Origin of the sequence: Candidatus Thiodiazotropha endoloripes (assembly GCF_001708965.1) — a bacterium.
GTDB classification, from domain to species: domain Bacteria; phylum Pseudomonadota; class Gammaproteobacteria; order Chromatiales; family Chromatiaceae; genus Thiodiazotropha; species Thiodiazotropha endoloripes.
This window is the reverse complement of the sequence record NZ_LVJW01000006.1, coordinates 976,246-1,206,931: the sequence shown is the minus strand read 5'-3', so window position 1 is coordinate 1,206,931 and position 230,686 is coordinate 976,246. Positions and strand designations below refer to the sequence as shown.

General features: G+C 53.6%; 202 protein-coding genes, 2 pseudogenes and 1 riboswitch (2 of these 205 running past the window's edge). Of the genes and pseudogenes, 121 read left to right on the top strand and 83 right to left on the bottom strand.

What is annotated here, in order from left to right; translation table 11 throughout:
• From glyS to A3193_RS16095, 3 genes are all read right to left on the bottom strand, one after another.
• Window positions 1-502, bottom strand: the start of a protein-coding gene (gene glyS / locus A3193_RS16105; RefSeq protein WP_069015287.1) for a glycine--tRNA ligase subunit beta. 1,589 nt of this gene lie to the left of the window's left edge; 502 of the gene's 2,091 nt are visible here — the first part of the coding sequence; its start codon is at window positions 500-502; its stop codon lies beyond the left edge, outside the window.
• The gene (glyQ, locus tag A3193_RS16100; protein ID WP_069015286.1) at window positions 495-1,433 is read right to left on the bottom strand and encodes a glycine--tRNA ligase subunit alpha; all 939 of its coding nucleotides are present in this window, start codon (window positions 1,431-1,433) and stop codon (window positions 495-497) included. The genes glyS and glyQ overlap by 8 nt, the downstream gene beginning before the upstream one ends.
• Window positions 1,434-1,642: 209 nt before the next feature.
• On the bottom strand, window positions 1,643-2,092 hold the full coding sequence (locus tag A3193_RS16095; RefSeq protein ID WP_083218811.1) for a DUF2780 domain-containing protein: 450 nt from the start codon (window positions 2,090-2,092) through the stop codon (window positions 1,643-1,645).
• Window positions 2,093-2,347: 255 nt separating this feature from the next.
• Between A3193_RS16095 and A3193_RS16090 the strand changes: the two genes are divergently transcribed.
• The 8 genes from A3193_RS16090 to A3193_RS16055 all read left to right on the top strand — a co-directional run bounded on the left by A3193_RS16090 (window position 2,348) and on the right by A3193_RS16055 (window position 10,367).
• Window positions 2,348-3,391 carry a tRNA (5-methylaminomethyl-2-thiouridylate)-methyltransferase gene (locus tag A3193_RS16090; RefSeq protein WP_069003219.1) on the top strand — a complete coding sequence of 348 codons (1,044 nt, stop codon included), beginning with the start codon at window positions 2,348-2,350 and terminating at the stop codon, window positions 3,389-3,391.
• Window positions 3,388-3,618, top strand: coding sequence for a sulfurtransferase TusA family protein (locus A3193_RS16085; protein WP_069003220.1), 231 nt, complete (start codon window positions 3,388-3,390; stop codon window positions 3,616-3,618). The genes A3193_RS16090 and A3193_RS16085 overlap by 4 nt, the downstream gene beginning before the upstream one ends.
• A gap of 3 nt (window positions 3,619-3,621) precedes the next feature.
• Window positions 3,622-4,758, top strand: coding sequence for a cation diffusion facilitator family transporter (locus A3193_RS16080; RefSeq protein ID WP_069003221.1), 1,137 nt, complete (start codon window positions 3,622-3,624; stop codon window positions 4,756-4,758).
• A 226-nt stretch (window positions 4,759-4,984) separates the two neighbouring features.
• Complete coding sequence (glnA, locus tag A3193_RS16075; protein WP_069003222.1) at window positions 4,985-6,391, top strand: glutamate--ammonia ligase; 1,407 nt, start codon at window positions 4,985-4,987, stop codon at window positions 6,389-6,391.
• Between the two features lie 124 nt (window positions 6,392-6,515).
• Window positions 6,516-7,019 carry a DUF4124 domain-containing protein gene (locus A3193_RS16070; protein ID WP_069015285.1) on the top strand — a complete coding sequence of 168 codons (504 nt, stop codon included), beginning with the start codon at window positions 6,516-6,518 and terminating at the stop codon, window positions 7,017-7,019.
• Between the two features lie 301 nt (window positions 7,020-7,320).
• Window positions 7,321-8,397, top strand: a complete 1,077-nt coding sequence (glnL, locus tag A3193_RS16065; protein ID WP_069003224.1) for a nitrogen regulation protein NR(II) — start codon at window positions 7,321-7,323, stop codon at window positions 8,395-8,397.
• Window positions 8,390-9,796, top strand: a complete 1,407-nt coding sequence (gene ntrC / locus A3193_RS16060) for a nitrogen regulation protein NR(I) (RefSeq protein WP_069003225.1) — start codon at window positions 8,390-8,392, stop codon at window positions 9,794-9,796. Before glnL ends, ntrC begins: the two co-directional genes overlap by 8 nt.
• Window positions 9,797-9,968: 172 nt before the next feature.
• Complete coding sequence (locus tag A3193_RS16055; protein ID WP_069015512.1) at window positions 9,969-10,367, top strand: hypothetical protein; 399 nt, start codon at window positions 9,969-9,971, stop codon at window positions 10,365-10,367.
• On the opposite strand, the gene nfi is transcribed toward A3193_RS16055, so the two are convergent.
• Window positions 10,364-11,053 carry a deoxyribonuclease V gene (nfi, locus tag A3193_RS16050; RefSeq protein ID WP_069003226.1) on the bottom strand — a complete coding sequence of 230 codons (690 nt, stop codon included), beginning with the start codon at window positions 11,051-11,053 and terminating at the stop codon, window positions 10,364-10,366. The genes A3193_RS16055 and nfi overlap by 4 nt on opposite strands.
• Window positions 11,054-11,251: 198 nt before the next feature.
• Between nfi and A3193_RS16045 the strand changes: the two genes are divergently transcribed.
• Window positions 11,252-12,010 carry an oxygen-binding di-iron domain-containing protein gene (locus A3193_RS16045; RefSeq protein ID WP_069003227.1) on the top strand — a complete coding sequence of 253 codons (759 nt, stop codon included), beginning with the start codon at window positions 11,252-11,254 and terminating at the stop codon, window positions 12,008-12,010.
• 88 nt (window positions 12,011-12,098) lie between these two features.
• Here the strand turns inward: A3193_RS16045 and A3193_RS16040 are convergent, their stop codons facing one another.
• The 4 genes from A3193_RS16040 to A3193_RS16025 form a co-directional block, all read right to left on the bottom strand.
• The gene (locus tag A3193_RS16040) at window positions 12,099-14,051 is read right to left on the bottom strand and encodes a putative bifunctional diguanylate cyclase/phosphodiesterase (RefSeq protein WP_069015284.1); all 1,953 of its coding nucleotides are present in this window, start codon (window positions 14,049-14,051) and stop codon (window positions 12,099-12,101) included.
• An 18-nt stretch (window positions 14,052-14,069) separates the two neighbouring features.
• Window positions 14,070-16,988, bottom strand: coding sequence for a chemotaxis protein CheB (locus A3193_RS16035; RefSeq protein ID WP_069003229.1), 2,919 nt, complete (start codon window positions 16,986-16,988; stop codon window positions 14,070-14,072).
• Window positions 16,989-17,106: 118 nt separating this feature from the next.
• Window positions 17,107-17,643: a hypothetical protein gene (locus A3193_RS16030; RefSeq protein ID WP_069015283.1), complete on the bottom strand. Its 537-nt coding sequence runs from the start codon at window positions 17,641-17,643 to the stop codon at window positions 17,107-17,109.
• Window positions 17,644-17,773: 130 nt separating this feature from the next.
• Window positions 17,774-18,721 (bottom strand): PDC sensor domain-containing protein, encoded by a 948-nt coding sequence (locus A3193_RS16025; RefSeq protein WP_069015282.1) that lies wholly within the window; start codon window positions 18,719-18,721, stop codon window positions 17,774-17,776.
• Window positions 18,722-18,826: 105 nt separating this feature from the next.
• Here A3193_RS16025 and hemE point away from each other — a divergent pair, with 105 nt between their 5' ends.
• The 3 genes from hemE (at window position 18,827) to A3193_RS16010 (ending at window position 23,179) form a co-directional block, all read left to right on the top strand.
• On the top strand, window positions 18,827-19,891 hold the full coding sequence (gene hemE / locus A3193_RS16020; RefSeq protein ID WP_069003232.1) for a uroporphyrinogen decarboxylase: 1,065 nt from the start codon (window positions 18,827-18,829) through the stop codon (window positions 19,889-19,891).
• Window positions 19,892-19,905: 14 nt separating this feature from the next.
• A complete protein-coding gene (locus A3193_RS16015; RefSeq protein WP_069015281.1) occupies window positions 19,906-20,793 on the top strand; it encodes an NAD(P)-dependent oxidoreductase in 888 nt (295 codons plus the stop codon).
• 490 nt (window positions 20,794-21,283) lie between these two features.
• Window positions 21,284-23,179 carry an ATP-binding protein gene (locus tag A3193_RS16010; protein WP_069015280.1) on the top strand — a complete coding sequence of 632 codons (1,896 nt, stop codon included), beginning with the start codon at window positions 21,284-21,286 and terminating at the stop codon, window positions 23,177-23,179.
• 25 nt (window positions 23,180-23,204) lie between these two features.
• Here A3193_RS16010 and A3193_RS20670 read toward each other — a convergent pair whose 3' ends face one another.
• Entirely contained in the window at window positions 23,205-23,414 is a 210-nt protein-coding gene (locus tag A3193_RS20670; protein WP_069003235.1) for a hypothetical protein, read from the bottom strand.
• On the opposite strand from A3193_RS20670, the gene A3193_RS16000 reads away from it, so the two are divergent.
• Together A3193_RS16000 and A3193_RS15995 are read left to right on the top strand one after the other, a co-directional pair.
• Complete coding sequence (locus A3193_RS16000; protein ID WP_069015279.1) at window positions 23,413-23,850, top strand: bacteriohemerythrin; 438 nt, start codon at window positions 23,413-23,415, stop codon at window positions 23,848-23,850. The genes A3193_RS20670 and A3193_RS16000 overlap by 2 nt on opposite strands.
• A 739-nt stretch (window positions 23,851-24,589) precedes the next feature.
• Window positions 24,590-25,279, top strand: a complete 690-nt coding sequence (locus A3193_RS15995) for a hypothetical protein (protein WP_235615017.1) — start codon at window positions 24,590-24,592, stop codon at window positions 25,277-25,279.
• Window positions 25,280-25,329: 50 nt separating this feature from the next.
• On the opposite strand, the gene A3193_RS20300 is transcribed toward A3193_RS15995, so the two are convergent.
• From A3193_RS20300 to A3193_RS15980, 3 genes are all read right to left on the bottom strand, one after another.
• Window positions 25,330-26,673, bottom strand: coding sequence for a CAP domain-containing protein (locus tag A3193_RS20300; RefSeq protein ID WP_162273753.1), 1,344 nt, complete (start codon window positions 26,671-26,673; stop codon window positions 25,330-25,332).
• Window positions 26,674-26,898: 225 nt separating this feature from the next.
• Complete coding sequence (gene ppc / locus A3193_RS15985; RefSeq protein ID WP_069003237.1) at window positions 26,899-29,715, bottom strand: phosphoenolpyruvate carboxylase; 2,817 nt, start codon at window positions 29,713-29,715, stop codon at window positions 26,899-26,901.
• Window positions 29,716-30,117: 402 nt separating this feature from the next.
• Window positions 30,118-33,972 (bottom strand): DUF3683 domain-containing protein, encoded by a 3,855-nt coding sequence (locus A3193_RS15980; RefSeq protein ID WP_069015278.1) that lies wholly within the window; start codon window positions 33,970-33,972, stop codon window positions 30,118-30,120.
• A gap of 124 nt (window positions 33,973-34,096) precedes the next feature.
• Here A3193_RS15980 and A3193_RS15975 point away from each other — a divergent pair, with 124 nt between their 5' ends.
• A complete protein-coding gene (locus A3193_RS15975; RefSeq protein WP_069015277.1) occupies window positions 34,097-34,564 on the top strand; it encodes a c-type cytochrome in 468 nt (155 codons plus the stop codon).
• 152 nt (window positions 34,565-34,716) lie between these two features.
• On the opposite strand, the gene A3193_RS15970 is transcribed toward A3193_RS15975, so the two are convergent.
• Window positions 34,717-35,040, bottom strand: a complete 324-nt coding sequence (locus A3193_RS15970; protein ID WP_069003240.1) for a PilZ domain-containing protein — start codon at window positions 35,038-35,040, stop codon at window positions 34,717-34,719.
• A 446-nt stretch (window positions 35,041-35,486) separates the two neighbouring features.
• On the opposite strand from A3193_RS15970, the gene A3193_RS15965 reads away from it, so the two are divergent.
• From A3193_RS15965 to A3193_RS15955, 3 genes are read left to right on the top strand one after another with little or no spacing between them, the layout of a single operon-like run.
• On the top strand, window positions 35,487-35,954 hold the full coding sequence (locus tag A3193_RS15965) for a DUF4124 domain-containing protein (protein ID WP_069015276.1): 468 nt from the start codon (window positions 35,487-35,489) through the stop codon (window positions 35,952-35,954).
• The gene (locus A3193_RS15960; protein WP_069003242.1) at window positions 35,954-37,195 is read left to right on the top strand and encodes a multifunctional CCA addition/repair protein; all 1,242 of its coding nucleotides are present in this window, start codon (window positions 35,954-35,956) and stop codon (window positions 37,193-37,195) included. Before A3193_RS15965 ends, A3193_RS15960 begins: the two co-directional genes overlap by 1 nt.
• The gene (locus tag A3193_RS15955) at window positions 37,192-37,623 is read left to right on the top strand and encodes a GNAT family N-acetyltransferase (RefSeq protein ID WP_069003243.1); all 432 of its coding nucleotides are present in this window, start codon (window positions 37,192-37,194) and stop codon (window positions 37,621-37,623) included. The genes A3193_RS15960 and A3193_RS15955 overlap by 4 nt, the downstream gene beginning before the upstream one ends.
• Before the next feature lie 19 nt (window positions 37,624-37,642).
• On the opposite strand, the gene A3193_RS15950 is transcribed toward A3193_RS15955, so the two are convergent.
• On the bottom strand, window positions 37,643-38,842 hold the full coding sequence (locus tag A3193_RS15950; protein ID WP_069003244.1) for a TraB/GumN family protein: 1,200 nt from the start codon (window positions 38,840-38,842) through the stop codon (window positions 37,643-37,645).
• 247 nt (window positions 38,843-39,089) lie between these two features.
• On the opposite strand from A3193_RS15950, the gene cysC reads away from it, so the two are divergent.
• The 4 genes from cysC (at window position 39,090) to A3193_RS15930 (ending at window position 41,638) form a co-directional block, all read left to right on the top strand.
• Complete coding sequence (cysC, locus tag A3193_RS15945) at window positions 39,090-39,698, top strand: adenylyl-sulfate kinase (protein WP_069003245.1); 609 nt, start codon at window positions 39,090-39,092, stop codon at window positions 39,696-39,698.
• Between the two features lie 15 nt (window positions 39,699-39,713).
• Window positions 39,714-40,112 (top strand): hypothetical protein, encoded by a 399-nt coding sequence (locus A3193_RS15940; protein WP_069015275.1) that lies wholly within the window; start codon window positions 39,714-39,716, stop codon window positions 40,110-40,112.
• A 14-nt stretch (window positions 40,113-40,126) separates the two neighbouring features.
• Window positions 40,127-41,149 (top strand): AI-2E family transporter, encoded by a 1,023-nt coding sequence (locus tag A3193_RS15935; protein WP_069003247.1) that lies wholly within the window; start codon window positions 40,127-40,129, stop codon window positions 41,147-41,149.
• Window positions 41,150-41,338: 189 nt separating this feature from the next.
• The gene (locus A3193_RS15930; RefSeq protein WP_069003248.1) at window positions 41,339-41,638 is read left to right on the top strand and encodes a PEP-CTERM sorting domain-containing protein; all 300 of its coding nucleotides are present in this window, start codon (window positions 41,339-41,341) and stop codon (window positions 41,636-41,638) included.
• 269 nt (window positions 41,639-41,907) lie between these two features.
• Here the strand turns inward: A3193_RS15930 and A3193_RS15925 are convergent, their stop codons facing one another.
• The 5 genes from A3193_RS15925 to A3193_RS15905 form a co-directional block, all read right to left on the bottom strand.
• Window positions 41,908-42,741 (bottom strand): OmpA family protein, encoded by an 834-nt coding sequence (locus tag A3193_RS15925; protein ID WP_069003249.1) that lies wholly within the window; start codon window positions 42,739-42,741, stop codon window positions 41,908-41,910.
• Between the two features lie 39 nt (window positions 42,742-42,780).
• Window positions 42,781-43,176 (bottom strand): DUF4398 domain-containing protein, encoded by a 396-nt coding sequence (locus A3193_RS15920; RefSeq protein ID WP_069003250.1) that lies wholly within the window; start codon window positions 43,174-43,176, stop codon window positions 42,781-42,783.
• A gap of 374 nt (window positions 43,177-43,550) precedes the next feature.
• Window positions 43,551-44,135, bottom strand: coding sequence for a DUF3501 family protein (locus A3193_RS15915; RefSeq protein WP_069003251.1), 585 nt, complete (start codon window positions 44,133-44,135; stop codon window positions 43,551-43,553).
• Between the two features lie 122 nt (window positions 44,136-44,257).
• On the bottom strand, window positions 44,258-45,601 hold the full coding sequence (locus A3193_RS15910) for a heterodisulfide reductase-related iron-sulfur binding cluster (protein ID WP_069015274.1): 1,344 nt from the start codon (window positions 45,599-45,601) through the stop codon (window positions 44,258-44,260).
• An 80-nt stretch (window positions 45,602-45,681) separates the two neighbouring features.
• Entirely contained in the window at window positions 45,682-46,098 is a 417-nt protein-coding gene (locus tag A3193_RS15905; protein ID WP_069003253.1) for a rubrerythrin family protein, read from the bottom strand.
• Window positions 46,099-46,373: 275 nt separating this feature from the next.
• Between A3193_RS15905 and A3193_RS15900 the strand changes: the two genes are divergently transcribed.
• Both A3193_RS15900 and A3193_RS15895 read left to right on the top strand, forming a co-directional pair.
• On the top strand, window positions 46,374-46,802 hold the full coding sequence (locus tag A3193_RS15900) for a Fur family transcriptional regulator (protein ID WP_235615016.1): 429 nt from the start codon (window positions 46,374-46,376) through the stop codon (window positions 46,800-46,802).
• 301 nt (window positions 46,803-47,103) lie between these two features.
• Window positions 47,104-48,093: a cytochrome-c peroxidase gene (locus tag A3193_RS15895; RefSeq protein ID WP_069015272.1), complete on the top strand. Its 990-nt coding sequence runs from the start codon at window positions 47,104-47,106 to the stop codon at window positions 48,091-48,093.
• 82 nt (window positions 48,094-48,175) lie between these two features.
• Here A3193_RS15895 and A3193_RS15890 read toward each other — a convergent pair whose 3' ends face one another.
• Window positions 48,176-49,162, bottom strand: coding sequence for a glucokinase (locus A3193_RS15890; RefSeq protein ID WP_069015271.1), 987 nt, complete (start codon window positions 49,160-49,162; stop codon window positions 48,176-48,178).
• 48 nt (window positions 49,163-49,210) lie between these two features.
• Here A3193_RS15890 and uvrD point away from each other — a divergent pair, with 48 nt between their 5' ends.
• The 4 genes from uvrD to A3193_RS15870 all read left to right on the top strand — a co-directional run bounded on the left by uvrD (window position 49,211) and on the right by A3193_RS15870 (window position 56,813).
• Entirely contained in the window at window positions 49,211-51,367 is a 2,157-nt protein-coding gene (gene uvrD, locus A3193_RS15885) for a DNA helicase II (RefSeq protein WP_069015270.1), read from the top strand.
• 52 nt (window positions 51,368-51,419) lie between these two features.
• The gene (locus A3193_RS15880) at window positions 51,420-52,505 is read left to right on the top strand and encodes a TRAP transporter substrate-binding protein (RefSeq protein ID WP_069003258.1); all 1,086 of its coding nucleotides are present in this window, start codon (window positions 51,420-51,422) and stop codon (window positions 52,503-52,505) included.
• Between the two features lie 193 nt (window positions 52,506-52,698).
• Window positions 52,699-53,841: a radical SAM family heme chaperone HemW gene (gene hemW, locus A3193_RS15875; protein ID WP_069015269.1), complete on the top strand. Its 1,143-nt coding sequence runs from the start codon at window positions 52,699-52,701 to the stop codon at window positions 53,839-53,841.
• 275 nt (window positions 53,842-54,116) lie between these two features.
• A complete protein-coding gene (locus tag A3193_RS15870) occupies window positions 54,117-56,813 on the top strand; it encodes an EAL domain-containing protein (protein WP_069015268.1) in 2,697 nt (898 codons plus the stop codon).
• A 23-nt stretch (window positions 56,814-56,836) separates the two neighbouring features.
• On the opposite strand, the gene A3193_RS15865 is transcribed toward A3193_RS15870, so the two are convergent.
• Complete coding sequence (locus A3193_RS15865; RefSeq protein ID WP_069015267.1) at window positions 56,837-57,292, bottom strand: hypothetical protein; 456 nt, start codon at window positions 57,290-57,292, stop codon at window positions 56,837-56,839.
• Window positions 57,293-57,417: 125 nt separating this feature from the next.
• Here A3193_RS15865 and A3193_RS15860 point away from each other — a divergent pair, with 125 nt between their 5' ends.
• The 5 genes from A3193_RS15860 to A3193_RS15840 all read left to right on the top strand — a co-directional run bounded on the left by A3193_RS15860 (window position 57,418) and on the right by A3193_RS15840 (window position 60,580).
• Window positions 57,418-57,681, top strand: a complete 264-nt coding sequence (locus A3193_RS15860) for a WYL domain-containing protein (protein ID WP_069003262.1) — start codon at window positions 57,418-57,420, stop codon at window positions 57,679-57,681.
• 170 nt (window positions 57,682-57,851) lie between these two features.
• Entirely contained in the window at window positions 57,852-58,193 is a 342-nt protein-coding gene (locus tag A3193_RS15855) for a DUF3135 domain-containing protein (protein WP_069003263.1), read from the top strand.
• Between the two features lie 128 nt (window positions 58,194-58,321).
• Entirely contained in the window at window positions 58,322-58,525 is a 204-nt protein-coding gene (gene rpmE, locus A3193_RS15850; protein ID WP_068994784.1) for a 50S ribosomal protein L31, read from the top strand.
• Between the two features lie 40 nt (window positions 58,526-58,565).
• Window positions 58,566-59,354, top strand: a complete 789-nt coding sequence (locus tag A3193_RS15845; RefSeq protein ID WP_162272452.1) for a thermonuclease family protein — start codon at window positions 58,566-58,568, stop codon at window positions 59,352-59,354.
• A 101-nt stretch (window positions 59,355-59,455) separates the two neighbouring features.
• Window positions 59,456-60,580, top strand: coding sequence for a 6-phosphofructokinase (locus A3193_RS15840; protein ID WP_069003264.1), 1,125 nt, complete (start codon window positions 59,456-59,458; stop codon window positions 60,578-60,580).
• A 196-nt stretch (window positions 60,581-60,776) separates the two neighbouring features.
• Here the strand turns inward: A3193_RS15840 and A3193_RS15835 are convergent, their stop codons facing one another.
• The gene (locus A3193_RS15835) at window positions 60,777-61,529 is read right to left on the bottom strand and encodes a hypothetical protein (RefSeq protein ID WP_139116880.1); all 753 of its coding nucleotides are present in this window, start codon (window positions 61,527-61,529) and stop codon (window positions 60,777-60,779) included.
• A 147-nt stretch (window positions 61,530-61,676) separates the two neighbouring features.
• Window positions 61,677-62,981, bottom strand: coding sequence for a TlpA family protein disulfide reductase (locus A3193_RS15830; RefSeq protein ID WP_083218151.1), 1,305 nt, complete (start codon window positions 62,979-62,981; stop codon window positions 61,677-61,679).
• Window positions 62,982-63,102: 121 nt separating this feature from the next.
• Between A3193_RS15830 and A3193_RS15825 the strand changes: the two genes are divergently transcribed.
• Window positions 63,103-63,888, top strand: a complete 786-nt coding sequence (locus A3193_RS15825) for a dienelactone hydrolase family protein (RefSeq protein WP_069003266.1) — start codon at window positions 63,103-63,105, stop codon at window positions 63,886-63,888.
• A 78-nt stretch (window positions 63,889-63,966) separates the two neighbouring features.
• Here A3193_RS15825 and A3193_RS15820 read toward each other — a convergent pair whose 3' ends face one another.
• The 5 genes from A3193_RS15820 to sucC form a co-directional block, all read right to left on the bottom strand.
• Window positions 63,967-64,152, bottom strand: coding sequence for a CPXCG motif-containing cysteine-rich protein (locus tag A3193_RS15820; protein ID WP_414630414.1), 186 nt, complete (start codon window positions 64,150-64,152; stop codon window positions 63,967-63,969).
• 11 nt (window positions 64,153-64,163) lie between these two features.
• Entirely contained in the window at window positions 64,164-64,934 is a 771-nt protein-coding gene (locus A3193_RS15815; protein WP_069003267.1) for a hypothetical protein, read from the bottom strand.
• Between the two features lie 123 nt (window positions 64,935-65,057).
• Window positions 65,058-65,942, bottom strand: coding sequence for a PPK2 family polyphosphate kinase (locus A3193_RS15810; RefSeq protein WP_069003268.1), 885 nt, complete (start codon window positions 65,940-65,942; stop codon window positions 65,058-65,060).
• Between the two features lie 23 nt (window positions 65,943-65,965).
• Window positions 65,966-66,835: a succinate--CoA ligase subunit alpha gene (sucD, locus tag A3193_RS15805; protein ID WP_069003269.1), complete on the bottom strand. Its 870-nt coding sequence runs from the start codon at window positions 66,833-66,835 to the stop codon at window positions 65,966-65,968.
• Between the two features lie 27 nt (window positions 66,836-66,862).
• A complete protein-coding gene (gene sucC, locus A3193_RS15800) occupies window positions 66,863-68,023 on the bottom strand; it encodes an ADP-forming succinate--CoA ligase subunit beta (protein ID WP_069015266.1) in 1,161 nt (386 codons plus the stop codon).
• Window positions 68,024-68,819: 796 nt separating this feature from the next.
• Here sucC and A3193_RS15795 point away from each other — a divergent pair.
• Together A3193_RS15795 and A3193_RS15790 are read left to right on the top strand one after the other, a co-directional pair.
• Window positions 68,820-70,178, top strand: coding sequence for a KamA family radical SAM protein (locus tag A3193_RS15795; RefSeq protein WP_069015508.1), 1,359 nt, complete (start codon window positions 68,820-68,822; stop codon window positions 70,176-70,178).
• 375 nt (window positions 70,179-70,553) lie between these two features.
• Entirely contained in the window at window positions 70,554-71,855 is a 1,302-nt protein-coding gene (locus A3193_RS15790) for a citrate synthase (RefSeq protein WP_069003271.1), read from the top strand.
• Between the two features lie 66 nt (window positions 71,856-71,921).
• Here A3193_RS15790 and A3193_RS15785 read toward each other — a convergent pair whose 3' ends face one another.
• Together A3193_RS15785 and A3193_RS15780 are read right to left on the bottom strand one after the other, a co-directional pair.
• Window positions 71,922-72,584 carry a hypothetical protein gene (locus tag A3193_RS15785; RefSeq protein ID WP_069003272.1) on the bottom strand — a complete coding sequence of 221 codons (663 nt, stop codon included), beginning with the start codon at window positions 72,582-72,584 and terminating at the stop codon, window positions 71,922-71,924.
• Between the two features lie 141 nt (window positions 72,585-72,725).
• Window positions 72,726-75,134 carry a penicillin-binding protein 1A gene (locus A3193_RS15780; protein ID WP_235615015.1) on the bottom strand — a complete coding sequence of 803 codons (2,409 nt, stop codon included), beginning with the start codon at window positions 75,132-75,134 and terminating at the stop codon, window positions 72,726-72,728.
• Window positions 75,135-75,400: 266 nt separating this feature from the next.
• Between A3193_RS15780 and A3193_RS15775 the strand changes: the two genes are divergently transcribed.
• The 24 genes and pseudogenes from A3193_RS15775 (at window position 75,401) to A3193_RS15655 (ending at window position 100,093) form a co-directional block, all read left to right on the top strand.
• Window positions 75,401-76,474: a pilus assembly protein PilM gene (locus tag A3193_RS15775; protein WP_069003274.1), complete on the top strand. Its 1,074-nt coding sequence runs from the start codon at window positions 75,401-75,403 to the stop codon at window positions 76,472-76,474.
• Window positions 76,474-77,034, top strand: coding sequence for a PilN domain-containing protein (locus tag A3193_RS15770; RefSeq protein ID WP_069003275.1), 561 nt, complete (start codon window positions 76,474-76,476; stop codon window positions 77,032-77,034). The genes A3193_RS15775 and A3193_RS15770 overlap by 1 nt, the downstream gene beginning before the upstream one ends.
• Complete coding sequence (locus tag A3193_RS15765) at window positions 77,031-77,630, top strand: type IV pilus inner membrane component PilO (protein WP_069003276.1); 600 nt, start codon at window positions 77,031-77,033, stop codon at window positions 77,628-77,630. The genes A3193_RS15770 and A3193_RS15765 overlap by 4 nt, the downstream gene beginning before the upstream one ends.
• 2 nt (window positions 77,631-77,632) lie before the next feature.
• Window positions 77,633-78,166, top strand: a complete 534-nt coding sequence (locus A3193_RS15760; RefSeq protein ID WP_235615014.1) for a pilus assembly protein PilP — start codon at window positions 77,633-77,635, stop codon at window positions 78,164-78,166.
• Between the two features lie 112 nt (window positions 78,167-78,278).
• Entirely contained in the window at window positions 78,279-80,372 is a 2,094-nt protein-coding gene (locus A3193_RS15755; protein WP_235615013.1) for a type IV pilus secretin PilQ, read from the top strand.
• 199 nt (window positions 80,373-80,571) lie between these two features.
• Complete coding sequence (gene aroK / locus A3193_RS15750) at window positions 80,572-81,093, top strand: shikimate kinase AroK (protein ID WP_069003279.1); 522 nt, start codon at window positions 80,572-80,574, stop codon at window positions 81,091-81,093.
• A gap of 10 nt (window positions 81,094-81,103) precedes the next feature.
• Entirely contained in the window at window positions 81,104-82,195 is a 1,092-nt protein-coding gene (gene aroB / locus A3193_RS15745) for a 3-dehydroquinate synthase (RefSeq protein WP_069003280.1), read from the top strand.
• Window positions 82,196-82,218: 23 nt separating this feature from the next.
• The gene (locus A3193_RS15740; RefSeq protein ID WP_069015264.1) at window positions 82,219-83,925 is read left to right on the top strand and encodes an AAA family ATPase; all 1,707 of its coding nucleotides are present in this window, start codon (window positions 82,219-82,221) and stop codon (window positions 83,923-83,925) included.
• Between the two features lie 338 nt (window positions 83,926-84,263).
• Window positions 84,264-88,904, top strand: a complete 4,641-nt coding sequence (gene gltB / locus A3193_RS15735) for a glutamate synthase large subunit (RefSeq protein WP_069015263.1) — start codon at window positions 84,264-84,266, stop codon at window positions 88,902-88,904.
• Between the two features lie 2 nt (window positions 88,905-88,906).
• Window positions 88,907-90,358, top strand: a complete 1,452-nt coding sequence (locus A3193_RS15730; protein WP_069003283.1) for a glutamate synthase subunit beta — start codon at window positions 88,907-88,909, stop codon at window positions 90,356-90,358.
• A gap of 181 nt (window positions 90,359-90,539) precedes the next feature.
• Entirely contained in the window at window positions 90,540-91,031 is a 492-nt protein-coding gene (locus tag A3193_RS15725) for a GNAT family N-acetyltransferase (protein ID WP_069015262.1), read from the top strand.
• Window positions 91,032-91,767: 736 nt separating this feature from the next.
• Window positions 91,768-92,385 carry a hypothetical protein gene (locus tag A3193_RS15715; RefSeq protein ID WP_069015261.1) on the top strand — a complete coding sequence of 206 codons (618 nt, stop codon included), beginning with the start codon at window positions 91,768-91,770 and terminating at the stop codon, window positions 92,383-92,385.
• 92 nt (window positions 92,386-92,477) lie between these two features.
• Window positions 92,478-92,873, top strand: coding sequence for a DUF4279 domain-containing protein (locus A3193_RS15710; RefSeq protein ID WP_069015260.1), 396 nt, complete (start codon window positions 92,478-92,480; stop codon window positions 92,871-92,873).
• Between the two features lie 358 nt (window positions 92,874-93,231).
• A complete protein-coding gene (locus A3193_RS15705) occupies window positions 93,232-93,471 on the top strand; it encodes a hypothetical protein (protein WP_141694554.1) in 240 nt (79 codons plus the stop codon).
• A gap of 107 nt (window positions 93,472-93,578) precedes the next feature.
• Window positions 93,579-93,995: a hypothetical protein gene (locus A3193_RS20455; protein WP_069019587.1), complete on the top strand. Its 417-nt coding sequence runs from the start codon at window positions 93,579-93,581 to the stop codon at window positions 93,993-93,995.
• Window positions 93,996-94,038: 43 nt separating this feature from the next.
• Complete coding sequence (locus A3193_RS15695; RefSeq protein WP_141694555.1) at window positions 94,039-94,389, top strand: hypothetical protein; 351 nt, start codon at window positions 94,039-94,041, stop codon at window positions 94,387-94,389.
• A 73-nt stretch (window positions 94,390-94,462) separates the two neighbouring features.
• Window positions 94,463-94,843, top strand: a complete 381-nt coding sequence (locus tag A3193_RS15690) for a hypothetical protein (RefSeq protein WP_069015257.1) — start codon at window positions 94,463-94,465, stop codon at window positions 94,841-94,843.
• Between the two features lie 74 nt (window positions 94,844-94,917).
• Entirely contained in the window at window positions 94,918-95,370 is a 453-nt protein-coding gene (locus tag A3193_RS15685; protein ID WP_069015256.1) for a tetratricopeptide repeat protein, read from the top strand.
• Window positions 95,371-95,457: 87 nt separating this feature from the next.
• Window positions 95,458-95,991, top strand: a pseudogene (locus tag A3193_RS15680) (DUF6714 family protein).
• A 34-nt stretch (window positions 95,992-96,025) separates the two neighbouring features.
• Window positions 96,026-97,084: a transposase gene (locus A3193_RS15675; protein ID WP_235615012.1), complete on the top strand. Its 1,059-nt coding sequence runs from the start codon at window positions 96,026-96,028 to the stop codon at window positions 97,082-97,084.
• 411 nt (window positions 97,085-97,495) lie between these two features.
• Window positions 97,496-97,783: a hypothetical protein gene (locus A3193_RS15670; protein WP_069015254.1), complete on the top strand. Its 288-nt coding sequence runs from the start codon at window positions 97,496-97,498 to the stop codon at window positions 97,781-97,783.
• A gap of 355 nt (window positions 97,784-98,138) precedes the next feature.
• Window positions 98,139-98,402 (top strand): GGDEF domain-containing protein, encoded by a 264-nt coding sequence (locus A3193_RS21125; protein WP_083218805.1) that lies wholly within the window; start codon window positions 98,139-98,141, stop codon window positions 98,400-98,402.
• Window positions 98,403-98,729: 327 nt separating this feature from the next.
• The gene (locus tag A3193_RS15660; RefSeq protein WP_069003289.1) at window positions 98,730-99,200 is read left to right on the top strand and encodes a four-helix bundle copper-binding protein; all 471 of its coding nucleotides are present in this window, start codon (window positions 98,730-98,732) and stop codon (window positions 99,198-99,200) included.
• Window positions 99,201-99,442: 242 nt separating this feature from the next.
• Window positions 99,443-100,093 carry a CDGSH iron-sulfur domain-containing protein gene (locus A3193_RS15655; protein WP_069003290.1) on the top strand — a complete coding sequence of 217 codons (651 nt, stop codon included), beginning with the start codon at window positions 99,443-99,445 and terminating at the stop codon, window positions 100,091-100,093.
• Between the two features lie 12 nt (window positions 100,094-100,105).
• On the opposite strand, the gene A3193_RS15650 is transcribed toward A3193_RS15655, so the two are convergent.
• Window positions 100,106-100,828 (bottom strand): FCD domain-containing protein, encoded by a 723-nt coding sequence (locus tag A3193_RS15650; protein ID WP_069015252.1) that lies wholly within the window; start codon window positions 100,826-100,828, stop codon window positions 100,106-100,108.
• Window positions 100,829-101,020: 192 nt separating this feature from the next.
• On the opposite strand from A3193_RS15650, the gene A3193_RS15645 reads away from it, so the two are divergent.
• From A3193_RS15645 to A3193_RS15565, 17 genes are all read left to right on the top strand, one after another.
• On the top strand, window positions 101,021-102,079 hold the full coding sequence (locus A3193_RS15645; protein ID WP_069003292.1) for an NADH:ubiquinone reductase (Na(+)-transporting) subunit F: 1,059 nt from the start codon (window positions 101,021-101,023) through the stop codon (window positions 102,077-102,079).
• A gap of 2 nt (window positions 102,080-102,081) precedes the next feature.
• Window positions 102,082-102,399: a 2Fe-2S iron-sulfur cluster-binding protein gene (locus A3193_RS15640; RefSeq protein ID WP_083218804.1), complete on the top strand. Its 318-nt coding sequence runs from the start codon at window positions 102,082-102,084 to the stop codon at window positions 102,397-102,399.
• Between the two features lie 72 nt (window positions 102,400-102,471).
• The gene (locus A3193_RS15635) at window positions 102,472-102,669 is read left to right on the top strand and encodes a hypothetical protein (RefSeq protein WP_141694556.1); all 198 of its coding nucleotides are present in this window, start codon (window positions 102,472-102,474) and stop codon (window positions 102,667-102,669) included.
• Between the two features lie 167 nt (window positions 102,670-102,836).
• Window positions 102,837-104,297, top strand: coding sequence for a 2-hydroxymuconic semialdehyde dehydrogenase (locus tag A3193_RS15630; protein WP_069015250.1), 1,461 nt, complete (start codon window positions 102,837-102,839; stop codon window positions 104,295-104,297).
• A gap of 10 nt (window positions 104,298-104,307) precedes the next feature.
• On the top strand, window positions 104,308-105,096 hold the full coding sequence (dmpE, locus tag A3193_RS15625; RefSeq protein WP_414630413.1) for a 2-oxopent-4-enoate hydratase: 789 nt from the start codon (window positions 104,308-104,310) through the stop codon (window positions 105,094-105,096).
• 20 nt (window positions 105,097-105,116) lie between these two features.
• Window positions 105,117-105,716 (top strand): carboxymuconolactone decarboxylase family protein, encoded by a 600-nt coding sequence (locus A3193_RS15620; protein WP_069003298.1) that lies wholly within the window; start codon window positions 105,117-105,119, stop codon window positions 105,714-105,716.
• A gap of 30 nt (window positions 105,717-105,746) precedes the next feature.
• A complete protein-coding gene (locus A3193_RS15615; protein WP_069003300.1) occupies window positions 105,747-106,658 on the top strand; it encodes an acetaldehyde dehydrogenase (acetylating) in 912 nt (303 codons plus the stop codon).
• 10 nt (window positions 106,659-106,668) lie between these two features.
• Window positions 106,669-107,697, top strand: a complete 1,029-nt coding sequence (dmpG, locus tag A3193_RS15610; RefSeq protein ID WP_069003303.1) for a 4-hydroxy-2-oxovalerate aldolase — start codon at window positions 106,669-106,671, stop codon at window positions 107,695-107,697.
• Window positions 107,697-108,488, top strand: coding sequence for a 2-oxo-3-hexenedioate decarboxylase (dmpH, locus tag A3193_RS15605; protein WP_069015249.1), 792 nt, complete (start codon window positions 107,697-107,699; stop codon window positions 108,486-108,488). The genes dmpG and dmpH overlap by 1 nt, the downstream gene beginning before the upstream one ends.
• A 121-nt stretch (window positions 108,489-108,609) precedes the next feature.
• A complete protein-coding gene (locus A3193_RS15600; protein ID WP_083218153.1) occupies window positions 108,610-109,596 on the top strand; it encodes a WD40/YVTN/BNR-like repeat-containing protein in 987 nt (328 codons plus the stop codon).
• On the top strand, window positions 109,593-111,989 hold the full coding sequence (locus A3193_RS15595; RefSeq protein WP_305782043.1) for an efflux RND transporter permease subunit: 2,397 nt from the start codon (window positions 109,593-109,595) through the stop codon (window positions 111,987-111,989). Before A3193_RS15600 ends, A3193_RS15595 begins: the two co-directional genes overlap by 4 nt.
• A gap of 247 nt (window positions 111,990-112,236) precedes the next feature.
• Complete coding sequence (locus A3193_RS15590; protein WP_083218803.1) at window positions 112,237-114,165, top strand: DUF1302 family protein; 1,929 nt, start codon at window positions 112,237-112,239, stop codon at window positions 114,163-114,165.
• 23 nt (window positions 114,166-114,188) lie between these two features.
• Window positions 114,189-115,499: a DUF1329 domain-containing protein gene (locus tag A3193_RS15585; RefSeq protein WP_069004102.1), complete on the top strand. Its 1,311-nt coding sequence runs from the start codon at window positions 114,189-114,191 to the stop codon at window positions 115,497-115,499.
• A 205-nt stretch (window positions 115,500-115,704) separates the two neighbouring features.
• Window positions 115,705-116,298, top strand: a complete 594-nt coding sequence (locus tag A3193_RS15580) for a 2-hydroxychromene-2-carboxylate isomerase (RefSeq protein WP_069015247.1) — start codon at window positions 115,705-115,707, stop codon at window positions 116,296-116,298.
• Window positions 116,295-116,927 carry a glutathione S-transferase family protein gene (locus A3193_RS15575; protein WP_069015246.1) on the top strand — a complete coding sequence of 211 codons (633 nt, stop codon included), beginning with the start codon at window positions 116,295-116,297 and terminating at the stop codon, window positions 116,925-116,927. Before A3193_RS15580 ends, A3193_RS15575 begins: the two co-directional genes overlap by 4 nt.
• A complete protein-coding gene (locus A3193_RS15570) occupies window positions 116,924-117,511 on the top strand; it encodes an antibiotic biosynthesis monooxygenase (protein ID WP_069003312.1) in 588 nt (195 codons plus the stop codon). The genes A3193_RS15575 and A3193_RS15570 overlap by 4 nt, the downstream gene beginning before the upstream one ends.
• 356 nt (window positions 117,512-117,867) lie before the next feature.
• Window positions 117,868-118,887, top strand: a complete 1,020-nt coding sequence (locus A3193_RS15565; RefSeq protein WP_069019593.1) for a hypothetical protein — start codon at window positions 117,868-117,870, stop codon at window positions 118,885-118,887.
• Window positions 118,888-118,989: 102 nt separating this feature from the next.
• Here A3193_RS15565 and A3193_RS15560 read toward each other — a convergent pair whose 3' ends face one another.
• The 4 genes from A3193_RS15560 to A3193_RS15545 all read right to left on the bottom strand — a co-directional run bounded on the left by A3193_RS15560 (window position 118,990) and on the right by A3193_RS15545 (window position 124,550).
• Entirely contained in the window at window positions 118,990-119,970 is a 981-nt protein-coding gene (locus tag A3193_RS15560; protein WP_069015244.1) for a quinone oxidoreductase family protein, read from the bottom strand.
• Window positions 119,971-120,017: 47 nt separating this feature from the next.
• A complete protein-coding gene (locus tag A3193_RS15555) occupies window positions 120,018-121,295 on the bottom strand; it encodes a hypothetical protein (protein ID WP_069003317.1) in 1,278 nt (425 codons plus the stop codon).
• Window positions 121,292-122,164: an AEC family transporter gene (locus tag A3193_RS15550; protein WP_069003319.1), complete on the bottom strand. Its 873-nt coding sequence runs from the start codon at window positions 122,162-122,164 to the stop codon at window positions 121,292-121,294. Before A3193_RS15550 ends, A3193_RS15555 begins: the two co-directional genes overlap by 4 nt.
• A 721-nt stretch (window positions 122,165-122,885) precedes the next feature.
• Complete coding sequence (locus A3193_RS15545) at window positions 122,886-124,550, bottom strand: sigma-54-dependent Fis family transcriptional regulator (protein WP_069003321.1); 1,665 nt, start codon at window positions 124,548-124,550, stop codon at window positions 122,886-122,888.
• Between the two features lie 461 nt (window positions 124,551-125,011).
• Between A3193_RS15545 and A3193_RS15540 the strand changes: the two genes are divergently transcribed.
• The 6 genes from A3193_RS15540 (at window position 125,012) to A3193_RS15515 (ending at window position 129,822) form a co-directional block, all read left to right on the top strand.
• Window positions 125,012-125,263, top strand: coding sequence for a phenol hydroxylase subunit (locus A3193_RS15540; protein ID WP_069003323.1), 252 nt, complete (start codon window positions 125,012-125,014; stop codon window positions 125,261-125,263).
• A 36-nt stretch (window positions 125,264-125,299) separates the two neighbouring features.
• Window positions 125,300-126,298, top strand: a complete 999-nt coding sequence (locus A3193_RS15535) for an aromatic/alkene monooxygenase hydroxylase subunit beta (RefSeq protein ID WP_069015243.1) — start codon at window positions 125,300-125,302, stop codon at window positions 126,296-126,298.
• Window positions 126,299-126,310: 12 nt separating this feature from the next.
• A complete protein-coding gene (locus A3193_RS15530) occupies window positions 126,311-126,583 on the top strand; it encodes an MmoB/DmpM family protein (RefSeq protein ID WP_069003327.1) in 273 nt (90 codons plus the stop codon).
• A 268-nt stretch (window positions 126,584-126,851) separates the two neighbouring features.
• On the top strand, window positions 126,852-128,375 hold the full coding sequence (locus A3193_RS15525; RefSeq protein WP_069003328.1) for an aromatic/alkene/methane monooxygenase hydroxylase/oxygenase subunit alpha: 1,524 nt from the start codon (window positions 126,852-126,854) through the stop codon (window positions 128,373-128,375).
• A 71-nt stretch (window positions 128,376-128,446) separates the two neighbouring features.
• On the top strand, window positions 128,447-128,815 hold the full coding sequence (locus tag A3193_RS15520) for a phenol hydroxylase subunit P4 (RefSeq protein WP_069015242.1): 369 nt from the start codon (window positions 128,447-128,449) through the stop codon (window positions 128,813-128,815).
• Window positions 128,816-128,901: 86 nt separating this feature from the next.
• Entirely contained in the window at window positions 128,902-129,822 is a 921-nt protein-coding gene (locus A3193_RS15515) for a catechol 2,3-dioxygenase (RefSeq protein ID WP_069015241.1), read from the top strand.
• 80 nt (window positions 129,823-129,902) lie between these two features.
• Here A3193_RS15515 and A3193_RS15510 read toward each other — a convergent pair whose 3' ends face one another.
• Window positions 129,903-130,688, bottom strand: a complete 786-nt coding sequence (locus A3193_RS15510) for a DUF2189 domain-containing protein (RefSeq protein ID WP_069015240.1) — start codon at window positions 130,686-130,688, stop codon at window positions 129,903-129,905.
• Window positions 130,689-131,536: 848 nt separating this feature from the next.
• Between A3193_RS15510 and A3193_RS15505 the strand changes: the two genes are divergently transcribed.
• From A3193_RS15505 to A3193_RS15495, 3 genes are all read left to right on the top strand, one after another.
• Window positions 131,537-133,966 (top strand): glycogen/starch/alpha-glucan phosphorylase, encoded by a 2,430-nt coding sequence (locus A3193_RS15505; protein WP_141694571.1) that lies wholly within the window; start codon window positions 131,537-131,539, stop codon window positions 133,964-133,966.
• The gene (locus A3193_RS15500) at window positions 133,963-134,244 is read left to right on the top strand and encodes a YcgL domain-containing protein (RefSeq protein WP_235615011.1); all 282 of its coding nucleotides are present in this window, start codon (window positions 133,963-133,965) and stop codon (window positions 134,242-134,244) included. The genes A3193_RS15505 and A3193_RS15500 overlap by 4 nt, the downstream gene beginning before the upstream one ends.
• Before the next feature lie 287 nt (window positions 134,245-134,531).
• On the top strand, window positions 134,532-135,026 hold the full coding sequence (locus A3193_RS15495) for a VPLPA-CTERM sorting domain-containing protein (protein WP_141694794.1): 495 nt from the start codon (window positions 134,532-134,534) through the stop codon (window positions 135,024-135,026).
• A gap of 105 nt (window positions 135,027-135,131) precedes the next feature.
• Here the strand turns inward: A3193_RS15495 and A3193_RS15490 are convergent, their stop codons facing one another.
• The 3 genes from A3193_RS15490 to A3193_RS20665 are packed head-to-tail and all read right to left on the bottom strand — an operon-like array spanning window position 135,132 to window position 138,767.
• Window positions 135,132-137,585: a putative bifunctional diguanylate cyclase/phosphodiesterase gene (locus A3193_RS15490; protein WP_141694793.1), complete on the bottom strand. Its 2,454-nt coding sequence runs from the start codon at window positions 137,583-137,585 to the stop codon at window positions 135,132-135,134.
• Window positions 137,582-138,466 (bottom strand): phosphate/phosphite/phosphonate ABC transporter substrate-binding protein, encoded by an 885-nt coding sequence (locus A3193_RS15485; protein WP_069015236.1) that lies wholly within the window; start codon window positions 138,464-138,466, stop codon window positions 137,582-137,584. Before A3193_RS15485 ends, A3193_RS15490 begins: the two co-directional genes overlap by 4 nt.
• The gene (locus tag A3193_RS20665) at window positions 138,459-138,767 is read right to left on the bottom strand and encodes a hypothetical protein (protein WP_162273752.1); all 309 of its coding nucleotides are present in this window, start codon (window positions 138,765-138,767) and stop codon (window positions 138,459-138,461) included. Before A3193_RS20665 ends, A3193_RS15485 begins: the two co-directional genes overlap by 8 nt.
• Before the next feature lie 401 nt (window positions 138,768-139,168).
• Between A3193_RS20665 and A3193_RS15475 the strand changes: the two genes are divergently transcribed.
• Window positions 139,169-139,594, top strand: coding sequence for a YbaN family protein (locus A3193_RS15475; protein ID WP_083218801.1), 426 nt, complete (start codon window positions 139,169-139,171; stop codon window positions 139,592-139,594).
• Window positions 139,595-139,615: 21 nt separating this feature from the next.
• On the opposite strand, the gene A3193_RS15470 is transcribed toward A3193_RS15475, so the two are convergent.
• The 7 genes and pseudogenes from A3193_RS15470 to A3193_RS15440 form a co-directional block, all read right to left on the bottom strand.
• Window positions 139,616-140,779: a cytochrome-c peroxidase gene (locus A3193_RS15470; protein WP_069015234.1), complete on the bottom strand. Its 1,164-nt coding sequence runs from the start codon at window positions 140,777-140,779 to the stop codon at window positions 139,616-139,618.
• Between the two features lie 171 nt (window positions 140,780-140,950).
• Window positions 140,951-141,867, bottom strand: a pseudogene (locus tag A3193_RS15465) (isoaspartyl peptidase/L-asparaginase family protein).
• A gap of 216 nt (window positions 141,868-142,083) precedes the next feature.
• On the bottom strand, window positions 142,084-142,287 hold the full coding sequence (locus A3193_RS15460) for a SlyX family protein (protein WP_069003346.1): 204 nt from the start codon (window positions 142,285-142,287) through the stop codon (window positions 142,084-142,086).
• 14 nt (window positions 142,288-142,301) lie between these two features.
• Window positions 142,302-142,637: an ArsR/SmtB family transcription factor gene (locus tag A3193_RS15455; protein ID WP_069003347.1), complete on the bottom strand. Its 336-nt coding sequence runs from the start codon at window positions 142,635-142,637 to the stop codon at window positions 142,302-142,304.
• Between the two features lie 2 nt (window positions 142,638-142,639).
• On the bottom strand, window positions 142,640-143,506 hold the full coding sequence (locus A3193_RS15450) for a response regulator (protein WP_069003351.1): 867 nt from the start codon (window positions 143,504-143,506) through the stop codon (window positions 142,640-142,642).
• 86 nt (window positions 143,507-143,592) lie between these two features.
• Window positions 143,593-145,944: an ATP-binding response regulator gene (locus A3193_RS15445; protein WP_069003353.1), complete on the bottom strand. Its 2,352-nt coding sequence runs from the start codon at window positions 145,942-145,944 to the stop codon at window positions 143,593-143,595.
• Window positions 145,945-145,998: 54 nt separating this feature from the next.
• Window positions 145,999-146,466 carry a peroxiredoxin gene (locus A3193_RS15440; RefSeq protein ID WP_069003355.1) on the bottom strand — a complete coding sequence of 156 codons (468 nt, stop codon included), beginning with the start codon at window positions 146,464-146,466 and terminating at the stop codon, window positions 145,999-146,001.
• Between the two features lie 398 nt (window positions 146,467-146,864).
• Here A3193_RS15440 and A3193_RS15435 point away from each other — a divergent pair, with 398 nt between their 5' ends.
• Complete coding sequence (locus tag A3193_RS15435; RefSeq protein ID WP_069003356.1) at window positions 146,865-147,947, top strand: XrtA/PEP-CTERM system-associated ATPase; 1,083 nt, start codon at window positions 146,865-146,867, stop codon at window positions 147,945-147,947.
• Between the two features lie 164 nt (window positions 147,948-148,111).
• Here A3193_RS15435 and A3193_RS15430 read toward each other — a convergent pair whose 3' ends face one another.
• The 3 genes from A3193_RS15430 to A3193_RS15420 form a co-directional block, all read right to left on the bottom strand.
• On the bottom strand, window positions 148,112-148,336 hold the full coding sequence (locus A3193_RS15430) for a hypothetical protein (RefSeq protein ID WP_069003358.1): 225 nt from the start codon (window positions 148,334-148,336) through the stop codon (window positions 148,112-148,114).
• Between the two features lie 180 nt (window positions 148,337-148,516).
• Complete coding sequence (locus A3193_RS15425; RefSeq protein WP_069015233.1) at window positions 148,517-151,600, bottom strand: EAL domain-containing protein; 3,084 nt, start codon at window positions 151,598-151,600, stop codon at window positions 148,517-148,519.
• 414 nt (window positions 151,601-152,014) lie between these two features.
• Window positions 152,015-153,124: a PilT/PilU family type 4a pilus ATPase gene (locus A3193_RS15420; RefSeq protein WP_069003361.1), complete on the bottom strand. Its 1,110-nt coding sequence runs from the start codon at window positions 153,122-153,124 to the stop codon at window positions 152,015-152,017.
• A 143-nt stretch (window positions 153,125-153,267) separates the two neighbouring features.
• Here A3193_RS15420 and A3193_RS15415 point away from each other — a divergent pair, with 143 nt between their 5' ends.
• Entirely contained in the window at window positions 153,268-154,086 is an 819-nt protein-coding gene (locus tag A3193_RS15415) for an MOSC domain-containing protein (protein WP_069015232.1), read from the top strand.
• Complete coding sequence (locus A3193_RS15410) at window positions 154,076-154,627, top strand: DUF1415 domain-containing protein (RefSeq protein ID WP_069003364.1); 552 nt, start codon at window positions 154,076-154,078, stop codon at window positions 154,625-154,627. Before A3193_RS15415 ends, A3193_RS15410 begins: the two co-directional genes overlap by 11 nt.
• On the opposite strand, the gene A3193_RS15405 is transcribed toward A3193_RS15410, so the two are convergent.
• The 5 genes from A3193_RS15405 to argH form a co-directional block, all read right to left on the bottom strand.
• Window positions 154,598-155,755 carry an FAD-dependent oxidoreductase gene (locus tag A3193_RS15405; RefSeq protein WP_069015231.1) on the bottom strand — a complete coding sequence of 386 codons (1,158 nt, stop codon included), beginning with the start codon at window positions 155,753-155,755 and terminating at the stop codon, window positions 154,598-154,600. The two genes, A3193_RS15410 and A3193_RS15405, sit on opposite strands and share 30 nt — an antisense overlap.
• Window positions 155,756-155,794: 39 nt before the next feature.
• Entirely contained in the window at window positions 155,795-155,965 is a 171-nt protein-coding gene (locus A3193_RS15400; RefSeq protein WP_069015230.1) for a rubredoxin, read from the bottom strand.
• Between the two features lie 138 nt (window positions 155,966-156,103).
• Complete coding sequence (locus A3193_RS15395; protein ID WP_069003367.1) at window positions 156,104-156,460, bottom strand: nucleotide pyrophosphohydrolase; 357 nt, start codon at window positions 156,458-156,460, stop codon at window positions 156,104-156,106.
• Window positions 156,461-156,485: 25 nt separating this feature from the next.
• Window positions 156,486-156,854 carry a VOC family protein gene (locus A3193_RS15390; RefSeq protein WP_069003369.1) on the bottom strand — a complete coding sequence of 123 codons (369 nt, stop codon included), beginning with the start codon at window positions 156,852-156,854 and terminating at the stop codon, window positions 156,486-156,488.
• The gene (gene argH, locus A3193_RS15385; RefSeq protein WP_069003373.1) at window positions 156,851-158,245 is read right to left on the bottom strand and encodes an argininosuccinate lyase; all 1,395 of its coding nucleotides are present in this window, start codon (window positions 158,243-158,245) and stop codon (window positions 156,851-156,853) included. The genes A3193_RS15390 and argH overlap by 4 nt, the downstream gene beginning before the upstream one ends.
• Before the next feature lie 245 nt (window positions 158,246-158,490).
• Between argH and A3193_RS15380 the strand changes: the two genes are divergently transcribed.
• The 9 genes from A3193_RS15380 to A3193_RS15340 all read left to right on the top strand — a co-directional run bounded on the left by A3193_RS15380 (window position 158,491) and on the right by A3193_RS15340 (window position 168,080).
• On the top strand, window positions 158,491-159,579 hold the full coding sequence (locus tag A3193_RS15380; protein WP_083218157.1) for a sensor histidine kinase: 1,089 nt from the start codon (window positions 158,491-158,493) through the stop codon (window positions 159,577-159,579).
• A gap of 102 nt (window positions 159,580-159,681) precedes the next feature.
• On the top strand, window positions 159,682-160,419 hold the full coding sequence (locus tag A3193_RS15375) for a LytR/AlgR family response regulator transcription factor (protein ID WP_069003375.1): 738 nt from the start codon (window positions 159,682-159,684) through the stop codon (window positions 160,417-160,419).
• Window positions 160,420-160,438: 19 nt separating this feature from the next.
• Window positions 160,439-161,062 (top strand): c-type cytochrome, encoded by a 624-nt coding sequence (locus A3193_RS15370; protein WP_069015229.1) that lies wholly within the window; start codon window positions 160,439-160,441, stop codon window positions 161,060-161,062.
• 261 nt (window positions 161,063-161,323) lie between these two features.
• The gene (hemC, locus tag A3193_RS15365) at window positions 161,324-162,256 is read left to right on the top strand and encodes a hydroxymethylbilane synthase (RefSeq protein ID WP_069003377.1); all 933 of its coding nucleotides are present in this window, start codon (window positions 161,324-161,326) and stop codon (window positions 162,254-162,256) included.
• An 11-nt stretch (window positions 162,257-162,267) separates the two neighbouring features.
• Window positions 162,268-163,023, top strand: coding sequence for a uroporphyrinogen-III synthase (locus A3193_RS15360; protein ID WP_069015228.1), 756 nt, complete (start codon window positions 162,268-162,270; stop codon window positions 163,021-163,023).
• Between the two features lie 56 nt (window positions 163,024-163,079).
• Entirely contained in the window at window positions 163,080-164,246 is a 1,167-nt protein-coding gene (locus tag A3193_RS15355) for a uroporphyrinogen-III C-methyltransferase (RefSeq protein WP_069015227.1), read from the top strand.
• Window positions 164,243-165,511, top strand: a complete 1,269-nt coding sequence (locus A3193_RS15350) for a heme biosynthesis HemY N-terminal domain-containing protein (RefSeq protein WP_069003385.1) — start codon at window positions 164,243-164,245, stop codon at window positions 165,509-165,511. Before A3193_RS15355 ends, A3193_RS15350 begins: the two co-directional genes overlap by 4 nt.
• Window positions 165,512-165,676: 165 nt before the next feature.
• Window positions 165,677-166,387 (top strand): c-type cytochrome, encoded by a 711-nt coding sequence (locus tag A3193_RS15345; protein WP_141694559.1) that lies wholly within the window; start codon window positions 165,677-165,679, stop codon window positions 166,385-166,387.
• The gene (locus A3193_RS15340) at window positions 166,380-168,080 is read left to right on the top strand and encodes a sensor domain-containing diguanylate cyclase (RefSeq protein WP_069015226.1); all 1,701 of its coding nucleotides are present in this window, start codon (window positions 166,380-166,382) and stop codon (window positions 168,078-168,080) included. Before A3193_RS15345 ends, A3193_RS15340 begins: the two co-directional genes overlap by 8 nt.
• A gap of 33 nt (window positions 168,081-168,113) precedes the next feature.
• On the opposite strand, the gene A3193_RS15335 is transcribed toward A3193_RS15340, so the two are convergent.
• The gene (locus A3193_RS15335) at window positions 168,114-169,136 is read right to left on the bottom strand and encodes a CDP-6-deoxy-delta-3,4-glucoseen reductase (protein ID WP_069003387.1); all 1,023 of its coding nucleotides are present in this window, start codon (window positions 169,134-169,136) and stop codon (window positions 168,114-168,116) included.
• Between the two features lie 125 nt (window positions 169,137-169,261).
• On the opposite strand from A3193_RS15335, the gene A3193_RS15330 reads away from it, so the two are divergent.
• Window positions 169,262-170,125: an SDR family oxidoreductase gene (locus A3193_RS15330; protein ID WP_069003391.1), complete on the top strand. Its 864-nt coding sequence runs from the start codon at window positions 169,262-169,264 to the stop codon at window positions 170,123-170,125.
• Between the two features lie 139 nt (window positions 170,126-170,264).
• On the opposite strand, the gene A3193_RS15325 is transcribed toward A3193_RS15330, so the two are convergent.
• A complete protein-coding gene (locus tag A3193_RS15325; RefSeq protein WP_069003392.1) occupies window positions 170,265-170,891 on the bottom strand; it encodes a nucleotide-binding protein in 627 nt (208 codons plus the stop codon).
• An 89-nt stretch (window positions 170,892-170,980) separates the two neighbouring features.
• Entirely contained in the window at window positions 170,981-172,447 is a 1,467-nt protein-coding gene (ubiD, locus tag A3193_RS15320) for a 4-hydroxy-3-polyprenylbenzoate decarboxylase (RefSeq protein WP_069015225.1), read from the bottom strand.
• A gap of 407 nt (window positions 172,448-172,854) precedes the next feature.
• Between ubiD and A3193_RS15315 the strand changes: the two genes are divergently transcribed.
• The 5 genes from A3193_RS15315 to A3193_RS15295 all read left to right on the top strand — a co-directional run bounded on the left by A3193_RS15315 (window position 172,855) and on the right by A3193_RS15295 (window position 180,420).
• Window positions 172,855-173,094, top strand: coding sequence for a hypothetical protein (locus tag A3193_RS15315; protein ID WP_139116885.1), 240 nt, complete (start codon window positions 172,855-172,857; stop codon window positions 173,092-173,094).
• Between the two features lie 200 nt (window positions 173,095-173,294).
• Window positions 173,295-175,085: a sensor histidine kinase gene (locus tag A3193_RS15310; RefSeq protein WP_069015224.1), complete on the top strand. Its 1,791-nt coding sequence runs from the start codon at window positions 173,295-173,297 to the stop codon at window positions 175,083-175,085.
• Between the two features lie 334 nt (window positions 175,086-175,419).
• Window positions 175,420-175,986 (top strand): hypothetical protein, encoded by a 567-nt coding sequence (locus A3193_RS15305; RefSeq protein WP_069003398.1) that lies wholly within the window; start codon window positions 175,420-175,422, stop codon window positions 175,984-175,986.
• A gap of 176 nt (window positions 175,987-176,162) precedes the next feature.
• Window positions 176,163-177,200, top strand: coding sequence for an efflux RND transporter periplasmic adaptor subunit (locus A3193_RS15300; RefSeq protein WP_069003399.1), 1,038 nt, complete (start codon window positions 176,163-176,165; stop codon window positions 177,198-177,200).
• Window positions 177,201-177,204: 4 nt separating this feature from the next.
• Complete coding sequence (locus A3193_RS15295; protein WP_069003400.1) at window positions 177,205-180,420, top strand: efflux RND transporter permease subunit; 3,216 nt, start codon at window positions 177,205-177,207, stop codon at window positions 180,418-180,420.
• A 183-nt stretch (window positions 180,421-180,603) separates the two neighbouring features.
• On the opposite strand, the gene A3193_RS21120 is transcribed toward A3193_RS15295, so the two are convergent.
• Window positions 180,604-180,930, bottom strand: a complete 327-nt coding sequence (locus A3193_RS21120; RefSeq protein ID WP_069003402.1) for an RDD family protein — start codon at window positions 180,928-180,930, stop codon at window positions 180,604-180,606.
• A 430-nt stretch (window positions 180,931-181,360) separates the two neighbouring features.
• Here A3193_RS21120 and A3193_RS15280 point away from each other — a divergent pair, with 430 nt between their 5' ends.
• On the top strand, window positions 181,361-184,252 hold the full coding sequence (locus A3193_RS15280; protein ID WP_069015222.1) for a bifunctional diguanylate cyclase/phosphodiesterase: 2,892 nt from the start codon (window positions 181,361-181,363) through the stop codon (window positions 184,250-184,252).
• Between the two features lie 42 nt (window positions 184,253-184,294).
• Here A3193_RS15280 and A3193_RS15275 read toward each other — a convergent pair whose 3' ends face one another.
• The 6 genes from A3193_RS15275 to A3193_RS15250 form a co-directional block, all read right to left on the bottom strand.
• The gene (locus A3193_RS15275) at window positions 184,295-184,708 is read right to left on the bottom strand and encodes a hypothetical protein (protein ID WP_069015221.1); all 414 of its coding nucleotides are present in this window, start codon (window positions 184,706-184,708) and stop codon (window positions 184,295-184,297) included.
• A 190-nt stretch (window positions 184,709-184,898) separates the two neighbouring features.
• A complete protein-coding gene (locus A3193_RS15270; RefSeq protein WP_069003406.1) occupies window positions 184,899-185,636 on the bottom strand; it encodes a hypothetical protein in 738 nt (245 codons plus the stop codon).
• 98 nt (window positions 185,637-185,734) lie between these two features.
• The gene (locus A3193_RS15265; RefSeq protein WP_069015220.1) at window positions 185,735-186,532 is read right to left on the bottom strand and encodes an ABC transporter ATP-binding protein; all 798 of its coding nucleotides are present in this window, start codon (window positions 186,530-186,532) and stop codon (window positions 185,735-185,737) included.
• Window positions 186,529-187,527 carry a FecCD family ABC transporter permease gene (locus A3193_RS15260; RefSeq protein ID WP_069015219.1) on the bottom strand — a complete coding sequence of 333 codons (999 nt, stop codon included), beginning with the start codon at window positions 187,525-187,527 and terminating at the stop codon, window positions 186,529-186,531. Before A3193_RS15260 ends, A3193_RS15265 begins: the two co-directional genes overlap by 4 nt.
• Entirely contained in the window at window positions 187,527-188,354 is an 828-nt protein-coding gene (locus A3193_RS15255) for an ABC transporter substrate-binding protein (RefSeq protein ID WP_069003409.1), read from the bottom strand. Before A3193_RS15255 ends, A3193_RS15260 begins: the two co-directional genes overlap by 1 nt.
• A 3-nt stretch (window positions 188,355-188,357) precedes the next feature.
• On the bottom strand, window positions 188,358-190,319 hold the full coding sequence (locus A3193_RS15250) for a TonB-dependent receptor (RefSeq protein WP_069015218.1): 1,962 nt from the start codon (window positions 190,317-190,319) through the stop codon (window positions 188,358-188,360).
• A gap of 110 nt (window positions 190,320-190,429) precedes the next feature.
• Window positions 190,430-190,657, bottom strand: a riboswitch (cobalamin riboswitch).
• A gap of 145 nt (window positions 190,658-190,802) precedes the next feature.
• On the opposite strand from A3193_RS15250, the gene A3193_RS15245 reads away from it, so the two are divergent.
• Window positions 190,803-191,390, top strand: coding sequence for a YqiA/YcfP family alpha/beta fold hydrolase (locus A3193_RS15245; protein WP_069003411.1), 588 nt, complete (start codon window positions 190,803-190,805; stop codon window positions 191,388-191,390).
• 55 nt (window positions 191,391-191,445) lie between these two features.
• Here the strand turns inward: A3193_RS15245 and topA are convergent, their stop codons facing one another.
• The 4 genes from topA to A3193_RS15225 form a co-directional block, all read right to left on the bottom strand.
• A complete protein-coding gene (topA, locus tag A3193_RS15240) occupies window positions 191,446-193,722 on the bottom strand; it encodes a type I DNA topoisomerase (RefSeq protein WP_069015217.1) in 2,277 nt (758 codons plus the stop codon).
• Window positions 193,723-193,957: 235 nt separating this feature from the next.
• Complete coding sequence (locus A3193_RS15235; RefSeq protein ID WP_069003413.1) at window positions 193,958-194,434, bottom strand: Smg family protein; 477 nt, start codon at window positions 194,432-194,434, stop codon at window positions 193,958-193,960.
• A complete protein-coding gene (dprA, locus tag A3193_RS15230) occupies window positions 194,431-195,588 on the bottom strand; it encodes a DNA-processing protein DprA (protein ID WP_069015216.1) in 1,158 nt (385 codons plus the stop codon). The genes A3193_RS15235 and dprA overlap by 4 nt, the downstream gene beginning before the upstream one ends.
• 66 nt (window positions 195,589-195,654) lie before the next feature.
• On the bottom strand, window positions 195,655-196,689 hold the full coding sequence (locus tag A3193_RS15225) for a LysM peptidoglycan-binding domain-containing protein (protein ID WP_069003415.1): 1,035 nt from the start codon (window positions 196,687-196,689) through the stop codon (window positions 195,655-195,657).
• Between the two features lie 191 nt (window positions 196,690-196,880).
• Here A3193_RS15225 and def point away from each other — a divergent pair, with 191 nt between their 5' ends.
• The 6 genes from def to A3193_RS15195 all read left to right on the top strand — a co-directional run bounded on the left by def (window position 196,881) and on the right by A3193_RS15195 (window position 203,909).
• The gene (gene def / locus A3193_RS15220; RefSeq protein WP_069003416.1) at window positions 196,881-197,414 is read left to right on the top strand and encodes a peptide deformylase; all 534 of its coding nucleotides are present in this window, start codon (window positions 196,881-196,883) and stop codon (window positions 197,412-197,414) included.
• A gap of 105 nt (window positions 197,415-197,519) precedes the next feature.
• Window positions 197,520-198,458 (top strand): methionyl-tRNA formyltransferase, encoded by a 939-nt coding sequence (fmt, locus tag A3193_RS15215; protein ID WP_069003417.1) that lies wholly within the window; start codon window positions 197,520-197,522, stop codon window positions 198,456-198,458.
• A complete protein-coding gene (rsmB, locus tag A3193_RS15210; RefSeq protein ID WP_069003418.1) occupies window positions 198,458-199,783 on the top strand; it encodes a 16S rRNA (cytosine(967)-C(5))-methyltransferase RsmB in 1,326 nt (441 codons plus the stop codon). The genes fmt and rsmB overlap by 1 nt, the downstream gene beginning before the upstream one ends.
• Window positions 199,780-200,328, top strand: a complete 549-nt coding sequence (locus tag A3193_RS15205) for a DUF4390 domain-containing protein (protein ID WP_069015215.1) — start codon at window positions 199,780-199,782, stop codon at window positions 200,326-200,328. The genes rsmB and A3193_RS15205 overlap by 4 nt, the downstream gene beginning before the upstream one ends.
• A complete protein-coding gene (locus A3193_RS15200) occupies window positions 200,310-202,508 on the top strand; it encodes an ATP-binding protein (protein WP_069015214.1) in 2,199 nt (732 codons plus the stop codon). Before A3193_RS15205 ends, A3193_RS15200 begins: the two co-directional genes overlap by 19 nt.
• A gap of 30 nt (window positions 202,509-202,538) precedes the next feature.
• Entirely contained in the window at window positions 202,539-203,909 is a 1,371-nt protein-coding gene (locus A3193_RS15195) for a sigma-54-dependent transcriptional regulator (RefSeq protein ID WP_069003421.1), read from the top strand.
• A 401-nt stretch (window positions 203,910-204,310) separates the two neighbouring features.
• On the opposite strand, the gene A3193_RS15190 is transcribed toward A3193_RS15195, so the two are convergent.
• The 7 genes from A3193_RS15190 to A3193_RS15160 all read right to left on the bottom strand — a co-directional run bounded on the left by A3193_RS15190 (window position 204,311) and on the right by A3193_RS15160 (window position 213,663).
• Entirely contained in the window at window positions 204,311-205,171 is an 861-nt protein-coding gene (locus A3193_RS15190) for a M48 family metallopeptidase (RefSeq protein WP_069015213.1), read from the bottom strand.
• A gap of 10 nt (window positions 205,172-205,181) precedes the next feature.
• Entirely contained in the window at window positions 205,182-205,631 is a 450-nt protein-coding gene (locus A3193_RS15185; RefSeq protein WP_069003427.1) for a YbjQ family protein, read from the bottom strand.
• A 4-nt stretch (window positions 205,632-205,635) separates the two neighbouring features.
• On the bottom strand, window positions 205,636-205,950 hold the full coding sequence (locus A3193_RS15180; protein ID WP_069003428.1) for a YbjQ family protein: 315 nt from the start codon (window positions 205,948-205,950) through the stop codon (window positions 205,636-205,638).
• Window positions 205,951-206,175: 225 nt separating this feature from the next.
• The gene (locus A3193_RS15175) at window positions 206,176-207,390 is read right to left on the bottom strand and encodes a response regulator (protein ID WP_069003429.1); all 1,215 of its coding nucleotides are present in this window, start codon (window positions 207,388-207,390) and stop codon (window positions 206,176-206,178) included.
• Window positions 207,387-209,519 (bottom strand): ATP-binding protein, encoded by a 2,133-nt coding sequence (locus A3193_RS15170; RefSeq protein ID WP_069015212.1) that lies wholly within the window; start codon window positions 209,517-209,519, stop codon window positions 207,387-207,389. Before A3193_RS15170 ends, A3193_RS15175 begins: the two co-directional genes overlap by 4 nt.
• Window positions 209,520-210,104: 585 nt before the next feature.
• Window positions 210,105-211,745, bottom strand: coding sequence for a hypothetical protein (locus tag A3193_RS15165; RefSeq protein ID WP_069015211.1), 1,641 nt, complete (start codon window positions 211,743-211,745; stop codon window positions 210,105-210,107).
• Window positions 211,746-211,824: 79 nt separating this feature from the next.
• Window positions 211,825-213,663, bottom strand: coding sequence for an alkaline phosphatase PhoX (locus A3193_RS15160; RefSeq protein ID WP_069003432.1), 1,839 nt, complete (start codon window positions 213,661-213,663; stop codon window positions 211,825-211,827).
• Window positions 213,664-213,897: 234 nt separating this feature from the next.
• Between A3193_RS15160 and trkA the strand changes: the two genes are divergently transcribed.
• Both trkA and A3193_RS15150 read left to right on the top strand, forming a co-directional pair.
• On the top strand, window positions 213,898-215,271 hold the full coding sequence (gene trkA, locus A3193_RS15155; RefSeq protein WP_069003433.1) for a Trk system potassium transporter TrkA: 1,374 nt from the start codon (window positions 213,898-213,900) through the stop codon (window positions 215,269-215,271).
• 15 nt (window positions 215,272-215,286) lie between these two features.
• Window positions 215,287-216,738 (top strand): TrkH family potassium uptake protein, encoded by a 1,452-nt coding sequence (locus tag A3193_RS15150; protein WP_069003434.1) that lies wholly within the window; start codon window positions 215,287-215,289, stop codon window positions 216,736-216,738.
• A gap of 198 nt (window positions 216,739-216,936) precedes the next feature.
• On the opposite strand, the gene A3193_RS15145 is transcribed toward A3193_RS15150, so the two are convergent.
• On the bottom strand, window positions 216,937-217,359 hold the full coding sequence (locus tag A3193_RS15145) for a YqaA family protein (protein WP_069015210.1): 423 nt from the start codon (window positions 217,357-217,359) through the stop codon (window positions 216,937-216,939).
• Window positions 217,360-217,921: 562 nt separating this feature from the next.
• On the opposite strand from A3193_RS15145, the gene A3193_RS15140 reads away from it, so the two are divergent.
• Together A3193_RS15140 and A3193_RS15135 are read left to right on the top strand one after the other, a co-directional pair.
• Window positions 217,922-218,407, top strand: a complete 486-nt coding sequence (locus tag A3193_RS15140; protein ID WP_069015209.1) for a hypothetical protein — start codon at window positions 217,922-217,924, stop codon at window positions 218,405-218,407.
• 75 nt (window positions 218,408-218,482) lie between these two features.
• Window positions 218,483-218,821 carry a nuclear transport factor 2 family protein gene (locus A3193_RS15135; protein ID WP_069003437.1) on the top strand — a complete coding sequence of 113 codons (339 nt, stop codon included), beginning with the start codon at window positions 218,483-218,485 and terminating at the stop codon, window positions 218,819-218,821.
• A 158-nt stretch (window positions 218,822-218,979) separates the two neighbouring features.
• On the opposite strand, the gene A3193_RS15130 is transcribed toward A3193_RS15135, so the two are convergent.
• Window positions 218,980-219,648, bottom strand: coding sequence for a class I SAM-dependent methyltransferase (locus tag A3193_RS15130; protein WP_069015207.1), 669 nt, complete (start codon window positions 219,646-219,648; stop codon window positions 218,980-218,982).
• A gap of 519 nt (window positions 219,649-220,167) precedes the next feature.
• On the opposite strand from A3193_RS15130, the gene A3193_RS15125 reads away from it, so the two are divergent.
• Together A3193_RS15125 and A3193_RS15120 are read left to right on the top strand one after the other, a co-directional pair.
• The gene (locus tag A3193_RS15125; RefSeq protein WP_069015206.1) at window positions 220,168-220,749 is read left to right on the top strand and encodes a class I SAM-dependent methyltransferase; all 582 of its coding nucleotides are present in this window, start codon (window positions 220,168-220,170) and stop codon (window positions 220,747-220,749) included.
• A gap of 203 nt (window positions 220,750-220,952) precedes the next feature.
• Entirely contained in the window at window positions 220,953-221,480 is a 528-nt protein-coding gene (locus A3193_RS15120; RefSeq protein WP_069003440.1) for a DUF6933 domain-containing protein, read from the top strand.
• Between the two features lie 154 nt (window positions 221,481-221,634).
• Here A3193_RS15120 and A3193_RS15115 read toward each other — a convergent pair whose 3' ends face one another.
• The 6 genes from A3193_RS15115 to A3193_RS15090 form a co-directional block, all read right to left on the bottom strand.
• The gene (locus A3193_RS15115) at window positions 221,635-224,799 is read right to left on the bottom strand and encodes an efflux RND transporter permease subunit (protein WP_069015205.1); all 3,165 of its coding nucleotides are present in this window, start codon (window positions 224,797-224,799) and stop codon (window positions 221,635-221,637) included.
• A 53-nt stretch (window positions 224,800-224,852) separates the two neighbouring features.
• Window positions 224,853-225,977 (bottom strand): efflux RND transporter periplasmic adaptor subunit, encoded by a 1,125-nt coding sequence (locus tag A3193_RS15110; protein WP_069015204.1) that lies wholly within the window; start codon window positions 225,975-225,977, stop codon window positions 224,853-224,855.
• Between the two features lie 278 nt (window positions 225,978-226,255).
• On the bottom strand, window positions 226,256-227,209 hold the full coding sequence (locus tag A3193_RS15105) for a class I SAM-dependent methyltransferase (RefSeq protein ID WP_305782042.1): 954 nt from the start codon (window positions 227,207-227,209) through the stop codon (window positions 226,256-226,258).
• 30 nt (window positions 227,210-227,239) lie between these two features.
• Window positions 227,240-227,626 (bottom strand): DUF423 domain-containing protein, encoded by a 387-nt coding sequence (locus A3193_RS15100; RefSeq protein WP_068988961.1) that lies wholly within the window; start codon window positions 227,624-227,626, stop codon window positions 227,240-227,242.
• Window position 227,627: 1 nt separating this feature from the next.
• Entirely contained in the window at window positions 227,628-228,173 is a 546-nt protein-coding gene (locus A3193_RS15095; protein ID WP_069015202.1) for a hypothetical protein, read from the bottom strand.
• A 120-nt stretch (window positions 228,174-228,293) separates the two neighbouring features.
• A complete protein-coding gene (locus A3193_RS15090) occupies window positions 228,294-228,944 on the bottom strand; it encodes a HEAT repeat domain-containing protein (protein ID WP_069003445.1) in 651 nt (216 codons plus the stop codon).
• A gap of 420 nt (window positions 228,945-229,364) precedes the next feature.
• Here A3193_RS15090 and aprB point away from each other — a divergent pair, with 420 nt between their 5' ends.
• Window positions 229,365-229,838 carry an adenylyl-sulfate reductase subunit beta gene (aprB, locus tag A3193_RS15085; protein WP_069003446.1) on the top strand — a complete coding sequence of 158 codons (474 nt, stop codon included), beginning with the start codon at window positions 229,365-229,367 and terminating at the stop codon, window positions 229,836-229,838.
• A gap of 52 nt (window positions 229,839-229,890) precedes the next feature.
• Window positions 229,891-230,686, top strand: the 5' end (the start) of a protein-coding gene (gene aprA / locus A3193_RS15080) for an adenylyl-sulfate reductase subunit alpha (RefSeq protein ID WP_069015201.1). 1,190 nt of this gene lie beyond the right edge of the window; only the first 796 of its 1,986 coding nucleotides appear in the window; its start codon is at window positions 229,891-229,893; the stop codon falls past the right edge of the window.

The window sequence follows — 230,686 nt, the reverse complement described above, 5'->3', positions numbered from 1 at the left end:
GAAACAGCAGCCAATGAACCGGACGTACAAACTGGGCATCCGAATCACCCCAGCGCATGCGCTTGGGTATCGGCAGTTTGTTGAGAGCCTGAGTGGCGATCTCCGGGAGCAGTTCTTCTGCAGGCTTGCCTTTTGAGTGAACACGGTAGCTCAGCCACTCCCCTTTGTCGGTCTTCTGTCGTTGCAACTGATCGACGGTTGTCTGACAGGATCGTGCAAAACCCTCAGCCGCTTTGGTGGGGTTGCCCGCATCGTCGAATGCGGCCTGAACGGCGGGTCCGCGACGCTCCATCTCACTGTCGGGTTGTCGAACATCACAGTCCCTGACCAGCAGGGCCAACCGTCGGGGTGTGGCGAAAGGTTCAACTTTACCGTGTTTAAGATTGGCCTGTTTGAGTCCGGCAATGAATGATTCGGTAAGAGATTGACTGAGTCGCTTAAGGGCTTTGGGTGGCAGCTCTTCGGTACCCAGTTCAAACAACAGGTCTGCTTGATCAGCCATTAGCAGCCTCCTTTGATGACTCGAGCATGGGGAATCCGAGACGCTCTCTGGCGTCGTAATAGGCTTGTGCCACATCTCGTGCCAGACCTCTTACCCGAAGAATATAGCGCTGTCTTTCTGTGACCGAAATGGCATGGCGTGCATCGAGCAGGTTGAAAGTGTGTGATGCCTGAAGTACCTGTTCATAGGCTGGCAGGGGCAGGCCCAGTTCAATCAGTTTGCGCGACTCCTTTTCACACTGATCGAACCGACCGAACAGGTAATCCACATCGGCATGTTCAAAATTGTAGGCGGATTGCTCAACCTCATTCTGGTGGAACACGTCACCGTAGGTCACGATACCTTGAGGTCCCTCGGTCCAGACCAGGTCATAGATACTCTCCACACCCTGCAGATACATGGCGATTCGCTCCAGGCCATAGGTGATCTCACCGGTCACCGGGCGGCAGTCGAGGCCTCCCACCTGTTGGAAGTAGGTAAACTGGGTCACTTCCATGCCGTTGAGCCAGACCTCCCAGCCCAGACCCCAGGCACCCAATGTGGGGGATTCCCAATTGTCCTCGACAAACCGTATGTCGTGCAGATTCAGATCCAGGCCCAACATCTGTAAAGAACCCAGATAGAGATCCTGGATGTTCTTGGGGGATGGTTTCATCACCACCTGATACTGGTAGTAGTGCTGTAAACGGTTGGGATTGTCCCCGTAACGCCCATCCGTGGGTCGGCGGGAAGGCTGTACATAGGCCGCATTCCAGGGTTCCGGACCGATGGATCGCAGAAAGGTTGCGGTATGGAAGGTACCGGCACCCATCTCCATATCATAGGGTTGTAGCACGATGCATCCCTGGTCTGCCCAATAGTCTTGTAGTGCGAAAATCAGATCCTGAAAAGTCTGGATGTTTCGCTGTTTCGGTTCTGCCGCTTGATTCACAACGAGGCCCCGTTGATGTGGATGAAAACCGCGTAAGTATAACGATGCCGCCTGCTGTTGGCTAACTTGAGGGCAGTCCACGTGGGTCAGAATGGCGATTTGGGCGAAATTGCTTCAATCTTTGGTTGAACGGAGAGGTTCGGGGGATCAAATTGAGCCGGATTCCGCCAGGAGAACCGGCGGAATCGGGATTTGTGGTTCGCTTACACCTACAGGGAGAGTGCCCCTTTCATCATCGACATGATGCTTTCACCTCCCTCGGATTGCAGGTATTGGAGCACGATCGGTACAAACTGACCAACCATGTTCGAATCCATGCCCAGACTATCGAAAGCGGAGGCCAGGCTGGCCATGTTACCGGCCGAGCTGTCACCGCCCAGCATCGAGGCGACGGCACTCACGGCTCCGGACTCTTTACTGGAGGATTGGGCGCTGGCCATCATCTTGTCGATACCGGGTACTACGGAGGTGATCTGTGAAAAATCCTCTGTGGAGAGGTTGTTTTGCGCCATCTGAAACAGCGATCCGGCGCCACCTGATGCCTGCTCACTGGTGACACCAAGCTGACTGGTCAGTGCATCGAGCAGTCCATTGGCAAAAACCGAAGCGGTGGAAAACAGCAGGGTGAGGGTTAGTAGCGTGCGGGCAAGATTTTTCATAGGTCCATCCTCATTCAGTATTAATTTGGTCGGACCATTATATTCTCATCTGGATGGGGAGAGATCCCATGTTTTGTAAAAGGATGTTGCAGAGTTTGTAAGCGCTAGGATTTACAATGAAGCGATTGCCGCAAATCGACGTGAAATACCGCCAATCCTTGCGAATTTCCGGTAATTGACTTCCAAGCCTTGATCTTAAAGCCTAACCAAGCGGGTTTCGGGTATAATTCACCCTTTTAATATCGACAAGTTTTCATGAGCGAACAAAGAAAGGCAGTTGCACTGATCTCCGGTGGTCTCGACTCGCTGCTGGCGGCCCGGGTGATCCAGGACCAGGGTATTCATGTGGAAGGCATCAACTTCTTTACCGGTTTCTGTGTCGAGGGACACACCCATGCCATTCGCAAACGGGACCAGCATAAACAGAAACGCAACAATGCTCTCTGGGTGGCGGAACAACTCGGCATGAAGCTGCACATCGAGGATATTGTCGATGAGTACAAGCAGGTCCTGACCAATCCGAAGCATGGTTATGGAGCGAATCTGAATCCCTGTCTCGATTGTAAGGTGTTCATGGTACGCAAGGCCCATGAATGGATCGAGCGGAAAGGCTTCGACTTCATCATTACCGGTGAGGTGATCGGTCAGCGACCGATGTCACAACGCAAGGAGACGATGCCGATCGTTGCCGATGAATCGGGTGCCAGCGATCTGCTGCTGCGACCCCTGTGTGCGAAGAATCTGCCAGAGACTCTGCCGGAGAGAGAGGGCTGGGTGGATCGGCAACAGTTGTTCGATTTCTCCGGTCGCAGCCGCAAGCCGCAAATGGCCCTGGCTGCCAGTCTGGGATTCGAGGATTATGCCCAACCGGCCGGTGGTTGCTGCTTTCTTACTGATGAGCAGTATGCGGTGAAGTTGAAGGATCTGTGGCAGGCCCGGGGAAGCCGTGATTATGAGATGGACGATATCATGCTGCTCAAGGTGGGTCGCCACCTGAGACCCAGCAAGGGCTATAAAGTGATCATTGCCCGTGAAGAGGGTGAGTCGAATTTTCTGCAGGGGTATCGAAAAGGTTTTCCGCATATCAAGACGGTCAGTCATGGGGGACCGCTGGCACTGATCGATGGTGAAGTGACCGATCAGGATGTGCAATTGATCGGCAGACTGGTGGCCCGATACAGCCAGGGCCGTAATGCGGATGAGGTGGTGTTGGCCTATACCAATCTGGCCGGCGAGACCCGCGAGTTGAGGGTCGATCCCATGAAGCCCCATGAGATTCCGAAAGATTGGCTGATATGAAGCGACACCAGATCGACTGCCGCCGGCTGCTCTGTCCTATGCCGGTGATCAAAGTGCAGAACGCCATTGAGGAACTGCCGGCAGGTAGCCTGGTGGAAGCGATCTGCACCGACCCGGGAGCGTTGAATGATATTCCGGCCTGGAGCAGAATTAATGGCCATCGACTGGTGGAGACCAGAACCGATGATGGGGAGTATATCGTGGTTGTGGAAGTAGTAGGCGAGTAGAGTATGAACCGGGATCATCGCTATAAAGTAAGCCGAAAAGCGGCAATCGTAGGTGCGGTCACCAACAGTGTGCTGGCGGTATTGAAGATCCTATTCGGCTGGTTGGGTCACTCCCAGTCACTGATTGCTGATGGAATCCACTCTCTCTCGGATCTACTCACCGACGCACTGGTGATTTTTGCTGCCCGTCACGCCAATGAGGCGCCGGATGAGGAGCATCCCTACGGTCATGGGCGATTCGAAACCGTTGGCACACTGGTGCTTGGGGGGTTTCTACTTACGGTTGGTGCCGGCATCATCTGGGATGCGGTTGAGCGACTCTTCTCACCGGAAGATCTGTTGCAGCCGGAGCTGTTGACCCTCTATGTAGCGGCCTTCTCCATCCTCGCCAATGAGGCGCTGTTTTTCTATACCCGTCATCTGGCCAACCTGATCAACTCCGATCTGTTGAAGGCCAATGCCTGGCACCATCGCAGTGATTCCGTCTCATCGATCGTGGTGCTGGTCGGTATTGGGGGCACGATTCTGGGGCTGCCCTACCTGGATGCCATTGCCGCAGTTCTGGTCGGCCTGATGGTAGTCAAGATCGGATGGGAACTGGGTTGGCAGGCGATCCACGAATTGGCGGATGCCGGGCTTGAACAGGAGTCTCTGGCTGAGATCCGTCAGGTGATCGCCAGTGTTTCCGGGGTCAACAGCGTGCATATGCTGAGAACCAGAAAACTGGGAGGACATGCCCTCGCCGATGTTCATGTGCAGGTGGATCCCTGGTTGAGTGTATCCGAGGGCCACAGAATTGCCGAGGTGGTTCAGTATGGTCTGATCGATCGGGTCGATCTGCTGGAGGATGTCACGGTACACATCGATCCGGAAGATGATGAGGCCGGGCCATCCTGTGCCAACCTGCCACTGCGGGAAGAGGCGGAAAAACTGCTGCAGGAGCACTGGTCGGGTATGGATTGCTTCGATCAGCGCAAGCGTGTGGTACTGCACTATCTGTCGGGCCGGATCGATATCGACCTCTACCTGCCACCCCACTGCTTCGAGTCGAGTGAAAAAGCCGATCAGCTGACCCAGCGCTATCAGCAGGCTCTATCCGGTTCAGAGGTGTTTAGAACTGTGCAGGTCTGGTTTGGTTAGCACCAAAATAGGGCGAAATCGGCCGTATGCGCACCAAATTTGTGCGCAATGCAGCGTATGACAGGAGATGAAGGGAGACCGTCCATGGATATTTGCTCTGTATTCGGCGCTAGAATATCACGGCATGATGCGTATCGCGGTGCTTCTGGTATAGTTGCCAGGCCGCCAAAATAAAGATTTGCCGACACGGATCGGCATTGCATAAACCTAAACCCTGGAGAATAAGATGGCCTCAAAAGCCTTTAAGATGATCAAAGACAATGATGTGAAATTTGTTGATCTTCGGTTTACCGATACCCGCGGTAAGGAGCAGCACGTCACCTTGCCCACTAGTGAGATTAACGACGAGTTTTTCACTGATGGCAAGATGTTCGACGGTTCTTCCATCGCCGGCTGGAAAGGCATTAATGAGTCAGACATGATTCTGATGCCGGAAGATGCCACTTGTGTGATGGATCCGTTCGCCGACGAAAACACCATGAATGTGCGCTGCGATATCCTTGAGCCATCCACCATGCAGGGTTATGAGCGTGATCCCCGCTCTGTCGCCAAACGCGCAGAGGCCTATCTCTCTTCAACCGGTATTGCTGACACCGCTTACTTTGGTCCGGAGCCTGAGTTCTTCATACTCGACGATGTTCGCTGGAGGGTCGATATGAGCGGTGCCATGGTGAAGATCGATTCCGAAGAGGCGGAGTGGAACTCGGAGCGGGTCTACGAAGACGGTAACATCGGTCACCGTCCCGGGGTGAAAGGCGGTTACTTTCCGGTACCTCCGGTGGATTCCCTGCATGATCTGCGTGGCGCCATGTGTCTTGCGATGGAGGAGATGGGCGTACCTGTCGAAGTTCATCATCACGAGGTTGCAACTGCAGGTCAGTGTGAAATTGGCACCCGCTTCAGCACCCTGGTAGAACGTGCCGACTGGGTTCAGATCCAGAAATACTGTACCTGGAATGTTGCCCACGCCTACGGCAAAACCGCCACCTTCATGCCCAAGCCGATCGTTGGTGACAATGGTTCCGGTATGCATGTGCACCAATCCCTGGCCAAGGGTGGTGAGAATGTTTTCGCCGGTGATCAGTATGGCGGTCTGTCTGAAACCGCACTCTATTATATTGGCGGTATCATCAAACATGCCCGTGCACTGAACGCCTTCACCAACGCTTCCACCAACTCCTACAAGCGTCTGGTACCGGGCTTCGAAGCCCCGGTCATGCTCGCCTACTCCGCGCGCAACCGTTCCGCTTCGATCCGTATTCCATGGGTATCCAGTCCCAAGGGGCGTCGTGTCGAAGTTCGCTTCCCTGACCCCACCGCCAACCCCTATCTGGCCTTCTCCGCCATGATGATGGCCGGACTTGACGGTATTCAGAACAAAATCCACCCGGGCGATGCCATGGACAAGGATCTCTATGATCTGCCGGCTGAAGAGGCGGCCAGCATCCCAACCGTTTGCCACAGTCTGGATATGGCGCTGGAAGCACTGGATGAGGATCGTGACTTCCTGACAGCCGGTGGTGTTTTCACAGACGATCTGATCGATGGTTATATCGAGCTGAAGATGGAAGATGTCACCACCATGCGGATGACCACCCATCCGGTAGAGTTCGATCTCTACTACAGCCTCTGATCAAGTTGTCTGACTGAAACAGTTCAGCCAGCGGATTAAAAACACCTTCCTAATAATTGGAAGGTGTTTTTATTTGCGAACTTCGTCGCTTGTTAGTTATCTACGGAGTGACTATGCTTGGCACATGCGCATTCTGATCCTGCTTCTTCTGCCGTTAGTTGTTCAGCCACTGCATGCCAGGGACGTCTATAAATGGATTACCCCGGAAGGCGAGGTTGTCTATTCCGAAAACTACCAGCCCGGCGCGGATACAATCCGGGTGCAGGATTCGAAAAAGAAGACATCCTTGAAAGTCGATGAACTCGACAAGGAAGCGGATGCCGCTGCCACAGGCGACTATCTGCAGTTCGATATCGTACAGCCTTCCAATGATGAGACGATTCGCAGCGATGAGAATTCCGTCTCTGTCGGTCTCTCCATCTCACCGCCACTCTTCGACGGCCATGCTATCCATCTCTATGTGGATGGTAAGAAGCTCGACTCGGAGATCAAAACCACACAATTGGTTCTACAGCAACTCAGTCGCGGTACCCATACGATCAGGGCCGAAATCGTCGACGCTGAGGGCGAGATGGTGAAACAGAGTGGATCAACCACCTTCCATCTACGCCAGGCCGCCGTCAACTGATCGCCACACCGGCTATCCTCTCAATCCCTCGATATCTTCCGGCGTGGTCTAAAACGGCCGCTATTCTGTCTGGAAAAGATTCTATCCGAAACTTTCCATGCACTATAATGGTGCATATTGGTTTCTATTTTTTTAACCTGTCTCGACGATCAGGTTGCAGCAGATCGGATTCGCTGGCTCCAGTTGCATAAAAACCCCCGTTACCCTGGATTCTTCCATGTTTTCCCCGGACCAGCGGTTGATGAATCTGAATTTGGTCGTTGTTGCGTTCGTTGGTGTAGTTTTTGCTTGTTGAATTGCCATGAATCCACAACCCTCTAATCCCTCCATGGAGCGGCGCGTACTCGACAACCTGAGTACCGCCATTCTGCTGTTTGATCGTGAGTTCAATCTGCTGTTCATCAATTCAGCCGCTGAGATGCTGTTTGGTGTGAGTGCGCGGAAGATGGTTGGTAACCATGCGGCTGAACTGCTCTACTGCTCCAGCGGCATTGTCAGAAACAATCTGAACCGCTCTCTGGAAACCGGGCAACCCTTCACCGAGAGGGAGCATCAACTGGAGTTGCAGGAGGGTCGAGAGATTACCGTGGACTGTACGGTGATCCCGTTGCGATCCGGTCAGTATGTGAGTGAGTTTCTGGTGGAGATTCAGCAGGTGGACCGGCAGTTGCGTATCACCCGGGAGGAGCAGATCCTGTCACGCAATCAGGCCAGTCGCGCGCTGGTCAAGGGGTTGGCCCATGAGATCAAAAATCCACTGGGTGGTCTGCGTGGGGCGGCACAACTGCTGGAGCGTGAACTGCCCGATCAATCTCTGACCGAATATACTCAGATCATCATCGAAGAGGCGGATCGACTGCAGAATCTGGTCGATACCATGCTGGGACCAAACCGGATCCCGGAGATGAAAGCTGTCAATGTTCACCAGGTCATGGAGCGGGTTTGTAGTCTGGTGCAGGCTGAGTCCGGGCCGAATCTGAATGTGATCAAGAACTACGATCCGAGCATTCCCGACCTGAACGGTGACATGGACCAGCTGATTCAGGCATTTCTCAACATCGTCCGAAATGGCGTTCGAGCGGCCGGCCCATATGGTGTGGTGGGGATCACCAGTCGGGTGTTGCGCCAGTTCACCATCGGTAACATCCGCCACCGCCTGGTGATCTCGATCGAGATCTGTGACAACGGACCGGGGATTCCTCCGGAGCTGCAGGAGCGGGTCTTTTTCCCGCTGGTCTCCGGCAGCAACGGCATGGGACTCGGTCTTTCCATATCCCAGACCCTGATCAATCGACATCAGGGTTTGATCGAATTTACCAGTAAGCCTGGTGAAACCGTATTTAGAGTATTACTTCCTTTGGAGCAGGTAGATGGATAGAGCATGCCGCGTATGGGTGATAGATGATGATCGCTCGATTCGATGGGTTTTGGAAAAAACCCTGGAAAAGGCGGATATGGAGGTAACCAGTTTTGAGAGCGCGGACAGTGTGCTCAGTTCACTGGATAAAGGCCAGCCCGATGTGGTTGTGTCTGATATCCGCATGCCGGGCATGGATGGTCTGGAGCTGCTGGAGTTACTGCATGCCCGCTATCCCACCCTGCCGGTGATCATCATGACCGCCCATTCGGATCTGGATAGTGCGGTCTCCGCCTATCATGGCGGGGCCTTCGAATATCTGCCCAAGCCTTTCGATGTGGATGAGGCGGTGCAGCAGATACGCCGCGCCTGCCGTCAACAGTTGACGGTGGAAGAGCAGCCGCAAATCGATACCAGTGATGGGGGTAAAGAGATCATCGGTGAAGCACCGGCGATGCAGGAGGTGTTTCGGGCTATCGGTCGTCTGGCCCGATCGAATATCACGGTTTTGATCAATGGTGAATCGGGAACCGGTAAAGAGTTGGTTGCTCACGCATTGCATCGGCACAGCAGCCGTGCGGAGGGACCGTTTATCGCGCTTAATATGGCGGCGATTCCAAAGGACCTGATGGAATCGGAGCTGTTCGGTCATGAACGAGGCGCCTTTACCGGTGCCCAGACACGGCGGGTCGGACGGTTTGAACAGGCGGATAGCGGTACCCTGTTTCTGGATGAGATTGGTGACATGCCGGCTGAGTTACAGACCCGACTGTTACGGGTACTGGCCGACGGTGAGTTCTACCGGGTGGGTGGACACGAACCGGTCAAGGTCGATGTCAGGATCATTGCGGCGACTCATCAGCATCTGGAGGGACTGGTCAAGGAGGGGGCGTTTCGCGAAGACCTGTTCCATCGTCTGAATGTAATCCGTATCCATCTGCCCTCGCTGCGTCAGCGCCGTGAGGACATACCCTTGCTACTGAACTATTTTCTCAAGACCGCAGCAGAAGAGTTGGCGGTGGATTACAAGGTCCTGCTGCCGGAGGCGGAAAGCTATCTCAGTCAACTGGAGTGGCCTGGTAACGTAAGACAGCTGGAAAATACCGCTCGCTGGTTGACCGTTATGGCGTCCGGGCAGGAGATCCATATCGACGATCTGCCGACTGAGCTGAAAGAGTCCGACACCAGCACATCAGATCAGGATGATTGGCGTCAGCTGCTGAGAGGCTGGGTGAAACGGCGTCTTCAGGAGGGATGTGAAGGTATCCTCAATGAAGCAGAGCCCGATTTTGAAACGGTGATGATCGAAACCGCTCTTGAGCATACAGCCGGTAAACGGCAGGATGCGGCGAGACTGCTGGGGTGGGGGCGCAACACCCTGACCCGAAAGATCAAAGAGCTCGGTATGGAAGAGAGCTGAGTTCGATTCTGAGTTGAGACCCTCAGCCCAGCGGGCTGGGGTAATTCAATCCATCCCCAGAAAATTCCGGGTAGAGTGGCTTTTGTCCAAAGCGTGCACTGGGGTTAAGATGCTGCATCCGAAGCAGTCCCCTTGGGGTTGTGATCTCAAGTTTCAAAAACGTAGGTGTCGCATGGATTCCAGTACAATCGATCTGCCGAACAGCGAAATCGAGTCCGTAAAAATCGAAAACGGTAGACTGACCATCTCCTTTTCGCGGGTGATCATCATCAAGACCATGAGCGGTTCTTCTGAACGCACCCGCTGGTACCAGGCGGGTGATCTGATCTTTGAGGAAGCGGAGCTTGAATCATCAATACCCGAATGCCCCTGTATCTGCGAAGGGGGGGATGTTGGCGAGAATGTCTACACCTACCGGGATATGATTCCGCTGCCTTTGGAGAGTCAGGGCAGAGCGAGATGTGATCTGAAAATCAAAGATCAGGAACCTCTGCAGGCCTGGGCGGAAGGGGTCAAACTGGCGATGAAGGAGAGACCCCGCTACATTGAACATCTGCGGGATACTGACTAACGACTCTCAGGTCTACCTGTCACTGCAGACTTGTCCACCGAAGCAAGATGATGGGCCGCCCGCGTGGTTTCAGGCAGTTTATAGCGCGTGGTGGCGGCCAACACATAGTTCAAGGCGCTATCCAGTGAAATCCGGTGACCAATCGAAACATAGATTGGTTTCATCCCTGAACGGCTGCGTAACACCGCACCGATAATCTCATCCCGATCCATTAACGGAACCCAGCTTCCCTTCTCTTCCGGCAGCTGCTCATGCTTCCCAATAAGACGGGTTTTTGCAACCCCAATCGATGGGATATCGGTCAGCAGACCCAGATGACAAGCCAGTCCAAAGCGTCTCGGATGTGCCAACCCTTGACCGTCGCAAAGCAGCAGATCTGGCACACAGCTGAGTTTATCAATGGCCTGCAGGATCGCCGGTACTTCGCGAAATGAGAGCAACCCCGGTATATAAGGAAACTGGGTTGGAATCCGTGCTATGGCCTGATCGATAAGTTGCAGGGAGGGAAAATCGAGAATTGCAATGGCTGCACGGGTTACTTTTCCAGATTGCTCAAAGCCCACATCCACCCCGGCAATGCGTCGTGGTTGTCTTATCTGGTCAACTTGGATGACCTGGCTTCTGAGCTGATTTTGTAGGGCTATAGCATCCTTCGGCGTCAGGTTCCATGGGTGGCTTAGGGCCATCAATTGATGATTTCCGCTTACAAATTTTGAAAAATAGCTTAATCTTGAAGTTCAGAGGCCTGGAAAACAACTAATATTATTTATAAATTACTGTATCATGTTTAAGCTTTCTTGAAACTGGACGATACATCTGTATCGATTTCAAGGATGGATCTGCTTCAAGCGGTACAGTTTTAACAGAAAAATCTACAGAAAATTATGTCAGTCGAGCTATTCAATAACGGAAGTCATATCTGTGTGGCATTCAGAGACCTGGTCTCAGGTGAAGCCGTACAAGCCAATCAGTTTCTAATCTACGATCATCAGCATGCTGCACTCATCGACCCAGGTGGTGAACTGACCTATTCCAGGTTATTCATGGCGATCAGTGACTATATGAATGTGAAGAAGCTCGATTATGTGGTTGCCTCCCACCAGGATCCGGATATCGTTGCTTCCGTCAACAAATGGCTGGTTGGTACAGACTGTAAGGTTGTGGTGCCTGCCCTGTGGGAGCGCTTCATCCCCCATTTCACACGCCCTGGCCGCTTGGTTGATCGGGTTGTGGCAATTCCGGATGAGGGTACCAATCTGCAACTTGGGAATATCCGCCTGATGGCGTTGCCCGCACACTTCCTTCACGCGGAAGGCAATTTCCAGTTTTATGATCCACTCAGCCGTATTCTCTTCTCCGGGGATTTGGGTGCCAATCTGCCACCGGGGGATCTTAATGCTCCGGTGAAGAAGCTCTCTGAGATAATGCCTTACATGGAGGGCTTCCACCGCCGCTATATGAACTCCAACAAGGTCTGCAGACTGTGGGCGAATATGGTCCGTCAACTCGATATCGAGATGATCGTACCCCAGCATGGTCGGGCTTTTGTCGGTAAGAAAGTGGTCAATGAGTTCATCTCCTGGATCGAGAACCTGGAGTGCGGTGTGGATCTGGTGACTCAGGCGAACTATCAGCTCCCCTGATTATCAAGCCGCAGTCGAACTGATTGTCGGCACTGTGCAATAGCGTCATTTTTCAAACGGTAAACAATCTGTTTCAGAGGACAGCGTGTCAGTCGATTTCGTCTGTGGACAGAATTTCCGGAATCTGGTTAATCGGAATGGGTTTGCTGAAATAGTACCCTTGCAGATATTTGCAGCCCAGATGTGTCAGAACTTTCAATTGCTCTTCCGTTTCCACACCTTCGGCAATGACTTCCAGTTCCAATGCCTTACCCATTGAGAGTATGGCATTGACCAGAGAATACTGGCTGCTCGATTTTGGTGAGCCCTGCTCCTCCGACCAGTGAAGTTGACTGATGAAACTGCGATCGATTTTAAGCTGTCCGATCGGCGCGGTATCGATTGTTGCCAGCGATGAGTAGCCGGTACCGAAATCATCCACTGAAAAGGTGATGTTCAATTCCGATAACTGTTTGAGGGTGTCTGTAGCGACCTTGTTATCCGGCAACAGCAGGGATTCGGTGATCTCAAAAACCAGACATTTGGGGTCGAGCTTGTAACGCTCTATGATCTGCTCCACCTGAGTGTAGAAGTTGGAGGACTCAAGCTGTTTGGCACTGATATTGACGGCATAACGAATCGTGGGATCGAACAGTTTTTGTTGTTGCCATGCAATGATCTGCTTGACCACCGTCTGCAAAACCCAATTGCCGAGATCAACAATCATGTTGGTATCTTCAGCAATGTGGATGAATTTATCCGGAGTCACAATACCGCGATAAGGGTGTTTCCAGCGTAACAGGGCTTCCAGAGCATAGATGGTGCCGTCTTTACGCATTTGCGGCTGGTAATAGAGAATGAATTGCTGCTCTACCAGGGCCACCCGGAGTTCCGCTTCGAGGATCATGCGCTGTCTGGCCATCTCCTGCATGTTGACCTGAAAAAAGCGGGCCACTGCCCCACCCTCTTTTTTTGCCTGGTACATGGCGGTATCCGCCTGGCGTACCACATCGTTGAGATTGTCTTTTCGTTGAAAGGGAAAGATGCTGATGCCAATGCTCAGGGTAATCTGAAAACTGTGACCGCCCAGAATCATCGGTTCATTCAATGTTTCGATGACATGTTCGGCGAAGCGTTGGGCAATCACGGCCATGATGTTGTTGTCATGATGCTGTTCGGCGAGCAGGATGACAAATTCATCACCACCCATCCGAAACAGCATATCTTCCTTGCGGGTATGCTGTTGAATCCGGTTGGTGAAATCGATCAACAGTTTGTCGCCGGTGTGGTGGCCAAGAGAATCGTTGATGTTTTTGAAACGGTCCAGATCCATGAACAGCAGGGCGCCAAAGGAGTGTTGTCGCTTGGCAAGGGCGAGCGCGTTTTCCAGTCGCTCATAGAGTGATGCCCGGTTCGGTATACCGGTAAGCAGATCGTGAAACGCCTGGTAGTGAATTTTCTCTTCAGATTTTTTGATCTCGGTAACGTCACTGATGACGATAAGTATCGTTTCAGACCAGTGCTGGTTGCCGGATTTATTATCGCTATCCAGCCGCCGGCCCTGAATCCTGCCGATGAAGCTGCTTGTATGGGTGCCTCTGTCGCCAACTTTGAATCTAACGTCGATATGTTTATCTTGAGGCTGCTTGACAAAGGCATTGAAGCGGCTGCGGAATATGTTCTGATCGATTGGCAGCATGAACTCTGCCAGAGCCTTGCCGGTGAGGCTGTATTTTTCCATGCCCAGCATGGAAGCGAGCATCTGGTTGGAGCGTATGATCAGGCCACTGTCATCAAGACTGGCATATCCAACCGGGGCTTCGTTATAGAGATCGAGATATTGTTGATGAGTGAACTCCAACTTCGCCTGGGATTGGCGTAACTCTTCATTCTGCAATTCCAATTCGATCTGATGAACATGCAGATCCTGCAGTAATCTGTCCCGGTCAGCCAGTTTCTTTTCGTAAGTGATGCGCTGACGTCTTTGAGCGATCTGTTCTGCCCTCTCGCGCATATACTCATGATTTGGATGGCCAGGTTTGTTGCTGTCGTCGTTACCCATTGCTGCAGACTCATTCGCTTATTGATCTTTTAATAAGCCTACAAACCAATGTCGTTGGCCGATGACCATTTCCGCTACGGTCAGATGTTGATTGATAATCTCTCCGTCTTGTCGTTTGACCGGGACTTCACGGGTTGTTCCGATAATTTTTGAGTTGCCCTCTTTCAGATATCGTTGAATGAAATAGTCATGCTGAGTGGCGAAATCATCCGGCATGAGGATCGATATGTTTTGATCGATCAGCTCACTCTCATCGTAGCCAACCAGATCGGTCAAGGCCTGATTGACTTCCTGAATCTCACCCTGTTCATTGATCAGCACATAGGCGTCGCTGACCTTGAGCAGGGCCTCCATCCTCAGCTCCTGTTCGACCAGCTTGTTTTGCGCCTGTCTCAACCCACTTGTGCTGACAAAGGTGAAGACCACTCCGGAGTAGGTATCTGGTGCAATCTGATAAGGAAAGACACGCATTAAAAACTCTTCGCCGTTCTCCGTATTGATCTTTTCCCTTTCAATCCCTGTTTCATTGATCAGTACCTCTTTGGCCAGTTGTACCAGATCCACATCGAGCAGTCTGTGGGAGAGGTGACTGATCGGCCTGCCGATGTCCTGATCGATGACCCGGAAGAGCTGTGTGGCCTCAGGGGTATAACGTCGTATATCCAGATTCTCATCGAAAAACAGGGTGGCAACACGGGTGTTGCACAGCAGGTTGTCCAGGTCGTTATTCACCTCTGTCAGCTCGGTGATTTTACCCTGGTACTCGGAATTGACCGTGTAGAGTTCTTCGTTGACAGATTGCAACTCTTCATTGGTACTCTGTAACTCCTCATTACTGGCCAGCAACTCTTCATTGGTCGCCTGCAGCTCTTCGTTGGAGGTTTCAAGTTCCTCAACGGTTGCCTGCAGATTCTCCCGGGTAAACTGCAGTTCGTTCTCCAGGTCAATGATGCGTTGCTGAGCCTCCTTGCCTACATTGTAGGTTTCGGAAGAGGAGGTGGAGGATTGAGTGGAAGTACGAACCTCTTCGATAAATACGGCGACCATCATGACCTGGCGTTTTTTAGTCGGTAGAGGTTTCAGCCGCATATTAACGACCTTATGCTTCTCTGCCAGGTTAAGATTGATGTTGGAGTAGATCAGCTCTTCCTTGCTTTTGAAGACTTTTTGCAGACCTGTGGAGAGTGGGATCGCCAGATCCTTGATAACCAGTTTGGAGACATCATTGACCACCTTGCCGGTGGTAAATTGTAGATAGTCTTTGGCGTCACCGGCCACATGCATCAGTTCCAGCGATTCACTGACCACCAGGCAGAATGGCAGATAGTCTCCTGCCACACCTTCCACCAGGCGTTCCAGCAGGCGCTCCTCCTCATGCATGCGTGCGGCCATACCTCGGCCTGACATACGGTTGTTGTTATACCAGCGCTTGGCATCGAAGTTGATCGCCGGTTCCGAAAGCTCCGACTGACGACGTCGGCCTCGGGATTGGTAGATTCGCCATTTGTGATCGACCGGATCGAAGTACTCGCCCATCTCACCGGTGGTTTCACTGCTGCCGAGGAACAGTACGCCTTTCGGATTGAGGGCAAAGTTGAACAGTTCGAGAACCCGTTTCTGCAACACCGGCTGCAGATAGATCAGCAAATTGCGGCAGCTGATCAGATCGATGTTGGTAAAGGGGGGATCCTTGACCAGATTGTGCTGGGCGAACACCACCATCTCTCTGACCTGACGGCTGATGTAGAAACCTTCATCCCGGCGATAGAAGTACTTCGAGAGCATGCCGGGTTCGATATCCGCCACCGCACTCTCGGCGAAGACACCGGCACTGGCAGCCAGGATCGCTTCCCGGTCCACATCAGTGGCGAAGATCTTGACGTCCAGGTTCAGGTTCTGTTGTTCGATCACCTCACAACAGAGAATCGCCAGACTGTAGGCCTCTTCACCGGTGGAGCAACCACTGACCCAGATGCGGAGTTTATCCTCTTTCGCCTCTTTGAACAGTTGCGGGAGAAATTTGTCGGCAATGGCGTCAAAGGCTTCCGGATCCCTGAAGAAACTGGTGACACCGATCAGCAGGTCTTTATGCAGACTGTTGAGTTCCACCGGATAACTTTCGAGAAAGCGCACATAGTCGCTCAGATCATGGATCTGATTGACTGCCATGCGGCGTTCGATACGACGAATGATGGTGGTGGGTTTGTAGTAGGTGAAATCGATCTTATTGCTCTCCCTGAGCAGGGCGAAGATACGCGTCACCCCATCCTCGTCGTTGAGCATGGTGCTGGCATACTCATCCTTGGCGGTGAACGGATGTTTCAGATAGGAGAGCAGCTGGGTCGGCATCTCATTGGGCGGCAGGATGTAATCCACCAGCCCGGTGGCAATGGCGCTGCGCGGCATGCCGTCGAAGGCAGCGGTCTCTTCCGCCTGTACCATCACCATGCCAAGCTCTTCCTTGATGGCACGGATACCACTGGTACCGTCACTGCCGGTGCCGGAGAGTACGATGGCGATCGCCTTGGCGCCCTGGTCCTCTGCCAATGAGCGGAAAAAGATATCGATCGGCAGGTTGATGCCTCGTGCATCCCGATCCTGTTCCGACAGAATGATACGACCGTGAAACAGCCGCAGGTTCTTGTTTGGCGGGATCAAGTAGACCGAATTGGGCTCTACCAGCTCACCATCCTGGGCCCGGTTTACCGGCATCCGGGTCCGTTTTGAGAGCAGTTCCGCCATCAGGCTTTTGTGATCCGGGGAGAGATGCTGAATCACCACAAAGGAGACGCCGCTGTCCGGCGGCATTTCCTTGAAGAAGGCTTCGATAGCTTCCAGTCCCCCTGCAGAGGCGCCGATGCCTACGATATGAGTTGGTTTTGCCTCGGTTTCCAACTCACCTGTAAGCTCTGGATCAGTGCTGTTTTTATCATTCATATCACTATCTGAGGAGTGCTGGTTTGGGTTTTGAATCCCAAGCAAATTATACATATTAATACAGTATTGATATTGATTTGTAACAATTAAAGAGGTTTTTTACGCTTATCGGGCACGATCAAACCGTATTCATACAGACCGGACAGACGGTATAACTGACAATGAAACTGTTTCTGCACCAACGTTGTGCGGCTTCGTCAGGTTCAAGCCAAACTTGTTCAGATTCAATACGGTTGCAGATGCTGCAGCGCCATACGGTCTCACCATTCCCAGTGCTTTCAAAATGGATGACCACCGGCGGATCCAGGGGTTCGCTACGCAATTGAGTATGGGAGACCCTCAGGCCCGCATCGGCCAGGGGTTCGATCTGCATCGACATGTAACGTTTCTGGTCAGCGGAATCACAACGATAGGGAAGCGCTTTTCTCTGTTGGGTCTGTCGTACATAGGCAAAGACAGTCTGCAGTAGCATCTTGGTGTTGGTGTCATGAACATAGGATTCAAGTTTGTTGCCGAGAACCCGTCTCTTTTTCAGGTTCTCATAGTCTTGATGTTGATTGGTGTTTGCCTGCAGAAACTGGTCCCAGTCGCCATCGATATGGCAGATCTGGTTCTCTGCATCCAATTCGTAGATGGTTGAGCCTTGGCTGGACATAATTCCCGACAACAATCTGTTTAACAGGGCTTATTAAAAAAGCATTAAGCGCGCCTTTCTAGAAATTTAGATGCCAGGTGGGGTAATAACAAGAGAGAATGCCGTTAAACAATCTATAGAAATTAGGAGGTTAAATCTCATTGGTGCCCAACCAGAAACTCAGATTCTTAGCGAGAAACTCCTCCACCGGCATATAGTGCGAACCGTCACATGAGAAGGTCAGACCGAGCATGCCGTTCATGATGTTCACGGATGCGCTGCGCAGATAGATGGTCTCATCGACGAAGCGCAACGCCTTGAACTCCTGCAGCACATCACGTAACTGTTGAGGGGTCACCTTGGCACGCTCGGGGTAGGGATGCAGTGGATAGGCCAACACGATATCCGGGTCGATGATCTCCTCGACACCATGAATATGATAGCTGTAGGGATCATCCATATCCCAGAATGAGCAGCGCCCGCTGGAGAAGTGGATCTTACAGTGAAAGATACCATGTTCGGTCATCAGGTCGTAGACCGTTTCATGCACTGAATCGATGTGCTCATCGAGTCGGCTCTGGACTCTCTGCTGCATGAACAGCTGTCCACGAACTGCTGGATCCCCCTTGAACTGCTGCCACTGGGGCTGACCCATACTGGCGTTCTCATCCGCATTGAGTTTGTCGAGAGAGAAGTCCGCTGCGATGAAGCCAACCAGGTTTTTATTCTGACGAACCGCCTGCAGAGCCGTGACACACTCACGATTGGAAAACTGGCTATGGTAGACCGATGAGAGCATGATCCCTTTGAAAGGCAGGTTGTTCTTCAGATAGGGGCGCTCGGAGAGGTCCCTGCCCCGCCAACCTCTATTCACCCCATCGGGCATTATCAGGGATGAGATCTCCCGGCCGTCCAGATCCCAGGTATAGAGAAATTCGCAATTGGTGATATCGGCGATATGTTCGAGCAGTACCCGGTCGAGTGCATCCGGGTCCTGCCAGACCTGGGCACACTGTTTGGCCAATTCGGAGAGGGGCTTGCCGATAGCGCCGGCCAAGGCATCTTTTTTCGCCAATATGATCTGTTTTACTGCGGACATAGGTTTGAGATTCACTCCTGGGCTGAACGCGATATACTTAGGTGCCTGGTTGGCCCACTAGCCATCTCTTTATACCAAAAAAATGTTGCTAAAGGATCTTAATCCGTGACCAGTTTAAAAAATGACCGTTTTCTTAGAGCCTTGGCGCGTGAGCCGGTGGATATGACCCCTGTGTGGATGATGCGTCAGGCAGGACGCTATCTGCCTGAGTACCGGGCCACCCGTGCGAAAGCCGGGAGTTTCATGGATCTATGCCGGAATCCGGAATTGGCCTGTGAGGTGACCCTGCAGCCACTGGATCGTTATCCACTGGATGCGGCAATTCTCTTCTCCGACATCCTGACCGTTCCGGATGCGATGGGTCTGGGTCTCTACTTTACCACGGGAGAGGGCCCAAGGTTTGAGCGTCCGGTAACCGATGAAGCGGCCGTTGAGGCACTCGGTCTGCCGGATATGGCTGAAGATCTGGGCTATGTGATGGATGCGGTGAGCACCATTCGGCGGGAGTTGGATGGCCGAGTGCCCTTGATCGGCTTCAGCGGCAGCCCCTGGACTCTGGCCACCTACATGGTCGAGGGTGGTGGCACCAAGAACTTCTCCAAAGTGAAAGGGATGATGTTCGACCGCCCTGAGCTGATGCATCGCCTGCTGGAGAAGGTTGCAACCGCGGTGACTGCCTATCTGAATGCACAGGTTGAAGCCGGCGCCCAGGCGTTGATGATCTTCGATACCTGGGGTGGCGCCCTGACCCCACAGCACTATCAGAGCTTTTCCCTGGACTACATGGCGCGGATTCTGGATGGCCTGACCAAACAGGCGGATGGACGCAAGATTCCGATCATCCTCTTTACCAAAGGGGGCGGGCTATGGCTGGAGAAGATGGCGGCTACCGGCTGTGACGCGCTTGGCGTCGACTGGACATTGAGTCTTGCGGATGCCCGAAGCCGGGTAGGTGACCGGGTTGCACTGCAGGGAAATCTGGACCCTTGCACCCTCTACGCCTCACCGGAACGGATTCGTGAGGAGGTGGCGAAGGTGCTCGCCAGTTATGGACAGGGGAGTGGCCATATCTTCAATCTGGGGCATGGTATCCATCCTGAGATCGATCCTGAACATGCCGGTGTGTTTGTCGAAGCGGTTCATGAATTGAGTCGTCCTTATCATCAGTAGAGCCAGTTAAAATTATGAAAGTAACCCTGCTAGGACTTGGTTTGATGGGACTGCCGGTTGCCCATCGTTTGATTCAACGAGGTCATGAGGTGAAAGCCTGGAACCGATCAGAATCACGTCTGCAGATGGCGCAGTCCGAAGGCATTACCGTGACAGGGAATCTGACAGATGCCGTCAGTGATACAGAGGTCATCCTGCTGACTTTGAGTGATGCCGAGGCAATCGGGTCGGTGCTGTTCAGTGATGAGGTCGTGAGCCGGCTTGGCGGTAAGACGGTGTTGCAGATGGGCACCATCTCGCCCGATCAAAGCCGCGAACTTGCTGACAGGGTGCAACAGTCGGGTGCTGACTATCTGGAGGTGCCGGTACTCGGCAGTATTCCGGAGGCGATGAGTGGTGAATTGATCGTCATGGCCGGTGGTTCCGAGGAGGTCTACCACCACTGCCTGTTGCTACTCAGAGGACTGGGTAAGGAGGTCGACCTGGTAGGTGGGGTCGGTCAGGCAGCTGCAATGAAATTGGCGATGAATCAACTGATCGCCGCATTGACGGTTGGCTTCGCCCAAAGCCTGGGGTTGATCCGGGCTGAGGGTGTCGAAGTTGAACATTTCATGAAGCTACTGCGTGAAAGCGCACTCTATGCACAGACTTTCGATAAAAAGCTGCAGAAGTATCTCGAGCACGACTACAGTAAAGCCAACTTTCCCCTGAAGCATCTGATCAAAGATATCGGACTGTTTAAACAGGTGGCAGAATCTTCCGGCATGAACGGTGAAGTGGCCGACGCCACACTGAGTATTTTGAACAGTGGTCAACAGGCTGGATATGGTGATGAAGACTATTCAGCCCTGTATGAAGCGATCAATCCGGGTTTCGATGCGGAAACCGATATCGGTTGTTAACAGGTCCTGACAGAAAATTGCGGGATGGTCAGGCTACATGGCTGCTTTTTGTCGGATCCGAAGATTTAACTGAGCATTGTTAATTCAAAAGACAGAATCGCTTTGAATCTGATTTTCCGAAACAGATCTGGAATGGCCGAAAGGTTATCTGCGTAAACAACCAGTAGCCATTTCACTATTCATCCGTAGATTAAAAAAACCCCATTTAATGCAAACTGTTGTCTGCTGGCTTGACAGGCATTACCATCTAGGCCTTGTTGACACGATTTCAATTGACTGTTTACAGGTGAAATTCGTAGCAGTGAAGCTGTTATTACAGGCATTAACTCACTCTTTCACATAGGCTGAATGAGCAGTAGAGTGACTATCTTGCCTTGCTGAAGATAATAGTAATCCGAGTCGTGTCAGCAGACGCCGATGCATTTATCTGACTGAAGGTTGGCAGGTAATCGAAAACAATAAGTAGATTTAACGCATGGACTGAAGATAGATGGAACTGACACTTCAACGGAAGATGAATAACAAGCTCAATCTGGAATTAGCCAAGGAATCTTACAAGCTTGCAACAAAAGCCAGTATTGGCAGTTATGCGACTTTTGCAGCCATCATCTTTTTTTTCTGGGGCCTGGTTTCAACGCCATTGCTGATAACCTGGGTCTGTATCAATGTGATCTGTTCGGCATCGGTTTTCTTTGTTGCCCGTCAGTTTGAAAACCGGGTCAATCTGAATAATGCAAACAGTTGGCTCAGCATCTACACCATTCTTGTGTTGGTGAGTGTTGTCCCCTGGGGCTTTCTTGGGCCGATCGGTTTTATGATCGAGGATGAGACCTACCATATGTTGACGCTGTTTATTCTTGGCGGTGTCACAGCGGGTGGTATCATCACCCGGGCAGTGATATTCAAGAACTATGTACTGACCCTCTTTTCTTTACTGACTCCAACACTGATAACCCTGCTGATGCAGGGAACCGCCCTTGCTGAAACCGTATTGATCCTGATATTGATCTATATGGTTTTTATGTTGTGGGTTGCAAAAAGTTACAGTCGTAACGTCAAACACAATATCCAGTTATGGCTGGACAATGAAAAGCTTCTTGGAGAGGTGAGGGACTCTCATGCTGAAATAGCAAAAAAGAATCTTGAGCTGACCCATAAGATCGAACAGGGTAAAAAGATTGAGAGCCAGCTGATTGACGCCAAGGAGAGATCTGAGCGGGCGAGTGAAGCAAAGAATCAGTTTCTGGCCAATGTAAGTCATGAACTGCGCACACCGTTGAACGGCATCATGGGTTTTACCGAGTTGTTGCAGGAAGAGAATCTGGAACAGAAACATCATCAATATGTTTCACAGATCGGCAAAGCAGCGAAAAGTCTGTTACATATTGTGAATGACATTCTGGATATCACCTCGATCGAATCTGGCCAGATCAGTTTAAATGAGGAATCCTTCTCACTGTGTACGGAAATGGAAGAGGTTGTTGCCATCATGGGCCCGGTTGCAGAGCGTAAGAATCTGGCTCTTAAACTGTGTATCGACAAGCAGCTTCATAAAAGGCTGTATGGGGATGCGAACCGATTGCGTCAGATTGTCAGCAATCTGCTTTCCAACGCGATTAAATATACCGAGTGCGGTTATGTCAGTTTGACTATAAAACTGTTGAACTCAAACGGCAAAAAAGTATTGCTTAGATTTGAAGTCGAGGATACCGGAATCGGTATTGCGGAGGAGGAATTAAGTACAATTTTCGATAATTTCACCCGGGTGGAAAATTTTGAAACCCGTAAAACGGAAGGTGCCGGGCTGGGTCTGGCAATCGTCAAGAGCCTGGTGGAAAAAATGGATGGTGAACTGGATGTCAGCAGCCGTTTGAGTGAAGGTTCCTGTTTCAGTCTGGAGTTGCCACTGAGAGTCTGTTGCAAAGATAATTTCTGTTTGCAGGCACCAAGGGCTGCCACTGTCACGCAACAACAGCGACAAAACTTTCATGTACTGGTTGTCGATGATAACGAAATCAATCGAATGCTGCTTTGTGCATTTCTTACCAAGCTTGGAAATCCCTATGCTGTCGCCAGTAATGGCTATGAAGCCTTGGCTCAAATACGCAACAACCACTTTGATGTTGTGTTGATGGATATTCAAATGCCCGATATCAGTGGGATGGATGTGGCAAATCGATTACGGGCTGAGAGTAGCGCAATACCCATTCTGATTGCGACCACAGCGCATGCTTTTCCCGAACAGCATCAAACGATTCTCGATGCCGGGTTTTCTGACCTGTTGACAAAGCCGGTTGGAATGGAGGAGTTGGAAAAGACTTTGACCCATGCCTATAGTGGCGGTTACACGGAAAAGAAGCGAGTCGCCAATACCATGTTGATCTAATCCTTGCCATGATTGAGCGTAGCGATCAGATAAAATAGATTACTTCCCAAGCTTCATACATTCCCTGTTTCAAATCGTGTCGCCCGGCAGAGTCGATTACCCTTTCGAGGCGCTTCGGCCCGCTGAATGCGAATAATCTTATCAACTCATTATTTGCTTGATTCATGTCAAGTTTGTAATCACCACCATCCTCTATGATGCGCAGTTTCAATGCTAGAGATCTTTGGTGCGCCATGAGTAAATATCAGCTACCTATCGTAGCCAGTGATCAGATACCGCTTGTCGAACTGGAAGTGATGAATCAGGTGCATCGGGAAGAGGTTGAAATGATCAACCAGTTGGGAACGCTGCTGATCAACGGATTAGAAGTCGAGCCCGAAATTGAGAAGATCAGTCACTCGCTAATGGCCTGGATCGATCATACCCAGGAACATTTTGAAGGTGAAAACAAAATGATGATGGAGCATGGCTTCCACGCCTATCCGGTGCATAAGGGGGAGCATGATCAGGTGTTGTCAGGCCTTGAATCGCTACAGGCTCAATGGCTCACGGAGTTCAATCTGGAAGCCCTGGCCGACTTTATCTTCATCGAGTGGCGCAATTGGTTTGATAGTCATGTCAAAACTATGGACATGGTGACAGCCCAGTTCTTAGGCCGGTTTATTCGTTAGAGAAAGCTGGAAAGTGTGAGCTGGTCAGGCTAGGGCCTGTTAACTGGCCCTAAGCGAGTGCTCTGGTATTTTGCAGGGCGGGGCCAGTGACTGACCACCGCCCTATTCTGCAGTTAGCCAATCATTACTGAGATAATGATACCCAGTACCAGGATTGCTAGTGCGCCGACTATTGCTTTATCACTACCTAACATGGTTTGTCCTCCAAAATTGACTTGACCAAAAGCTCCACAAAAGAATAGACAACAGTAAGAGTGTCTTTTCACGGGAGACAAGCAATAACATTGCGGAGACCAGGGTAATTGCGGCATGCTCGTTTTTAACTGACATAAGTCAATGAACTGCAAGGTTTTAGTTCATTTTTCTCAAAGTGTGACCGGTTGTTTACAGTGCCTGGTGGCGATTTTGTTCGGTCATCTGCACCGGAGATCATAGGCCGGCGTAGATAGATTGGCGAGAGGATGCCCCCCATCACTCCCTATTGGGACGGGTTTCATGGTACAAATAGCTCAAATACTCTTTATCCTGATACACCGGCAAAAAAAGCAATAACAGATCAGGTAAGAGCCGTGGATACTCCAATTCAATGCAGAACGCTGGTGTGTGGTTGCTATCCACCGCGCCTCATCTCTGTGGCTATATTTACTGGCCGGCTGGGGTATCATTCATCCTGACACCATGCCGGAGAGCGATTGGCACCCAGCAGGGTTGACTGGTGTAGCGAGAAGGTGGTCCCGATATGAATCTGCTGTTTAGTGAACTTCCCGGACGTTTTGAACGTCATTTGATGCGCAAGCATGACAATCCCCTGTTTCAAGCGTCACAGAATCAGCTGACCCAGGAGCAATTGACAGAAGCCCAACGTCTCGACCATGAGGAGCTGGTCGCCTATATCGAGAGTCTGCGCAAGCTGGTCGGGGAAGCCGTGGCCCTGGGTCCCCATGAGCAGAGCGATGTGATTCTTGAGCTTAAAGAGCGACTCGACAAGGCCTACGAAAACGCCTGCCGACTGGCCGATGATCAGACTCCGAACAAGCAGGCGATCATGAAACTGGTCGAGGTGATCATGCGTGCGGTATGGAAAGGGGCCGGTAATGACACCCTGGCGCATCAAGAGCTGCAGCAGGAGGAGGCCGCCCGAAAAACCCATTATGCATTGCTTGAGCATCCTTTGGTGGCCGACCTGCTCGATCCCGATTCACTGATCCTTCAAAATGAACTGCTGCCGGTACTGTTGAGTGCGGAGCAGGATGAGTTTGAAACCGCCATCACCCTGTTCGATACGGCACAGTTGTCTGAACTCTGTCGTCAGGGTGAGGATTTGTTTGGCGCAGCGGCCGAAAGTGAAGCCTGGCAAAAGGCGAAACAGCGGTTTGATATCCTGCAGGGGGTGTTGGATTCCCTCGGCCGTGAAGGCGAGAACGCCTGAGCCGGGAGATCACCTCGATGGATTGTCTGCCCAGAGAATGATCCAGCCCATTACTGATCCGCAAAGTCCTGGGTCCAGTAGATTCGATAGCGTGCCGATGGGTTTTCTGCCATGCCGGCGCCCATTTCCGTGACGGCCGTGTTCATGATATTGGCGCAGTGGCCGGGACTCTCCAGCCAGGCGGTCATCACCGCCTCCTCATCGTTGTAGCCGGCTGCGATATTTTCGGCATAGGTGCGCCAGTTGTAACCTGCAGCTGTGATTCTATCCCCAGGGCTTGAGCCATCCAGGCCGCTATGGTCGAAAAAGTCATTGTCCGCCATGGAAGTTGAGTGGTTCTGTGCGGCGGTTTCCAGTTGGCAGTGCCAGGCGATCGCTTCGACGGCGCCATAACTGGTGCCGCCGCAATCCTTGCTGACCGCACGGGCATTGTTTACCAGAGTCAGCATCAGTTTGTCACTGTCGTCCATGCAGGCATCGATGGTTGCCTGGCTGGTGCTGCCCAGGTTGTAGCTCGATCCGGTGGTGAAATCCCAGCTCTCAAGTGCAACCGGATTGCCTGAGAGATCCTGCAGATTTGTCCCCAGTGTTACCCGATAGAGGGTGTTTGCAAGCAGTGGATTATCGAAACTCAGGATCAGGCTGTCGCTGTCTGAGTCATAGCTGACACTGGCGGCTACCGACGAACCTGCCTGGGTAACCAGAAGACTCTGGTCATCGACCAGGGTCGCATCCAGGGGTTCGTCGAAACTGACACTGACCTGGGTGGTGGTTGAGACACCTACCGCATCGGCCAGGGGTGATCGGCTGGTGACCGCAGGGGCTGTGGTGTCCGCAGCCGGTGAGAGTTGAATGGTGATATCAGCCGTGGCGCTGTACTCCCCGTCATTCACCGTCAAGCGCAGGCTCAAGCTGCTGCTCTGGATCACTTCCGGTGCGATGAAACTGAGGCTGGGATTGCTATTGTTGGTCAGGGTGAGCGCCTCTCCCCCGGTCTGTGTCCAGAGGTAACTGAGGCTGTCCCCATCAGGATCACTGGATGCGGAGCCGTCCAGAGTGACGGTTTCCCCCGAGGTGATGTTTTGACTGCCACTGATCGAGGCTGCCGGTGGTTGGTTTACCGGCTGGGGTGTCACTCCATCATCTGCCGGTGGTGGCTGATCCGGTTCCACCGGGGTGTTATCCCCTTCATCCGGCGCTGTCGTGTCGTTGCCGCCATCATCCGGTGGGGTGTTGTTCTCATCTCCACTGTTGCTGTCATCCTGAGTATTGTCATCGACTGTGGTTTGAGGACTCCCATCATCACCCCCGGATCCACCACCGCCACAGGCGATTAATGTGAGGCTGAGCATCAGTGACAGGAGAAGGGCTTTTGTATTGTTTTTACGGAACATAAGACAAACCATCAGCTAAAGACCAAGGGCACCACCAAGCTCCAACCCCGATGTTGGAGCGGCTGGCGCCTACGACTAATAGTCGGCGAGTCTGTTGGAATCTACAGGCTGTTTCAGGGCTAAAACCTGGGCTTGTTCACAATTGTGGGAGTTGAGGAAGCTTGGATCCTATTTAATCCGGTGACCAGATAGTTCAGTTTCAGCCGCCGGGTTGAATATTTAGCCCTAGCCGGTATTGCGTAAGCCTGCGGAGATGGCATTGATCGAGCGTAACAGGGGGGTCAGCCAAAGCTCCTGCTGCTCTTCGCTCAGGCCACTGTAGCGGTAGTGTTTGATCAACTCCAGCTGAATGTGATTAAGCGGATCCAGATAGGCGTCTCTGCGGCGGATCGATTGCTGCAGAATGGGGGCGTCATCCAGCAGTTCATTCAGCTGGGCAATGGTCAGAATTTCAGCGCAGGTCAGTTCGTACTCGTGCTTGATCATGTCGAAGATCGCTCGGCTGGTGGGTTTATCCAGACAGAGATCGGCATACTTTTGTGCGATGGCCATGTTCGACTTGGTCAAGGCCATCTGGGCGTTATTCAACAGGGCGTGAAAGAAGGGCCACTCCTGATACATGGTACGAAGCTTTTTCAGTCTGCCAGGCTTGTTTTTGCGCCAGTTGGCCAAACCGCTGCCGATGCCATACCAACCAGGAAGATTCTGCCTCGACTGTCCCCAGCCGAATACCCAGGCGATCGCTCTTACCGAGGATTTGGAGCGGTTTCCTTTGCTCCGATGGGAGGGTCTGGAGCCGATGTTCATCAGGCCGATCTCGTTGACCGGGGTTGCCTCGTAGAAGTAGTCGAGAAATCCGGGGGTCTGTTCAGTGAGTTTGCGGAACTGTTGCTCGCCAAGCCCGGCAATCTCCTGCATGATTTGGCTGTAGTCCTGTCGCTCCTGCTTGACTGTGGATACCAGACCCTGACTGGCTTTCAACAGGCCGGTGATACCCATGGTCAGTTCATAGATGGCTGTCTCCTGGTTGCTGTACTTGTAGGAGAGAACTTCACCCTGTTCAGTAAATTTGATCTCACCGTTGACCGTGTTTTTCGGCTGGGCGAGGATCGATTGATGGGTTGGCCCACCGCCCCGCCCTACGGTGCCTCCCCGGCCGTGAAACAGCCGGCAGCGCAATTTTTCCCGGTCTGCGAGATCGATGATCCGCTGCTGGGTCTGGTAGAGATTCCAGGCTGAGGCCATGATTCCCCCGTCCTTGGCAGAGTCGGAATAACCGAGCATGATCTCCTGCCGTCGATGGCTGGCATTCAGCAGATTCTGATAACAGGGGTTTGCGAACAGGCTTCGCAGAATCTCTTCACAACGTTTTAGATCGTCGATGGTTTCGAACAGGGGAGAGATCTCCAGTCGGCAGAACCAACTGCCCTGATCGAAGCCGAGCAGTCCGGCCAGGCGGCCAAGCAGGGCCACCTCCATGATGTCACTGGCCTGGTGGGTCATGGAGATGACGTACTGACCAATCGCCTTTGGGCTGATGCTGGTTTGGGTTTCAGCGATCAGATCGAATACCGCCAGCATCTTGCGGGTCTCATCCGATAAGCGGTCTCGCTGCAGCGGCTTGGTCAGTCCGTTGCTGATTTTGGCGTCAAGCAGGGCCAATCTCTGATCGGTATCGAGCTGCAGGTAGTCATTGGCGTCGCCGCTCTGTTTGAGGATTTCCGCCACCGCTTCACTGTGCAGTTTCGACTCCTGTCGTATGTCCAGAGACATCAGATAAAAACCAAAGGTTTCCGCCAGGTGTATCAGCTCCTGCAAGGCCCCTTCAGCTGCATCTCCATCGCCATGGCTCAACAGGGAGTTGTAGATCAGTTTGAGGTCCCGCTGGAAGGCCTGTTCATCGGTATAGGCGCCGGCATGGCCAGACTCTTCAAGCGTCTCACTTGGTAAAGCAGGCATGGTCAGGCGTAATCGTTCACGCATGATGTAGAGCTTGCGCCGGTAGGGTTCATCCTCGAAGCGACGGGGATTGTCGCAGAACAGCTGTTTGCAGATTTCATTGTCGACCTTCAGGCTCTCAGTGAACGCCCAATTGGGATTACAGAAGCGATTTGAGAAAGTCAGTTCGGCAATCAGGCTGTCCACTCGGCGGATATACTCCTGCAGAATGGTCTGCTGCTGCAGGGTCAGGGCCAGACGGGTCACCTCCGGTGTGACGTAGGGGTTGCCGTCACGGTCGCCACCGATCCAGGATCCGAAGCGGATGAAGGGCGAGAGCTGAACTCCATGATACTCAGGATGCTCTCCATAGACACGCTCGATCCCTGCCCGAAGCCGTCGATAGACCTGAGGTACGGCATCAAACAGACTGCTCTGAAAATAGTGCAGACCCAGGCGTATCTCGTTGCGCACCTCGGGACGAACCGCCCGAACCTCTTCTGTCTTCCACAGAGTCTGGATCTGGGTCTTGAGTGAACGAATGGTCTGCTCACGTTGTTCAAGTCGTCGCTTGGGGGCATCCAGATCCTCACTGGTGAGAAAAATCCGGCGCAACAGGTTCATGATCACCAACCGTTTGGACTCAGTGGGGTGTGCCGTGAATACCGGAATGTAGGCCGCATCATCGAGTATGCTCTGCAGCTGGTGGGGCTCAATGCCATGAGCATGGAAAGCCCGTAGAGTATGGTCGAAAGAGCCCTGCCATAACTCCTGGCCCTTGCCGGCGATACGTCGGCGCTGGCGATGCAGAAAAGCCTCCTCGGCAATATTCACCAGCACGAAATAGATACTGAAAGCCCTCACAACGGCACTGAGGGTTTCGGGTTGCAGGGAGAGAATCAGCCGGGTGAGACGATCGTAGAGGGCAGGATCGTGCTTTTTATTCAGTTTGATGTAGCCCTTGCGCAAACGCTCGACCACCGTATAGGTATCCTTTCCAACCTGTTCCTGCAGAACCTGACCCAGCAGTATTCCCAGCAGTCGCACACGGCTACGCAGGTTCTTGTCGTGTTTAACACAGGCTTTGGTAAAACTGTCGGTCATGGTCGGCTTATCTTTGTTGCGGATCCCTTTTGTAAACAGTAGCAGGCTTGAGCTCCTCCCACACCACAAAAGAGCCGGGGTTAAAATGATTTCAGACCGAAAATGAATGCGCGTAGACGTAATAAGATCTCGCCTAGCTGCTATCGCTTCACAGATTGATTTTCGTGCCTGTTTTGGTTTTTGTTCACCGTCGTTGGAGAGAGTGAACAAAGGGTGAATCGAAGTGAAATCGCTTGGGACATTTATAGAGCACTTTTGACACGGATCAGCTCTGTATCAAAAGCGTTGTTTGAGCAAAGCCGTTCAGAAGCACCCTCGCCATTGGCGTTTATTGGCGGACTGATCTTCTTCGTCGGAATTTCAGTCATAGCGACTTAGCGAACATTCACAGCTGACTATCGATCAGACCAAAACCATCTCGATCCCGTCTTTCAAGACTTGATCGATGAACTTCTGCTGCCACTGATCACCCTGTCGTTGTTGAATCACCTCAAGTACCAGGTATTGTGGTTTCAGTCCTGTCTCATCGGTATAGCGGCTGAGTCCCTGCTGACAGGCAGGGCAGCTGGTAAGCAGTTTGATCTCCGCCGGTTGCGCTGCTTTGGAATGGATTGCCTGGATGCCTTTGTTCAACTCTTCCGATTTACGGAAACGCAACTGGTTGGCGATATCCGGACGACTGGTGCCCAGGGTGCCCGCTTCGCCACAGCATCGATCGCTAAGTTCCACCGGTTTGCCGGTTAAACCGGAGACCACCTGCAGTGGATTATACTGTTTGATTGGGGTATGGCAGGGGTCGTGATAGAGATATTCGGTCTGCTGCTTACCGTCTAGTGAGACCCCCTTCTCCATCATATACTCATGAATATCGAGCAACCGGCAGCCGGGAAAGATCTTTTCAAACTGATAGGCCTGCAGCTGATCCATACAGGTGCCACATGAGACAAGCACGGTCTTGATGTCCATGTAGTTGAGGGTGTTGGCGATGCGGTGGAACAGGACCCGGTTTTCCGTGGTGATCTGCCGGCCTTTGGCATGCAGACCCGCAGCGGTCTGTGGATAACCACAACAGAGATACCCAGGTGGCAATATGGTTTCAGCACCCAGCTCATTGAGCATCGCCAGGGTGGCCAGGCCAATCTCGCTGAACAGGCGCTCGGATCCGCAACCCGGAAAATAGAATACCGCATCACTCTCTTCAGTAACCCGCTCGGGATTGCGCAGGATCGGCACGGAACGGGTATCCTCCAGATTGAGGGCGTCCCGCAGGGTCTGCTTGGGCGGTTCGACACGGATCGGTTTCTGCAGCATCTCCACGACCAGGTTTTGCGGCTTCGGATTGCCGGTGGTCGCACTGGGTGGCTGATCCTGCTGCTTCAACAACCCGCTTCTGGCAGCCAGGGTATGGCCCAGGTTGAGGCCTTTGAAGCCCCACTCCGCCAGACCCCGGCGCATCCAGCGAATCGCCGTCGGGTGGGTCAGGTTGAGAAAGCTCATGGCGGCCTTGGCACCCAGGCTGGAGCGTTTCTTACCCCGGTCGATGAGAATTTTACGCATCAGCGTGGTGACATCGCCGAAATCGATATTCACCGGGCAGGGATTCTCGCACTTGTGGCAGATGGTGCAGTGATCGGCAACATCGTTCATTTCGGTGAAATGCTGCAGTGAGATACCTCGTCGGGTCTGCTCTTCATAGAGAAAGGCCTCGATGATCAGGCCGGTGGCGAGTATTTTGTTACGTGGCGAATAGAGCAGGTTGGCCCTGGGGATATGGGTCATACAGACCGGCTTGCATTTACCGCAGCGCAGGCAGTGCTTGATCTCATCATTGAGGGTGCCGAGCTCACTCTCCTCGAGAATAATCGCCTCCTGCTCCAGCAGTCGCAGCGAGGGGGTGTAGGCCATCTCCAGGTCGGCTCCGGCGGTCAGTTTGCCCCGGTTGAAGCGGCTTTCAGGATCGACCTGATGTTTGTACTCGGCAAAGGCTTCAAGCTTCTCCTGTTCCATATACTGCAGCTTGGTCAGGCCGATACCGTGTTCCCCGGAGATGGCGCCATCCAGGCTGAGGGCAAGGTCCATGATGCGGTCGACGATCCGGTCTGCCTGCTGCAACATGGCATAGTTATCCGAGTGGACTGGGATATTGGTATGCACATTGCCATCCCCGGCATGCATGTGCAGGGCCACGAACAGACGTGAGTCGCGTAACCGGGTATGGATTTCACGCATCGCAAGGCGCAGATTCTTGACCTCCTGGCCGGAGAAGATCTCATCCAGGCGGGTGGCGATCTCTGTCCGGTAGGAGACCACCAGGTCCCGTCTCAGCAGCAGGTCGAGCAAGCGGTCCTGTTTGCGGATGAGGGATCTGTCGAGGCCGTTGACCAGGTCGATATTCTCCTCCGCCGAGGCTTCAATACGGGTCAACAGGGTATGCCAGCGGTTTCTCGCCTGTTCTACCGCCTGTTTGGCCAGGTCGAGTTTGGCCTGCAGAATGGAGCGGTTCTCATCACTCGCTTCGAAGTCATCATCCGCTTTTCGAAGTGAGTGATCACCAACCAGATAGGCCAGGACTTCATCCGCAATAGTAATCTTGTTACGGATCGATTCCTCGATATTGATCCGCTCGATGCCGCGACTGTAGTCGGCCAGTTTGTCCAGAGGAATGACCACGTCTTCATTGATTTTAAAGGCGTTGGTATGGGCTGAGATGGCGGCGGTGCGTGAACGGTCGAGCCAGAAGTTGCGTCGTGCCTCGGGACTGCTGGCGATAAACGCCTCTCCTTCCCGTGCCTGGGTCATGCGTACCACCTCATCGGCGGCGGACTCCAGCAGTGCCAGATCATCGCTCACCAGATCGGCCAGCAGAACCATCTTTGGTCGCTCACGCCTGGCCGCCTTGGTGGAGTATTTGACCGCTTTCAGATAGCGTTCATCCAGATGCTCCAGGCCGGCGAGCAGAACCTCCTCATGTTTGTTCAGATAATCCGTGAGCTCAACGATTGCCGGGACCGCTTTACCGATATCGGCGCCAAAAAACTCAAGACAGAGGGTGCGAACCTGCTTGGGCATGCGATGCAGAACAAACCGGGCCGAGGTGATCAGGCCGTCACAGCCCTCTTTCTGCACACCGGGCAGACCGGAGAGAAACTTGTCGGTAACATCCTTACCCAGACCGACTTTACGGAAGGCCTGACCGGGCATTCTCAGGATTTCCGCTTCACCCAGCTGTTTCTTGCCGCTGCTGTCGTAGCGGGTGAGTCTGAAGCTGACTTCCGGCTGGTCGTGAATCTTGCCCAGGTTGTGGTTGAGACGTTCGATCTCCAGCCACTCCCCCTGGGGAGTGACCATCCGCCAGCTGGCCAGGTTATCGAGGGTGGTACCCCATAAGACCGCCTTTTTGCCGCCGGCATTCATGGCAATATTGCCACCGATGGTTGAGGCATCCTGGGAGGTGGGATCGACGGCAAAGGCGAGGCCTTTGGCATCCGCTTTTTCCGACACCCGACGGGTCACCACGCCGGAACCGACCTGAATGGTGGGCACCTCATGTTCGACACCGGGAAGGCTGCTCGACTCGATCTCGGCGATCCCATCGAGCTTTTCCGTGTTGATCACCGCGCTGTGCGGATCCAGGGGGACGGCACTGCCGGTGTAACCGGTGCCGCCGCCACGGGGAATCAGTGTCAGGCCCGAGTCGATGCAGGCCTTGACGATCGGCGCCACCTCCTCTTCCCGGTCCGGGGTGATGACCACAAAAGGGATCTCCACACGCCAGTCGGTGGCATCCGTCGCATGGGATACCCGGGCCAGGCCACTGAAGTCGATGTTGTCCGAACGGGTCAGACCGATCAGGTTACTTTTGGTTCGCCGCCGCAGTTCGAGCAGATCATCGAACCGACGGGCAAACTGATCGACGGCGCTGCGGGTGGCGGCATGCAGTTCAAGTGCCTGCTGGTTGTTGTTGGCCCTGGATTCAAACTGTACCAATCGATGATTCAAAGCGTCGATCAGTGCCTTCCTGCGCTGCTCATCATCCAGCAGGTCGTCCTGCAGGTAGGGGTTGCGGCTGACCACCCACATATCCCCCAGTATCTCAAACAGCATTCTTGCAGAGCGGCCGGTGCGCCGGGTACCCCTCAGTTCCTCGATCAGGTTCCACATGGGTTTCCCGAGGAACCGGATAACGATCTCCCGGTCAGAGAAGGAGGTATAGTTATATGGGATTTCTCGAATCCGCGCAGTAGGCTGCTTGTTCATCGAATGCAGGATAGTTCCAGAAGCGAAACGGCCTATTGTAACCCAAAAAAACAATGGGTCTTCAGTTTATAACTATAGAATTTGTCAATAATATCGGTCTTCAATCTATCTATGGGGTGAAATAATGAAAAGTAGACATAGCCTGATTGCCAGAACATTAGGATTATCAGCAACTTTCCTGCTTCTGCACAGCTCGGTTCCCGCTGTTGCCGGGGAGATTGAGAAGGCGGTGGAGTATCGACAGGGCGTGATGAATGTCTTCAGTTGGAACATGAAAGCCATGGGTGACATGATGAAGGGTAAAACCGAGTTTGATAAGGGGCGCTTTGCCGATCACGCTCAGGAGTTGTCCAATGCCTCGAAATTCAAGCTGATGAATGGTTTTCCGGAGGATTCCGAGTCTGATGAAAGCGATGCGCTGGCCGAGATCTGGATGGACTTTGAAGACTTTGAAAGCAAATACCAGGATTTTGGCAGCGCTGCCCAGGCCCTTGAGAAAGCCGCTCAGGGCGGAGACAAAGGCAGTATGGGGGCCGCACTGAAAAAGACCGGCAAGAGTTGCAAGGCCTGCCATAAAAAGTATAAAAACTGAACCGGATCGGTCTGCTGGTGTGATCAGGCCCCAGTTCAGATGCAGCACCGGCTTGGCAGGATAGGCCGTGATTCAGCTGTCCCAGGCTGGAGAGGGAAAATGAAACACTCTCCGATCAGGATCCCTGCGGCCTGGCGTGTTGTTGGCTGATGTCAGGGGAAGCCGGGTCCTGCCTCATCATCCGCCAGCAGTTTGATAATACGACAGGCGATACGGTTTCCGACCGAGGAATCGGGCTCATTTCGCACTACTTCCACTTGTGCCGTCAGAGGTGGGGTGATGGCCTGGGTTGGGGTAATCTGAACCGTCATGCTGCTGTTTACCGGTACCTCCTGCTCAGAGGCAATCAGCAGACCGCTGCTGCTCAGGTTGAGGACACTGCCGGTGGAGACTGCGCTGTCACCGTTGACACGAAATTTGACTGGTCCGTTCACAGCCATACGGTAGAAGCTGCGCTTTTCTGAAAAGTCGTTCATGCTATGGTCTCCCCATAAGTGACGGCTAGAGAATCTCTATCACAACCGAACGGTGACCTGAGTCAGCGAACCATTGACGTCGGTTGGCTATCCATGAGCTGGCGTAAATTTCGCTGGCAGGGCAGCTGCCCGATTACTTAGCTTATTAATTTATCAGGCTTGGGCCGGGTTGGTGGCAAAATCGGCCAAATTCAGGCTTTTTTTTCCTGGTTTTAAGCGTTTGCAAAGGCTACCTGTGGAGCCGCCTGAAATTGACCGGCCAAGACCGGGCTGATGTCTACAGGATAAAACGCCATGCACCCACTGAATCATAACTTCACCGCCGGATGAATAACAGGTGAAGCCTGGTCAGTTGTTGTGCGAAAATAGCCTGATCTTGATGTCTAAGTTGTCAGGGCCAGACAACGACCAGGCCCACATAGATTCAGCTGAACAAAGGAAGCTTTATGGTTAAAAAACTCTACCCGTTGGTTATCGTAGTGTTGCTACTGCCATGGACCTTGACAGCAGAGGTCTATCGAACGGTCGATGAGGATGGCAATGTAACCTATACAGACTCGCCACCGGCTGATCCAAAAAAGGTTGAAAAAATCGAAATCCAGCCAGGTCCATCTAAGGAATCGATCAGCGATACCATGGAGCGCAACAGAGCGATCCGCAAGGCGATGGAAGAGGCACAGGAGAAGCGGCTGGAGAAAAGCACAGCACGCAAGGATCGAGTGGCCAAAGCCGAGCAGGAAGTTGAGGAGGCAGAAAAACAGCTGGCTGCCATGGAAGAGTTCGGTGATGACGACCGACAGCAACTTCAGGGCGGTAAAAGTTATATCCGGCCGGAGTATTTCGAACGGGTCAAGAAGGCGCAGCGTGAGCTGGACGAGGCCAAAAAGCGCTTAAAGAAAATACGTGGTTATTGATGCAGATCTATCTGGTTGGCGGGGCAGTCAGGGACCGGTTACTTGGTAGGCTAGTCACAGAAAAAGATTATGTGGTTGTCGGGGCAACCCCGACAGAGATGCTCGATTTAGGCTATCGCCAGGTGGGCAGGGATTTTCCTGTCTTTCTTCACCCTCAAACCAATGAAGAGTATGCCTTGGCGCGCACACTCCGCCATCAAGGTCATCAGCCGGGCGTGGTGGTAGCTGAGCCAGGAGTGACCCTGGAGGAGGATCTTCAGCGCCGTGATCTGACCATCAATGCGATCGCTGAGGATGGTGCCGGCAATCTGATCGATCCTTTCAATGGGGTTGAGGATCTGAACAATCGGGTCTTGCGCCATGTCTCCAGCGCCTTCTCTGACGACCCGGTTCGCGTGTTGAGGCTGGCCAGATTCATGGCGCGCTACAATGATCCCCCATTCACCATCGCCCCGCAGACGGTTGAGATGATTCGGGCTATGGTTGAAGCCGGTGAGCTGGACAATCTGGTGGCTGAACGGATCTGGCAGGAGACAAGTCGGGCCTTGGCTGAGGCAAATCCGGTGCGTTTCTTTGAGTCTCTTCGGGAGCTGGGTGTACTTGGCCGGATAATGCCTGAAGTCGAGAACCTGTGGGGTGTGCCGCAACCCACCAGATGGCACCCGGAAGTGGATTGTGGTGTCCACACCATGATGGCATTGAGAAAGGCCTGCGAATTGAGTTCTGCGGCGGAAGTTCGGTACGCCACCCTGACTCACGATCTGGGCAAGGCAACCACACCGAAAGAGATACTGCCCAGCCATCATGGCCATGAATCCAGGGGGGCTGACTTGATCAAGGCCCTGGGTCGGCGATTGAAGGTCCCTTCCGGTTTTACCGACCTGGCGCACCGGGCGGCGACCTATCATACCCATCTGCACCATCTCTATGAGCTAAAACCGAAAACCGTGCTGAAACTGCTTGAGGGTCTGGATGCATTCAGGAAACCTCGGAACCTTGAGTGGTTTGTATTGGTCTGTCAGGCTGACTTTCAAGGGCGCGAAGGGTTTGAAGATCAGCACTACCCACAGGCCCGGGATCTGATGCGTGCTTACTATGCCGCCTGCAGTGTGGATTCGAAGCAGTTGCCAAAAGGGCTCATCGGGCCGATGGTGGGGGTTGCCATGAGACAGGCCAGAAGCGCGAAGATCGCCGCAGTATTGAATCGCGTTAAACAACAACAGGAGTGCCAGCAACAGTGACGATCAGGCTTGCGGAGACAGATCAGGAGATCCAGCGCTGTTATCCGGTAATGGCGGAATTGCGTCCCCACATCCGGGAATCTGAGTTTGTCAGCCGGGTGCGCGATCAACAACAGTCCGGTTACCGGCTTGCCATGTTGCTTGTGGATGCCGAGCCGGTCTGTCTTGCCGGCTATCGGGTTTCAGAGAATCTCGCCTGGGGGCGATTTCTCTATATCGACGATTTCATTACCCGGGCAGAGAGACGCTCCCGGGGGAATGGCGCCGCATTACTCGATTGGCTGAAAAGAGAGGCTCAACAGCAGGGTTGCCGGCAAATTCACTGTGACTCCGGACTGCAAAGAGAGCTGGCCCACCGTTTTTACGAGCGGGAGAGCATGCCAAAGACCGGTTTTCACTTTGCCGCACCCCTGAACGGGAGCGACTGAGTGAACGACGCAACAATTCTCAACCGACCAGACGGTCAAAGATCCTGAAACCGGCGATATAGGTGCCCGCCGCCGAGCCTATGGTGCTGAACAGAAACACCAGCAGGGTGCGGGAGACCCGGTTTCGCCACCAGCCCTTGGCCGTGGTGGTGTCGTCCCGAAGCTGACTGAAGTCCGCCACCGTGGGTTTGCGCAGAAACACCTCGGCCAGCGAGGTCACCATACCCGCTCCCACCGCCGGATTGAGCGAGGTCAGGGGGGCAGCGAGAAAGGCGGTAAGGATGGTCAGTGGATGGGCGGCCGCCAGTAGAGCGCCCAGGGCGGAGAGACCGCCGTTGATCAATACCCAGTCCATAATCAGTTCCATGCCCAGCTCCGGACTGCGGCTGAAGCCGATGACAAAGCCGCTAACCACCAGCAGTGCGATGGCCCAGGGAATGATCTTTGGCCAGCGACTCGGTTTGGGTTCCTCTTCAAGCTGTTCGATGGCGGCGGTTGGCGTCTGTTGGTCTGAAGACTCCAGATAGCGGGCGATGCCGTTCATATGCCCGGCGCCGATCACCACCAGAAGATTCTCATGCCCCGCCTTTTCAATCTCCTGCTTGATTTTCGCCGCCATGTACCGATCCCGCTCATCGATCAGTGGCAGATAGAGATCCTGTCGGTCTTCGGCAAATTCCGCAAAGGTGGTCTCCAGGATATCGCCCTCTTTCAGGTGCTCGATCTCCTCTTCAGTGACCTGCTCTTTGGAGAGGATACTTGTCAGCAGGCCGGCGAACAGTGTCAGCCGTTTCCACCAGGAGAGATTGCCGGCAACCCGCTTCAGCGTGGTGCTGATCTCCCGGTCGATGAGCAGCAGAGGCTTTTCTGACTCCTGGGCGATGCGGATCGCCTCTCTCTGTTCGGCACCCGGTGCGATGCCGAACTGGTTGGCCAGTCGTTGCTGATAGGCGCCCAATGCCAGGTTTGCCATCACCATCATCACCCGGCCCTGCCTGACCACCTTGAACAGATCCATCTTCGCCAGGTCGTCAGGATTGATCAACGCATTGAAGCGGCTGGGGCAGAGCTCCACGGCAACCGCATCATAGTCACCGGTTTGCAGCAGCTCCTCTACCTTTTCGGCACTGGTCCGGGAGACGTGGGCAGTTCCCAGCAGGGTGATTTTACTCTCTCCCAGAAGGAGTTCCTTCTGAGGTTCCCGGTTATTTTCAGTCATCTTAATGGATCAGGTCGTTTCAAAAGCCCGACATTGTAACAGCCTTGCCCGATGAACGGACGTCTGATTGCAGAGGTTATGGCCCGTTTTGTGGGTACTGAATGCGGTGGGCCGTAAATACCACGTTTCGCCTCTGCCGCTGCCAAAATGGTCAGATCTCTGATAACTTACTGACTCTGAAGGTAGGCTGGTAGAATTTGCTGCCAACTTACGGAAAGTTTTATCCAATCTAAAATCATGGATTCCGATGCAAAATAATATTGTTTGGCATCAAGCCACTGTAACCCGCGAACGGCGGGAGCAGATGAACAAGCACCGGGCGAAACTGCTCTGGTTCACCGGCCTCTCCGGCTCAGGTAAATCCACACTGGCCCATGCCCTGGAAGAGGAGCTCTACCAGCGCGGTTGTCGCACCTATGTCTTCGATGGTGACAATGTTCGCCATGGGCTGTGCGGGGATCTGGGATTCAGTGATGCAGACCGTACCGAGAATATCCGGCGTATTGCGGAGATGGCAAAGCTGTTTGTGGATGCCGGTGTGATTTCGTTGACCGCGTTCATCTCCCCCTTTCGGGAAGACCGGGACAGGGCGCGAGGACTTTTCCCCCATGGAGATTTCATCGAGGTCTTCGTGGATTGTCCGCTGGAGGTCTGTGAATCCCGGGATGTGAAAGGTCTTTACAAGAAGGCGCGGGCTGGTGAGATCAAGGATTTTACCGGCATATCATCACCCTATGAGCCCCCATCCAAGCCGGAGATCACCATCAAGACAGCAGACCGGGAGGTGGCGGACTGTGTCAATGAGATCATCAGTTCACTGGAGTTACGGGGCGTCATAGCCAATCGAGTGGTTTAGACCAGGAGCAGTATTGTGAGCAGAGTGCACTATTTTCTCATTCCATTTCTGATCCAGCTGGCCGCATGCCAGACTCTTGGAGAGCACACCCGGGCTGAATCCCTGGAGAACATTTTGCGTAGTTACGAAGCATCGATTCGCTGGACCTCTGGGCAGCAGGCTTATAATTTCCTCCCTCCCGACCACAAGGACAAGGAGTATAAGCCGGTTTCGAAAAATATCCGGGTGACCCACTACGAGGTGGTTCAGGGGCCAACCATGCTTGGCGAGGATAAGGCGATCCAGACGGCGGTGATTCAATATGTGTTGCAGGACTCGCAAATACTCAAAGAGATAATCGACAAACAGGAGTGGCGCTACGACGAAGAGGGAGAGGTCTGGCATCTCAACAGCCCGGTGCCGACTTTCAACTAGGGAGACCGGCCACCATGATCGAAGAGTACCGTCCGCTCTCGCCAACCGCCAGATTTCTGCTCTCGGCTGCTGCGTTTGTGGTCATTGTCGCGGGTATGAAAGCGGCTGTGACCCTGCTGATCCCGTTTCTGCTCTCACTGTTTATTGCGGTGATTGCCGCACCGCCACTCTTCTTTCTCAAAGAGAAAGGGGTGCCGAGTGGTTTGGCGATGGTCTCGGTTGTCGGCATGATCATCATCGTCGGTTTGATGCTGGCCTGGCTGGTGGGGGGATCGCTGAACGATTTCACCAGCAATCTGCCAAGCTACCAGGAGATACTCAAACAGCAGAGTCAGAGACTGGTCAGCTGGTTGGGAGAGCAGGGTGTGGAGCTGGAGTTGAAGGCCCTGACAACCTATTTCGATCCGGCCAAGGCGATGGCTCTGGCCGGCAGTCTGATGAGCAGTCTGGGTAATGTTCTGACCCAGGCCTTTCTGATTCTGATCACTGTGATCTTCATGCTATTCGAAGCCAACTCCTTTCAGACCAAACTGAAGGATCATGCGGAGAGTCCGGAGCGCTCTCTGGCCAGAGTGGATGCGATCACCTCAAGTATCAAACGCTATATGGTGATCAAAACCTCGACCAGTCTGTTGACCGGTATTCTGGTTGCCACACTGTTGGCCCTGTTGGGTGTGGACTACCCTCTGCTCTGGGGAACGCTGGCTTTTCTGTTCAATTATGTGCCCAATATCGGATCCATCATTGCTGCAGTTCCTGCTGTGCTGTTGGCGCTGATTCAGCTCGGTCCGCAGATGGCCCTGTGGACGGCGGTGGGTTACCTGATCATCAACAGTGTGGTTGGCAATGGTATTGAGCCTCGTTTCATGGGCAAAGGTCTCGGCCTGTCACCCCTGATTGTGTTCATCTCTCTGGTCTTCTGGGGCTGGATTCTTGGGCCGGTGGGAATGTTTCTCTCTGTTCCCCTCACCATGACCATGAAGATTGTTCTCGACAGTAATCCCGATACCCGTAATTACGCGGCGATGCTGGGGTAGGCCTCGGCTCCTGGTGACTATACGATGCCGAAGGGTGTGCTTTTGATTAAAAGCTTGTGTCGGTTTTCTTAACAGTTCCTAAAGCTTGTATCAGGAAAAAAAGTAAAAACTCCTTGGCTTCAATTGGTTAGGTGCTTTGGCATGGGACATGCTTCTCCATGACTCATAAATCCCGATACGCCAAAGGCCATGAAAAAAGTCATCTCCACCTCTGTAATGATTGGTGCACTCTGTATCAGCATGATGAGCCAGGCTCTGCCGATCTATCATGGTGAGGCTGGGGCAGATTTCAATCACCAAACCGGTAGAGTTGGCGGTGACCCAGCCGGTTCCTACATCGTGAGCAATACGATTCATGACCCCTGGTCCGAGCGTCGGACGGTTAGTGATTTCCGTGTCACAGTGCCTGAACCGAGCACTCTGGCACTGCTTGGATTGGGCCTGATCTGGGTTGGAGCAAGAAAATTGATAAGTCGTAAGAAAAAATAGTCTGTAACAGTTTCATGCTGAAAGTTCTCCTCCTTTGGAACTCCATCATTGGCCGCCTTCCCAGGCGGCCTTTTTTTCACCGATAACTTATTCTTGAGGCTTGCAATGGCCCGGACTTGTTATCTCTCTGCAAACTGCGGCTTTGGAGTAGCAACTCTGCTGCCAGCTCAGCATCACTCAGTGGCCTGATTGAGTTGGCAGCGATGGGTTAAGTGGTAGGAGTCGTAGGATTTGCGGCGGACAGCACTGAGGCTGTCCGCCAGTCTGTCTCAATCGCGGATCACGATCTCCACACGGCGGTTTTTCAAGCGGCCGGCAGCGGTCGTGTTATCGGTAATCGGGGTGGATTCACCCAGTCCGAGGGTGTCGATTCTGGAGGCGTCTACACCAACCTGGACCAGCGCCTCCTTGACGGAAAGAGCCCGTCGTTCCGAGAGGTCAAGATTGTACTCTTCGGTGCCCACATTGTCGGTGTGGCCCTCGATCAGCACGGTCTTTTCCGGATATTCGCCCAGAAACGACGCCAGTTTGTCGATGGTGCTCATGGCACCGGGAAGCAGATCAGTCTTACCCGACGAGAAGAGCACGTCACCCAGGGTCATTACCATGCCCCGTTCCGTCTTCAGGGCCTGTAGCTCCTCAAGCTCACGACGCAGTGCCTCGGCCTTGGCCAGTGCCTGCTCCCGTTCCATCAGTGCAGCCTCCTTGTCACGAAGCGCTTCGGCCTTGGCCTGCTGTTCGAGCTGGATTTCAATCTCCCTCGCTTTCAGGCGCTCCTTGTTTTTCACTTCACCCAACTCCTGGAGCCTGTTGTTGGCCGTCTTGCGGGCAGCGATCGCCCGGGCGGTCTCGATACGGGAGGTACCGACGTAGGTGAGTGAGCTCATATCCTCTTCGTTGTCGGCAACTGCGGCACGGGCCAAAGCCTGCTCAGCTCTCTCCAGCTCGGCCGGAGCATAGCGCAGAATCTCCTCATTCTGTTTTGCTTCGGCGAAGGTTTGTTCTGCATCCAACAGGGCTTGGCTTTTCTGTGTGGAACTGCAGGCGATGAGTAGCAGGGCGAGTGCAGCGAAGATCGTCAAACGGTTAGCTATGCGGGACATGGTGTGTTCTCCATCTGAATCTGATTATTTGTAGGGCTGTCACTGCCTTTTTCTGGCACGCATGATCTCTTCTCTCAGCACCTTGATGCTGTTTTCGAGTTCGCTTACGGCTCTGTCCGCTTCTGCCTTGGCGGTAATGGCCTTAGCCAGTTCCGCGTCTGCCTGGGCCTCTTCTGCAAGCCTTTTTGCTGATTCGTAGTTCTCTTTGGCCAACTCGAGTTTGGCCTGTTTCATCTTCTGCCTGGCTCGATCCATGCGTACAGGCGCATGTTTGGTGGCATCTTCATTCTCCGCCGAATTCAGAGCGGTTTCTGCTGCAGACATCTCCGCGACAGGTTTTGGCGTTGAGCTGCAGCCAGGTAATGCGATGAACATCATAGTAAGGAGTGCGGGAAGACTGAGTGCCCGCCAATGTGGTTTTACAGAGTTCAGCATGATGTTATTCCTTCTGTTTGAACCGGCAACTGTGGATATTTATGGTGCGCTTGGTGCGGTCTCCCGAAAAGCCATCCCCTCTCAGTGAGACAAAGCACTAAGCACCGATTATTCGAGGCTTTGTCTGATCCGTCAACCAAGCATTGGTTGAAGCGATGATTTAAGTCCCGATCCTGGCCTGTCAATCATCGGCTTTACGATAGCAAACTCAGCTTCGTTGATGGGTGAGGATAACTCAGAACTGATAGTACGTTGAGCCTTGAGGTCTTAATTTGACGATTTATGACGATTCTGCACCCTTTATGCAGGAGCGGCCCATCGATAATCTGAAGCACTACCGATGGGCAGACATATTGAGTCGCCGAGCTATTTGATCAGCTTAGGTCACTGATTAGTGAGTTTTTAACAGCTGAGTCCAAGCCGTCAATCGTGTAGTTGTACTCTGCATGATCGATTCCGGCGGATAGCTTGGCGCCGTTTTTCAGGCTCTCGATCATCGCGGCGGTCAATTCGAAACGGATGAAGTGGACAGCTGAAGTTTTATCTTCCGTTGTGCGTTCAAGATCCTCATTGGCAATCGGGCGGATCTTTTCATGGCCTTCAACCGCAAACCAGATAGCGTTTTCGATACCAATCAGTTTTGCCAGCGCCTGTTTACGCTCTTCCACATCGTCATACTCCATCATGAATGTGGCCTTCCAGTTGGTGCCGTCGGGGATCAGAGGATTGTAGACATCCAGTTCATCCTGGATGCCATCGTGTTCAAATATACGCTCGATGCGCAACATCTCCTGAATCTGATACTGCATCGTCAGCTCATCCTCGAAATAGAGCGCGGCGTGAGGTCCGATCGGTAATCTACGGCTTTTTTTGTGGTCTATGACGCGGGTCCTGAACTCCTGGCGAATACGGGAATACTCTTCAAGGCTGTAGAGGTCTTCATGGGAAAGCTGGGTCATGAGGCGCTCCTGAAATCAATCTTGTGCAAAGGTATTTTCCTTAAACGGGTATCATCGCTAAGCAGATCTAGCGGCTTGCGAAAGCCTTCATTTGCCATGTGTTGTTCTCCGTTTTATTCGTTCTATAGACCATAGGCCTGACGCATCAGGCTGATCGGATGTTGTGGTTCTCTGCCATCTTTAAGGCCATTTTCGATATGGTGTCCCGCCATCGGGCAGTCACTGCCATAACAGTCGGCTTCCGCCTGTTTTACCCGGTTGACTACCGGCTTGCCGATCTTCATGGCGTGTTTGTGAAACTCGCTTTTAACGGCATAGGTGCCATCATGGCCGGAACAGCGTTCGATGGCTGTGACCTGGGTATCAGGGATCAGGCTAAGCACCTCTTTTGTCTTGGCTCCCACATTCTGCACCCGCTGGTGGCAGGCGGCATGGTAGGCCACCTTGCCGAGGCCCTGTTTGAAGTCAGTTTTCAATAGCTGCGATTTGTGTCTGATCATCAGATACTCGAAGATGTCGAAAACCGCATCGGCGACTTTTTTGACCGCAGGATCATCGGGAAACAGCAGCGGCAGCTCCTGTTTGAACATCAGTGCACAGGAAGGTACCGGTGCGACGATATCCCAACCCTGATCCACCAGTTTGGCCAGTACCGGAATATTCGCATCCTTGGCGGCCTCTACCGCGTCCAGATTGCCCAATTCGAGCTTGGGCATGCCGCAACACTGCTCTTTTTCCGCCAGGGTTACCGGAATGTCGTTGTGTTCGAATACCGCCACCAGGTCCTCACCCACGTGGGGTTCGTTGTAGTTGCCGTAACAGGTACCGAACAGGGCGACTTTGCCTTTGGTGGTTCCCGCCGGGGTGCCCTGAGCATCGATGGCAACTTTTCCGGCCAGGCGTTTACGTAGTGGCTTGCTGTGAAATTCTGGGAGTTTCGCTTCGGGGTGGACGCCCAGTGCGTGATCCAGGATTTCACGGAAATTCTTGGCTTTGTTGAATTGGTTGACCACGCCGGAGACAACCGGAATGCCGGCCAGTTTGCCCAGGTTGTCGGTGCTGGTGAGTAGTCGGTCGCGCAGTTTGACGTCGCCCTTTTTGTACTTCACCGCTTTCGCTCGCAGCATTAGGTGGGGAAAGTCGATGTTCCATTCGTGAGGCGGCACATAGGGACATTTGGTCATGTAACAGAGGTCACACAGGTAGCAGTGATCCACCACCTGCCAGTAATCCTCTTTGGCAACACCATCCACCTCCATGGTTTCCGATTCATCCACCAGATCGAACAGGCTGGGAAAGCTTTGACATAGGCTGACGCAGCGTCGACATCCATGGCACAGATCGAAGACCCGTTCCAGCTCCTCCATTAGGCTCTGTTCGTTATAGTATTCGGGATTTTTCCAGTCGATGGGATGCCGGGTCGGGGCTTCCAGATTACCTTCTCGTTGACCGGTCGGTGCTGCCATGGGTATCTACTCCTGCTTTGAGGCTGGGCGGCCCCATGCGAGGCCGCCGAATCGGGCGTTGCCCGTGCCTGATCTGGTGCTTAGTCCAGCTCGTCCAGAGCTTTCTGGTAACGGTTGGCATGAGAACGCTCGGCCTTGGCCAGAGTCTCGAACCAGTCTGCGACTTCATCGAAACCCTCATCACGGGCAGTTTTGGCCATGCCTGGATACATGTCAGTGTATTCGTGGGTTTCACCTGCGACTGCGGCCTTCAGGTTATCGCCAGTAGGGCCGATGGGCAGACCGGTTGCAGGATCGCCACACTGCTCCAGATACTCAAGATGACCATGGGCATGGCCGGTTTCACCTTCAGCGGTGGAACGAAACAGGGCTGCTACATCGTTGTAACCCTCTACATCGGCTTTTGCAGCGAAGTAGAGGTAGCGACGATTGGCTTGGGATTCTCCGGCAAAAGCGTCTTTCAGGTTTTGCTCTGTATTACTACCTTTGAGTTCCATATCTGGTTCTCCGAAATGATGGTTATTGTGGAATTGCACGTTGAGCCCTGCAGGCTCTTCGCTGATGCTTAGAATAGTTCTAAAAATAATTGGAAGCGAATGGTCTTTTCAATGGCAATGATAGTTTTTGCCTAATACGAAATTGTTTTGAGATGGAACGCGCTTACTGGATTCTGGCCTATGGGTCAGCGCAGAATATAACCCTATGTAAAACATGTTAATAATATGCGGCTGTAGAATTATCAGCCGTTTGAATTTATACTCAGCGGATGAATTTGAACGAACAACAACAGCCTCCGCAAAAGCGAAACATCACGCAAATGATGATCGCTCATGGGGTCAATCTGACCAAACAGCGGCGTATCATTGCGGATGTCTTGTTCGAGCGTAACCAGCATGTCACTGCGGATCAGCTCTTCGATCTGGTCAAGCAGACTGGCAGCCGGGTATCAAAAGCGACGGTCTACAACACCCTGGGACTGTTCGCCCGGAAGGGATTGGTGAGGGAGATCTTTATCGATGCCTCGCGTACCTTCTACGATTCAAACAACAGCCATCACCACCACTTCTACAATGTGGATACCGGTGACCTGATCGATATCAAAGATCGTTTGGCACCCCACTTCATCGCACAGGATCTGCCGGAAGGCACATCCATGGATGTTGTCGATCTGGTGGTGCGGGTTAAAAACATCAAGCCCTGAGCGATTAGCCCCTTTCCAGCCTCTTTTGACAGATCAGTGAATTGCGCTTTTCACTGAGTTGGAAACATTGACCTATGTCAATGCTTTAAATTTAGACTAATTCTAATATTCACCTCCACCTTGTGTGGTTTTTGTGGTTGGCCGGAGTCGGTCTCAACTAAACAGTCCATACAAGTCGAAAATAATTAAAGCGAATGTGTTCCCAAATGGCCTGCAGCTGCCCGAGTTGAGCAGCAGGCGGATTAAGTCAGTTATTCCATGAGGATGGTTCCAGTCTTCGAGAAACTTACAGGTAAAGGACATGAACTTTAAAATTTCTCTGATCGCAACAGTGCTGCTAGGTATTTCAGGCCAGGCTATGGCAGCGGAAGAACCCATCAAACCGATTAAACCTGTTCAGAGCATTAATCTGGGGCAGGTTGAGTTGGGTAAGAAACTCTATTTTGACCCTCGTCTCTCCAAATCCGGCTTTATTTCGTGTAATTCATGCCACAACCTGAGCATGGGGGGCACCGATAACCTTAAAACCTCGATCGGTCATAATTGGCAGCAGGGTCCGATCAACGCGCCTACCGTCCTGAACTCCAGCCTGAATGTGGCTCAGTTCTGGGATGGCCGGGCTGCAGACCTGAAAGCACAAGCCGGTGGTCCGATCGCCAATCCGGGCGAGATGGCCGCAAGCCATACCCTGGCGGTTGAAGTGCTGGAATCGATCCCCGAATACGTGATGGAGTTCAAGAAGGTATTTGGTGTGGATAAAATCACCATCGATGAGGTGACCCAGGCGATTGCCGAGTTTGAGAAGACCCTGGTGACCCCCAACTCGGATTTTGACAAGTGGTTGCTGGGTGACAAGGCTGCCCTGAGTGGTGAGGAGCTGAAAGGCTACAAGCTGTTCAAGGAGAGCGGCTGTACCGCCTGCCATAACGGTGAAGCGGTCGGTGGCAACTCTTTTCAGAAGATGGGTCTGGTCGAGGCCTATAAGACCGATAGCAAGGCGGAAGGTCTGAGTGCGGTGACCGGCAAGGATGCGGACCGCTTCAAATTCAAAGTACCCACTTTGAGAAATGTGGAGATGACCTACCCCTACTTCCATGATGGTGAAGCCCAAACCCTGACCGAAGCCGTCGATGTGATGGGCAGGCTGCAACTGGGGCGCAAGTTCACAGATGAGGAGAACGGGCAGATCGTGGCCTTTCTCAAGACCCTGACCGGGGATCAGCCATCCTTCATGATGCCGATTCTGCCACCTTCAACAGACAATACTCCGGCACCGAAGCCTTTTGATTAAAGGACCGTCGCCGGCAGGTTCAAACTGAACCTGCAGCTACACGCCATGCACCCTTCCGGGTGCGTGGTTCATTCCGGGGTGATCAATCCTGCAGAGCGGCAAAGTGGGCCGCACCCATCAGGGCCGTCTTATCATTCAGGATGACCCTTACCGGCATTGCCGTGACGATGTGCTGCATACGGCCTTTGGCGAGAAAAGCCTGCATGAACTGACCCTCATTCAATAGCGGCATTATCTGAGGTGCAATACCGCCACCCAGATAGACGCCCCCGGTAGCCATGATCTTCAAGGCATGATTACTCGCCTCACGACCATAGAGTTCGATGAACAGCGCCATGGTTTCTGCTGCGATTGGATCTGTTTTATCGATGGCGGCCCGGGATACCGCTGGTGCCACACCGATCTGGTTGATCTGCTGTTGCAGCCAATCCGGTGTTGTGGCCGATCGATATTGACGTAGAAAGGCGTAGATGCTCTCTATTCCGGGTCCGGAGACAAGGCGCTCCCAGCTGACATGACCATACTGCTCCGCAAGGCTTTCATAGAGTGCATACTCCAGTGAGGAGTTGGCACTGAAATCCGCGTGCCCGCCTTCCGAGGGGAAGGGTTGGTATTGATTGCCATCCCAATAGAGCCCGGCTTCTCCAAGGCCGGTGCCGGCAGAGATGATCGAGCGATTGCCGGAGGCATTCACGGCCCCGGCATTGAGGCTGTAGATATCGGACTCATGGAGGGTGTCGATACCCCAGGCATTGGCCTCCAGGTCATTCAGCAACCAGACCTGATCAAAACCGAACTGCTGTTTCACCGACTGGGCGGAGACCAGCCAGGGCAGGTTGGTCGTTTCGCAGACCTGATCGATGACCGGTCCGGCCAGTCCGAAACAGGCACGCTCGATCTGTTTGAGGTTGTGCTGATCGAGAAACTGTTTGAGAATCGATTCGATGGTCGGATGGGCCGGGCTCGGATAGCTGGCTTCGATGATCGCTTGCTCTGGCCTGGCGCCTGTGGTGTCGAACAGCGCCAGTCGTGTATTGGTTCCACCGATATCGCCTGCCAATATCTGCATCTATAACCTCACTGGAAAATAAGCTACTTAGGTGCGTATCATACCCGGATGGATGTCTCACCCATACTCGATCCTCTCAATGATGCACAGCGGGAAGCGGTAACTGCCCCGGTAGGCAGTCTGTTGGTGCTGGCTGGCGCCGGCAGCGGCAAAACCCGGGTGCTGGTCCACCGGATTGCCTGGCTGCTGAGCGTAGAACAGGTCACCCCCTGGTCGATCATGGCGGTCACCTTTACCAACAAGGCAGCCAAGGAGATGCGTAATCGTATCGAAGAGCTGCTTGGTCAACCCATCGGCGGTATGTGGGTCGGCACATTTCACGGTCTTGCCCATCGACTGCTGCGCGGTCACTGGAAGGAGGCGGGCTTGCCGCAGAATTTCCAGATCCTCGACTCGGATGATCAGTTTCGGCTGATCAAGCGTCTGCTGAAGAGTCTCGATCTGGATGAGGCGCGCTGGCCGCCGCGGCAGGTGCAGTGGTTTATCAACGGGAAAAAGGATGAAGGGCTGCGTGCCCAGCATCTGGATGATGGCGGGGATCCCTATCAGCGACAGATGATACGTATCTACAGTGAGTATCAGTCCGCCTGCGAGCGGGGAGGCCAGGTCGATTTTGCTGAACTGCTGCTGCGTGCCCATGAGCTGATGCGGGATCGGGCGGATCTGCTGCAACACTATCAGAACCGATTCCAGCATCTGCTGGTGGATGAGTTTCAGGACACCAACACCATCCAGTATGCCTGGTTGAGGTTGCTCGCCGGCAAGCAGAGCCATCTGTTCATCGTCGGCGATGACGATCAGTCGATCTATGGCTGGCGTGGCGCCCGGGTGGAGAATATCCAGAGTTTCCAGAACCACTACAAGTCGGCGAAACTGGTGCGCCTGGAGCAGAACTACCGTTCCACCGGCAATATCCTGAATGCAGCCAATGCACTGATCAACAACAATCCTTCGCGGCTCGGCAAGCAGCTCTGGACAGAGGATTGCGAAGGTGAGCCGATCAATCTCTACGGCGCCTTCAACGAGATCGATGAGGCCCGATTCGTGGTGGAGCGAATCCGTCAGTACATCGAAGAGGGCCACGCCCGTAGCGAGGTGGCGATTCTCTATCGGACCACGGCCCAGTCGCGGCTGTTTGAAGAGGCGTTGATCCAGTCCGGGGTACCCTATCGGGTCTATGGTGGATTGCGGTTTTTCGAACGGGCGGAGATCAAAGACGCCCTGGCCTATCTGCGCCTGCTGAGTAACTTCCATGACGACAGCGGCTTCGAGCGGGCCGTGAATATGCCACCGCGAGGCATCGGTGCAAAAACCATGGAGGCGTTGCGCAGTCATGCCAGGATGTTCGATTGTTCTCTCTGGCAGGCCGCCCGTGAGCTGGTACAGGGTGGCGCTATGGCGAAGCGGGCCGCGACTGCCCTGCAGAAGTTTATCGATCTGTTGGAGGAGTTGAAGTTCGAAACCAGAGATCTGACCCTCGCCGAGAAGGTGGATCAGGTGTTGAACGCCAGTGGTCTGCCGGACCACTTTGCCAAGAGCCGTGACGGCAAAGGGATTGATCGTAAGGAGAACCTGGAAGAGCTGGTCAATGCCACCCGTCAGTTTGAATGGGCTGAGGATGATGAGCTGGAGGAGTTGGACGCTTTTCTCTCCCACGCCGCACTGGAAGCAGGTGAGGCGCAGGGGGATCCCTATGAGGATTGTGTGCAACTGATGACCCTCCACTCCGCCAAGGGGTTGGAGTTTCCACTGGTTTTTCTCGTTGGCATGGAAGAGGGGCTGTTTCCGCACAGCATGTCGGCGGATGATCCCACTCGCCTCGAAGAGGAGCGCCGACTCTGTTATGTGGGCATCACCCGGGCGATGAAGGTGCTCTATCTGAGTCATGCGGAGAGTCGACGGCTGCATGGCAGTGACAGTTATCCCCTGCCCTCCAGATTCATCCGCGAGATCCCCGCTGAACTGATGCGGGAGGTACGGGCCGGGCCGGCAAGCAGTCAGCCGATCTATGGTGACTCGCCCTATCTTGAAACCACCCAGCAGTGCGGGTTTAATCTGGGACAGCGGGTATGCCATGCTAAATTTGGTGAAGGCGTGGTGCTGAACGCAGAGGGACAAGGGCAGAGTGCCCGGGTACAGGTCAACTTTGAAGAGGTTGGCACCAAGTGGCTGGTAGTGGCCTACGCCAACCTTTCACCCTGCTAGGCCCAAACAAGTACCAGATCGAATAGCAATAACAGACAGACCGGAGGGTTACATGAAACGTCGTGAATTTATAACAAAGGTTGGTGCCGGCGCACTGGCGACCGGTGTTGGCCTCTCCACAGCCAGCGTTGCCGAGGCGAAAGCCAAGATCAAATGGAAGATGGTGACCACCTGGCCGAAGAACTTTCCCGGTCTGGGAACCGGTGCCAACAAGCTGGCCGAGGTCATCAATGAGATGAGTGGCGGGCGGATGCATGTCAAAGTCTATGGCGCCAAAGAGCTGGTGCCCGCCTTCGAGGTGTTTGATGCCGTTTCCAGTGGAACCGCTGAGATGGGTCATGGTGCGGCCTACTACTGGAAAGGCAAGAGTGAGACAGCGCAGTTCTTTTCCACCGTGCCATTCGGTCTGACCGCCCAGGAGATGAACGGCTGGCTCTATTTCGGCGGTGGACTGGAGATGTGGCGGGAGCTCTACAAGCCGTTTGGCATGATCCCGGCGCCGGGTGGCAATACCGGCATGCAGATGGGAGGCTGGTTCAATAAAGAGATCAACAGCGTTGCTGATCTGAAGGGCTTGAAGATGCGTATTCCGGGATTGGGCGGAGAGGTGCTCAAACGGGCCGGAGGGACACCGGTCAACCTGCCGGGTGGTGAACTCTTCACCTCGCTGCAGTCCGGTGCGATCGATGCCACGGAGTGGGTGAACCCCTATAACGACCTGGCGTTCGGCCTCTTCAAGGCGGCCAAGTACTACTACTTTCCGGGATTCCATGAACCGGGCACCACCCTTGAGGCAATCATCAATGAGAAGGCGTTCAATGCCTTGCCCAAGGATCTGCAGGCGATCGTGTTGAATGCCTGTAAGGTGGCCAACCAGGAGATGCTGGCCGAGTACACGGCGCGCAATCCTGCCGCGCTGAAGACCCTGGTTGAGAAACACAAGGTCGATATCCGTATCTACCCGGATGACGTCTTGGCCACCCTGCGCAAGTTCTCCAGTGAAGTGGTCGAGGAGCTGGCCGCCAAGGACGCGTTCGCCAAGAAGGTCTACGACTCCTATATGAACTTTCTCAAGGGTTCAAGAGAGTGGGGGTCGATATCCGATTTCGCCTATCTGAAGGCCAGAGACAAAGGCTGATCCGGTGCACAGCCTTGTGCTCGATCACTAGCCGCGAATGAATGCAATTCACCGCAAAATAACGCAAATGCTTATAAGTTCAGTGGGGCAAGGGAAGTCTCAATCGATTTATGGCAATTTGCGGTGATTAGCGTTCATCGCGGCAAATACGAAATCCCAATGACGACCAGTCAGCAGCGTCGGTAAGCGGAAAGTGATCTCCCCTCCCCTGTCACTCTATATCCACATCCCCTGGTGTGTGCGCAAATGTCCCTACTGCGATTTCAACTCCCATGGGATCAAGCAGGATATTCCCGAGCCGGCCTATGTGGATGCCTTGCTGCACGACCTGAGCATCGACAGTGAAGAGATCGAGGGCAGGCAACTCTCATCAATTTTCATCGGTGGGGGTACGCCGAGTCTGTTTTCCTCCGCAGCGATTGCCAGGTTACTGCTGGGGATTGAGCAGCGGTTTGCCTTTGCCAACTCGATCGAGATCACCCTGGAAGCCAATCCGGGCGCCGTGGAAGCCGGCTCCTTTGCCGGTTATCGGCAGGCCGGGGTCAACCGTCTCTCGTTGGGCTTTCAGAGTCTGCAAGCTTCGATGTTGCGGGCGCTGGGCAGAATCCACTCCCCTCAGGAGGCGAAAGAGGCTTTTGCAGAGGCGAGAAAGGCGGGTTTTGACAATATCAATATCGACCTGATGTTCGGCCTGCCTGAGCAGACCCCGGCGATGGCGGAAGTGGATCTGGCTGCGGCGATTGAACTCGGCAGTGAACATCTCTCCTACTATCAACTGACCCTGGAACCCAATACCCCTTTTCATCATGCACCACCGGCCGTGCCGGATGATGAGCAGTTATGGCTGATGCAGCAACAGGGTATGGAACAGCTTGCCGATGCCGGTTTCAACCACTACGAAGTATCCGCCTATGCACGTCAGGGACGTGAGTGCAGGCACAATATGAACTACTGGCGGTTTGGGGACTATCTGGGTATCGGTGCCGGAGCTCACGCCAAGTTGAGCCTGGCTGACGGTAGGGTGAAGCGCTTCTGGAAGCAGCGTCATCCGGATGCCTATCTTATCGCGGACAGAGCCTCTGACTTCATCCAGGGTGAGCGGCAGCTTACTAATCAGGATCTGGTAGTGGAGTTCATGATGAATGCACTGCGTCTGCTTCAAGGGGTGGAGCTGAATCTGTTTGAGAGCCGCACTGGAGTCGGCTTGCAGCAGATCGAAACGCCATTGCGGCAGGCTGTGGAGCGGGGCTTGATGCAACCCGTTGAGCAGCGGCTATGCCCCTCCTCATTGGGGCAGAGATTCCTGAATGACCTGATCTCACTTTTTTCGAGTTAAAAGGACTTCTTAACAATAATTTGACCAAAGTACGCTAACATATTAAATTTATAGGCCTATCCCATGAAGTCGGGATAGGTGGCAACACCAGGAGTCAGTAGATACCTCTCGTCTAATCTGGATACGCGAGCTGTTTTGCAGGGAGCAGTGTGGAACCCTTGCATTGATAGGTTCCAGTGAATGGTCGATTGCTGTCTATGTCAGTCAGGGCAATCACCAGATTCCAGCCAATGGTATTGGGAGGAGCTTGAGCGCCTGTGCGCTGCGGCTGAATAATGCAACTGATTCTCAAAGTTGTTGTTTCATTTTCAGCACTTCTGGCTGTCACGCTGCTGATGCCTGATGCCCAGCAGCTTCACGCCAATACGTCGCTGGACGGGAATACCACGGCACTTCAATCCACAGCCCAGATCAAATCTGGCACGATATCACCTAAGGTAAATTATCTTCCTGAATCACTGAGTGGTGTGCAGGCTGGTGTTCTGCTAATCGGTGGTGTAGTGGTGATCGGGCTACTGTTAATGATCCGCTTGATCAAAAGCCGTTGGGAATCATCTATCCAAAGGTACGAAGAGATCGCCCGCTCTTTGTCGGAAGGTAACTATCTGGCCGTCACCCGACTGCCGGTTGAGGGCAGGCTGGCCCCGATCAGCCGGGTATTGCGACAGTTGGTCAGTGAGAACTTTCTCTATCAGCAGACCATCAATCAACAGAAACGGGTCTACTCCGCCCTCTCTGAGACCAGTAAGATGGTATTGAGAAATCCACCGCCACTGGTGATGTTCGAGCATGCCTGTGAGATTGCGGTGAACTTTGGCGGCTTTACTGCCGCCTGGGTTGGTGAGGTGGATATCGAGGCAAAGCTGCTGCATCCGGTTGCCTGTGCCGGTATCCCCAAAGAGCGGTTGAAGGTCTGTAAATTCGATCTCGACCTGACCGATCCCGAGGGTGACAGCCCCTTGGCTACGGCAGTCTACGGGAAATGCGCATCTGTGATTGACCGGATCGATCCGGATGTGGGGAAGACCACCTGGCATCGTTTGGCACAGTCCAGTGGCGGTCAGTCGGTTGCGGTGTTTCCGATTGTGGTGAATCATGATGTGATTGCCGCCTTCACCCTCTATGCAGACGGTCCGGAATATTTTACTCAGACCATCCACGATCTGCTTGATGAGATGGTCAGCAACTTTGCCTTCGCGATTGAAAACCATGAGCGCAGTCAGGCCCATCAACTGGCACATAACTCCCTGGAAGAGTCTTCGAAACAGCTCACTGAGGCTAACAAACAACTTTCGATGCTGTTGGAATCGACCGGTGAAGGCATCTTTGGGGTGGATGAAAATGACAACTGTACCTTCATCAACAAGGCCGGGGCAGAGATGCTCGGCTATACCCAACAGGAGCTGATCAACAAACCGATCCATAAACAGGTGAGGATGTTCGATGAGTCGGGTCTGTCATTCAACAGCCGGGTGGTTGAGCAGGGCGACCCTGTGAGGGTCAGGGATGAGTCCTTTCAACGGCAGAATGAAACCCTGTTTCCGGTTGAATACTCAACCTATCCGATCATGGAGCATCGGCAGTTCAAAGGTTCGGTAACCGTGTTTCGTGATGTTACATCCAGCCGTTCGATGATGCGTGAGATGCGCTTTCTGGCCACCCATGATTCGCTCACCCATCTGCTCAACCGACATGCCTTTGATCAGCGCTTACGGCAGGCCTTTTCCGATTCGAAGGAACACAATGCGCAACATGTCCTGCTCTATATGGATCTTGATCAGTTCAAGCTGGTGAATGATACCTGTGGTCATGTGGCGGGAGACATGATGCTGCGTCAACTCTCCCATCGCCTGCAACGGACCATCGGGGAGAATGATGTCTTAGCACGTCTGGGCGGTGATGAGTTTGGTTTACTGATGGAGAACAGTAACCTGCAACAGGCGACTCAGATGGCAAATCTGATCAGCAGCACGGTAAAGGCGTTCAGATTCTCATGGGAGGGTCGTAGTTTCACCACCGGTGTGAGTATCGGTATCGTTGCCATCGGTCCCAAGACCGAGAGTCCGCACAATGCGCTCAGCGCGGCAGATGCAGCCTGCTATGTGGCCAAGGACATGGGACGTAATCGAATTCATGTTTACCAGCCCTATGATGAAGAGATCAATCGCCAGCAGGGTGAAATGCACTTGGTAACCAAGATCGAAAGTGCCATCGATCAACGACGCTTCTCACTTCTGCAACAACCGATTATGTCGTTGAACAGCAGCGCCATCGGTGATGAACATATTGAACTGTTGGTGCGGATGCAGGATGAAGAGGGAACTATGATCATGCCCGGCACTTTCATACCTGCGGCTGAGCGCTACAACATCATGCACAGTGTCGACCGTTGGGTGATCGGAGAGGCATTCAGATGGTTGTCAGAGAACCGAGAGCGTCTTGAGGAGTTGAGTCTTTGCGCGATCAATCTGTCAGGACAATCCCTGGGTGAATCCACACTGCATGAATACATCCTCGAGCAGTTGCGTCACTACGGCCTGCCGGCGGAAAAGATCTCGTTTGAAATCACCGAGACGGCGGTGGTCAGTCGTCTCGATCAGGCAACCCGCTTCATCAGTCTGTTGAAACGCCGTGGATTCCGTTTTGCACTGGACGATTTTGGTACCGGGATGTCCTCCTTCGCCTATCTGAAACATCTACCGGTCGACTATCTGAAGATCGACGGTAGTTTTGTCCGCAACATGATGAATGATCCAGTGGATCGTGCGATGGTTGAATCGATCAACCATATCGGGCATCTGATGGGGCTGAAGACTATTGCCGAATATGTGGAGGATGACCAGACTCTCGAGCAGTTGATCGATATCGGTGTGGACTATGCACAGGGATATGGTGTGGTTCAGCCGATGCCGTTGAGCGATAGCGGTAGCGACAGCGACAGACAAAACATCTCACCGGGAACCATCCATTGATGCCTGGCTGGCCCGTTGGCTGCTCAATTCATGCGGCACTGATCCAGAAAAGTTTCCAATCCCACCTCTTCCGCATAGGCCTTCAGGACTTTGGGGCGAGGGCCCTTCTCCTTTACCTCGAAGACTGTTTCCGGCTGGTTCGGCAGTTTGCCGTATCGACCTGCGGGTATTTTTATCGTGATGGTCGGCTTGCTGGTTCTACGGAGTTTTTTGGGGTTACGGGTTTTGCTGGATTTTCCCGCCTGAGCCGCTGACTTTGTGCTGTTTTTGGCCTCTAGTTTCCCGACGATGCGGCTGACCCTTTTGATATGGTGAGTTAAGTAGGACTCGAAACTGATGCCGCTCTCTTTGAGCAGGGATGAAATTTTTGCGCTGACCTCTCTGAGTGCTTTCTGTTGCTGCTCAGCTTTCTGTTGTTCCTTTTCTAGGCGGGTGATTTCAGCCTTCAGGCTGTCGATCTGCTTTTGTATATTCGGCATGTTCCTGTGCTCTAATCCATATAAATCTACTATTAATACGACATACTGAGTCGCCGGGTTAATAAATTCTAAATAGCTTCAGGGTATTTAGGCAAATATCAACCATCTTTGTATGAGTAGAGTCTATGAGTGACAACCCCTACCAGCCGATCGCCTGTGGTCTCCATGAATCCTATCAGTATGCCGTTATGAGCCGTACCCGGCTCGATCTCACCTGGCGGGATGATGCGGGGCAGATTCACCAGGCCAGGGTTCTGCCAATCGATGTGGTGACCCGGAATAAGGCGGAGTATCTGATCGTTCGTGATCCATCAGGAGAGGCGTTGACGGTGCGACTGGATCGGATCCTGGGGGTAATCAATCTGACTACGGGGAAAAACCTGGAATGATCAATGGTCAAAATGTTGGCATTTATGGGGCATGTTTTATAACTCATTGAAATAAATCGTGATTGCAACTGAAGTCTGGCTGCAAGAGAGGCTATTTTGGGAATTACCATCTGAGACACTGTTCAGGGAGTATGTTAGTTTTAATAGTGAAGACGCCAGAGTAAAGTCCTATGTGTCACACTGATCTAGATTTCGACCATTTGCTCAAATTGGCCGAGAGGGACCCGGTGAAATTCGAAGCACTGCGTCAGAAAACAATTGATACTTACATTGCAACCCTGCCCGACGAACGCCAGACGCAGATGCGTCGACTACAGTGGCGTATCGACCAGGAGCGGAGAAACCGCTCCCCCATCAGTGCCTGTATGCGAATATCAGGTTTGATGTGGGAAAACATGCTCGGACCCAAGGGCATGTTGGGTTATCTGCACAGCATCAGATCAGATCCCGGACTGGGGCATAACGGGGCCAGCCGCTGTGAAATCGTGGAGTTTCCCTTAGGCTCCAGCTGAATTTAAACGGAATTATGCGGTATTAGTGGCGCGGGTACTTGCCTTCTGGGCCGTCTTGGCCTATTATTTCGCGCCTTGTCTGCCAGTTTGGGCAGAATCATTGCTAATTTCTCACGAGTGAGTCAGTCATGAAACCGGATACTCATCCTCAATACGAGGAAATCAAAGTCGTATGCAGTTGCGGCAACGAAATTGTCACCCGATCCACATTGGGCCAGGATGAGATGCACATCGAGGTATGCTCCTCTTGTCATCCTTTCTATACCGGCAAGCAGAAGATGGTGGATACCGCTGGCCGAGTGGACAAGTTCCGCAAAAAGTACAGCCGCTAAGCCATTGGGCAACTGCTGCGTCGTTGCGACGCGACAGTCGATGGCCATGCAGACCAATGAAAAGGCTCCGCAGTGCGGGGCCTTTTTGTTTGCTCTGCTGTTCTACGTACTGGTGCTGCCGCTCAGTCTGCAGGCATCCGGCTGTTTGCCGTGCAACGCCGACCTGCAGCCTGTTGAGCGGGTGATCGATGGCGATACCCTGCTGATGAGATCCGGTGACAAGCTGCGCCTGATCGGTATCAATACCCCGGAGCTGGGCCATTGGGGAAAACCGGGAGAGCCGGGTGGCCAGGCTGCGAAAGCCCTGCTGCAACGGCTTGTCAGGCAGAGTGACGGACGCCTGGCGCTCTGTCCAGGGGTTGAGAAGCAGGACCGATACGGCCGGCATCTGGTACATCTATCCAACCACAATCGACAAAGCATCGCAGCTCAACTATTGCGCCAGGGTGCGGGCTGGGCGATCGCCGTACCACCCAACCTGTTCAACAACCGGTGCTATTTTGCAGCAGAATTCCAGGCCAGGCGGGAGCAGCTTGGGATTTGGAAAAACTCTCCGGCCTCAGCCAGAAGTCTCAAGGGTGATGAAACGGGGTTTCACCATCTCCGAGGACGAATTATCCGTGTTGGGGAGAGTCGAAGTGCCGTCTGGATGAATCTCGAGGGCGGTTTGGCACTGCGCATTACCTGGAAGGATTGGAAGAGCTTCCAGATCGATGACCCACACGCGCTGGTTGGTCGAAATGTGGAAGCCAGAGGCTGGCTCTACAAACGCAAGGACGAACAGCGCCTGAGGATTCGGCATCCAAGCTCGTTACACCTGCTGGATTAGTATCAGACAGGAGACAAGCCCGCCCTCACCTTGATTTGACCCTTTCATGATCCTGCCCAGCATGTACACTACGCTAAATCAATCGAATAGCAGGAGCATTCATGACCAAGCATATCGGTATTCTGACCTCTGGCGGCGATAGTCCGGGATTGAACGCGGCAATCCGCGGTGTGGGTAAGGCAGCTCTGGGTGCGTACGATATGGAGGTGATCGGAATCCGGGACGGTTTCCGTGGTCTGGTGGAGAATCGCACCATGCAGCTCGATCGGGGTGAATTGTCCGGGATTCTGACCCGGGGTGGTACCATCCTCGGTACCAGCCGGGAAAAACCCCACCGGATGCATTTCAACGGCAAGCGTCAGGATATGACCGATGTGATCGTTGAAAACTATCAGGCCCACCATCTGGATGCTCTGGTCTGTATCGGCGGTGGTGGTACCCAGAAGAATGCCCTGCAGTTGGTGGAAAAGGGATTGAATGTCATCACCCTGCCAAAGACCATCGACAACGATGTGGCCCACACCGATACCACCTTCGGATTCGATACGGCGCTTGGCATCGCCACCGATGCCATCGATCGACTGCACAGCACCGCTCACAGCCACCACCGAATCATTGTGGTGGAGATCATGGGACATCGGGCCGGCTGGCTGGCGCTCGGATCAGGGGTGGCCGGCGGTGCGGATGTAATTCTGCTGCCGGAGATTCCCTATGACATCGAAAGTGTTGCCGAGGCGATCAGAGGTCGTGCCGCCGGCGGTAAGCCGTTCAGTATCGTCGCTGTGGCAGAGGGCGCACTTCCACGGGGGGTGGCCGAAGAGGTTCAGGATCTGAGGGAGAGAAAGCAAAAGGCCACAGACAAGAAACTGCGCAAACAGCTGAAGTCGGAGTTGAGCGAGATGGAATCTCGATATTCCAACCATACCGTAACCCTCTCCCGCGAGTTGGAGGAGCTGACCGGTCTGGAGTCACGAGTGACCATACTCGGCTATCTGCAACGGGGTGGAACACCCTCCGCCGCCGACCGGTTGCTGGCAACCCGCCTGGGTACTGCCTGTGTCGATCTGATTGCGGAGGAGCGGTTTGGGGTGATGGTTGCATCCCGAGGTGATCAGGCGGTTCCGGTGCCCCTGGTTGATGTGGCTGGATATAAAAAGCTGGTGCCCCCGGACCACCCCTGGGTGATCAGTGCCAAACGGGTGGGTACCACGTTTGGTGATGAGTAGTCACAACAGACACTCGCTGAATATCAGTCGCCTTTTATATAGAAAACCCGCATAAAACCGGTTATAAAGTCAGCGATTTCGCTGATTGATCTGCTGTTTTCTCTTGCCGGCTTGGCTCTCAGATTACACAGAGACGACGCTCCTTCATCTGCCAGATCTCCGGATCGTAGCCTCTGTCTCTGTTTTATGCAGTCCTCTAAAACGGCATGAAGTTGCGCATTCCGTTCATCACCGGGCTGACGGTCTGAGACATGTTGCCCACGTCGTGGGTCATCACGCCCACATTACGGTTCAGATGCCCCATGTTGTTATTCATGCCTTTGACCTGACTGGTCATGGATGACATGTTGCCGTTCAGTTCGGTGATGTTTTTGTTCATGTTGTTGACGCCACTGGACATACTGGAAGTGTCCTGGCCGATGGCGGCGATATGACCCTGAATCTGATGCATATCCGCTGACATGCTGGTCATCGAGCTCTCCATCACATGGACCACATAGAAGAGATAGATCAGTGCAGCGATGGCAATCACCGTACCGGGCAGCGAGAAGAGTTTGATTCGCTGGATCTTGTAAGTCTGCTCTTTTTCGATCGCTTCAAGTCGTTCCTGCAACAGCTTTTCGCGCTCCTCAGCTTCCGCGTGAGTCTGCTGGAATGCGGTGGTCAGGCGATCACTGAACTCCTCGATGATCTTTTCATGATGATCTTCACGAATCTGGTTGTCTTTATGGATCTTGTCGAAAACCGACTGCAGGCCCTGCATCAAGCCGGGTAAGACCCGGTTTTCGTTTGCTGGTTTGGTGCTCTTGTCCTGATTCGCGGCCTTGCTCTGCTGAGTTGTGGCGGCCTTTTTTGCCGTACTCTTCTTTTTAGTAGCGGGGGCGGTTTTGGCTTTCGGCGTCGCTGCCTTTTTCTTCGTCGTGTTGGTTGCCATGGGTCTACTGCTCATTTTGGTATCTGGAGGGGGAGGGTAGTTAAGTTTATAATAAAAAGCTTATTCACTTATATGATTTTGATCACGCTTCTGAACATTGTAGAGTTCAGCCGCCCCAGGTAAGGATCGTCACTTGAGAGGGAGTATGTGCTTGCACTTCCATTAGGGTTCTTCAGCGAGCAGTCGGTTCAGTGTGTCGACCACTTCCTGGCTGTCCCAGTTGATGGCCCGGTTGGCTGAATAGCGTATCCGGCCTTGCCGGTCGATGATGAAAGAGCTGGGGAAACTGAACACCTGCCAGTTGAGAGATGTCTGTCCGTCCAGATCCATCAGCACCGGGAAGTCGACCGGAATGCGCTGTAGAAAATCGGCCATCTCTTCCGGTGTTTCACGAAAATCGATGGAGATGATCTCTATCTCCCGGTCTTTGAAGATCGCTTGCAGACGATTCAGGGAGGGAATCTCCTCAACGCAGGGTGGACACCAGGTAGCCCAGAAATTGATCAATCCCACCCGACCTTGCAGTACGCTGCTGTCGTGTCGGTTTCCTTGAATATCCGCCAGATTGAAACTGGGTGCAGCTGGGTGTTTATCGAGTTGTACCAGTGAGCGGATGACTTGTTTCTCTGTACCTGTCGTGTGTAACGGCAGTGGCGCAGCTGGTTTGGGATGGTGATCCATCAACGCAGCGAACTGTTTGATCTGTTGAGGGATACGTTGTGTCGCCTCGATATCCATCTGACTCGGCTTGTGCTCCTCGTCATCCATGATGAACCAGTCCCTAACCTCCGGTACCAGATAGAGATAGCTTGGAGAGCCGGATTGCCAGAGTGCGGACAGCACCTCATTCATGCGTAAACGATGGCTGCCCAGTGATGGCTGATAGATCATCAGGGGTGTGTTGGTGGCGTACAGGATCGGATCGACAGTCGGCGCCTCACCGGCAATCGGTGCTGGGCCGAACAGATTAGGGTAGAAGAGCACTGCTCCGGCCAAACGGGATTGGTCCGCCTCGGACTGCCACTGGTGCACGCCCCGCAATAGGGGCAGAGGCATTCGATCATAGGAAGCCAGCACGATCCGCTTGTTACTCTGTTGATGGGCGGCACGGAGTATTGCCGCCACGCCGTTGCCGTTCAGGGTGCGGATCTGTTCACTGGAGCGGGGTAGAAAATAGGCTTCCAGCAGGTCGATGCGCCATACTTCGATACCGGCCTTGGCAATGTTGCTCAGCAAACGCTCAAACAGGGGGCGATGTTCGTCGTGATCGACCAGCCAGATCATCAGCAGTTCCCCGTCTGCCGGAGTGACCTGGATCGTAATATCGTTGCCCTCAGAGTCCGTCAGGTTGATTTCATTCCCGTAGGCGTTATAACTGAATAGCGTGAGTAGAAGTAAAAGCAGTCTCATGTCGCGGATGGTACCGGTTTTGTAGCGATCAGTGCCACCCTGACGTTGGCTAATCACAGGCCTTGAACAATAAACACTCTGACTAAGCCATGGTTCGATCGGTTGTTCACGACTGACCGGTTGTGTCGGACTTATTCAGATTTCACCTGCAAAGTGAATCAATAATGAGGATGGAGTAATGAAACCAATCATAATCGGAATCTTTCTAGTCGCTTTTTCACTGGCCGCTGGTGCCGCCGTGGTGGGTGAGCCGGTGGAGTATCGCTATGGTGGCACCCTGATGAAAGGCTATCTGGCCTACGACGATGCGGTGATGGATAAACGACCGGGTATTCTGGTGGTCCATGAGTGGTGGGGTCATAATGAGTATGCCCGTAACCGGGCGAAACAGTTGGCCGGCATGGGTTATACCGCGCTGGCGGTGGATATGTATGGTGATGGTAAACTGGCCAACCATCCAAAGGATGCGGGTAAATTCGCGGGTGAAGTTAAGAAAAACATGTCTGTGGCCACCGAAAGGTTCAAAGCCGCCATGTCTCTGTTACAGAATCATAAAAGTGTCGCCTCTGAGGATATCTCAGCAATCGGTTACTGCTTTGGTGGCGGAATCGTCCTGGAGATGGCGCGCCGGGGACTGGATCTCGATCTGGTGGGGAGTTTTCATGGCAGTTTGCCGGCGGTCAAACCAGCCGAAAAGGGTGTGGTCAAAGCCGAGGTGCTGGTTTTCAACGGTGCGGATGACCCCTTTGTCAAGCAGGAACATATCGATGCCTTCATGGCGGAAATGGCTCATGCCAATGTGAAACACAGCTTCACCAACTATCCGGGGGCCAAACACTCGTTTACCAACCCCGATGCGGATAAGTTTGGTAAACAGTTTGAACTGCCGCTGGCCTATGACCAACAGGCCGATCAACAATCCTGGGCGGCTCTGAGTAAGGCGCTGAACAGCATCTATAAGTGATCGCCGATCGTTTTTGAATCAGCCCTCTTAGATAGAGGGCTGGTGTTGATAAATCTGTCGTTTGTCAGCAGGGCCTGATTACTCATCATCCCGTTTCGCAATCAGTCTGATCTGTGGCTCGCAGGTGACCTGCAGCGTGATGGGTCGGCAACAGACACTACAGTCCTCGATGTAGCTCTGCTCAGGTAGGCTGCGGTCGACCAAAGCCTCATTCTCCTCGCCGCAGTAGGGGCAGTGGTATGTTCTGCTTTCAAGCAGGTTCAAAGCGGTTACGCCTAATCGCTGCAGGGCATCCGCCGGCAGACACTTTTCGCCCGGTTTTTCGCATGGGCCTCGATGTACTTTGCGTAGCGGATTTTTGACGCATCAAAGCGGCTCTCCTGCTGCAGATTATCGAGCAGGGCGGCGGGCAGATCGCGTAGCCAGTTGGTGAGATACCGCTCACGACCTCCCTGGATCTCGCAACGTTCGGCATGAGCCACCTGAATCAGCAGTTTGGTCGAGATCCGCTTGGCATTCACTTCGACCCAGCTGTTGATCGGTTCATCGACCGAGCAGTAGATTTTCTGACAGTCGTTGAAGCAGCCTTTCGTGATCGCCTGACTGCGATGAATGGTGATCTTTTCCAGACTGACCTGGGAGAAAAAGGTGGAGAGTTTGTTGAGGGTGGATTCCGGTATGTTGACGTTTTCCCCGACCTGAGATTCGACAGCACGCTCAACCAGCTGATCAAACTGTTGTAGCAGTCGCTGCCGCTTGTCATTGACGGCGGTCTTCTGCTGCAGGGTGGCCGGGCGCTCATGGCGCAAGTCGCGACAGGCCATGTATTCAGCTCCCGGTGTCTGGTTGAAACGCTCCAGGACCTCAAACCCCAACGGGCATCTGTTGCGGGAGACGAAACAGGGTAAGCGGTTTTTGACCCGGTAGTCGTTGCACACCGTTACAGCCTTTTGTCGGTTGCTTCTCGACTCTTTATGGCGATCCGCAGTGGCTGGCAGTGAGACAGCCAGGCCGCTGATGATCAGAATGAGTATCCGTCGGTACATGGTTTATGCCGGTGCCATTGTCAGCAGCTCTGTTGTTATGTGGCGTCAAAATATGATTGCTAAAATCTATTATGACTCTACAAATCGATATCCGCCATAGCCGATCTGCCGGGTGCTGTTCCTTCAGCTCGATGAGGTCTCATGCTCAAGCAGATGACGCATCTGGTTGAACTGCTGTAACTCGTCCTTATCAACCTGCGGATATTGAGGTGCCATGGATTGCAATGTCTTGCGGATGATTTTTGCAACCTGCCAACGCATATAGGGTTTGTTGTCTGCCGGTATGGCATACCAGGGTGCCCAGGGCTTGGAGGTGGCAGCCAGGGTTTCATGGTAGGCCTTCATGTAGTCGTCCCAATGGGCTCTCTCTTCAACATCCTTAATCGAAAACTTCCAATGTTTGTGCGCCTCGTTGAGGCGGGAGAGAAAACGCATCCGTTGCTCTTCTTTACTGACATTGAGCCAGAACTTGAGAATTACCGTGCCGTTCAACGCCAGATGCTGCTCGAATTGGCGGATCGAGGCAAAGCGCTGCTGCCACAGATCGTTCAGCTCCGGTGGAAGGTTGATACGTTGGGATTCCAGGTATTCGGGGTGAACCCGAACCACCAGGGTCTCTTCATAGTAGCTTCGGTTGAAGATGCCGATGCGTCCCCGTTCAGGCAGCGCGCGGGTGGTGCGCCAGAGAAAATCGTGGTCCAGCTCGAGTTTCGACGGCTGTTTGAATGAGAACACCTGACAACCGCTGGGGTCGATACCGGTCATCACCGCCCGGATTGTGCTGTCCTTGCCGGCTGCATCCATGGCTTGAAAAATAATCAGAAGTGCCCGGCGGTCCTCCGCATAGAGACGGCGCTGCAGCTCATCCAGATAATCGATCTCTTCGGCGAGATTTTTTTTACAACGCTTTTTGCCGGGTACGTCATCCGGTGGTTGGCTGGTCAGCGCTTTGATTTTCAAACCACCATCCAGTGGCACCAGATAAGGACTGTCGATTGGGCTGCTCAATGGTCTCTCCTAGGGACGGCTAATCAGTCAAGCAGTTGTGCCATCCGCTGTCCCATCTCCGCCGGGGAGCGGACAACCTGGGCGCCGGCCGATTCCAGAGCCTGGAATTTAGCTTCCGCCGTGCCTTTGCCGCCACTGATGATGGCACCCGCATGTCCCATGCGTTTTCCAGGAGGTGCTGTCACACCGGCAATATAGGCAACAACTGGTTTGTTGACATGTTGTTTAATATAGTCGGCGGCTTCCTCTTCCGCTGAGCCGCCGATTTCACCAACCATGATGATGCCTTCCGTCTGTTCATCCTCTTCGAACAGCTTGAGGCAGTCGATGAAGCTGGTGCCATTGATCGGATCGCCACCGAGACCCACACAGGTACTCTGGCCAAGTCCTGCCTGAGTGGTCTGATGGACCGCCTCATAGGTCAGGGTGCCGGAGCGGGACATGACACCGACTCTGCCGGGTTGATGAATCACCCCCGGCATGATGCCGATTTTACAGGCGCCAGGCGTGATGATGCCTGGGCAGTTGGGGCCGATCAAGCGGGTTGGATAGCTTTTCAGTGCCTCTTTGACTTTCAGCATATCGAGTATCGGAATCCCTTCGGTGATACAGGCGATGACCCGGATACCAGCGTCTGCCGCTTCAATGATGGCATCCGCGGCAAAGGGGGGTGGCACATAGATCATGCTGGCGTCTGCGCCGGTTTCGGCAACGGCATCGTGGACGGTATCGAATACCGGACGATCCAGGTGGCTCTGTCCTCCCTTGCCCGGGGTTACGCCACCGACCAGATTGGTGCCGTAGGCGATCGCCTGTTCCGAGTGAAAAGTACCCTGCTTGCCGGTAAAACCCTGGCAGATGACTTTGGTGTTGTTGTCTACAAGAATGCTCATCTTAATCTGATCCTGTCTGGAATGGTTTCAGGCGGCAGCCGCGACGGCCTTTTTGGCAGCCTCGGTGAAGTCGTTGGCGGTAATGAAGTCGAGCCCACTCGAGGCGAGCATCTCCAGGCCCTGGCTGGCGTTGGTGCCTTCCAGTCTGACCACTACGGGAACCTTTACACCGATACTGCGTGCTGCCGTAATGATCCCCTCTGCAATCAGGTCGCAACGGACGATGCCGCCGAAGATATTCACCAGGACGGTTTTCACCTTCTCATCGGAGAGGATCAGTTTGAATGCCTCGGTGACTCGCTCCGCTGTGGTGCCACCACCCACATCCAGGAAGTTGGCAGGTTCGCCGCCATGCAGTTTGACCATATCCATGGTCGCCATAGCCAGTCCGGCGCCATTCACCATGCAGCCGATGGTGCCATCCAGGGTGATGTAGTTGAGATCGTGTTGGGCGGCGGCCGCCTCTTTTTCGTCCTCCTGTGAGAGATCCCGCAGGGCTACCAGCTCCTGGTGTCGATAGAGCGCGTTGCTGTCGAGGTTGATTTTAGCGTCCAGTGCCATGAGATTGCCGTCGATGGTGATGATCAGCGGGTTGATCTCGATCAGACTGATATCCTTTTCGATGTAGAGACGGTAGAGCGCCATCATGATCTTGGAGAACTGTTTGATCTGGTCGCCTGCAAGGCCCAGCCCGAAGGCGAGTTTGCGGCACTGGTAGGGCAGCATGCCAGTGGAGGGGTTGATTACGGTGGTCAGAATCTTCTCCGGCGTGGTGGCGGCCACCTCTTCGATGTTCATGCCGCCCGCCTCGGATGCCATGAAGGCGATACGCGAGCGTGATCGATCGAGCAGAGCACCAAGGTAGAGCTCTTTGTCGATATCACTGCCCTGCTCCACAAGAACCGAGTTGACTGGGAGTCCCTGAGGGCCGGTCTGGTTGGTAACCAGTGTCATGCCTAGGATCTCTCCCGCCATCTGCTCGACTTCGTCCAGGTTGCGGGCCAGTTTTACGCCGCCCGCTTTACCACGCCCGCCGGTATGGGCCTGGGCCTTTATGACCCAGAGTTTACCGCCCAGTTCCTGGGCGGCGGTTCGGGCTTCGCTCGGGCTGGATACAGCCTGCCCCTGGGGTACGGGAATGCCGTAGCTGGCAAACAGTGATTTGGCTTGATATTCGTGTAGATTCATAGATTCGCCTTGGTGGATGGTCTGGTGGCACGTATTTTTTATTCCAGGCACCTGAATATGGCCCTAATAAGGTGCCGGCTTAATACTTATGGGCTCATAAGTTTAATTATGGCGTGTGGCGATAAAAATTTATAGTGCTTTGCACAATAAGTATGGTTTTAGAGTCCTGATTTGGTCTGTTGTAAACCGCCTGACTATTGCCCACATAAGATGCTTGATCCTTTATTTATAGTTTTTAATGCTTCATTTATCAAATATTAGATATATCAATCCACGCTTATATTGAAGGTATATGTCTAAAAAACAGGTAAATATCGGTAAAAATCCATGAAAATGATGACTTCGTCGACTTCCCCGCTATGCCTGGTTTTGCTCCGCAGTTGATAGTTTGTTAGGGTATGCGCCCCTCAAGGTCCACAACGTTGGATTGGCGAGGAGTACTGAACCTGTATGCTTTGGCGGGCTGTGATGACTGCAATCACGGATAGCCAGCCATTGTAGAGCTCGGGTTGGGTGGATGAATTGAGGCCAAGAAGTAGAGGCAGCCGTCATAGTGTCGGATTACTGTTCGGAGCTGTGGATCTGTCCACTGTGGCGAGACGATTACACTCCCTGGGATTGAATCCTTCAGCTGATCTTCGGCTTTGAAGTTTAAATTAGTCTAATAAAACAAAAATGTTTCCGCCCCCGATAGAGGAAGCTGAGAGGCGTTTGCCACTTCAGCATGGGGCTTGATACGACCAAGACAATCTCTAAAGAGACTCAGGTTAAACAAGCGACAGATCTGGAGCTGAATATGCCGCAACAGTCACCATTGACTCGAATACCTCTGCACACCGTCGATTTTGACGAAGTCCCGAAACAGCAATTCCGGGTCTATACCGCCAGGGATTTGGACAAGATCAAAGAGCTGCAACTGCTGCCAGAGTCGTTGCGTTTCGAAATGAAGGTGGTCTCGGCTGTATTGCCGTTTCGGGTCAATGCCTATGTGATCGAAGAGCTCATCGACTGGCAGCGAGTGCCGAATGATCCAATCTTTCAGCTGACCTTTCCACAAAAGGGGATGCTTTCTGATGTTCACTACAACCGCATGGCAATGGCGATTCGTTCTGACATGGACAAGCAGGCCCTGAAGCTTGTGGCGAATGAGATACGTCAGGAGTTGAACCCTCATCCAGCCGGTCAGCTTGAGCATAATGTACCCTGCGACTCGGCCGGTGAGCCGATCCCGGGGCTGCAGCACAAGTATCGTGAAACGGTGCTGTTTTTCCCCAGCCAGGGGCAAACCTGCCACAGTTACTGCAGTTTCTGCTTTCGCTGGGCCCAGTTCGTCGGTGATAAAAATCTTCGCATGGCGACCACCGAAGCGGACAAGCTCTACGGTTATCTTGAAGAACACCCGGAAGTCACCGATCTGCTGGTCACCGGTGGTGATCCGATGGTGATGAAAAGCCGTCAGTTGAAGAGCTATCTGGAGCCTCTGCTGCACCCCCGTTTCAGCCACATTCAAACCGTTAGAATCGGTACTAAGGCCTTGACCTTCTGGCCGCAAAGATTCATCACAGACGATGATGCGGATGAGTTGGTCGAGTTGCTGCACCATCTGGTGCTGGCGGGTAAGCATGTGGCAATCATGGCCCACTACAACCATTGGCGTGAGCTGGATACGGATATCGCCCGTGCCGCGATTCGCCGCTTGCGTGCAACCGGCGCCGAGATTCGAAGTCAGGGTCCCCTGCTGGCCCATATCAATGATTGCGAAGATGATTGGGTAAAGCTCTGGAATGAACAGATCAAGCTCGGGATCATCCCTTACTATCAATTTGTTGAACGGGATACCGGAGCCAGGCGCTATTTTGAGGTGCCTCTCTATAAGGCCTGGCAGATCTACCGGCAGGCGATGCAAAAGGTTTCCGGACTGGGCCGTACTGCGCGTGGTCCGAGTATGAGCGCCGATCCGGGCAAGGTGGAGATCCAGGGGATTGCCGAGATGAACGGGCAGAAGGTGTTTGTGCTGAGGTTCATCCAGGCCAGGGATCCCTCCTGGGTCCAGCAGCCGTTTTTTGCCAAGTTTGATGAACAGGCGACCTGGTTTGACCAGTTACAGCCAGCAGACGAACACTCTGAGCGCTTTTTCCGTAAGCCCGCTGTTTGATGCGGGGAAGCGGGCCTGGCTATAAAACTCAATAGTTATCATTTACATAATCTGATGATGCACGGCCAGCCTTCAAGCTATAATTTGGGGGCTTATAAAATTATTATATGAGGCGTGTGGAGATTTTAATGCAATCTCAATTCTGCATGCAGTAGGCGAGATAGAAGCTCCTGGAGGGTGTGAGATAGCCCCCTTTACGCTCTTGCATCTCCTGCTATCATCAGTCAGGATTACTGCTCCCGCCCTACCATGGGTAGAAAAATTTATAATTAATTCACAGAGTTATATCTGTTTTAACGGTAACTGGCCTTTTTACTCAAAACGGCATATCGTGGCGTGTATTGGGTTGGTTTGCGGTACTTTACGGAGTTCACCATGGCGGATAATGAGAAAACTTATACCTTGACGAATGATGAGACCGGTGTGTCGATCAAATTACCGGTACGCGAGTCGGTTCAAGGCCCACCTGCAATCGATGTTTCATCACTCTATAAAGATGCGGGTGTTTTTACCTATGATCCAGGCTTCATGTCGACAGCCAGCTGTAACAGTAAGATCACCTTCATTCAGGGTGAGGTCGGCATACTCGAGTATCGAGGTTATCCCATCGAGCAACTTGCCGATGGTGGAGACTTTCTGGAAACCGCTTATCTGCTGCTCAATGGTGAACTGCCGAGTCAGCAGGAGCTAGGCGATTTCAACAAGCTGATCAGTCGCCACACCATGCTGAATGAGACGCTAAAGCATTTCTTCGGTGGTTTTCATTATGACGCCCATCCGATGGCGATCATGGTTGGGGTGGTTGGCTCCCTGTCCGCTTTCTATCATGATTCACTCGATATCAATGATCCTGATCAGCGACAGGTTGCCGCGCATCGTTTGATCGCCAAGATGCCGACCATTGCGGCTGCCAGTTATAAGCACAACATCGGTGAGCCGATCATGTATCCGCGCAATGATCTCTCCTACTGCGCAAATCTGCTGCACATGATGTATGCGACACCCTGTGAAGATTACGAGTTGGATCCGATTGCCGAGAAGGCCCTCAACCTATTGTTCATCCTGCATGCGGATCACGAGCAGAATGCCAGTACCTCAACTGTACGTCTGGCGGGCAGCTCACTGGCCAATCCGTTTGCCTGTATTGCCGCGGGTATTGCCTCTCTTTGGGGGCCGGCTCATGGTGGCGCCAACGAAGCGGTGCTGGATATGCTTGCAATGATTGGTGATGTATCGCAAATCGATAAATACATCGCCAAGGCAAAAGACAAGGATGACGGCTTCCGTCTGATGGGATTCGGTCATCGTGTCTACAAGAAGTACGACCCTCGCGCGGGCATCATCAGAGATGTCTGCCATCAGGTACTGGAGAGGCTGGCGGACAACGACAACCCGATGTTCGAGTTGGCTCAAAGACTGGAAGAGATTGCACTCAATGATGAATATTTCATCGAACGTAAACTCTATCCGAATGTGGACTTCTATTCCGGTATCATCTACCGGGCATTGGGTATCCCGAACAATATGTTTACCGTGATGTTTGCCATTGCCCGTACCGTCGGCTGGGTTGCCCACTGGATGGAGATGATGGACGATCCGAGGCAGAAGATCGGTCGACCCCGGCAGATCTACAAAGGTTATCCACGTCGGGATTATAGGCCGATTGGCGAGCGCTGATCACGGCTTGTTGGAGAACGATCAGGCTTGTTTTGCTGCCGGACTTCAGCGGCAGTTAAGCAGGCACTAACCCTGGGTGGTTTCCCGGGTCATCGGAAAAGTGCCTTCATAATAATCCGCTTCCACAGAGTGCTGCTCGTCGAGCAGTGCTTTCAGCTGCTTGATGCCGGCGCTCTGAAAAGGTTTGTGATCGAAAGGATCCAGTGGGCGTTTACGGTTTCTCCCGCTCGGGAACACCATCAACAGGTATTGAATCCCATCCGCGCTAAAGCTAAAACAGGGGATGGTTTCATGGCTACCGTCACTGAAGCTCAGTTGGCGCTGTTTCTCATGCCAGGGAATGTGTAAATCACTCAAAGCGAACAATACCTCCTCAGGTGTATCCGCCTGCAGGTGTAGCTCAATGTGGCTATTGTCATCCGCTGTTCCCTGCAATACAGGTCCGACCAGCAGCGGTTGAAACTGCTTCAGCGCCTGCATCGCATCCAGCGCACTTTCACGCAGTTGATTGAGTGCATTGTGTTGTTTGTCACCCAGCACCAGGCGTTGCTGTTCCTTCAGCGCCTGTTCGATCTCATCCCGACTTGGCATCAGTTGTTGCTTGGTGATGCCATGTTTGGCAGCTGCCTTGCGACAGGCGTAGGCCAGGTTGTCGGTACGCAGCTCGGTTAGAATTTTTGCCGCTTCATAAGCGATGCGTTTTTGTAATGATCTTTTTCCGCTGCTCATAGGGGTCTGCTAATCGATGGTTTCTGACAGAGCTATTAGGGCCTGTTAATGGTTTCATGATAACAGGCTCTGACACGACTAGCTTAGGCCATGGTTTTGTCGATAAATTCAATTTCAGTGTGGTTTTCCGCTGCCGGGTTTTTAAAAAGGGTCTTCTATTGCATTGACGCTGCTTTCGTTCTGTCCCCGACGTCTGTTGTTGTTGAGGTCGTGTTTAGGTGGCTTGGGCGCCTTGTCCACTTCAAAAACTTCAAAGATTGCGTTGGGGTGGCCTACATTGACCGGTTTGCCGGTCTCTGAATCGATGCGCATGGTGAGCATGCCTGGTGGCATGTCGGGTGACTTCTCTTCAATGCCGTTGAGTGCCACCTGCATGAAATCGATCCATGCCGGGAGCGCCGCCCGCCCGCCAACCTCACCTCGGCCGAGCGGGGAAACATCATCAAATCCGATCCAGGCGGTGGTGGCCAGATAGTGGTTGAACCCGTTGAACCAGGCATCTTTCTGATCGTTGGTGGTGCCGGTCTTGCCAGCGATGTCTTTGCGGCCGATCACTCTGGCCTTACGGGCCGTGCCCAGCTGAATGACATCCCGCAGCATTGAGTGCATGAGATACTGGTTCTGCTCGGTTATCGCCCGTTTGGCGCAACGGGGGACGACAGGAAGTTCCTCTTCGCTCTGCTCAGGCAGAGATGCCAGTGCCTGAAGCTTTTCATTGGCCTCCTCTACCGCCTGTTGCATGGTCTCGTCACAAACCTGCAGTGGATTGGCCTGATAGAGTTCTTCACCTTTATCATCACGGATGGTGTCAATGATGTGCGAAGAGACATAGTAGCCGCCGTTGGCCAATACACTATAACCTTCAACCATCGCCAGTGGGGTGACAGCACCACTCCCCAGTGCCAGCGAAAGGTCGTAGGGTAGCTGGTTTTTATCGAAGCCGAAGCGGCTGGCGTAGTTGATCGCATGCTTGATTCCCATCTTGCGCAACAAGCGGATCGAGACCAGGTTGCGGGAGTGGGTCAAGGCATATCTGAGGCGGGTGGGCCCGAAAAACTTTCCACTGTAGTTTTCCGGGCGCCAGGTCGCCTCCAGCCCTTCGTCATCGAAAACGACGGGTGCGTCATTGATGATGCTGGCCGGATTGAAGCCCGCTTCGAGTGCTGCGGAATAGATGAAGGCCTTGAAGCCGGAGCCTGGCTGGCGTTTGGCCTGAGTGACCCGGTTGAATTTGCTCAGATAGAAATCATAACCACCCACCAGAGCCTTGATTGAGCCATCGGAAGGTGATTGGGAGATCAGTGCGCCGGAGACTTTCGGTATCTGACCAAGTCGCCAGTAGGGTTCCCCCTTTTCATCCTTGTCGCTGTAGAGATAGATCAGGTCACCCGGTTTGACGATTTCACTTGCCTGTTTGGGTTCAGGCTGTTTGCGTTCGCTGTCGATGTAGGCGCTGGCCCAGGAGAGGCCTGGCCAGTCGATGGTTAGTTCCTCTCCTTGCCCGGTTAGAACTGTGATCGACTTCTCATCTATAGCAATTACCATCCCTTTTTTAAGGTCGGCAGCGCTGGGGATGGCGGTTATGATCTCTATCAGTTCTGTCTGGTCAGGCTCTTCGCTGAGCTCATGATGACCAGCGGGACCCCGGTATCCATGCCGTTTGTCGTAGGCCTGGACCGCGTTCCGTAAAGCGAGATTTGCGGCTTCCTGAAGGTGGCTTTCAATTGTGGTTGTGATGGTGTAGCCACTGGTATAGGCTTCCTGTCCAAAGCGTGAAACTGCTTCAGCCCTTGCCATTTCAGCAACATAGGGAGCTTCGATCTCGCTTGGCGCGGTATGAAGCTCGGCTGTGATCGGGGTTGCTTTTGCGGCATCAAACTCAGCCTGGCTGATAAGGTTCAGCTCCAGCATTCGGCCGAGAACATAGTTTCTGCGGATCAGTGCCCGCTGTGGATTTGAGATCGGATTTAAGCGTGAAGGCGCCTTGGGCAGACCGGCAATCATGGCGATTTCGGAAAGCTCAAGTTTTTCCACCGGTCTGCCGTAATAGACTAAAGCAGCGGCACCGACACCGTAGGAACGGTGACCGAGATAGATTTTGTTAAGGTAGAGCTCGAGTATCTCCTCTTTGGATAACAAGCGCTCTATCTTGAATGAGAGAAAAATCTCATTGAGTTTGCGAGTGTAGGTCTTCTCGCTACTGAGGAAAAAGTTCCTCGCGACCTGCATCGTGATGGTACTGCCGCCCTGCCGTCTTTCGCCGGTCAGGAGCAGCTGTACGGCTGCGCGAATGATGCCGTGATAATCGACACCAGGGTGTTGGAAGAATCGGTCATCTTCAGCGGCCAGAAAAGCTTGTATCATGCGAGGTGGAATATCGTCATAGCCAAGGGGCTCACGGCGTTTTTCACCAAACTCAGCGATTAACAGGTGGTCGCTGCTGTAGATACGAAGGGGAACCTGCAGACGCACATCCTTGAGTGTTTCAATGGATGGCAGCTTGGGTTCAAGATAGAGATAGGCGCCATAAAGGCTGCAGGCACCTATCACGGATAGGCCGAATAAGAAGTAAACGAGGTATCTTAAGAGTCTGTAGAACGACTTCATGCGCTGGTTCACAGAATTGGTTGATCCGGGGAGACCAGAATGGTCCCATGCAAAGTCCGATAGTCTAGCAAATAAAATGCGAGCTTTTTGAGCTCTTTTGTGAAAAAATGTCTTCACAAAAAAATCATTTGCTGCTATATAGTTACTTACTCTAGTTAAAGAGAATCCTAGTTAAGTTCTGCGGCATAAGGATCGTTTGGGTAAACCGCATGTCACTATTCGGAAGAAAAAAGCCGCCTTTGATAGGCATCGACATAAGCTCTACAGCCGTGAAGCTGCTGGAGTTGTCGCAAGCCACGGGGCGCACCGGTTCGACTTATCGCGTCGAGTCCTATGGCGTGGAGCCGCTCCCCGGAAATGCTGTCGTGGAGAAGAATATTGCTGAAGTCGACGCTGTCGGCGAGGCGATACGCACAGCGGTCAGGCGATCGGGATCCAAGGCCAAGCATGCTGCTGTCGCCGTTTCAGGCTCTGCAGTCATCACCAAGGTGATATCGATGCCGGCCACGCTCTCTGATCAGGAGCTGGAAAGCCAGATTCAGTTGGAAGCCGATCAATACATCCCCTACCCTTTGGAAGAGGTCAACCTGGATTTCGAGGTTATCGGTCCTTCCGAGAAGAACCCGGAGCTGGTGGATGTGCTGTTGGCAGCCTCACGAAGTGAGAATGTCGATGACCGGGTTGAGGCGCTGGATATCGCCGGACTGACGGCCAACATCGTGGATGTTGAAGCCTACGCCATGGAGAATGCCTGCTCCCAGCTACTCGATCAGTTGCCGGAACATGGTGAAGATCAGACGATCGCGATCGCGGACATCGGCGCCACCACGACCACATTGAATGTGCTGCATAACAACAAGATCATCTACACCCGTGAACAGAATTTCGGTGGTCGCCAACTGACAGAAGAGATTCAGCGTCGCTACGGACTCTCAATCGAAGAGGCCGGAATGGCGAAACGTCAAGGCGGATTACCCGATAACTACGTGCCTGAAGTGCTTGAGCCGTTCAAGGAGGCGATGGCGCAGCAGGTAAGCCGCTCGCTACAGTTCTTCTTCTCTTCCAGTGCCTATAACAGCGTTGACCATATCATCCTGGCCGGCGGCAGTTCTTCCATACCGGGCATAGACGATCTGGTGGAGGAGAAATTGGGAACCCCGGCATCGGTGGCAAATCCATTTGCCAACATGTCGGTATCATCCAGGGTTAAACCCCAGGCGTTGAGTGCCGATGCACCTGCACTGATGATTGCCTGTGGTCTCGCACTGAGGAGTTTTGACTGATGGCGCGCATTAACTTACTCCCCTGGCGGGAAGCAGAACGCAAAGAGCGCCAAAAAGAGTTTGGGATGATGGTGCTCGCCGGGGCTCTCTTCTCTGCCCTGGCTGTTTACGGTGTTCACAGTATCATCCAGTCTCAAATCGAGGCGCAAAACCAGCGCAACAACTTTCTGAAGCAAGAGATCAAGACGGTTGAGAAGCAGATCAGCGAGATTCGTGACCTGGATAAGACCAAGCAGAATCTGCTGGCCAGAATGAATATCATCCAGGAGCTGCAGAGTAGCCGGCCACAGATCGTTCATCTGTTCGATGAGGTAGTGACCACTCTGCCAATGGGAGTCTATCTCGACCAGATAGATCAAACCGGCAGCGATGTGACATTCGAAGGACAGGCCCAGTCCAATGCGCGGGTATCCTCCATGATGCGGAATATCGACAACTCAGAGTGGCTGCAGAATCCAACCCTCGACTTTATCGAGAGTAAAGAGAAAACCGGTACTGGTTACAGCCATTTCAAGCTCACGGTAAAGCAGACCTCCCAGTCCGAGGAGGTTGAAGAATGAACTTAGAAGACCTCAACGAATTAGACTTTAGTAATGTCGGAATCTGGCCGACACCGGTGAAAATGGTTGCCGTTGTGCTGGTTGCCATTGCTGTGATGGTCGCCGGATACTATCTGGTTATCGAAGACCAGCTGACGCAACTGGATTCAGTGGAGAGAAAAGAGCTGGATCTGCGTAAAGAGTTCGAGACCAAGCAGGCCAAAGCCTCCAATCTGGATGCCTACCGCCAGCAACTGGAAGAGATGAAGCAGTCTTTCGGGACCATGCTGCGTCAACTGCCAGACAAGACTGAAGTGGCTGAGTTGCTTGTCGATGTATCACAGACCGGATTGGCTTCCGGGTTGGAATTTGAGCTCTTCAAGCCACAGGAGGAGCAGCCGAAAGACTTTTATGCTGAGCTGCCGATCCAGGTTATAGTGAAAGGCGAATACCATGAATTCGGTAACTTTATCAGTGGGCTCGCCGCATTGCCCCGGATTGTGACGATTCATGATATCAAGATTAAACGGGGCGATCCCAAATCTGCAGATCCCAAGCTGACACTGGAGGCTACTGCCAAAACCTACCGCTATCTCGATGAAGAGGAAGGAGAGTGAGTGTGAGTATTGTGCAGCATAAATACTGGTTGTTGACCGCACTACTGCCACTGCTGATCCTGGGTGGGTGCGCCAACCCGAATCTGGCAGAGCTGAGGGGCTACGTGGCTGAAAGAAAGGCTGCGCCTCCGGCACGTATCGAGCCACTTCCGGAGATCAAGCAGATCGAGACATTTCTCTACTCTGCAGCGGGGCGACGCAATCCGTTCATCGATATGTCTGGAGAGGAGGCTGAGACCTCCAGTGTCTCTGGCAATGGATTAACACCGGATTTCAATCGTCGCAAAGAGGAGTTAGAGAGCTTTCCACTCGATGCCATTCGTATGGTGGGTACCCTGGAACAGACCGGTGTGGCCTGGGGCTTGGTCAAAACCCAAGAGGGGACGGTTCACAAGGTGAAGTCTGGCAACTATATGGGCCAGAATCATGGCCGCATCATGCTGATTACAGAAGACAGAATCGAATTGAACGAGATTGTCCAGGATGGTTCTGGTGGTTACATTGAGCGTCAGGCTTCGCTAGCGTTGGCGGAATAGTCAAGAGGATTTCGAGATGAGGGGTTTGCCAATGGCACTCAGACACTGTGGGATGGATCAATCTGGGCTGGTTCGCGCATTAGCGCACAGGTTTTTTGGATTGGCGTTGCTGATGATATTTACAGGTTCGCCTCTGGCTGTCATGGCCGGGCCTGCTCTGCAATCCATAGACTTTTCCGCACTGCCCGGAGACAGGGTTCAAATTGCTTTGGAGATGTCTGGCCCGGCCAGCGAGCCGACCAGTTTTGTGACTGAGAATCCAGCTCGTATCTCCTTCGACTTTTCCGGTGTGAGCAGTTCTCTCGGATATAAAACAAAACTGATTGGTGTTGGTCCTGCACACAGCATCACCGCTCTGGAAGCCGGTAATAGAACCCGCTTGGTAATCAACCTCTCATCCATGGTGGGTTACAAGACGGAAGTTGAAGATACCAAAGTTTTGATCACCCTGGATGTGAGTAACCAGGGGATAGGTTCCAGTGCCAGTTTAGCCCAGCAACCCAATACCTCGAGTATGACCTATGAAGAGGCAGAAGCGGCCTCATCCAGCGGTGGCAGTTACGATGTTGCAAACATTGATTTTCGTCGTGGTGAAGCGGGTGAGGGGCGCATTTTAGTCACTCTGGGTAATCCTGCCGTACCGGTGGACGTACGGGAACAGGGTGGCAAGATCGTTATGGAGATCTTCAAGGCCACCATTGACAATGCCCTGGTGCAATCTCTCGATGTAATGGATTTCGCCACCCCGGTCAGCAAGGTCGAAACCAAACCTGTGGGTGAGAATGTTGTCATCGAGATCAGTCCCGTCGGTGAATATGACTACCTTGCCTATCAGGCAAACGAGGTGTTTGCGGTTGAAGTTCGTTCACTCAGCAAGCAGGAAAAAGATGCCTTGCTGAAGGAGCGGCTGGTCTTCACCGGTGACAGATTGTCGCTGAACTTTCAGGATATCGAAGTCCGCGCTGTGCTGCAGCTGCTGGCTGATTTCACCGGCTTGAATCTTGTCACCAGTGATACGGTAGACGGCCGGATTACACTACGACTGAAGAACGTACCCTGGGATCAGGCTCTCGATATCATTCTCAAGTCTAAAGGTCTTACCAAGCGACAGATCGATAACGTTATCATGGTGGCACCAACAGAAGAGGTAGCCGCAAGAGAGCAGTTGGAACTTGAGTCCCAGCAGAAGATTGAAGAGCTGGCGCCTTTGAGATCCGATTTCATCCAGGTCAACTATGCCAAGGCCCAGGATCTGGCGGATCTGTTGAAGTCTGAAGAGAATCGTCTGCTCTCGGAGCGTGGTAATGTCACCGTGGATGTCAGGACCAACACCCTGTTGATCCAGGATACAGCTGCCAAGCTCGAGGATATCCGACGTCTGCTGCAGAGGCTGGATATCCCGGTCAGACAGGTACTCATCGAATCCAGAATCGTCATCGCCAACAACGATTTTGCCAAGGATCTCGGTGTGCGTTTTGGCGCCAATTTCGATGGCTCTTTCGATGATAACTTTACTCTGACTGCTGGTGCCATGCCTGGTCATCTCGATAACTCTTTCGGTATTGCTCCTGGAATCGAGAACAATGGAGATAGCTCAACTGATGCGAATCGTGAGGCATTGATGGTCAATCTGCCGGTGAATTCCCCATCCGGTGGTCTTAACTTCCTGGTCGGCAAGGTTGGCAGCTATCTGTTGCAGCTTGAGCTTACCGCGATGCAGACTGAAGGCCGGGGTGAACTGGTCTCCAGCCCGCGGGTGATCACCTCGGATCAGACCCAGGCATCGATCAAGCAAGGTGTTGAAATCCCCTATCAGGAAGCAACCGCGAGTGGCGCGACCAAGATCTCTTTTAAAGAAGCGCTGCTGAAGCTGGATGTGACTCCACATATCACCCCGGATGACAGAGTCAGAATGGATCTGCTTATTAACAAGGATAGTCCGGACTACACACGCTCCATCCTGGGTGTTCCACCCATCGATACCCGTAAGATTGAAACCACCGTCCTGGTGGACAATGGTGAAACCGTGGTTCTCGGTGGCGTGTTTGAGAGAAACAAGACCAAGGCGACTGAAAAGGTCCCATTCTTTGGTGACATCCCCTATGCGGGTGTGCTGTTCAGGCGTAACGAACAGGTTGACGACAACAATGAGCTGCTGATTTTCGTAACCCCGAAAATCCTCAAGGAAACCCTCACCGTTCGTTAACAAGCGGATTCACCCGGATCAAAAGGCGTGCCTTAGTTGCACGCCTTTTTTCGTATGAAAACACTGGTTTAGCACAATTTCAAAGCTGCTTCGGACGAAGCTTTACAGTTCACTTATAGAATAAAGCTTTTCTGTAGCGTCAAATCTGCTGTATAAACTCAGCTTAACTGTACCGCCACTTCGTCTTACCGATGTTAGTATGCATGTTCAAAATCTTTTTTTAATCGGCCCGATGGGTGCTGGAAAGACCACGGTCGGCCGCCAACTTGCGGAGCAATTCCGGAAGGAGTTTATCGACTCCGATCTGGAGATTCAGCGGCGCACCGGGGTGGATATTCCGACCATTTTCGAGTTTGAAGGTGAGCAGGGTTTCCGCCAGCGTGAGCAGGAGGTGATCGACGAGCTGACTCAAAGAGATGAGGTGGTGCTTGCGACCGGTGGTGGTGCAGTGATCAATGAACAGAACCGCAAAGCACTCTCATCCAGAGGGCTGGTGATCTATCTGCACTGTACGGTTGATCAACAATATGAGCGAACCCATCGAGATAAAAACCGGCCTCTGCTGCAGACCGATGATCCAATGGCCAAGCTCAAGTCGCTGATGGCTGAGCGTGATCCTCTCTACCGCCAGACCGCCGACTTGTTGATCAGTACCGAGGGCAGAAACACCCAGGCCGTGGTGCAGGATATTCGCAAGCAGATCAATTCACTAAACTCGTAGGGTAGAAGTCTTGAGTAATTATGAGCAACGATTGGATGTGGATTTAGGCGATCGCAGCTATCCGATCTACATAGGTGAAGGGGTGTATGCCGAGACCAATCACTATAAAGAGGCCATTCCAGGTCGCCAGGTGATGGTGGTCAGCAATGAAACAGTCGCCCCGCTCTATCTGGAGCAGACCCTGAACGCACTGGCGGATTTCGATGTGGCCACTTGTATCCTGCCGGATGGTGAGCAGTACAAGACGCTGGAGATGGTAAACAGGATCTACAGCGCCATGCTTGAACAGCGTTTTACCCGACAATCGACACTGGTTGCACTGGGTGGTGGCGTGATCGGCGACATGACCGGTTTCGCTGCGGCGACCTATCAACGGGGTGTCCACTTCATTCAGGTGCCCACCACGCTGTTGGCCCAGGTGGATTCCTCCGTGGGTGGGAAAACCGGTGTCAATCACCCGCTTGGTAAAAACATGATTGGGGCCTTCTACCAGCCCCGTCTGGTGCTGGCGGATACCGCAACCCTCAGAACCCTGGATGACCGGCAGTTTGCCTCCGGGCTGGCGGAGGTCATCAAATACGGATTGATCGTGGATGAGCCTTTTTTCAGCTGGCTTGAAGAGCATATGGATGGTCTGCTTGCGCGGGATCCGGAGTTGTTGGCTTACGCCATTCAGGTCTCCTGTCGCTGTAAGGCGGACGTGGTTGAAGCGGATGAAAAAGAGGCCGGGCAGAGGGCGTTGCTCAATCTCGGGCATACCTTCGGTCATGCGATTGAAACCGGCATGGGTTATGGGGAGTGGCTGCACGGCGAGGCGGTGGCGACCGGCATGTGTATGGCTGCGGATCTCTCCTGTCGATTGGGATGGATGCCGCAGCAGGATTTTGATCGTACGGTGCAGCTGATTGAGCGGGCCAAACTGCCGATAACGCCACCCAGGGCTTTAACCCCAGAGCGCTTCCTTGAACTTATGGCCGTTGATAAAAAGGTTATGGATGGCAAGTTAAGACTTGTTCTGATGAATAAAATCGGCCAGTCTTTGGTTACAGATGATTTTGATCTGAAAAAACTCGAGCAAACATTACAGCACTACGCTGACTGATCTCATTTATAACGGAAACAAATGTGTCTGATAACAATGAGTTCTTTTCAACTCCGGAAGTCACCGCCCATCTCGATCTGATCCGTCATCTGATCGAGAATAGTGAATTGGTGCCGTTGGTCCGGGGTGCCGAAGGGAGTGGTAAATCACTACTGGCATCCCGCTTACAGGAAATGGCACCTGAGAATTGGATGGTCTGCCATTTCTCTGCTGAGCCTACGTTGCAACCTGAGCGGTTGCTGGCCTTCATTGCCCGTTGCAGTGGTCTACCGGACATTGCGGGTAATCTCATGCAGCGTCTGGCGGATCGATTTGAGGTATTGAGAAAACGCGGCAGGACCCCGGTACTGCTGGTCGATGATGCGCAGATGTTGCCACCCACCAGTCTGATGACGCTGTTGCGTCTGTTTGAGCGACAGGTTGAAGGTGACCGGCTGGTGAGTATCGTGCTGTTCGCTGATGAGCAGATCGATCTGCTACTCTCCACCCCTCAGCTGCAGGTGATGACCCCGCAATCGATTCAGGCCATCGATATGCCTGTACTGACCCGACAGGAAGCCAATGGATTTATGGGTCATCTGCTTAAAAATGAGGGATTATCCGAAAACTTTGCCCTCGATGAGACCAAGCTGAACCGTTTGTACAAGGAGACCGGTGGGGTACCCGGGCCTCTGGCAAGCGCGATTCTGAATGAAGTTGGTATTCAGGGAGAGTCAAAACCGGAGGCTTTGAGTGGCTACCGAAAGCAGCTGTTGATGATCGGTGTGCCGGTGGTATCGGTGATTCTGTTGCTGTTGCTGCTTCAGGGGCCGATCAATTCCCTGTTTGAACCAACCGTTGAGTCTCGGGCCGAACCTATGGCAAGTCAGCCGAAAGCGGAGGAGATCGTTCTTCCGCCGCCGGATGCGGTGGCGCAAAACCTCGTACCCAATCCAGACGCACCAGTTGATCCGAACGAATCCGGCGACCTGGCTTCGATGGTCCCGGCTAGGGATGATCAGCGGGTTGCTGAGGCTATTGAGCCGAGTCAGGAGCAGGTGGCCACACCCGATCCGGTCTCCATGGACTACTCGGCAGTTGAGGTTGCCCCGATCGATGAGGGGGAGGCTGAAGCTGAGAAGGCCGTTGAGCAAGAAGTCGAGGCTGACGTTGGCGAAACGGAAAAACCCGCTGAAGTGATTGTTGAAACAGTTGAATCCAGTGCGCCCCCTGAAGCGGAGTTGAGCGAGCCGGCGCCCGCTCCGGATCTGGCGCCTGCTATGGAAGAAGTGACTGCTGAGGTCACGACAGACAGCTCACCGGCCGTGACAGCAGCTGACGCCGCTGTCGAAGTTGAGTCAGATGAGCCAGCTGCGGCAGTTGCAGAGGTCAGAGAGGTCATTGCGCAGCCGGTTGAGGCTGTTGCTCCGGCCGTTGAAGCCGAGGTCGAGGCTGATCCATTTGCAGAGTCAGTAGCCTGGGTGAAGTCTCAACCGGGAGAGAACTATACGCTGCAGCTGATCGCGGTTGAGAATCTGGCCTCCTTAAATCGCTATATTGCACTTAATTCCCTAGAAAATCAGGTTGTTACGGTAAAAACCCTGAGAAAGGGGGCACCCTGGTATGCGCTGATCTGGGGATCCTTCGCCAGTCGTGATCAGGCGCTGGCAGCACAGGGCGATCTGCCGTCGGCGGTGCGCAAGGGGGGAGTGTGGGCCCGAAGTTTTGCTTCTCTGCAGAATCTTCCTTGAATCAGCGGTTGATCAGTTGATAAGGCAACTGTCTGATTCTTAAAAGATAACCCGGCAAGCGCCGGGGCGCCTGTTAAAACCACGATTGAAAAATGGTCTAATTTTATCTGGACTGTATAATCTAGGGGCCAGTACACGGCGGTTTAGAATTGAGAATCCGATAGGCAAACTAAAAAAGCCTTAAGCTCTAGCCTGAGACGTGATTCTCAAGTATCCTATCAGGTTCTGCGACACCGGGCGGCTTGATTCGCCGCCGTGAATTCCTTATTTCAGGTTATTTGCAAAACCTTCGGCGCGATATAACAGTCGCCGGGGGCGGGCAAAATGAGGTTTGTGAAATGAGCCATGGTGCTTTACCACCAAAACAGGGACTCTATGATCCCGCCAATGAACATGACGCCTGTGGTGTTGGTTTTGTTGCCAACATCAAAGGGGTTAAAAGCCATCAGACCGTCCTGCAGGGACTGGAGATACTGGAGCGGCTAACCCACCGTGGCGCTGTAGGCGCGGATCCCAAGGCTGGGGACGGTGCAGGTATTCTGTTACAGATTCCTGATGCTTTTTTCCAGGCTGAGACCGGCTTTGACCTACCGGAGCGTGGCGACTACGCCATCGGTATGGTGTTTCTGCCGCAAAACAGCGACAGCCGGGCGGTAGCCGAAGATACCATCGAGGCGATGATCGCCGCCGAGGGGCAGAGGCTGCTTGGCTGGCGCGAGGTGCCGGTCGATAACAAGGATCTTGGTTACAGTGTGATTCCCACTGAGCCAGTGGTGAAACAGGTATTTGTCGGACGTGGTGACAACTGCGCTGACCAGGATACCTTCGAACGCAAACTGTTTGTCATCCGCAAGCAGATTGAAAACAAGATCGAACAGTCGGAGATGGAAGGAAGCAGTGATTTCTACTTCACCTCTTTCTCCTCCCGCACCATCGTCTACAAAGGTATGCTGCTGGCGAACCAGGTCGGTGACTACTTTACCGACCTGACCGATGAGCGGATGGTCTCGGCGCTGGCCCTGGTGCATCAGCGTTTCTCCACCAATACCTTCCCGACCTGGGATCTTGCCCACCCGTTCCGCATGATTGCCCACAATGGTGAGATCAACACCCTGCGTGGCAACGTCAACTGGATGCGGGCGCGTAAGAACTCCATGGCTTCGGCGGTGCTGGGTGACGATCTGGACAAGATCTGGCCACTGATCCCGGAAGGGCAGTCGGACTCTGCCTGTTTCGATAACGCGCTGGAGCTGCTGGTGGCCGGCGGCTACAGCCTGTCTCACGCCATGATGATGCTGATCCCAGAAGCCTGGGGTGGCAACAAGCTGATGGATGAGCAGCGTCGCGCCTTCTATGAATACCATGCGGCAATGATGGAACCGTGGGATGGCCCGGCGGCTGTGGCGTTCACCGATGGTCGCCAGATCGGCGCCACCCTCGACCGTAACGGCCTGCGTCCCGCCCGCTATCTGATCACCGAGGACGATATGGTGGTGATGGCCTCAGAGATGGGCGTGCTGGATATCCCGGAAGAGAAGATCGTCAAGAAATGGCGTCTGCAGCCAGGCAAGATGTTCCTCATCGACCTGGAGCAGGGACGCATCATCGACGACGCCGAGATCAAAGCGGAACTGGCCAAGGCCAAGCCCTACCAGGATTGGCTGGATCAGACCCAGATCCACCTGGATGCTCTGCCATCGGATGTAGCGCCGATGGCGCCCAGTGACGAAGATCTGTTGGATGCCCAGCAGGCCTTCGGCTATAGCCAGGAGGATATCAAATTCCTGCTCACCCCGATGGTGGTGACCGGACAGGAAGCGACCGGCTCGATGGGTGCGGACAACCCGCCCTCGGTACTGTCGCTGAGAGCCAAGCATCTCTCCACCTACTTCAAACAGAATTTTGCCCAGGTGACCAATCCGCCGATCGATCCGATTCGTGAGGAGCTGGTCATGTCCCTGGTCAGCCTGATCGGCCCACGCCCCAATCTGCTGAATCTGGGTGACGCCTGCGATCATATGCGACTTGAGGTCAGTCAACCTGTACTGACCAACGAAGACCTGGAACGGGTTCGTCACATTGAGGACAACACCGGTGGCGTGTTCCGTACCAAGACACTGGATATCATCTACCCGGTGATGAACGGCGCCAAAGGTATGAAAGGTGCGGTGAAAGCGCTCTGTGAACAGGCGGAACAGAAAGTCAGAGAAGGCTACAACATTCTGATCCTCTCCGACCGGAAAGTGGATGCGGACAACATTGCGATTCCCGCCCTGCTGGCCACCTCGGCGGTACATCACCACCTGATCCGCAAAGGTCTGCGTACCGAATCGGGTCTGGTGCTGGAGACCGGTGGCGCCCTGGAAGTACACCACTTCGCCACCCTGGCGGGTTATGGTGCGGAAGCGGTCAATCCCTATCTGGCTTTCGATACCATTCAGAACCAGCTTGCCACACTGCCTGAGCCACTCTCCTTCCACGAGGCGCAGAACCGCTACATCAAAGCGATCGGCAAAGGCTTGAAGAAGGTGATGTCGAAAATGGGCATCTCCACCTACCAGTCCTACTGCGGTGCACAGATTTTCGACGCGGTCGGTCTCTCCAGCCAGTTTGTCAGTGATTACTTCACCGGTACCACGACCACCATCGAGGGTGCCGGCATGAGTGAAGTGGCGGCTGAAGCGGTGAAGTGGCACGACAAGGCATTTGGCGATCAGCAGATCTACAAGAAGCACCTCGACGTGGGTGGTGATTATGCCTACCGCCTGCGCGGCGAGGACCACAATTGGACCCCTCAGACCATCGCCAAGCTGCAGCACGCGGTGCGCAGCAACGATTGGGACACCTATCAGTCCTATGCGGATGCGATCAACGAGCAAAACGAGATTCTGCTGACCCTGCGTGGTCTGTTCGAATTCAAAGCGGCGGATCAGCCACTCTCTTTGGATGAGGTAGAGCCGGCGAGCGAGATCGTCAAGCGATTCGCCACCGGCGCCATGTCCTTCGGCTCCATCTCTTATGAAGCCCATTCAACCCTGGCTGTGGCGATGAACCGCATCGGCGGCAAGTCCAACACCGGTGAGGGTGGTGAAGAGCCGGAGCGCTTCAATCCAATGCCGGACGGCACAAGAAACCCGGAGCGTTCCGCCATCAAGCAGGTGGCATCCGGCCGTTTCGGTGTCACCAGTGAGTATCTGGTCAACGCCGACGATATCCAGATCAAGATGGCTCAGGGTGCGAAGCCCGGTGAGGGCGGTCAGCTGCCCGGTCACAAGGTCAATCAGCAGATTGCCCGGGTACGCCACTCCACGCCTGGGGTTGGTCTGATCTCACCGCCGCCCCATCACGACATCTACTCGATCGAGGATCTGGCTCAGCTGATCCATGATCTGAAGAACGTCAACCCGAATGCGCGGATCTCCGTCAAACTGGTCTCCGAAGTCGGAGTGGGCACCGTGGCTGCCGGGGTCTCCAAGGCCCATGCGGACCATGTCACCATCTCCGGTTACGACGGCGGCACCGGCGCCAGCCCGCTGACCTCCATCAAGCATGCCGGCTCACCCTGGGAGATCGGCCTGGCCGAGACCCACCAGACCCTGGTGCTGAACAAACTGCGTGGCCGCATTGCGGTCCAGGCCGACGGTGGTATGCGTACCGGCCGGGATGTGGTGATCGCCGCCCTGTTGGGTGCGGACGAGATCGGTTTCGCCACCGCCCCGCTGATTGCGGAAGGCTGCCTGATGATGCGCAAGTGTCATCTCAACACCTGCCCGGTGGGTATCGCCACCCAGGATCCGGAGCTGCGCAAGCGCTTCACCGGTACCCCGGATCACGTGGTCAACTTCTTCTTCTTCGTCGCCGAAGAGGCGCGTCGTCTGATGGCCGAGCTGGGTTTCAGGACCTGGAACGATATGGTTGGCCAGAGCGATCGCCTCGATATGCGCAAAGCGATCAACCACTGGAAGGCGAAAGGGCTCGACTACAGCAGGCTGCTGAAAAAACCTGAAGCGACCGACGATGTAGCGATCTACAACTGCGAAGACCAGGACCACGGGCTGGACAGGGCGATCGACCACGAGCTGATCAAACAGGCTCAACCGGCGCTGGAGTCCGCAGAACCGGTGAAGATCGAGATCGGTATTCACAACTACAACCGTACCTTCGGCACCATGCTCTCCGGGCGGGTGGCTGAAAAGTATGGCCATGCGGGTCTGACCGACGACACCATCTACATCAAGGCCAAGGGTACGGCAGGTCAATCCTTTGGCGCCTGGGTGGGCAAAGGCATCACCATCGAGCTGGCCGGTGAAGGTAACGACTATGTGGGTAAAGGTCTCTCAGGCGGTCGTCTGGTGATCTATCCACCACAAGAGTCGGCCATCGGTAAAGCGGAAGAGAACATCATCGTGGGCAACACCGTACTCTACGGTGCAATCGGTGGTGAGTGCTATTTCCGCGGTGTGGGTGGTGAGCGTTTCGGCGTGCGTAACTCCGGTGCCACAGCGGTCATTGAGGGCGTGGGTGACCACGGCTGTGAATACATGACCGGTGGCGTGGTGGTCTGTCTCGGACCGACCGGACGCAACTTCGCCGCAGGCATGTCCGGCGGTATCGCCTATGTGCTCGACGAAGTCGGCGATTTTGGCGATCGCTGCAACATGGCTCAGGTCGAACTGGAACCGATTGAGGAAGAGGATCTGGCGCTGGAAGCCCTGGATCATCAGGGTGGTGATCTTGAGAGCCACGGCATGGTCGATCTCAGCCACGACATGACCCGCTTCGACGCACTGCGCTTGAAGCAGCTGATTGAACGCCACCATCACTACACCAACTCGGATGTCGCGAAGAACATTCTGGATAACTGGGAGGCCATGTTACCGAAGTTCGTCAAGGTCATGCCGGTCGAGTATCGGCGTGCGCTGAAAGAGATGCAGGCAAAAAAGCGTGGTAGTTCAGCTGCCAGCCATGGGAGTCACTAAGCATGGGTAAGCCAACAGGTTTTAAAGAGATTGATCGTCAGGACCGGACCTATGCTCCGGTGTCGGACCGGATCACCCACTACAATGAGTTCGTCATCCCGCTGACCGATGAGAATGTCAGCCAGCAGGGCGCGCGTTGTATGGATTGTGGCATACCTTTCTGTCATCAGGGCTGTCCGGTAAACAACATCATTCCTGACTGGAACGATCTGGTCTACAAGGGAGACTGGCAGGCGGCGATCGATGTGCTGCATACCACCAACAACTTCCCCGAGTTTACCGGCCGCATCTGTCCAGCGCCCTGTGAAGCGTCCTGTACCCTGAACCTGGAAGATACACCGGTTACCATCAAGACCATCGAATACAGCATCATCGAAAAGGCCTGGAGCGAAGGCTGGGTGAAACCGCAGATTGCCGATCACAAGAGCGGCAAGCGGGTTGCGGTTGTCGGCTCCGGCCCGGCCGGTATGGCAGCCGCCCAACAACTCGCCAGAGCCGGACATGCGGTGGTGCTTTACGAAAAACAGAACCGCATCGGTGGCCTGCTGCGTTATGGCATCCCCGATTTCAAGCTGGACAAAACGATCATCGACCGCCGCATGGCGCAGATGCGCACTGAAGGTGTTGAGTTCAAGACCAGCACTCACATCGGCGTGGATCTGCCCGGCAGACAGCTGCTGGACGATTTCGACGCGATTGTACTGACCGGTGGTTCAGAAAAGCCACGGGATCTGCCGATTCCCGGTCGTGAGCTGAACGGAGTCCACTTCGCCATGGATTTTCTGCGCAGCAACAGCCACAGAGTGCAGGGTGACCATGTGGAGGACTTCATCTCCGCCGATGGCAAGCATGTGGTGGTGATCGGTGGCGGTGATACCGGCTCCGACTGCATCGGCACCTCGAATCGTCATGGCGCCGCTTCCGTCACCCAGCTGGAAATTCTGCCGCAACCTCCAGAAAAAGAGGAGAAGGGCACCACCTGGCCCGACTGGCCCAACAAGATGCGCACCTCCAGCTCCCAGGAAGAGGGCTGTGAACGGATGTGGCAGATCGCCACCAAGAAGTTCATCGACGATGGCCAAGGCAATCTGGCCGGGGTAGAGTGCGTCAAGGTCGAGTGGGAGAAGGACTCTGCCGGCAACTGGAAAATGTCCGAGGTGGATGGCTCAGAGTTCGAACTGAAAGCGGACCTGGTCACCCTCGCCATGGGCTTTGTCCACCCGGTCCATGAAGGCCTGCTGGAAGAGCTGGGTGTTGAACTCGATAACCGGGGTAACGTCAAAGCTGCCACTGAAGGCGGTACCGCCTACAAGACCTCCATCGACGGTGTCTTCACCGCAGGCGACATGCGCCGTGGTCAGTCATTGGTGGTCTGGGCCATCCGAGAGGGTCGTCAGTGTGCCCGTGCGGTTGACGAATTCCTGATGGGAACCACCGATCTGCCATTGTGGTAAAACTTCATCGGCCCGGGCGCTCATCCCGGGCCGTTTCCACTGATTGACCTTCCCCCTCTCTTTATTGATTGAGCTGCTATTCACATCAGCGGCTAGCTTTTCTCAGATGCCCTGATATTCATAACTTCAACGATACGCGTTAGCAGATTGTGGTAAGCGTCATGAATAAAAGGAACCTGCCATGCAGATACGTGAAGCAACCGAAGTTGATTTTGATGCTATCTGGCCCATCTTCAAAGAGATAGCTTCCGCAGGTGACACCTACGCCTACCCTAGCGATACAAGCAAAAACGAAGGGAAAAGGCTTTGGATGGATCTGCCGAGAAAAACTTTTGTCGTGGTGGAAGATAAGAAAATCGTTGGTACCTATTACATCAAAACCAATCAGGCCGGACCGGGCAGTCATGTCTGTAATTGCGGTTATATGGTGCCATCCTCATCCAGAGGAAAAGGTCTTGCCACAGCCATGTGCGAACATTCGCAAGAAATTGCCCGAGTAATGGGTTACAAAGCCATGCAATTCAATTTTGTCGCCGCCGCCAATGAAGGAGCCGTGCGACTTTGGCAAAAGCACGGTTTTGAAATTGTAGGGCGCCTGCCGAATGCGTTTAACCACCCGGCTAAAGGTTATGTTGATGCCTTGGTCATGTACAAATGGTTGGTATCTGGGTAGTAACGCAAGCGGCGTTTGAGGTGACAGATTGGATTGTTCCGGTAATTTAACGATGTGTGTAGAAGAATTAAAAGCAAATTAGCTTAGTTCGATTTTCCGTGAGAGCTTGCGTTTCAAGGATAAATGTTCTAGAAATGAAGCAACGTTAGATTCAGTACAATCACAGGGATGATTCTCTTTATGGAAATAGAGAAATCGATTGGTGCAACCGAGCCAGTAACATTCGCTGTCCACCAAATCGCCGGGATAGCAGATCAAAACAAGAAGTTCTCGGCTCAAATCAGGGAATTTATTTCCCGGATCGATATTCAGGACATCCTCTACACTATCCAATATTGCAGAAAGTCACACGCTTGTGAGGTTGGGCGATTCCAAAACCATGAACCCTATGGGCCGAGGCTCACTGTCGATGCCATTGCGCCGAAGCGCCTGGAGCAAGTTGTAAACAATGAATCCATGTGTATCGATCTTGTTGCGAGACTGCCACTCGGAGAGTCTGGTACGTCCAGTAACGTAGTAGAGAAAACTCCCGTAGTCAAAGCAGTATGGCGACCCAAACGGGAGTAGGAATATATATTTATAAACTGTTTAATATGTTGATGGAAGTTACGATTGATTTTTTCTGGATTAGGGAAATGAAGCGGGGCGTCATAATACGTTATATGTGCCGTCCACATAATACTTTTTATGAGCCGTCCATATAATCCACTGTTAGGCGTATATAAGGGACTGTTCCATGAAGTCATTCATAATATTTACTAGCGGTTTTTTCACTGCAGTTATTCTTTTAGCTGTTGGCGGTTATGGTTTTATGCAATACACATCGAATATGGTAGAGGAATATCAATCAGAATGGATCCCCGATTTTGATGAGCAACTCTATAAATCAGCTGCGGATCTCGCGGCCGCAAAAACAAAATATGAAAGATGGGTCGCAATCGGCGATGTTGGCCTTTGGAACGTAGATAATGGCTCTTTAGAAAAAGCTGAGTCATTTGCACATGAAACATTGAAGATTGCGGAAATGTACAAAGATGACTGGAACTACGGCAATGCTATTCATAAAGGGCATTTAACTTTAGGTAGAGTGGCATTACGCAAAGGTGACATCGAAGAAGCAAAAAAACAATTACTACTTGCTGGTAAAACACCTGGCTCGCCTCAACTAGATTCATTTGGCCCAAATATGGTGTTAGCTAAAGAGCTTCTAGAAAAGGGTGAGAATGACACAGTACTCAAATACCTAGAGCTTTGTGAGGAATTCTGGGATTTCCACTTGGAAAAGTTAATAAAGTGGGAAGAACAAATTACTAGAGGGGAGAAACCGAATTTTGGTACGAATCTACTCTACTAGCGCAGTAATAATCACGCCTAACAAGGCGCTCGTTCGGATGCAAACTACGCTGCGCTTCGTTTGCACCGTACAGCTTGGTCGTTAACCGTCTTATGGATAAAAATTACGCATATATAAGTATTAATGGCAAAGAGAACACTTCTTTAGTCACTAAATCCTTAGGTATTGAGCCCACAAAAGAGTGGAATGTTGGTGACAAAAGAAAAAATGGTTCAATTTATGATTTCTCACATTGGGAATATAAGCTACCAGAATTTGAGCAAGAATTTATGGATGAGGCCTTACAGAAGGTCATAGAGTTCATCGAAAGTAAAGAATTGGATTTTAGTAAAGTACCTGAAGGGTTCCGGTCTTTCATATCATGTGCGGGTTGGCATGAAGAGAAAAGCCCAGGGTTTCACCTCTCAGAAGACATGATCGTTAAATTAGGCCAAATAGGTTTGGCAGTAGATTTTGATTTATATTGTCATGTTGAAAAAAGCGGTTAACAAGAAGCTCCACCGGACAAAATACTCGCTACGCTTGCATTTTCCGGTGAGCTAGGCGTTATGTGTAAAAATAAAAATGCTTAGTATCGCCATTGCCACCGGAATTTTCGTATTTTATTTTCTGTATAAGTCTGCGTGAATGTTAAAAGCATACTTGATTGACAAGGAAAGCGATGAGGAGGACAAATCAATATCTAGAGCGTATGGGTGGGAAACATTCCTTATGTTAGGAGTTTGCATGCTGGTTCTTTTTTTGGGCGAAAAGTATAATTATTGAGCGATAGAACATGAATCACATATCGAGACGCTCAAGAGCTCGACGTGCAAAGGCGGCGCGCGTCTTCGCTGAGCGTTATGTGTGAAAGGAAAAGAAATGGCATGGAAATATCTGATATTTGCTTTTGCTCTTGTAGGTTTTGTATTTTCTTATCCATATCTTCAAGATAAACTTAATATTGGCATAAGCTATAAGGTTGTCGTTTTATTAAGCTCCGTTGTACTTATGTTTATCATTACACCGCTCTATTGGAGATCAATAGTCAAAAACGGAAAAGAAGAAAAAATGAAATACAAAAGAGCCAAGCAACCATGGGAATAAATGTGGAGATATTCAACCAACACATAACAATCACCTCCAGCCGTTTCAAAAGTCGCTACGCGCCTTTTGTTCGGCTGAGGTGAGGCGTTATGTGTAAATAATCAAAAATGAATGAACTTATCACCCTCATATGTTTTATTGCAGTAGTAGGTATCATTTATTACATGTATTACAAAAATAAACACAGTCCCATATGGAAATCTCTATCTAATAACTTTCCTCATTCAAGTATAGAGAACTTAGGGCGTAGAAGTTTAGAAATGGTCTTTTTCTGGGAAGACTCCGATCCAAAAAATAATGATTATTTTAATAGCATGTATGTAAGCGCTTCTAATGAAGGAGTTAGCATTCAGCCAACAATTAATAATATTGGCGCAGGTAGTATATTCATCCCATGGCACGAAATTACCCATACTGGATCAAAATGGTTATTTTTACGGAAGCGTGCTCTATTTCATCTCGAAGGCCAAGGTATTACTATAGCCATAATGAATAAGTGGCTAAAAACACATAAAAATGAATAACGAGACACGGGGTCTCGTTAATAAAGCTGTTAACTGCGTAAAGATGAAAAAAAAGGAAATCGCTAAACTTCTTGGTAACGGCAAACTTGTAAGTGAAAAATCGAATGGTACTGCTTATGAAGTACTGATACAGGGAGGAAGTTTCGACTTAGTAATAACCATTCCATTCGAAGTCCATGAAATATATTACGAAGCAAAAGATAAAGAAGGGAACTCTTTACTAAAGGACTGGCGTGACCATTATGGTGAAACTGAAATCGAGGATTACAAAGAGAGTTTAATAGAAGTGGTGAAAACTATGAAATCGCCACTATTTAGAATGGCAAATGAAGGGAAAACAGTGGAAGTAAAAAGCGATGAGTGGTTTTACTTATTTGGTCGGTTTGGCAGTTAACCAGCGGCTACAGTGGATGCTCGCTATCGCTCGCCCCACTGAGCCTGATCGTTAGGGGTAAAAAAGATCAGTGATGAGTAATAGATTAAGCAATGCAGGTTGGATAGGACTCAGCGCTTTAGTCTTTTACTTCTATTACTTTGAAGTAGCAGGCTACTGGAATAATAAAGAAGGAATCGATCCATTAGTTGTAAATTTTATATGTGTACCTGCCTTGTTTGGGCTGATAACCATTATTGGCCTGAAGGGGGCATTAATAGAAAAAATTCTATGGTTTTGTTTTATGCCTGTAATACCTTGCCTGATTCTCGGTCAAGAAGGAGATCCAGCAAAACATGGATTGCAGTGGATGCTTATAATGGTCATGCAGATACCGTACTGGGTTAGTGGGGCATTCATAAGTTTTGTTATCACCTATGTAAATCGAAAATCAGCCCCTAACAAGGGGGTCTAATGGACGTCATAAAGCTACGCTCGTTCCTCGCTATACTTTATGCCGCCATTAACCTAAAACGTTAGGCAAAAGAAGTGAGTAGATTTGTATACTTTGTAGTTTTACTTATTTTTTTCTCGCCGTTATTCGCTGAAGATTTCTGCGACAAGGCTTATTGGGATGCCTCGTTAATTATTAAACAAGAGAAATGCCGTAAAATTGCGGAGCAAGGTAACGATGAAGCGCAATTCGGTTATGGTCTTATACTGCTCGGTGGTCATGATCGAGTTTCAAAACCAAATGAGGCTTTCGAATGGTTTATTAAAAGTGCCAAACAAGGGAACCATTTGGCTCAAACGATACTCGGACGGATGTTAAGCGATTCGCGTTTCGGTGTTCCACTCAATTTACCGGAAGCCTATGCATGGTGGGCCGTATCAAAGAATATAAAATCTGCTAATGAATTATGGTTAAGGCTAACACCAGAGCAACAGGAAAAAGCTAAAGAGTTAGAGAAAATATATGCATCAACATATTTTAGAAAATGAAGTAAATTGCTTAACCAGCAGCTCCAGCGGATGCTGGTGCTATCGCGCCATCTCCACTGAGCTTGGTCGTTAAGTGCTAATACGTAAATGGAACCACAAGAACTCATAAAACAGATTGAAGTAGCATTTGATCGAGTGAAACGGCCAAATATATCATTGAGGCAGTTTCGGCTCACTGATCTAAAGGGAATAATTGGTGATATAACTGATGAAGAATGGAAACAGGCAGGAAAGGCAAGGCAGGACTCTAAATGGAGAGACATTCCTGATTCAGAAATAGAAGAATGTGATTGCGTTTTGGCTCATATGGGGGCAGAAGAATACCAATACTACTTGCCAGCATATATGCGGTATTCACTTAAGCACTATAAATTGCCTGTATGGGAATCAGATATAATTGGCGCTACTGTTTACTCAGTTTATCCTTCATCTAAAGATAAAGAGTTATATAAGTACAGTATTAATCAAATGTCTTTATAAAACAGCGAGCAAGAAAATGCAATTATTCACTTTTTGGAGTTTGTTGCAGAGAATGCTGATGACGTTCAAATGTCGGGTGCAAAAATAGCTCTTGATAGATATTGGAGAAAAAACGAATATATCGGGACACTCACCGTTTGAAAAGATCATTCAGGTGAGTTAGAGTTAAAAGTACATGGAATGTATTAAAGCCAAGGAGCAGGCAATGACGATATCGCGTAAGCAACAGATCTGTCTTGATGAAACCCCCTACTACCACTGCATATCCCGCTGTGTGCGACGTGCTTTTCTGTGCGGTGAGGATAAGTTAACCGGTCGTAGCTATGAACATCGTAGAGACTGGATTGTAGAAAAGCTCAAGCAGCTTGATGGAGTGTTCTCTATCTCGATCTGCGCTTATGCCGTGATGCACAACCACACTCACACTATCTTGAAGGTCGACCGTGAAGCCGCATTGAATTGGCAAGATGATGAGGTTATTTCACGGTGGACTCTGCTCTACAAGCCAAGCCCTATCGTTGACCGTTATCTAAATGGCATAAAATTAACAAAGGCCGAATTGGATTTGTTTGCTGAAGATATCAAAAAGTGGCGATATAGACTCTACGATATTAGCTGGTTCATGCGTAATCTCAATGAAGGTATCGCAAGACAGGCCAATGAAGAGGACGGTTGTACAGGGAAGTTTTGGGAGGGCAGGTTCAAAAGCCAGGCTCTGCTTGATGATGCGGCGCTATTGACCTGTATGAGTTACGTTGATCTTAACCCGATACGGGCAAAGATAGCCGATAGTCCGGAAGCATCAGATTTTACCTCCATTCAGGATCGTATCAGGCATTATCAAAAAGCACTCGAGCAAACAGGGAATCGTGTAGTAGCAGCCACCGCAACGCCAGAGCATTTAGTGCCGTTCATTGGTAGTGAGCATCAAGATAAAGCTTCAGGCTTGAACTTTAGCCTGTCAGACTACCTGGAACTGACCGATTGGGCAGGGCGAGCTATCAAAGAAGAGAAATTCGGTGCCATTCCCTCAGAACTGGCGCCAATCCTTGTGCGGTTGAATATTGACCCGGAAGCCTGGCTCGACAGCGTAAAATGTTATGACAAAAACTACAACACAGTGATTGGAACAAGGGAAGGGATTAAGCGGTTCACTCAAGCCATTGGTAGAGGCAAAAAGTGGTTCTGTGCGAGTGGGTTTTCGTTGCAGATCTATCAGACATCGCCAGTCTGATATCTTTCAAACTCAATCCGGGTCATTTATGCCAATCAAGGTGTGTTGGCAGAAAGTTACTTGATCCTTGTTCGGCAAACCCAGAGATAAATCCTCAATTAGAAAATAATAATCGGTTGAACCTCCTAGATTAGTCGAAGCCGGTCATAATTTAATTCCAACTGAAACAAATGGAAGCAGGGGAGTTCATTTTCTTCCTTTAAATGATGCCTTTCCCTATAACCCTAATAACCACCTATAACCCCTATTAAATGATGTCTGTCCCTATAACCACTAACCTCCATTCAGGATCGTATCAGGCATTATCAAAAAGCACTCGAGCAAACAGGGAATCGTGTAGTAGCAGTCACCGCAACGCCAGAACATTTAGAACCATTAGTTGGTGGCGAGCATCAAGATAAAGCTTCAGGCTTGAATTTTAGCCTATCAGACTACCTGGAACTCACCGATTGGGCAGGGCGAGCCATCAAAGAAGAGAAATTCGGTGCCATTCCCTCAGAACTGGCGCCAATCCTTGTGCGGTTGAATATCGATCCGGAAGCCTGGCTCGATAGCGTAAAATGTTATGACAAAAACTACAACACAGTGATTGGAACAAGGGAAGGGATTAAGCGGTTCACTCAAGCCATTGGTAGAGGCAAAAAGTGGTTCTGTGCGAGTGGGTTTTCGTTGCAGATCTATCAGACATCGCCAGTCTGATATCTTTCAAACTCAATCCGGGTCATTTATGCCAATCAAGGTGTGTTGGCAGAAAGTTACTTGATCCTTGTTCGGCAAACCCAGAGATAAATCCTCAATTAGAAAATAATAATCGGTTGAACCTCCTAGATTAGTCGAAGCCGGTCATAATTTAATTCCAACTGAAACAAATGGAAGCAGGTGAGTTCATTTTCTTCCTTTAAATGATGCCTTTCCCTATAACCCTAATAACTACCTATAACCCCTATTAAATGATGTCTGTCCCTATAACCACTATAACCCCTGTTAAATTATGTCTGTCCCTATAACCAGCGCTATAACCCCTGTTAAATGATGTCTGTCCCTATAACCAGCGATAAAAATATTCAGAATCGGTGGTGAGGAGTTTTTGATACTGCTCTACAATACCGATGAAGCCAGTAGCATCGACATAGCAGAAGAAATTCGAAAGGGTATCGAAGATCTTTCTTTAATACCTGATCGTACTGTAACAGTCAGTATTGGTGTGGCTGGCTTAAGTTCAGTCAGAGACTGGAAGCAGTGGATGAATGTCTGCGACAAGAGTCTGTATGAGGCCAAGAATCTCGGTCGTAACAGGATAGTTGCCTGTGAAGGATAGTGGATCGATCAAAGTATCTGATAATAGTCGACAGCCACCCCCAGGAATCGTAGCAAGGTCCCTTCGCTTGTTTGTCTCACAGTTCAACCGTTAAAAATACCAGATAGTTGCTAATCACTTGTTAATAAGTGCTTATATTAGATCTCTCTACAGTAATTGGACTCGTCGACTACTAACACGATCATAATGACCAGGATATTAGAAATCTCAAAAAAAATTAGGTCATAATCGAACGGTTCTCTAAATCCAACGTCTCGTCTACAATTCACTGGACTAGCAGTAAATTTATACCAACAGTAAAACCTGCATCCCAGGAGGATAATAATAATGTCAAGTAACGACACGCTGACTGATCGCCGTGAATTTCTGGTTGGAACTGCTGCAGCTTTGACAATGGCTGCGATCCCAACGACTGCCTCTGCTATGAAAGACCATCATCAACACCACCATCATCATCACGGTAAAAACAAAGACATCGTAGATGCAGCCGAGGAGTGCATTGCAACCGGTAAGACCTGTTTAAACCATTGCCTGGAACTGTTAGGCGATGGTGATACGTCGATGAAGGCGTGTTCGAAGAACGTCAACGAAATGGTTCCAGTCTGCGAGGCTATGGCAACGCTGGCCTTGTCCGATTCAAAAAATTTGAATCTTATTGCACAAGGTTGCCTGGCTGTCTGCAAGGATTGTGCGGCAGCCTGCAAGGAACACATAGATAAACACCAGGAGTGTAAGGATTGCTATGAGGCCTGCAACGGCTTTATTAAAGTCGTCGAAGCGTATTTAAAGACTGCCTGATTTACTTCAGGTCTTTTGCCGCGTCCACTATTCCTGCTCTATTCTGAGTGATTGGCCTGTGTAGAGAGACTCTGTACCTGCTATTTACTCATGAATAGGGCAGTAATTAATGCCAATCTGTGGCTATAGTCATAATAGCGACTCTCACCTGGCTGATTGCTAAACCGCTGGCTCAGGTGAGCGTATGGCTTCTATCTCAACAAGTTGCCTTTTAAATAGATACAGACAGATAGTGAGTGCACATGGCCAAGAAACAGGTATTTCGCTACAAAGGTACAGAGATCGATGTCACTTGGGACGAACGTCTCTGTATACACATTGGTGAGTGTGGCTATTCCCAGGGTGAGCTCTTCGTTGCTGGAAGGGATCCCTGGTGTCAGCCAGACCTTTCATCCCCGGCTGAGGTGGAGGAGGTCGTAGCGCGCTGTCCCAGTGGTTCCCTGGTTTGCCGAAACAAGCAGGACCAGGTGACTGAAACCGCCGCTGCGGAAAACACGGTAACGGTCAGTTACCAGGGCCCCTATTTTGTGACGGGTGATCTGGCCATCGAAGGGGTGCCTGAGGATATGCCCGGCGTTCGGTTTCGTGCGGCATTGTGTCGGTGCGGCCTTTCGAAAAACAAACCCTATTGTGACAACAGCCATGAAGGCAGCTTCAAGGATTATGGGGCTGTTGGCGAAACCGGTGAGCCCCTGAAGCAGAAAGGCGGGCAGCTGAAAATCACGCCGCTGGAGGATGGTCCCTTGCTGCTGTCGGGCAGTGTCACCGTCAAAGCCAGCAGTGGGCGGAGTGCCTGGCAGGGAGAGAAGCTGGCCTTGTGTCGATGTGGTGCCTCCAAGAACAAGCCGTTCTGCGATGGCACACACAATGCAATCGGGTTTAAGACTGAGTAGTCGGGTTTTCGGTTAGGTTGCGGCAACCCTGTCGACTTCGTTTTCCCGATCCGCTTCCTCTTCTCTCAACACCTTCAGAGTGATCTCAGCGGTTCTCATGATGTGCTGCTCAATCGCATCGCAGGCCCGTTTTTTATCCCTCGCCAGGGCTGCGTTGCGTAACTCTTCATGCTCCTGGTGGAGATCTCGTGGGATCTCGGTGTTCAAGGCGATGTTTCGATAGCGTTTGTGCTGATCATAGAGAATGCCATAGAAGCGGCGTAGCCATTTCGAGGTGCATGCCGCAATCAGCGCCTCATGAAAATCGTGATTGCGGATCTCCCACTCGGCCTTGTCTCTCTTCTCGGACTGTTCAACCTTCTCCAATTGATAGAAGGTCGCCACGATCTGCGACTCCCAGGCATCGTCACCATGTTCGATACTCTGGGATAGGGCCTGTTTCTCAAGCAGGATTCGCATCCGGGTGATGTCCGCCAGATCCGCCTCTGACATAGGGGCTACCCGGAAGCCGCGCTGCCCTTCAGCGGTGACAAAACCGTCTGCCGTAAGGCGACTCAGGGCTTCCCGCAATGGGCTTGCGCCGACCCCATACTCCTCTCTGAGATGTTCAATACGGAGTTTCTCTTCCGGTTGCAGCGCTCCGTGAATGATATCGGATCTGAGTTGCAGATAGGCCTGATCGGTCAGTGTCCTGGTACCGCTCGGTGAGTTTTTATCATTGTAAGTTCTTGGCATACCTGCATTTTCCACTTGTGGGCTAACTCTTTGGCCGGGTCTTATACCCTACCCGCTATTTATAAGATCAACAGTGACTTCTATCAATATTTTAGACGCTAAAAATATATTTACAAAAAATATCGATAATAATCTTGCATATCGACAAAATATCGCTATTCTTGTGTTTATCGATATTTTGGAGCGATCACCATGTCCTACCAATTAACCATTGAACCCACCGGCGATGAGCTGGAGGTCGAAGAGGATCAGAACATTCTTGATGCCTGTCTGCGGGCCGGTATCTGGATGCCTCATGCCTGCTGTCACGGTCTGTGCGGTACCTGCAAGGTTGAGGTGATCGATGGGGATGTGGAGATCGGCGATGCCTCGAATTTCGCCTTGATGGATATGGAGCGGGATGAGGGCAAGGTGCTGGCCTGCTGTGCCACGCTGCAGTCGGATGCGGTGATCGAGGCGGACATCGATGAGGATCCGGATGCGCGGGTGATTCCGGTACGGGATTTTGAGGCCGAGGTGGTGCGGCTGGAAGACCTGACCCACGATGTGAAGGGTGTGTGGCTGCAACTGGATGGCGAGGGTATCGACTTCCAGGCGGGTCAATACATCAATCTGTCGGTGCCCGGTGTGGAAGTACCGCGGGCCTTCTCTCTGGCGAACAAGCCTTCCAAAGGCAATCTGATCGAACTGCATATTCGATTGGTGCCCGATGGCGAGGCCACCCCGGTAATCCACAACCAGCTGAAAGTCGGTGACAAGCTGAATGTGGCCGGGCCTTACGGTCGCTTCTTCGTGCGCAAATCGCGTACCGATCCAATGATCTTCATCGCCGGCGGTACCGGTCTTTCCAGCCCGAAATCGATGATTCTCGATCTACTTGAAGAGGGCTGCAGCGCACCGATCACCCTGTTACACGGCGTGCGGGCGAAGAAGGATCTCTATGACGACGAGCTGTTCAGCGACCTGGCGCAACAGCATGCGAATTTCAGCTACGTGCCGGTGCTCTCGCAGATGGAGGATGGCGATGACTGGTCGGGTGAAACCGGTTTTGTTCACGAAGCGGCACAGCGGATTTTTGATAACAGCTTCAGTGGTAGCACCGCCTATCTGTGTGGTCCCCCTGTGATGATCGAGGCCTCGATCCGCGCCCTGATGCAGGGGCGTCTGTTTGAGAACGACATTTTCACCGAAAGCTTTCTCACCAAGGACGAAGAGAGCCGCAAACGCAGCCCGGTATTCAAGAGGCTGTGACCGTGGCATTGCGTTACGAGATCTATGTGGAAGACAGGGACGCCCGTTTCCATTGCGGTGCGGAACAGCGTCTGCTACACGCCATGCAGGCCCAGGGGCTGGGTTCCATCCCGGTGGGTTGTAAAGGCGGCGGTTGTGGTGTCTGCCGAGTGCAGATTACCCAGGGGGATTACGAAACCCGAAAAATGAGCCGCAACCATGTCTCTGAGGCGGAAGAGGGTCAGGGCATCGTGCTCTCCTGCCGGGTTATTCCAAAGAGCGATTTACGTTTGAGACTGGCGCCCAAAGCGCACCAGACAACATCCGAGAGCGCAGCATAGCGTTCCGTTAATACAACAAAACATAAAGCACAACATCAACGAATTCGGGTAATGGCCCGGCAGGAGGATCTCATGGCAGTGACAACGAGCGATCAGGCAGTCCGATTTATCCAGATCACCTTTGGTGAGGTGGGTGTCAGTCGGGATCAGTTGAGTATCGATGGTTTCATCGAGACGGATCATCAGGACAACGCCCGCCACTTCATGAAGAGCTGGAGCGAGTTTGAAGGCGGTAGTGATAACCGCTTTGAAATTAACAAGAAAAGCTGACGATGGTTGAGACCACTGTCGGCGTTAACCAGTCCGTATCGTGCAAGCGCTGTTTATCAAGTGCGCTGTTAAGCCGGACTGATCGCAATCGGATTGCTGAGAAACGAACGAACCCCCGAGGCAACAACGGGAAAACTTAGGATATTGGCGTAATGACGGTGAATTAAATGAAAGAGGTCAAACACTTCATCAATGGTGAATTTGTCGGCTCTGCATCAGGCAAGCTGTTCGACAACATCAACCCGGCCACCGGGGAGAAGATCGGCATCGTGCATGAGGCGGGAGCGCCGGAGGTGGATGCTGCGGTGAATGCAGCCCGTGCAGCCATGCAGGGGGATTGGGGGCGCATGCCATTGGCGGAACGGGCCAACCTGCTGCACAAACTGGCGGATGGCATTACCGCCCGCTTCGATGAGTTTCTCGAAGCGGAGTGTCTCGACACCGGCAAGCCGCAGAAGCTGGCCTGCCATATCGACATCCCCCGGGGCGCGGCCAACTTCAAGATCTTTGCCGATGTGGTGAAGAACGTACCCACCGAGAGCTTCATGCTGGACACGCCGGACGGTCAGGGTGCGCTCAACTATTCCGTGCGCAAACCGAAGGGTGTGATCGCCGTGATCAGCCCCTGGAATCTGCCGCTGCTGTTGATGACCTGGAAGGTCGGACCGGCACTCGCCTGTGGCAACGCGGTGGTGGTCAAGCCCTCGGAAGAGACCCCCTTCACCACAACCCTGCTTGGGGAGGTGATGAACGAGGTGGGTATACCCAAAGGGGTCTACAACGTGGTGCACGGCTTCGGCCCCAACTCCGCGGGTGAGTTCCTGACCCGCCACAAAGGGGTGGATGGCATCACCTTTACCGGCGAGACCGGAACCGGTGCGGCGATCATGAAAGCCGCTGCGGACGACATTACCGATATCTCTTTCGAACTGGGTGGCAAGAACCCGGCCCTGGTATTCGCCGACTGCGATATGGACAAGGCGGTCGAGGGTACCCTGCGCTCCGCCTTCGCCAACTGCGGCCAGGTCTGCCTGGGTACCGAGCGGGTCTATGTGGAGCGTGAGATCTACGACACCTTCGTCGAGCGTCTGAAGCGCGGCGCCGAAGCCCTGAAGATGGGGCAGTGGGACGACCCGGAGACCGACATGGGTCCGCTGATCAGTGAAGAGCATCGCAGCAAGGTGCTCTCCTACTACCGTAAGGCGGAAGAGGAGGGGGCCACCGTGGTCACCGGCGGCAGCACCCCAGAGATGCCCGACGGCCTCGCCGGTGGGGCCTGGGTTCAGCCCACCATCTGGACCGACCTGCCCGATGATGCGGACTGTGTGCGGGAAGAGATCTTCGGCCCCTGTTGCCACATCCGCCCCTTCGACAGTGAGGATGAGGCGATCGCTCTGGCCAACGACACCGACTACGGACTGGCCACTGCGATCTGGACAGAGAACAGCTCCCGCGCCCATCGGGTGGCGGCACAGGTAGACGCAGGGATCGCCTGGGTCAACTCCTGGTTCCTGCGGGATCTGCGCACCCCCTTCGGTGGTTCCAAACAGTCCGGCATCGGCCGCGAGGGTGGGGTCCACTCCCTGGAGTTCTACACCGAACTGAAAAACGTCTGTATCAAGCTTTGAGGAGTAACCGATGCTGAATGAACAACGCATCAACGAACTGGGTGACGAGCTTTACCAAGCCCTCAGTCAGCGACAGATGATCGACCCCCTGACCGAACGGGAGCCGCAGATCACCATCGAGGACGCCTACCACGTCTCCCTGCGAATGGTGAACCGGCGGGTGGAGAACGGCGAGTCGATCATCGGCAAGAAGATTGGCGTCACCTCCCAGGCGGTGCAGAACATGCTCAATGTGCACCAGCCCGATTTCGGTTATCTCACCGATCGCATGGTCTTCGGCAACGGCGACGAGATGCCGATCAGCGAGCAGCTGATTCAGCCTAGGGCCGAAGGGGAGATCGCTTTTATGTTGAAGCGGGATCTGATTGGTCCCGGGGTCAGCAACGCGGATGTATTGCGCGCCACCGAGGCGGTGATCCCCTGCTTTGAGATCGTCGACTCCCGTATCCGCGACTGGAAGATCAAGATCCAGGATACCGTGGCGGATAACGCCTCCTGCGGGCTGTTCGTGCTGGGTGACAAGGCGGTGGATCCGCGCAAGGTCGATCTGGCCACTGCCGGGATGGTGGTGGAGAAGAACGGTGAACTGCTCTCCACCGGTGCCGGCGCCGCAGCGCTGGGTTCACCGGTGAACTGTGTCGCCTGGCTGGCCAATACCCTGGGCAGCTTCGGCATTCCCCTGAAAGCGGGCGAGGTGATCCTGTCGGGTTCCCTGGTACCCCTGGAGCCGGTGGTGGCGGGGGATTTCATGCGGGTGGAGATTGGTGGTATCGGCTCCGCTTCGGTCCGTTTCACCTGAGCCAACAACGAGGTGTCGAGATGAGTCGCCTAACTCCCTTGCCAATCGATCAACACGAAGCACTGGCCGAGCGTTTTGCCTTCTTCGAACAGACCCTGGGTTTCGTCCCCAACAGCCTGCTCACCATGCAGCGCAAGCCGAAGCTGGTGGATGCCTTCATCCAGTTCAGTGCCGCAGTCTACGACCCGGACGGCGAGGTGGATCTGGGTTTCAAACGGCTGGTGGCCCATGTGGCCAGCAGTGCGGCGGGTTGCCAGTACTGCAAGGCGCATACCGCGGTGAGCGCCAAGCGCCACGGGATTCCGGTGGAGAAACTGGAGGATGTCTGGAACTACCGTGACAGCCCTCACTACACCGAAGCGGAACGGGTGGCCCTCGATTTCGCCCTGGCGGCCGCTTCCCAGCCGAATGATGTGACCGATGAGCTGTTCGCGCTGCTGCGGACCTACTGGAGTGAGGATGCGGTGGTGGAGATGCTCTCGGTGATCGGCCTGTTCGGCTTTTTCAATCGCTGGAACGACAGTCTGGCCACACCCCTGGAGGTGTTGCCGATGGAGACCGCACAAGTGCACCTGACCAAGGGTGGTTGGGAAGCCGGTAAACATATGAATAAGGGCTGAGGCCCGGTTAAATCTACGAGGTTAGGATTCATGAACAAAATCAACGCCGCCCTGATCGGCTCCGGCAACATCGGAACCGATCTGCTCTACAAGGCACTGCGCAGCGACTGGATCAATCCGGTCTGGATGGTGGGCATCGACGAGGCTTCCGAAGGTCTGGCCAGAGCCCGCGACCTGGGTCTTAAGACCACCCATGAAGGGGTCGACGGTCTGCTGCCCCATATGCGGGAAGACAACATACAGATCTGTTTCGACGCCACCTCCGCTTATGTGCACGGGGAGAACAATCGTAAAGTACAGGCGCAGGGTTCGATCATGATCGACCTGACCCCGGCGGCAATCGGCCCCTTCTGTGTGCCGCCGGTCAATCTGAAGGACCACGTGGGCAAGCGTGAGCTCAACGTCAACATGGTGACCTGTGGCGGGCAGGCGACCATTCCGATGGTCGCGGCAGTGAGCCGGGTGCAACCAGTGGCCTATGGCGAGATCGTAGCGACCGTCTCTTCCCGCTCGGCCGGGCCTGGCACCCGCAAGAACATCGATGAGTTCACCCAGACGACCTCCGGCGCGGTGGAGAAGGTCGGCGGCGCCAAGAAGGGTAAGGCGATCATCATTCTCAACCCGGCGGAACCGCCGTTGATGATGCGTGACACCGTGCACTGCATAACCGAGGGCGAGCCGGATCAGGCGGCCATCACCGAGTCGATCGAAGCGATGATCAAACAGGTGCAGAAGTATGTACCGGGCTATCGACTGAAGAACGGTCCGGTGTTCGACGGCAACCGGGTCTCCGTGTTCATGGAGGTGGAGGGGCTGGGTGACTACCTGCCCAAGTATGCCGGCAATCTGGACATCATGACCGCAGCCGGTCTGCGCACCGCTGAGATGTTCGCGGAAGAGATCATCAACGGCACCCTGACTTTAGAAGCCGCATCGGCCTGAGGTAGAGACAATGAATTTATCCGGAAAAGAGATCACCATCCATGACATGAGCCTGCGTGACGGCATGCATGCCAAACGCCACCAGATCACACTGGATCAGATGGTCGCCGTGGCCTCGGCGCTGGATGAGGCGGGCGTGCCGATGATCGAAGTCACCCACGGTGACGGCCTGGCGGGCGCCTCGGTCAACTACGGCTTTCCCGCCCATACCGACGAGGAGTATCTGCGTGCGGTAAGGCCGCATCTGAAACGGGCGAAGATCTCGGCACTGCTGCTGCCGGGCATCGGTACCGTACCCGAGCTGGAGATGGCTGCGGACTGCGGGGTGGATACCATCCGTGTGGCCACCCACTGCACTGAGGCGGATGTCTCTGAGCAGCACATCACCAAGTCCCGTGAACTGGGGCTCGATACGGTGGGTTTTCTGATGATGTCCCACATGGTGGGGCCTGAAAAACTGATCGAGCAGGCGAAGCTGATGGAGGGCTACGGCGCCAACTGTATCTACGTCACCGACTCCGCCGGTTACATGCTGCCAGAGGATGTGACGCTGCGGCTGGGTGCCGTGCGCGATGCCCTGCAGCCGGAGACCGAGCTGGGCTTTCACGGCCACCACAACCTCTCCCTCGGGGTGATCAACTCTCTGGCGGCGGTGGAAGCCGGCGCCAACCGCATTGACGGCTCCGCCGCCGGCATGGGTGCCGGTGCTGGCAATACCCCCCTTGAGGTGTTTGTTGCGGTGGCGGAGCGTATGGGCGTGGAGACCGGGGTCGATCTGTTCAAGCTGATGGATGTGGCGGAGGACCTGATCGTACCGATGCTGGATCAGCCGATCCGGGTCGACCGGGATGCCCTCACCCTGGGTTATGCGGGGGTCTACTCCTCCTTCCTGCTGTTCGCCAAACGGGCCCAGCAGCGTTACGGCGTCTCCTCGCGGGATGTGCTGGTTGAGCTGGGCAAGCGGGGTATGGTCGGTGGCCAGGAGGATATGATCGAGGATGTGGCGATGGAGATGGCCAAGGCACAGGGGGCGAACTGATGGGCACTCTGACAGAAGCACAGGTCGCCGAACTGGCGGAGTATCTGGAGACCAGCGAGCTGGAGGCCAAGGATGCCACCAAGATCACCGATCGTTTTCCTGAGATGGATTTCGACGACGCCTACGACATCCAGTTCGAGATCCGTCGCCGCAAGCAGGCAAGAGGTAACAAGATCATCGGTCTGAAGGTGGGTCTCACCTCCCGCGCAAAGATGAAACAGATGGGTGTGGAGACCCCGGTCTACGGCTTTCTCGCCGACTATTTCGATCGTCCCGACGGGGGCGAGATCGAGACCGATCAGCTGATCCATCCCAAGGTGGAGGCGGAGCTGGCCTTCGTCACCAAAGCCCCCTTGAAAGGGCCCGGTTGCCATATCGGCAATGTGCTGGCGGCCACCGATTTTGTCATTCCGGCGGTGGAGGTGATCGACTCCCGCTATGAGAATTTCCGTTTCGACCTGATCAGCGTGATCGCCGACAACGCCTCCTCATCCCGCTTTGTGCTGGGTGGGCAGATGGCCGATCCGGCGGATGTGGATATGCGTACCCTGGGTGTGGTGATGGAGAAGAATGGCGAAGTGGTTGAGCTGGGAGCCGGTGCTGCGGTATTGGGTCATCCCGCCGCCAGTGTGGCGCTGCTGGCCAACATGCTGGGTGAGCGGGGTGAGGAGATCCCCGCCGGTACCCTGATCCTCACCGGCGGCATCACCGCTGCGGTGGCGATGGAGAAGGGGGATTGCCTGAATGTGAGATACCAGGGATTGGGCAGTGTGGGGATGCGGTTTGTATAAGGTGGCATCAGACCACTAGACCGGATTTCCTTGATTGGTGGATAGGGTGCGGTGTTGCCAAGTCCTGTCCATAAGAATATGCCAACCATCCCCCGGGGGATGGAGATGAGAGGATGAGCAGATGAGTAACCATCATCGAACTGAACAACGTAACCGCTGGCGTTATACGCCCTGGTTGCTCCTGGCCCTATTGATCAGTGGATGTGAAGCGCCTCTCGATCTGACCCTGGTGGAGCGGGAGATCCAGAAGCCGATCTACCGCTTCGACCAGCTGAAAGCCGCCGCCTCCAACCATCGCCGGATCATTGCGGTGGGGGATTACGGCACGGTGCTGACCAGCCTCGACAAGGGGGAGACCTGGCAGCGCACCCAACTGCCGACCAACTCCTCCCTGGTCGCGGTGGCCAGTTGTGAAGACGGCAGTTTTGCCGCCATCGATACGGTACGTAAGGTCTGGATCTCCGACGCCAACGGCAGTGAGTGGCAGGCGACCCAGCTGGAGACCCTGGAGAGTCCGATGGCGGTCACCTGCGACCCCCGTGGCAGATTCTGGATCACCGCCAGCTTCAGCACCCTGATCCACAGCGACGAGACCCAGGCCAACTGGCAGGAGATCTCACAACAGGAGGATATGCAGTTCACCTCGATCCAGTGGCTCGACCGGGATAATGGGGTGGTCGCAGGAGAGTTCGGTTCCCTCTACTTCACCCATGACGGCGGCGAGAGCTGGGAGCGGGGTAACGATATTCCCAACGAGTTCTATCCGATGGCGGCCTGGTTCCGCTCCCTGGATGAGGGCTGGGTCGCGGGTCTCAGCGGCACCATCCTGCATACCAAAGACCGGGGAGAGACCTGGCATCGTCAGGCGTCGGTCAGTAAGGCGCCGATCTACAATCTGATTCCCCAGGGCGATCGACTCTACGCCACCGGTGACAACGGCACCCTGTTGCAACTGCAGGGGGATCGTTGGCAGCGGGTGCCGGATGCACCGCGACTCTTTTCCTATCTGATCACCGCCATCCCCCAGGGTGATGAGCGCCTGCTGGTGATGGGTGGGCGGGGCACCATCAGCCCGATTGCGACCCCTGCTGAAGGAGCCGTCCAATGACTATGCACGCCTTCTCACACTGGTTGAAAAACATCGACAACCTGGTGTTCAAATTTCCCAAGATCTTTCTCACGGTGATCGCGGCGCTGACGCTGTTCTTCGCCTTTCAGGTGCCGAAAGTTCAGATGTACTCCGACTTTGCCGATCTGCTGCCCCAGGAACACGAGTACATCAAGCTGCACAACTCGATCCGTGACACCTTCGGCGGCGCCAACAATGTGGTGATGGCGGTGGTGGTGGATGAGGGAGATATCTTCACTCAGCAGACCCTGGCGCGTATTCACCGTATTACCCAGGCGGTGGATAACGTCAGCGGCGTCAACCACAATCTGCTGGCCAGTTTGACCCATCGCACCTCGCGCAAGGTCTGGCTGACCGATACCGGTGATGTGAACTCCCAGCCTTACTACGATCCCCTCAAGGAGAGCTGGAGCGACACTGAGCTGAGCAAGCTGCGGGACGATGTGATGAGCAACCCACGGGTGTTCGGCCTGCTGGTCTCGCCCGATCTGAAGGCGGCACTGATCAAGGCCCAATTCAACGAGGGTCAGCTGAACTATGGTGAGATCTTCGATCAGCTGCAGCAGATCCGCGATACGGAAAATGCGGACGGGGTGTCGATCTACGCTACCGGTCAGCCGATGTTGTGGGGCTGGGTCTACAGCTATCTGGATCAGCTGTTTCTGATCTTCACCACCACGGTGGGGATCATGCTGTTCCTGCTGATCATCTATTTTCGTCGTGCCTATGGGATCCTGCTGCCGATGTTCGGCATCACCATCTCGGCGATCTGGGGGCTGGGTATCCTCTCCCTGCTGGACTACAACCTGGATCCCCTGACCCTGGTGATTCCCTTCCTGATCTCGGCCCGGGCGATGTCCCATGCGATTCAATTGGTGCAGCGGTTCTATGGGGAACTGGAAGAGGTGGATGAGCCCAGGGAGGCGGCCCATCGTACCTTCGACTCCCTGTTCCGGCCCGGCAGTCTGGGTATCGTCTCCGATGCCATCGGCCTGTTGCTGATCGCACTCGGCTCGGTGCCGATCAATGTGAAGCTGGGTATCTATGCCTCACTGTGGGCGGTGTGCGTGGTGTTTACCGTGTTGATCGCGGTACCGCTGATGCTCTCGCTGCTGCCGAAACCCAAGCCGGCGGCGAAAAGACTGGCTGCGGAAGATGCCCTGTTTGGCCGGGTTGCCGCGGTGGTTGCCAATCGTCATGGCGGCATGGTCATTCTTGGTGTTGCCGGCGTGATACTGCTGGTCGGCGCCCAGTTGAGCAGTCGGGTGCAGATCGGCGAGTCGGAACCAGGCTCGCCGATCCTCTATCTGGATCACGACTACAACGTCTCATCGAAGGTGATCAACGAACGTTTCCCCGGTTCCGAGGAGCTCTACATCGTGGCCCGCACCGATAAGAAGGGGGGTATGAAACGGCCCGATGTGCTGCAGGCCATTGAGGCTTTTCAGAACCATATGCTGCTCGACCCGGAGCTGGGTGGCGCCAAGGCGGTTCCCGATCTGGTCAAGCAGGTCAACCGGATCTTCCACTCCGACGATCCCCGCTGGGCGATCATTCCCGATACCGAGGCCTATGTGGGCGGTCTGATGTTCGCCTATATGGCCTCCAGCCCGGTGCCGGGTGCCCTGAAGGAGTTTATCGATACTGACGATCAGGTGGCCAACATCGTCTTCTTCTACAAGGATCATCAGGCAAAGACCATCCGTCGGGCGATCCATCGCGCCAAGGAGTGGATCAACGAACCCGCCAACCAGGTGGATGGACTGCACATCGAGCTTGCCGGCGGGCTGGTCGGAGTTACTGCGGCAATGAACGAATCGGCCTATGAGAGTAACATGCTGATCATCCCGCTGGTACTGGCCCTGATCTTTGTTTTCGTTACCTGGTTCTACATGTCCCTGCACGCCGGTTTCATCATGTTCTCGGCGATGATGTTCTGTACGGTTTCCACTTACGCCTATATGGGCCTTGCGGCGATCGGCATCAATGTCAATACCGTACCGATCATCGCGGTGGGCATCGGTGTCGGCATCGACTACTCGATCTACATCATGGACCGGATCCGTGAAGAGACAGCCAAGGCTCAAGGGCATCTGCAGAGTGCGGTGTTGAGAGCCATCGCCACCACCGGCAAGGCGATCGGTTTCACCGCCGCCTGTCTGATCGGCGGGGTGATCATGTGGGTCTTCATCTCCGATCTGCGCTTCCAGGCGGATGCGGCTCTGTTGCTGGTAGTGATGCTGATCCTGAATGCTCTGGCAGCGATGTTTCTGGTGCCCTCCTGGGTGATGATCTTCCGTCCCAGCTTCATCGGCAGCGCCCGTTACGACGACGATGGCGTGCTCTACGCAGAGAAGCCTCAGACCGCCTGATTGTCATATCTTTTTTTGGTCCCTCCCTCGGCCGGAAGCGTTTTCCGGCCTTTTTTTGCGTGATAATAATTATCGAAATAATAACAAATTATCATTTGATCAATTAAAATATCGATATTTTTACGATATCCGCAATCGATCGTTTTTTTCTCTACAAATATTCAGATAATACAGTGACTTACAACTTGGCACGCCTGCTGCATTAATAAGTCTTGCTTACATAATTCAGTATGAGGAGGAGGCTAGGATGTTCCTAGACAGTCACAAACAACAACCGGGAAGGAAGCATCCGGTCATTCAAGCCACACTGCTGGCGGCTGCGATTGCGGCCTGTCTGAGCGGAGGCCAGGCCCTGGCCTACACCTCCGAAGACGGCACGACGCAGGTCAACGGATTTGTTGAAAACGCCACCTACAGTCGCCGTAATGTAGGGCTGAGTAAAATGCGCAACACGGTGTTGATTGAAGGTTCCAAGGATTATGGAGAGCAGGGGTCATTTTCCAACGTCAGCTTCGTCGGTACCTTCCGGGCGACCTATGACGGTGTCTATGATCTCAACGACGATGAGTTTGGCGATAACGCCGGTGGACCCATCAACATGCAATCGGTAGGCGGCGCCGGCAGTACCGCCTGGGGTCAATCCGATATCTCGACCGGTGTGTTGGGATTCGGTTTCGATACCACGGAAAATCCCAATGAAGGTATGGTCAATCTGGGCCACGCACTGCACGACACGGATGGGGGTGTCGGTCTGGGCGTTCCGGTGCGTCCCTGTGATGTGGACTCCCGTGGCTGTATCGATGACTACCTGGATTTCGAAGAGAGTGAGCTGAAGTATCCGGAATTCAACGATCGGCTCGATTTTCTGCGCGAAGCCTATCTGGATGCCACCCTGCCAACCGAGAATGCAGCCACCTGGAATTTCCGGCTTGGGCGTCAGCAGGTGGTCTGGGGCCGTACCGATCTCTTCCGGGTACTCGATGTGATCAATCCGGTGGACTACTCAAGACATAATATCTACGACGAACTGGAGGATATCCGTATTCCGATGTGGATGGCCACCGGTGAGTACCGTATGGGCGCCACCGAGACCTTTGATGACCTGAACATGCAGTTCGTCTGGAACTTCGACAAGTTCCGGCCCAACAACCTGGGCCAGGGCGGAACCCCGTATGCAATTCTCGATGCGGGCAGCTTCTTCCGTGCGATGAAGAACTGCTGGGATAACGGCTGTTCCGTATCCAACTTCGCCGGTGGTGCCCTCTCCACCGACTTCCCGAAACATGTGATCGGTATCCGCGATGTGCATCTGCCTGACTGGTCGCTGAGCAACTCCCAGTTCGGCCTCAAGCTTGAAGGTGACTATCAGGGTGTTGGCTTCTCACTGAATGCGCTGACCTATCGCTCTCAGCTGCCTTCGCTGCGCGCCGTGGTGGACAATGCGGACAATCCGTTCACCCCGGAGGTCGAGTCTCAGAGCTACGACTATCTGATCGCCTTCGATATGTACTTCCCCAGGGTCAACCTGATCGGTGGTTCCCTCGACTTCTACGTGGATGACATCAAATCGGTGTTCCGTGTCGAAGCGGCCTACACCGACGGTGAGGAGTTTGCCAACACCCTGCGTCCGGAGCTCTACTCCGAGTCGGATGTATTCCGTTACGTCATCGGTTGGGATCGTCCCACCTTCATCCCCATTCTCAACGAGAAACGTGCCTTCCTGATCTCCGCGCAACTGTTCGGCGAGTATCTGGTGGATCATGAGCGGGAGACAGTCAACGGTATCGAAGCGGGTAATCCGAATTGGGAAATCAACCACGTGGGTACCCTGCTGGTCAAAGGCTGGTATCAGAACGACCGGGTCAGTCCCCAGGTCATCATGGCTCACGACTTCAAGGCGGGTGCCAGTGTGATTGCCCCCTCGGTCGATTGGCTGATCAGCGACAACCTGAGACTGACCGTCGGCGCCAATGTGAAAGTGGGTGATGGCGAGCAGGAGTTTGACGATTGTCGTTCCTGTAACCCCTTTCCCCCGTTTACCGGAGATGGCGAGCCGGGTGATACCGCGCTGCGTAATCTGGCGGGATATGAACCCCTTGGTCGTTTCCGTTCCGGGCCGATCGGTATGGCACAGGCCGAGGATGAGTTTCAGATCACCCTGCGTTATCGCTTCTAAGAATTTGAATGGAGGTTTTGAACATGCGTTTGCTTAATACAACGCTGGTGGCAGCACTTTTGATGGCTGCCAACCTGCCCGCTCAGGCAGCAACCAATGAAGATGTGGAGAGCAGCTTCTTCCCATATAAGAACGGTGTCCCCACCCATGATGGTCTGAAGGCCGGGGTGGTGATCGATCAATCCAACGTCGGACAGTTCAAAGAGGTCATCGACCCGGCAATGTTCGAGTTCATCAGCCAGGGGTGGACCAAGATCACGGTAGGTGAGACCACCTCTTTCGATCTCCACCCCAACTATATCCAGGCGACCCGTGACGGTCTGGGTAAGGTGAAGCTGGGTGAGAAGTCGGGCGAGATCGAAGGTTTTATCGCCGGTCGTCCCTTTCCCGAAGAGCCGTCAATGGACGATCCACGCGCCGGTGAAAAGCTCGCCTGGAACTACAAGTATGGTTACAACTGGGGTGACAACGCGGCGATCTATCCCTTCTACTGGAAGTACAAGGATATGAAGTCAGGCAAGCTGGAGAGAACGATCAAGTTCAACTTCCACTTTCTCAACTACATGCATCGGGTGAATCAGGAGCCGCTGCCGGAGATCACACCCAACCCGTCAAAGCTGTTCCGTGCCATCTATGTGCAGGCCTTGGAGCCGTTTGACGTCAAGGATACCCAACTGCTGATCCATCGATATGAGAACGATCTGAAGCGCGACAGTGCTTGGCTCTACCTCGGCTTCCAACGTCGGGTACGTCGTTTGGCCTCCGGTCAGGTGACCGATGCGTTCCTCGGGTCCGATGTCATGATCGAGGATTTCGAAGGTTACAACGGTCGCATCAACGACATGGAGTGGACCTTCAAAGGGTCCAAAAACATCCTGGTGCCCTTCTATAACCACAACGCTCTACAGCTCTCTGAAGAGCACAAAGAGTCGGATGGATATCAGTTTGTAGAGATGGGTGACAAGGGTGACTGTTTTCCCCAGATCACCTGGCAGTTGCGCAAGGTCTATGAGCTGGAGAACAAGCCAAAGGATGCGAACCATCCGATCAGCAAGCGTGTTCACTATATCGATGCACAGACTTTCACTATCCCACGTACTTTAACTTATGACCGCAAAGGTGACCTGTGGAAGAGCTGGCAGATCGGTCAGGCCCACCCGGATCACCATCTGCCGAAGAACAAGGGTACCGGTGTAGCGATCGATGACTCCTTTACCATGATCGATGTGCAGGCGATGCACTGTACCACCGGTCAGTTCAAGGGACAGGTCGATCCATCGCTGAATCCTGCCAGAAAATTCACAGTACAGAACTTGAGAGCTTCCGGTCGTTGATACCGTGCTTTTGTCTGGCGGCGCCAGCCGCCAGACATTTTTTGGCAACAGGGGAAAGCCACCAGCTGAGCGAGTGATCTCTTCAGGCTGATCGGTTTTCCCCTGTTTCTAATCTGACGAAGCATTTGTTAAGCCCTCTTTCCGGTATGTACCGGGTTAACAATGAGTTATCGATCAGAAGCTACTTTATTAAAGGATCTTGACGATGGTTGAACCGGTTGACGTCTATTTCTATTTCAATTTCCGCAGTCCCTACTGCTACCTTGCGAGCAAAACCCTGTGGCCGATATTCGAGGATTACCATACCCGTCTGGTGTGGCGTCCCCTGGGCGGTTGGGATGGTCGCTCACCCCCGGAAGTGGCGGTGAAAAAACTGCCGATCGCCAGACAGGATATGGCTCGCTTTGCCAGACGCCTGGGTGTGCCGGTAAATCCACCTCCCAAAACCACCGATCCGACACTGGCGGGTGCGGGGTCGCTGTTGGCCGAGCGAAAGGGAGTGTTGAAACCCTATATCAATGAGGTGATGCGTAAGGAGTGGGCGGAAGGCGCCGACATTGGACAGCTCGATATCCTGTTGCAGGTTGGTGAAAGCATTGGACTCGATCGGGAAGAGTTGGCTGAGACCGCGAATGATCCAGATAATCAGGCACAGCTGATGCGTAACTGGCAGGAGGCGGATGAAAAAGGTGCTGTGGGTGTACCGACCTTTATCATCGGAGAAGAGATCTTCTGGGGCCAGGATCGTATCGATTTCGTGCTGGAACATCTTCGGGAGTTGCGGCTCTCACGCTTATGAGTCCGCAGACGCTGCTCTATGATAAAGAGGAGTGCCCGTTTTGCTGGCGGGTGCGTATGGCGTTGCACCACTGCAAAGTTGAATACCAACGACTGGCCTACGATGAGTACGAAGAGGAGTGGGGCCGATTGACGCCAAGTGGCACAGTGCCGGTGCTTAAAGCCGGTGAGCTGGTGCTGCACGATTCATCGGTGATGCTGGAGTATCTCGATGAGCGTTATGGTGGCTTGTGGCCAGGTTCGCCTGAACAACGGGCCGAGGCAAGGAGCATTGCTCTCTATGCAGACAGTGCTGTGGGTCGACCGGTAAGAGACCTGGTGTTTCAGCGGCGCGATAAGCCGCCTGCAGAGTGGGATGAGGAAGTGATTGCCAATGCGATGGGCGATTGGCATCAGGCTATGCCCTATCTGGAACAGCGACTGGCAGAGCAGAGTCACTTTGTCTCATCAGGAGGCATCACTGATTTTATCCTGGCAACGCGCTTCGGATTGGCGATGGCTTACGATATGCCTTCGCCCCGTGCTCCCGGTCTGATGGCGTGGTTCGATCGAATGACGGAGTCAGCGGTGTTTACCAAGACCGCACCGAGGATTGTAATGGATAAATTGGACAGAGGTTGGTTGAGATGACTGAGAGTAATACGCTCCCAACTGGTGACAATGTTGAGGGTGATCCACCGGTTACCGTGATGGTGACCCGCAAACCCGTCGAGGGTAAAGAGTCGGAATTCGAAGATTACATAACGGGTATCACCAATGCGGCCATGCAGTGGCCGGGGCATATGGGTACCAATGTGTTCAGGCCGAACAAACCCAATGGCAGTTACCGTATTGTTTTCAGATTTGATCACCTGAGTAATCTGCAAAACTGGGAGAGCTCCCCCGAGCGGGCTGAGTGGCGGGAGATTGCGGAGCAGGTGAGTCAGCCTCGGGAGATTCAGACAATCACCGGTCTCGAAGCCTGGTTTACCCTGCCCGATTGTGCCATCAATGTGCATCCGCCGAAGTATAAAATGGCATTTCTTGTCTGGTTGGGGGTGTTCACACTGGTGACACTGCTGAGTCTGTTGATCGGTTCCTACATCGAAGATCTGCCTTTGGTCGTCAGGACCTTCAGCCTGACGATTATTGTGGTGCCGACACTGACCTATTTCGTACTGCCCTTCCTGACCCGGCTGTTTTCCCGTTGGCTCTATCCTTCTGGTTCTAGCTGAAATTGATTTGAGTTTTTTAGTCTGAAAATGAACACGAATTAACGCCAATATGAGCCACAAATAAAAAACTGTATGCGTTCATTAGGGGCGGATGTTCTCTGCCACTCGTTATTGTCATCTTCTGGGCAAGCCCCTGGTTCGCCCTGCTGGACGAGTCACGTTTCTTTTCTCGCGAAATGAAACGGCGCCCAGCCGTCATACCCCTTCGGTTCCGCTGCGATGCTCGCGCAGTTGGGATTACTGCCTGTTTTGTAGAGAGGTTAAACGCTTGGTCATTGCAGATTGATACGCCATCTCACTGGATTACAGCTATAGTTTTGACAGAGTGGGATTGTGATTGGGAGGGTTAGCGGGTCGTGTTTTCATTTATCAAAAACCTGTTGTCGTCAGGCGAGCCTCATGCTTCTGTCTACTCTCGAGATGAACTGGATAAGCACATCGAAATGGCAGTGGAGCATTTCGACTCCCGCCTGAAGCTGATCCCGGGTTATCGTAAAAAACTTGCGCCGGCGGTTGAAAATGCCCTGATTCATACTGATGCATTGATTGCAGAGCTTCCTGGCCCGGTAGATTTGAGTCGCCAGGCCTACTCAAGTGATCCCCGTGTGAATGCCTATTTCGGTTCTGTCGATCAAATCGAGCACGTGTTCAGTCACTCAGCTGATTTTCGCGAATTTGTGAAAAGAGCGGAGAGTTTTTCTCTGACACATGGCTATGCTCTGATGGTGATGAGCCGGCAGGAGAAAAGTGTCCTGGGTCACGCGCAGGTCGGGGATATGATCCAGAGCGAGGTGATGCAGCAGGTGGTTAATTTTAGCGGTCATCAGCTGGTGAAGCCGGCAGATTCCGAGGAGAGTGTCCGATACGATTTGCGTGAGAGAGCCTTTCAACATCTGATCGCGGAAGCGGTACTCAAGTTGGCCAGGCACACTGAGGAGAAGGCGGATCTCGATCGTGAGCGGATCCATTTAAAGATGGAGCTGAAGACTCTGAGGGCAGAAGATGGTGCCCTGGATTTTGTTGCGGAAGAGATCGATCAGAGCCGCAGCAGGGCCGATCAGTTGAGAAAACAACTGGCCGAGGTTGAGTTGAAGCACGATAAAGCCACCAGAGGACTGGAGACCATCAATGATTATTTCGAGTTGCTGGTCAATGTCCTCAATCACTCGGACGTCTACTGCGGCCTGGAAAACAGATCGGACTGTCTGGGTCAGCATAATGTAGTGGTCGATTCGAATAATGGCAGCGAAGTCCCCTATGCGGAAATTCGTATCGGTGAACTGCAACGATATGGCGTCATCGTGAAGTACCCTTTGAATGAACTGAAAGAGCAGAGCCGAATTGCCAGTCAGATGAATTCGATCTATGGGCAGTGAAGACGATTCGAGCGTCGTGAGATCACATCATCGAATTGATGAAAACTACCGATTCAGCTTTTACTCTGGTGGCGGGTTTATATCCAGACTCCTAAGCCGGAACTAATCGGGAATCAGTACCGTACTACCTGTTGTCAATCTGTTTTCCAGGTCGTCATGAGCCTGTCGTGCCTCGCTTAAGGCATAAGTCTGGCCAATGTTGATGGCCACTTTACCGCTTTTATAAATATCGAAGAGTGCCTGGGCGCTGCGCTGAAGCTGGTCGCTGCTTTTGACATAGTCCATCAGGGTCGGACGGGTGATGTAGAGTGAACCCTGCTGGCTCAGTCTGGTGATGTCGAACGCTGGTACTTTGCCGGACGATTGACCGAAAGAGACCAGCAGGCCTCTGGCAGCGAGGCAGTTCAATGAAGCCTCAAAGGTATCCTGGCCGACTGAATCGTAGACAACGGGCAAGCCTCTACCTTGGGTAATCTCCATGACCCGTTGTTCGATGTTTTCATTGCGGTAGTTGATGGTGTATCTGCAGCCGAGTTTTTCTGCCTTAGCCGCTTTTTCCGCATTGCCAACGGTACCGATCACCGTGGCGCCGATTGCGGATGCCCATTGGCAGAGAATCTGTCCGACACCTCCGGATGCCGCGTGCACCAGGATGGTTTCACCCGCTTTGACCTGGTAGGTGCGGCAGATCAGATATTCAGCGGTCATGCCTTTCAACATCATGGCGGCCGCTTCCCTGTCGCTGATTTCGTCGGGAATTTTTACCAGTCGTTCCGCAGTTATGTTACGGGCTTGTGCATAGGCGCCCAGTGGACCAGCCCCATAGGCAACCCGGTCACCGACTGCGAAGCCTTCTACCTTAGAACCAAGCTCTTCAATGATACCGGCCCCTTCCATGCCGGGTATGAATGGTAGAGAGGGTGGCGGGTAGAGGCCGGTTCGGTGATAGACATCGATGAAGTTCAAGCCGATTGCCTGGTGAGTGATGAGCACTTCGCCGTCGGTGGGTTTTTGAAGTGGGACATCTTCATAGTGAAGTTTGTCGCTGGCACCATGCTCGTTGATCAGGATGGCCTTGCTCATCGCTATCTCCGTTATTCTGCATCAATCATAGTTCTGTGTAACAACGGCTAATGCAGTATGGTTGTGTCGTATAGATTCAGAACCAGAATGGATAACATTACCATCACTGCGCCATAGAGCCCGTTCCACTTCAGACTGTCTCCGCTCTGTTGAGCATAGCGGCCCTGCATCGCCAGATTGATGCCGGAGAATGGGCTGGTGCCGGTACCGATCGCCCAGGAGGCGATGAAGGTCATTGCCAACAGGGAGGCGTCCGGATTCAGTGGCGCCAGCAGTGTTCCCAGGGCCGCAATGTTGATCACCGGGTGGACGCCCAGAATCGAGGTCGTGACCATGAACAGTAGCACCAGCGAAGCTTCGGTTCCGCTGAACTGATCAAAAGGAAGCCAACCGCCAAAGACGGCGAAGACCGCATTCAGACCGGCGGCCATGACGCCGGCGGCAAGAAACAGGGTAAGTTCATTCTGCATGCCGGGAAGATCCGTGGTGATATGTTGCCGTGCCCTGGTTCGGGGTTGCGGATGGCGCAGAAAGAGAACGGCCAGCGATAATCCGGGCGCCAGCAAAGCGATGATCCCCAGGATATGCCAGTCACTGTGCCACTGGTTCAGCAACAGCACGCAGATGGCCAGAATACCGGGTAGTAACAGTGCCTCCGGGTGCATTGGATAGCCGGTGAATTGCTGGTTGTGCTGACACCCCAGGGCTGTGAACAGCAGGGCGCAGAGGGCCAGGGGTATACCCATCAACCAGATCTGCGGTAGAGACGCCCCGGGGGCATAGGTCAAAGCGGCCGCCATGGCGGCGAAGAAGGGAGACCAGAACGCCGCTGCGGTAAAACCGCGAGTCAGTATTACGGTTTGTGCCCGATTGAGTCGTCCCTTTCGGCTGATCCGATCACCCATGATGAAGACCGATGAGAGATTGATCACGGCACCGAACAGGTGAACCCCGAGCAGGGTCGACCAGACCGCCCGTCTTCCGGATGGCAGGCGCTCTCCAGCCAGGGTGTCGGGTCGGGTGATCAGTCGTAGAAAGCTGACCGCGGCCAGCATACTCAGCAGCAGTGCGTTGCCCGACAGCATCATCCGCCAGTCCGGTTGGATCCGGTGGATAAGTCCCCAGCCGATACCGACTGCACCAACAGCCATCAGAATCAGAATTTGCCTTCTGGACTGGGGAGAGATGTCCGCTATCAGCAGCAATCCGGCACCCCAGGTGAGTAGGCCGGTTACGGTTTTTGGGAGTACTGGCGTCAGTGTATGGACCACCGCTGCAACGATTGCGGCTGAAAGCAGCCAGCCAGCCGCTGCGCGACGATTCACAGGATGAAGACCAGAGCGAGGGGGATCACCGCCAGACTGGCGAGATTACCGAAAGCCACCATCGCAGCCACTTCCTCTGCCGCACCTTGATAACGTTCCGCAAGCAGAAAATTCATCACCGCCGGGGGCAATACAGAGAACAGCAGCAGGATTTTGCCCATCTGTTCGGAGGGCTCTAGCAGTGCAATGGCGGCGATGGCACTGATCACGCCGGTGGCCGGACAGAGCAGGGCGCCGGCCAGTCCGGCCCGCCAGTGGCTGAGATCCACATGGATCAAGCGGACCCCCAGGGCGACCAGCATCAATGGAATCGCCACCTGGGAGATCATCTCCAGGCCCGGCAACAGGATTGCCGGGGTATGCCAGTCGCCGATATGGGCGGTAATGCCGGCCAGCGTTGCAAGAAAGACCGGATTCTTCAGCAGGATCATGGGGTGCAGGCGACCACTGACCAGCCAGATGCCGAGGCTGAAATGGAGACTGGTGGAGACCACGAAGGCAACCACCGCAAAGGGCAGCATCTCCTCACCAAAGGCCAGCGCCGCCAGCGGCAGGCCCAGGTTGCCTGAGTTGTTGAACATCATGGGGGGAAGAATCACCCGTGATCGGAAATTCAGCAGCCGGGCCAAAGGCCAGCTGAGCAGTCCGGAGCCCAGCACGATGACCACGGTGCCAAGGGCGATGGAGCGCCACTCAGGGGAGTCGGGTATCTTCTCCGACAGGACATAGAACAGCAGTGCCGGCACAAACAGATTCATGTTGATGCGATTGGCCGAGTCCATATCGCTGCCGTTGAGCCGGCCATAGAGGTAGCCGAGCAGGGCAATGCCAAATACAGGCAGGGTGACTTCGAGTATCTGGCTGAACATTTAGGCTATCTCGTTAAGATTCAGGCACGCTTCTGTGCTGTTGCAATCGGGAAGGGCAAACCGTTCTTGCACCTCTGTTGTTTTGGCTGGTTGAACCAGTCCTGCCACTCTGACCCATGCCTATTCATGTCTGGAATAAATGCATTATGGCGATGTACCCAGAATGATCACGTTGTTGTGCTATGGCTCACCCTTCGATTAAAAAACCAATAATCAAGTCTGTCGCCACTCGTTATTGCCCTCGTATCCGATACTCCCTGTTTCGCCCTCCTGGGCGAGTCACTTTTCTTTTGCGCCAAAAGATAAAGTAACCAAAAGAAAGGGCTCCCAGCCGTCACGCCCCTACGGGTCAGCTGCGATGCTTGGCAGCAACCGGCGTGCCTGAAACTCGCTGCGCTCAAACAGTCAGGCTCGCTGATCGGTTTTTGCCTGCGCTTCTCGCTCGTGCCGGGACGGGAACAAGAGGAGATGGCATCGGAGTTCTGAATATTATCGATCTCATTGCTAATCCTTGAAAGGACGCGGCAGCACAAATTGATTAACTGCTTTTCCTCGCCCTTCGTGCATCTCTTCTATCTCGTTCGTGGTTGGGTGTTCTTGCAATCGAAGAAGACAAGCTGGAATGACGAGTGTTGCATATGGCCGCCAAGGTTTATCAGACACATCACGTAGCATTTGTGTTGACTCGTGTTCATTGGCAGACATAAAAAACGAAATATGTCTAATCCCCATCCCGTTTCTTCAGGCGGTAGGCCAGTTGCGGGCGGGTCATGCCGAGCAGTCTGGCGGCCTGGCTGAGATTGCCGTTGGCCTTCTCCACGGCGGACTCCAGGATCAGTGTCTCGACGGCCTCCATGCTGCCGGATTGATCCAGCACCTGTGCAACCAGCGAGTCCAACGGCAGGGGTTCCTGTGGGTTGGTGGGCATGATGCTGGGTGCATCCTTACTCATGTTGAGACAGGGGAATAGATCCTTGAGATCGATGGCCTGACCATTCGGCACGATGATCACACCCCGCTCGATCATGTTTTCCAGTTCACGGATGTTGCCCGGCCAGTTGTAATCGTACAGGGATTGCAGTGCGGGCTCAGTCACCCCGCTGACCCGTTTGCCGTGTCTGGCGGTGTACTTTTCCAGAAAGCGCACAACCAGCAGCTCGATGTCATCCTTACGCTCTCTCAGCGGTGGAATGATCACCGGGTAGATGTTCAGGCGATAGTAGAGATCGGAGCGGAAGCGTCCTTCAGCGACCGCCTCCTGCAGATCCACATTGGTGGCGGCAATCACCCGTACATCCACCTTGCGGGTTCTGGTGTCACCCACACGCTCGATCTCCCCCTCCTGTAAAACCCGCAGCAGCTTGGCCTGGGCGTTCATCGAAAGATCGCCGACCTCATCGAGGAACAGGGTCCCGCCATGAGCCCGTTCGAAGCGTCCGGGGCGGGATTGCAGTGCGCCGGTATAGGCCCCTTTCTCCACGCCGAACAGCTCGGATTCGATCAGCTCTTCCGGGATGGTGGTGCAGTTGATGGCGACGAAGGGGTTTTTCTCCTGGGGACTGATGCTGTGCAGTGCCCGGGCGAACATCTCCTTGCCCACCCCGGTCTCACCGAGCAGCAGCACCGTGACATGACTCTCCGCCACTTTACGCAGCATGTCACAGGCATCCTTGAAGGCCTGGGAGCTGCCTACCATATCGCCGATGCCGGTCTGCTCCTGCAGGGAGTCCCGGAGGTGGCTTACTTCATCCTGCAGTGCCAGCAGCTGCTCCGCCATGGGATCCGGGCGGTAGTGACGTCGCTCTTCGTCCGCATCCTCCCACTCCTCGATCGGCTTGCCGATGATGCGGCAGTGTTTATCCCCTTTGGCGTGACACTCTACTTCCCGGTAGGCGATGAAGCGTCCCATGATCTCGCTGGTGTAGCCTGAGGCATAACCGATCTGTGTCCAGCAGACCGGCTCCGGATGGATGCCGAAAAGCTTCAGATGCTCCGAAGCTTCATGGGAGTTCTCCCACAGGAACTCCCCATAGAAGTGGCGTTGGCGGATATCGATATCGATCTTGATCGGTTTAACATGCACTACTCCTTCCAGAGTATGCAGTCTCGGCCCCATCAGCAGCAGGTCCTCGTCATTGGACTCCGGCAGCAGTTTGCGGGCCAGGTCCGCATCCTTGGCCCCGGATGCATAACCCATGCGGGTCAGTACGCCCCGTGCCCGGTCGTGGCCCAGGGTGTCCATCAACTCTTTTCGCAGGGCCCCCATGGCGTGGGTATGCATCAATACCATGCGGTGGTCGTTGAGCAGGATCTGTCCCGCGTCGAAAGTCAGGTGCAGGTTCCGCTCTTCCATTGGAAGACCGGAGATACTCAATTGAGATGACATCTATCCTCCGCCCCGCCTGTCCTGATCTCCGGGGAGTTGCAGTTGGTAACTAAAAAATCATCCCTGCGAGCGTATGGCTTCTATTTGTGTTTGTTGGAAACTCGATGGCTTCCCCCAGACGCTCCTATTTTTATAGTGTCTACTGGGATTTTAATCAAATAATAAATTTTCAGGCTGTTTGTGGCAGGTTGAGCATATTTGACAGGGTCAAGGCGCTCCGATTGTGCGCCTGCAGCATGTTTTACTGCCTGGCGTTGTATGATTTGATGAAATTCGTCAAATGATCAAATGATTTTGACTGTATCATCAATTTTTTTCCTGCTCTGAATCGAGCGTAAGAGAGTGAATGGTATAAAAATCAATCACTTACCAACTTTGGCATAGCTTCTGCAATCCCCTTGTGACCAGAAATTGAGAGAGACCGTTTTAGAGGTCTCCATTTGAGAGAACAGGAGGATGTCATGCGGGAATATGTCCCGAAAATTGGCCAGGCCTACATCAGAGTCACCGGTGAACGGCTCGGCAAGTTCGTCGAGTTCGAGTTCTCAATCGATGATGAGGACCTGACGGTTGAGCTGATCCTCCCCCACGAAGCTTTCAAGATCTTCTGCGACAAGCACCAGGCCAGGCTGGTCCGCAGTGCCGATGAGATCGGTACTGCGGAGGGTCAGACCAAACGCCCCGGTCTCTACCGGGAGTCGCCAAGCCTTTAGTGGAAGGTCCGCTATCCCAGGAGGATTAGAGCAACCATGAGTATCGATATCAAAACCATGAACGTGGAGCCCAAGCGCCACACCTTCGCCCATGTGGCAAGGCGTCTTGGTTCAGACGCCCCGGCCTCCCGTTATGAAGAGGGGGTTTACGATCTGCAAGCCACCACCCATTTTCACTATCGTCCCCTGTGGGGGCCGGAGCACTGGCACTTCGATGAGGGCCGTACCCAAATCAAGATGTCCGACTGGTACAAGTTCAAGGATCCCCGTCAGTACTACTACGGTACCTACACCATCGCCCGGGCCAACATGCATCAGACCACCGATCGCAACTTCGCCTTTGAAGAGAAGCGGGAGATGTTGGCCAACATCGATCCTGAATGGCGGGAGATGATCGTCAACTATCTGATCCCGCTGCGCCACTATGAGTGGGGTGCCAATATGAATGCCTGTTCGATCAGCGATGCAGGTTATGGCACCGCCATCACCTCGGCGGCGATCTTCACCGCCGGTGATCGTCTGGGTATCGCGCAGATCCTCTCCCGTATCGGTATCTCTCTGGGCAATGGCACAGGCGATCTGCTCAACGATGCGAAAGCCCAGTGGATGGATGGTCCGGCCTGGCAGGGCGTACGTAAGAGTGTTGAGGACAGCCTGGTGTTGAAGGATTGGTTCGAGGCGCTGGTGGCCCAGTTCCTGGTGATGGATGGGCTGGTCTATCCCCTGGTCTACAACCACTTCGATAACCAGGGCCAGAAGCATGGTGCGGCGGCGATCTCGATACTCTGCGAGTTCATGGTCGACTGGAGTGCGGAGCACAACCGTTGGGTCGACGCGGTGATTAAAGTTGCAGCCAAAGAGTCGGATGAGAACCAGGCGTTGCTCTCCAAATGGTATGGCCAGTGGCGGGATGAGGCCCATAAGGCCTTACAGCCCCTGGCTGCTATGGTGCTGGGTGACGGTGCCGATAGCGCCCTCGCCGATGTGAAAGAACAACTTGATAAGCGGGCCGGCAAACTCGGCTTGAGCGTTTAACAGGAGACCGAGATGGCTGGCATCGTATCCATAACCCTGCAAAACAATGATGAAGCTCGTCCCGTGATCGAGTCGATTCTGGAAGATAACCCCAGCGCCAACGCCAACTACATGCCCGGTGCAGTCAAGATCGACTGTCCGGAGCGCCTGGTGGTCAAGGCTGAGTCCGTATCCGAACGCATCGGTCGCGACTGGGATCCACAGGAGATCCATCTCACCATCGTATCCATGGGCGGCAGCCTGGATGAGGACGATGAAGAGCTGGTCCTCTCCTGGGGCGCTTAACCCGAATGTTTCACCCGGCCGCTTCTAATTCAAATTAACTCATGGTTTTTGAAAATGATTTTTTCAGATATCAGTAAACCACTATGTGTTACCGGCAATTGCTGAACGCGCTCTCGCACCGTTCTCGACGTGCAGCTGCGGTATTTGCTCAATCATCAATAGCTCAGGCTATTGATTCAATCGCAAATCCACAACTGAACGCCGAGAACGGCACGATCATCGCGTTCCCGGATAAAAACATTCGGGTTAACACCGGAGGAGCTATCCAATGACACCCCCACGCAAGAAAAAAATGAACCTGAAACAGCGCTATGCGCTGATGACCCGAGGCCTGGACTGGGAGACCAGTTACCAGAAGATGGATGATGTATTTCCCTACGATACCTTCGAAGGGATCAAGATCACCGATTGGTCGAAATGGGAAGACCCATTCCGCCTGACCATGGATGCCTACTGGAAATACCAGGGCGAGAAGGAGCGCAAACTCTATGCGGTACTCGACTCCTTCGCCCAGAACAATGGCCAGCTCGGCATCTCCGACGCCCGCTATGTGAATGCGATCAAGCTGTTTCTCACCGGTGTGACACCGCTGGAGTATCAGGCGCATCGCCATTTTGCCCATCTGGGTCGGCATATCCGCGGCGCCGGTCCCCGGGTGGCGGCACAGATGCAGTCCCTGGATGAGCTGCGTCATGCGCAGACCCAAATTCACACCATCAGCCACTACAACAAGTACTTCGATGGTTTTGCTGAATTCCCCCACATGCACGATCGGGTCTGGTATCTGTCGGTGCCGAAGTCCTTCTTCGACGATGCCTGTACCGCTGGTCCCTTCGAGTTCTTCACAGCGATCTCTTTCGCATTCGAATATGTGCTGACCAACCTGCTGTTTGTGCCCTTCATGTCCGGCGCCGCCTATAACGGCGACCTGGCCACGGTGACCTTCGGCTTCTCGGCTCAGTCCGATGAGGCGCGTCACATGACCCTGGGCATCGAGGTGATCAAGTTCATGCTGGAACAGCACCCGGACAATCTGCCGATCGTGCAGAAGTGGGTGGACAAATGGTTCTGGCGCGGCCACAAGATGCTGGGACTGGTGGCGATGATGATGGACTACATGCTGCCGAAACGGATCATGTCCTGGAAGGAGGCCTGGGAGATCTACTTCACCGAAGCGGGGGGTGCGCTGTTTGAAGATCTATCCCGCTACGGTCTGCGGGTTCCCAAGTATGCGGATATCGCCACCGAAGAGGCGGAACACATCTCCCATCAGAACTGGGCGATCTTTTATCAATATACCCAGGCGGCGGGTTTCCATACCTGGTTGCCGACCGATGAAGAGATGGCCTGGTTGTCGGAGAAATATCCCAACACCTTCGACAAATACTACCGTCCTCGCTTCGAGATGTGGCGGGAGATGGAGGCCAAGGGTGAACGTTTCTACAACAACGCCCTGCCGCAGCTCTGCCAGACCTGCCAGATCCCCATGGGTTACACCGAGCCCGGTGATCCCACCAAGATCGGATTCCGCAGTACCGAATACAAGGGCGAACGCTACCACTTCTGTTCCGATGGTTGTAAGGACATCTTCGAGAACGAGCCGGAGAAGTTTGCCCAGGCCTGGCTGCCTGTGCACCAGATTTTCCAAGGCAATTGCGGCGGAGCGGATCTGGGCGATGTATTGAAGTGGTATCACATGGATAACGGTACCGACAACCTGGACTACAGCGGCTCGCCGGATCAACAGCAGTGGGATGCCTGGCAGGCTGCACGTAAGAAAGTGGCCGGTTAAGGCCTTAATTCACCCACCATCGGTTCGTGATGGCGGGTGGTACCAACGAGATCAAGAGAGAGGAGGTTTAGATGGCTGTTGTAGCGCTTAAACCCGGTTACGAAGAAGCGGTTGATATCCGCGACAGACATGAAAATTTTCACGGCAACCAGGTGGTCTACCTGCACTGGGAGGAGCATCTGAGCTTCTGTTCGGCGATCGCTTTTCCATTGCCCCCGGAGATGCCTTTCGGTGCGCTGATTGAAGAGCTGATACCCACCTATTACGGCATGCACCCAGACTATCAGTCGGTCAACTGGGAGCAGGTGGAGTGGAAGATCGACGGCAAACCGTCAACACCCGATATGAGTAAAAGCCTGGCGGAGAACGGGGTCGGACACAAGTCGCTGATCTGTTTCCATACCCCTGGGCTTAACGGTTATCGGGGTTCTTGTTCATAACGAAAAACCGGCAACAGCAGACCGGTTGGATTGAATGTTTTTATACCGGCCGCAGCAAGATGCGGCGACTATAGGAGGTTTCACTGATGGCTATTAAAGGTGTTTTGCGCCCGGGACATGTATCCCTGCGTGTGCTCGATCTGGACGAATCCCTGGTCCACTACAAAGAGCGGCTCGGCTTGCTCGAGACCGACCGGGATGACCAGGGGCGGGTCTACCTGAAGGGCTGGGATGAGCAGGATTGGTTTTCGGTAGTGTTGCGGGAAGCGGACTCCACCGGCATGGATTTTATGGGTTTCAAAGTCGACAGCAGCGAAACCATGAATGAGCTTGAACAGAAACTGAAGGATTTCGGATGCAATGTGGAGCGCATTCCCGCGGGTGAACTTAATCACTGTGGTGAACGGGTCCGTTTCGATTCACCCACCGGTCACATGTTCGAGCTCTATGCGGACAAGGATGTGAAAGGTACCGATATGGGACGGGTCAATCCGGAACCCTGGCCGGATAATCTGAAAGGCATGCAGGTGCAGCGGTTCGACCACTGTCTGCTGTATGGCGATGATCTGGACGGTAGTGTCAAACTGTTCAAAGAGGTCTTGGGTTTTGATGAGACAGAAAAGGTCGTGGATGGTGATCTGCAACTTGCCTCATTTCTTACCTGTGGCATGAAGGCACACGATCTGGCTATCATCCGGCATGAGGAGAAGGGCAAGTTGCATCACGCCTCATTTCTGCTCGGCTCCTGGGAGGAGGTATTGCGTGCCGCCGATATCATCGGTAAGCACAAAATCTCCATCGATATCGGTCCAACCCGTCATGGGATTACCCGGGGTCGTACCATCTACTTTTTCGATCCCTCCGGAAACCGTAACGAAGTCTTTCACGGCTCCTACGACTGGTACCCGGATCATGAGCCGATCACCTGGACCGCCGATGAACTGGGCGGTGCGATCTTCTACCATGATCAGAAACTGAATGAGCGATTCCTCACAGTGGTCACGTAAGCGGCCACTGATCTGGCATAAGACAACAAGGCAGGGTGTCTACACCCTGCCGATTTGTCTTTGCGCCATTCAGTGTTTTATCAGGAAGGCGGTACCAAAGCCCGATAGGCATGCCAGCTGGCATGTCCGATCAGCGGCAGGGCGATCAATAAACCGATGTAGTAGGTGACCAGCCCGATTCCAACGATCAATACAATCATAAATGCCCACAGCATCATGGCCGGCATGTTCTTCAGTACCGATTTGACGCTCAGACGGATGGCGGTAAAGCCATCGATCTTGCGGTCAATCAGTATGGGTACGGTAATCACACTGATCATGTAGGCCCACCAGGCAAAGAAAAAGCCCACCATGATACTGGCAATGGTGAAGATCCGGCCTTTTTCCGAGAGGAAAACATTTTCAAAAAAGTTGTCCAGTGGTGGAGAGATGCCCTCATAGAGCAGTGAGAAAAGCACATAATTGGATGCTATCCAGAGCTGCATGATGATCAAAAATCCACCGGTGATCATACTGATATGGGTATGGTTTCTTTTCCAGGCTTCTACTGCATTACAGGTTTTCAGTGACTCTCCCCGCTCCAGGTGGGCGCTCATCTGATAGAGGCCTATGCCCAGGAATGGTGCAATGAGAAAAAAGCCGGCCACCAGAAAAGGCAGTAGAAACTGACTCTCAGTCACATATAGAAGGTAGGTGATCAGGGCGCTGATCAAGACGATGGCGGCGCCATAGGCGAGGCTGTATCTGCCCGCATCCCGCATGTCCTGCCAACCTTTGGATAACCATTGCAGGGGTTCATTGATTGCGATACGGTTAACCACCAGTTCATCCCAGCGAGTGCTGCCAGTATACGCTGTACTCTCCATCTTCTCTCCTCCGTAATAAGCACCAGGGCATACCTTGGGAATTGCCTGGGTGGCTGTCGGGTTAGCTGATGCCTGATTGTTTTATATTGTTGGAACCTCTTTCTAGGGCACGGATTCCTTGTTCACTTCAGTGCAGTTCCGCATATGTCGGTCGAGCTGCACTTAAAAAGATAGATAGCTTTAATCCTTTTATCCAGGGTAGTGTGAATCGATGCCGATCCAACCACTCTGTCAACATGGTCATTGATGGCTTGCCAATAGCAACAGGTTATTGTCAGAGTATGCAGTTGGACTGTACAAAGTTCTGCCTTGAAGCTGGGCTTTTCCCGGACCTTGAAACGAATTTGTCATACAGCGATATGACTGCAATTATCAATGAGTTAAGTGTTCTCGGCGGAGGAGTCTTCTGGCCATTGCTGTGACTGATGAAGGGCTTCGGAGCGCTTGTCTCCATGCCCTTGTCAACCTTTACAGGGTTCCGGGCTCTCCTCTGTTCGCGCTGGGGTTCAGGCAAAATAAATTGCGAAATTGCCGCTTTGCGGGTTTACTGAGAAGCTCAAGGGGTTCATCGGCGGGGGGCTTTTCGGTCTGTCCAGTGTAACTGGTAAGATTGATTGTTTAAAATTGTCCGGAACCCGTTAAGGTTTCACTTTAAAATAAAGATACCGATCCCGTTTCAGTTGTGTGGCTGGGAGCGGTGTCTGTTTTTTGCCAAAACTGCCACACCAGTAACAAATACTCAACCTGAGAGTAAGAACAGGACAGAGACCATGTCGAAAGATCAAGCCGGCTCCAGAAAAAAAGTAGAACATATCTGTAATCCCCTGGCTCCTCTGCCTCCGTTGGGTATGGACTCCGAGGCGATCTCGTTTGATTTCCGTCGTTATTTTGCCCACACCCTGGGCAGAGATGACCACTGTACATCGAGCCACTACCCCTATAAGGCGCTCGCTTTGACAGTACGGGACCGGCTGATAGAGAGATGGAAACTGACCCGTTCACACTACGAGGAGTCCGATTGTAAGCGTACCTTCTACCTCTCGCTCGAGTTTCTCATGGGGCGCACGCTGAGTAATGCCATTCTGAATCTGGATATCAGCAAAGAGGTCGACCAGGCCTTCATTGAGCTTGGTATCAATCTGGACCACATCAGAGAGAGTGAACCGGATGCGGGTTTGGGTAATGGGGGGCTGGGACGTCTGGCTGCCTGCTTTCTCGACAGCTGTGCAACCCTGCAGTTACCGGTTCGAGGATATGGACTGCGCTATGAATACGGCATGTTTCGCCAACATATTGCCAATGGCCAGCAGATCGAGGATCCGGACCATTGGCTGAGGGATGGTAATCCCTGGGAGCTGGAGCGGCCTGAATATACTCAGCAGATCAAATTCTGTGGGCGCACCGAGCACATCAACGGCAGAGTCCGTTGGGTGGATACCCAGGATGTGCTGGCAGTGCCCTACGATCTGCCGGTGCCTGGTTATCGTAACGGTACGGTAAACACGCTGCGTCTTTGGAAGGCGGCGGCAACCGATGAGTTCAATCTGGACGAATTCAATGCGGGCAGTTACACCGAATCGGTGGAAACGAAAAACGATGCAGAGCATATCACCATGGTGCTCTATCCGAATGATGCCAGTGAAAACGGTAAAGAGCTGCGTCTGAGGCAGCAGTACTTTTTAGCTTCCGCCAGTATCAAGGATGTGATCCGGGAGTGGAATGAGCACCATTCCGATTTCAGTGATTTCGCAGAGAAAAACTGTTTTCAGCTGAACGATACCCACCCCAGCGTCTCTGTCGCTGAGTTGATGAGACAGTTGATGGATGAGCAGGGTCTCTCCTGGGACCGTGCCTGGGCGATCACCTCGAAAACCATGGCGTACACCAACCACACGCTGCTGCCGGAAGCGCTTGAACGCTGGTCGGTGAAGTTGTTTGAGTGTTTGTTGCCCCGGCTGTTGGAGATCATCTATGAGATCAATGCCCGATTTCTCGGTGAGGTGGCGCTGCATTGGCCTGGTGACACCGATCGCCTGCGGCGTATGTCGATCATCGAAGAGGGCCCAGAGCCAATGGTCAGAATGGCCTATCTGGCGATAGTCGGAAGCTTTTCGATCAATGGCGTGGCCGCTCTGCACACAGAGCTTCTGAAACAGGGGCTTTTCCATGACTTTTTTGAGCTCTGGCCGGAGCGTTTCAATAACAAGACCAACGGCGTGACACCGCGGCGCTGGCTCGCTGCCTCGAATGTTGGCTTGCGTCAGCTGATTGATGAGCAGGTGGGCAATGGCTGGATTTCAGATCTTCAAAAACTGGAGCAGTTGCAATCCCAGGCTGATAATCGAAGTTTTCAAAAGAAGTGGCGCCAGGTCAAACTTGAGAATAAGCAACGACTGGCTGAGCTGGTGAAGAGTGATTGTGATGTTGATTTTGATCCTGAGGCCATGTTCGATGTGCAGGTCAAACGAATCCATGAATACAAGCGTCAGTTACTTAACATTCTGCATGTCATTCATCTCTATTGCCGCATCCGGGCCGGGGATACGGAAAACTGGACGCCCCGCTGTGTCTTGATTGGAGGCAAGGCTGCTCCCGGATACCAGATGGCGAAGCTGATCATCAAGTTGATCAACAGTGTGGCCCGTGTGATCAATCGGGATGAGAAGGTTGGCGGGTTGTTGAAGGTGGCTTTCCTGCCCAATTACCGGGTAACGGCAATGGAGGTCATTGCGCCGGGAACCGACTTGTCAGAACAGATCTCAACAGCAGGTAAAGAGGCGTCAGGGACTGGCAATATGAAGTTCATGATGAACGGTGCTGTCACCATAGGTACTCTCGATGGCGCGAATATTGAAATTCTGGAAGAGGTGGGAGAAGAGAATTTCTTCCTGTTTGGGCTGACGAGTGAAGAGGTTGAGAGCCGTCGCAGCCACTATGCACCTAATGAAATCATTGAAAACGATGCTGATTTCAAGCGGGTGATGAAGTTGCTGGAGAGTGGTTACTTCAACCAGTTTGAGCCGGGGATTTTCGATGAGATCGTGGAGTCGATTCGCAGTCCCTATGATCACTGGATGACGGCGGCGGATTTTCGCAGTTATATTGATGCCCAGGATCAGGCAGCTCAGGCCTATTGTGATCAAGCCCGTTGGACACGTATGAGCATCATAAACAGTGCCAGATGTGGACGCTTCTCAACCGACAGAACAATCGCAGAATATAACCGGGATATCTGGAATTTAGTAGCCGCACCGGCGCCGGAGATCAATGGAGTGTGACTGGAGAACAGCTGATGGAGATGAGTTGCTGGATCTACCGCAGTTCCAAAAAAGATGAGATGTATCTCTATGTTCCAGTTGAAGGGGATTTTTCGAATGTGCCTGATGCGCTTTTGAAACGATTCGGCAGACCGGAAAAAGTTATGGAGCTGACCCTCAACAGCTCTCGTAAACTGGCCCGGGAGGAAGTGGCTGTGGTCATGCAAAATTTGTCGACACAGGGTTTTCATCTTCAGTTACCACCGAAAATGGATGTTGAGCTGTATCGTGGTGATTGATCCGTCACTGGGGTAGTTACATTTCTGCCTTCCCGGATAGGTGATATAGCGCTAACCTAGAAGCCTGATCGAAGATCAATATCTTTCTCTCTCTAGGGCCTATTGGATAAGTGTTAACAGGCCCTAGAGGATGGAGAGCGGAACTCAAAATAAAAATACATTGTTCATATGTGAACTTTTTGTAAACAGTTTAAATTTTTCGGGATAAGGTTTTGTTATAAACACTGTTTTGGTGTTAGTTTTTCTATGGTTGGACCCGATTCGTTAGGAGTGATCGGACATCACTAATGCTTTTTAAGGATGAAATTATGAAAAAGCTCATGTTACGCTCAATCGCACTGATGGCGATTCTGATGACCACCTCAATTGGAATTCAGGCAGCCTCCTATGATGCAGGTGTTTTTGCCGCTCAAGGTGATAGCTACGCCACACCTCAACCTATTGGTAATTTTCTCGACTCTTATAGTCTGACAATCGACGTGCCTTCATTGGAGTTGAATATTTCAGGAACCCATGAAGGTATGTTTCAGGATGATCTGCTGTTAACCAATCTGACAACCAATGAGCAGTTTCATTTAGGAAATATGTTTTCGGAGACCTTCATATTGAGTGCAGGGGATTATATTTTTACCCTGTCCGGATTTGCATTGAATGCACTCGATCCCAAGATAGGGTCCGACTACGATTTAACCATGAGTGCTGTACCGCTTCCGGCTGCTGGCTGGCTGTTTGCAGCTGCTCTGATCGGCTTTGTCTCATACAGTCGTAGAGTTAACGTATAAAAGATGACGGTTGATACATTGCCAATGGAGTGATAATGGTTCTTTCTGAGAGCGCAATGTTTCAGTTGAACTGAGTTATGCCGGCCTTGATTTTCAGGCCGGTTTTTATTTGCCTGGTTTGCTGTATTGATTGCTTATGGTTGGGATGTGCCTTAGGTTGTCAGGCTTTATCAGTGTTTGTAGGTCCTGAGCAGACATGGGGCGATGATAGTAGTAGCCCTGAATGGTGTTGCATCCGTTTGCTTGTAGCCAATCGACCTGCTCCTTCTTCTCCACACCTTCACCGACGGTTTTGATGTCCAGGTTTTTGGCGAGGGAGATGATTGAGTTGACGACTGCTATGGTTCTGCGGTCATTAGGTAGTTTATTGATGAATGATTTATCGATCTTGATGGTGTCGATGGGAAGTTCACTAATATAGCTGAGTGAAGAGAATCCGGTTCCAAAGTCGTCGATCGCAATCTCGAAACCAGCGCGTTTGAGTGCATTCAGAATTGGTAGATTGCTGCCATCTTTACTGACCAGAACGTGCTCGGTGAATTCCAGTTGTATGCGGTAGGGGTCTATATCGTATTCGATAAGCGTGTTCTCAAGTCGGTTGATGAACGTTTTGTCGGCAAGTTCATTGCCAGAGACATTAATCGATACGTTGATGCTGTTGTTCCAAGATTTTATTTGACGACAGACTTCGGTAAATACCCAGTTGCCAACTTCAGAGATTAAGCCGGATTGCTCGGCAATGGGGATGAAGCGTCCAGGTGGAATCGGACCGCGTTGTGGGTGATTCCAGCGAAGTAAAGCTTCGCAATTGGTGATGCGGTTGGTTTCAATATCGATGAACGGCTGATAGACAATCTCCAGATTGGAGTCAATGATGGCGCTTCGTAGTGCGCTTTCAAGTTCAAGGTAGTCCTTCATGTCCCGATGCATATCGGAAGTGAAAAAGCGGTAGCTGTTTTTACCGCTATGTTTTGCAGCATACATCGCCGTATCGGCGTTTTTAATCAACTCTTTCTCATCATTGCCATGCTGCGGAAACTGCACTATGCCGATACTTGTGGTGATTCGCAATTCTCTTTTGTTGCAGAGTATGGGAGTCGAGAAGCTGGCGAGGATGGAGTCTGCAATGGTTGCAAGCTTTTCTGTTTCGGTTACATTCTTGAGGATGACCGTGAACTCGTCGCCACCAAGCCTGCAAACTATATCATCGGATCGAAGTGAATCCTGCAGTTTCCAGGCGGCTTCATTGAGTACGTGATCTCCCACCTCATGGCCGAGTGAATCATTGATCAGTTTGAAATTATCGAGATCGAGAAAGAATACCGCGAGTGAAGTATCGGAAAGGGTTGCATCCTTGACATTGGCTGTCAGTGCATCCATGAAATAGCGTCTGTTCGGCAGTTTTGTCAGTTTATCGATATAAGCAAGGGTTTCAAGTTCCTGCTCGAGCTGTTTGCGTTGAGTGATGTCGCTCAAGACTACAAAAAAACTGCTCTCCTCAGGGTTTGCACTATCGAACCTTTCAATGCGTAATGTCAGATGAATTGGTGGATTACTGAACTTAGAGATGGTGATGTCGGTAGACCAGTTGAGTTGCTTGACATGTTCAAACCCTAAAGAGATTTCATGTTGTTTGCGTTTGTCGATACCAAGGTTGTGAAACAGTTCCTGCAGTGTCATACCTTGATAGGTGTCGATATTCTGTCCAGTAATTTTGGCAAAGGCGTTATTGATAAAAGAAATTTGGTGTGACTTGTCAAATATAGCAATGGCGTCATCGGTATCTTCAACCAGTCTTGCCAATTGTTCGACACGATTGGTTTTTGTCTCCAGGTTCAGCGCCATGTTGTTCAGGGTGGTTGCAAGCAGGCTTATTTCACCAATCGCTTCAGTGGGGGCGCGTGCGGATAGATCGCCATTGGAGAGTAAGCTCGCAGTCTGGCGTAATTTTGACAGTTGGGATGAGAGTTTGATTGAAACGCCATGTAGGATTAGAAGTGATATGGCCAGTAGTACAAAACTATATAGAATGACATTGCGAAAATAGCTCAGCATCAGTGAATTATATTCGCTGTCGGAAATGCCGATTTCGATATCTCCCCACAAGAGTCCTGAAATCACTAAAGGTTTGTTGAATAAAAAGGCATCCGTGATCACGGTTTCAGGTATTTCGGTATAGTGTTTTAGGCTATATCGTTGCTCGCTTGGCAGTTTTACTTGGATTTGGTCTTTTTCAACTGTCTCAACCCTCCAACCTGACTGGCTGATATTGAGCCTCATGCCGTCACTTGATATGAAGTTGACAAAAGTGACTTCAGGGGTCTCTTTCAAGACCTTTTTCGTGTAGTTGATAACAAAGCTGTAGTCCGCTGTGTAGAGTGCTTCGCCGCAAGCGGCAATGGTTGTGTTGGTAAATGTGCTGCCCTGTGCAGCGAGCATACGTGAAAGTTTATCATTGTAGATGGGTATCAGAGCAAAGGAGAATGCCAGACTGATACACAAAAGAATGATCGCCATACGTATGTAGAGATGCCTGAAAATCGTATTTCTGATTTTCACTGGGAAAGCCCGTTTAGTTTGTTATAACGATTTTGTAGTGATTTAACCTCCTTGAAACTCTCTTCCGTAACCCTGTGTATGCGTTCGATTCCAAAAGTCTCGAATACATTGATCAGTCTTTTGCTTGGTTGATCTGTCAGAATGTGGGGTTCAAAATTATCAATTCGATGTTGTGGAAAATCGTGCCGCAAACCTACAGCCTGGTGAATCATGGGTTCTGAAGAGGCCAGTACTTCAATTTTGTTCTTGATCTGAGGATTCAGTGTCTGACTGGTTTCAAAGGTAAACTTCGGCACAACCGCAGCATCCACCTTGCCAAAGTAGAGATCGATAATTGATGTGTTGTCACCCTTGACGATATGGATCTCTTTGAAAAATTGATCGCTTAGCGGAAGTTGTTGCTGCAACAGTTCCACATCAAGAAACAGCTTTCCTACCTGGTGGCTTGCACCCATACTGAGGGTTTTCTCTTTCAGTTGTCTGAGACTGGTAAGGTTGTCGTCATGGCGTACCAATAGCAGGTAGTTTTGTTTGAGCTTGTCACCAAACTGAACTGAATATCGTGCACTATCGTGTATCAACGAATCCAACTCGATGAAGTGTAGAGAGCCGGTGAGAATTCCTTGTAACTCTCCTCGTCTGAATCTGTCGAACAGTAGATTTTGATCCTTATAGATTTTCAGTGAGAAGCTTTCATTTGCTTCAGCAAGCAGCTCGTTGAAGATTACCTGGAATGCAATCTCCGCATCGGTTATTGAGCGATCGTTCAGCGCACCAATAGTGCCGCCAAGCTTTATTGGCGAAGGCTTCTCGGTCGCACTTAAGTCGGGCGATGCGGTCAGTAAGCAGGTCAGTAAAATAAGAAGTAGCAGGTTAATCAACAACCCGCTCCTTATTTGTGGCTGGTGGCACCATGTCTGGCGTGATTTTGAAACTCTGATCCGCAAATTCGATGGTGGTTTGCTGATCCCGATGCTGAAAACCAGGATTGTGATTCACGCCCGGCCAATAACTCGATGCCGTCTCTGCAATCGGGATCAGGGTGTAGGCATCCACTGGTGAATTGCCGTGAGCGGGCAGTAGCCGGAAGATCGGAGGAGTGAGGGTCAGTCCATTGAGCAGAGATGGAACTCGAGAGAAGCCGTTTGGCACTCTATCCAGGAAGAATCGAACCAGCATCATTATTCCCATGCGCGAGGCTTGTTTTTTAGCTTAATTATAGCTTGTTCAATTAATCCTCCATAACTATCTCATTGCCATACGCAATGTGTTTTCCAACAACCGCTATAAAAGTAACAGCATAATGACTGTTTGATGGAAATCTCAAATCGAATCATTCATGGGTTGCCCGGGATTTGCCCTAATAAGTCACTCGGTTTGGTGGGGTTTTATGGAAAGCTATTGATGGAAGCTATCGTGCTAATTGGGGCTGTTGATTGTATCAATGAGCAACCAATGGCTATGCTAGATAGAGTAGAACGTTGCGGCAAACTAACGACTGCATGCCATGGTCTATAGAGTGAATCTTAGATTGCCGCTTGGCAACCCATGATCTATTTGAGGATTTGTTTTTGGATGAGTCTATGAGTGAAGTCAAACAGGCTGAAAACAGCAAGAAGGCTATGCATCCAGTGTCGAGAGCCTGGATGCAGATAGCCGGCTGGGGCCTGTTCATACTTGGCGCTGTCGGTATTGTACTTCCCCTGTTACCTACCACTATATTCTGGATAGGTGCAGTCTGGTGCTGGTCCCGAAGTGCGCCTCATCTGACGAAGCGCATTCTGGCGCATCCCCGGTTTGGTCAGCCGGTCTATCTTTTTATCACTTATGGAGAGATCTCCCGCATGGGCAAATGGATGGCGGTGCTGGGCATGAGCCTCGGTTTTGCCATCTTTCAGTTGGTCGGCGGTCCGGGTTGGCAGCTCTCACTGGCGGTGCTGCTGCTTCTGACCCTGGTTGCAATCTGGCTCTGGCAGCGCCCGGAGCCGACCCTTTCCCGTCAAGGTTAAACCTGAACCCACGGATTCAGGTTAAAAATAGCCATCCGTCAGGGTGAGCATGAAATTGACCAGATCCGCTCGCTCCTGATCGCTGAGATTCAAGCCTTCGAAGGTCCCTGCATTCATCTCTGCAGCGATATTCGGATCATTCACTTCCGGGGTGATGAACAGATTGGCCACTTGAATATCGTAGTGCAGGACTACCTCTTCCAGTGTCTCATAGACCCCATTGTGCATATAGGGGGCGGTTAACTCGACATTGCGCAGTGTCGGGACTCTGAATTTACCCCGTTCGGCCGCCTCATCACCGCGCTCGATGGCGCTGCTGGCGCCCAAGCCTTGATCGACAAAACTGCTGTCTAGAATGTTGGCGGGATTTTGTGGATTACTCGGTGTGCCGATGTTGTAGTAGCGGAAATTGGTGAACAGGGACTCCTCGGAGGTTGTGCCGAGGGGGTGGCAGTTGGCGCATTTGGCTTTCGTGGCATCCTGGAACAGATCAAAGCCACGCTGTTCCGACGTCGTGAAGGTGTAGTCCCCATTCAGATAGGCATCGAATTTTGAACTGAAGGGATTGACCTCGTCGGATGACTCAAAAGCCGCTATTGCCGTGGCGATGTTGTGATAGGCCGTATCCGTATCGCTGAAGGCGTCTTCACCGAAGAGTGCGGTGAACTCATGGGCATAGTCGGAATTCTGTACCTTGCCGACCACTTCTTCAGCAGAAGCGTTATTCATTTCCAGGGGATTCAGGAATGGTCCTTTGGCCTGGGTTACCAGGTCGAGAGCCCGGCCGTCGAGAAATTGCCCTCCCTCATATTTTGAATCGGTTTCCTGAGTCTGCGCTGCCGCCGCAACGGTAGTGAATGAGGGCGTAAAGGCGGCATAGGCAGCCGTTGGCGCATTGCGATCTCCAAAGGTCCCACCCACGGAGCCTTCAGAGACAGGAGCGTCAACGGTCACCCTCGGGTCGGCAAAGCCACTATCCGGATCATGACAACTGGCACAGGCCTGGTTGCTACCGCTTGAGAGGTTGGTATCAAAGAAGAGCTTTCTGCCCAGCGCCTCCATGGTGACCTGACTGTTCTGGTTGGTATTGCTGTCCGTGTCGCTGCTGTCTCCACCTCCGCCACCACCACAGGCCGTGATCGCTACAGTCAGACATAGTGCGCCCAAGCTTTCCATTCTTGTCATGGATCCACCTCGAATCGGGATTAATCTCTGGATTAGGTGGATAGATGTAATGGGGCTTGAGCGTTTAGGATTTGATTTTGATCAAGAGTTGCCGGTTAATTCGCATAACCATAACAATAATGCGGGATTGATCACATACAATAGTCATTTAGCGACTAAAAATTATCAGGGTTAATCAAACCAAACCATCGATTCACCGCACTTTTCGATCCAGCCATGGATCATCTTTTTAGTCGTCAGGCCACGATTGCATTGGCCGTATTTATCGACCACGATCACGCCACCTCTGCCCTGGGCCTTAGGTGTGAAAGAGTCGATGCCGGCTGCTGTGGCCTGCGCGCCATCCATCTTTTTCATCAGTATCAAATCCGAGATTGTTTTACCAATCAGGGTGCGCATGAAACCTTCGCCATAACCGGTTGCAGAAACCGCACAGGTTTCATTGTCCGCATAGGCACCCGTGCCGACGATCGGTGAATCTCCAACCCGTCCCATGGATTTATTGACCATACCGTCGGTGAAGTGGCGGCTGCCAGATTTCCAGCGAGATCCCTGGCAACGGTTTCAATGGTGCCAAGTTTCTGCGCTGCGTTTTCTGTCTCCGCATCATCGTGATCGAGCACGACTTTGTCTTTCAGTCGCGCCTGTTCCAGCTGTGCCACCCGCTCCGCTGTGTAGAAATAGCTGTCTGGGGTCTGTTCGATGCCGCATTGGTCTGCAAAACGCAGATCACCCTCTGCAATCAGCATGACATGTTCACTTTTCGACATCACATGGCGGGCGAGTTGAATCGGGTTGGCGATATTCTGCACGGCAGCTACTGCGCCGGCAGAGAGGTCCCGGCCATCCATGATCGCAGCATCCATCTCGGCCTTGCCGTGTTCATTCAGTACCGATCCACAGCCGGCATCGAAGAGTGGGTCATCTTCCGGTAGCGATGCACAGCTCTCGACGGTTTGCAGGGCGGACCCACCCAATTCAAGCAGGTCCCGGCCATGCTCCAGAATACGGCGGATACTCTGACGATACCGGCTTGCGGTTCTAGGCTCTTTGAGACACTCCAGTGTTCCCGCGCCGCCATGTATCATTAACGAATAGTGACCATGCTCGGCCATCTGTTATCCCTGGTTGGATCGGTTGTCTAATCATATAGTCTATTTCATAGACCGAGATCCGAGGTTTTTGCAAAGGTTATTGGCTCGCTTGGAAATCTGCCTCTACAACTCGAGGAGTGGGGTCTGAGATGGATATACGGGCTTTGTCCTGTAGCCTGTCGATGGATCTTTTCGCTTGATGGTTGGGAATCAATAGTGCGGCGGCGGTGGCTCGGCTTCTGAAGATTGTAGCGGTGATGGCTCCAGTGCTTTCAGCTTCTCTTTCAGCGCTTCAAGCGCCACTGTTAAGCCGTCAATTTTTTCCTGCTGCTGGGCTAGGGTTTCACTCAGGGAGTGGATTGCCTCGTCCTGAAAGGCAATTCGACTCTCCAGTTCTACAATGTGCTCATCCATTTCAGACCCGTTTGCTATCTTGGGTAGCGGTCATCAAGATTTGCCGGACACAGCACATTACGCATGATGCCGATCAGTTCGAGCAACTGGTGGTTGCGGATCCGGTAGTAGATCCGGTTCGCCTCTTTGCGGGAGACGACGATATTCTTGTTGCGCAACTGTTCCAGGTGTTGGGATATATTGCTCTGCGAGGTGCCGGTGCGTTCCACAATCTCCCCGACAGAGAGTTCGTTTTCCCCGAGTGAACAGAGTATTTTCCATCTTAATGGATGTGCCATGGCCTTGAGCGCATTAGCTGTCAGCGAAGTGTCTTCCTGTTCGGAAGGGCGAGGATCAAGCGGCTCGTTCATTTTTACACTCCTTGGGAAGCGGAACTGGTTATATCAATTTCACGCACATAACCGGTCATGTCTTTGGCAATACATATTATATGCTGGATTTCGTCGTTGCTGTTTTTGACCGCCGTGCGGGAAAACAGAATCGGTACGCGTCGTCCGTCCTTGGCGATAAATCTGGCCTCGATGCGGCTCAATGCACCGGTGCGGATCAGGGCTTCAAGCCAGGTGCCGAAAAAAGCCCCGGCCTGCTCCTCTTCCTCCTCTTCGAAGACGTCGCCAATCGAGAGTTGCAATAGATCAGCCTCATTGTAATCGAGCATCCTGCAGGCGGCCGGATTGGCTGATTCGATCTCACCCTGCGGATTGAGTACCAGCAGGGCTTCACCCATGTGGGTGATGATGTTCTCCAGGTGCTGTTTGGCAGAGGCGAGTTCCTCAGTTCGTTCAGCGACTTTCTGTTCGAGAATCTTGTTCAGCTCCCGCTCTTTTTCGATCAGACGGAAGTAGGTACTGATCTTGTTCAGCAGCTGATTGTCATCGATCGGTTTGAGCAGATAGTCGACACCGCCGACTTCATAGCCTTTCTGCTGAAACTCTTCTGTTTTGAACGCAGCGGTAAGAAATATGATGGGAATATGCTTGGTCTTTTGGCGGATTTTCAGCATCGATGCGGTTTGAAAGCCGTCCATCTCAGGCATCTGTACATCAAGTATGATGAGATCGATCGCTGGATCCTTGATGGCTATATCGAGTGCCTGCTGACCGGAGGTTGCTTCCAGTATCTCCACATCCATATAACGCTGCACCAGGGTACGAAGCGTAAACAGGTTATGTTCGTGGTCATCCACGATGAGCAGTTTGAAACCTGAGTATCTTTTCATGCTGAACAACAAGTCGCTGTGTTTATATTTGCCATTGCCAGGTCATGCTTGCCGTGTGGTGCTCTGATTGAGATGGCTGCTGTGGGCTACCCCAGATAGGTACTGAAGACCAATTTGAGGTGTTCCGTATCCACGGGTTTCGCAAGTATCTCGTTGGCACCGGCATCCAGGCTTTTACTGCGGTCTTGTGCCGCATTCTTGGCGCTGAGAACGATGATACCCAATTCAGTCAGTCCCATCTTCTCACGGATATGTCTGATCGTATCATAGCCGTCCAGTTCAGGCATCATGATGTCCATCAGAATCAGGCTGAAATCCTGATCTTCATTGAGCGTTTCAATCGCCTCCTGGCCATCTCCGGCAGCCACTACCTCGAATCCCCAGGCCTCCAGTTGCGGGGTCAGCGCCAGCAGACTCTGCAGATCGTCGTCGACCACCAGGATACGGTGGCCGGTGAATTGGGCGGTTGCTCTATCCGCGATTGGCTCTGCAATGGGAGTCGGTTTCGACCTGCGCACCAGATCCGTCTCTTGGTTGGCTTCGTAGTGCTCGACTTGAGAGCTGGGGTGCGCTGCGTAATCGAATGCCGTTGGCAGGCAGAGGGTGAATCTGGAGCCTTGGCCTTCTTCGCTCTGCAGGGTGATCTCTGCGCCCAAAAGTCTTGCCAGTTCCCGACTGATACTCAAGCCCAGTCCACTGCCACCATACTGTCTGTTGGTGGAACCGTCGGCCTGTTTGAATGCTTCAAAGATCAGCTCCTGTTTGTCGCTGGCGATGCCGATGCCGCTATCCTCCACCGTCAGGCAGATGGGTTGCTGGTCCGGGTCCTGACTGAGCCGGGCGCTCAGGGTGGCACCGCCGGTTTGGGTGAATTTCAAGGCGTTGGAGAGAAAATTCTTCAGAATCTGCCGCACTTTTTCCTGGTCAGAGAGGAAGGTCTCGGGCAGTTGATCATCGATCTCCAGCTTGAGAAAGAGGCCATGAGCATCAAACTGGGGCTTTACCAGATCGATCAGGTCATCCAGCAGTGCACGCAGGGAGATCTGCTGCACAGTGAAGCTGGCGCGTCCGGCTTCGATTCTGGAAAGGTCGAGGATATTGTCGATCAGTGTGCGTAGATCCTGGCCCGCCTCATGGATCACCTGTAGCTGTTTCTGTTGCTCCTTGCTCAGCTGTTGATTGGTCTCGTTGAGCATCTTGGAGAGTAGCAGGATTGAGTTGAGCGGGGTTCTCAGTTCATGACTCACATTGGCAAGAAACTGTGATTTGTAACGATTCGACTCCTCCAGTTGTTGAGCATGTTGTCGCTGCTGTCGGGCCTGCTGGGCATGGGTTTCCGCGAGTTCCGTCAGTTGCTGGCCCAGCTGTTTGATCTCACTGGAGCCGCGCCAATCGAAGCGCACCGCATCGTCCTGCCTGAGCACCCGCTCCATACCGTCTCTGAGTCGCTCGCCAAACTGCTCTCCACGCAACGCAATCCAACGTGCCACCAGGAGGAGTATGACCAGTGCAACCAGCACGATGGTCATCACTCTGGCGACCAGCACATTGCGGAATTTATCCAGCGGAGAGGGATCCACAGGACGTCCGACCCAGAGGGGGCCTGAACCCTCCGTGGTGAAGAGTGGCACCCAGATAACCTGTCGGCCCCGGCCCTCCCACAGAGTCAGGTTGCCCTCTTCGAACAGGCTTTGCAGGCCACTGAAGTCTTCAAACGCCTGAGCCTTGTCGATTCCCCTGAGGCGTTGTTCAAGGTAGTTGCCGTCATTGGTTACCCACAAGGTGTTGCGGTAGGCCCTTGCCATGCCTCCCACATCGATATTGATCACCACCGCACCGAGCGTGGTCACGCGATCATTACTGTCAGGACCGAGAATCGGGCTGATCATACGCAAGGTCATGAAGCGGCGGGGGTCGAGATGGGCGACATTGGGGTTGAGACTGATCTTACTTGCCGCGACCCGGCCAAACTCCTGATTGACATTGCTCTTGAAGAAGGTCTCCGAGGGCATGTCGGGTTTTTTGATGGTCGGTTCCCATTGGCGGGTGCGATGGTTCAGTTCCAACCAGTAACGGGGATTGCCCCGCAGGTCGAGAAACAGAATCTGAAAGATGTCCTGGTGATCCTGCAGGATCCGGTTGATCCACTCGGTGTAGCGCACCCGTGCCACGTCGATCTTGCCGTTATCCCCATCCTGCTGCTGTCCGAGGATCAGGCCGGGCTCCGGCAGTTTGGCCAGCAGGCGCAGCATTTCGTTTCGACTGGCAAGATGTTCATCCAGGTCGCGAAAGTCAGCTCTGAGATTCTGCAGATAGGCTTTATGGTAAAAGAACTCAAGCCGTTCGAGTACAAACGGCAGATTGGTGAGCACCATGGCGGTCAAAGGTGCAAAACCGAACAGAAACAGGACAATCAGGATCTTGGTTCGGAGTTTCACTGGCTATCAACCGCCTTGCTGCTTGAACCCAACGGGTACTTTATAGCTTTAGGTTTAGGTGATTTCCCTAATTAGGTCAATTACTTGTGCGGCGTGGCCTTTGGGTTTTATATCATAAAGTGCGTGCGTGATGATGCCCTGTTTATCGATAATGAAGGTGGAACGCAGTATTCCCATGCGTTTTTCACCGTTTTTCTCCTTCTCCCGCCAGACGTCGTAGGCCTTGCACACTTCACCCTCGGTATCTGCCAGAAGCTGGACCGTTAGGCCGTGCTTGTCACGAAAGGCAGCATGACTGACACAGTTATCCCGGCTGATTCCGATCACCTGAGTGTCAAGTTCGGTAAACTCATCCGTTAAATCAGATAATTCAACAGCCTCAATGGTGCAGCCTGTGGTGTCATCCTTGGGATAGAAGTAGATCACCAGATTCTGCTCTCCGAGAAATTGACCGGAGCGGATGATATGCATGTCCGAATCGGGTAACTCAAAGGATGGCGCTTGATCTCCAGGGTTGAGCATTGTGTCTCCTAGGTACTTGTTCTAATTGTGTTTTTTGGTCATTTTGTAGCCATGAAATGAAACCTTTAGTGCCATTTTGCAGATTGGCGACCCAGGTGGTTTAAGGTCACAGCTGTCACTACGCAAGATAGATGACTTGAATGAGTTCGGTCAACCATCCATTGCGCTATTTTTTTGTTTGGATTTTCCCTCACGTCGTGCTTGGTTGCTTTGCCGGAATTGAGTTCCAAGAGTAGGAATATGATCTGATTGGTTGCATAATGTAACTACCATATTTGAGATCTCTTCTGCCATGGATACCGGAATATGAAACTTGTCCTCTGGTGACGGCATCATTATCAGTGGCTGGTTGCCTCTCAAGCAGGAAAGCAAAGAAACAACATGAAGGCCAAATAGATATGTACGATGATTTTTACAAACTGGAGGGTAAACCCTTCCAGCTGACTCCGGATCACAAGTTTTTCTTCAACAGTAAGGGACATAACCGTGCCATGGCCTACTTACGCTATGGCCTGGAGCAGGGTGAGGGTTTCATCGTCATTACCGGAGGAATCGGAACTGGCAAGACGACCCTGGTACGCAATCTGTTCGATGAGCTGAGTAGCATGAATGTCATGGCGGCTCAATTGGTTACGACTCAGGTTGACCCGGAAGATATGTTGAGGATGGTGTGCGCCTCTTTCGGTCTGGCCCACGAAGGTCTCAACAAAGCAACCCTGCTGCACAATCTCGAAGCTATCGCCCGTGCCCGTCATGCAGAGGGCAAGCAGATGCTGCTGGTGGTGGATGAGGCGCAGAACCTGCCAGCCAGGTCTGTTGAAGAGCTGCGTATGCTGTCCAATTTCCAGGTCAACAACCGGGCCTTGGTGCAGACATTTCTACTCGGTCAGGAGGAGTTTAAGCGAACCCTGCAGAGTCCGGGGATGGAACAGGTCCGGCAGCGGATTATCGCCTCCTATCATCTGGATCCGCTGAGTGTGGAAGAGACTGAAAAGTATATCCTGCATCGTCTGCAACTGGTTGGCTGGCAGCAGGACCCCATCTTCGCTGACGGGGTGTTCAAGATGATTTTTGAATTCACCGGCGGTGTGCCCCGGCGTATCAATGCGATGTGTGACCGACTGATGCTGTTCGGTTGTCTGGAAGAGATGCATGAGCTGAATAAAGATGCTGTGCTCTCTGTGATCGAGGAGCTGGAGCAGGAGGTCAGCTTCAATCCGCCGGTTGATGAGAAGCAGCAGGGGCCCCAGCTGGCATCGGTATCACCACTGCATCCCGGCGCGGCAGGTAACAATAATCAGGCGGTCGCGCCACAGCAGGCTGCTCAGCCAATGGCCGATGCGGAAGAGCTCATCTATCGTATTCAGGATTTGGAGAAGGAGATCAGTACCCTGAAGAAGACCCAGCGAAATGAACAGAAGTTGCTGCGCAAGGCGATACTGCTGCAGATGGACCTGGATGAGTATGACGATATCGATTGAGACCGATTGAAGCGGTGCCCGATGGGTTTATTCCCAGTCTCCGTGAGTCGCGCTTCTGCCTCGCACCGTCAGGCACTTCAAGCGACTTCTGATGACGGTTTGCAAGGATTCCCTGGTCGCAAAGGAGTGCCTTTATCTCTGTCGAGGTGTTGGATCGTGCCGGATCAGTCGAGCGCCGGACCGATGATGGCCTCAACCGTCTCAAACCCTCGTGCCTCCAGAGCTTCGGCGATCTCCTCCCAACCATAGTCGGCATTGCTCTCCTCCGCATGGGCGATGATGCCTGTGGCAAATCGATAGGCTTCATTGCGATCCAGGTCGTGGGGTACCTTGATCAGGCGAATCTGCTCTGGTCTTGAGCTTGGCAATACCATATAGGTCTCATTCATCAGTATGCTGCCTCATATTCTGCGGGATGATGCTATTCGGTTCCGTCCTACTATACCCCAAATGACCGCTCCGATACGAATCAAGACCAGGCTGTTTTTACACTTGGCAAATGACATGGTAAGCCATTGAAATCAATGGCCTAGTGCAGTATGGGCCTGGATTCCGACAGGGGATGGTTTTCAATGATTGGCGGATACTTCAACCAGTTGTTTATAGTGGTTTGAAGAGAGCAGTTCAGTGATCACCAGCGGCGGCTGGGGTCTGGAGAATAGATGGCCCTGGCCTTCGTCACAGCCGATCTCACAGAGAAAGTGAAGCTGTCTGTGGTTTTCCACACCCTCCGCCAGTATATTCAATCCCAGGCTTTTGCCCATCGCAATCACCGTACAGATAATGCTGCGGTCCTGTTCATCATGCTCAATATTCTGGATGAATGACTGGTCGATCTTCAGGGTTGTGACCGGCAGGCGTTTGAGGCGATAGAGTGAGGAGACGCCAGTGCCGAAATCATCGATCGAGAGGGTGAACCCGAGGTCCACCAGTTGATCCCAGAAAGGGTCGTCGAAGGGCTTCTCCAGCAGACCGCTTTCAGCAATTTCAAGTTCGATTTTGTGTGGGCTGACGCCGCTCATTTCAACGGTGCGACAGATCTGATCGTAGGCGTCACTGCTGTTGAAGGTGTGGGTGTCGATATTGATTGCCATGCGGCCAGGGTTCAGGCCCTGATCCAGCCAGGAGTGCATCTGACTGCAGGCTTCATTGATCACCCAGTGGGTGATCTCCCGCATCACTCCCGCATCGTGGGCAACACTGAGGAACTCACCTGCGGACAACAGCCCACGCTGCGGATGTTGCCAGTAGAGCAGGGCTTCGAAGCCGGCCGTCTCACCTGAGTAGAGGTCGACCTTGGGTTGATAACGCAGCAGAAATTCGTCATTCATCAGCGCGGTATGGAGGTCGATTTCGAGTTTGAAACGATTTTCCTCTTTTTTCGCCATCGCCTTGGTGAAGTAGTGATAGCCGTTTCGTCCCTCACGTTTGGCCATATACATGGCTGTATCAGCATTTTTTAACAGGGTGGTGGTGTCATTGCCGTCATCCGGATAGATGGCGATGCCGATGCTGGTGGTGATATGCAGCGTGTGAGGTTCCAGATTGATCGGCTGGCTCAGCAGACTGATGATTTTTCGAGCGACTCTGGCCGGCGCGTCATCCTGGTGAATGTCTTCCAACAAGACGATGAACTCATCACCGCCGAGACGTGCCACCTCATCATTGTTGCGCACTGCCTGGTTGAGTCGCTCGGCGCTTATCTGCAGAACCTTGTCACCCATGTCATGGCCCAGGGTGTCATTGATTTTTTTGAAACGATCCAGGTCGAGATAGAGCAGGGCGCATTGGGTATGACGGCGTTCGGTGTGTGCCAAGGCATGATCGAACATCTCCAGGAAGGCGGCACGATTATGCAACTGGGTAAGTGGATCGGTATAGGCCAGATTGTGCAACGCCATCTCATGTTGGCGCTTCTCCGTCACATCACTGAAAGTTGCCACATAGGAGCTGACACTGCCCGCTTTTCCCAGAACGCTGGTGATGCGCAACAACTCCGGATAGATCTGCCCGTTTTTGCGGCGATTCCAGATCTCTCCTTCCCAATGGCCATCAAGAATGAGTCGGTCCCACATCTCCTCATAAAAAAGGTCATCATGCTGGCCTGACTTGAGGATGTTGGGCCGCTTGCCGAGAACCTCCTCTTCCTGGTAACCCGTGATCAGGCTGAACGCTTTATTGACGGCTTCGATGTTTGCATCGGCATCAGTGACCATTACCCCTTCCGCCAGAGAGTTCAAGGCGATATCGCTGCGGTATTGTCTGCGCTTGGTTTCATGTTCCCGGGTAATGTCGCGAAACAGCACCACAGATCCGGTTAGGCTACCGTTTGTCCAGGTCGGCGAGCAGACGATGCTGGTGCGGATGGTTCTGCCGTCGTGGCATTTGAAGTGCAACTCTTCACTGTTACAGTGATCGCCGCTGAGATTGTGCTGCAGAATCACGCAGGGTTGATTCGCCAGCGATTTGCCTTGCTCATTGCAATGGAACAGCTGATGGGCATTCTGCCCAAGCAGCTGATGCTTTTTATACTTTAGAATGGCACAGGCTTTGGGATTGACGTAGTTGATGTTGCCTTTGGTGTCGGTTACGTACATCCCCTCCGCCATATGATCGGAAATTGTCTGCAGTCGTTTGTTGGTCTGTAACCAATGATTGAAGGCGTAGAGTGCGAGGGATGTGAGTATGATGCCGATCAAAAAAAGGGTCAGGTGTTTGCTGCGGAGGTTGCGCAGTTCAGTAACGGCGGAGTAACTGAGAATATAGCCATTAGCCATCTGCCGGTTGTCCCAAAGCGCCTGCAGGCTGACGATGAAACACTCATCGGCTTTAATGCAGACCTCCTCGGTGAAGTCCTGATTCTGATCCAGTGCAAGATGGAGTGACGCGTTCGTCTCCAGCTGAGCCTCGATTTTGTTCAGTGAGCGGAGCTGGTCATGATTCTGCCTTGTCACTTCGAGCAGCAGACTGGGATTGATTCTTGTTGTCCGATAGCGTGGATACAGCTGGGGATTGGTTACCGTTTCATACAGATCCTGTTTTAAAACCAGCAGGAAATGGGTGTCACGCATAGTACTCAATTGGTTGAGAGTTTTGCGAATCGCTTCGAAGGCGACTCCGAAATCGATGATCCCCACCATCCGATCCTGATGTATGATCGGAAAGGCGAATCTGTGGCTTGGATTGGCTGGATCATATTCGAGCATTCCGCCCTGGGGGAATCCATTCAATACCCCCTGCAACATCGGACGATGCTCAATAACCTTGTCACCAAATTTCCCGGGTTGATCGAAGCGTAGAAAGACCCGACCGTCTGGGAGTATGAATTGCAGGCCATGGATACCCTCTTGCTGCAGGTGTTTATAGCTTGTGATGAAGCGCTGAAAGAGACGGCTGCGTAACTCGCTCTGTTGTTTGTCGTCGCTGCTTGCCGCCGCCAGCAGGGACGCTGTCGGTGGCTGATTGAACCGATCTCTATAGAAAACTTCGATAATCCGCCGATAGCTTTTCAGAGCGGTGGTAACGGCTGTCTGACGGGTTGCCTCGGCCCGCTCAAGCTGATGATCGATCTCCCGCCAATAGTCAAAAAGCAGCAGACTGGCCTCCGCACCAATCAGGAAGATCAAGGCCGCTATGAATTTAACGGAATTCAATCTGCCTCTCCTGGTAAACGCCAATAGACGCCGGCTGCCGGTCAGTGAAAAAGCAGTAGAGTGCCGCAATCAATAAGCGGAAGGTATGGGTCCGTTGCGTTCGATATTCGATGTGAGATCTGCTGATCGTAGGCTTTCGATCCACCCACGACTGATGCAGAATGACTGGTATGAGTTCCAACACGAGAGTCCTCTTCTCTTTCCTTTTGGATATCTATTTATTGACCGGTCAGTAGGCCTTCCATAAATCCTTTATATTAATGTAGGTTATCATCTGTAGTCACTGCCGTGTTATCTGGCTCATGGCCAACACTTTTTTATACCCGTTTCGGGGATTTTCAACTGAGTGGCAATCATCCCCCCCTCCGCTTGAGGGGATCTGAATGAGTGTTGCCACTCAACCTGCAGGCTGAATCAGAACTGGTCCTCGGCAACGCCTAAACTGCCAGGTGCTGCCACGCCATTGGTATCTGAGAGTCTGATCTTCAGTGACAGGTTGTTGCGGGAGTCTGCATGTGCCAAAGCCTCTTCCAGAGTGATTTTACCCTCCTGGTAGAGTTTGTAGAGGGATTGATCGAAGGTCTGCATACCCCGTTCGTTCCCCTGTTCCATCACCTCTTTGATGGTATGGATGTCGCCTTTCTGGATCAGTTCGGAGATATAGGAGGTCAACAACAGTATCTCAACGGCAGGCAGTCGTTGGCCATTTTTGCCTTTCACCAGTCGTTGTGAAACGACCGCTCTCAGATTAAGCGAAAGATCCATGTAGAGCTGCTGGTGGGCGGAGTCCGGGAAGAAGTTGATGATTCGGTCCAGTGCCTGGTTGGCATTGTTGGCGTGCAGGGTTGAGAGACAGAGGTGTCCTGTTTCTGCATAGGCAATGGCATGCTGCATGGTGAACATTTCCCGGATTTCACCAATTTGAATCACATCCGGCGCCTCACGCATGGCATTCTTCAGTGCATTCTCATAGGAGAGGGTATCGAGTCCGACTTCCCGCTGGTCGACAACCGACTTTTTGTGGGTGTAGAGATACTCAATCGGATCCTCGATGGTCAGAATATGGCCGGTGCGGTTCTGGTTGCGATGTTCAATCATCGCCGCGAGGGTGGTCGATTTACCCGATCCGGTGGCGCCAACGACCAGGATCAGTCCCCGGGGCTCCATAATGAGATCCTTCAGAATGATCGGCAGATTGAGTTTTTCAACTGGAGGAATAACGCCTTTGATGTAGCGAATGACCATCGCTGCATCGCCTCGCTGGCGATAGACATTGACCCGGAATCGACCCAGTGCATTGACCGAAATGGCAAGATTGCACTCATAAGTGGCCTCGAACTCCTTGATCTGATCATCACTCATGATGCCATAGGCGAGTTTTCTCACCTGACCTGACTGGAGTGGGGCCGTGCCTACCGGTCGTGTCTCACCCTCTGCCTTCAGATTGGGCGGGGCGCCTGTACTGAAAAATAGGTCTGATCCATTTTTTTGCACCATCAGTTTCAGATAGGGCACGATATCCATACAGTTCTCCTCCTGAGCGGATGGACATGTACACTTGTCCTTCGCTGGAATTGTTAAGTAGCAGATTCCATATCGGCAGATCCTCTCAGGAATGTAGCTAATTTTTTGTAAAATGATTAAAACACTCGAATATAGGAGGGTTAATGTCTACCCCGATCTGTTTATCGGGGCTTCACTGCTATCCGGTGAAGTCCCTGAGAGGCGTGGCTGTCGATCGCTCCAGCGTGGACGGGTTTGGCCTGGTGCACGACCGGCGCTGGATGGTGGTGGATCGCGATGGGGGATTTTTATCTCAGCGGGAACTCCCCAGGATGACCCTGATTGGAGTCGAGGTCGAATCCGATGGGCTGCTGCTGACAGCCCCGGATATGCCCAGCTTGCGGGTGGGCAGACCAACCTTTGCCGCGCCCAGAATCGAGGTTGAGGTTTGGCAGGATCGCCTCGAAGGTTGTCTGGTTGAACAGCGGGCTGATGCCTGGTTGAGTCGTTTTCTCGGTGTTGAGTGCCGTCTTGTCTATATGATGGACGATGTGAAACGTCAGGTGGATCAGCGCTATGCGGAGCCCAGACATCTTACGGCCTTTAGCGATGGCTTCCCTCTGCTGCTGGCCTCTGAGGCCTCACTTGAGGAGCTCAACAGCCGGCTTGAGTCACCCCTCTCCATGGCACGCTTTCGTCCCAATCTGGTGGTTTCGGGCACACAGCCATACGCCGAGGATCAGTGGTCACGGATTCGTATCGGAACGATGGAGCTGCGACTGGTGAAGCCCTGTTCCCGTTGCAGCATTACGAGCGTGGATCCCGCCACCGGGGTGCGGGGTGCTGAACCGCTGGCCTCCCTGGCCGCTTACCGACGACGGGGAAAACAGGTCTATTTCGGGCAGAATCTGATCTATGATCACCCGGGAGAGCTGGGGGTGGGGATGTCAGTGGAAATTCTGGAGTATCGTGATGAACAATGAAGCCATACTGGCAGCAACCCGATGCTGGGTGGAAGGAACAGTTGTTGGGCTCAATCTATGTCCATTTGCCGCTGTGCCGGTAGAGGCGGGGCGTATTCGCTATCTGGTCTGCCCGGAGTCCGATATGGATGGAATCTACCGGGCAATCCTGGCTGAATTTGAGACCATGCTGCAGCTGCAGGATGCTGAGGCCAGCCTGCTGATCGTACCGGCAGGTCTTGAAGCGTTTGATGATTATCTTGATCTGCTGCAGGTGGTGGAGGAGGTGATTCCCGAAGCGGGCCTGGAAGGCAAGTTTCAGCTCGCCAGCTTCCACCCGGATTACCAATTTGATGGTAGTGATGAAAGCGATCCGGCCAACTATACCAATCGTTCTCCCTACCCCATGTTTCACTTCATCAGAGAGGAATCTTTGGCTGAGGCGCTGAAACACTACCCGCAACCGGAGCTGATCCCACAGCGAAATATCGAGTTATTACGGGAGATGGGTCTGGAGGCCGTAGAGCAGCGATTAGCCCGTTGCCGGAAGAAGGTGGGGTAGCTGCTTGGTCAGCGACTGTTTGCGCTCCACATATTTGCCACTCAGGACAAAGCCACTCAGTTGACCCTCTGGATCATGGAACAGGCACTCTGTGCCCTGCTGGTCCTGGTGGTTTTGCCAGTCACCTGCCGCTCCGCGCTGTGGTGGCGCGATAACGATTGGATGCAAAGGTGTCTTGATCACCACCGGCATGGCCGGATAGACCACTTCGGTGGGCTCACCGGTGAGGGTCTTGGCCAGCGCACGAGCGGCGTTCATGATCGGCATTACATAGGGTAGGTTGAAACCGGCGATTTCGGCACAGTCTCCCAGTGCGTAGATTCGCTCGTTACTGGTTCTCAGCATGCGATCGGTAACGATACCCCTGGCTGTCCCCAGACCGGCCTCGGTAGCCAGCTGCATCTCCGGTAGCAGGCCAACGGCTGAGAGCACCAGATCACAATCGATAATCGAAGCATCCGTCAGGGTCAGGCGGTAGCCTTGTGCCAATTGATCCATGATGGCGGCCGTCTGTTGCAGATGCCAATGGGCGCCGGCCTCTGTCATGGCCTGCTGCAGGGCTTTGCCGGTGATTGCCGGCAGCAAGGTGCTGATCGGGTGGGGGTCCGGTCCGATCAGACTGACCTGATAGCCCTGGCTCAACAGGTCGTTGGCAAACTCACAGCCGATCAGGCCAGGCCCGATGATCGCCACATGGGCGGGTGATTGGGGCAGCAGCTGCCTGAACCGGTGGTAGTCATAGAGACTGTTGACGGTGACTCGATGTTGCTCAGCATCACCACGCATGACGGGAATGATCGGTTTCGCCCCAAGAGCCAGTACCAGTGACGTGTAGTGATGCTCACCCCGATCGGTGATCACCTGTTGGCGTTCGGTATCGATGGCGGTGACACGGCAGTTGGTGTCGATGCGCATTTTAAGCTTGTCGCTCATGCTCTCTGCCGTGGCATTGACCAGGTCCTGGCTCTGCTTGCCCTGTGCGAGGCCATTCGAAAGCATCGGTTTTGAGTAGAAATCACCCGCATCCGCGGTGATCATCTGCAGTTCGATTGACTCATCGACGGCCCTGATCTCCCGGGCAAGGCTGTAGCCGGCCAGGCCGGAACCGAGAATCAGAATTTTTTCCATCTTCTTGTTTTAAATAATCCGCTTTGGAGGTCCCAGCTCCTAGGCTACCATCTCCACCATCTCGAAGTCAGCTTTGCTCACACCACACTCCGGACACTCCCAGTCATCCGGGATTTCTCTCCAGCGTGTTCCGGCGGCAATACCCTCTTCCGGCAATCCTTCCGCTTCGTCATAGATAAAGCCACAGACGATACATTGATACTTCTTCATAACTTCTCCCAACCTATTCCTGAGTGGATTAAAGGGTTTTGCTAAAAGATAGCCTGATACCCCTCTCCACTCCACCCTGCAAAGATTGGGGAAAGAGTAAAATCAGCCTTTGCCTGGCAGTGGCAGCCTTGATCCGGCTCAATCGTACTCATCTGCCCGACGGGCATCACCACGCACCTTTTCGGCCGGGTAGCGGGCCTCGTTAATGGCGATTTTTCGCTCCGCCGCATCGACCAGATCGATATCCAGTCGTTCGGCACAACGGATCAGATAGATAAGAATATCAGCCATCTCCATGGCGACCTGCTGATGCTTATCTGCGGAGAGATTCATGCTCTGTTCCTCCGTCATCCACTGAAAGTGTTCGACCAGCTCGGCACACTCCGCAATCATTGCCATGGTCAGGTTTTTCGGGCTGTGGAACTGTTCCCAGTCCCGGGCTTGGGCAAACTGTTTGAGTCTGTTATTGAGGTTATCCAGGGAGTCTTGGGACATGGCGGTCATCCTGGTGTATAGATGGTCAGTTGCAGGCAATCAGTTCAATGCCGTTCTGATCCGGATCGCGACAAAACAGCGCGCGGCGACCCGAACGACTGAGGGTAAAGGGGATCCCGGCCGTGTCCAGTCTGCTTTTCAGCGCCTCGAAATCGGAGACAAAAAAGGCAGTATGGCGATCCCGGCCACCATGCTCGGGGCGTCCCTCGAGCGGGTCAGGATTTGGCAGCTCCAGCAGATGGATCTGCTGCTCCCCGACCTGTAACCAGGCCCCGGGGAAGCCCAGCTCCGGGCGTTGCTCGTCCACGCTCAATCCCAGCAGACCACAGTAGAAGTCGAGTGCTCTGTCGGTATCGGCGACCAGCAGACTGACATGGTGGAGTCGGCTGATCATTCGGCTATTCGCTGACGGGCGCGCTGGATCGCCTGGCGGACCTGGGCGGGGGCAGTACCGCCTATGTGATCCCTGGCCGAGACGGACCCCTCCAGGGTGAGAATCTCGAAGACATCCTCATCGATCTGATCGGAGAATTGCTGCAGCTCGGCCAGGCTCATCTCCGACAGATCCCGGCTTTCGGCGACACCGAAGGCTACGGCTTTGCCAACCACCTCATGGGCGTCACGGAACGGGATCCCCTTGCGTACCAGGTAGTCGGCCAGATCGGTGGCGGTGGCAAAACCCTGCATCGCAGCCTGGCGCATCGCCTGTTTGCGGCAACTGATGGCGGGAATCATTTCGGCGAAGACTTTGAGCGAGCCCTTCAGGTTGTCGACGGTGTCGAACAGGGGCTCCTTGTCTTCCTGGTTATCCTTGTTGTAGGCCAGAGGCTGACTCTTCATCAGGGTCAGCAGGCCGATCAGATGGCCATAGATGCGTCCTGTCTTGCCACGGATCAGCTCCGGCACATCCGGATTCTTCTTCTGTGGCATGATCGAGGAACCCGTACAGAAACTGTCTGACAGCTCAATAAAGCCGAACTGGGCGGAGGACCAGATGATCAACTCTTCCGAAAAGCGGGAGAGGTGCATCATCAAAATGCTGGCGTCGGCACAGAATTCGATGGCAAAGTCCCGGTCCGAGACCGCATCCAGGGAGTTTTCCGCCGGGGCGCTGAAGCCCAACAGTTGTGCGGTCATCTGACGGTCGATGGGATAGGTGGTGCCGGCCAGCGCGGCCGCCCCAAGCGGCATCACATTGACCCGCTGCTGGCAATCGGCCAGTCGTTGCCGATCTCGATCCAGCATCTCGAACCAGGCCATCAGGTGGTGACCGAAGGTGACCGGTTGGGCTGTCTGCAAGTGGGTGAAACCGGGCAGGATGGTCTCTGCCTCCTGCTCCGCTTTATCCAGTAGTGCAGTCTGCAGTTTGCCAATCGCGATTCTCAGTGCATCGATCTCATCGCGCAACCAGAGGCGGATGTCGGTGGCAACCTGGTCATTGCGCGAGCGGCCGGTGTGAAGTTTTTTGCCGGCATCGCCGATAGCCTCGGTAAGCGCCGATTCGATGTTCATGTGGACATCTTCGAGTGAGACAGACCACTGGAACTCCCCCGCAGCGATGCGGCTTTGAATCTGTTCCAGGCCCTGGATGATGTCATCCCGCTCCTGCTCACTGAGGATTCCCTGTTGCGCCAGCATGCGGGCGTGGGCGATGGAGCCCTCGATATCGTAGCGATAGAGTCTGCGATCGAAATCCACCGAGGCGGTAAAGGCCTCGACGAAGGCATCGGTGGGCTCGTTGAAACGGCCGGACCAGGGTTTGGCTGTGAGGTGATTGTCGCTCATGAAGAACAATCCTGATTAGGTTCTGAGGTGAAACAGCGCGGATTATAGCAGGGGGCGGGATTGGCCGCATTGCTGAGTCATATCGATGTGGTTTGATGTATAGTGAAGAAAAACAGATGCTTAGCCTGAAACCGTTCTTCTGGGGCAGATACGCCAAAGGGTCACGCATCCGACCGGGCTCTCAGCATGGTTGTCATAGAGCCTGGAAAATGGGGATTGGGATCAGTTAAAAACCGGTAGTGGACATGCCTAGGGATACCCAGCAGGAAAACAAAAAATCCGTATCGTCTGAAAAGAGCAAAGTGCTCTTTTTACCCAATTTCTGCGCCATTCGGGTAGTCTTTGCGGTGGTGGTGATCTGTGAGCTGCTGGCGATCATCCTGAGTCTGGCGGCGGTGGAACGGCTTGAGGATTTCATGATGCCTCTGAGCCGAATCTCACTGATGGTGCAGTGGATCGGTTTAAGCAGTGCCGGCTTGATCTGTCTGTTTCGCAAGCAGCTCAACCGTATCGGTAACTGGGGAGCTGGCATGGCCTCATTTCTGATCCTGATGGTCATGACACTGTTCGTCTATCAGCTGATCGTGTGGCTGAACCTGGGACTCGACAGCGCTCAGCAAGCCGCCCATGAAGCCTACAGCGACCTGTTGCCCCGGGCGCTGGCAATCAGTGCGATCGTCGGTATTCTGGTGCTTCACTATCTCTATCTGCAACATCTGTGGCGCTGTCAGGAAGAGGCTGAAAACAGTGCCAGGTTACAGGCCCTGCACTCCAGGATACGCCCCCATTTTCTGTTCAACAGCATGAATACCATTGCCAGTCTGACCCGTTCGGATCCCAAACTGGCGGAAGAGGTGGTAGAGGATCTTGCCGATCTGTTCCGGGTCTCCCTGGGGGATTCGGCACGGCCCTCCACTCTCGGTAAGGAGCTCGAACTGGCGCGACAATATCTGAGCATCGAACACTATCGGCTTGGAGAGCGGCTGGAGGTGGTCTGGTCTCTGGATGAGGATCTGCCTGACAAGGCATCTATGCCGCCGATGATCCTCCAACCGTTGCTGGAAAATGCGATCTACCATGGTATCGAGCCGGCTCCGGATGGGGGGCGGATCACCCTCTCAGGTCACTATCGCCGTAAAAGGATCAATCTGAGTATTCGCAATACCCTGCCGGAGGCTCATCAGACCAGCCAACGCCAGGGCAATAAATTGGCAATGGAGAATATTCGCGCCAGACTGGCCGGCGTCTATGACCTGGAAGCGAGTTTGACGGAAACCATCGTGGATGGTGACTATCAGGTTCGGCTGGTGATCCCTCATCCCTGGTGGGGGTAGTCTCACTCGTTATGGATTCTGTACCATTCGGAGTCAGTCTAAACCGCTGGATCAAAGGGTGGATCACAGGGATTGGCATGCGCTTAATTATGAGGCACGGGTTTGAAAATATTGATCGTGGATGACGAAGCCCTGGCGAGAGATCGTATGAGCTCTCTGGTCGAGGAGTTGGGTGCCCCCTATGAGGTGGTCGGGGAAGCGGCCAATGGCGAGGCGGCACTGAGCCTTTTCAGCCAGCTTGGGGCTGATGTGGTTTTGATGGATATCCATATGCCCGGTATGGATGGTCTTGAAGCGGCCAGTCAGCTTGCGCAGTCTGAGTCTCCGCCGGCCGTGGTCTTCACTACCGCGTTTGAGGAGCATGCGCTACAGGCGTTTGAGACTGCAGCCCAGGATTATCTGCTCAAGCCGGTGCGCAGAGCCCGTCTGCTGGAGGCGTTGGAGCGTTGTCAGAGAGTGACCCGCAGTCAGATCAATGCGGCTGCGGAAGGTCAGGGAGTGCCGAAGCTCAAGGCCAGCTACCGTGGCGGGCTGACCACCATCCCGTTGGATCAGGTAATCTATCTGCGAGCTGACTCGAAATATGTCATCGCGCGCCATTTAGAGGGTGAATTGCTCTTGGAAGAGAGCCTGAAGGCGTTGCAGGAGCGTTACAGTGACTGGCTGTTGCGTATCCATCGTAACGCCTTGGTGGTCAGACGCAGCCTGATTGGTTTGGAAAAAGGCGTGGATGGGAGCAGCCGTGCCGTCTTGCAGGGCTGTGATGAAACATTGGAGATCAGTCGACGTCATCTGCCTGAAGTAAGGCGTATCATACGGGGAGCTGAAAAAAAGTCCTGATGGGCTCTCTCTTGACCATATGAGACTATTGATAACTTTCTGTTTGTACGGCCTGACCGTTGGCTGGTCATTTGCCGTTACCGCTGAGGAGAGAGGGGCCCTGTCCGTCTCCGCTGATGATGCGGTTTATCCTCCAATGGTGGTTCAAACCTGTTTCTCCTGCCATGGCCCTGGGGGGCAGAGCCAGTCTCCCGCGATCCCCTCGATTGCCGGTCTGCCGAGGGACTATCTGCTGAACGTGCTGGCGGCCTATCGGTACGGGGGGCGTTTCGGCACCATCATGGATCGGATCATGGGTGCCTATGACAAGCGTCAGGTTGAAACCATGGCGGACTATTTCAGCCGGCAACCCTATCGGGTTAACAAGCAGGATGCCAAGTGGCAGCTGGCTGATCGAGGTCGACAGTTACATCGTCGTTACTGCCGGGAGTGCCACGGGGATGGCTTGAAGCCGAGCGATAAAGGGGCGCCGCTGCTGATCGGCCGGTGGATGGATTATCTGCGCTGGACGATTCGCGACTATCTGATCGGTATCAATCAGGGTGACGAGGAGATGAATCGTCAGCTGGCGCGTCTGATACGCAACCACGGAGAGCCGGGGTTGGAGGCTTTGATTCACTACTATGGAAAAGGCAGGCCCTGAACGAGAATCCGGTGAGCGGCGGGCAGGGTTGCAGGGTTCAAGTCTACGCGTAACCGGGGGCTGGCCTGGCAGGCTAATGGAATTGCGCCGAATCCCGGCAGGCTTTAGCATAGGCGCCTAATTATCCTTAGAGAAGCACTGAACATAGATCGGTAGCGCTGCCAGACGGCCGCCGGTGGTTGGTTCTAACTTCCTGAAATCATCACATATCGACTGTTTGGCGGTTAGCCGTCAGGCGGCAACATTCGAGGTCTTCTGTTGATGTCCCAAACTATCCGAATCGCCACCCGTAAATCACCCCTGGCCATGTGGCAGGCGGAACATGTTGCTGCGGAGCTGAAAAAGGCTCATCCGGGGCTCGAGGTTGAACTGCTCGGCATGAGCACACAGGGGGATAAGATTCTCGATACCCCATTGGCGAAAATCGGTGGCAAGGGGCTGTTCATCAAAGAGCTGGAGCAGGGTTTGATGGCCGATCAGGCGGACATTGCGGTGCATTCGATGAAGGATGTGCCGGTGGAGCTGCCGCCTGGTCTGCATCTCGCTGTGATCATGTCCCGCGAGGATCCGCGGGATGCGTTTGTTTCTAACAACTACCAGAACCTCGATCAGTTGCCCCAGGGGGCTTGTGTCGGTACCTCCAGTTTGCGGCGTCAGTCACAGCTGGCGGAACAGCGTCCCGACCTGAAGATCAAATCCTTGCGCGGTAATGTGAACACCCGTCTGCGTAAGCTCGATGACGGGGAGTATGACGCGATCATTCTTGCCGCTGCCGGGCTGATACGTCTCGGTTTCGAAGCGCGTATTACCGCCTTGATCGGAGCGGAACAGAGTCTGCCGGCGATCGGTCAGGGCGCGGTCGGCATCGAGTGCCGGGTCGACGACAAGCGGGTCAATGATCTGATCGCCCCCCTGCATCACCAGGAGACCGCTGCCTGTGTTATGGCTGAGCGGGCGATGAATCAGCGGCTCAATGGTGGTTGTCAGGTGCCGATTGCCGGCTATGCCATGCTGGAGTCGGGAAATCTGTGGCTGCGTGGCCTGGTGGGTGAACCCGATGGCAGCAAGATCATCCGTGGTGAAGTGGAAGGTACCGTCGAGGAGGCTGAAGCGATGGGTGTCGGATTGGCCGAGCGTCTGCTGGATTGGGGGGCGGATTCGATCCTTCAGGCCCTGTATGAGAACAGCAACTGATCGATGATGCTATGGCTGACTGTGATCTGAGGGGCTACGGTGTTCTGGTTACCCGGGCAGCCCATCAGTCCGAACAGCTTGCCCGGATGATCGAGGCTTGTGAGGGTCGTGCGGTACGGCTGCCGGCGATTGAGATCCTGCCCAGTCGGGACCCCGCTGAGGCACAACGGCTTTTGGCATCGAGATGGGACTGGATCATCTTTGTCAGTCCCAATGCGGTACGTTTTGGATTGAGACTGCTGGCTGAGCATGGGTCAGCGGATGCGGGTATTGGTGCTGTCGGTGCATCGACTGCCCGACATTTGAAGCAGGCCGGATTTAATGTGGATTTGATACCCGATCGGGGTTACGACAGCGAAGGCCTGTTATCATTACCGGAACTGAACCAGGTGGATGGACTGAAAATCCTGATTGTCAGAGGCGAGGGAGGCCGTGCTCTGCTGGGTGATACGCTGCAGGCGAGGGGCGCTAAAGTGCGTTATGCTGAGGTCTATCGGCGGGAGAGACCCGATCCTCATACAGAGTCGCTGCTGGCAGGTTGGAGTGAGAATGTTCAGCTGGTGACCACCACCAGCAGAGAGATATTACAGAATCTGGTGGAAATCGTCGGTGAAACGGGTTGGTCAAAACTCTCGCAGACACCGCTGGTCGTGATCAGTGAGCGAATGGAGCTGGAGGCACATCGATTGGGGTTCTCCACCATCATCAGAGCCTCAGGTGCCGATGACCGTTCATTGATGGAGGCTATCTGCCACTGGGTGGAGTGAGTCCGACCGCTGTGCTGTGATGGTTGGTCGAGGTAACAGAAGGTATTCAGAAACCAATGAGTGAACAACAACAGGGTGATAACAGATCATCTGACAGGGATGAAGATTTTGATCAGGCGATCGAAGCTGAAGTTGAGGTGCTGGAGTCAGGATCAGGCCAATCCAACACGGCACGCTTACCAGTTGTTTTGGCCGGTGTGGCGCTGTTGGCCGTTATTGCCTCATTGGTGTTCGGCTACCGCTACTGGGTTGAGATGAAGACGACCCTGGAGCAGATGAACCGTGATCTGGCAGAGGCAAATCAGCAGCAGAGTCAGTTTGCAGAGCGTCTTATGCAGTCCCAGCAGGCCTTCACCAAGCAGCAACAGCAGATTGCTGAGCAACAGCAGGCCCTGGTGGAGCAGGCGGAACGTGTCAAACAGGCCAAAGAGGCAGCCAAAAAGCAGGATACCCAGCTCTACCGCTCATTGTCTGAGATACAGACCAAACTGGGTGGCCGGGAGGGTCAATGGCGGGTTGCCGAAGCGGAGTATCTGATCCGTGTGGCAAATCACCGCGTCAGCCTGATGGGTGATGTTTCAACGGCCCTGGAGGCGCTGAAGTCCGCTGATGAGAGGCTCAGTGCCAGTGGTGATCCGGTCTGGTCCGGGGTGCGCGAGCAGCTGGCCCGTGAGATCACCCAGCTGAAAGCGGTGCCGATTGTCGATCAGGCGGGTATCAGCGCCGAACTGACAGCCCTGGCCGATCAGGTGGAGCGGCTGCCGCTGCATGACGAAGGAATCGCTCTGATCGCGAATGAGAAGCAGACTGCCGGGGGTGAGTCGGTGGCGAGCACCGAGAGTCTGGCACTGGAACAGATCGTCGATGATCTTTGGCAGGGTTTTAAATCGATGATGGTGATCCGTCACCATGATCGTCCGGTGAGCGCCATGCTGCCACCGGAGCAACGCTACTTTCTGATTCAGAACCTGCGTCTGAAACTGGAAAACGCAAAGGCCGCTTTGATGGGGCAGGATGCCAGCCTCTATCAGGACAGCCTTAATGGGGCGCTGGAGTGGTTGAGCGCTTACTTCCTGATGGAGGATCCGGGTGTCTCCGGGTTCAAAGGGCAGCTCGAAGCCCTGACGAAACGGGATATTGCCCCGCAATTGCCGGATATCTCAGCTTCCTTGCGGGTATTGCAGGAACAGCGCCAGCAACTGAGTCAGGGAGGAGCGCAGTGAGAATCCTGATCGCGGCCTTTATTGCTCTGCTTGGTGCGGTATTGCTGTCACTTTGGGTCAAGCAGGATAACGGATATGTCCTGATCGGTTATGGCCAATGGACCGTGGAGGGCAGCCTGGCCCTGTTCGTGCTGGCAGCGGTTGCCCTGTTTGTATTGCTTTACATGATCATTCGAAGCGCAATTCATCTCTGGAGTATGCCGATTCGAATTGCCAGCTGGCGGCAGAAGCGGCGAGTGTTGAAAGCCCAGCAAGCCCTCACCCGTGGATTGGTGGAGTTGGCTGAGGGTCGCTGGAAAGTGGCGGAGCGGCATCTGACCCGCTTCGCAACCCAGTCTGAGACACCGCTGCTGAACTATCTGGCGGCGGCCAGAGCCGCACAGCTGCAGGGTGAGCATGAGCGGCGGGATGATTACCTGCACCTGGCCCATGAGAGTATGCCCTCTGCCGATGTGGCGGTCGGTTTGACCCAGGCTGAATTGCAACTGGCTCATCAGCAATATGAGCAGGCACTGGCTACCCTGATGCATGTGCGCTCCCTCTCCCCCAAACACAGCTATGTGATGACCCTGCTGAAAAAGCTCTATGAAAATCTCGGAGAGTGGCAAAAACTGGAGGAGATGCTGCCTGAGCTGAAGCGTCGCCGGGTGATCAATGAGCAGGAGTTTCAGAGTCTGGAGAGGCGGGTCTATGGTGAACGCCTGAAACAGGAATCGAGCCAGTTGAGCACGCTGGTGAGCTATTGGCAGATCATTCCCAAGGCTGTGCGCCAGCAGCAATCCATGCTGCTCGACTACTCTCGCTACATGATGAAACTGGATGCCGGATCCAGGGTGGAGCCGTTGATCGTCAACTCAATCCAGCGTGAGTGGTCTGGCGAACTGGTTGCCTTGTATGGTCAGATCGAGCTGGCTGATCCCTCTCAACAGCTCGCCACAGCAGAGGGGTGGTTAAAGCAGCATCCCGAGGATCCAATCTTGCTGCTTACCCTGGCAAGACTCTCCCTGCAGAATAAACTATGGGGTAAAGGCCGCAGTTATCTGGAGGCAAGTATTGCCATTGCACCAACCGCTGAGTCCTATCAGCAGTTGGGGGTCCTGCTGGAGCGCCTGGGTGAGACGGATAAGGCGATGCAGTGCTTTCGTTCGGGGCTTGGTCTGGCCCATCAAGAGTCGCAAAAATCACTGCCGCCAATCAGCGCACGACCTGCGCTGAGTCAGAGTTCAGAGCCTGTCCAGCCCCCCTCTCTGGTGGAAAATGTGTGAACTTTTGTAAACCAATAGCTCTATCAATTGTAGGGTTTTGTGGGTTAGTATTAGCATCTGAACCTCGTTAGCTTGGAGTGTCTGCAGGCTAACGAAATCCATCTATCACACAAAAGGAGTTGTCAGTCTTTTAACGAGCAAAGTTCCGCGAGGGCATTGTCAAAATTGACTAATCCAATTCCGCTGCCGGTTATAATCTTTCCTTACCTGGCTGCCGTTTTAAGTTTCTCCAGCTTTGCTGGCTGGAACGCCTCTGACGATGAAGATGAAAGTGCTGCGGCACTGCAGCTCGAAGGCGATCATCGTCGTGGTCAGGCGATCTATGAAAGCTGTGCGGTCTGCCACATGCCGGAAGGCTGGGGAACCCCCAACGGCGCCTATCCGCAGATTGCCGGACAACATCGCAGTGTGGTGATCAAACAGCTGGCCGATATTCGTGCCAACAACCGTGACAATCCCTCCATGTACCCGTTTGCGATTCCTGAAGAGATCGGCGGTGTTCAGGCGATTGCTGATGTGGCGGTCTATATCGAGAATCTTAAGATGACCGGCGCAACGGGCAAGGGGCCCGGTGTGGATCTGGATCATGGCAAAGGTCTCTACCAGGAATATTGTACCGAGTGTCATGGCAAGCGGGGGGAGGGTGAAGCTGAAAAGGCCTATCCCCTGATTCAGGGACAGCACTATCACTATCTGCTGCGTCAGCTGAAGTGGATCAAGAATGGCAAACGCAGAAATGCCAACGAGCAGATGATGAAAACAATCCGCGATTTTGGACAGCGGGATCTCGAAGCGTTGGCAGACTACGTCTCCCGCATGGTAACTGATGAAGATAAAAGCACCTCGATGACCTGGAAAGACCGCAAACGTGAATGATTCCTCCAACCCCGATTTGAGGTCTCCTTCGGGTGAGGCTGATTCAGATCCAGAGGCTCAGGCTGAATTCTCTGAGCGGCGGGAGCTGCTTGTCAGTTTTCTGTGGCTGTTTATCCCGGTGTCGATCGTTTTGGCCGGCATCTTCTACGCCTTTTCCAACCAGACTCAAAAATATGAGCTGCAGACGGCACTGATCCGTGAAGAGGCGGCACTGAGCAATGCCAGTCAGCTCACCTCCCTGATCTTTGTGCAGAAACTCTCCGACCTGTTCGTATTGGCAGAGGGGGAGGTGCTGAGAACCTATCTACATGAAGAGAGCTTGAAAAACTGGGTCAGGGTAGCCAGAGAGTTTTCCCTGTTTGCCCGCAGAAAACCGAAATATATGCAGATACGCTATCTGGATGAGCATGGCGTGGAGGTCATCCGGATCAACAATATCGGGGGTGAGCAGGAGATCGTGCCGCGCGCTCAGATGCAGGATAAAGGGGGGCGCTACTATTTCAAGGAGTCCTTTCAGCTCAATCCGGGGGCGATCTATATATCCCCGCTGGACCTGAATGTGGAGAAGGGTGTGATCGAACAGCCGATCAGGCCAACCATCCGTTTTGCAACCCCGGTGGTGGACGGTTATGGGGAGAAGCGTGGTGTACTGATCATCAACTACGATCCGCAAGAACTGTTGCAGCGGATTGAAGATATCTTTACAGCCAGATTGGGTCAGGCGGTGATGCTCAATAGCGACGGTTACTGGTTGATCGGCAAGCCGAAAGAGGAGCTATGGGGATTCATGTACGGCCGTGAAGAGACCTTCAAGGATGACCGTCCGGATGTCTGGCACGCCATGGAGTCCAGTGATAAGGGCTCATTTTTTTCCGATGATGGTCTGTTTGTATTCCAGAAAACCTATCCAATGGATATGAGTAAGCAGGGTACCCTGGAAAATATTGAATTCAGCCAGCTCGATAGCCCCAGGGAACGTCAGGTAGGTGAGCGCCACTGGATCTATCTCTCCCATATATCCAAGGACAAGATCGAGGAGCTGACACTAAAACGTCTCATGGTGGCAGCGGTTACCTACCTGTTGCTGTTCTTCGTTACCGCCTTGATCAGTCTCTTTTTCGCCAGAAATTCGGTGCAGAAAAAAATCGCCTACCGTCAGCTCAAACAGTTTGCCACCACCGATGCCCTGACCGGGCTCTCCAACCGACGGGAGCTGGAGAAGGTTGGTGATCGGGAGTTTCGCCGCGCCGAACGATTCAATCGGGAGCTGTCAGTGATGATGCTCGATCTGGATCACTTCAAAGAGATCAACGATACCCATAACCACACCATGGGGGATGAGGTATTGCGACATGTGGTGGAGATCCTGGCAAAGGTGACCCGGGGACAGGATATTCTGTTCCGTTACGGGGGTGAGGAGTTTCTCATGCTGTTACCCGAAACCCATGAGAAAGGCGCAAAGTTTCTCGCTTCGAGGATCTGCACACTGGTGGCGGACAATGCCTATGAAAGCGAGCATGTGAGAATTCCGGTCACCATCAGTATCGGGGTCAGCACCATCGAGCCAAGTGACAAGAGTTACCATGAGATTCTGATCAGGGCCGATCAGGCGCTCTATCAGGCGAAGCGAACCGGTCGGAACCGAGTTGTGGTCTATGACGATTCCATCGCCGACCTTCCGACGGAAAGTTAAGCTGCAGTTCCTGATCTCAGATGGTTGTGGGGATCAGCCGCTTTTGGCCGTCACGGCTGCTGCGCCATACTCAAACGAGTCTGAATAGAGCTTTTCGTCTGAGAGACCGTGGGCGAGAAAGGCATCCTTACCCGCCTGGATCATTGGAGGCGGTCCGCTCATATAGACTTCATGGGCACTCAGGTCGGGATAGTTTTCGATCACCGCTTCATGCACCCAGCCCGACCGGCCCTGCCAATCCGTATCCGGTTCCGAGAGCACGGGGGTATAGCTGAAATTGGGGTACTGGGCGGCCCACTGTTCGGGTAGATCCGGCAGATAGAGATCGTCGCGGGAGCGGACTCCCCAGTAGAGATGCATGGGGCGGTTTACGCCGATCTGAAAGGCGTGTTCGATGATACCCTTCAGTGGGGCAAATCCGGTTCCTCCACCCATCAGGATGATCGGCCTGTCAGACTCCTCACGCAGATAGTAGCTGCCGAGAGGCGCCTCGATCCGAAGGATGGTCTTCTCCTGCATACCGTTGAACAGCTGGTCGGTGAAAGCGCCGCCAGTAACATGTCGTACATGCAGTTCGATGAATTCATCATCATGGGGTGCGTTGGCGATTGAGAAGGCGCGTTTGCTGCCGTCATTGAGAATGAAATTGAGATACTGACCGGCCAGAAACTGTAGTCGCTCACCCTCGGGAAGTTTTAGTTTGAGTCGTATCACATCCTCGTTGAGGCGATCGATGCAGTCGATTTTGCAGGGCATGATTCTGGTCTGGATATCGGTCGATGCAAGAATCTCGACGACGCCGATGGTGAGATCGGAGCTGGCAGCAGCCTGGCAGGTGTAGCAGACGTCAGTCTCATTGTCACTCATCACCGGCGGTTGACCATTGGGGTAGTTTATTTCACCCTGTGACAGGGCAGCCCGGCAGTCACCACAAAAGCCGTTGCGGCAGCCATAGGGTAGATTGACCCCCTGTCTGATGGCCGCATCGAGGATGGTTTCATTCTCCTCCACGGTAAACTGGTGGCCGCTGGGTTCAACCTGCACTTTATGGGACATGAGCTACTCTACCGATTGAAGTGTCTGGACAATAGGTGATGCCATCGATACGGCAACACAAAAATTAAGTAAGGCGGAATTCTCGCCTATTTGGCTCAGGAATTAAACCGGGAGTCCTTTGGGTTATGGGTGTGACCATTATTGGTTGTGGCGATATCGGTACTCGACTGGCGTTGGCCTATCAGAAATCAACACTCGAAGTGACTGGCTGGGTCGCTACCGACGAGAGTGTCGGGCGATTGAAGCAGCAGGGTATCCGGGCATTGCAGCTGAATCTTGATCAGACCTCACTGCAACTCCCTTCACTGGCTGGGGAGTTACTCTTCTATTTTGCGCCCCCTCCGGCGAGTGGGGTGGAGGATGGTCGGGTCCGCCGACTGATTGCACTCCTCGATCAAACAGAACCGCCACAAAAAGTGGTCTATCTGAGTACCAGTGGGGTGTATGGGGATTGTCAGGGGGAGTGGGTGGATGAGACTCGGATGCCGCGCCCGACAGTCGATCGGGCCAAGCGGCGTTTGGACGCTGAACAGCAGTGGCAGATGTGGTGTCAGCAGTGCGATCTACCTCTGGTGATCCTGCGGGTTGCCGGTATCTACGGGCCTGGAAAACTTCCGGTCGAGCGATTGCGTAAAGGTTTACCGATGGTGGCGGAAGCGGATTCACCGATTACCAACCATATCCACTCCCTCGACCTGGTGGAGATCGCCGCTGCGGCGATGGAGAGGGGCAGGGAGGGGGCGATCTTCAATGTTTGTGATGGTCGACCGGAAAGCATGACCCGTTATTTCAATCGGGTGGCGGACTATCTTCAACTGCCGAGGCCACCACAGATCTCCATGCAGGAGGCCAGGCAGCAGCTCTCCCCTGGGATGCTCTCCTATCTGGCTGAGTCCCGGCGATTAAGCAATCGCAGGCTGGTTGAAGAGCTGGGTGTGGTGCTGCGCTACCCGGAACTGGAACAGGGACTGCCAGCCTGTTTCGAGTGAGATGCTGTTGAGTTCAGTGCCGTAAATGGAGGTGAATCACCACCAAAACAGGCCAATTTGTTATGCTTCCTGTCGGTTTCGCTAAGCACCCGGCTAGCTCGATCAGAACAGTTTCATTCGCGCCCATTCGCGGTTGGTCTTAAGCCTTCAGCCATTTGAACAACGGATCCCAGAGGATCACATCCTTATAGACCTGGCTGGGCGCCAGTTCGAACAGGGCCAGCCCCCGCTCCGCCGAACGGATGTAGTTCTGGCTCTCCCGGAAATGGGTGATGAAAGGGATCTTCAGATGGCCCAGATAGGACTCCAGGTCGTGGTAGATGCGGGTGTTCTCTTTGACCCGGTTGGCGACGATGCCGATGCGGGTCTGATGTTTGGAAACCCGGCCACTCTCCAGCAGTTCGGTGAGAAAGCGGTTACAGGCGCGCATGTCGATCGGCGACGGCAGTACAGGGAGTATCAGCGTATCGACCCGCAGTAACATTTTGTTGATGGCCTTGCCGTGCACACCGGCTGGTGCATCCATGATCAGTATGTCGGTGCCTTTGGCCGGCTTGATCGGGCCGGCCAGGGCATCGATGGCTTCGATATCGGGGATGCCCTCGTAGTCCTTTCTCGCTTCAAGCCAGTCGAGGGTGGATTTCTGTGGGTCAAAGTCTGTCAGTGCAACTTTTTTTCCTTCATCGGCATACCAAGTGGCAAGATTGGTGGCGATGGTGGTTTTGCCACAACCCCCTTTGGCGTTCATCAACATGATTGTGCGCATTACTGTTTTCCTGTCCTCTAGGTGTTGTTTTTAGTGAGGCGGGTTACTCCCACTGCTCCTGGGTTGAACAAGTCAGTTAAAACCATAGTTTAGTCGATCCCGAGCTGATCCCAAATTTCATCGACACGCTGTTTGACTGCATCGCTCATGACGATCGGTTTGCCCCACTCCCGGTTGGTCTCCCCGGGTAGCTTATTGGTGGCGTCGAAACCGATTTTCGAGCCGAGGCCCGATACCGGTGAGGCAAAATCCAAATAGTCGATGGGCGTGTTCTCGATCATCGTGGTATCCCGCACAGGATCCATGCGGGTGGTCATGGCCCAGATAACATCCTGCCAGTCCCGGGTGTTCACATCCTCATCCACCACGATGACGAATTTGGTATACATGAATTGACGCAGAAACGACCAGACCCCCATCATGACCCGCTTGGCGTGTCCCGGGTACTGCTTTTTCATACTCACTATCGCCAACCGGTAGGAGCAGCCTTCGGGTGGCAGGTAGAAGTCGACAATCTCCGGGAACTGCTTCTGCAGTATCGGTACAAAGACCTCATTCAGGGCCACGCCGAGCACGGCCGGTTCATCCGGCGGCCGACCGGTGTAGGTGCTGTGATAGATGGGCGCTTCCCGGCGGGTGATACGATCGACCCGGAATACCGGAAAGGTCTCCACCTCGTTGTAGTAGCCGGTATGGTCCCCATAGGGGCCCTCTTCGGCTGTTTCGCCGGGATGCAGATGGCCTTCGAGCACAAACTCGGCTGAAGCGGGGACCTGTAGATCGGAGCCGATGGATTTGACCACTTCGGTGCGGCTGCCACGCAGCAGTCCGGCGAAGGCATACTCTGAAAGGGTGTCAGGCACCGGTGTGACAGCCGCAAGAATGGTCGCCGGATCGGCTCCCAGGGCGACACTGATCGGAAACGGTTCTCCAGGATTGGCCTCCTGCCACTCCCGGTAGTCCAGTGCGCCGCCACGGTGGGCGAGCCAGCGCATGATCAGACGATCCGGCCCAAGCAGCTGCATACGATAGATACCCAGGTTCTGGCGGCTCTTGTTGGGTCCCCGGGTGATCACTAGGCCCCAGGTGATCAGCGGCGCCGCGTCCTCCGGCCAGCAGGTCTGAATCGGCAGTCGGCTGAGGTCCACCTCAGCAGCCTCCTGGCAGACCGCCTGGCATGGGGCATTGCGCAGCTCCTTTGGCGCCATATCGAGTACTTTGCGGAATACCGGCAGCTTGTCCCAGGCGTCTTTCATGCCCTTGGGAGGCTCAGGCTCTTTCAGGTAAGCCAGTAGCCGGCCCACATCCCGCAACGACTCCACCTGCTCCTCTCCCATGCCCATGGCAACCCGCTCCGCTGTGCCGAACAGATTACCCAATAAAGGATATGGGGAGCCTTTGACCTTTTCGAACAGCAGTGCCGGACCACCCCGACGCAGGGTGCGGTCGCAGATTTCCGTGATTTCAAGATTGGGATCAACCTCGGTGTGGATGCGTTTGAGCAATCCACGGGATTCCAGCTGTTGAATGAAATCACGCAAGTCTTTGTACTTCATGGCACTTGTGAACCTCGGATCTATTAATCTGGTGATTATTCGGTTCTGTTGCCAGCAGATCGGCGAACATCAAGGGGCACCAAGTCGTTGTATTCCGTTACGCTGTTTGCAATTCAGAAATATGACAAGGTGCTAAAATTGTTTAATTCTCTGCATGAGACATTACCAGAGGCACTAAACAGGTCAAGCGAAAGCCATTATAGCTATCGGCCAGATGGCTTAATGAGAGGGTGACCCGGTTGACACCAACCATCGACAGGTAAGAGAATTTCATTCGTCAGGGAGTTGACTGGCCGGAGTTAGTGGTGCTGATCGAGGGATGGATCTTTAGCGGGTGGAAACTAGAAATCGGATTTTTTGCACTGGATCGGATCTGGCGCGGAATCCCAAAACAGCGATCGATCATTATGAAAAAAATTGTCCTTACTATGTTATTAGCCATGCCTTTAACGCTCTATTCGGTCTCCTCGGTGGCATTCGACGTCGGTGGATTCGTCAATGGTGTAATCGAGGGAGTCAGCGACTCTTTCAAAGAGGCCAAGGGCAAGCCGGGAGCCCACGAAAAGGGCAAACAGCAGGAGCAGGGTAAATCGGCAGAGTCGGATAGTGCCGAAGAGTCAGCCGCCTCGGCGGCGGAAGATAAATAAGGCGTCATCTCCGCTTCTCTAAATCTGGTGATCGAATCGCTCCATTACAGCTGAAATGGATCTGTTCGATCACCGGTCCAATACTGAAGCTTCTAGCCTCAGATTAGCTCCTCCCAAGCCAGCGCCTCTCAAGTGCCCCCTTAAGCCGCCGCTAACATCTGTGGTGATGCCGTGGATTTGCCAAAGGGGACATTTTAGTCATGCGGATCGAGAAACATGACAAGGATGTATTTAAAGAATGCCTGCTTTCCAGTGAAGACAAACTCATAGAGCTGATCCTCAAATATGCTGAGCGACAGCACTACACCAAATATACTTCCACCCTCAAAGAGGCCTGGCGGCGCTCGATCGATGGATTGAGCCAGTCCATCATTGCCACCCTGGAACAGAGTGATCAGGTACCTGAACTGGGGCCGGATGAGGATTTTTCCTCCGATTCAAGCACAGAGTTCGGAGTGGTTGAGGCGAGGCGTCATCGGGTCAGAGGGGTCAATCTGTCGATGTTCCTTGGCTTGATGAAGTACTACCGGCAGGCCTACCTCGACCTGGTTGAAGAGATCAGTGGATTGCACCAGCCGGCCAGTATCAAACTGCTGATCAATCGTGTCTACGATCGGATCGAGTTGGCCTATTGCACTGAGTGGGCCGGTACCGACAGTGAATCGCAGATCAAGGATTTGAGCGACAGCAACCTGCATCTCACCAATGAGAAAAACAAGTATCTGACACTTTTCGAAAGTCTCTCTTCCCCGGTGATCCTGTGCGATATAGACGGCAAGGTGGACAACTACAACAATGCTGCGGGGCGTCTACTGCTTGGCACAAACACGCCGGGTAGCCGCTATTATGCGGAACGCCGTTCTGACCTGGATCCTCCTGCACTGCAACAAGAGCTGGCCCGGATGGTGGTTGAGGGCACTCGCCAGCTGGATCTGGAGAAGGTCTACCAGACCCCGGATGGGGAGAAGACATACCACATTCGGATCGAGCAGATGCTTGACGTCAGCCATAAGTTTTCCGGTTACACCATTCTCTTCAATGACATCACCGAGCGATTGCAGTGGTCCAGGCAGCTGGAGGAGATCAACCGTAAACAGAGCCTGTTGATCGAGGATCTGAATCAGACCCGCCAGCAGCTGGTGCAGTCGGAAAAGATGGCTGCTGTCGGCCAGCTCTCAGCCGGCATAGCCCACGAGATTAATACGCCGATTCAGTATATCGGTGACAATACACGTTTTTTACAGGAAGCCTGTAGCGATCTGCAGAGCCTGTCGGAGGGCTATCAATCCCTGCTGGAGGCGGCGAAGCAGGGTCAGGTCGAGCAGGGGTTGATCTCTCGGCTGGAGGAGCAGTTGGCTGAAACGGAACCAGACTATCTTTTTGAAGAGATCCCCGGGGCGATCAATCAATCGCTGGAAGGGGTGGATAAAATCGCTGCCATCGTCTCTGCAATGAAGGTATTTGCCGGTCCGGAAACACAGGAGAAGGTGGAAACCGATATCAATCTGGCAATCGACAGCACCCTCAATGTCTCCACCAATGTCTGGAAATACCATGCCGAGATCGTTACCGAGTTGGATCCCCAGCTACCGTTGATCTCCTGTATACCGCAGGAGCTGAATCAGGCATTGCTGAATATAATCGTCAACGCTGTCGATGCCATCACCGCAGCCGATGATCAACAGCCGGGGAAGGGCAGGATTACCATCAGGACAACTGTGGAGGATGAGTGGGTGCTGATCGAGGTGAGTGATACCGGTACCGGTATTCCTGAGGATCTGAAGTCGAGGATTTTCGACCCGTTCTTTACCACCAAGGCATTGGGGAAGGGCATCGGTCAGGGGTTGAATGTGGTCTACCATACCATCGTAGTGCAGCACAGCGGGGCCATTGATGTTCAATCCAAGGTCGGTGAAGGCGCAAGCTTCCAGATTCGATTGCCTCGTACATACCACTCCGGTAGCAGTAAGCCTGAGGTTTCAGTGGACTGAGTAAGTCTGGATTCAGGTGCCCACAGCGGCTGCATACGGTCTGCTCTGACGTCGAGTGATTCGTCTCTGTTCACTCCTACTTTACTGCCAAAATGGCACACTCTTCGGCCTCCTGCCAACGCTAATTAGGCTTTGAATAGGCAAATGTTTACTTTCTTTAAATCGAGTGGATCAATTTCTTGGAGAATATTTTGATTCCTCAATGACAGCAATCTTACAATGCCTATAATGTCAGTAGCGTGACCTAATATAGTGCATTGATGTGCGCAATAATGATGTCTGGCCTGCTTGGCCATCAGGCCGATAGAGCCTGATTACAAAACAGAAGAGTTCTATGTTTGAAAAAGATCCCCGTACCTTCTCTCCCGAATACAAGAATCTGTCACCTGAACAGAAAGCGATGGTCAAGCTTGAGATCACGCTGACCAACTTTTTTAAGAATTTCGATAAAAGCATGTCGAGATGGGAGCGCATGATCTATCCCATGCTGGTGGTGGTCGGCATTCTGGGGTTATCGGGCTTCTATCTGATCTACAACGTCACCACCGACATGCATACCCTGACGGAACAGGTGGACCCCCGCATGGAAGAGCATCTATCGGCCATGGCGAACAATATGGATCAGCTCGCTCAGAATATCTCAGTCATGACGGAACAGATCACCTTTATGGTAGATCGGGTCGACAGTATGGAGCAGAACATCGCCACCATGAATGGCAACATCGGGTCATTGGCGGTCGACGTGGGCAGCATGAAGCAGAATATCGGACAGATGACTGCGAATATTGCGGATATGAACCAGGCCATGCGCACCATGACGGTCAATACCGGATTCATGAGCCGTGATATCAATCAGATGGGCCGACCGATGGATTTCATGAACTCGTTTACGCCCTGGTAACCCTGGGTGATGCTGAACTAAGGGATTCGCCATCAGAGGTGTTTTCGCGCACTGAATATCTGGCCTGATGCCTCGTAAATAGTGTTTGATTTCACAATAAATTGAGCTGTCTGGTTGAAAAAGTGGCTGGAAGCAGTAATATAAGAAAAATCTAATATTCTAATTGGAGTCCTTCAATGAGGCGTTCTCTGGCAACTTTTCTGCTCAGCCTGGTGATACTGCCCGGCTACCTGCCCGCTGATTCCGCAACCCTAGAGACCGGAGCGGTGGTGAAGCGGGAAACCGCCAGAGAGTTCTGGCTCGATGGCACGGTCGAGGCGATCAATCAGACCACCCTTTCTGCGCAGACCCGGGGACAGGTGGAACAGATCCTGTTCGATGTGGATGACTTTGTGGAAAAGGGCCAGGAAGTGGTGAAGCTGAAGGACACCGAACAGCGTGCCGGTCTGGACCAGGCCCGGGCCGACCTGAAAGAGGCGGTTGCCCGTCGACAGGAGGCGTTGGACAATTTCAACCGTACCAAAGACCTGTTTGGCCGTAAGCTGGCCTCCCAATCCCAACTGGATACGGCGACGGCGACACTGAAATCCGCCAAAGCGCGTAAAGAGGCGGCGGATGCCCGACTCGCCCAGGCCACGGAGCAGTTCGAGTATACCCGCATCAAGGCCCCCTACAGTGGCATCGTCACCCATCGTCATGTGGAAGTGGGTGAGATCGCTACACCGGGCCAGAAACTGATGAGCGGCACCTCACTGGACCAGCTCAGAGTGGTCGTGGATCTGCCTCAGAGTCTGGTGCCGGTGATCCGGCAGCAGGGTAAAGCACGGGTGCTGCTCTCATCCGGTGAATCCATCAAAGGCGTGAAGCTGACGATCTTTCCCTTTGCCGATCAGAGCAGCAGTACCTTTCAGGTGCGGGTCGATCTTCCTGAGGGGCTCAAGGATCTGTTCCCCGGCATGTTCGTGAAAACCGCCTTCATTACCGGGGTCAAGCAGGAGTTGGTGGTGCCCCGGGAAGCCGTTGTCTACCGCTCCGAGGTCACTGCGGTCTATGTGCTGGGTTCGGACGGACGGGTCCATTTCCGCCATATCCGTGCCGGTCATCCGGTCTCCGAAGATGCGCTCTCTGTGATCGCCGGGCTCTCTGCCGGAGAGCGGGTTCTTCTTGATCCGGTGGCTGCGGCCACCGAGCTGAAACAGCAACTGGCGGAGTGAGACAATGAGTAGGCTGGGTATCTCAGGTGCAGTGGCCAAGCAGTTTCTGGTCACTGAAATCACCCCCTTGCTGGCACTGGTCGGTCTGTTGCTTGGCGTCTTCGCGGTAATGATCACTCCCCGTGAGGAGGAGCCGCAGATCAATGTCACCTTTGCCAATATCTTCATCCCCTTTCCCGGTGCCACCGCCACCGAGATCGAACATCTGGTTGCCACGCCGGCGGAGCAGGTATTGTCCGAAATCGACGGCATCAAGCATGTCTATTCCACCTCCAGACCAGGTATGGCGGTACTGACCGTGCAGTACCTGGTGGGAGAGGATCGGGAGGATGCGATTGTCCGCCTGTTCAGTAAGGTCTACGCCAACCAGGACTGGCTGCCCCAGGGGCTTGGGGTTGGACAGCCGATTATCAAGCCGAAAGGTATCGACGATGTGCCGATCGTCACCGCAACCCTGTGGTCTGAAGATCCGGATGTGGGCGCCTATGAGCTGAGTCAGGTGGCACACGCCATCGAATCGGAATTGAAGCGGGTTCCAGGAACCCGGGACATCTACACCATCGGTACACCGGACCGGGTGGTGCATGTAGTGCTGGATCCCCAGTCCCTGGCGGGCCATGGCATCGATCTGGCTGATCTGCGCCGGGCCCTGCAATCGGGTAATCACATCCGCGACAACATCAGTGTCACCGCGGATAACCGTGAATTGCTGGTTCAGGCGGGGACCTTTCTCACCTCGGCCGATGAGATCGGCAGCCTGGTAGTGGGGGTGCGTGACGGCAAGGCGATCTATCTGCAGGATGTGGCTCAGGTAACCCATAAGCCCGATCTGCCCAGTCAGTATGTCTGGATGGGAGTGGGGCCCCAGGGTGAAATCAAAGGGCTGCCTGATGGGGGCAAATTCCCGGCGGTGACCATTGCGGTTGCCAAAAAGCCCGGCACCAATGCGGTGGATATCGCAAAGTCTGTGATCAAACGGTTCGACCAGCTGCAGGGGGTGTTCATTCCTGAAGGAGTAAAGGCGACCATCACCCGCAACTATGGTCAGACAGCGGAGGCAAAGGCCAACAAGCTGATCACCAAGCTGGCCTTTGCCACCCTGTCGGTGGTGCTGCTGGTGCTGCTGACCATTGGTTGGCGTGAGGCCTTTATCGTTGGTGCTGCGGTGGTGGTGACCCTGGCAATCACCCTGTTTGCCTCCTGGGCCTGGGGCTTTACCCTCAACCGGGTCTCCCTGTTTGCGCTGATCTTCTCCATCGGTATTCTGGTGGATGATGCCATTGTGGTGGTGGAGAATATTCACCGCCACCTCCATCTGGGGGCAAAAAATCTGCTGGAGGCCATTCCCAAAGCGGTGGACGAGGTTGGCGGGCCGACCATCCTGGCTACCTTCACGGTTATTGCAGCGCTGCTGCCGATGGCCTTCGTTACCGGGCTGATGGGCCCCTACATGAGCCCGATTCCAATCAATGCCAGTACCGGGATGCTGATCTCCCTGGTGGTGGCGTTTGTCTTTACCCCCTGGTTGACCAATCGGGTCCTGGCGAGCCGGGTCGATCAGTTTGCCGGCCATGCCGATGGCGATTCGGCCACTGGTCTGAGTTCCTTTTTCAGCACCATCATGACCCCTTTTCTGGTTGGCAGCCGTGGCAATCGCATGCGCTGGATACTGCTGGGTTCGATACTGCTGCTGATCGCACTCTCACTCTCCCTGGTGGTGACCAAGTCTGTGGTCTTGAAGATGCTGCCATTTGATAACAAATCCGAGTTTCAGGTCGTGCTCGATATGCCGGAGGGAACCAGTCTTGAGCAGACGACCCGGGTATTGGATGAGCTGGGCGACTATCTGGGCGGAGTAACCGAGGTGACCGATTACCAGGTCTACTCCGGTACCGCTTCTCCCATCGGTTTCAATGGTCTGGTGCGTCAATACTATCTGCGTGAAGGGGCTCACCTTGGTGACATCCAGGTCAATCTGGTGGATAAGCAGCACCGGGATCGCAAGAGTCACGAGATCGCACTGGCCGTCAGAGGACCTTTGCAGGAGATTGCCAGGGAGTACAACGGTAATGTGAAGGTTGTGGAAGTGCCGCCGGGCCCACCGGTAATGGCACCACTGGTGGCTGAAGTCTATGGCCTTGACTATGAGGGTCAGACCGAGGCGGCCTGGGAGATTCGCCAGGTATTCGAAAACACCCCGGATATCATCGATGTGGATGACAGTGTGGAGTACCCTTCCGCAAAATTTGTGGTTCGGGTCGATCGGGCCAAGGCCTCCCGGCTGGGGGTGGCTCAGAGCTCCGTGGCGGAGGCGTTGTCCACAGTCCTGAGTGGTGAGGATGCCAGCTATCTGCATGGGGAAAATCTGAAATATGCTGTGCCGATCCGCATCGAATACTCCGAGGCGGATAAGGCGGATCTCGATCAGGTGCTGGCCCTCAGGGTTCGCTCGCAGACCGGTGAGATGGTGCCTCTATCGGAAATTGTGCAGGTTATCCCCCGGGTGAGAGAGTTCTCGATTCAGCATAAGGATCTGCTGCCGGTGGTCTATGTCACCGGGGATATGGCAGGTGTGACGGACAGCCCCCTGTATGGTCTGTTCGATATCTCCGGCCAGTTGAAACAGGGCAGGATCGAGCAGTGGTTTCTGCAGCAACCTGAGAACCCCTACGCTTACAGCCTGAAGTGGGATGGGGAGTGGCAGATCACCTATGAGACATTTCGCGATATGGGTATCGCCTACTCAGTGGGACTATTGATGATCTACCTGCTGGTGGTGGCCCAGTTCCGCTCCTATCTGGTGCCGCTGGTAATCATGGCGCCGATTCCGTTGACGGTGATCGGCATCATGCCGGGGCATGCCTTGCTGGGCGCCCAGTTCACCGCCACCTCGATGATCGGCATGATCGCGCTGGCGGGCATCATCGTTCGAAACTCCATTCTGTTGGTGGATTTCGTCAATCAACAGGTGCGGGAGGGTATGGCGCTTGAAGAAGCGGTGATCAACTCAGCTGCGGTACGCGCCAAACCCATTGCGTTGACTGCGGTAGCCGCCATGGCCGGCGGATTCTTCATTCTGGATGACCCGATTTTCAGTGGTCTGGCGGTGTCGTTGATCTTCGGTCTGTTTGTCTCGACCGTGTTGACGCTGGTGGTCATTCCGGTGGTCTACTACGCCGCAATGCGCAATCGGGTTTCGTTCATCCGGGGTGAGGGTTAATCTTACGGGCGCCTGCGTGCACCTGGCTGGCGGTTACTCCGACCAGCCAGAGGAGGCTCAGGATCAGACTGATGAGGCTGTCAGCCGGGCTGCAGATTTGACTGATCAGGCAGTGGTCTGAGAGTAGAGACGCCTGAAAGGCAATGTATGCCAAGGTCTCAATGGCCAGATAGAGCAGAATGATCAAGAGCTTGTGGAGTGATGAAGGATAGTGATGGTTGTCGCTATCCTGGAAACGGATCTCCAGCTGCTCGTATCCAGGTAATCTTTCCGGTTGTTTAATACAACCACGGACCCGGCGAGCAGATCATGTAGCGCCTGATGACCTTTTGTCATCAGTACAAAAACAAATGACCACCAATCGGTGATTGCCTTGAGCAGTGATTGTATCAACGATTGCAGGATTCCAAGCTTTGCATGCCCGCTATGCTTTACAACCATGATATGCCGCAGATGGTGCCCAGGCGTACCGCCACTGAAGGAGACCAACAGAGGATCGATGATCAGCACAGAGCGGATAGATGAGTCTTATCCAGGTTGGCTGCTCTTGCAGGAGTGGGAAAGTCATCCACAAGCTGAAGATAACGAGAAAAAAGATCAGAGAGTCGATCAACAGAGCCTGTACTCTGCGAAGCAGTCTTGGGTACTTCATCTTCTCCCATGATTTTTGTTGATCGTTACCTGATGTATCGCATGACCAGCCAGTAGATCGTTTTTCAAGTCAATAGTAATTGTTCATTGCAATACAGTAAGTCTGCGCATGCAAAAGATGAGTAGAGTAGTGGGTAGTTGATATTTTTTAACAACAATTCCAGTATTTTATCCTAGACTCAAAGGTGTAGCTGAAGGTTGGCTTTCCATTGCTGTCTATTTTTGAATAATGCCTTTAAAAAAAAGCACAGACTCCACTTGGAGTGGGGAATTACTTGAACTCCTTGAGATGGGGGTTGCTGTCTATCAGCCGGTTGATGAAGGGCGCGATTTCCTGTTTGTCGATATCAATCCCCATGTTGAGATGATGGACTCGGTATGCCGTAGTGATCTGGTTGGACGCTTGGTGACCGAAGTGTTTCCCGGAGTCGAAGAGTTCGGGCTACTGGATGTGATGCGTAGGGTCTGGAAAACAGGCAAAACTGAGGAGTTGCCTGCCACCGAATATCGTGATGAGCGAATCCATGGTTGGCGGGTAAACCGGGTCTATCGTACATCCAATGGTTATGTGGTCGCTGTCTATGAAGATGTAACCGAGCGTATGGAAATGGAGCGGGCCCTGCAGTCCAGCGAGGGTCGTTACCGGCATTTGACCGAATCCAGTCTGGATGGCATCTGGGAGTGGGATCTACAGGCAAATCAGCTCTACCTGTCACCCAGGTGGAAGGCACAGCTGGGTTATCAGGATGATGAATTGCCGAATGAGTTCGAAACCTGGTCCGAACGCCTGCATCCAAAAGATGAGGCGCGTGTTATGGCGCATCTCGATTCCTACTTGAAACACCCCCAACCCATCTGGCAGGAAGAGTTCCGTTTACGCCACAAAAACGGCAACTATATCTGGTTGTTGGCCAGAGGCAGTGCGGTATTCAATGAGCAGCACGAATTGATCCGTATCCTTGGTGTGCATATTGATATCCATCAGTTGAAGCAGGAACAGGAGCTGCGGGTAATCAATGAAAGCAGGCTTGCCGCCATGTTGAGTCTGAATCAGGGAGCCCATAGGTCAACTGAAAAGGAGATCATACAGATAGCCCTGGAGCATGCTGTGAGGCTGACCGCAAGTGAGGTTGGTTATCTTCACTTTGTCAACAATGACCAGGAATCGATTGAGTTGGTCACCTGGTCGAAGCAGACGTTGAAGCATTGCAACGCCGCATTCGATTCCCACTATCCTCTCAGCATGGCAGGCGTCTGGGCAGACTGTGTGCGGACGAAAACACCCCAGATCCATAACGACTATCCGAATCTAACTGACAAAAAGGGATTGCCTGAAGGGCATATCCAGTTAAAACGTCACATGTCTTTACCGGTTATTGATAAGGGGCAGGTCAAAGTTGTTATCGGGGTTGGTAATAAACTTGAGGACTACACAACACAGGATGTGCAGCAGGTAAAGTATCTGGTTGCCGATCTTTGGTTATTGATTGAGAAAAAACGTACTGATGAAAAGTTAAAACAGGCAGCAGCGGTTTACGAAAGCACTCAGGAGGCGGTTACCATCACAGACCCCTCGCCGAAGATCATTGCGGTCAATCGGGCCTTTACTGAGATTACCGGTTATCAGGAATCCGAAGTGTTGGGGAAAAATCCCAGTGTTCTGAAATCCGGGCGACATGACGAGATTTTTTATGAATCGATGTGGCAGGAGTTGACGTCAGCCGGCAAGTGGCAGGGTGAGATCTGGAATCGGCGCAAGAGTGGGGAGATCTATCCTGAGTGGCTCAATATCAGTGCAGTAATGGATGAGAGTGGATTGATCAGTCACTATGTTGCGGTATTCAGTGATATCTCCCTGTTGAAACAATCCGAAAGCCAGCTTGAGCGAATGGCGCACTATGATCCGTTGACCGGTCTGCCCAACAGAATCCTGTTGTTTTCCCGAATTGAACATGCCATCCAGAGGGCGAAACGGAGTGGGCATCAGTTGGCTGTACTGTTTCTCGATCTGGATAACTTTAAAAATGTCAATGACAGCCTGGGGCATCCCACAGGTGACAGGCTGTTGAAGGTGCTGGCTGAGCGTATTAATCAACGGCTGCGTTCGGAAGACACGGTGGCGCGTATTGGAGGCGATGAGTTTGTCGTTCTGATCGAGAATATGGCCTCTGAAACCGACGTGGCTGAAATTGCCGAAGTCCTGATTCAGGAAGTGACCAAGCCGGTGAATCTTGATAATCATAAGCTGTCGGTCGGGGGCAGTATTGGGATATCTATCTATCCCGATAACGGAGAGACGGATACGGATCTGATCAAAAATGCCGATGCCGCAATGTATCTGGCAAAGGAGAGAGGCCGTAACAGCTATCAGTTCTACACTCCACAGCTGACAACCAAGGCAAAGAAGCGCTTGCGTGTGGAGAGTGATCTGAGACAAGCGATCAAGCAGGGCGAAATAGAGGCGTTCTATCAGCCGGTTGTGCGCATCAGTGATGAAAAGATTATCGGTGCTGAAGCATTGGCCAGATGGCACCGCAAAGGCAGTGAGTATGTGATGCCCGGAATTTTTATTCCGATTGCTGAAGATTCAGGTCTGATTGAGCAGCTTACCGAAGTGATTCTTGAGCAGGTTTGTCAGAATCTGGCAGATTGGAATGGCACGCTTGACGGAGATTTCAAGGTGGCGATCAATATGTCGGCCCGCCAGTTTCAAAGTGTCAATCTTGAAGATGAAATCAACAGTTACCTTAACAGATTCGAACTGACAGGCGATCGACTTGAAATAGAGTTGACCGAAAGGATTTTAATGCATGATGTGGATAAAACAATCGCTAAATTGATGCGCTTGAAATCCCTTGGGGCTACGATCTCGATAGATGACTTTGGCACCGGTTTTTCATCACTCTCCTATCTGACCCGCTTTCCGATCGATAAACTTAAGATTGATCGCAGCTTCATCAGTCAGGTCTGTGAGGAAGATGATAAACAGGTGATTGTATCGACCATTATCGCGATGGCGAAAAACCTGAGTATGGATGTTACTGCCGAAGGTGTGGAAACGGCGACCCAGTTGATGCTTTTGAGAAATCAGGATTGTGACTTTTACCAGGGCTATTTCTATTCGCGTCCTCTTTCGGCAAGTGATTTTAAGGCGCTTTTGCATAACAGGGATGACGATTGAATATCCAGGTAAATCGACTTTAGATCCATTTCCCCAATGAAACTATTTGGTCTTAGGGTGGACTGGTTGCAACTTGCTCAACTCCAACCACTCTTCCGGTTGCATGTTGGAGATGCGTGCCCAGCCATCTGCGGTGGTATAGACAAAAACCCGCTGTCCCTGCTTATAGTAGCCGGTTGAAACCGGGGAGTCGGGCGCCTTTCTGGCATAGGCCTCATCAGCCGTGATCTGATAAACCTTCGGCAGTCTCAATACGGTTCTTCTGATCACCGATTCGTTGGCCTGGCTGCTGGGTGCTGTACTGGTTTGGCCATCGATCCGACAGGTTTTCTGCTTGGCGATACAGCCATTGCCACAGGGCTTGCCTTTGATGCAGTTGCGCGCCTGTGAGTGAAAGCTTGGTGAGGATAGTGCTGTAATCACGATCAGGGTGTAACAGCAGTCTTTGATCTGCATGGGTGAGACCTCCTTGTATTTGAACGGCAGCGCGATTTTTTACGCTGCGGGAGTTGGTGTACACATCTCCCTGTGTAGCTTGATGCTCTGTTTGGCAATATCCTGATTCTCCAATCAGGCCAGCGGGTCGTCAAGACGGGATTGGCAAATCACCGCCTCCCGATTGAACAGACAATCCCGCTCAGGTGGATCAATGACTCATGCCGAAATCGGGTATGTCGACAATCATGGGTGCGAGAACGGCGATCAGAGCAATCCAGACGATCAGACCGCCGGCCAGTGCCACGGCGCATCTGGGGCGACTGATCTCAATGAACCTGGGCCAGAAAAATATGGGGAAGAGAAAGAACATCAACAGGCTGGCAATGTTGATCAAGCTGTCGAGTATGAGCGGCAACCCTGTCTGGTAAAGCGGTACGATCAGGCTGATGAGGATCAGTCCAAAAGAGACCAGTGAACCGAGCAAGCCCCACGCGCTCCAGTAGAAGTAGTAGCCGGCAGCAAATCTGGCCGGTATGCGCTTTGCGGAGAACAGGGCAATCAGATGCCCAAGGGCGTAAAACATAGCCAATACGATGACCTCACGTATCAGGTCATCGGCAATCCCGATGCCGGTTGGGCTGAAGGGGTCGAGGTGCCCCTCCTTTTCAGCCCACTCCGCAAAGGCGGCGTAGTGAGGCGTTACTGCGCCGACCATGACGCCCAGTTGCAGTATCAGTGGGAAAATCAGATTGCTCAGCAGAATCGCCAGGGCGGAAAATTTAACCGGACTGAGATAGGGATCATCGTCCCGTTCCGCATTGATATCCCAGAAGGAGGTATCCCGGCTGATGACCAGCTGATGATAGTCGCGGAAAAACCTCAATGGCCGTATCAGAACGGCGATGAATGTGGGAATGAAAAGAGGGAGATGCAGCAGTTGTAACATGATCAGTCCCTTGGCTTTATTACACTGACTTGTCCTGGAAGCATTGAACCTGGATGAGAATTTGTCAATCCGACCAGGTCTTCCCGCCTTGTTGCGATTTACCGGCCCCTGTCTTCTGGCTCGATGCGTCGCCAGGGCAGGGCGAAGCCATGTCCGGCCCGCTGCTCTGGCGGATTGGTCGCGATTCCGTAGGCGGCTTCAAGGTGATTGTCCGAGAGCACCTGATCGGCCTGGCCCTCGGCCAGGGTTCTGCCCTGGTGAAGTAGCTGCAGTCTGCTGCAGTAGTGGGCGGCCAAGGCCAGGTCGTGCAGCACAATGATCACCCCGTGGCCTGCCTGCACATAGGCTTGCAGCAGTGCCATCACGTCGAGTTGGTGGGCTGGGTCGAGTGCGGATACCGGCTCATCCGCAAGCAGGATGTCCGCTTCGGTAACCAGGGCCCGGGCCAGCTGGACTCTTGCCTGCTCCCCACCGGAGAGGGTGTTGTAGGGACGGTTTCTGAAAGCTGTCAGATCGGTCTGTTCGATGACCTTATCGATCGTCGCTTCATCCTCCCGGGTGGCTTGCTGCCAATGCTCAAGGTGGGGCAGACGTCCCAGGGCGACCAATCGCTCCACACTCATCGGCCAGGCGATCTCGGTCAGCTGTGGCAGGTAGGCGATCTGTTGCGCACGGGACTTGGGGGTCAGCTGACTCACCGGTTTACCCGCCAGGGTCAGTGTGCCAGCGTCGGCTGCTGTGACACCGGCCAACAGGCGCAACAGGGAGCTCTTGCCGGCTCCGTTGGGACCGATCAGACCGAGCATTTCACCCGCTTCGACATGCAGATCGATCTGCTCGAGTATCGACTGGCGATCTCTGTTGAAGCTGAGACCTCTGCCGATCAGGTGTCTCATGTTCCGCTCCTGCGCTGTTTGAGGATCAGCCAGAGAAAAAACGGTGCACCGAGCAGTGACGTGATGACCCCCACTTTGATCTCCGTATCGAGTGGTATGGTGCGTACCCCGATATCCGCCATAAGCAGTAGCAGGGCACCACCCAGTGCGCTGGGAATCAACAGTCGGCTGGGTTGATAACCGACCAGGGGTCTTAGGATATGCGGGATCATCAGGCCGATGAAACCGATCGAGCCGGTAACCGATATCGCCGAGCCCACGATCAGGCCGACGGCGATAAACAGTCGCCAGCGCAATTTCGCCAGCTCTACCCCCATGGACTCCGCTGTCTCCTCTCCCAGGGTCAGGAGATCGAGATCATGGCCCTGGCGCCAGATCAGCAACCAGCCGATCAGAGTGCCCGGTAACATCACCCAGAGTTCATTGCGGCTGATGTTGGCCAGTGAACCGAGCATCCACAGGGCGATCTCCTGAACTGCATAGGGACTGGGTGCCAGATTGAGCAGCAGTGAGACCAGGGCCAGGGCAAAGGCGTTGACGGCGACCCCGGCGAGTATCAGAGTCAGGGGGCCCGCTTCACGTCCGGCCAGCAGGTAGGCAGTGAGGGTGGCGAGCAGCGCGCCGCCGATGCCGCCCAGCGGCAGGGCCAGAGTGAAAACCGCGCTGAGTCCGAAATAGAGGCTGACGACAGCCCCCAGTGCCGCGCCGCTGGCACTGCCCACCAGGCCAGGGCTGGCCAGGGGATTGCGCAGCAGTGACTGCATCACCGCGCCGCTGAGTCCCAGCGAGGCGCCTGCGAGTATGGCCACCAGGGTTCTGGGTAGGCGTAGCTCGGTCAGGATGATGCCATACACTCCTTCCGCTTCTGAGAAGCTCTGTTGCAGCGCTTCATAGAGGGGCAGGCTGGCGCTGCCGGTGAGCAGTGACAGTAACGCTGCGCAGGCCAGCAACAGGCAGAGTATGAGGATCAGGCGCTGTTGCTGGAGGTTGACCATCAAGGTGCCTCCTTGTGTGCGCTACGCAACAGAGTGATAGCTTGCGCCAGCATTGGGCCGGGACAGATCCAGTACTTGTAGGGAATCTTCAGGCTGGGGCGGTTTTGCATGACGCTTTTCAGAGCCGGGTGGTGGAGCAGCTGCTCGGCCCGGGACACGCCGGGCTCCCCGTAGGTTGAAGTGATCAACAGCCCTGGTTGCCATTCGATCACCTGCTCCAGTGGCGCAGCAACATAGCCGCTGAGCCCTGCCTCGGTAGCGGGATTGCGCCAACCTGCGAGTCGCATCGCTTCATCCTGCAGTGTGCCGGCAGCGGAGGTGTATCCCCTGGGTTGATAGAAGAGGGCGCTGGGTCGATCCGCTGGGGCCTGTTCATTCTCAAGCCCGACCTGTTGCTGCATGGCTTCGATAATCGCTGCACCCCTGGCCTGCTGTCCGAGCCGGTTGGCCAGCCCGGTGATCTCGGATCTGATCTCTGACAGCTGACTGCCCAATGCCAACTGGTAGGTCTTGAAACCGAGCTGATGCAGGCTGGAGACCAGTCTTGGGTTGGTGTAGGGAACGGTGATCACCAGGTCCGGCTGGAGCTGGATGATCTCCTCCAGCCGAGCGTGGTTGAGCGGGTATGCCGCCGCCTGATGAGCAACAAATGAGCTGTTTGGCTCGATCGCCAGATGACTCACCGAAGCCACCTGGTCAGGTGAAGCCAGCATCAACAGCAGTTGATCGCTGCAGAGGTTCAGAGAGACTACCCGCTGGGGCGGCGCTGCAGCCGTTGCCAGGCTGAACAGCCCCAGCAGTAGGGTGGTGAGTCTCTTAACCCCCATGGTTTACTCGATCGAATAGTTCACGGTTAGCCAAAAATTGCGCTCCGGAGCTGGAAAGTAGCCGACTCTCTGGGTGAATGTGCTGTCAAAGCCTGCAGCTGCTGAGTTGGAATAGTGTTTATCCAGCAGGTTATCGATACGCAGGCTAGCATGCCAGGGAGCCGTGCGGAAATGGGCCCCTGTATTCAGCACCCCATAACCAGGCAGGGTCTCCAGAGTGTTGTTGAAATCACCGCTGACCACCCGTTCACTGTTGAAGACACCCTCCAGAAAGAGATTCCATGCAGTGGTGAACTGCCAGTGGCCGGCCAGTTTTGCACTGCGGCTGGCAACCATGGGTATCCGATTACCCTTGAAGGGGCCATCGGTGATTTCCGGGTCGGTGTAGGTCAGGCTGCCGTCCAGGCTGAGCTGTTCACTGACCTGCCATTGTGCTTCCAGACTGGCCCCCCTGCGGCGGGTCTCCTCCAGATTGGTGTTGACGAAGCCTGAGGCGTCATAGCTGATCTCCTGTTCCAGGTCGAGGCGATAGACCAGCAGCCGGCTTGTCAGTTGGGCCTGTTGCCATTCGATACCGCTCTCATAGGAGCGTCCAGTCTGGTTGTCGATGCCCACTGGCTGTCCGAAGACCACGTTGGTATGTTCATCGACGGTGGCAAAGCGATAATTCTCATCCGCTCTGAGGAACAGTCGTAACTGTTTGCTCGGGGTGTAGTTAAGGCCAGCGGAGGCGGCATCGATCCGGTCATCGAGTCGATCGCTGCCGCTCGCTGTTTCGATCAGATTGTCTATTCGGGCATGGCGGTAGCCCAGGGTGAACCTGGTCTCTTCATTGACCGGCGCAAGCAGCTGCAGATAGATGGCGTCGATCGATTGATCGAGGATCTGCGGACCAAAGCTGGTGTGAAGTGTGTAGTCGGTCCGCTCCAGATCGGCGCCGGCGGTGATCAGGGCATCACCGGTTGGCAGGGAGAGGTTACCGATCAAACGGGGGTTGAAGCTTTTCACCGTGCGATCCTGAGTGGCGGGTGAACCGGGAAAGTTGCGAAAACTGTTTTGAAACTCCCGCTCGTTCTTTCGGTAGGTCAGTTCACCCTCCAGTGACCAGTGGGCGTTCAGATCCTGTGTCACACCGAGTCGACTGACTTTCGATTCACTGTTTGTGTAGTCCCCGGCGTAGACATCAGCAGACTGGCGCCGGTCGGCAGCGAGTTCCTCGGCAAACAGGGAGCCGGGGTTCTCCTGCTCATCGTCGATCCACTGCTGTTCGAAGAACAGCTTGCCAAGTCGATGCCGGTAGTCGGCCCGCAGGTTGAGGTCGGTACGTTCGGCCTCATTCTGTTCCCGGTAGTTGTCACTCTTCTTCTGCTGAGCTGAAAGATTATAGGAGAGGCCGTTATCCAGCCGATCGCCGATCCCCGCATGGAGGTTGGTATGGTGATCGCTGCCGATAGCTGCGCTCACCTGGCCGGAGAGTTTTTCCGGCACCCGGGTGATGATGTTGATCATGCCGCCTACCGCCTGGTTGCCGAAGAGCGTACCCGCACTGCCTTGTAGAATCTCGATACGTTCGACACGCTTCAGGTCGATGCTGTTCAAGTCGGGGTTGGCCCGGTCGCCCGAGTTATTCAATCTTCGTCCATCGATCAGGATCAGGGTATTGGCCCCGGCGGTGGGCCCGAAACCGCGCATATCCACAACCGCCTGGCTGCCATCGCCCACCAGGCTGGAGATCTGGATGCCGCTTTGGCCGTTGAGCAGCTGCAGCAGGTTACTGGCTGCGCTGCGTTCGATCTGTTGACGGTCAATCAGCCGGATGCTGGCCGGGATCAGTGGATTTACCTGTTCGCTGCGGGTTGCACTGACCATCAAGGGGGTCAGCTCCGTATCCGCTTGGCTTGACGAGCTGTAGAGTGAGGTGAGGAGCAATGGTGCCACCCACCAGGAATGTGACTGCTGATTCATGGTTTCTCCCGTAGACGCACACCCGCGTCGACTACTTAATGTGGGGTGTGGTGTCTGCAGAGAAACAGTTGGCAGGAATCCGCTCTGATCTCCTCGGTCGCCCTCCGCAACACCGGCTCGTGCTTAGGCCGGTATCCGGGCTTGTAGATTGGTGGTTTCACCGGACATCGGCGCCTTCCCATGCGTTCTGCACAGTGGCTGTTGCGATGTCACACTCTACTTACCGTTGCGGGGGCAGCGCAGGTCTTACACCTGCTTCCCGTTTCCCCTTGGGCGGAGTTCATTCCCCCAAGGTTGAGCCGCCCTCTCGGGCAGGCACCTTCAGCAGGCTGAGCAAACTACAGCGATGTGCTGGTTTGGTCAAGTGAATCAATCTCTTGTATCAGTTGTATAAAAGCGATCCGGGCTTATGATGGTGCGCTGTTGAAGCGTTTGCACAGTGCTCGTTGTGCGGTGTGTGGCGAGGGTTTTCGGAGTCTCTGAATGATTGTCTATCTTCATGGTTTGAACAGTGCCGGCAGTTCCGGCAAGGCGGCATTGCTGCGTCAGGCGCTGCCCGGGATTGATCTGATCAGCCCCACCTACCCGGCCCATAGTGCCGATTTGGCGGTTGCCCGATTGAGTGATGAGTTGAACCGGCTGCTGAGCGAGCCGGGCCGGACCGATGAGCCACGACTGCTTGTCGGCAGTTCTATGGGGGGCTTCTATGGAGCCTGGCTTGCACAGCGTCTCGGCTTTCACCATCTGGTGATGATCAATCCGGCACTGCAACCCTGGCAGCTGCTGAAACAGGTGGTCGGCTGGCAGTTCAATGAAGCCCTGAATCAGGGCTATTTTCTCTCCTCGAGAATGGTTGCTGATACCCGTCGCTATCACACACCGGTTGAGGCGTTGGCGGTGCCGACCACGGTGCTGGTCGACAAGGGGGATGAGCTGATCGACTACCGGATTGCCCAGGAGGTATATGGCGACAGGGTGGCCATGCACTGCTTCGAGGGGGGCAGCCACACTTTCGAGCATATGGATGACGCGGTGGCGATCATCGACCAGATACACCAGTCGTTTTTATAGGCGGCTACGGGACGCCCCGATATCGACCCGGCCCAACAGGCCGGGTTGGCGGTGATCAGCCTTCGTAGGGTTCAGAGAACGAGCACTCTTTCTGCGGACAGACTTTCTCACTGCCTTTACGCTTGGTGGTTTTGATGGTCAGCACCGGCCAGCCGCAATTGGGGCAGGGTTCCGCAATCGGTTCATTCCAGATCGCATAGTCGCAATCGGGATAGGTCGAGCAGGAGTAGAAGATCTTACCGCGACGGGATTTACGCTTCAGCAGGTTGCCCTTGTTGCACTTCGGACAGGTCACTCCGGTATCTTCCGGTTTCTCCAGCGGTTCGATGAAGCGGCATTTGGGGTAGTTGGAGCAGCCGATGAATTTGCCGTAACGGCCCCGTTTGATCACCAGATCCGAGTCGCACTCAGGGCATTTGCGCCCCTCGACCACTTCCGGCTCCTCTTTTTCGCTGCTGTCCGCATTCAGGTCGCGGGTGTAGTCGCAGGTCGGATAGTTGTTGCAGCCGATGAAGCGACCATGTCGGCCAAGCCGGATGGAGAGCTGCTCACCGCATTTCGGGCAGGCTTCATCCAGCGCCTCATGAGTGACGTCGCTGCGTTTGACGTTCTCCTGGGTATGATCGATCCGGTCCTTGAATGGCCCCCAGAACTTGCTCAACAGGGGGACCCACTCCTCTTCACCTCGGGAGACCGCATCGAGTTCGTCCTCCAGATTGGCGGTGAAGCCGTAGTCCACATAGCGGGTGAAGTATTCGGTGAGAAATTTGTTCACCACCCGGCCCACATCGGTGGGTTTGAAGCGCTTCTTCTCCAGTATCACATACTCCCGGTCCTGCAGTGTGGAGATGATCGAGGCGTAGGTGGAAGGGCGGCCGATACCGTACTCCTCCAGTGCCTTTACCAGGCTGGCCTCACTGTAGCGTGGTGGTGGTTCAGTGAAGTGCTGTTCCGGTCGGATCGCCTTCAGCGGCAGGGTCTCCCCCTCTTCCAGAGCGGGCAGCAGTTTCTCGTCGCTATCACTTTTCGCACCATCATCCAGGCCCTCCTGGTAGACCGCGATAAAGCCCGGTTTGGCAATCACCGAACCGTTGGCGCGGAACAGATTGCCGCTACCGCACTGCAGATCGACCGCCACGGTATGGATGGTGGCGTGAATCATCTGACAGGCCACCGAGCGTTTCCAGATCAGCTCATAGAGCTTCGCCTGGTCTTTGCTCAAATGGTTTTTGATCTCATCCGGTACCCGGCTTACCGAGGTCGGTCTGATCGCCTCATGGGCCTCCTGGGCATTCTTCGCTTTGGTTTTGAACTGGCGTACCTGGGGCGGCAGCTGGTCGGCGCCATAGCGTTGTGTGATCAGTTCGCGGATCTCTGCGGTCGCCTCATCCGCCAGGTTCACTGAGTCGGTTCTCATGTAGGTGATCAGACCGACCGTGCCCTGGCCAACATCCACACCTTCATAGAGTTGCTGGGCGGTACGCATGGTACGCTGCGTGGTGAAACCCAGCTTGCGCGCCGCTTCCTGCTGCAGGGTCGAAGTGGTGAAGGGGGGCGCGGGATTGCGTTTGCGCTGCTTCTTCTCAACCTTGACGACCAACAGTCCCTGTTCGCCCGCTTTCTGCAGTTTCTCTTCTGTCGCCTTGGCAGAGGCTTCATCGGTGATGCTGAACTTCTCCAGTTTTTCACCCTGGAAGTGGGTCAGGCGGGCAGAGAAGGCCTGTTTCTGCTTCTCGGTGTCCGCTTCTATGGTCCAGAACTCCTCGGCCTTGAACGCCTCAATCTCAAGCTCCCTCTCTACGATCATGCGCAGTGCCGGACTCTGTACCCGGCCAGCCGAGAGACCTCGTCTTACTTTCTTCCACAACAGGGGGGAGAGATTGAAACCGACCAGATAGTCGAGTGCGCGCCTTGCCTGCTGGGCGTCCACCAGATCGTGGGAGAGGTCCCGTGGGTTGGCAATCGCATCGTTCACCGCTTTTTTGGTGATTTCATTGAACACAACCCGATAGACCGGCTTGTTTTTCAGTTTGCCACGCTCTCTGAGCAGCTCCGACAGGTGCCAGGAGATGGCCTCACCCTCCCGATCCGGATCGGTGGCCAGATAGAGTGCTTCCGATTTTTTCAAAGCCTTGGTAATCGCCTGCACATGGCGGTCGTTTCGCTCGATGACCTGATATTTCATGGCGAAATCCTTATCAGGATCAACCGCCCCCTCTTTGGGTATCAGGTCACGAACATGGCCATAGGAGGCCAGTACCTCAAAGTTACCTCCGAGGTATTTTTTGATGGTTTTCGCCTTTGCCGGCGACTCAACAATTACCAGGTTCATTCGGTTATTTCGTGTCGGTTTCAACTGAAAAATGCGGCACAGTGAAACGCCCCGCGTTGAAGAAATCAAGTTTTTTTATTTTAAACCGCAGTCAAAATGTGGTCTTGAATCCTGTGGAATTCCGTTTCGGCGGGGTGTCGTCCGATGAAAATCAATGGGGAGGATTCGACCCTGCCGGGTGTCATGCAACCGGCTTGGTCAGTCTGATGTGTATTCAAAAACCGGGCGCTATCGCTCAGTGCAGAAAGACCGGTGCTTCGTTATAGACCATGTCTTCCATGCGGGCAAAAGCAGCCTCCTGGCCAGGTTGATTCATCAGTACCAGCAGAATAATCCATTTCAGCTCCTCTTCCGCGATGACGGCTGTGTCCAGGGCCAGGGCCCGATCGATGACCAGCTCGCGGGCTGCCAGGGTGAGAATCTCGTTCTGTTCCAGAAACATCAACAAACCCCGTGAATCCACATCCAGGCGGGTAGTCTCCTCTTCGGTGAAGATCCTCAGTGAGTGGGATTGACGTGTGTCGTGCTGCTGGTCCTGGGCATTTTCCGCCAGTTCGTCCAACCAGTCGAAAGCTTTGCTGATTTCTGTTGAAGGAAAGCCCGCCTGAATCAGTTCATCCCGCAGTTCATGTTGATCCGTTGGCGGTGCATGTTCACCATCCATGTAGTTTTCATAGAGATAGATCAGAATGTCGACCACGTTTTCGTTCATTTGCTCTCTCTCCCGCTCGGGCGGGATGCTGTTAATACGCGACTGTAGTAGCCACCGGGTGCCGATGATACATGACCTTCGAGCTCGAGCAAGAGCAGCATGGACGAAACTGCCTCCGGGGTCAAACCGGTTCGGGTGATTAATTCATCAACTGAGACCGGGTCGTACCCCAGCGCCTCCTCCAATCGCTGGTAATCTGGATCGGTTTGGCGCTGCAACTGTGGTGTGGCTGGCTGAGTCTGCTCTGTTAGCGGTTCGAGCAGACCGGCCAATGGTCCCAGCTCGATGCCGATGTCCTGAGCCGATTCCACCAGTTTTGCCCCCTGGCGAATCAGGGTGTGGCAACCCTTCGATTGTGGGTTGTGAATCGATCCCGGGATGGCGAAGACCTCTCTTCCCTGCTCTGCGGCGAGTCGGGCGGTGATCAGCGATCCGCTCTGCAGCGTCGCTTCCACCACCAGAACACCGAGTGAGAGGCCGCTGATGATGCGGTTGCGCCTTGGGAAATTCTCGGCTTTTGCAGGTGTTCCCGGTGGGAATTCGGTTATCAGCAGATGCTCGGATGCGATCTGATGGGCCAGCTCCCGGTTTTTGGCCGGGTAGATGCGGTCCGGTCCCGTACCCATGACAGCCAGGGTGTGACCGGCCGAGATGGCACCCTGATGGGCCTCGGTATCGATTCCCAGGGCCAGACCGCTACAGATGGTGAGACCAGAGCCGGCCAGGAAACGGGCAAACTCCCTGGCATTCTCCCGCCCGGACTGGGTGGGATTACGGCTACCCACCACCGCAAGCTGGGGCTGCATCAGCAACTCCCGGTTGCCGATCAGATAGAGTATCGCGGGTGGATCATCGATCTCTCTGAGCAGCGGGGGATAATCAGGGTCGTTCAACGTTACCGCCTGATGACCCGGCTGGTCCAGCCACTCCAGGGTGGATTCGATGCGCTGTCGGTTGGCATTGCAGAGCTGTTCAATGGCGGTTTGCGGTATCGACAGGGAGGCAAGCTCATCAGGGCTCGCCGCTAGAATGGCCTCGGCTGTCTGAAACCGTTCGATGAGCCGTTTGAAATAGCGATTGCCGATGCCGGGGGTATGGGTGACCTGGAGCCAGGCATCCAGTTTATCGGGTGTGGTTGGTGGCATATCGTCCATGATGCCTCAGATCCTGTTGCAGGTTAAGCTGCCGGCGCAGGATCGGCGCGCCGGCAGATCAGCCGATCAATCTTTGGGTGGGCGTACCCAATCCAGAATGTGCAGCGGTTTGGTGGCATTCATCACCAGTGCGAAGCTCACCTTCTCGAAACTGCGGAAAACCATCAGGTGACCCGCTTTTTCCAGGGGCAATGTGACCTTTTCACCCCGTCCTATGACGATGTCTCGGATCTCATGACCACCCTGCAGGATCTCCAGTACGTGGCCGGCTTCCAGGCCCACGTTGCTGCCCTTGTTGAGGACTACCACGTTATATTGACCGATTTGGGAGACGCCGTTGAGTACGGAGATGATCCGGCCTTCAATCGGCATATCCGGAACTCTGGGCTGAAAATCGATCAGCGGCTCCTGTTCCATCACCTTGATCAGACGGTCGCCGATAATCGCTTCCTGCTCTGATGTGGTGATCAGCAGTTTGGCTGGGTCGCCGGTGCGTTTCAGTTCGGAGGAGCCCACATAGATCGCCTCATAGCCAAGGGTATCTCCGGTATCCGGATCTTTGTATGGCTTTTCAGGTCTGACGATGGCGTACTGATTCGGCTGCTCCTGCATGATGCTGCGGGCGTAGTAGCTGATGCCAGCACCACCCACAATGTGATCGTCCAGAAAATGGACGATGTAGGGGGCTTTTTCCAGCTGATCTTCATCAACCACATAGGGACGGGTCAGAAACGGCGCGATTGCATCGATGGGAATGGTCGGGATGGCCTGATCAAGCGGTGTGGCGCGAACTCTCGGGGAGAGCTTGCCTTTGCGGTCCAGCTTCAATATCGGGCGACCATCCAGATAAGTCAGTACCAACTCATCTCCAGGATAGATCAAGTGAGGGTTTTCAACCTGGGGATTGACGTACCACACCTCCGGCCATAACCAGGGATCACGCAGGAACATCGAGGAGATATCCCATAAAGTATCGCCCTTGACGACGGTATAGCGTTCCGGGTGGGTTGGGTTGAGCGCCACGTGGTCAGCGGCCAGCGAAGCGAAGGAGAGCAGCAAGCCGCTGATGACTCCGATGAGTTTGTTGTTAAAATGTAACATGACTATTCCCTTGGGTACGATACGGAAACGCTTCGATTTGGTGAGGGTAGAGGCTGGGGAACTCCCCTGCTACTGCCGCTACTGTCTTCGTTTCAGCGGTTGAAACCCTATGGGACAGTACACCAGTTTCCAGTATGATCATTATGTTAGCGCAATTTCTTGCATTTGTACTATAGATTTTGGATAAACCAATGGCGATTCTCGACATACTTCATTTTCCCGATCCCAGGCTACGCAACAAAGCCAAACCAGTGGCTCAGGTCGACGACTCTATACGTCGGCTGGTTGACGATATGCTTGAGACAATGTATCAGGCGCCGGGTATCGGGCTGGCCGCAACCCAGGTCAATGTGGCGAAAAGGGTGGTGGTAATCGATCTTTCGGAGGAGAAGAACGAGCCGCTCTGCCTGATCAATCCCGAGATTGTAGAGAAAGATGGGATTGAACAGATGGAGGAAGGGTGCCTCTCTGTGCCGGGTATTTTCGAAACCGTAAGCCGGGCGGACCGGATCCGTTTCAAAGCCCTGGACCGGGACGGGATTCCGTTTGAAGAGGAAGCCGAAGGCTTGCTGGCAGTCTGTGTTCAGCATGAGCTGGATCACCTGGATGGTAAATTGTTTGTCGACTATCTCTCCAGCCTGAAACGTCAGCGTATCCGTAAAAAGCTGGAGAAGGAGAGCCGCCAGCAGACCAGTTCCACAGCTGGTGCCCGCGAGGTGATCTGAAGCCGACCCTGAAACAATCTTCATCGGTGATCCGGGATCTGTCTGAGACCCGCATCCCAAACTTGTTAAAAAACAACTGCTAAGGACTTTTTTGGAATCCATCCCATGGCTCAGCCACTGAAAATAATATTCGCCGGTACGCCGGATTTCGCCGCTTCGGCTCTACAGGCTCTGCTCTCAACGGAGCATCGTGTTGTCGCGGTTTACACCCAACCGGACCGACCGGCCGGACGTGGCAGAAAGGTGCAGTTCAGTCCGGTCAAACAGCTTGCCGTGGAGCACGATCTCGAGGTCTTTCAGCCAAAGACCCTGAAGGATCCTGAAGCGCAACAGATCCTGCAGCGGCATCAGGCCGATCTGATGGTGGTGGTGGCCTATGGCCTGCTGCTGCCCCAGGCGGTATTGGATATACCCAGGCTGGGGTGTATCAACATTCACGCTTCGCTGCTGCCGCGCTGGCGGGGGGCGGCTCCCATCCAGCGCGCCATACTGGCCGGTGATGAGATGTCCGGGGTGACCATCATGCAGATGGAGGCCGGACTCGATACCGGCCCCATGCTGAGTATTCGCAGCACACCGATCGATCCGGCCGAGACCGGTGGTTCGCTGCATGATCGGCTGGCTGAACTGGGTTCAGAGGCGCTGATCGAGGTTCTGCCCGGTCTGAGTGAAGGCCGGGTCAAAGCGATACCCCAGGACGACTCCCAGGCAAACTACGCCAGCAAGCTCGATAAGGAGGAGGCCAGGGTCGACTGGTCCCAGTCGGCTGTGCAGATTGATCGCCAGGTTCGCGCATTCAATCCCTGGCCAGTGGCCCACTGCCTGTATGGGGAGAAGGTGATGAGAGTCTGGAACAGCGAGGTTGTCAGTGGTGACGGATCCGCAACCCCGGGTCAGGTGGTGGCAACCGGTAAAACGGGCTTTGATGTGGCTACCGGGGAAGGGGTGTTGCGTATCACCCAGTTGCAGATGCCCGGTAAACGGGCGATGGCGGCCGGGGACTTTCTCAATGCCCACACCATGGATGGTGTGGTACTGACTTGATGGGGGGTCGCAAACGACCAACAATAACCAATCCCAGGTCAGTATCGGCCCGGGTGATTGGGGATGTGCTGAGCGGTCACTCGCTGTCTGAGTCGATACCCAAACACAGTGCTGAAATTGCTGATCCACGGGACAGTGGCCTGGTGCAGGAGATCGCCTATGGGGTGATGCGCAATTTCATGCAACTCGACGCCTTGAGCCGACGTCTGCTCAGCAAACCCCTGAAGAGTCGGGATCGGGACATCGCTGCGCTGATCCTGATCGGACTCTACCAGCTGCTTTATCTGAGGGTGGCGGATCATGCCGCGGTGCATGAGACGGCCGGCGCGGCCAAGCAGCTGGGGAAAAAATGGGCTGTGGGACTGATCAATGGCGTTCTGCGAAACTTTCAGCGTCAGCAGGAGAGTCTGCTGAAAGCAATCGCCGATCAACCGGAGGTGGCCTATGACATGCCCCGCTGGTTGCTGGACGCATTGCGCGAGCAGTGGCCGGACGAATGGCAGTCGCGGGTCAGGGCACTGAACCAACGTCCACCGATGAGTCTGCGGGTCAATCTGGCTAAACACGCTTTGGCGGACTATCAACAGAGTCTGCGGGAGATGGATATAACCGCTCAGACCATTCCCTATATCGAGTCAGGCCTGACGCTTCAGCAACCCATGGATGTCACCCGATTACCCGGATTTGAGCAGGGCTGGGTGTCGGTTCAGGACGGCGCTGCCCAGTTGGCGGCGGAGTTGCTCGATCCTCAGCCCGGAGAGCATGTCCTGGATGCCTGCGCCGCACCGGGTGGCAAGAGCTGTCACATCCTGGAGCGGCAACCCACAGTCCGCCTGACCGCCGTCGACCTCAGTGCCGAGCGGCTGCAGCGGGTGGAGGAGAATCTGGCCCGGCTCGATCAGCAGGCGGACCTGGTGGTGGGTGATGCGGCGAATCCAGAGGGGGATTGGGCCGAGCGACAGTATCAGCGGATTCTGCTGGATGTGCCCTGCTCAGCAACCGGTGTGATACGTCGACACCCGGACATCAAACAACTGCGCAGAGCATCGGATATCCCCGCGCTGGTGAAGCTGCAGGGAGAGATTCTGAGAGCAGTCTGGCCGCTGCTGGAGGTGGGTGGCCGGATGCTCTATGTCACTTGTTCGATCCTGGCAGATGAGAATCATCGTCAGTTGAGCCGTTTTCTTGCCGAACAGCCGGATGCCCGCGCCCTGCCAATGGAGGTGGCGTGGGGAGAGGCCTGTGATGTGGGGCGGCAGATCCTGCCTGGCGAGGCGGGCATGGATGGGTTTTTCTATGCAGCTTTGGTAAAACAGCCGCAATGAAACACACAATTCTCCTACTACTGATGCTGTTGATCGTGTTTACCGAGGCCAACGGCGCCAGTTTTTCGGTCAAGGAGGTGCAGATCAATAAAGTGGATAACGGCTATCGGCTGAATGCGCGTATCGACTATGCCTTGAGTGACAAGGCGCATCAGGCCTTGAGCAATGGTGTGCCGTTGACCCTGAAGGTACAGTTGGTGGTGGATAAGGTCTGGCGGGGGTTCTGGGAGCCCAGCCCGTTTGCCCAGACCCTGTGGTTTCAGATTCGCTACCATGCCTTGACCGAACTCTATCGCGTGGTGGATATGCAATCCGGCGATGAACAGAATTTTGTCACCCAGGAGGCGGCGCTCTACGCACTGGGGGAGATCAACAACCTGCCACTGGTGCGCCTGGTGCAGCTGATTCCCGGTGAGGCCTATCAGCTGCGTTTGCGCGCCGATCTGGATATTGACTCCCTGCCGTTACCGCTGCAACCGCTGGCCTATCTGGGTGGCGGCTGGAAACTAACAACCGGATGGTCCCAATGGCCCCTTCAACCCTGAGTCGTTTACGTCTGGGCGGACTCTCAGTCGGTCTGCTGCTGATTCTGCTGCTGGTCAGTCTGCATCTGATGAGCAGCGCGGTGCAGAACTCAGCCGAACTGAGCCGCTATTTCGTGCCGCTGTTAATCTTCAACCTGGCCGGTATGTTTGTGTTGTTTGTGCTGATCACCTACAACTCGATCCGCTTGATTCGCCAGTATCTACGCCACAGTGCGGGTTCCCGTCTTACCCTGCGCATGGTGTTGATCTTCACCCTGATCGCGCTGACGCCGGTCGGGGTGGTCTACTACTACTCCTTCAGTTTTCTGCAGGGGGGCATCGACAGCTGGTTCGATGTGCAGATCGACCAGGCGATGGAGGATGCGCGGGAGCTGGGTCAGGCCTCGCTGGCGCTGAATCAGAGGGTCTGGCTGAAATATACCGAACAGCAGTTGTTGAGCATCGCCGATACCTCCGAGTCGGCGCTCTCCCTGACCATTGCGCGGCTGCGTCAGCAGTCCGGTGCGCTGGAGCTGTCACTGAGTGATCCCGGTGGACAGATCATCGCCTACTCCAATGCGGTAGCGGATGAGCTGGCGCCGGCCAAACCTGACGACTACATCATGCAGCGTCTGCGGGAAGGTAGCAGTTATGTGGGTCTGGCGCGGGACAAGGATGAACTGATGATCCGGGTGGCAGTGGCCGATCCTCTGGGCAGGCCGTTGATCATCCAGGGGCTCTACCCGGCATCGGAACGGGTCAGTGTACTTTCGGAGAAGTTGGAGCTGGCCTACAACCGTTACAAGGAGCTCTCCTTTCTGCGCCAGTCACTGAAACGTAATTTCTCCCTGACCCTCTCGCTGGTGTTGATATTCGCGGTGCTCTCCGCGGTTTGGGCCGCCTTCTTCTCCGCTCGTCGCCTGGTTGCGCCGATTGCCAACATCGCGGCCGGTACCAAAGCGGTTGCCGGTGGTGACTATGATCGTCAGCTGCCGGTTCCCCGGCGCGCCGACGAACTCGCCTTTCTGGTTGCCTCGTTCAATGCCATGACCCGGCGGATCCGTCAGGCGCGGGATCATGCGGATCGAAGTCAGCGCGAGGTGGAGGGTCAGCGGGCCTATCTCGAGACTGTGCTGGCGCGACTCTCATCCGGGGTGCTGACCTTCGATGCCCAGCGTAAACTGCGTACCGCCAATCCGGCGGCGGGTAAGATTCTCGGGGTCAACATGAATCAGGTGGCCGGGGAGTCGATCAGCAACCTGGGCCAGGATTCCCCGATCCTGAGACAGTTTGCCGATGGACTCGAGGCGCCGTTGGGTGAGATGGAGAAAGAGTGGCGGGGAGAGCTGACCATGTTCGGCGGTGAGGGACGTAAAGTGCTGATCTGCCGGACCACACCGTTCGCCCAGCCGAATGGTAGAATCGGACACATTGTGCTGTTTGATGATGTCACCGCATTGATCCGTGCCCAGCGGGATGCGGCCTGGGGTGAGGTGGCAAGACGTCTTGCCCATGAAATTAAAAATCCCCTGACCCCGATACAGCTGTCAGCCGAGCGATTGAGGCATAAGTATCTCAAGAGCATGCCGGAGCAGGATGCCCAGGTCCTGGACCGGGCCACCCACACCATCGTGCAGCAGGTTGAAGCGATGAAGAGCATGGTCAATGACTTCTCGGAATACGCCAAGCCGCCACAGATGGCAGCCAAGCCGGTAAAGCTGGAGCATCTGGTTGGTGAGGTGTTTGATCTCTATCGGGCAAATCAGGGTATCAAGTTTGATCTGCAGATGAGTGCCGATCAGGCTCGTGTGGAAGCTGACCCGTTGCGTATCAGGCAGGTGGTGCATAATCTGCTGAAGAATGCGGTTGAGGCACTCGAAGGTGTCCCTGATGCTGAAGTGAGTCTGGTCTCAAAGGTGGTGAAGCTGGATGAGCATCCCAACTATGAGTTGCGGGTGCAGGACAACGGCCCTGGGATACCCCAGGAGATGATGCAGCAGTTATTCGAACCCTATGTCACAACCAAGCAGAAGGGTACCGGGCTGGGGTTGGCAATCGTCAAGAAGATTGTCGAGGAGCATGGCGGTATCATCTGGGCGGAGAATTGCGATAAGGGTGCCTGTATGGTTATGCAGCTGCCGATGTTGGTGGATCCAGGGCCTGATAACACGAATCCAAATGGCCCTGTTGCCCCTGAATAAGCGCCAATCAAGGCGCGAGGAGAGTCAAGTATGAGTAAGGCCTACATCCTTGTGGTGGATGATGAGCCGGACATTCGCAATCTTGTCAAAGAGATTCTGCAGGATGAGTCCTATGAGGTTTCCATGGCGGAAGATGGCAAGAGTGCACGACAGGCTCTGCGGGAGCGTCGGCCGGAGTTGATATTGCTCGATATCTGGATGCCGGATATGGATGGCATCACGCTGCTGAAAGAGTGGGGTGAGGATGATGGGCTGCCTTGTCCGGTGATCATGATGTCCGGTCACGGTACGGTGGAGACGGCGGTGGAAGCGACCCGGCTTGGCGCCTATGACTTTCTTGAAAAGCCCCTCTCTCTGGCCAAGTTGCTGCTGACCGTCGAACGGGCACTGGAAGCTGAACAGCTCAAACAGGAAAACGTCGGGCTGCGCAAACATGTCCATGCGGTACATGAACCGACTGGTAGAAGTACCGTGATGCAGCGTCTCAGAGAGCAGGTGAAACGTATCGCCCAGCACGATACCTGGGTACTGGTGACCGGTGAGCCGGGCAGTGGCCGGGAGACCCTGGCCCGCTATCTGCACTCGCAAAGCCTGCGTCGCGACCGCCCCTTCGTGGAGGTCAATGTCAGTGCCATCGTCAAGGGCAATGCCGCCCAGGAGCTGTTCGGCAGCGAAGAGGATGGGCGCATCCACTACGGCAGGCTGGAGCAGGCGGTGGGTGGCACCCTGTTTCTCGATGAAGTGGCGGATATGGATCTGGAGGCCCAGTCGCAACTGGTCGGCGCTCTGGATACCGGTCGCTTCATGCGGGTCGGTGGCAGCGAGCCGGTGAGTATCGACGTACGCATCATCGCCGCAACCCAGCACAACCTGGAAGAGGCGGTGCAGGGCGGCACCTTTCGTGAGGATCTTTTCTATCATCTGAATGTCGTGCCCCTGCATGTGCCGCCGCTGCGTGAACATGCTGAAGATGTGCCGGAGCTGCTCAACTTCTACGTGGACTGGTATGTAACCCATGAGAAACTCCCCTACCGTCACTTCAACGTGGGTGCTCAGAACACCCTGCGCAACCACCCCTGGCATGGCAATGTGCGGGAGCTGAAAAATCTGGTGCAGCGGTTGTTGATCCTGGGTGCCGGCAGCGAGATCTCCCAGGAGGAGGTTGAGTCTTCAATGGGAGCGCCGGAGTTGGGCGGCTCGCTGGTCGGTCCGGAATCCCCGGTCTCACTGGATCAGCCTCTGCGCCAGGCCAGAGAGGAGTTCGAAAAGGTCTATCTGGAGTACCAGCTCAAGCAGCACGAAGGCAATATCTCACGTATGGCCAAAGAGGTGGGCATGGAGCGGACTCATCTCTACCGTAAGCTCAAGTCGTTAGAGATTGAGTTTAAGGATAAGCGCTGAGCATTGGTCTGTTCCGGGTGAGGCGGGGCTGCATCGACTGAAAGTTATTCCCGATTGGTACTTAAGATGAGTGTCATCGATGGGAATTATCAGGCGCTGCGCTGAGTTTGCCATATTGCCAATCGGGTCAGTCTCCACAGGCGAACGAACAACATTCGATGGAGAATAGAAAGCGTCGGTGTGGTGAATGGCCTGGTTATATAGCTCCCCTCTCCCCTCGTGGGAGAGGGGGCGGGGGAGAGGGGGCGATAGCCGCGTTATCCAATTGTTCAGCAATCTGCAGTCACGATTGATCGGCAGGTGTGATTTGCACCGATATTGTGAAAAAACGCTTCACGTACACCATCTCCCTAACCCATATCCCGTAAAGGGAGAGGGGCTTTCAGGCTTTGTGTCTGTTGTTACTCGCGACCTTGATCGTTATCAGTCAGGTGTAGCCAGCTGGGAAAGTCGCTGGGTAGCGGCGTGGCTTGCGCGCTTGATGTAGAACTGGAGAGCTCTCTGCCAAAAACATGGATATGTTGAATACGCTTCTCCGACAATGGGTGGGTACTGAAAAACTCCGGTACCTTCATCGCGCCTTCGGCCTCCAGTAGCACTCTGAACAGCTGGTCTGCACCTACCACATTGCCGTAGAGCACCATCAGCGTCTCGAGTGCGGTCTTGTCGGACTCGCGCTCCTGATCCCGGCTGAAGGTCAATGAGGTGACCATGCCTGTATTGCTGACGATCTGATTGGCCATCATGTCACCCAGCGTACTGCTGACCATGGAGAGCGCCAGTCCGATGGTAATACCGCGCCCAAGGCTGCGGATCGGGTGACGGTGTTTGACATGGGCGATCTCATGGGCGAGCACCATCACCAGTGCATTTTCGTTTGGCAGTTTTTCCAGCAGACCGCGAAACATATAGATATGGCCGCCGAGTGTGGCGAAGGCATTGACCGTGTCGTTATCGACATAATGCACGGTGATCGGCATCTCTTCCGATAGTCCCTGTGCGCTGACAATCCGTTCGGTCAACGCTTCAAGATAGCTCTGCATTGGGCCCGGTTCCGGCGCTTCAAGCAGCTCTTTCGAAGCAATCTTCAGCTCCACATCAAAGGGGATGTGGTGGGCCAGCTTGTCAGCGAAAAAACCCAGCAACAGTACAGCGGCTACAATCAAACCAAGCACCCCGGTTGTGAGCATGAAGAACTCTTTTAACGGGTGCTGCTTGCTGGTGTTGATCCCTTCGGGAATTTGCGGGTTACTGTATTTCATCGCTCGGTTTCTAAGGATTGGTTTTTAAAGCGGTACCATAGGCTAAGACCTCAACCGAACCGATGTTGTTACCTCTTCCCTTGTGGATGCTGGAGGTCTCCAGCTTAACGTTGAAGACAATCTGAGCATTGAGTTGTTCAGCCTCTGCCTTCATGCGCAGTATGGCCTCCCGTCTGGCACGATCGACCAGGCTCTCATAGGAGGTGACACGACCGCCTACCAGATTTCTCAGTGCGGCAATGAAGCGTTTGAAATAGTCTACTGAGACCACGACACTGCCACTGACCAGGGCTGCATCAGTGTGGTTTCTGTCCAGCGGAGGGAACCTGGAGGTGACAGCCGGGATATGCCGCAGGGTATTCTCCCGGGTGATAATGGATTTGTAGTGTCTGCGCTCCGCATAGCTGCCAAAGCCGTAACCCAGAGCCAGCAGGGTGACCAGGATGATCAGGTCTATCATGGCGTTACTCCAGGACCACAGCTGTCCCATAGGCAAACAGTTCCGCTGCTCCAGCGGCCACACTGGAGGTGGAAAATCGCACATTCAGAACCGCATTGGCACCGACGGCTTCCGCCTGTTCGACCATTCGCTCCATCGCTTCGGCACGGGACTCCTGAAGCAGTTCCGTATAGCCTTTCAGTTCACCACCGAAGATGTTTTTCAGACCGGCCATGATATCCCGGCCGACATGCTTGGCACGTACGGAACTGCCCTGTACCAGGCCCAGGTGTTCCACGATCCGCTTGTCCGGGAGAATCTCGATATTCGTCACTATCATCACTATTCCTTATCGACCTGTTATGGATGTGGGGGTTTGAAAACTGCATATAGATTGCCTGCTGATGGGATCAATTGCCATCAATTAATTAAACTGTAATTAATTGATTGAGCAGGTGAATGGGCGTGAAAAGACCCCATCTTGTCTCATTGTTGGAGCAGGAAAGGATGTCAGGCTCGACTCGGCTGCCCGGTTATACTTCTGCTGGATCGAAGTAACGGCAGGCTATGATTCAATGCCATCGGTAAGCGATTGCCATTGATCAAGCTGATCCAGCATGCCGAGTGTCTGCAGGTAATCCCTGTCCATCGGTGAGGTTTCCGGCGTCTCTGCGCCATGCTGGTGAATCACTCCATTGGCAACATGCACAATGGTCAGAGGGCTGAATGTCGCCTCAGCTTGCAGTGAAGGCTGGTTGTGCAGTGCCACGGCTTCGACCACCGATTCAGGCAATCCCCACAGCCCCAGCAGATAGGCGCCAACTGTGCCGTGGGTTGCGCCGAAGATTTCAGCTTCAGCACTGCTGCGGGATTGCTGTTGATCTGTCAGGAGTAGTTCCATTCGGCTGTACTCCTCAGGCAGGTTGAGCGCCAGTATCAGTTTACCGATATCGTGCAACATTCCAGACAGCAGACAATCCTCAATGAGGGTTTTCTCCATACCCTGCCGGTTGGCGATCTGTTTGGCGAGTGAGCCGACTTTCATGCTGTGAGCCCAGAGTGAATCGAGGGAGAACTCTTTGGTCGACAAATTATCCTGATCAAACTGCTGGAAGATGCCGATGGAGAGTACCAGGGGCTTGAGAATCTCCATCCCGAGCAGAGAGGCTGCATCGACCGGATTGGAGATGTGCCGGCCAAGTCCGAAAAAGGCTGAGTTGACCAGTTGCAGGGTTTTTACCGTCATTGCCGGATCTTTGGCGATCAGCCTGCCGATGTCAGCGACAGCTGTGTTGGGATCCTGGATCAGGCTCACCAGTTCGTTGTAGATGGTCGGCAGACTGGGTAGTGCACGCATTCCTGAGATCAGTGAATTCAATTCACTCTTACCCAGCAGGTCGCGTAATGAGAAGGCGCGTACCAGGGTGGCCTTGAGTACATCCACCTCGCAGGGTTTGTTCAGATATTGATGAGCTGGCCCCACCGTTTTCATGACCGTTTCCTGATCAGATTGACCGGAGAGCACGATGCGCACAACATGGGGGTGACGCTGCGCAATGCGATCCAACAACTGTGCCCCATCCATGCCCGGCATCCGCATGTCGGTAATCACCGCATCGATATGGGTCTCTTCGGCTTTGCTCAACGCCTCCTGACCACTGTCGACAAACAACATATCCCACTGTTTTCGATAGGCCCGCAGACTGCGTCTTAGACCGGAGAGAATGTTACCTTCATCGTCTACGAACAGAATTCGTTTCTTTTCCTCTGATTGGTTCAATTGATCTCTCCTGTGATCGGAAGCTTGATGATGAAGGTGGTGCCTACACCGAGTTCCGTTTCGAAACTCAATTCCCCATCGTGTTGATCGACGATAATCTTGTGACTCAGTGACAGACCCTGGCCCGTTCCCTTGCCGACCTCTTTGGTGGTGAAGAATGGGTCAAAAACATGATGGCGTGCATCTTCGGGGATGCCTGAACCGCTGTCGCTGATGCGTATGACACACCAGTCATTGGTCGATTCGGTGGCGATAGCGATATTGCCCAGTTCACCGCTCTCCCCAACCTTCTCCGCAATCGCGTGGGCGGCATTGACAATGATGTTCAGCAGTACCTCATTCACAGGACCGGGAATGCATGGGACCTGTGGCAGTGCCGGTTGCAGGTCGAGGGATACTTCCGCATGGTATTTCCAGACATTTCGCGCGACGGTAAGCGTACTTTCGATCGCTTTGTTGATGTCGGTGAGAGTCTTCTCGTCCGAACCGGGGTGGGAAAACTCCTTCATGGCCCGGACGATGGTGGCAACCCGATCGACACCATCGAGTGTCTGTTGGATCGATTTGGGAATCTCCTCCTGCAGGTACTCCAGATCCACTTCATCGATCTGCTCGTCCAACTGATCGATCTGCTCAACGGCGATGTTGTTGGTGCGAGCCCGTTCGACCAGATCGTGTTGACTGTCGATGATCTCGGAGATCTCCTCAAACGCATCGCGCAGAAAACGGACATTGTCACCGACATACTGAATGGGGGTATTGATTTCGTGCGCTATACCTGCCGCCAGCTGGCCGATGGACTGCAGTTTTTGCGCCTGCTGTATCTCCGATTCCAACTGCTTCTGCTCGGTGACATCATCTGCAATCAAGAGATAGCCGTCGCTGTGACCAATGCTGTCGTTGTAGGGTGTGACACAGATGGATAGCAAGCGGTTGGAGCCGTTCTGCTGTTTGAAGCGCGAATCAAAACGCTCCGATTTCATTGAGTTGCTCAGGTTGGTCTCGATCTCGTTTGAGATCTGTTCCCAGTTCCAGTCGATCGGACACTCAGCGATCGGTTTACCTTGCACCTGCTCTGCGGTCAGCTCAAAGACCGCTGCTGCCTTGTCGTTCCAGTGACTGATACACTGCTGCTCATCAACACCGATAAGGATGGAGGTCAGGGACGAGAGCAAGCGGCTGTTCTGTTGGTGGGCCAATGCCAGCTGATCATTGGTTCGGGCGCGTTCGATGATACCGGCCAGTGTATCGGCAACGCCTTGCAGGAAAACGATTTCATCCTCTTTCTGTAGATGTCCCTCTCTCAGATAGAGCGTCAGTACACCCAATACATCGCCCCGGGAGAGGATAGGCACAACATAGTGACCATGGGGGGACATGCCCTCGGTCCTGTTTTCATGACGCTCGTCGATACAGTCGGTGAACTGAATCTCGCCTGTCTCGGCGGCACGGCCGCAAAGGCATTGACCAAATTCGACACGTCGACAGAGCTCGACGAGTTCCGGGTCGAGATTGGTGTGGGCCATCATCCAGAGTTGCTTGTTGTCGCTGTTGCTGACCAGGATGGCTCCTTGATGCAGCATATCGGTGAGTGGCGCGGAGAGAATCACATCAAGGCACGCCTTCAGCAGCTGGTCAAAAGGCATCTCCTTGAGTGAAAGGCTCAGCAGGGTATTGAGTACATGATGGGTGCGGCTCTGTTGATGCAGATTGCTGTAGGTGTGGTATCGCTTGATCGCGTATTCCACCATCCGCTTTAGCGAAGCTTCATCCATCTCCCCTACAAACAGACACTCGTCAGCACCCTCGCCAACCCACATGGCAGCCAGCTCGGGATCTTCATATTTCATGGTGGCAATGATCGGCGCGTAGGAGAAGGCATCACGCAGGGAGCGAATGGCTGAGGGTGTGGGCATATCGGCCAGGCCAGTGTCGAGCAGGATCAGATCGTAATGGGTCTGACTGATTTCATGCAGGGCATCAGCGAGTAGCTCGACTCTATTGTGCTCGATCTTCTGTTGGGCATCCATTCGTTGAAGCAGGTCCTTCATCTCCTCGGCACTGTCCGGGTCATCATCCACCAATAGGACCCGAATGTCATTGCTATGCTGAGAGATATCATGGGGCATAGAGATGATGACTCCTGTGCGCCGCCACAATATCCGATGTGGCTAGATTCTGATGGCTCGATAGAAGCCAGTATCAGTTGTTCCTATGATAAAAAGTGGCTAAACCTCCTGAGCTGTAAACAGATTATCGGCTTATATAGACAACTTCTTTAATCACAGCCGATAAGAGTTTTTTATGGTAAAAGCCGCATCCAGCAAGGGTTTGAGCAAAAAATTGTGCGGCATAAATACCAAGCAAATATCCCTGTTTTATCTAGTAGATTCTAGCAGCTGCATTCAGCTCAGGTATGAAATGAATCAGATCCAGAGTGTCTGCTATTTGAAAAAAATAACCAAAGACAAGCTAGGGTTCAGAAAACGATTACTGCCAGACATGGGTTGCAGAGTCTTTGTGGCTGGTGCCAGCCAGCGTCATGATCGTCCGGTTTCCATCTTCGCTGCGAATTGCTGGAATATATGGATGAACCTCTGCTGGAATGTGCGTAGATATTTATCCCGGCGATAGCCGATCTTGGTCACTTCCCAGGGGAGATGGTGGTTCAGGGTGCGGTTATGCCGCACCCTGGTTTGATGAGTTGGTGGCGCTTACCAGGCCAGGCGCATATCCCAGCTGTATTGACGATCTTCCGGCAGCACCGGGGCGGTTTCTGGATCCACCTCCCGATAGACATTCAATGCTGGTGTGACATTGGCGTCACGGCCGTGAATGAAGTCCTGATCCTTCACGATCGCCATGTAGGCCTTGTTGAGGGTCAGGGCGCGCTCTGCACTGGGGGTGATCAGTTCATAGACGTCGGCCGTCGAGACCTTCTCTTCGTTGACACTGCCATCCTCATTGAACCACTTTTCGATGATCTCCGGGTTCTCCCGGAACTCATTACCGCCTCCGGCGATCTTCAGGTAGTTGAGGATCTCCCCTTCCGTGCCGCCCACATTCGGCGCATCCTGCATTCCCTGCAGATCGATATATCCCCAGCCTGCCGCTCCGGTAACCTTGCGGGGGAAGGCGAAGGTCTGGTCGATGGTAGTGCCGATGCTGGTGTGACAACCCATGCAGAACAGAGTCTCCTCCTCGCTCTGTTTACGCAGATGGCCATCGGCTGCCTCGATGAAGCCTAACACCTGCCAGCCGAAACCGTTGTCCAGGCCGTCGTCGCCCCGGGAGACGAAGTTGGGCAGATTACCATCGAGTTTCTCCTGTTTCTCATTGCCGTACTGAGAGAGCAGGGCCGGTGCCGAGTAGAAGGTATGCTTGCGCATATAGCGTACCTCTTTCATGCGTGCCGGAATGTTGATCGACATATCTTCAGTCAGACCCACATAACGCACGGTATGCAGAAACTCGGTATTCTCCGGGTAGAGCATGGGTGTCACGCTGATTCCCGAGGCGTTGCCCACATAGAAATCGGGGCGCTCTATCTCTTCAACGACACCAAGCTGTCCGTCACCGTTGAGGTCCTTACAGAAGCTGTTTTCATCCACCGGCGGCAGGGAGATCTGCTGCAGATCCTGTATCGCCGCTTCAACGATGGCGAGATTAGCGATGTAGGTATCCCGGGAGTAACCGCTGCCGTTACAGCTCTGCTCGCGGAACTCCGCGGGGAGCCGGATCATCACGTCATCGGTGGAGCCGTTGGTGGGCCAGAATGTGCTTGGCAGGGGTTTGTAGTTGAAGGCCACCCAGTGGCTGCCGTCCAGGGCGAATCCCTGCTGATCGAACGCGCCAGCCCCCAGGTGGAGGTTTTCAATGGCCGGTACAGGTCCATTCCAGGATTCGCTCTGCAGCTGTTCGATCAGGGTGGTGTAGTTGTCGGTATAGATATAGTCGATGACCTCCTGGTCACTGATCTGAGCAACCGCTTCCGAGCGGTCTTCGAACAGGTTCTGCCAGTGGTTGGTCACACCGATCTCAGAGAACGAGTATTCCGCCTGCAGCGCGGCGTCATCCATGTAGTTGGGTCGGCTGCCGAATGTGTAGGACTGATGGCAGGTCATACAGGGATTATGGGTGGCTTCGTGTTTGGTATAGCACTGGGGAGGGACGATCGCCTCCTGGTTATAGACCAGCCCGGTCTCCTCCGGGTGTAGGATTCCCGATGGGGATTTCTCATACTCAGATGGAAAGACCAGTGACTGGCTTTGGTTTTCACTCTGGTTGTCAGAGCCACCGCAACCGATGAGGGATGCCAACGTCACTAAAGGAATAATTGAAAAAACAGCTTTCATTTATGACCTCCTAAACGCAAAAAGGGGGATGGCTGATGCCATCCCCCAGATCCTAGATTGTGCAATCTAAGTCAGATGATTAGATGGCAGGATCATCGAATACCCAGACCACGTTGTTCTCGTGGTTGCCGGTATCCTCACCGATCAGTACTCGACCATCGTCCATGATCAGCAGGTTGTCAGGGTTGGAGATGTTGTTGACGTTACACTCGTTGACCGAGCGGTCAGCGTAGTAAGGGCCACCAACAATCGCCGGTACCATGGTCATCACGTCAACCTCACCAGCTGCGTTGCGCATCAGCTTCATACGGTAGACGACACCACACTTGCCGTTGTCGCCGTTCAGCTGAATGGCGCCTTCGTCATCGCTCATGGTCGCGTCAAAGCTGGACATGGCCATATACATGTAGGCCTGGTCGCCGTCAGCTGCGCCGCCGTTCCACCAGGTTGAGGCCAGGTTGTAGTTGATGTTGACACCTTCCATCTTGCGGAACTCACCGGTAGCACCCAGGGCAACTGCCGCTTTACGGCTCTCCAGGTAGGCGACACGGTCATCGCTGAAGGGGTTGGCGTCGACAGTGACGTCCTCATCACAGCTCAGGTCGGCACCCGATTTGGACTCGGCCCAGTCACAGACCTGCTCATCGGTGATGTAGTTGCCATCAGCGAAAGTGCCGTCGAAGGAGGCGATAGCCGCTTCGATCTCCGCTTCGCCCATGCTGGCCAGCTCGATCCACTCGATGCCGAGTGCTGCTTCGGCAGGATCGTCCACGCCGGCAGCCTGAGTGATCTGTGCGGCATACAGGGTGCCTGCGCTCATGTCACCCGCCACATCGGCGACAAACTTGAAGAATACAACGCCGGTACCGTCGTCGCTGAGGAAGACAGTTTTGTCGTCAGGCATGACAACCGAGTTCTCATGTGAGAAACGACCCATGGTCTCCAGTTTGTTGACGGTGACGTTGGCAACCGCTGCATCGGCAGCATTACCGATCTCGACGATGTAGCCGTAGCGGTATGGGTTCGGCCAGTCACCGCTGCCATCTGTGGGATATCCCAGATAGGTGGCCAGAGATTGTGGATTGCTGAAGTACTCGTAATCAGGATTGAACCAGTCTGAGGTGTCATCGAAGTAGAGCTCTTCGGCAGACATTGGGGTATTCCAGGGGCTCACAGTACCGAAACAGTTGACCCAGGTACCGCCGACGCCGGAGAAATCGATCATGCCTTCCTGGGTGATGCTGCCGTAACCGCTATCGGTCAGGCCGCTCACCTGAATGCGGCTCATGCTGCCGGGACGATCTTCCCAGTTGGTGTAGACGTAGAAGCCGCCATTACCGTCGGAGACAACGCCGTTGAAGTCAGGGTCGTTGGAACTCTTGATCTGGGTGGCGCCATCAGCGGTCATGATGTCGCCCATTGCCAGGCCATCATCCAGACTGTCGCCCTGTTGTGCGAGTACCTGGTAAGAGCCGACAGCGGTCATGACCACCTCTTTCTGGGCAGTGGTGACCGGCAGGTCGAGTGCGCCGAAGTTCTCAGGCAGAGCAGAGAAATCCTGGCCGACGATGACACCCACGGTGCCTTTGTCGAAGACTTTACCAGCCGCGTCGGTGGTGGTGTTGCTGCTGCTGGGATGCTGAACGTTCAGGAACAGGGTGTTGTCACTGTTCAGGTAGAGGCCGGTGAACTCCGCATCCAGTGGAGCGGTCGCCAGGCGCTTCAGACCCAGGGGAACATAGTTGGTAATACCGTCAGCGCCATCGGTACCGTTGGTACCGTCAACACCGTTTTGACCATCGACACCGTCGTCGCCATCATCACCGTCACAGCCGGTAAGTAGCAGAGATGAACATAAAATAGCTGCCGTGATGGATGCCGGCAAAGCTAACAGACGAAATGATTTCTTTTGCAACATAGAATATGCTCCCCATTAAGGCGTAATACTTGTAAGCCGCGCCATTCTAGGTAGCAGGCATTGCGAAACAGTGTCATATTAGTGTCCCTTTTATGAATGCTATATTTCATGCGTATGTATCCGGCAGAAAGGATCGGTTGCGGGTTTGCAGCCGATTGCTCCAGTCGACTAAGGTAGCCGGAGAGAATGTGATCGATAAATTGCGGGCCTTTTTCAACAACACCCGATGAAACGATGAAAATAATTATTCTCGGTGCCGGTCAGGTTGGACGCTCGGTTGCCAATGCATTGGTCAGCGAAGCCAATGACATCACGGTGGTTGACCAGAACCTGGACCTGCTGACTGAACTGCAAAACCGTCTCGATCTGGGCACCGTCAGAGGACATGCCGGTCATCCGGATGTGCTGCGCCGTGCCGGGGCGGAAGATGCGGATATGATATTGGCGGTCACCAACAGTGATGAGACCAATATGGTGGCCTGCCAAGTGGCCTATACGGTGTTTCATACCCCCACCAAGATCGCCCGGGTTCGTGCCCAGGGCTATCTCGACTACCCGAAACTGTTCGAGAAACCGGCATTTCCAGTCGATGTGTTGATCAGTCCTGAGCAGTTGGTGACCGACTACATCCTCAAGCTGATCGAGTACCCCGGTGCTCTGCAGGTGCTTGATTTTGCCGATGGGCGGGTGCGGCTGGTAGGCATCAAGGCTTACTACGGAGGTCCCTTGGTGGGCAATGAGCTCTCCACCCTCTATCACCATATGCCCAATGTGGACGCCCGAGTGGCGGCTATCTATCGGGAGGGTGAGGTGATCCAGCCCCAGGGGGATACGGAGATCAAGGCGGAGGATGAGGTTTTCTTCATTGCTGCAGCGGAGAATATCCGCTCGGTGATGAGTGAACTGCAGAAACTGGAAAAGCCCTATAAAAGACTGATTCTGGCCGGCGGCGGTAATATCGGCCGACGACTGGCCTCCTCACTGGAGCATAAATACCGGATCAAACTGATCGAAAACAATCAGTCCCGGGCGCGGGAGATTGCAGAGCGTCTCGATATGACCATTGTGCTGCATGGGGATGCGGCGGATGAAGACCTGCTGCTGGAGGAGAACATCGAGAACACCGATGTGTTCTGTGCCGTCACCAATGATGATGAAGCCAACATACTTTCGGCGATGCTTGCCAAGCGTCTCGGCGCAGCGCGGGTGATGGCGCTGATCAACCGCCCCTCCTATGTGGATCTGGTGCAGAGTGGGATCATCGATATCGCCATCTCTCCGCAACAGGCCACCATCGGTACCCTGCTGACTCATGTGCGGCGGGGTGATGTGGCCCAGGTTCACTCACTGAGGCGTGGCGCGGCTGAAGCGATCGAGGCGGTTGCCCATGGGGACCGCAGCTCATCCAAGGTGGTTGGCCGGGTGATTGAGGAGATCAAACTGCCCAAGGGCTCAACCATCGGTGCGGTGGTGCGAGGCGAAGAGGTCTTGATCGCCCACCATGACACCATGATCGAGAGTGGTGATCACGTGATCCTGTTCCTGGTGGACAAGCGTAAGATCCGGGAAGTGGAAAAACTTTTCCAGGTCGGTGTGACCTTTCTATAAGGGCCTGTCTGAAAGATGCATCTGTTTGTGGTACAGCGAATATTGGGTGTGTTGCTGATGGTCTTCAGCCTCACCATGCTGCCGCCCCTGGCAATCTCTGTCTGGGCGGATGACGGTGCGCTGATCGGTTTTACCGATGCCTTCATCGTGACCCTGGGTCTCGGGGTGGCATTCTGGGCGCCGGTGCGCAATCGGCATCAGGATCTCAGGGTGCGGGATGGCTTTCTGGTGGTGGTAATGTTCTGGGTGGTGCTCGGCCTGACCGGTTCCCTGCCGTTCATGTTTGCCGAGAGCTTCAACATGAATCTCACCAATGCGGTGTTCGAGTCGGTATCCGGGCTGACCACCACCGGAGCGACGGTGATCGTCGGTATCGATGAACTGCCGATGTCGATCCTCTACTATCGTCAGCAACTGCAGTGGCTGGGTGGCATGGGTATCATCGTCCTGGCCGTCGCGGTACTGCCGATGCTCGGTATCGGTGGTATGCAGCTCTACCGTGCCGAAACCCCGGGGCCGGTGAAGGACAACAAGCTGACCCCGAGGATCACCGAGACAGCCAAGGCGCTCTGGTTTATCTATCTGGGTCTGACCCTGAGCTGCATGCTCGCCTACTGGCTGGCCGGTATGGAGCCGTTCGATGCTCTGGGGCACGCCTTCTCAACGGTGGCGATCGGCGGTTTTTCCACCCACGATGAGAGCATCGGTTACTACGACAGCACCCTGATCGAGATGATCGCGGTGGTCTTCATGCTCCTCTCCGGAGTCAACTTTGCGCTGCATTTTCTCGCCTTCCGCCGCCGCTCGCTGAGAACCTACTTCGAGGATTCGGAGTTTCGCGGCTATATCACCACCCTGACCATCGTCATCATTCTGGTCTCAGTCGCTCTCTTCCTGATGGGGGTCTACGGCACCTGGAGCGAATCGATCACCCGTGGCATCTTCCAGGCGGTCTCCATCGGCACCACAACCGGTTTCACCACCGCTGACTACTCACTCTGGCCGGGGTTTATCTCGATCCTGTTGCTCTTCGCCAGCTTCATCGGCGGCTGTGCCGGCTCTACCGGCGGTGGCATCAAAGTGATTCGCTTTCTGCTGCTGGTCAAACAGGGGCTGCGGGAGATCAATCGTTTGATCCACCCCAACGCGGTGATTCCGATCCGGGTTGGCGGCAAGACCATACCCTGGCGCATCGTCGATGCGGTGTGGGGCTTCTTCGCCCTCTATGTGGCCAGCTTCGGGGTAATGTATCTGGCACTGGCCTCAACCGGTCTGGACCTGATGACCTCCTTTTCAGCGGTAGCTGCGAGTATCAACAACCTCGGCCCCGGGTTGGGCGATGTCGGAGCCCACTACGATAATCTCAACGACCCGGCGAAATGGATACTCTGCTTTGCCATGCTGCTCGGACGCCTGGAGATCTTCACCCTGCTGGTGCTGCTGACCCCGGCCTTCTGGCGCAAGTAGTTAAGTACTCTATTGTCGTGAATGAGCGCCGGTTTTCCGCAGGATTTCAAACCCCCAAACAGTAACTTCAAAAGCCCCTCTCCCTTTATGGGAGAGGGGTTGGGGAGAGGGTGGACGCGAAGCGTTACATCTGGTTACGAAAGCTAAACACCTATTGAGCCCTTCTCTTTAGCGCACGTAATTCTGATTTATCAGCGATTACAGAGCTGCCCCTGAAAGCCAGATAACTACGGCGTAGCGTAACCCCTTGCCTGATCCGATAAGCACTGTGGCCAGGCTGAATCTGACGCCTGCCCAGCCGGCAGCCAGGCAGAGTGGATCTCCAACGATCGGCAGCCAGGAGAAGAGCAGCACCGGGCTGCCGTAGCGGCCGATCCGTTCCAGCGCCTGACGTTGGTGCTGATCCTTCAGCCCCTTTTCTGGAAAGCGCTTCGCCAGCCACCAGCCGATCAACCAGCTGCTCAGACCACCCAGGGTATTGCCCAGCGTGGCCGTAAGCCAGAGCAGTTGTGGTGGATGAACGTCTTGTTGGAGATACCAGATCAGTAAGGCTTCCGAGCCGCCAGGTAGAAGTGTGGAGGCGAGAAAGCTGGATCCGAATAGGGTTAGAATTGAAGACATTGACTACGGATAACTTTTGTAACGAGAGTATGTAAATAGTGATTTACTAAAATCCGCTAAGGGATTGCTATAAGCAAACAATCACCTTCCTACTTTACACAACACCGGAACCTCGAAACAGCCTTCCAATATGTTTCATTGAGAACAGTTGAGCGATAAATTCGAGTAAAGAGGTCAGTCTCTATTGTTTGGTATGCTTTTTTCGGATGAATGGGTTGGTAATTTAGTTCGTTAGCTAAGGCTTGTTGGCGCCAATCAGGATAGCAGGCAAGTTGCACGAATTGACCAGGTTAAAATAGTCCCTCTATCACATGAAAGGCCGTAAACCTGGAAAAATGGTGATTATTGGTATAAAAAATAGGCAGACAAGGAGGTTGGCGCAGACCGGCTTTCCCTCCTGTAGATCGTAGATAGATGGCAACTATTCCGTTTAACGCGGTGAAGATGGCCTGCAATCCACTATTAATTGCAGGATAGCGGTAAGGCGTCACTTTGAAATGGGTGATTAGTCTTGATGTAAGGCAATATGCCTTTGAATACATGTTATGCATAGAAGGGAAGTATGAATAGTATTGCAATAATTGGACTACGAATTATTTCAATATACCAGATCGTTATTGGCATCAATGCCATTGCAGGTATGGGTATTGCGTTACCGATAGTTAATTCAAACTTTAAAGAAGAGCTGTCAACTCTCCAGCTTCTTAGTATAGCGATGCCATTATTGAGTGGTATTGTTATTTGGTTGTTATCAGTACCCATTTCAAAGTTTGTTATTAATAATAAAAGTACAGAAGTTAAATTGATTAATGATGTAAGTATTGTGGCAGCAGGAACATTCCTAATTGGTGTGTATATGGCGTTTTCACAACTTCCGACATTGTATTTCGTTATGGGTAAATACAATGAACTTGAATATGGCATGGAATCAACATCAATTATTACTGCTTTAAAGCTGTCATCGATTAGTTTTGTTATTGGATTGTTGCTTATGATTGGGCATAGGTTTTTTGTAGAAGTCTACAAGTGGTTACGGAGGGCTGGGTAATGCATGGCCTGTCGCACCAGAAGGACGCTCGTATCACTCTCGCCTCTGAGTGTAAGCTCAATGTGAATTAAAGAAATGACTAAGCCAACAGAATTAGCAAAAAGTTACATGAAATCATTTTTTGGTAATGAGCCATTGGAAAATATGGAGCCATTGTTGGCGGACAACTTAATTTTTGATGGTCCGTTACATAAGTCCTCATCTGCAAAAGAGTACTTGGATGCTTTACGAAAAAATCCTCCTATAGATGTGCACTACGTCTTAGAGGAGGTTTACGAAAATCAAAACTCGGCGTGCTTGGTGTATATATTCTCAAAGGCAGGAATTCAAACACGCATGGCACAAATCTTTGAGGTTGAAGGTGAAAAAATATGTAAGATCAAACTGGTATTCGATGCCAGTGTTTTCAGATAACATTGCATTCACAAGGATGTGGAAATGCTCCCAAAAAAGTAGACGCCTTAATCCAACAGAAAAGAGGTAGAATGCTAAAAATCAGGATTAAGAAGGATTCATCGAGACTCAGATTCGTTTAAAGGGTCTAAAGTTGGGGTGTCCTTAATTTTGCTCGGTTACTTTCTTGGCTGCCTACTCCGCACAAACTGTAAAATATCGCCTTTAAATTCGTTGTCTAGATAATCACTATTTTCAGGCTTAGAGAATGAAGATCTATAACCAAGCTCAAGCAGTTTATTTGCAAGTTTGTTTTTCCTGCCTCGCCCAGGATCTACAATTATAACTTCGCATTCTGGATTTGAATGTTCTCGAATAAAGTTAGAAAGTAATCCTATATGCTCATCCTCATACAATAGATCACTACCAATAATTAAATCAAAACGTCCCAGGTTATCGTTGTTATCCGCCCAACCTGTTCTCTCAAAAGGAATAAGGGCGTCTCCGTTAAGCTCGGAATTTCTATTTAAAAAGGTTTCGGCTTCTGGGTGATAATCTGTTGCTGTAATATCCACGTGCTGCTTATTGAGCAGCAAGCTACTGAGAGCTGTACCGCACCCAATCTCTAAAACTCGTTTAGAACCAATATCATAGTTGCAGATATGGTGTGCCAGAACCAAACTTGAAGGCCAAACTACTCCGAAAATTGGCCAAGCCGCAGAAGAAATGCCTAGCTTTTCAGCGATACCCTCCGGGTCATGGAATTCCTGTTTATTCCGAAGCGTGCAAAGGTGAATATCTATTTTTCCAAACTCAATGGTTTGGTAACGTACACGTGGATTTGTCATTTGACCGCCTCAGTGGTTGAGCGCTTGGTCAGCTATCAAGGATAAATGACAAAACGAAGAGTCTTCAGGGTATAGTATTTGGCTGGGAAAGCAATCTATTTAAACAAATAGATCAATGAGCGCCTCTGGCAGTGCCTTAGTCGTTTCGCTCCATTCATCTCCATATTGGGGCGTTAGGATTGAAAACGAAGAAAACAGAGGTGGCATGGCTAACTTAAGTCAAAATGGATTTGGCTTTGATCTGTGTTCAGTGTATTTGACGTCACTATTCATCGCGAACGTGCCATTGATTATGCTCGATAGATACTATTCAATGAGTAAAAATATACGGCCTCTAAATTTGAGGTTGGAAGCTGCATTGGAAGCATTGCTGTTGGTGGAATTGCACCGTGCTTAGTTAAAGGTGGAAGAGTAATGCATAAATAACAAAAGTGAGAGGGTGCTGAAAGTGAATTACACTAACAATTCAATACAGCAGACAAGTCGCAGAATGCGAAGATGCGCAATAAATGACATACGATGAAACTAAAGGTTTGGATAAAAAGCAGGGCGGCAGATCGGGTTTTAGCGCCATTACGTAAAGAGTTACTAGCGCTAATGGATCATGGTTCATCCGTCATTGAAATTGGGTGTGGTACAGGTGATTTGATTTTTCAATCCGCATCAAAAATCCAAAGTGGGTATGGTGTCGACCTTGATAGAGACATGATTAACTATGCGGAAGGGAAAAGACGAGAAAAACAACTAAATCATATTACTTTTGAATGTATCAATGCATTAAATCTATCTGATATAAAATGTGACATTGCTACTAGCACATTATGTTTGCATGAACTATGTGAAAAAGATGCTTGTAACCTACTGAAAATGATGGTGGACGTTTCAAAAAAAGTCTTGATAGCCGACTACACGAAGGCAAATTCTTTTTCGGGTAAGCTTGGTATTGAAATAGATGAATTATTTTCTGGGCACTATGGTAACTACAAACGGTATCGAAAGAATGGGGGAATTCCATCATACGTTTCGAAAGTTGGCGCCAAAATAAATAGTGTGCAAGCAAGCTCAGTAGATGGTGTTTCTATATGGGTTATCAGTGTTTAGTAAATGTATAATAAACGCTTCACAACTGATTAGGTTTGTTCTCCAGCGAGCCCGGGCGTTGTACAATAATCCAGGGCACCCAAATAATAAGAATACTGAGTAAAAAATACCTGGTTCCAAGTTGAAAGATGGATTGTCTGCAACTTTCCTTCTATCACTATGGAGTATTCGGGGTTTATTTAACACTATTAGATTGAAGCGACATGTTACAAATTCGGTGTACAGCTAAAGTCCAAAAAGAGCTCCGTATCAAGAAAAGCGAGCTCGCTGAGGTTAAGCAAAGTAACACATTGCTGGGTGACTGGTATGTCAACTTGTTTACAGTGGATAGACGTAAAACGCTAATATTTGTAAACGAAAAAACACTTCTGTCTTTTATTCTGTTTGGCGTGAAGAAGGGGAGCATTAAAAAACTTCCAGAAGTGTTCCTGGAGAGTCTCGGTCAATTGTTAACCATCGAGGGTTTTGATATTGGCCAAATTAATAAAGTGTTTAGCGGCTATGAAACGTATGAGTTTACAAAAACAGTCAGTAAACGTGTGATCGGTAATATGAACGACCTTGTCTACTTGTATAAGAGTTCAATTCTGTATCATGGCGGGTTTGAATACATCGATATCGGTGAGCTGATCCTTGAGACAAATCGAACCCCTCAAAAAAACCTTGGATGGTCTGATTCAATCGATTTAGTCAAAGAGTTACTGCAAGGAAACCATAGAAACCTGAGCTGAATAAGCTGCATGATCGTACAGGCAGACAGCGGCTAAACAGGGCTGGTAAGGTTCCGGGTTTGAAAAAACAACCTTACCCGGAACTGCCTTTCTCGCCAAGCCTCCTACCCAGGCGAATGGGGCAGAAGGCTAAACGTGTAATCGATCACTAGAGTTACTCGGTCACCAGCGCCCTCGCAGAATTGTCTGAAGCGGACTCATGCTCATCCTCTGCCGCCTCTGCCTGGTGATCCTTGGCCATCAGTACATAGATTGAGGGCAGCACAAACAGGGTGAACAGGGTGCCCACCGCCATGCCGCCGACCAGTACCAGGCCAATCGAGTTTCTTGCTGCCGCACCGGCGCCGGTGACCAGGATCAGCGGGAAGTGGCCAGCCACTGTGGCAAAGGTGGTCATCAGGATCGGCCGCAATCGGGTCATCGCCGCCTCCTGTACCGCATCGATCTTACTCAATCCCTGCTCCTGTAGCTTGTTGGCAAATTCGACGATCAGGATGCCGTTTTTGGCGATCAGCCCCACCAGGGTCACCAGCCCGACCTGGGCATAGATGTTCAGGGTGGTGGTCCAACCGTTGGTCCAGAAGGGCAGATTGGGGTTGGGCATCTTCAGGAAGGTGAACAGCAGCGCACCGAACATTGCCAGGGGAACCGAGCCCAGCAGGATGATGCCCGGATCGCGGAAGGAGTTGAACTGGACAGCCAGGGCGAGAAAGATCATCACAATTGCCAGTGCGAAAGCGGGCAGAAACTTATTGCCCTCCTGGCGCAGCTGTCTCGATTCGCCGGTGTAGTCGATACCGTAACCCGGTGGCAGGATCTCGGCGGCCGCCTCTTCGAGTACCGCCAGCCCCTGGTCCAGGGTGCGGTTGGTCATGCCGGAGAGCTTCACCGCATTCAGCTGCTGGAAGCGGTTGAGTGAACGGGGCACCGTGGTGTTTTCGATGTGTGCAACCGCACTCAACGGGATCAGCTCACCCTCAGGTCCGCTGACATAGATTTCGGTCAGCTGATCCGGATTGAGCCGCTGGGAGCGTTCAATCTGTGGAATGACCTTATAGCTGCGCCCGGCAATATTGAAGCGATTGACATAATCACCACCGAGTGCCGCCGCCATATCCAGGCCAACCTGGTTGAGGTTCAGTCCAAGCGCGCCGATCTTATCCCGGTCGAGCACTACCTGGGCTTGAGGCTGGTCATACTTCAGGTCGATCTGCGGGGGAAACATGAACATGCCGCTTTCGATCGCCTTGCCCTGGATCTGCTGGGCAAACTCCAACAGCTGTTTGGCATCCGCCGTTGAGGTGATCAGGAACTCGATGGGGAAGTTGCTGCCGCCGGGCAGGGCCGGTGGGGTGGTGGCAAAGATCTGGAAGCCGGGTATGGAGGCGAGCTTGCCCTGGATCTCCTGCTGGATCTCGAACACGGTACGCTCCCTCGGGGCATGCCAGGGTTTGACTACCACGCCGGAGAAGCCGTCGGTATCGAACTGGGCGCCAACCGATGGGGCGAACAGAATCTGAAAACTGAGATCCGCCTCCTCCACATCCAGGAAGGCCTTCTCCACGGCGGCGCCATAGAAGCGCTTCTGATCGGCGGTGGCGTTGGCGGCGGAGTTGATGATGCCGAACACCACGCTCTGATCCTCGCTGGGGGCCAGCTCCTTGGGGGACTGCATGTACATCGGCACAGCCGCGGCAGCCACCACCAGCCAGATTACATAGACGTAGGGGCGGGACTGCAGGGTTCGACCGATCATCCGGCCGTAGGCTGCGCGCAGCCGGTCGAAGTGGTGATTGACCCAGCCGGTGAATCCTTTCTCCTCATCGGCGGCGCTCTTCAGCATATGAGCCGACATCATCGGCGAGAGGGTGAGGGCGACGATACCTGAGATGGTGACCGTCCCCGCCAGGGTCAGGGCAAACTCGCGGAACAGGGCGCCGGTCAAGCCTCCCTGCAGAGCGATCGGCATATAGACGGCGGCCAGGGTGACGGTCATCGCGATCACCGGTCCGAGCAGTTCCCGGGCGCCGAGCAGGGCGGCCTCCCGTTTGCTGCGGCCTTCACGAAGATGGCGTTCGATGTTCTCCACCACCACGATGGCATCGTCCACCACCAGTCCCACCGAGAGCACGATGGCCAGCAGTGTCAGCAGATTGAGGGTAAAGCCGAAGATCTGCATCAGAAAGATACTGCCGATCAGCGACACCGGTATCGCGATGGTCGGCACCAGGGCCGACCGGATCGAACCGAGAAACAGAAAGATCACCGCGATCACGATCAGCAGGGTATCTCCCAGGGTCTTGGTCACCTCGGTGATCGCATTGGCGATGTACTCGGAGGCGTCATATCCGATATTCACTTCCAGCCCGGAGGGCAGATCCTTGGCGATGGCGTCGATCTCCACCCGCACCAGCTTGATGACATCGATGGTGTTGGCGCTGGGCAGCGGGAAGATGCCCATGAAGACGGCGGTCTGACCGGTGTAGCGCACCGAGGTGTCGTAGTCCTCCGCTCCCAGGGTTACATCGGCGATATCCTGCAGGCGAACGATGCTGTCGCCACTCTGGCGGATGATCAGCTGTTCGAACTCCTCCACCGAATGGAGATCGGTGTTGGCGGTCATGTTGACCTGCACCAGAGAGCCTTTGGTGGTGCCGATGGCGGCGAGAAAGTTGTTGGCGGCCAGTGCCTGGCGCACCTGGGAAGGGCTGACGTGCAGCGCCGCCATCTTGTCCGGCTTCAGCCAGATGCGCATGGCGAAGGTGCGGGCACCCAGCACCTCGGCCCGCTGCACCCCGGCGACCGCCGCGAGTCTGGGTTGTACTACCCGGATCAGGTAGTCGGTGATCTCCGCCTGGGAGAGGATGTCGGAGGCGAAGCTGAGATAGGCGGAGGCGAACTGGGAGTCGGCGGACTGAATCGAGATCGCCGGCACCTGTGCCTCGGTGGGCAGGTCGTTACGTACCTGATTCACCTTCGCAGTGATTTCGGCCAGTGCCTTGGTGGGCGGATAGTTGAGCTTCAGCCGGGCGTTGATCATGGAGAAGCCCTGCAGACTCTTCGAGTCGATATACTCGATTCCGTCGGCGGAGGCGATTGCCTGCTCCAGGGGCGTGGTGATGAATCCCCGCACCAGTTCCGCATTGGCCCCCACATACACCGTGGAGATGTTCACGGTGGAGTTTTCGCTCAGTGGGTACTGGCGGATATTGAGGCTGTTCCAGGCCTGGATGCCGGCAATCACGATCAGCAAGTTGACCACGATGGCGAGAACCGGGCGCTGGATGAAGAGATCGGTAAAGGCTTTGGTTTTAGCCACAGGATGAATGTCCCTATGTAGTTAACAGGCCCTAAAAGATGCCTGGTTCTGGTTTATTCGTTGGCCGGTTTTGGCTCCAGCTTGGCGTCCAGTGCCAGTGTGTTGTCCACCACCACCGCCATGTTCGGCCGTAACTTGAACACCCCGCTGGTGACCACGGTCTCACCCTCCTCGAGGCCGGAGACGACCGATACATAGTCTCCCCGGGTCTGTCCCAGACGGATGATCTGCTGGCGCAGGGTTTTCTGTTTCTCGCCGGTTGCCTCATCCTTGGTGGTATCGATGACAAACACTGTATCGCCGTAAGGGGCATAGAGCACCGAAGTGGCCGGAATGGCGAGCACATCATCCTGTTGCGGCATGATCACTTCCACATTGGCGAACATGCCGGGCCGCAACAGCTCCTCCTGGTTCGACAGGGTGGAGCGGATCCGTACGGTGCGGGTCGCCTGATCGATCTCCGGGTTGATGGCGATGATCTTGCCGCTGAAGCTTTTGTCCTCGGCCGCGTCGGTGGTAATGCTTACCTGATTGCCGACAGCGACGCTGGAGAAGCGCTGCTGGGGCAGGGAGAAATCCGCATAGATCGGGTCGATGGTCTGCAGGGTGACTACCGGTGTGCCTTGTTCGATGATCTGCCCCAGGTTGACCTGGCGCAGGCCAAGCTGACCGGAGAAGGGGGCACGCAGGGTCTTTTTGGCGATGGTCGCTTTGACATTTTCTACCTGAGCGGTGGCCTGTTTGTAGGTGGCCTCAGAGGTGTCCAGATCGGATTGTGAGACGGTCTTGTTGGCGCGCAGGCCGCGATTACGGTCGAGATTGATGCGTGCCAGCTTCGCTGCGGCCTCGGCTGATCTCAACTGTGCCTCTTCGGCCGTGGTGTCGAGTCGCACCAGCAGGTCGCCGGCCTTGACCCGGTCGCCGGATTTAAAGGCGATCTGATTGATCTTACCGCCCAGTTCCGCACTCACGGTGACACCTTGAACGGCAACCAGGGATCCGGTGGCTGAGAGGGTGTTGGGCCACTGTTGCCGCTTCACCTGATCGGCGGTGACGATCTCCGGCGGCATGGTCATCTGCATATCGGCCATGGCCTGGAACTGCTGCATTTTAATTGCGGCTGGAATGCCGATCAGTACGGCCAGTCCGATAATCGTCAGCACTACTTTTTTCAGCATTGGCTCTTCATCCCTGCTAGGTCGCTTAGGTTTTAGGTTGTAGCTGTTCGAGAAGGTGTGTGAGTCACTGGCGCCGTGGATTCGACTGCTGGACTGAATCAGAACCGACCCGGTCTATAACTCGTTATGAGAGTGTAATTTTTGCGCTGCGTCAAGTGTCGGTCTCAATTAACACGGCGACCAAATCATTCACTTTCAGGACTTCAGACAGACCCTTGATCAAGGCATGGCATGCTCACTGCGGCTGAAAGTGAGCGATTTGTTCGCCGGATTATTTGTCAGACAGGTGAATTGGCGGAAGGTGCCGGAAAGGTCCAGCATCGATAGGGCAGACGACGCTTGAAGTCCTCCGGCACAATCTGCTGGGTGATCTCCTGGCAACCGGCTCTCTGCGCCAGTTCCGGAGTCAGCTTGAAGCCTTTGCGGTTGGTGGAGAAGATCAGCTCTCCATTCGGGTTGAGCAGAGCAAGAGAGGCACCGATCAGTCGCTGCTGATCCCGTTGGATATCCAGGGTCTCATCCATGCGTTTGGAGTTGGAGAAACTTGGCGGGTCGAGAATGATCAGGCCAAACTGGCGACGCTCCCGGTTGGCCCGTTGCAGATATTGGAAGACATCCTCCCGGATCAGCTCATGCTCATCGCCGTTGAAGCCATTCAGCTTGAGGTTTCTGCCGGTCCACTCCTGATAGGTGTTGGACATATCCACACTGACCGTGGCCAGGGCGCCTCCGGCGGCTGCGTAGACTGAGAAACTTCCGGTATAGGCAAACAGATTCAATACCCGCTTGCCGGCGGCCTTGTCGCGTACCAGCTTGCGGGTGTTGCGGTGGTCGAGGAACAGACCGGTATCCAGATAACGCCTCAGCTCCACTTCAAAGCGCAACCCCCCCTCACTGACAATCATCGGTTCGCCGCGCTCTCCGGTCTTCTCATACTGATTGAGTCCGCGCTGCCGTTGGCGTGTTTTTAGCGCAATCCGGCTTTGCGGGATCTGCAGGATTTCACTGACCGCTTCGCTGATCTGCTGCTGTTGGTGATGATCCAGGGGTTGCATCCCCTTGCGGGCAAAGATCTGCAGATGAACCTGGCCGTCATACCAATCGATCGCCAATGGGAATTCGGGAATGTCCCGGTCGTAGATGCGGAAACAGCTGATCTCCCGTCGCCTCGCCCATTTGTTCCAGTGGCGATGGTTTTTCTGCAGACGGTTTGAAAAGGCCTGAATATCCATCAGTGGTGTTGCTCAGCGGCGGCTCAAGGGTTATCGGGGGTGCAGGTCGGGCAGGCGCCAGGCACCGATCACCAGGGTCAGCCAGCCGGCAATGAATGCCGTGCCGCCGATCGGGGTCAACAGGGCCAGACTGCGCAGATCGGTCAGCGCCATCACATAGAGGCTGCCGGAAAAGAGCAGAATACCGGCCAGAAACAGCCAGCCTGAGAGCAGCAGTGCGCGAACCGGATGGTGCAGGATCAGCACGCCGACAGCCAACAGAGCGAGGGTGTGCAGCCCCTGATAGTGGACCGCTTTCTGCCACCAGACCATATGGGTTGCGGGGATTGCCCGTTCCAGTGCGTGGGCGCCAAAGGCACCCAGCGTGACCAGCAGCAAGCCGCTGATCCCGGCGATGATGATGAAGCGTCTGGCCATGCTACCCCTCGTCCAGCTGTTTCAGCTCATCCAGGATGCCCAGCACCATCTTTTCGGTACGGCTGTCCATCCCCTTGCACAGTTTGTTGGCTTCCCGTTCGCCGTTGATCATGGGTCTGATCACGGCGGCAAGGTGGGCCATCGGTCCACCCGCCTTGCTCATCTGGTCAGCCATCTCAGCGATGATCTGCAGTGCCTGAGGGTTGCCGGCACCAGCCGCATGGATCATGGAGGCCAGCCCGGGGGCCGCCAGTGCAGGATCGGGCTTGGCGTTGGGGTCAGGCAGGGTAGAGGAGTCCTGCAGCCCCTGCAGGATCGCCTCGGCGATCACCCGGTCCTCTTCATCCAGAGGGTTGAGCAGCTCCATATCCCGTCGGCCCTGCTGGAAGATCTTGCGAATGCAGGCGGTCAGGTCGGTCCAGCCACTCTGTTCAGCCAGCGTCAGCAGCTCTTCGAAATCATCCTGGCGATCAGGCTGCTGTCCGATTGTGACAACCTGATTGATGAACAGAGCATGCATCGTCAGTATCTGCTCCCGTCTATCCATTACACCTCTTCCGCAAATTGTGATGGGTTGTGCCAAGCCGACCACACTAGCACTCTTGCAGCCGGTTTGGTAACCAGCTCTGTGATCGGGCTGAAAATATCCGCTCGGTGGATGGAGGCTCTATCCGCTGGCGTTGTTCAATAATACCAGTGACTCTTCTGCAATCTCCCTGACGTCGGGGTGGCTGTCATTGGCCATCTGCAACAGCACAGGCCTGGCATCCGGATGGTGGGTCAGGCCAAGGTAGTGCGCTACATCGGCACGGATGTTGGCCTGTTTCGAACGACTGAGCGTGATCAGGGTCGGCAGTGCGTGGCTGAGTCGGGGGTCGCCTTCCAGTTGCTCCATTACCACCCCGATACCGATACGTGCCGCCATCGGGGTGGCATCGTTCTGCTGCAGCACCAGCAACGCTTGCAGATCCTCTGGGCTATCCTCCAGCCAACGTATCACCTTATCACTGCGTTGCGCTGCCAGGGATTCACTGAAATAGTCCGCCACACCCGTTTCAAGCGCTGCCCGTTCAACCCATTGGGCCACCTCCTTCGGCGACAACACCCCATCCAGCTCAAAGCGACCGATGCGGGTCCAGGGTACGCTACGGACCCCCAGCTGTTGGGCGACTTCAGGGCTGTTGACGATGTTGATCGCATCGAGTCGGGCGATGTCGCCCTGTTTGAGCTGCTGAGTCAGGCTCTCCAGTACCATAGGGCAGTGGTGACAGCCGGTGGCGAGCAGAAACAGGACCTCAGGGGGGTGTGAGTGGCTCATGGCAATGTTTCAAAAAGTCCCACTCTAACCCAATCCCGGGGAGAAGTTCAGCTGGGTGTTGAAGATCGGTTTCACCGGTCTGAGGCCATATGACCTTGCCGCTGATTCATTGCGATCGACCAAGAGTTGTTAAGCTTGGTAAAAGATCAATTTTTACAATGGTATAGGCTATTCAATCGTCTATTATCTGTCCCTGGAGACCGGCAAGGCAGTAGTGTTTGTCGCCCGCTCTACAGATCGCGTGAGTGATTGTGAATGAGCGCCTGCCTTAGTGGTCTGGCCGAGCCTGGTGCGTATCACCGGCTTAAATATTCGTGAGAATAAAAATCTCCTACGCCGGGATTTTTTTCCGATTGTGCTTTAAAGTCGCTGCTTGGGCGGCAGCTGATTCACTGCAGTGAACCCTTAGGAGACAACACCATGCCTACATTTGTGCGTACCGAGAAGTGCGATGGCTGTAAGGGCCAGGCCATGACAGCTTGTGTGTATATCTGTCCTCATGACCTTATGAAGCTGGATAACGACGGTACAGAAACCGGCCATGCCATGATGTCGTTCAATCAGGAGCCTGATCAGTGTTGGGAGTGCTATTCGTGCGTCAAGATCTGTCCTCAGCAGGCGATCGAAGTGCGTCCATACGCCGATATCGTTCCTCTCGGTGCCATGGTTCAGCCTCTACGTGGTGCCGACTCCATCATGTGGAGCATCAAACTCCGTAACGGCACCATGAAGCGCTTCAAATTCCCGATCCGCACCACTCCTGTGGATTCCATCGATCCTTACGCTGGCAAGCCTGCTGCGGATATGGCCAAGATCGACGAACCCGGTTTCTTCAATCATGACGAACAGAACGGCTATCGTGCCGGTGATGCTGACGAGCTGATTCGTAAATAAGCTGGATTCAATCTGATTATTCAGGATAGAGAGATAATTCGAGGTATTTGGTATGGCTGAATTGGGAAATCCGGAAGTTGTCCAGGAAGAGGTAGACATCCTCCTGATTGGCGGCGGTATGGCCTGTTGTGGTGCCGCCTATGAAATCGTTCCCTGGGTGCAAGCAGCCGGCGGCGATATCAAAGTCAAACTGGTCGACAAGGCGGCTATGGACCGTTCCGGTGCGGTTGCCCAGGGTCTCTCCGCAATCAACACCTACATCGGCCCTGACCAGGATCCTGCTGACTATGCCCGCATGGTCTCCAACGACCTGATGGGAATTACCCGCGACGACCTGACTTATGATCTGGGTCGTCACGTTGATGAATCGGTACATCTGTTCGAAGAGTGGGGGCTGCCCATCTGGAAAACTGACGAGAACGGGGAGCGTCACGACGGCTCAAAAGGTATGACGCTTCTGAAAGACGGCGGCAAGCCCGTACGCTCAGGTAAGTGGCAGATCATGATCAATGGTGAGTCCTACAAGTGGATCGTTGCCGAGTCGGCGAAGAAAGCGCTGGGTGTGGAGAATATCCAAGAGCATATCTTCATCGTTAAGCTGGTTAACGATAAAAACGACAAAAACCGCATCGCCGGTGCTGTCGGTTTCTCCGTTCGTGAGAATAAACTGTTCGTCTTCAAGGCTAAAGCGATCCTTCTGGCCGCCGGTGGTTGTGTGAATATCTTCCGTCCGCGCTCGGTGGGTGAGGGTCAGGGGCGTGCCTGGTACCCGGTATGGAATGCCGGTTCCACCTATGCCATGGCGGCCGAGGCGGGTGCTGAGCTGACTATGATGGAGAACCGCTTCG

Excerpts from the sequence above, each read along its gene's own strand:
- A3193_RS16095 (WP_083218811.1), bottom strand. The coding sequence starts at position 2,092 with ATGAAAAATCTTGCCCGCACGCTACTAACCCTCACCCTGCTGTTTTCC.
- A3193_RS16090 (WP_069003219.1), top strand. The coding sequence starts at position 2,348 with ATGAGCGAACAAAGAAAGGCAGTTGCACTGATCTCCGGTGGTCTCGAC.
- A3193_RS16085 (WP_069003220.1), top strand. The coding sequence starts at position 3,388 with ATGAAGCGACACCAGATCGACTGCCGCCGGCTGCTCTGTCCTATGCCG.
- A3193_RS16080 (WP_069003221.1), top strand. The coding sequence starts at position 3,622 with ATGAACCGGGATCATCGCTATAAAGTAAGCCGAAAAGCGGCAATCGTA.
- glnA (WP_069003222.1), top strand. The coding sequence starts at position 4,985 with ATGGCCTCAAAAGCCTTTAAGATGATCAAAGACAATGATGTGAAATTT.
- A3193_RS16070 (WP_069015285.1), top strand. The coding sequence starts at position 6,516 with ATGCGCATTCTGATCCTGCTTCTTCTGCCGTTAGTTGTTCAGCCACTG.
- glnL (WP_069003224.1), top strand. The coding sequence starts at position 7,321 with ATGAATCCACAACCCTCTAATCCCTCCATGGAGCGGCGCGTACTCGAC.
- ntrC (WP_069003225.1), top strand. The coding sequence starts at position 8,390 with ATGGATAGAGCATGCCGCGTATGGGTGATAGATGATGATCGCTCGATT.
- A3193_RS16055 (WP_069015512.1), top strand. The coding sequence starts at position 9,969 with ATGGATTCCAGTACAATCGATCTGCCGAACAGCGAAATCGAGTCCGTA.
- nfi (WP_069003226.1), bottom strand. The coding sequence starts at position 11,053 with ATGGCCCTAAGCCACCCATGGAACCTGACGCCGAAGGATGCTATAGCC.
- A3193_RS16045 (WP_069003227.1), top strand. The coding sequence starts at position 11,252 with ATGTCAGTCGAGCTATTCAATAACGGAAGTCATATCTGTGTGGCATTC.
- A3193_RS16040 (WP_069015284.1), bottom strand. The coding sequence starts at position 14,051 with ATGGGTAACGACGACAGCAACAAACCTGGCCATCCAAATCATGAGTAT.
- A3193_RS16035 (WP_069003229.1), bottom strand. The coding sequence starts at position 16,988 with ATGAATGATAAAAACAGCACTGATCCAGAGCTTACAGGTGAGTTGGAA.
- A3193_RS16030 (WP_069015283.1), bottom strand. The coding sequence starts at position 17,643 with ATGTCCAGCCAAGGCTCAACCATCTACGAATTGGATGCAGAGAACCAG.
- A3193_RS16025 (WP_069015282.1), bottom strand. The coding sequence starts at position 18,721 with ATGTCCGCAGTAAAACAGATCATATTGGCGAAAAAAGATGCCTTGGCC.
- A3193_RS16015 (WP_069015281.1), top strand. The coding sequence starts at position 19,906 with ATGAAAGTAACCCTGCTAGGACTTGGTTTGATGGGACTGCCGGTTGCC.
- A3193_RS16010 (WP_069015280.1), top strand. The coding sequence starts at position 21,284 with ATGGAACTGACACTTCAACGGAAGATGAATAACAAGCTCAATCTGGAA.
- A3193_RS16000 (WP_069015279.1), top strand. The coding sequence starts at position 23,413 with ATGAGTAAATATCAGCTACCTATCGTAGCCAGTGATCAGATACCGCTT.
- A3193_RS20670 (WP_069003235.1), bottom strand. The coding sequence starts at position 23,414 with ATGGCGCACCAAAGATCTCTAGCATTGAAACTGCGCATCATAGAGGAT.
- A3193_RS15995 (WP_235615017.1), top strand. The coding sequence starts at position 24,590 with ATGAATCTGCTGTTTAGTGAACTTCCCGGACGTTTTGAACGTCATTTG.
- A3193_RS20300 (WP_162273753.1), bottom strand. The coding sequence starts at position 26,673 with ATGTTCCGTAAAAACAATACAAAAGCCCTTCTCCTGTCACTGATGCTC.
- ppc (WP_069003237.1), bottom strand. The coding sequence starts at position 29,715 with ATGACCGACAGTTTTACCAAAGCCTGTGTTAAACACGACAAGAACCTG.
- A3193_RS15980 (WP_069015278.1), bottom strand. The coding sequence starts at position 33,972 with ATGAACAAGCAGCCTACTGCGCGGATTCGAGAAATCCCATATAACTAT.
- A3193_RS15975 (WP_069015277.1), top strand. The coding sequence starts at position 34,097 with ATGAAAAGTAGACATAGCCTGATTGCCAGAACATTAGGATTATCAGCA.
- A3193_RS15970 (WP_069003240.1), bottom strand. The coding sequence starts at position 35,040 with ATGAACGACTTTTCAGAAAAGCGCAGCTTCTACCGTATGGCTGTGAAC.
- A3193_RS15965 (WP_069015276.1), top strand. The coding sequence starts at position 35,487 with ATGGTTAAAAAACTCTACCCGTTGGTTATCGTAGTGTTGCTACTGCCA.
- A3193_RS15960 (WP_069003242.1), top strand. The coding sequence starts at position 35,954 with ATGCAGATCTATCTGGTTGGCGGGGCAGTCAGGGACCGGTTACTTGGT.
- A3193_RS15950 (WP_069003244.1), bottom strand. The coding sequence starts at position 38,842 with ATGACTGAAAATAACCGGGAACCTCAGAAGGAACTCCTTCTGGGAGAG.
- cysC (WP_069003245.1), top strand. The coding sequence starts at position 39,090 with ATGCAAAATAATATTGTTTGGCATCAAGCCACTGTAACCCGCGAACGG.
- A3193_RS15935 (WP_069003247.1), top strand. The coding sequence starts at position 40,127 with ATGATCGAAGAGTACCGTCCGCTCTCGCCAACCGCCAGATTTCTGCTC.
- A3193_RS15930 (WP_069003248.1), top strand. The coding sequence starts at position 41,339 with ATGAAAAAAGTCATCTCCACCTCTGTAATGATTGGTGCACTCTGTATC.
- A3193_RS15925 (WP_069003249.1), bottom strand. The coding sequence starts at position 42,741 with ATGTCCCGCATAGCTAACCGTTTGACGATCTTCGCTGCACTCGCCCTG.
- A3193_RS15920 (WP_069003250.1), bottom strand. The coding sequence starts at position 43,176 with ATGCTGAACTCTGTAAAACCACATTGGCGGGCACTCAGTCTTCCCGCA.
- A3193_RS15915 (WP_069003251.1), bottom strand. The coding sequence starts at position 44,135 with ATGACCCAGCTTTCCCATGAAGACCTCTACAGCCTTGAAGAGTATTCC.
- A3193_RS15910 (WP_069015274.1), bottom strand. The coding sequence starts at position 45,601 with ATGGCAGCACCGACCGGTCAACGAGAAGGTAATCTGGAAGCCCCGACC.
- A3193_RS15905 (WP_069003253.1), bottom strand. The coding sequence starts at position 46,098 with ATGGAACTCAAAGGTAGTAATACAGAGCAAAACCTGAAAGACGCTTTT.
- A3193_RS15895 (WP_069015272.1), top strand. The coding sequence starts at position 47,104 with ATGAACTTTAAAATTTCTCTGATCGCAACAGTGCTGCTAGGTATTTCA.
- A3193_RS15890 (WP_069015271.1), bottom strand. The coding sequence starts at position 49,162 with ATGCAGATATTGGCAGGCGATATCGGTGGAACCAATACACGACTGGCG.
- uvrD (WP_069015270.1), top strand. The coding sequence starts at position 49,211 with ATGGATGTCTCACCCATACTCGATCCTCTCAATGATGCACAGCGGGAA.
- A3193_RS15880 (WP_069003258.1), top strand. The coding sequence starts at position 51,420 with ATGAAACGTCGTGAATTTATAACAAAGGTTGGTGCCGGCGCACTGGCG.
- A3193_RS15870 (WP_069015268.1), top strand. The coding sequence starts at position 54,117 with ATGCAACTGATTCTCAAAGTTGTTGTTTCATTTTCAGCACTTCTGGCT.
- A3193_RS15865 (WP_069015267.1), bottom strand. The coding sequence starts at position 57,292 with ATGCCGAATATACAAAAGCAGATCGACAGCCTGAAGGCTGAAATCACC.
- A3193_RS15860 (WP_069003262.1), top strand. The coding sequence starts at position 57,418 with ATGAGTGACAACCCCTACCAGCCGATCGCCTGTGGTCTCCATGAATCC.
- A3193_RS15855 (WP_069003263.1), top strand. The coding sequence starts at position 57,852 with ATGTGTCACACTGATCTAGATTTCGACCATTTGCTCAAATTGGCCGAG.
- rpmE (WP_068994784.1), top strand. The coding sequence starts at position 58,322 with ATGAAACCGGATACTCATCCTCAATACGAGGAAATCAAAGTCGTATGC.
- A3193_RS15845 (WP_162272452.1), top strand. The coding sequence starts at position 58,566 with ATGGCCATGCAGACCAATGAAAAGGCTCCGCAGTGCGGGGCCTTTTTG.
- A3193_RS15840 (WP_069003264.1), top strand. The coding sequence starts at position 59,456 with ATGACCAAGCATATCGGTATTCTGACCTCTGGCGGCGATAGTCCGGGA.
- A3193_RS15835 (WP_139116880.1), bottom strand. The coding sequence starts at position 61,529 with ATGAGCAGTAGACCCATGGCAACCAACACGACGAAGAAAAAGGCAGCG.
- A3193_RS15825 (WP_069003266.1), top strand. The coding sequence starts at position 63,103 with ATGAAACCAATCATAATCGGAATCTTTCTAGTCGCTTTTTCACTGGCC.
- A3193_RS15815 (WP_069003267.1), bottom strand. The coding sequence starts at position 64,934 with ATGTACCGACGGATACTCATTCTGATCATCAGCGGCCTGGCTGTCTCA.
- sucD (WP_069003269.1), bottom strand. The coding sequence starts at position 66,835 with ATGAGCATTCTTGTAGACAACAACACCAAAGTCATCTGCCAGGGTTTT.
- sucC (WP_069015266.1), bottom strand. The coding sequence starts at position 68,023 with ATGAATCTACACGAATATCAAGCCAAATCACTGTTTGCCAGCTACGGC.
- A3193_RS15795 (WP_069015508.1), top strand. The coding sequence starts at position 68,820 with ATGCCGCAACAGTCACCATTGACTCGAATACCTCTGCACACCGTCGAT.
- A3193_RS15790 (WP_069003271.1), top strand. The coding sequence starts at position 70,554 with ATGGCGGATAATGAGAAAACTTATACCTTGACGAATGATGAGACCGGT.
- A3193_RS15785 (WP_069003272.1), bottom strand. The coding sequence starts at position 72,584 with ATGAGCAGCGGAAAAAGATCATTACAAAAACGCATCGCTTATGAAGCG.
- A3193_RS15775 (WP_069003274.1), top strand. The coding sequence starts at position 75,401 with ATGTCACTATTCGGAAGAAAAAAGCCGCCTTTGATAGGCATCGACATA.
- A3193_RS15770 (WP_069003275.1), top strand. The coding sequence starts at position 76,474 with ATGGCGCGCATTAACTTACTCCCCTGGCGGGAAGCAGAACGCAAAGAG.
- A3193_RS15765 (WP_069003276.1), top strand. The coding sequence starts at position 77,031 with ATGAACTTAGAAGACCTCAACGAATTAGACTTTAGTAATGTCGGAATC.
- A3193_RS15755 (WP_235615013.1), top strand. The coding sequence starts at position 78,279 with ATGATATTTACAGGTTCGCCTCTGGCTGTCATGGCCGGGCCTGCTCTG.
- aroK (WP_069003279.1), top strand. The coding sequence starts at position 80,572 with ATGCATGTTCAAAATCTTTTTTTAATCGGCCCGATGGGTGCTGGAAAG.
- gltB (WP_069015263.1), top strand. The coding sequence starts at position 84,264 with ATGAGCCATGGTGCTTTACCACCAAAACAGGGACTCTATGATCCCGCC.
- A3193_RS15730 (WP_069003283.1), top strand. The coding sequence starts at position 88,907 with ATGGGTAAGCCAACAGGTTTTAAAGAGATTGATCGTCAGGACCGGACC.
- A3193_RS15725 (WP_069015262.1), top strand. The coding sequence starts at position 90,540 with ATGCAGATACGTGAAGCAACCGAAGTTGATTTTGATGCTATCTGGCCC.
- A3193_RS15715 (WP_069015261.1), top strand. The coding sequence starts at position 91,768 with ATGAAGTCATTCATAATATTTACTAGCGGTTTTTTCACTGCAGTTATT.
- A3193_RS15710 (WP_069015260.1), top strand. The coding sequence starts at position 92,478 with ATGGATAAAAATTACGCATATATAAGTATTAATGGCAAAGAGAACACT.
- A3193_RS20455 (WP_069019587.1), top strand. The coding sequence starts at position 93,579 with ATGAATGAACTTATCACCCTCATATGTTTTATTGCAGTAGTAGGTATC.
- A3193_RS15695 (WP_141694555.1), top strand. The coding sequence starts at position 94,039 with ATGAAAAAAAAGGAAATCGCTAAACTTCTTGGTAACGGCAAACTTGTA.
- A3193_RS15690 (WP_069015257.1), top strand. The coding sequence starts at position 94,463 with ATGAGTAATAGATTAAGCAATGCAGGTTGGATAGGACTCAGCGCTTTA.
- A3193_RS15675 (WP_235615012.1), top strand. The coding sequence starts at position 96,026 with ATGGAATGTATTAAAGCCAAGGAGCAGGCAATGACGATATCGCGTAAG.
- A3193_RS15660 (WP_069003289.1), top strand. The coding sequence starts at position 98,730 with ATGTCAAGTAACGACACGCTGACTGATCGCCGTGAATTTCTGGTTGGA.
- A3193_RS15655 (WP_069003290.1), top strand. The coding sequence starts at position 99,443 with ATGGCCAAGAAACAGGTATTTCGCTACAAAGGTACAGAGATCGATGTC.
- A3193_RS15650 (WP_069015252.1), bottom strand. The coding sequence starts at position 100,828 with ATGCCAAGAACTTACAATGATAAAAACTCACCGAGCGGTACCAGGACA.
- A3193_RS15645 (WP_069003292.1), top strand. The coding sequence starts at position 101,021 with ATGTCCTACCAATTAACCATTGAACCCACCGGCGATGAGCTGGAGGTC.
- A3193_RS15635 (WP_141694556.1), top strand. The coding sequence starts at position 102,472 with ATGGCAGTGACAACGAGCGATCAGGCAGTCCGATTTATCCAGATCACC.
- A3193_RS15630 (WP_069015250.1), top strand. The coding sequence starts at position 102,837 with ATGAAAGAGGTCAAACACTTCATCAATGGTGAATTTGTCGGCTCTGCA.
- dmpE (WP_414630413.1), top strand. The coding sequence starts at position 104,308 with ATGCTGAATGAACAACGCATCAACGAACTGGGTGACGAGCTTTACCAA.
- A3193_RS15620 (WP_069003298.1), top strand. The coding sequence starts at position 105,117 with ATGAGTCGCCTAACTCCCTTGCCAATCGATCAACACGAAGCACTGGCC.
- A3193_RS15615 (WP_069003300.1), top strand. The coding sequence starts at position 105,747 with ATGAACAAAATCAACGCCGCCCTGATCGGCTCCGGCAACATCGGAACC.
- dmpG (WP_069003303.1), top strand. The coding sequence starts at position 106,669 with ATGAATTTATCCGGAAAAGAGATCACCATCCATGACATGAGCCTGCGT.
- dmpH (WP_069015249.1), top strand. The coding sequence starts at position 107,697 with ATGGGCACTCTGACAGAAGCACAGGTCGCCGAACTGGCGGAGTATCTG.
- A3193_RS15600 (WP_083218153.1), top strand. The coding sequence starts at position 108,610 with ATGAGTAACCATCATCGAACTGAACAACGTAACCGCTGGCGTTATACG.
- A3193_RS15595 (WP_305782043.1), top strand. The coding sequence starts at position 109,593 with ATGACTATGCACGCCTTCTCACACTGGTTGAAAAACATCGACAACCTG.
- A3193_RS15590 (WP_083218803.1), top strand. The coding sequence starts at position 112,237 with ATGTTCCTAGACAGTCACAAACAACAACCGGGAAGGAAGCATCCGGTC.
- A3193_RS15585 (WP_069004102.1), top strand. The coding sequence starts at position 114,189 with ATGCGTTTGCTTAATACAACGCTGGTGGCAGCACTTTTGATGGCTGCC.
- A3193_RS15580 (WP_069015247.1), top strand. The coding sequence starts at position 115,705 with ATGGTTGAACCGGTTGACGTCTATTTCTATTTCAATTTCCGCAGTCCC.
- A3193_RS15575 (WP_069015246.1), top strand. The coding sequence starts at position 116,295 with ATGAGTCCGCAGACGCTGCTCTATGATAAAGAGGAGTGCCCGTTTTGC.
- A3193_RS15570 (WP_069003312.1), top strand. The coding sequence starts at position 116,924 with ATGACTGAGAGTAATACGCTCCCAACTGGTGACAATGTTGAGGGTGAT.
- A3193_RS15560 (WP_069015244.1), bottom strand. The coding sequence starts at position 119,970 with ATGAGCAAGGCCATCCTGATCAACGAGCATGGTGCCAGCGACAAACTT.
- A3193_RS15550 (WP_069003319.1), bottom strand. The coding sequence starts at position 122,164 with ATGTTCAGCCAGATACTCGAAGTCACCCTGCCTGTATTTGGCATTGCC.
- A3193_RS15545 (WP_069003321.1), bottom strand. The coding sequence starts at position 124,550 with ATGTCATCTCAATTGAGTATCTCCGGTCTTCCAATGGAAGAGCGGAAC.
- A3193_RS15540 (WP_069003323.1), top strand. The coding sequence starts at position 125,012 with ATGCGGGAATATGTCCCGAAAATTGGCCAGGCCTACATCAGAGTCACC.
- A3193_RS15535 (WP_069015243.1), top strand. The coding sequence starts at position 125,300 with ATGAGTATCGATATCAAAACCATGAACGTGGAGCCCAAGCGCCACACC.
- A3193_RS15530 (WP_069003327.1), top strand. The coding sequence starts at position 126,311 with ATGGCTGGCATCGTATCCATAACCCTGCAAAACAATGATGAAGCTCGT.
- A3193_RS15525 (WP_069003328.1), top strand. The coding sequence starts at position 126,852 with ATGACACCCCCACGCAAGAAAAAAATGAACCTGAAACAGCGCTATGCG.
- A3193_RS15520 (WP_069015242.1), top strand. The coding sequence starts at position 128,447 with ATGGCTGTTGTAGCGCTTAAACCCGGTTACGAAGAAGCGGTTGATATC.
- A3193_RS15515 (WP_069015241.1), top strand. The coding sequence starts at position 128,902 with ATGGCTATTAAAGGTGTTTTGCGCCCGGGACATGTATCCCTGCGTGTG.
- A3193_RS15510 (WP_069015240.1), bottom strand. The coding sequence starts at position 130,688 with ATGGAGAGTACAGCGTATACTGGCAGCACTCGCTGGGATGAACTGGTG.
- A3193_RS15505 (WP_141694571.1), top strand. The coding sequence starts at position 131,537 with ATGGACTCCGAGGCGATCTCGTTTGATTTCCGTCGTTATTTTGCCCAC.
- A3193_RS15495 (WP_141694794.1), top strand. The coding sequence starts at position 134,532 with ATGCTTTTTAAGGATGAAATTATGAAAAAGCTCATGTTACGCTCAATC.
- A3193_RS20665 (WP_162273752.1), bottom strand. The coding sequence starts at position 138,767 with ATGATGCTGGTTCGATTCTTCCTGGATAGAGTGCCAAACGGCTTCTCT.
- A3193_RS15475 (WP_083218801.1), top strand. The coding sequence starts at position 139,169 with ATGAGTGAAGTCAAACAGGCTGAAAACAGCAAGAAGGCTATGCATCCA.
- A3193_RS15470 (WP_069015234.1), bottom strand. The coding sequence starts at position 140,779 with ATGACAAGAATGGAAAGCTTGGGCGCACTATGTCTGACTGTAGCGATC.
- A3193_RS15460 (WP_069003346.1), bottom strand. The coding sequence starts at position 142,287 with ATGGATGAGCACATTGTAGAACTGGAGAGTCGAATTGCCTTTCAGGAC.
- A3193_RS15455 (WP_069003347.1), bottom strand. The coding sequence starts at position 142,637 with ATGAACGAGCCGCTTGATCCTCGCCCTTCCGAACAGGAAGACACTTCG.
- A3193_RS15450 (WP_069003351.1), bottom strand. The coding sequence starts at position 143,506 with ATGAAAAGATACTCAGGTTTCAAACTGCTCATCGTGGATGACCACGAA.
- A3193_RS15440 (WP_069003355.1), bottom strand. The coding sequence starts at position 146,466 with ATGCTCAACCCTGGAGATCAAGCGCCATCCTTTGAGTTACCCGATTCG.
- A3193_RS15435 (WP_069003356.1), top strand. The coding sequence starts at position 146,865 with ATGTACGATGATTTTTACAAACTGGAGGGTAAACCCTTCCAGCTGACT.
- A3193_RS15430 (WP_069003358.1), bottom strand. The coding sequence starts at position 148,336 with ATGAATGAGACCTATATGGTATTGCCAAGCTCAAGACCAGAGCAGATT.
- A3193_RS15420 (WP_069003361.1), bottom strand. The coding sequence starts at position 153,124 with ATGGATATCGTGCCCTATCTGAAACTGATGGTGCAAAAAAATGGATCA.
- A3193_RS15415 (WP_069015232.1), top strand. The coding sequence starts at position 153,268 with ATGTCTACCCCGATCTGTTTATCGGGGCTTCACTGCTATCCGGTGAAG.
- A3193_RS15410 (WP_069003364.1), top strand. The coding sequence starts at position 154,076 with ATGAACAATGAAGCCATACTGGCAGCAACCCGATGCTGGGTGGAAGGA.
- A3193_RS15405 (WP_069015231.1), bottom strand. The coding sequence starts at position 155,755 with ATGGAAAAAATTCTGATTCTCGGTTCCGGCCTGGCCGGCTACAGCCTT.
- A3193_RS15400 (WP_069015230.1), bottom strand. The coding sequence starts at position 155,965 with ATGAAGAAGTATCAATGTATCGTCTGTGGCTTTATCTATGACGAAGCG.
- A3193_RS15395 (WP_069003367.1), bottom strand. The coding sequence starts at position 156,460 with ATGTCCCAAGACTCCCTGGATAACCTCAATAACAGACTCAAACAGTTT.
- A3193_RS15390 (WP_069003369.1), bottom strand. The coding sequence starts at position 156,854 with ATGATCAGCCGACTCCACCATGTCAGTCTGCTGGTCGCCGATACCGAC.
- argH (WP_069003373.1), bottom strand. The coding sequence starts at position 158,245 with ATGAGCGACAATCACCTCACAGCCAAACCCTGGTCCGGCCGTTTCAAC.
- A3193_RS15380 (WP_083218157.1), top strand. The coding sequence starts at position 158,491 with ATGCCTAGGGATACCCAGCAGGAAAACAAAAAATCCGTATCGTCTGAA.
- A3193_RS15370 (WP_069015229.1), top strand. The coding sequence starts at position 160,439 with ATGAGACTATTGATAACTTTCTGTTTGTACGGCCTGACCGTTGGCTGG.
- hemC (WP_069003377.1), top strand. The coding sequence starts at position 161,324 with ATGTCCCAAACTATCCGAATCGCCACCCGTAAATCACCCCTGGCCATG.
- A3193_RS15360 (WP_069015228.1), top strand. The coding sequence starts at position 162,268 with ATGGCTGACTGTGATCTGAGGGGCTACGGTGTTCTGGTTACCCGGGCA.
- A3193_RS15355 (WP_069015227.1), top strand. The coding sequence starts at position 163,080 with ATGAGTGAACAACAACAGGGTGATAACAGATCATCTGACAGGGATGAA.
- A3193_RS15335 (WP_069003387.1), bottom strand. The coding sequence starts at position 169,136 with ATGTCCCATAAAGTGCAGGTTGAACCCAGCGGCCACCAGTTTACCGTG.
- A3193_RS15330 (WP_069003391.1), top strand. The coding sequence starts at position 169,262 with ATGGGTGTGACCATTATTGGTTGTGGCGATATCGGTACTCGACTGGCG.
- A3193_RS15325 (WP_069003392.1), bottom strand. The coding sequence starts at position 170,891 with ATGCGCACAATCATGTTGATGAACGCCAAAGGGGGTTGTGGCAAAACC.
- ubiD (WP_069015225.1), bottom strand. The coding sequence starts at position 172,447 with ATGAAGTACAAAGACTTGCGTGATTTCATTCAACAGCTGGAATCCCGT.
- A3193_RS15315 (WP_139116885.1), top strand. The coding sequence starts at position 172,855 with ATGAAAAAAATTGTCCTTACTATGTTATTAGCCATGCCTTTAACGCTC.
- A3193_RS15310 (WP_069015224.1), top strand. The coding sequence starts at position 173,295 with ATGCGGATCGAGAAACATGACAAGGATGTATTTAAAGAATGCCTGCTT.
- A3193_RS15305 (WP_069003398.1), top strand. The coding sequence starts at position 175,420 with ATGTTTGAAAAAGATCCCCGTACCTTCTCTCCCGAATACAAGAATCTG.
- A3193_RS15300 (WP_069003399.1), top strand. The coding sequence starts at position 176,163 with ATGAGGCGTTCTCTGGCAACTTTTCTGCTCAGCCTGGTGATACTGCCC.
- A3193_RS15295 (WP_069003400.1), top strand. The coding sequence starts at position 177,205 with ATGAGTAGGCTGGGTATCTCAGGTGCAGTGGCCAAGCAGTTTCTGGTC.
- A3193_RS15280 (WP_069015222.1), top strand. The coding sequence starts at position 181,361 with ATGGGGGTTGCTGTCTATCAGCCGGTTGATGAAGGGCGCGATTTCCTG.
- A3193_RS15275 (WP_069015221.1), bottom strand. The coding sequence starts at position 184,708 with ATGCAGATCAAAGACTGCTGTTACACCCTGATCGTGATTACAGCACTA.
- A3193_RS15270 (WP_069003406.1), bottom strand. The coding sequence starts at position 185,636 with ATGTTACAACTGCTGCATCTCCCTCTTTTCATTCCCACATTCATCGCC.
- A3193_RS15265 (WP_069015220.1), bottom strand. The coding sequence starts at position 186,532 with ATGAGACACCTGATCGGCAGAGGTCTCAGCTTCAACAGAGATCGCCAG.
- A3193_RS15260 (WP_069015219.1), bottom strand. The coding sequence starts at position 187,527 with ATGGTCAACCTCCAGCAACAGCGCCTGATCCTCATACTCTGCCTGTTG.
- A3193_RS15255 (WP_069003409.1), bottom strand. The coding sequence starts at position 188,354 with ATGGGGGTTAAGAGACTCACCACCCTACTGCTGGGGCTGTTCAGCCTG.
- A3193_RS15250 (WP_069015218.1), bottom strand. The coding sequence starts at position 190,319 with ATGAATCAGCAGTCACATTCCTGGTGGGTGGCACCATTGCTCCTCACC.
- A3193_RS15245 (WP_069003411.1), top strand. The coding sequence starts at position 190,803 with ATGATTGTCTATCTTCATGGTTTGAACAGTGCCGGCAGTTCCGGCAAG.
- topA (WP_069015217.1), bottom strand. The coding sequence starts at position 193,722 with ATGAACCTGGTAATTGTTGAGTCGCCGGCAAAGGCGAAAACCATCAAA.
- A3193_RS15235 (WP_069003413.1), bottom strand. The coding sequence starts at position 194,434 with ATGAACGAAAACGTGGTCGACATTCTGATCTATCTCTATGAAAACTAC.
- dprA (WP_069015216.1), bottom strand. The coding sequence starts at position 195,588 with ATGGACGATATGCCACCAACCACACCCGATAAACTGGATGCCTGGCTC.
- A3193_RS15225 (WP_069003415.1), bottom strand. The coding sequence starts at position 196,689 with ATGTTACATTTTAACAACAAACTCATCGGAGTCATCAGCGGCTTGCTG.
- def (WP_069003416.1), top strand. The coding sequence starts at position 196,881 with ATGGCGATTCTCGACATACTTCATTTTCCCGATCCCAGGCTACGCAAC.
- fmt (WP_069003417.1), top strand. The coding sequence starts at position 197,520 with ATGGCTCAGCCACTGAAAATAATATTCGCCGGTACGCCGGATTTCGCC.
- rsmB (WP_069003418.1), top strand. The coding sequence starts at position 198,458 with ATGGGGGGTCGCAAACGACCAACAATAACCAATCCCAGGTCAGTATCG.
- A3193_RS15205 (WP_069015215.1), top strand. The coding sequence starts at position 199,780 with ATGAAACACACAATTCTCCTACTACTGATGCTGTTGATCGTGTTTACC.
- A3193_RS15200 (WP_069015214.1), top strand. The coding sequence starts at position 200,310 with ATGGCCCCTTCAACCCTGAGTCGTTTACGTCTGGGCGGACTCTCAGTC.
- A3193_RS15195 (WP_069003421.1), top strand. The coding sequence starts at position 202,539 with ATGAGTAAGGCCTACATCCTTGTGGTGGATGATGAGCCGGACATTCGC.
- A3193_RS15190 (WP_069015213.1), bottom strand. The coding sequence starts at position 205,171 with ATGAAATACAGTAACCCGCAAATTCCCGAAGGGATCAACACCAGCAAG.
- A3193_RS15185 (WP_069003427.1), bottom strand. The coding sequence starts at position 205,631 with ATGATAGACCTGATCATCCTGGTCACCCTGCTGGCTCTGGGTTACGGC.
- A3193_RS15180 (WP_069003428.1), bottom strand. The coding sequence starts at position 205,950 with ATGATAGTGACGAATATCGAGATTCTCCCGGACAAGCGGATCGTGGAA.
- A3193_RS15170 (WP_069015212.1), bottom strand. The coding sequence starts at position 209,519 with ATGCCCCATGATATCTCTCAGCATAGCAATGACATTCGGGTCCTATTG.
- A3193_RS15165 (WP_069015211.1), bottom strand. The coding sequence starts at position 211,745 with ATGAAAGCTGTTTTTTCAATTATTCCTTTAGTGACGTTGGCATCCCTC.
- A3193_RS15160 (WP_069003432.1), bottom strand. The coding sequence starts at position 213,663 with ATGTTGCAAAAGAAATCATTTCGTCTGTTAGCTTTGCCGGCATCCATC.
- trkA (WP_069003433.1), top strand. The coding sequence starts at position 213,898 with ATGAAAATAATTATTCTCGGTGCCGGTCAGGTTGGACGCTCGGTTGCC.
- A3193_RS15150 (WP_069003434.1), top strand. The coding sequence starts at position 215,287 with ATGCATCTGTTTGTGGTACAGCGAATATTGGGTGTGTTGCTGATGGTC.
- A3193_RS15145 (WP_069015210.1), bottom strand. The coding sequence starts at position 217,359 with ATGTCTTCAATTCTAACCCTATTCGGATCCAGCTTTCTCGCCTCCACA.
- A3193_RS15140 (WP_069015209.1), top strand. The coding sequence starts at position 217,922 with ATGAATAGTATTGCAATAATTGGACTACGAATTATTTCAATATACCAG.
- A3193_RS15135 (WP_069003437.1), top strand. The coding sequence starts at position 218,483 with ATGACTAAGCCAACAGAATTAGCAAAAAGTTACATGAAATCATTTTTT.
- A3193_RS15130 (WP_069015207.1), bottom strand. The coding sequence starts at position 219,648 with ATGACAAATCCACGTGTACGTTACCAAACCATTGAGTTTGGAAAAATA.
- A3193_RS15125 (WP_069015206.1), top strand. The coding sequence starts at position 220,168 with ATGAAACTAAAGGTTTGGATAAAAAGCAGGGCGGCAGATCGGGTTTTA.
- A3193_RS15120 (WP_069003440.1), top strand. The coding sequence starts at position 220,953 with ATGTTACAAATTCGGTGTACAGCTAAAGTCCAAAAAGAGCTCCGTATC.
- A3193_RS15110 (WP_069015204.1), bottom strand. The coding sequence starts at position 225,977 with ATGCTGAAAAAAGTAGTGCTGACGATTATCGGACTGGCCGTACTGATC.
- A3193_RS15105 (WP_305782042.1), bottom strand. The coding sequence starts at position 227,209 with ATGGATATTCAGGCCTTTTCAAACCGTCTGCAGAAAAACCATCGCCAC.
- A3193_RS15100 (WP_068988961.1), bottom strand. The coding sequence starts at position 227,626 with ATGGCCAGACGCTTCATCATCATCGCCGGGATCAGCGGCTTGCTGCTG.
- A3193_RS15095 (WP_069015202.1), bottom strand. The coding sequence starts at position 228,173 with ATGGATAGACGGGAGCAGATACTGACGATGCATGCTCTGTTCATCAAT.
- A3193_RS15090 (WP_069003445.1), bottom strand. The coding sequence starts at position 228,944 with ATGAGCCACTCACACCCCCCTGAGGTCCTGTTTCTGCTCGCCACCGGC.
- aprB (WP_069003446.1), top strand. The coding sequence starts at position 229,365 with ATGCCTACATTTGTGCGTACCGAGAAGTGCGATGGCTGTAAGGGCCAG.